The following is a 226720-nucleotide window of genomic DNA, read 5'->3' on the forward strand; positions in this document are numbered from 1 at the left end:
TCGGCGAGAATCTTGCTACGGTAGTAGTCATCCGCATCGGCATCAGCCCGCAGACATGTCTCATCGATGGACGTGCCAGGTGCGCCGTCGAGCACAGCAATGGAAGACGTATGGATGAACCGTCGTATACCGGCGCGGTAGGCCTGGTTTAGCAGGCGCCGCGTACCAGACACATTAATCTTTTCGAGTTCCTTCCAATGGCTGCCGCCCTTGTAGTTGTCGCGAAAGAACGCAGCGGTGTGAAACACCGTATCGCAGCCTTGCAGCGACGCTGCGAATGCGTCGACATCGGCCATGTCCCCAACGACCAGTTCCACACCCGGCAAATTGTTGAACTGCTGTTCACCTTTGGCTCTTGAACGGACCAGGGCTTTGACCGCGTAGCCACGAGCGACCAATTCACGCACCAGGTTGTTGCCCAACAAGCCGGTTGCGCCAGTAACGAATGCGCTGTGCATGGCTCAACCCTCCGCTGGACAGGCTAACGGCATCAGCACCGCACTGTCGAAGAAGGCCTCTTCACGGATGGCCAGCCCGTCTCTGAAGGTGAAGTGTGCGGCGTAGTACGCGGTAATATGGCGTCCATGAGGTGGAATCACCCGGCCTGGCAGCACCAAGGGTGCGGCGAATGTGCCGGTCAGGAAGGCAGTCAGCGCCAAACGATCGTTACCGACGGCGAATGGGCTGAAAATCACGTGGGCATCGGGGAGCGCTTCGAGCAATGCGATCTCTCGTTTGCGCATGGCTTCGCGACCGGTTTGTATCCCCATGCTGTCGAGGTAGGTGAAGTCTTCGCAAACCAGCGCAAGCATCGCCTCCACATCACGGCGATTGAAGGCACTGGCGGCGCGTTCCGCATAGTCGTTGGGGCCAATAGTCATACAGTCCATTCCATTCGTCTTCGAGGGCTTGTAGATATACCGTTGAGGCCTCTCCCGAAAAACAGCGACTACTGCATAATGGATTTGCACATATGCAGACCAGGGAGGATATGACGCATGGCGTTGCAAGCAAATTGGGACGATCTTCGTCTGTTGTTGGCAGTCTCGCGGCGTGGCAGCTTTCTTCAAGCTGGCCAGATGCTGGGTATTGCGGCGTCTACTGTGTCCCGCCGGTTGACCCAACTTGAGAACGCCCTGGGCGAGCTACTCGTCGAGCGGGGCGTTGAAGGATGCTGGTTGACCTCGCGCGGCCAATCCCTCGTGGAAGTTGCCCTAGCGGCGGAGGCGGGCTTGAGGCGTCAAACCGTTACTGACATGTCCGGGCTACACACAGAGCTATTTGGCAGTGTCCTGGTCAGTGCAGGAGAGGGATTTTCGTCTTGCGTGCTGGAGGCTGCGAGTCGCTTCACCTCTCTTCACCCGCGTTGCTCGGTGGAGTTGATGGCAACAGCCGACTTTCACAAGATTGTCCGCGGCGTGGCAGACATTGCTGTACGCACAGCTCATCTAGGCGAACCGTCGCTGATTTATCGACCAATAGGCAGGCTCGCTTACGGTGTCTTCGCCGATGCAGGTTATCTGAAACGGTATCCAGGGGTGACTCCGGCCACTGCGGTTAATATTGCCTTGCTTCCTCCGCTGGACATGTTGCCGCAAATGCGTGCGGCAAAGGCCGCGGGTCTGGAACGCGCGCAGATCAGCGTGAATTCGTTCGCGGTTCAGCTCGAATCGGTGAGGCGAGGAATGGGTGTGGCGGTACTGCCCCGTATTCTGGCGAAGGACCTGATCGAGCTGTTCCCGGATCTCCAACTTCCAGATATGGAAGTCTATCTGGTGACCCGGCCTCAGGCATTGAAACAGGCTCACATTAAATGTTTTTTTGCCATCCTGGAGCAGGTGCTGCTCGAAGCCCTTTCCATAGAAAATGTGGAAGGTTGCCTCTTGGGGGGGCGACCTGAAATGGGTGCATGGGGGCGCTAGACAAAAACAGAAATCGGGATGAGGGTGTGAGTTTTTTATGAGCGCGAACCACGTCGTAGCGAGATGTGACCAGGCACGGACACCACAGTGTTCGTATCGTTGGCCAATGCGGGGTTATGACGCCTTAAGCAACGCTACGTATTCAGCAGCATTGGTTTCGTGCGAACGTGGCGCTACCCCAGTGAGAGTATGTGCGTCGTCGGTTGCGGCAGATGTCCAGTTTGATCGACAGCTCTACTACTCTGACAACCATGCCAGATCGCCTCACTCACCTGCTGGGTTCCTGGCTGCTGGAGGACATAGGAAGTTAGTAACCTAACGTCGGGCTTATTTAAACGTGGTGAATGTAGTGTTGGGGAGCGGCTGACCGCTTCTGGCCGAGGCTGTGTAAAAACGTTTTTCAGCGCGACAGGTACTCAAAACCGGACTGGAAATCGCGCTTCTACGCAAACCCCTGGAGAGCCTCGACAGTTCAAGAGGTCCAGCATACCCCCGCTGTTCTGGTTGAGCGCTAGAACCGACGACAGGAGGATCATTGCCGGCGTCGATAGTCACCATCACCTCAATGAAGTTCTCATAAAAAATCCGCGGCGTAACATCAGCTCCAGACCCAACAACTACACCCCGGAGCACACCATCATGAAACGCCAAATCTTCCTCAGCATCGCTTTCTCGGTTTTTGCAGTTAACGCTTTCGCCGCTACCTCTGTTCACCCGGTTGTCGCTGAAGGCGGCTCGGATCGTCTGATTGAAAGTCGTGTGGCAGAAGGTGGTTCCGACCGTCTGATCGAGAATCGCGTTGCTGAAGGTGGCTCGGATCGTCTGATCGAAAACCGCGTCGCTGAAGGTGGCTCCGACCGTCTGATCGAGAACCGCGTCGCTGAAGGTGGCTCCGACCGTCTGATCGAGAACCGCGTCGCTGAAGGTGGCTCGGACCGTCTGATCGAAAACCGCGTCGCTGAAGGTGGTTCCGACCGTCTGATCGAAAACCGCGCTGCATAAATTAATAGCTTGACCGAAGCACTCAACGAAAAGCCCGGCCTGACAAGCCTAATGCTGTTCACTTAAGCGCGAGCGTCCACATTTGTGGCGAGGGGATTTATCCCCGTTCGGCTGCGAAGCAGTCGTAATCCAGACAACTTAGTCAATCTGAAAAGACACTGGGGCCGCTTCGCAGCCCAACGGGGATAAATCCCCTCGCCACAGGTTCTTGTTCGACTGAAGAATGTCTTAAGTGAACAGCATTGGGCCTGACAAGCCGGGCTTTTTCGTGCACAAAATAAATCGATCCCTGCTTAATGCCTCCGCCGCACCTGTGATACATAACACCTGATTGTGAGTCCCGTTCCCGATGAGGTTTGCCGATGCCCCGCTCCCCACATGTACCGCAACTGCTGATCTGCGCCGTCCTCAGTTTATTCGCCAGCAGCGCACAGGCCAGTGCGCCCTCCCCGGCGCCCGATAGCTTGCAACCGCTGCTGGTGACGTTGAACGAGCGCCTGAGCATTGCTGATCTTGTGGCGCTGACCAAGTGGGACAGTGGCAAACCGATCCAGGACAGTGCCCGGGAAGTGCAAGTCATCGCCAACGCCAGGAAGCTGGCCGTCGAGCGCAAACTGAACCCGGACGAAATAGCCGAATTGATCGCTGCACAGATTGAAGCCAACAAACTGGTGCAGTACGGGCTGGTGGCCCAATGGCGAGCGGCTGGCAAGGCGCCTGACACGCCGCGGCCAGACCTCGCCAATCAAATCCGGCCACAGCTCGATGAGCTGCAAAATCGCCTGTTGCAGCAATACGCCGCCTTCGCGCCCTATCGCAAAGACCCGCAATGTGCGGACTGGCTAGCCAAAGAACGATCCCGCCTGATCAAGGACAGTCTGCATGGTCAGGCACTGATACGCGCCACCGGGGAGCTGTGTGTCGCTGGTCAGTGACTGAGCAGCTTTAAAGCGGTCTCTAAAAAGAAGCCCGGCCTGATCAGCCGGGCTTCTTCTTTTTTGTGAGCTACTTTTAGTGCATCCGCAGGGTCGCAATTCGGCCTTGGCGGCACTCTTGAATGTCTCACGGCCAACCATCGGAGCTGAAATGTCTGAACTGAAACTGCACCCCAAAGCCGCAGAATCCCTGAACCAGTGGCACGACATGATCAGCAAGGGTGACTTGAGTGACTTGCCCGGTTTGCTGGACCCACAGGCGATCTTCCGCTCCCCGATGGCTCACACGCCTTACCAGGGTGCAGCCGTGGTATCGATGATTCTCAACACGGTCATCGAGGTATTTGAGGATTTCGTCTACCACCGGGAACTGTCGACCGCAGACGGGTTGAGCGTCGTCCTGGAGTTCAGCGCCAACGTCAGCGGGAAAGCGTTAAAGGGCATCGACATGATCCGGTTCAACGAACAAGGAAAAATCGTTGAGTTTGAGGTGATGGTCCGTCCCTTGAGTGGCCTGCAAGCCTTGGGCGAGCAAATGGGCCAACGCCTTGGCGCTTACCTGGCGGCCAGCAAAGCCTGAAGACGTTGCATCGCCTTGGACGATGCCTCTGTTCCCCGCTTGGTGTTAAATAGAGCGCGAAAAGCAGCGCAATGAGAACACCGATGAATACCCATTTTGAGATTAGTGATGTCCCTGAGCCCAACATTCAGCGCGGTGGAAACATTCATCGCGTCGCCCATCAGCAGACGGTGGTAACAGCATGATCGAGGTCACCGAAGTTTCCATTGCCGAACTGCGGGCTGCGCTCGAATCGGGTCGAACCACTGCGGTTGAGCTGGTCCAGGCCTATCTCGCCAGGATCGATGCCTATGACGGACCCGACACGCCCACCGCCCTCAATGCGGTAGTGGTTCGAAACCCCGAGGCGCTGAACGAGGCGCAGGCGTCCGATGCCCGTCGGGCCAAGGGCGAGACGCTGGGTCCGCTCGATGGCATTCCCTATACGGCCAAGGACAGTTACCTGGTGAAGGGGCTCACCGCCGCCTCCGGCAGTCCCGCCTTCGCCAACCTGATTGCCTATCGCGATGCGTTCACGATTGAACGGCTTCGCGCTGCCGGCGCGATTTGCCTGGGCAAAACCAACATGCCGCCGATGGCAAACGGCGGCATGCAGCGCGGGGTCTATGGTCGTGCGGAAAGCCCGTACAACGCTGACTATCTCACCGCCCCCTTCGCCTCGGGCTCGTCGAACGGCGCCGGTACGGCAACGGCCGCCAGTTTCGCGGCATTCGGTCTCGCGGAAGAAACCTGGTCAAGTGGACGCGGTCCTGCATCGAACAATGGTCTGTGTGCCTATACACCTTCGCGCGGGGTCATTTCGGTGCGCGGCAACTGGCCGTTGACGCCGACGATGGACGTTGTCGTGCCGTTTGCCAGAACCATGGCCGACCTGCTCGAGGTCCTTGATGTGGTGGTGGCGGATGATCCCGACACTCGTGGCGATCTGTGGCGGATGCAGCCCTGGGTGCCGATTCCAAGTGTCGCCTCGGTGCGCCCCGCTTCCTATGCCGAGTTGGCCGTGAAGTCCGATGCACTGGCAGGAAAGCGCTTCGGCGTGCCGCGCATGTACATCAACGCGGATCCCGAAGCGGGTACCAGCGATGCGCCTGGCATTGGCGGTCCGACGGGGCAGCGAATCATCACCCGCCCATCCGTGATCGGGCTCTGGGAAGAGGCTCGCAAAGCACTCGAAGCCGCTGGCGCCGAAGTCATCGAAGTCGATTTCCCACTGGTCTCCAATTGCGAAGGTGATCGCCCGGGCGCGCCGACCGTATTTACGCGGGGCCTGGTGTCCAAAGAGTTCCTGCATCATGAATTGTGGGATCTGTCGGCGTGGGCGTTCGATGATTTTCTGCGGGCCAATGGCGATCCCAAATTGAACCGCCTCGCCGATGTCGACGGACCGCTGATTTTCCCCCACGACCCGGGCACGCTCCCCAACCGGGAGGACGAACTTGCCGCAGGCATGGACGAGTACGTGAAGATGGCCGAACGCGGCATTACCCCGTGGGACCAGATCACCACGCTGCCTGACGGACTGCGCGGACTTGAACAGACGCGTCGGATCGATCTTGAGATCTGGATGGATCGGTTGAAGCTCGATGCGGTGCTGTTTCCGACGGTGGCCGACGTGGGGCCGGCGAATGCCGATGTCGATCCGAAGTCTGCGGATATCGCGTGGAGCAACGGCGTCTGGGTCGCCAACGGCAACCTCGCCATCCGGCACCTGGGCGTTCCCACGGTCACTGTGCCGATGGGCGTCATGCCGGACATCGGCATGCCCGTCGGGCTGACATTTGCCGGTCGTGCCTATGACGATTCGACGCTGCTGCGCCTGGCTTCGGCGTTCGAGTCGATCGGCACGAAACGATTGATCCCGCCTCGCACCCCTCCTTTGCCGGTTGGCCAACAATAGAAAGGGCGGGATTGGGGCATTACACGCTCCAATCCCGTCCACTGGTTGACCGTCGTCCCCCGGGATTCATTGCCGCTGAAACGTCTGAAGGTACGCCAACAGGTTTTCGATCTTTTCCGGGTCGCTGAGGCCCCAGAAAATCATGCGGGTGCCGGGCACCACTTTTTTTGGCGCTTCAAGGTACGCGGTCAGCGTTTCGCGGGTCCAGACAATGCCGGCTGATTTCATCGCATCAGAGTATTGGTAATCCGTGGTGCTGCCCGAAGGGCGTCCAAAAATGCCATTGAGCTGCGGCCCGAATGAACCGCGCGCTGACTCCCCGACCTGATGGCAGCCACCGCATATCCGCTTGAACAGTGTTGCACCCGCCTCGGCATCGCCGGCCGCGTGTGCGTGTGCGCTGAACCCCCCTGCATTGAGCATCAGGGCGAAGGTGAGTACGGCGGTTTTCTGCATGTCCTGCTCCCAATCATCTGTGGCTTGGCGCCAGCGAATCAACTCGCACCCGCTTGAAACTTCTTCCTGTAAGCCGCCGGCAGCAAACCCACTCGCTGGCGGAACAGTCTACGGAACGAATTGCCATCTTCGTAGCCCACGGCGTAAGTGATGCTGTCGAGTGTCATGCGGGTGGATTCAAGCAGCTGCTTGGCCTTCTCCAGACGCAGGGTTTGCAGGTAAGTAATGGGCGTGTAACCGGTGGCCTCCTTGAAACGCCTTTTGAAGTTCCTGACGCCGAACCCGAATCGCTGGGCGACCTCATCAATCAGCAGCGGCTGTTCGAAGTGTTCCTCCAGCCAGTGTTGAACCCGCAGGATGTCGCCATCCCCATGGTTCTTCGGCAACGACCACATCACGTACACCGATTGCTCGCTGCGCACAGCGTCGACCAACAAGTACTTGCCGCACTTTTGCGCCAGTTCCAGTGAAGCGAACCGGCGCACAAGGTGCAGTAAAAGATCCATGGAAGCACTCGCGCCCCCGCAAGTGATCACGCGATTGTCCTCGCAGAGGATCTGCGTCTCCTCCAGACAGACCTCGGCATACCGACGACGAAACAGGTCGGCAAAGGCCCAGTGCGTGGTGGCACGAACGCCCTCCAGCAGGCCCGTTTCGGCCAGCATGAACGCCGCCGTGCACATCGACGCCACCACGGCACCCTGCGCATGCTGTTGACGCAGCCACGGTCCATACGCTGAAAAGGCCGGCAAGGCGTCCTTCAGGGTGAAGAGGAATCCGGGGATCAGCACCAGATCGGTTCGCGGGATCTCGGCGGTGGACAGGTCCACGCGCAGCGTCTGCCCTCCCCACGCAGCGACATCATCGCCATCAAGCGAGGCGATGACCACTTCGAAAGGCGCGCCGGCCGTGTCGGCGAACAGGTTGGCGGCGCTGAGCACTTCCAGGGCCATCGTGGCGCTGGCGGCGGAACATTGATCCGCCAGTAAAAGCGTGACGTGCATAAATGATCCTAATGCGCTTTTCGCATGAAAAAAGTCATTTGCGCACCTACCTTACCCGATCCTTCCGCCCTAAAGTGCACCGGTCATTCAATCATCGGCGTACTTATGAATCTCTGGTTCCGACTTTTCCTCATGCTGTTTCGTCGTCCGTGGCGCAAGCCGGTTGACGCCTTGGCCACCACCGTCGTCCACATGCGCGTCTGGCCACTTGATCTCGACCTCAACCGGCACGTTACCAATGGTCGGTATTTCACCCTGGCCGATATAGGACGCATGGACTACGTGTTGCGCAGCGGTGCATTCCGGGTGGCGTTGCGCAATAAGGCCGTGCCGATCGTTGGGGACACCTGGGGCAAGTTTCGGCGTGAGCTGAAACTGTTCGAAGCATTCGAGATTCACACCAGGATGCTCGGCTGGGACAACAAGTGGAGCTTTATGGAGCACCGCTTCGTGAGCAAGGGACGCGTGGTCGGCGTCGTGGTGATGCGGGGTCTGTTCCGCTCTGCCAAAGGCACGGTTGCACCCGGCGAGTACGCCCGGGAGCTGGGATTGGCAGAACAGTCGCCGCCAATGCCGACGTGGCTGACAGACTGGTCGCAAAGCTGCAACGACATGAGCCGAGAGCTTCGAGAGGAAGAAGGTCAGCCTGCCCGACGCCCGCAGACCGTCGCGTAATGCTGTTTACTTAAGCGCGGCGTCCACATTTGTGGCGAGGGGATTTATCCCCGTTGGCTGCGAAGCAGTCGTAATCCAGACAACTTAGTCTTTCTGAAAAGACGCTGGGGCCGCTTCGCAGCCCAACGGGGATAAATCCCCTCGCCACAGATCTAGCTCGACTGAAGAATGTCTTAAGTGAACAGTATTACGGACAGTCGCGAAGGCGCGCTCGACCGTTGGCAACGTTACGGCACCCCCCGGTCAGTTTGCTCTGCACCTGGGAGCTGGCGCAGATCGAGCGTTTGCTGACGGAACTCAAAACCGCGGTTTGACCGCCTTCCACTCCGGCTTGTAACGCTGCATCTGTTTCACGTCGTCGCGCTGACGAATGCCGCAAGACAGGTACTGGTCGTGCAGCTTGCCCAGTTGATCGTGATCCAGCTCCAGGCCCAACCCGGGCGCGCGGGTGATCTTCACGCAGCCATCGACGATGGGGATTTTGCCGCCCTTGATCACTTCTTCATCCGGTTCCTGCCACGGGTAATGCGTGTCGCAGGCGTAATCCAGATTGGGCACCGCGGCGGCGACATGCGCCATCGCCATCAGGCTGATGCCCAAGTGCGAGTTGGAATGCATGGATACGCCAAGGCCAAAGGTGTCGCACATTTTCGCCAGCGCCTGGGTGTCGCGCAGACCGCCCCAGTAGTGGTGGTCGGCGAGGACGATCTGCACGCTGTTCAACGCGACACTGCGGCGGAACTCATCGAAGTCGGTGACTACCATGTTGGTTGCCAGCGGCAGGCCGGTGCGCTTGTGCAGTTCGGACATGCCGTCGAGGCCCGGCGTCGGGTCTTCGTAATATTGCAAGTCATCACCCAGCAGTTCAGCCATGCGAATCGAAGTTTCCAGCGACCAGTTGCCGTTCGGATCAATGCGTAACGGGTAACGGGGGAACGCCTTTTTCAGCGCCTTGATGCACGACACTTCGTGCTCCGGTGGCAGCGTACCGGCCTTGAGCTTGATGCTCTTGAAACCGTTGGCCTCGATCATGCGTCGTGCCTGGGCGACGATCTGTTCTTCGTTCAGGGCTTCGCCCCAACTGTCGGGTTTGTAGGGTGAGTCGACGTGCTGGGCGTACTTGAAGAACAGGTAGGCGCTGAACGGAATCTCGTCGCGAATCGCACCGCCCAGCAAGTCCACCAACGGCACGTTCAACGAGTGCGCCTGCAAATCCAGGAACGCCACTTCGAACGCCGAATACGCATTGCTCACTGCTTTGCTGGCATGGGAGCCCGGCGCCAGTTCCGCACCGGCAATGCTCACCGGTTTGTTCGCCGCCACCGTGGCCTGCACGATGCGGCGCAGTTGATTGAGGTTGAACGGATCGAGGCCGATCAGTTGATCTTGCAGTTGCTGCTGGATCAACAGCGCCGGGGCGTCGCCGTAGCTTTCACCCAGGCCAATGTAGCCGTTGTCGCTTTCAATCTCGATGATCGAGCGCAGCGCAAAGGGTTCGTGGATACCACTGGCATTGAGCAGCGGCGGATCACGGAAGGCGATGGGGGTGACGGTGACTCGTTTGATTTTCAAGAGGCTGCTCCCTTTGAACCTGAACTCAAGGCTTGATGACTGATGGATTTTTCAGGCGTTGCGACGTCGCCGCGCGGTGCCGTGCGGGCGAAAAAGATCACCACGGCCGCGACCAGTGACGTGGCCGCCAAACCGTAGAGGCCACCTTCGATGGAGCCGGTTTTTTGCTCCAGGAAACCGAACGCCGTCGGGGCAACGAAACCGCCGAGGTTGCCGATGGAGTTGATCAAGGCGATCACCGCGGCGGCGATGCGAGCGTCCAGATAGCCTTGCGGAATCGGCCAGAACAATGCCGAGGCGGCCTTGAAACCAATGGCGGCAAAACAGATGGCGACGAAGGCAAAGATCGGCCCGCCAGTGGTGGACATGAACATGCCGAACGCGGCGATTACCAGGGTCAAGGCCACCCAGGCTTGCTGGTGTTTCCATTTGCTGGCCATGGCGGCGAAGCCATACATCGCGATGATCGAAATGATCCACGGAATCGAGTTGAACAGGCCCACCTGGAAGTCGCCGAGGTTGCCCATTTTCTTGATCATGCTCGGCAGCCAGAACGTGGCGCCGTAGATGGTCAGGGCGATGGAAAAGTAGATGAAGCAGAACAGCGCGATCTGCTTGTCGGCCAGCAGCTTGAACATCGACGGCTTGACGGTCTGTGTGGCTTCGCGGGCCTGTTGTTCCAGGGCAATGGCGTCAACCAGTGCGTCCTTTTCTTCGGCGCTCAGCCATTTCGCTTCGCGCGGATGGGATTGCAGCCAGAACCAGACAAATCCGCAAAGCACGATCGAGGCGAAGCCTTCAATCAGGAACATCCACTGCCAGCCATGCAGGCTGAAACCGCTGACATTCAACAGCGCGCCGGAGACGGGACCGGAGATCACCGAGGCAATGGCCGAACCGCTGAGGAAAATCGCCATGGCCTTGCCGCGCTCGGTCGACGGCAGCCATTGGGTGAAGTAATAAATGATGCCGGGGAAGAAGCCTGCTTCGGCGGCACCGAGGACAAAACGCAGCACGTAGAAGCTGGTTTCGCCACGCACAAACGCCATGGCCATTGCTGCCGCGCCCCAGGTGAACATGATGCGCGTCAGCCAGGCGCGAGCGCCGTAGCGTTGCAGCAGCATGTTGGAGGGGACTTCGAAGATCGCGTAACCGATAAAGAACAACCCGGCGCCCAGGCCGTAGGCGGCTGCGCCAATGCCGAGGTCGGTTTCCATGTGGCTGCGCACGAAGCCGATGTTGACCCGGTCGATGTAGTTGACGATGAACATCACCACGAACAGCGGCAGCACATGGCGCTTCACCTTGGCCGCAGCGCGGGCGAGTAAATTCGGGTCCGGCGGACTCTGGACGGTATTCAAGGGGCAACTCCCAATCATTGTTTTTTTAGGGACAGGCCGATGATGGACGCAGGTATTGATCCCGTCTAATCTAACTTGGCATTCGATTGATACCTGGATTAGATCAATGTTCGAACTGACCCAACTGCGCTGTTTCACTACGGTGGCGACCGAACTGAATTTCCGCCGTGCCGCCGAACGGTTGAACATGACTCAACCGCCCCTCAGTCGACAGATTCAACTGTTGGAACATCACCTAGGCGTTGAGCTATTCACCCGCACCACCCGCAGCGTCGCCCTGACCGCCGCCGGCCGCGCCTTCTTCATCGAAGCGCAGAATCTGCTGGAGCGCGCCCAGCAAGCCGCCGTCACCGCCCGCCGTTTTGCCGAGGGCGACATCGGCTCGGTCAACATCAGCTTCGTCGGCAGCGCGGTGTATGAATTCCTGCCCAAGGTCATCGCCGAGGCGAGGCTCAAACAGCCGCATGTGAAAATCGACCTGATGGAGATGAACACCTACCAGCAGCATGAAGCGCTGCGTGCGCGGCGTATCGATCTGGGCATCGTTCGCGCGCCGTTGCTGGAGCCGGGATACGCCACCGAATGCCTGGTGCGTGAACCGTTTGTATTGGCGGTGCCGAGCAGTCATCGGCTGGCGAGCGCCGAAACCGTGTCGGTCAAAGACCTCGATGCCCAGCCTTTCCTGATGTACTCCCACGCCGCCTACCCGCCGTTCAACGAACTGCTGACCGGTATGCTCCGCTCTGCCCGCGTCGCCCCGGAATACGTGCAATGGCTCGGTTCATCATTGACCATCCTGGCCTTGGTCAACGCCGGCATGGGCCTGGCCCTGGTGCCTCGCTGCGCCACCAGCGTGGTGTTCAAGAACGTGGTGTTTCGCGATATCGATTTGGGCGAAGGTGTGCAGAGCGAGCTGCATTTGATCTGGCGCGAGAACAATGACAACCCGGCATTTGCGATGTTGCTGGAGGGCATTCGAAGGGCTGTGCGAGAGGGATGGGGCGTTTGAGTTTGTCCGGTCGGATCTGCCCATCAAGTGAAGTGGTCGGGAAGGAACCGGGTGGCGCAAAACGCCAGCGTGACGCAAGGCCACTGACCGCGCGACTTACGCAATTCTTGTTACAGATTTGAGCGTCGCGATTATCCAAACTCCAGCAACGAAAAAGCCCGGCTAAACCGGGCTTTTTCGCGTCAACAGGCAGAGCTCTGCGCTTACTGAACGTTCTTCAGCTTGACCACATCACCAGAGATTTTAGTGGTGTAACCGGTCAGGACCCAGGCCCAGAACCAGTTTTCCTGCACCTGGGTGTTGATCATCGCGTCACCGCCCTTGGCTTTGATCGCCGCGTTCTGAGCGCGAACAAAACGGTTGTTCTGCTGGATCGGGATCACGCCGAACAGCAGCAGGCCAGTGGCGCTCGCTTCGCTGTGGCCCAGGACGGTGTATTGGCTGCTTTCATAATGCTGGGTGTTCATCGGCGTGCCGGTGCAACCCGCCAGAACCAGACCGAACAGGGCAACGGCGACAACTTTACTGAGGTACTTCACTGAAAAACTCCATGAGATGTTGCCCGGGATCCATCTCTCGGGCGGCGCACACTTTAACGGATGTGGTGGCCAATTGGTATCACCTGCCGAGCACGGGCAACTATCGGCCAAAAGCAGCTTCAGACAACGAACCCGGCCGTTGCACAGTGGTCAAACCAACTGACGGCATCGCTGCGGATCAAAGGCCTTGGGCCTGGCTCATTCAAAAGCGAAGCTTTTTAATTCACATCAGGGTGCGCCGGATAACGTTCAGTAGGTTCGGATCCTGTCTGGTGCAGGCGCTGACTGCTGCTCCCATCCCCTGCTCCCTTACCGGAGTACGAAAATGACTCAGTCAATGCGCTTCTTCCTCTCGATCTTCCTCGCGACAGCATCGTTAGCATCAGCGAGCCTCCTCAACTATGCAGGTGCGGCAACCGCCGAGGACCTGAATGCCGACTCCAAGCAAGCGTTGCAAACGCTTTACAAGGCCTCACCCGTTGCCAAAGACATTTCGCAGAAAGCCAAAGCAGTGCTGGTCTTCCCGAAAATCATCAAGGCCGGCCTGGTGTTTGGTGGCAGCTATGGCGAAGGCGTGCTGATGAAGGGCTCGCAAGTAGAGAATTATTACAACTCCGTAACCGGGTCCTGGGGACTGCAGGCAGGCGCCCAGTCGTATGGCTATGCGGTGTTCCTGATGACCGACAAAGCCGTGGACTATCTACGTAAAACCAAGGGTTGGGAAGTCGGCGTAGGGCCCACCGTTGTATTGGTTGATGAGGGGGTGGCGAAGAATCTGTCCAGCACGACAGTGAAGCACGATGCCTACGCGTTCATTTTCGACCAGCAGGGGTTAATGGCCGGGATCAGCATTGAAGGAACCAAGATTTCCCTGATCAAGCGCTGAAAGCCTGCCCTTCAAGGGGGCGAGGTGAATCTTCTAACCAGATTAAAGGTGCAGTACCTTGTGTTTGTAACACCCACGTTTCGCAATCCATTCAGGTTGAGAGGTGGAACTCATGAACAACATCATCTACATCGTCGGGGCAGTTGTGATTGTCTTGGTGATCCTGTCGTTTCTCGGGCTTACATAGAATCGATGACCGTCTCGTATTGGCAAGGCTGTGCCCCGCATCGCGAGGCACAGCCTGCTCGCGCCTGACCTGTTTGGCCTTTGGAAACTCAACCGTTTGCGCCGTGATCCACAGGGCGACTTGGCGGACACAGGTCCAGAGGGCAGGATCGTATTCAGGGCAAAGGCTTATTAAGCCGCCCATCAAGGGCAAAAGGTTCTTGCAGCACCAACTCGTACAACCCACTAGCCATTTGCGGGTTCATCAACAAATTCCAGCTATGCCGCGAGACACTGGATGGGACCAGCACAAAAGGATGCTGACTCAACAGCTCAGCGCCGAACTGTTGCTGGCTGCGACTTGGGGTACCCGGTACCAGCCAATTAGGGTTGGCAATGCTATCGGGCTGCACCACATAAATCCTGGACGGGTCCAGCACCCGGGCTTGCGTAAGACGATGGGGCTTGCAATCCAGCGCATCGAAATCTTTATGCACCGCCACCTCAAGGATGGCCGTAGAGGCGTCCAGCGCTGCATAAACCGTGGCCATACCTTTAGGGTTCCAGCGCCCACCCACCTTTTCAGCCCCCACGCCCAAATGCCAGGTGGGAGCATACTCAGCAGGATCAAGGCGCCAGAAATGAATCTCACTGCTCAAAGGGTCTTTGGCCATCAATAGACCCCATACTCAATGCGCGTCAGAAAGTCAGTCACCAACTCATACCCGACCGAATTTGAAATCAGGTCGATCGGTACCTCACCATCCAGGCCCCGTGCAGGTTTGACCATCCACTGCTCGGCGAGCTCACGCGAACCCAGCACATCCGTTGCCTTTTCCAACACCTCGGCATAGTTAAGCGCTCGCGTGCTTTGCTCCGCGGTCAAAGCCTCATTGGGCGTTTTCAGTCGCCGCGCGAGCGTACGATCAGACGCGCCAACGATTTTCGACAACACGCCGCATTGCTTATACACCGTGCTGTTTTCGATCATATCCAGCACCGACTGCAGCGGGAAACCGTGTTTAACGGCCCTGTAAATATCCATACGATCATCACTAGTTTTTCCAGAAAGCAAGACCGCAACCATCGGTGGCACGCGGCTCGAACCCGGCGTTGTCACCATCGCCGTATGCTCGCCATGACTTAAGACGGTGACTGCAGCCTTAGGGGCGCGTGGCTTGACCTTGCCTTTTTGGCTGGCATCTTTAACAACCTCATCGACTGCAACATCTTTCTTCTTGGCGCTCATGGCAGCCTCCACCTCTCTGTCATCTGGCATTAACTATAGTGCCAAATGGCAGAAAGACCTAATCCAACAACGCTTGCCTAAAACACACCGCTGTAGGAGCAAAGCTTGCTCGCGATGAACGATTACGCCGTATCCCAGGCCTGACACAAAACCCAATCACCGACTAGCAGCGGCAACAAACACCAAGAAACCTGTGACGAGGGCCGCGCAGCGGCCCCCAAAAGGGAACAACTGCCCAACCCAACGTCAGTTACCCACTCACCACAGCAGACCGCACTTACGCAGGCGGTTCAATTTTATCCAGCAATCGGTTTGCCGTGATTTCAGCCACCATGACGCTGTTGGAAATGCCCAACAGGGAATAGCGCGAGCACCCCTCCAGGAGGTCCACCAACTCGTGGACCATCACATCGATCGAGGCCAGGGTTTCGACCAGAAAAACCGCCAGGGTTTCGGTCGAGGCCTCTGGGTCCACGGAAAACAGGGTGCTGCAGGTTCGCGGGGTGGCTTTGATGTCGGCAATCGACGGGAAGTGGTAATCGAGAGCCCGCTCGGCGGCTTCGTTGAGTTTTTTTGAATCGGGTTCGTACGGGGAGACAGGATCAGTGTCCGGCGGATTGGGTGTGACCTTGAACATAGTGAAACTCCTAGAGAAATGGAGCTGCCACCATTCGCTGCGAAACGATAAAAGGTGGCAACTGTACGCGGGTTCGCAGACCAGGACTCTAGGAACCCGGCAGACCCTAAGGCCTCCCACGCACAGCCGCCATGACATGAATGACAGACCTGATGAAGCGTCTGCTCAAGGACGGTAGACGTTGTGCGTCTAGAGATTACCCGGGCTGCGAAACCCGATCACTGATGGGCAGTGACACGAATCAAGTTACCGAGCGACCCCAAGGCGCACAAGCCGGCGGATTCTGGCGCAGCCGTAGGCAACGGCGCAAGGTCTTGTGGCTTTCAGGAAGTAACCTTGAACGCACTTAAACACGCAACCTGTGGCGATGTTTAAAAATCTGACACACGCTTGAAGTCAGGCCCGGCGATAAAAAACCAACCTGGTGAGTAAGGGTCCGCAGCGTCCTGCCGATAACGACAAAGCGTCGCGCTCGATTGCCGGCGTTTTATGGACCGCAAAGCATTAGCAGGGACTTTACATGCGTCACCTCAAACACCTTACTGCCCCTCTGAATCAGCAAAAGATTGCCGACGTCACGTTCCATTTCGATCCGTCTGATCAGAACGAACTGGTGACGGTGCTTCAGCGTTTTTTTGCCGAGCCGGGTCAACATGCCTTGCTGGATATTCCCGAGGAAACCCGCAGCGTGTTCCTGCTCGAAGGTGAGCGCAAATGGGTGTTGAAACACAATCGCCTGACCCACTGGAAAAAGCAGCTGCAGAACTTCCTGGGCCTCAAGCGTGTGTTCGGGTTGCATGACCTGACCAACGAGTTCATCAACCTGTCGGTTGTGTCCGCCAAGTCAGAATCGTCGCCCAGAGTGGCTGCATTCGGCCACGTCGGCCGTTTTCCGTTTCTCAAGGAAGAGTATTTGCTGGTCAGTTTTTTCGACAATCATTGCAGCGTCGATGAACGGATGATCGCCCAACCCGAACAGGCGCAAACGCTGCTGTCGGACATTTTCCAACTGTTTGGGCAGACGCTGGTCGAGGGGTTTGTGCACATGGACCCGCACCCCAAAAACATCCTGATCGGCCCCGATGGCAGGCTGCGCCTGATCGATTTCGAATGCTGCGCGCATACGGTGCTGGATCACGACTTCAGCCTGGGTTTTCTGCTGGGTTACTTCTATCGCTTCTGGTTCAACAAGTTCATATCGGTTGAACACTACAACGCGTGCTGTGAACGCTACCTGAAGCATCAGCACCCAGGGTTGAACCGTGAAGTTTTCCAGGCGGTGTATGAACGTTTTCGCGACCGTGATGTTTCCCGGAGCACCCGTTACCGCATCCTCACCTGCCCCAAGGCCCAAGCTGCATTCCTGCACGAGTTGAGGTAACCGGCAGCGGTTGGCTCAGCCTTTTTTCAAATCGAGGCAGTAGGTGTAGTAACCCGTATCGCGCACATAACCCAGGGATTCATACAACCGTTGCGCGCCGACATTGTCCGTGGCTGTTTCCAGCACCATGCCTTTGGCGCCGGTCAACAATGCAAAGGCTCGCGCCGTGTTCATCAGCAACGTGCCTACGCCCTGCCCTCGGGCGGCGGGTGTTGTGAAGAGGTCGCCGAGCAGCCAGGTGCGGTGCGCGTCGATGGAGGAGAACGTCGGGAACAACTGGACGAAACCCAGCGCCTCGCCGCTGGGAGCCTGGGCGAAGAAAATCGCGGATTCATCCCGGGCAATGCGCTCGGCGATGAAGTCGCGAGACTGCGGCAGGTTCGACGGCTGGCCGTAGAAGCCTCGATAGGCATCGAACAGGCTGGCGATTTTATCGAGGTGGGATGCGTCGGCGCGCAGGGCCTGGATGTCCATGTTGATCGTTTCCTTGCGGATTGATTCGATGAGCGGGAAAAGGGAAATGTAGATCAAAAGATCGCAGCCTGCGGCAGCTGCCGCAGGCTGCGATCTTTTGGGGCTCACCCAATCCTTAAGGCTTTTCAGTTCCGCACAGGGGCCACCGCTGGCATTGATGTCCTGGCCAGCCCGTAATAAAGAATCCCCGGGACCACCAGACCAACGATCCACGAAATATCGACACCGCCGAGCTGCGCGACCATCGGCCCGGAGTAGAAGTGCGTATCGACGAAGGGCAACTGGATCACTACACCGATGACATACACGCTGATCCCGCGCATGTTCCAGCGACCATAACGGCCCGCCGGGTCGGACAACGCCGGGATGTCATAGCGCTCTTTGTTGATGAAGTAGTAATCCACCAGATTGATCGCGCTCCACGGTGTGAAGAAGGTCAGCAAAAACAGGATGAAGTACTTGAAGGTGTTGAGAAACGAGTACTGGCCCAGCAGCGCGAGCGTGGTGGACGCCGCGACAATCAGCAGCACAAACACCATCCGCTGTCGGGCGGAGATCTCCAGACGACTGCGAAAACCACTGATGATGGTGGCCACGCACATGAAGCTGCCATAAGCGTTGAGCGTGGACACCGTGACCTTGCCGAACACCACGCTCAGGTAAAGCAGGGACGCCATCACACCGGTACTGCCCAACCCGACGATGGTCGCGACCTCGTGCCCGCGGAAGTTCGCACCGGCCAACGCCGCGGCGAACACCCCCAGCACCATGGACGCCTGGGCGCCCAGCACCGTGCCAAGCCCGACGGCAGCAAACGTCTTCCAGGACGAGGTTTTGCTCGGCAGGTAGCGTGAGTAGTCAGCCACATAAGGGCCAAAAGCGATCTGCCAGGACGCGGACAACGACACCGCCAGCAGGAAAGTACTCCAAGCGAAGTGACGGTTTTCCAGCAGCAGGCCGATATCGTTGAGGGTCATCAACCGGGTAAACAGATAGACGAAGGCGATGATGCCCAGCACGCTGGCCACCCGGCCGACCAGGTGGATGACCCGGTAACCGAAGATCGTCAGAAACGCGATGCACGAGGCGAAAATCAGGATGCCGACGCTGTCGCTGACATGGATCAACTGGGCAATCGCCTGCCCCGAAAGTACCGCGCCGGTGGCGCTGAAACCGAGGTACATCAGGCACACCAACACAATCGGGATGGCCGCCCCATAGACCCCAAACTGCACGCGACTGGAGATCATCTGCGGCAACCCGAGCTTCGGCCCTTGCGCCGCGTGCAGGGCAACGACTGCGCCGCCGAGCACCTGGCCGATCAGCAAGCCGATGAGCGACCAGAACACATCGCCGCCCAGCACCACGGCCAGGGCGCCGGTGACGATCGCGGTGATTTGCAGGTTGGCGCCGAGCCACAGGGTGAACTGGCTGTAGAGGCTGCCATGACGCTCGGCCTCGGGAATGTAATCGATCGAACGTGTCTCGATCAGGGGACTTCGCTGCTGACTATCGCTGACCTTGGTCATTACGCTGTTCTCTTATGAGGGGCAGACGGGCAAAAGTTTTTTGTGGCGAGGGAGCTTGCTCCCGCTCGACTGCGCAGCAGTCGCAAAATCGCATTGTTGTCAGTATTTTTGGGCCGCTACGCAGCCCAGCGGGAGCAAGCTCCCTCGCCACAATTGATCGCTCGACCCTGGGTTTCTGTTAACTGACTGGCAGGGCTTTTAACGCTTAAAACGCCTTGCTGGCGCTGGCAACCACCGTGGCGGAGCACAAATCACCATAGCCGTACCAGCTCGTGCATTCGCTTTTCGACAGGTTGGTATCAATGTAGCTAAGGCCCCAGGTCACACCCACGAAGTCACGGGTCAACTTGGCTTCCCACTCGGTGTAGGCATTACGGCTGTCGCCGTTGGCGGACCAGAAAGCCGGGTCTTTGACATCGTTGCGACCTACGCGCAGGTCCAGGCCGATGTCGGCCGGCAATGCGATTTTGTAGCTGAGGTAGGTGTAAAGGGTGTCCTGGTCCTCGCCAAACAAGTTCGGCGTATCGTTTGAGTAGTAAGCGCCGAGCTTCACGCCATAAACGTCAAGGACGGCGTAGACCTCACTCAGGTTGAATTGGCCCTCTTTTGGATAGTCGTACTTGATGTACCCCAGGTCGAGGCTGATGGCTTCGGTCGCCTGCCAGTAGTAGCCCGCGTAATACTCGAGTTCCTGCCGGGTCTTGAACTCGCCGCCGAAATCGACGTTCGAGGTCCAGGCGCCCACGTACAGGCCGCTGCTGTGCACCAGCGTGGCGCCGGCCTGAGCCGCCGGGTCACCCAGGGTTTGCGAAATGCCACGGGAGCGGTAATCGCTGAAGACTCCCAGGGTCATGTCCAGATTGAAGTCGTCGTTGAGTGTCAGTGCCTGGGTGGTCAGGGGTGCCAATACAAGCGTGGCGAGGGTCAATACTGAGCGTGCGTTCATACAAGTCTCTTATTGTTATGGAGGTGCGGGTTATTTCAGGCATGGCGATGCCGAGCTCCTCGTCATGCGAGGAGCCAGGCGTCTGTTGCGGGGTGCGGGTGAGCGGAGGGTCAGGACGCGGGCGCGTACACCTCTTTGCCGGCGAAGAAGGTCTTCAGGACCTTGGTGTCGAACAGTTCGTCGTCGCTGACCTTGAAGACATCGCGGTCGAGGATGATCAGGTCGGCCTGTTTGCCGGGGGTCAGCGAACCAATCTGCTGCTCCAGGCGCAGGGCTTTGGCGGCATTGAGCGTGTAGGCGTAGAACATGGTCTGGCGATCGATGCTTTCCTTGGCATTCAACACGCCCAGCGGCCCTTTGCGCGTGCTGGCCTGAGCGATGGCGTTCCATGGATTGGGGCTGGACACCGGCCAGTCACTGCCACCGGCGATGACCGCACCGGCGTTATGCAGGGACCTGGCGGGATACTGATAACCGTAAGCAAACGCGCTGATATAGGGTTTGACGAGCTCGACGGTGTAACTCTCGCCGATGGCCCACAGCAATTGCATGGAGGCGATCACGCCAAGTTGCTTGAAACGCGCAAACTCTTTCGGATTGACCAGTTGCAGGTGGCTGATGCTATGGGCCACCGGTGTCGGGTTGAGTTTGCGCGCATAGGCAAAACCATTGAGTGACTCACGCACTGCACGGTCGCCGACCGCATGCATGTGCACAATCCAGTCGCGCTTCTCCGCTGCCACCACCAACTCACCGAAGTGCGCGGGGTCGATCAGCAGTTGACCGTTTTTATCGCTGTTCTTGAAAGGAACGATGACCGCGGCGGTCTGCCCCGGAAACTCCAAAACGCCATCGGCGAATACCTTGATCCCAGGGAAACTCAGGTTAGGCACACCCTCGAATTTCTTCATCACCTTGGCCAGCACTTCCAGGTCGGCCGGACGACTTTTCGGGTTGGTCAACAGCAGCGCGGCGACGTGGGCATTGAGCTCGCCCTTCTCTGCCAGTTCGCGGTAAAGCGGCAGCACGCCGTAACTCTGCTCGGTTGCCTTGAAATCGAACAACGAATCGCCGCTGCTGGCGTTCGCCGCCGCGTCCATCCAGGCGGTGACGCCGTATTGATTGTTGACCTTCACCGCCTCGCGGGCGGCTTTCAACATGATCTCGTCGCTGGGCGCGGGGATCTGGCTGCGTATCAGGTCCCAGCGCGACTCGGCAAAATAGCCGTTGGGAGTGAAGTCCGCGTCATGACCCACATAGCTGCGATCCTGTTCCGACAAGCCTTTTACCAGCGCCGCGTCGATCTTCAGGCGCTTGAGCATGGCGTTGTTGGCCCAGCCGGTGTGCCCGTCGATCCCGCTGAGGACCACCGGTTGATCCGCCCAGCGTCCCTGATTGAAGCGCTGGCCCAGCTCCCAGCTCTTGTCCCAATACGCCGAACTGACCCCGGCGATGCTGATCACATCACCGGCACGGGCAATGCCCGCCTGATCCTGTTCGATGATCCACTGTTCAAGCTCCGGCAGCGGTTTGACTTCATCCAGCAGGTTGGCGCCCATGCTGTCCAAGGCTGCAACCACCGGGTGACTGTGGGTATCAATCATTCCCGGCATCAGCACCTTGCCCGCCAGATCGATCCGTTGCGTGTGGGTGTCGGCCAGGGCGTTGATTTGGGCATTACTGCCCACTTTGAGGATCTTGCCATCTTGCACGGCCACGGCCTGGACCAGTCCCTGACCGGGCTCGGCGGTGAAGACCTTGCCGTTGAACAACACAAGGTCAGCGGCGGCCATGGCCTGCACCGAAGAAAAAGCCAGGGCTGCGGCCAACAGGTTTGGAATAAATCGCTGCATCGGAACACTCTCTTTTTTTATTGGGCTGGGCGGGCGGCTGATGCCTGGGACAATGCCTTCGGATCAAAGCCAACGAACGGTGCCTTGGCCCACACGACCCGGCCGCCCACGACCGTCAGCAGCACGTTATTGCGGGCCAACGCCTCCTCGGGTACCTGCATGAAGTTCTTGTCCAGAACGATCAGGTCCGCAAACTTGCCCACCTCGACCGAACCGACGACAGCGTCCAGTTTCAGTTGCTCGGCAGCGTTGATGGTAATGGTGCGCAGTACTTCAGTGCGCGACAGCGCCGGGTCGTCATTCAGCCTGCCCGCATACTTGGGGCCGTAGCTGTGCGGGTTCAGCGGATCGCCTGAGCGGGTGACACCGATCTTCAGCGCCAGGAATTCGTCGAGCGGGTCGACCGGCCAATCGCTGCCATACGCCACGCGGCCGCCGGCACGGGCGATGCTGCCCGATGGCTCCATGCGGGCAAATCGCGCTGCCCCTAAATGTTCGTTGGTGCCGTCGACCGTGGACGGTGCCTGCTGGGCCCACTGGAAGGACATGTTGGCGGTCACGTCGAGCGCTTTGAAACGCGCATAGTCGGCAGGGTCCACCGACTCGTTGTGAGTAATGGCCGGGCGGAAGCCATTGCCAGGCAGTTGCTGGCGCACGTATTCGATGCCGTTCAGTGAGTCACGCACCGCGCGGTCTCCGGTGGCGTGAAGGTGCGGATCGAGGCCGGCCTGAACGGCCTTCAGCAACAGCGGGTTGAGCACTTGCGGCGGGAAGTAAAGCTCGCCGGTGTTCTTGCCGGGTGTCCACTTCGGCGCCGTATCGGTGCCGGCATTGCGCAGGTACGGCGTCAACATGGCACCCGTGTCCGCCGGCGCGTTGATGATGCCGTCCATGAACAGTTTGACGTGGCGCATGCTCACGCCCGGCGCCGGTTTCGCTTCGCCCTGGTCGAAGGTGATGGCCAGTGCCTTGGCCTCGGCGATGGTTTTGTCCGGGTCGGCAGCGGCGGCGGCCGGGTCGAGTTTGATTGCCAACAACGCCCGGGCCGTCAGCTCACCCGACTGCTGCAGAGTCGTAAACGCTTTGCCGTTTTCCGGTCCCGACAAGGCATCGAAGAAACTGGTGATGCCTTGCTGGCGCATGGCGTCGAGTGCCGCGCGGGTCTGATTGAGTTTCTCAGCATCGGTGGCGGGCGGCACCACGGCGGCCATGGCCTCGGCGGCTCCGTCTTCGCAGATGCCGTTCGGGTTGCCGGCGCTGTCGCGCATGTACTTGCCATCACCGGGATTGGCCGTGTGCTTGTTGATGCCGGCGACCGCCAGGCCGCGAGAGTTGGTCAGCACCGTATGGAAGTCGGTGGAACGGACTTGAATTGGGCGATTGGTCTTGAGCGCGTCCAGTGTCGACTTGTCGGCGTCACCGTCGAGTCCGGTCATGCCAATGCGGTCCCAGCTGCCCACTTCGAGCCAGACATCGGGGCCTTTGCCCTTGTCGGCATCCAGGCACGCCTGAATGGCTTCCTGGAAAACCTTGCGGGTCATCGTCTGGTATTTCAGGTCGCACAAAGTCATGGCGCGGCCGCCATCCCCCGGATGCATGTGCGCATCAATGAAGCCCGGCATCAACATGCGCCCCGCCAGATCAATCAGCTGTGTCTGCGTGCCGATGTACGAGGCAACCCCGGCATCGCTGCCGACATAAACGATCTTCCCGCCCGTGACGGCGATCGCCTGCTGCACGGAATTCTGGCCGTCGACGGTGTAGACATAGCCGTTGCGCATGACCATGTCAGCGCCTGTCGAAGCGTGTGTCTGACACCCCACCAGCGCCACACTGGAAAATGCCGTTGTCGTGGCAACGGCGATAAATAGCCTGGAAAATTTCAACTGCCTCACCTCTATTTTTATAGTTTTGGAAGTGGCCCGAACGGACGGTCGCAAGCCCCTGATATGCAGGGCATACCCTATAGAGCGCGGCGGTCGGATGGACCTCCACAAATGAGGAGGGGTAAGGCAAATACCGGTCAGCGAAGCAGCAACGCATACTTTGTAACAGCTGCCTTGTGGTGAGGGGATTTATCCCCGTTCGGCTGCGAAGCAGTCGTAAAATCTGAACGCACGGTCTATTTGATGCACTGCGTCGTCTGAATTCACGACTGCTTCGCAGCCGAACGGGGATAAATCCCCTCGCCACAGGGCATTTGCCACAAGGTATGTGTTGTGCGCGGCTTAATGACGACGTGCAGTTTGCGCAAGCGAAGTCGATGAGCGCAGGACAGAACCCAGCTCCACTTTGCTCTTCACGCCGAGCTGCAAGTAGCAGTTGCGCAGATAGGTGCGCACTGTGGCCGGACTCAGTGCAAGGATTTTGGCAATTTCCTTATAGGAGTGGCCGGCAGCGAACAGCATCGCCGCCGTGCGCTCGCGTGGCGCCAACACCACTCCGCGCGCCTGCATTTCGAGTGACAGAATGACGTGCTCGGCGTTGGGGCTAAGTGTCATCGCAGTACGCCCCAGGCGAATCACGCAGGGCGCCTTTTGCAGTTGTGCGATGACATCAACGGGAAGCATTGAACCGCTCCACCCAGGCAATTCGCGCTGAATCGCGGCGCACAGACTTGCGCCCACATACAGCAGACTGCCGTCCATACGAGCGACCCCGAAGTCACTCGCCCCGTTGCCCGTGTCGCAGCGGATCATGTCCTGCACCTGAAAGCGCCACAACTGCAACAGATGGTCGCAGAACGCCGAAAACAATCCGTCCTCGCTGTCATTGAAAGCCTGTGCATGAAGGCCTCGGTAGAGACAAACGAAGAACACTAAGCCGCTTTCAGGGAGCTCGAACGTGATGCACATCAGGTGGTAGAGATCGTGCCGCCGTGCGAAGTCGTTCACCTCCTCGCAGGGATCGGTGAACCCACTGTCACGCACCACTTCCCCGGGTTGACTCAAGGTCTCCTGGGAAAATCGGTCGCTGACCGCCACTTTGTGCCATTCGACGGCAAACGATTCAGGCAGATTGATCCGCCCGTGCATCCAGCTTTGAGGAGTACTGGCGTCTGACGTCGACATCTCGCCCCACCATGCCGAAGCGAAGGGCACCAGTTGGCGGAAGGCCTGCAAGCCGTCGGCGATGAATTGGGAGGCGCCGCGATCTCGAGCAAGCCGCCCCAGGTGCAACACGCAATGATTGAACGCCTTTAGCGTTGCCAGCGACGTGTTGGCGCCGACCTCATCACCCTCCTCCATTGTTTTTATCCTGTTTACTACATGGCGTATTTTTTCGACGATGCCATAGGCGCGGTTATGGCGTCCAGCGAGTGAACGGATCACCCCTCACTGTCGTACGGTTTACTCCGGCTGTCAGCAAGATGACTCAAAAACGCTAATTGCGCTAAACCGACCCAAGGGCCGGCACAACACCATCTAATCTGAATAGAGCACGAGCACAAACAAGCCTCTAGCCTCTTGATACAGGGGAGTTGGGATGACCGGAAAAACAGCACACCGATGCTCGTCATGGATCCTGCCCTCCCTGCTCGCCATCAACCTGGCGCTGACAGCGGGATGTTCAGGCAAAGCTGCGACGGCTCGCTATTCGGTCTCAAGCCTGGGCGACAGCTGCTATGCAAAAGCACTCCCTACTGTCGGCGAGGGCGGCCTTGCCTGGGGCTCCACCTTGAACATGGCTCGCAAAAAATCCGTGGATAATTGCATACGCTATGCCGGCCGATCCGGTGGCACGCCGGATACCTGCAAAGTGGTGTTGGCGGAATGCAAAAATTAATAGAGCCGCAGAACCTGTGGGAGCGAGCCTGCTCGCGATAGCGGTCTTACATTCAAACATACGTTGTCTGCCAGTCCGCCATCGTCGGATCGCCGCCCGGAGACAAGCTCGCTTCCACAAGGACAGGTCGTCTTCCTGACGTCGATCTAATTGGGTTTGCTCAATACATATGGATAGCCGTATATTCGGACAACCACATGTATTGAAGACGCTTCCATGCTGAACCCTGCCGCCGTATTCAAATGCCTGTCCGACGAAACTCGCACGCGGGCCACCTTGCTGATCACCCGTGAGGGAGAGTTATGCGTCTGCGAATTGGTCTGCGCTCTGAACGACAGTCAGCCGAAAATCTCCCGCCACCTCGCGCAGCTCCGGGCATGTGGCCTGCTGCTGGACCGCCGTCAGGGTCAGTGGGTGTATTACCGGCTCAACCCCGAACTGCCCAAGTGGGTTCGCACCATTCTTGAGACAACCCTGGAAGCCAACGCCGACTGGCTTGAGGAAAACAGCGCCCGACTCGAAGCGATGGGCGACCGCCCTCTCAACACTGCCGCCTGCTGCTGATCCACCACTTTATCTACCCTGGCCTTGCGCCTGCCCGCCTGAAAAGAGGAGTCGCCATGCGCGTTCTGTTCATGTGTACCGCCAATAGCTGTCGCAGCATTTTGTCCGAAGCGATGTTCAATCATCTCGCCCCGCAAGGCTTCCAGGCGATCAGCGCCGGCAGCTTCCCCAAAGGACAGGTGCTGCCGCGCAGCCTGACCACGTTGCAAGAGGCCGGGATTGCGATCGACGGGTTAAGCAGCAAAGGCAACGACGCCTTCGAGGCCAACCCGCCGGATATTGTCATCACCGTGTGCGACAAGGCCGCCGGTGAGGCCTGCCCGGTCTACTTCGGGCCGGCGTTGAAAGCCCATTGGGGATTGGAGGATCCATCAGAGGTGAAGGGTGACGAAACGGTCGTCGCCGCTGCATTCCACTCGACGCTTGCGCGCATCGAAACACGCTGCCGGGCCTTCCTCGCCCTGCCCTTCGCCCAACTTGATCGCGATGCACTGAAGCGCGAACTCGACCGCATCAGCACACTGTAACGGGAGCCCCCATGACCCACTCACTGCCTAATCTAGACGCGTCATTGACTCAGCCCATTGCCGGTGACGACGACCAACACAAACCACGAATTCTGTTGCTGTACGGGTCGACCCGCGCACGGTCATTCAGTCGGCTGCTGGTCGAAGAAGCCGCCCGTCTGCTCGAACACTTCGGTGCGCAGACGCGGATCTTCAATCCATCGGGACTACCGCTACCGGATGACGCCCCCAGTGATCACCCGAAAGTTCAGGAATTGCTGGAGCTGATGCAATGGTCTGAAGGACAGGTCTGGTGTTCCCCTGAGCGCCACGGCGCCATGTCTGCCGTATTCAAGGCCCAGATTGACTGGGTGCCGCTGGCCCTGGGCGCCGTTCGCCCGACCCAAGGGAAAACGCTCGCCGTCATGCAGGTCAGCGGCGGTTCCCAATCCTTTAACGTGGTGAATCAGCTTCGCGTGCTGGGACGCTGGATGCGGATGTTCACGATCCCTAATCAATCTTCCGTGCCGAAGGCTTTTCTGGAGTTTGACGAAGGCAACCGCATGAAACCGTCCGCGCTGTATGACCGGGTGGTAGACGTCATGGAAGAACTGGTGAAGTTCACATTGCTGCTGCGTGAACGTCCGGATCTGGTTGACCGCTATTCCGAACGCAAGGAGTCGGCGGAAGAACTGACTCAGCGTGTGAATCAACGCTCGATTTGAGTTCTGCGTCGTCCGAGCCTCTACTACAGCCTGGGCTTTCTGACGCTGGCTGCCCGATATGAGCGGAGTGAAAGGCTGGTAAGAATTTTTCGATCCACCCGCACGTGTCCTATCCTTTTATCCAACCCACAACGCCGGTCACCGACATGCCCACCCCCGAATCCACCCTCCTCGACAGCTGGCACCACAACGCCCAGTCCTGGATCGACGCCATCCGCACCGGCGCCATAGAAAGCCGCCTCAAGGTCACCGACCAGGCCATCCTGCTGGCGGTGCTGGGCCGCCAGCCCGAGCGCGTGCTCGACCTGGGCTGCGGCGAGGGCTGGCTGTTGCGCGCGCTGGCTGAACGGGGCATCAAAGCGGTCGGTGTGGATGGCGATGCGACGCTGGTCGAGGCGGCGCGGGCGGCGGGCTCTTCGCCGGTGCATGTGGCGAGCTATGAAGCGTTGGTGGAGGCCAAGGTGGACATCGGCCGCGACTACGACCTGATCTGCGCCAACTTCGCCCTGCTGCACCAGGACATCATCCCTCTGCTCACCGCCATGAACGCCCTGCTCGCCCCTGGCGGCGCGCTGGTGATCCAGACGCTGCATCCATGGACCGCAGCGGCGGGCGACTATCAGGATGGCTGGCGGGAAGAGACCTTTGCCGGGTTCAAGGGCCAGTGGCAAACCATGCCGTGGTACTTTCGCACCTTGTCCAGTTGGCTCAATGCGCTGGACATGGCCGGTTTTCAGCTGGCCGCCCTGCAGGAGCCGCAGCACCCGCAAAGTCCTGTGCCGCAGTCATTGCTGCTGGTGGCCGAGCAGCGGGGGTGAGTGCAATCGACCAATTCGGGCGCTTCAGTAATTCCCTTCCCGCCCCCACCGCCTGACCTCAGCCTGTATGGCATAAGCCGGCGCTTCCACAGCATTGAAATCCTGTGTATAGCGCTGGGCGAATCCTTCTACCCCCCATTCCTGATACTGCTGCACATGCTTTAGTTCGTGAGCCCAGAGCGCGATGTCCTGCTCGGCGGTTTGAGCGTCCCGGAAGAGGATAATGTCGATCAGCGTCACGGCACCGACATCGGGGTTTTGCAGCATGGCCGTGGCGGCGTTGAATTGGCCGTTGTCGCTCACTTTGTAGCGCGCAGTATCGAGGACGCTGGGGTCGTACCAGCGCAGCAGTTGTTCGCGGATGTGCGGTGGAATGGGTTGGATGCCGGTGCTGGCTGCGTCAGCGCGGGCTTGGGTCAGCCACATCGCCAGGGCCGGTGCCGCGATCTGGTGGATGTCATCAGACACCAGGCCTGGCAGACAGATGCAGCCGTCCAGGCACACTTGTGTCTCGCCGGCCGGGCAGGCGTTGGTCTGGGCTGGCACTTCAAGCGTCAGGCAAAGAACAAACAGCGCCACCAGGCGCGTGATGATGAACGGCATTGGGCGCTCCAGAGACGGACGCAGCTCGAACAGTGGGTCCCGATTGATCGACGATCCGCATGGCTTTAGCGTAGTCCCAAACCAAGCGCCCCCAAAATGCACGATTCAAGACCATCGTGGCACGCCCGTGCTCGTGCGCCTGTCAGAATCCAGGTGACGGACAATCGCTTCGACGTCTTCGAGGTATGGAGAAGCGATACAACGCTTATCACGCTCATCGGTCTTACTCATTTCATCCCCCTTTTGCCGGATTGAATTTCTAGCGCCAATCCAGATAACGAAACAGTTCCTCCTCCTGATCAAAGTGCAGTCGCACGAGGGTATCCAGACGAATCAGCTGATGCTGAATCTCATCAGCAGGTGCCGTTGCGGGGTCGGAACTGAAGTCGCTACTCATGCGCGCCAGTAAATGGATAAGACGAAAAATCTCCCGGTGAGCATGGCTCATAGCCGACATCGGGTCCTCGCCCGGCATGCTTCGCGTCAGCAGCGGGTACAGTGTGTTTTCATCTTCGTGTTCATGCTGCGCCAGTGACGTTTGCAGCTTGTCGACCAGTTCCTGCAAGTCGGTCTGTGCTTGCGCAAGTGGGCGCTGGGCAAAGTCGCTGGCCAGTTGGTGCAGATCGCTCAATACGGTGGAGAGTTGCTGGTGTTCGTCCTGCAGGCGATCGATATGCTCTGCGGCAAGCTTTCGTTTTTTCTGCCCCCACAACGGCCCCAGAGCCCGCAACGCGTTAAGGATAATCACCACGTCGATGCCCTCCTGCACCACGGCGCCAATCAGCGGCGGCAAGTAACCGATGGCCGCCACCGCCATGGCCAGCAACGACATCCCCATGCCGACCAACACACCCTGGCGGGCGATGTAGCGGGTGCGTCGGGCAATGTCCAGCGCCTCGACCAGACGGTCCAGACGATCCACCAACAGCACAACACCAGCGGCTTGTGCAGAAGCAGTGGCACCGCTGGCCCCCATGGCCACGCCGACATTCGCCGCCGCCAGCGCGGGGGCGTCGTTAATGCCATCGCCGACCATCAATGTGCTAGTGCGCAGGCAACCTTGCTGTACAGCACGCACTTTATCCTCAGGGGTCAACCCGGCACGCAGCTCGTCAATCCCGGCAGACAGCGCAATCATCTCGGCGGTTTCCAGGCGATCGCCTGTGAGCATGACGATCTTTTCGATGCCCCTATTGCGCAGTCGACGCAGAGTCTGTGGAGTTTCGCGCCGAACCTTGTCCGAGAAAACCAGCAGGCCCGCGAGTTTGCCATCCACGTCGATGAAGCTTCCACTGCACGCCAGGTAATCCATGTGGCGCAGCATGGCGGCGGCCCAGTCAGTTTCAGGGGTGTCTTTGTGAGCAAAAGACAACGTGCCGAAACGCACCTGCACGCCATCGACCTGCCCACAAAGTCCAGAGCCTGGGTTTTCTTCTACGTCCTGTGGGACGCTGAGAGGCAATTGACGCTGATGCGCCGCTTCAACAATTGCCTGGGAGACAGGATGCGTCGAGGCCTGCGCGAGTGAAGCAGCCAGGCCAAGCAAATATTGCGGATCGGCCAGCCCATTCACCTCAACCGACTGCAGACGGGCGTGGCCGCTGGTCAGCGTGCCGGTCTTGTCGAGGAACACCTGCTTGACTCCGGCCAACGCTTCCAGGGTCACGCCGTCCTTGATCAGGATCCCGCGCCGCGCGGCTCTCGAAATACCCGACATGAAGGAGATCGGTACCGCCAGAATCAAAGGACAAGGTGTGGCCACCACCAGAACCGCCAGCGCTCGCAAAGGATCACCACTCAAATGCCAAGCGAATCCGGCAAGCAACAACGTCAATGGGATGAAGAACAATGCATAGCGGTCGGCCAGGCGCACGAAAGGTGCGCGCGAACGACGTGCCTCCTCGGCCAGCCGCACGATGCCGGCATAGGTACTCTGCGCGGCCGTTCGCGTAGCGATTAGCAGGATGGGCGCACCGACATTGGAAACGCCGCTGGGCAGTTGCTCACCTTCTCGACGGGTGACGGGCAACGACTCACCGCTGAGCGCCGATTCGTCGAGAATGGCCGCAGGACTCAGCAGGCGACCATCGACCGGTATCACCTCTCCCAACCGCACCAGCAATGTTTGATTTAGCTGGACCTGCTCAACGGGGATCTCGCGCAAGCCACCCTCCTCCTGCAGCCAGGCAAAACGTGGCGCCCGGTCGATGAGCGCACGAAGCTCGCGGTCGGCGCGTTGCTTGGTGAAAAACTCCAGGGTGCGTCCGGTCGCCAGCATCAAGGCAATCACCGCCGCCACCAGTGTCTGCTCAAAGACCAGGGCGGCAGTGATCGACAGCAGCGCGATCAGGTCGACACCGGCCTCGCGCCGGGCCAGGCGCCTGACGATTTCAACGAGCAGCACTGCGGACATCACCAGACTTCCTGCGGCCCAGCACCTCGAGGCCCAATCAGGTGCTTGCGCAACATACGCAATGCCGCCGGCCAGCAGCGTCAGTGCGGTGAGCAGCAACAGAACGGGGTCCAGCCACTTACTGAGCATCGAAGTGAGTTCCTTAAAAAAGCGATTTGCAGGCCTCGCCGTAAAAACATCTGTCGCTCATCGAAGTAGAGCTTAGGACTCGAATGTCTTTTGTGTCCGCCGGGGGGCCGCAATTGAGGCGTTGGACACAACGCAGGTCATGGCTGTGCCCGGACAAACCAGGTGTTTGCCTTCTTTCTGATCTAAATCAATCAGGCGTTGGACGGACATGTAGAAATTAGAGTCAGCATTCGCACCATCGCCTTCGATGAGTGCAGAAACTTTCGTTTCGTGGAGGCTCCCATGGCTACGCACCTGCAAGGCACCCAGCCGGTCATCCCGCCGACTGCCCACCCACTTGCAGGCAGTTTATGCCGGCCACCGCGCCCTGCGACTACGCGATATGGCCATCGCCTCGGTCGCCACGCTGTATTGCCTGTGGCTGCTGTATGCCGCCGGGCCTAAATACATGTTGCTCAGCGCTTTGCTCTACGCCCCCGGTTCATTGATTTACCTGGTCACTATGAAGACTCGTCAGGGGCAACCGCTCAGCGGCCCCGAGACGGGACTGTTGATCATCATCTGGGTGGCGGCGGCCTTCGCCGGCTGGATGCTGTGGTCCGGGACACTGGCCTTGTAGGGGCCAGTGTGGCGTGTTTGTTCTGTCGTGGTGGACCGCCAAACGGGTGTTTGCGATCCATCTCTATTACCCAAGAGGAGGAATCAAAATGAGCAACAGCGAAAAAAAAGTGCCGGTTCATAGCGACGACAAAGCCATTCAGCATCCAGTGGTAACAGACCTCTGGCGCCCCTTGGAAAAACTTCGGCAACAGGTCGATCACCTGTTCGAAGACTTCAATCGCGGCTCTGGGCTGTCGCCATTCGGTCGCGGGCTGTTCGATGTCGAGCCGCTCTGGCGTCGGGAACTGATCGCACACAGCCTGCCTGCCGTGGACATCACCGAGAAAGACAAAAGCTTCGAAATCACTGCCGAACTGCCCGGTATGGATCAGAAAAACATTGAGATCAAACTGTCCAACGGCAGCCTGATTATCAAAGGCGAAAAGAAAGAGGACAAGGAAGAAAAAAGGAAGGGTTATCACCTCAGCGAGCGTCACTACGGTTCCTTCGAGCGGGTGTTCAACCTGCCCAAAGGGGTCGATGCCGAGAAGATCGACGCGCGTTTCAGCAAGGGCGTGCTGAGCATCTCGCTGCCGAAAAATCCCGAAGCCATGAAAGCGGATAAGGTCGTGCCGATCAAAGGCGAGTGAACCCCAGACCGCCCTGCCCCTTGCCGGGAAACCGGCGGGGGCTTTTTTTGTCATTGAATCAGCCGATCTTGCGACCTTGTCATTGGTTTCAGTTCAAGCTCATTACAGACACCTCGGAGACCACTATTTTTTGGCCCCGAGTGTCGCCATGTAATGAGCGACAGATTCGGCATCCGCATCAGACAGTGCGTGAGCAATCTGCTTCGTCAGGTCACCTCGGGGACGCTGGTTGGTTTGTTGAAAAACCTTGATCTGGCGAATCATATAATCGGCATGTTGACCCGCCAGGCGGGGAATCTCGCCACTGCCCTGACCGTCAGCACCATGGCACGAACTGCACTGCGCGACGCCCGCACCAGGCGAGCCCTGGCGAAAGATCAATTCACCGCGGGCATCAGGCGTGTCGGCATCCGCCTTCATGGGGCTCTGACTTGAAAAATAGTCGGCCAGCTCGGCAATCTGGGTCTCTGTCAGATGGGTAAAACCCCACATGTACTGAGTCCCGGCTTTATCGTTGCGTGCATGGCTCTTGAAGTCAGCCAGCTGCAACTTCAGGTACTCTTTTTGCTGCCCGGCCAACTTGGGAAACGTTGGCGAGATGGATTCCCCTGTCAGCCCATGGCATTGGGCGCAAACCTGGTCCGCCATGGCGATACCGGACATGGGCGAGGTTGTTTGCGATGTCTCTTCGCTCGTACGGGTACAGCCCATGAGCGCTGCTACGCAGAGGGCAAGAGTAAGATGTGATCGGTTGAAAGAACTCTTCATGCCAAATGCTTCCATGATCTACGCCCCTGTGTTCAGCGGATCAATACGCGTCCTTCACTTACCGTTCAATGTCCTGCCCTGATGACCGCCCTAGGCTGGAGCCTAGCTAGACGCAGACCATTTACAAGGTCAAAGGAAAATGAGCCTTCCAAGCCTGCATTCGGAATAACGCCCATCGCGTCAGGTCATATTCAGCAGCCAACGAATACTGGATCCCGGTACCTACGCTTAAGGCATCGCGCTCTTTATTGACGAATCTCAATTGTTCGTCTGGTTCAAGGTGTAGGAATAATCAAACAGGTGACGAAGCGACACAAAGGTTTGCGCAAACACAATGTGTCGAGCACCTGCGGATTGATTTCGGGCGGTTGAGCGCAAGCGCAATACCGCTGGCGGTAACCCACCCTTATGGGGATGACGGTCATGAACACACCCTCCCAAGACATGCTGGATAAACTGTATGGCTCACCTCGGCACATTGACCAGGCCGCCATCGCACCTCTTCTGCGCCAATACGCTGAGCCTCTGCCGGCGCTGGATTCATCCGCGTTTGGTGAAATGTTCGATCGCTACGCGGATGCGCGCGTGGTGATGATCGGTGAGGCCAGTCATGGCACCAGTGATTTTTATCGAACCCGGGCGGCGATTACCCAAAGGCTGATCGAGCGGCACGGGTTCAATATCGTGGCGGTTGAAGCAGACTGGCCGGACGCCGGCCACGTCGACCAGTACGTCCGGGGGTTGGCGCATTCCGCGTGGAAGCGCCACATTTTCAGCCGGTTCCCGACCTGGATGTGGCGCAACAGCGAGGTAAAGGCATTCACCCACTGGCTGCATCAGTACAATCACCAGCACGCCGCTGACCGTCGCGTTGAGTTTCGCGGCCTGGATGTCTATAGCTTGCGCAACTCCATTCATGAAGTGCTGGCCTATTTGGACCGGGTCGACCCGCCTCTGGCCCATGAAGCCCGGCGGCGCTATGGCTGCTTGACCCCGTGGCAGGATGATCCCGCGCTGTATGGCCACTTCGTCGAACGTGGCGGTGTGATGCCCTGTGAACAAGCGGTGATCGAACAGCTCAACGCCATGCTGGCCGAACAACTGGCGGGGCTCATCCAGAATGACGAGGCGTTCTTCAATGCGGCGCAAAACGCCCGGGTGGTGCAGGCGGCGGAGCAGTATTACCGGGCGATTTATCGAGGGTCGACCGCCTCATGGAACCTGCGTGACCGGCACATGTTCGACACACTACGGGCCCTCCTTGAACACCGGGGCCCGCAAGCCAAAGCCGTGGTCTGGGCGCACAATTCTCATATCGGCAACGCGGCCGCCACGGAAATGGGCTGGAAGGGCCAATTCAACATCGGTCAGCTGTGCCGCAGCGCCTATGGACGCGATGTCGTTCTGATCGGTATGAGCACCGACCGTGGCCAGGTGGCTGCGGCCGATGACTGGGACGGTGACATGCTGATCAAGGACATCCGGCCCTCTCGCCCGGACAGTTGGGAGCATCAGTTCCTCAAGGCAGGTGTGCCGGCGTCATTGACCGACTGGCGAGACCCAACGCGCAAAGAGCTGCGCCGGGTGTTGTCCAAACCGTTGCTGGAACGGGCCATCGGGGTGATTTACCGCCCCGAAACCGAGCGTGGCAGTCACTACTTCGAAGCAATGCTGGCCGAACAGTTCGACGCCATGATCTGGATTGAACAGACCCAACCCGTAACAGCACTGGCGCTGCCGAAAAGCCAGAAACTCGAACCGGAAGACGAAACCTATCCGTTTGGCGTGTGAGGCCGATCAAGCGTTTTCAGTCGGGGCCGTGCAGATGCTTCTCGAACCAGTCGCCAGCGAGTCTGGCGACTTCCTCAAGGGCCCCCGGTTCTTCAAAAAGATGGGTAGCGCCCGCCACGATCTCCAGATGCTGCTCACACCGCAAGGCATGACAGCTTTGGTCATTCAGTTCGAGTACCACCGGGTCCTGGGCGCCAACGATCTGCAGAGTGGGCGCCCTCACCTGCGACAATACCGCACCCGCCAGGTCGGTACGCCCTCCTCGGCTAACCACCGCATGCACCACCTCCGGGCGCACGGCCGCCGCCAACAACGCCGCCGCCGCACCGGTGCTGGCGCCGAACAGACCAATTCGTAGCGAGTGCAATTCCGCGTCGCGACCGACCCAGTCGATGACCTCCACCAGTCGCCTGGCGAGCAAGGCGATATCGAAACGTAGCTCCCGGGTGAGGTTGTCCAGGCGTTGCTCCGGCTCCGTGAGCAGGTCGAACAGCAGCGACGCCAGCCCCCTGCTGGCCAGCGACTCTGCAACATACTGATTGCGCGGGCTTGTACGACCACTGCCGCTGCCATGCACGAAGACCACCAGAGCGCTGGCGTTGGTCGGCAGACGCAAATCGGCTGATAACTCAACGTCCCTCAGGTCCAGCTGTCGATATTGCGACTCAGTCATCGACGTTCCCCTGAGCCGAGGCGCTGGTGGCAGACTCTCGCTGCCAGGCCCGCATTAACAAATCTATGACCTCTTCGTCTGAAGTCTGGGGAAATCTCAAGTACCAATAACCGATCGACATCATCCACTCGGGAATCAGCGGGCAGATCACCTCGTTGACTTCACTGCGCAGTGCCTCCACCGTTTCCAGCGGCGCAACCGGCACGGCGACGACGATGCGAGACGGTGCTTGTATTCGCACGGCGTGGATTGCCGCCATCATCGAGGCCCCGGTTGCCAGGCCATCGTCGATCAGGATCACCACCTGATCCTTCAGTCGCACGGGTGGGCGGGTTCCGCGGTACACCTGCTCACGACGCAACAGCTCCTGTGTTTCGCGCGCGAGCACGGCATCGAACGCGACCGGGGTAATGGGGTGCGCCCGCAAGGCGTCTTCATTAATGATTTGTATACCGCCACTGGCAATGGCGCCCATGGCGAACTCCGGCTGGGACGGAACGCCCAGCTTTCGGACCAGCATCAGGTCCAGGCGCACCTCCAGGGCCTTGGCCACTTCATAGGCGACCGGAACGCCGCCACGGGGCAAGGCGAGGACGATGACATCGGGTCGATGGGCGTATTTGAGCAACGGTTCCACCAGACGTCGACCGGCTTCTGCCCGGTCCTCCAATGTGGTTTGCAATGAGGGGCTTTGACTCATGAAAAACCTCCTCAGGCAATGACGCCTGTCGTTTCGTTACAACATGGCCTTGTCCGTTCTAGACCGCCAGAACACTACAAGGCACCTGGTACAGAATATGTTCGGTCGTGCTGCCCAGCAGCTTCTCCAGGCCGTGGTACTGGACTCTGCCCATCACGATCACATCCACCTGCTGCTCGTTGGCAAAATCGCTCAACGCCGAGACCGGGTGTCCGAGAACGAAATGCCGGCGGTCAGAGGGTACGCCGCACAGACCGGCCAGTTTGATGAACGATTGTTCCTCGGTTGTGCGCAACTCTTTGGTGATGTCTGAAAGCGCGAGCCCCCCCATGTCCGCCAGATACACCCCCGAAAGATCGCAGGCATACAGCAGGTGCAACTCTGCATCACACTGCAACGCCAGGTTGGTGGCTTGTTGAATGATCCGCTCATTCAGTTCGCTGTTTGCAGGCTCGGTGTCCGAAACGTCAACCGCCGCCACGACCTTGCGTGGCAAGGCATGACCGCCGCCCACCAGATAGACCGGTATCGGGCAGTGGCGCAGCAAGTGCCAGTCCAGCGGGGTGAAAAACGCGCGCTTGAGCGCTGATTCTTGCTGGATTTCCTTAATCAACAGGTCGGGCTGCAGTTCCTTGACGTGATCCAGGATGTCTTGCTCCATGTCATCAGCCCAAGCCACCTCGGTGGTCACCTCGATCGCTCTACCACGCAGAAGTTTGGACTGGTCCTCCAGCCAATCGCGATGGTCCTGCAGGTAACGCGCCCGAGCCTTTTCCCGGTCGCCTTCTTCGAGCAGCGACAACAGTTTCAACGCAGGAATCAACGTCGCAATATGCAAACGTGCACCGCTGGCCTTGGCGAGCGCTGCTGCATGGTCGATTGCCGGAGAATGGCGCAGGGCCAGGTGGATGATGAGTAACAACTGTTGATACTGGCTCATGGTCTGACTCCAGGCAGAGGGCTTCAACGCCTGCCGTTGGCCTCGTAGGGCTCAGCCGTTGCGTCCACGCCGGACCAAGCACCAGCGTTGATTCAGGTTGCTCCTCTGGAAAGTGCCTGACGTTGATAAATATCAACTACCGGCGTGAGCCCCCGTAAGAGGAGCAGCCTTTCATTCCACCGTACTTGATCACTATCAATCGGAGCGGGCCTTCCCTTCTTCACACTGCCGAAAAGTCCGCAGATGGCGTGGAGGCGAGAGTGAACAACCTGCACGGCGAAAACCCGTTGCTCAGTCACCTGGCGTTGATCGAGACGTCCTCGTATACGTGAGCGTTACCCCCTTTCACAGCCCTCACTCAGGGAACGGTGGCTGGCCAGGTGATTCCTTTTCCGGAATATCAGTCATGGTCGCCTCGGTCAGCAGCAAGATACTGGCGACTGAAACAGCATTTTCGAGGGCAATACGCACCACCTTGGTCGGATCAATGATGCCGGCTTCATACATGTCGACATAGCAATTGGCGGACGCATCGAAGCCAATGTTCCCAGGTTCCGCAAGCATGCGTGCAACCACGACGCCGGCATCCACTGCCGAATTTTCAGCGATGAGTCTGGCCGGCGCTTCCAGCGCCCGGCGAAGAATCTGCAAGCCGGTCCTGGCATCACCCTCATAGCGGGCCTCTTCGGCGGCGATAATCGGGACGGCCTTGAGCAGCGCAAGACCACCCCCCGGAACAATGCCTTCGGCGATCGCCGCCCGGGTCGCTGAGATAGCATCATCCAGTGCATCCTTGCGTGCCTTCATTTCGGCTTCGGAAGGCGCTCCGACCCGGATCACCGCGACACCACCAGACAGCCTGGCCAGTCGTTCCTGAAGCTTTTCACGGTCGTAGTCGCTGGTGGTGCTGTCTACTTGCGCACGGATCTGCTGCAAACGCGCCTCAATGGCCTCGTGTGTACCGGCGCCCCCGATCAGCGCTGTGCTGTCTTTTTGCACCACGACTCGATGTGCACGTCCCAACTGGTTCAGTTCCACCTGTTCGAGGGTGACGCCCAGTTCGTTGGAAACCACCGTTGCCCCGGTCAGAACGGCCATGTCCTGAAGCATTTCCTTGCGCCGATCCCCAAAGCCTGGCGCCTTGATTGCCACCGCTCGCAGAACACCTCTTATCTGGTTGACGACCAGTGTGGTCAACGCCTCACCTTCGATGTCGTCTGCGATCAACACCAGCGGTTGCCCGCTTTTGGCAACGAGTTCGAGCAAGGGCAGTAAGTCTTTGAGTGCACCGATCTTATGGTCACAGAGCAACAAGTAGGCGTCATCGAGTTCGACCTGCATCTTCTCGGCATCGGTGACGAAATAGGGTGAGACATAACCCCGGTCAAACCGCATGCCTTCCATGACTTCGACCACTGTTTCGGTGGTCTTGGACTCCTCGACACTGACGACACCTTCAACGCCGACCTTTTCCAGGGCGTCTGCCACCAGCTGACCGATGACAGCATCGTTATGCGCCGACAGCGTGGCGACCTGGGCCTTTTCCTTGGGCGTGCTGACCGGGCGCGACTGGGCGGCGAGGGATTCCACGACCAACAACAGCCCACGATCCAGGCCGCGCTTGAGGTCGATCGCACTGGCACCCGCAACGACGTTGCGGATGCCATCGGCCAGGATTGCATGGGCCAGCACCGTTGACGTACTGGTCCCGTCCCCTACCGCATCGCCTGTGCGCTCGGCCGCCTGACGCAGCATTTGCGCGCCCAGGTTTTCCTCGGGGTCGAGCAGGTCAATGCGTTTGGCGATCGTGACACCATCATTGCAAACCGTCGGATTGCCCCACTTATTCTGGATCAATACCGATTTTGATTTCGGCCCCAGCGTCACGCGCACGGCATCCGCCAACTGTGTGGCGCCACTCAGGATTTTCTCGCGAGCTGCAGCACGAAACACGATTTTAGTGTGAGCCATCAGGGTGCTCTCCTGGCCAGTTTTACAACAAGTACGTTTTTCAGCTTCTATGAACTGGCCCGTGCGACGTTGACTTTTATCAACAAACTCACAACGCCACCGCGCCCCAAATCGCCCAAAGAATGCGCGCACCCTCGGGATGACCGACTGTCAGTTCACGTCCCGGAATTGACAAAGATCAATTCGCGCAGCAAGAAACCGAGTCCAAATGACGGTGTGTGTTCAGCAGGCTGAAAGGAGAAGGGATCTGTTTTTCGGTCACGGTTTCACGGTTATAGGTGAGTTTTTTTCCCATTTGATGCGCGAGGAAAAAAGCCATGGACAAGTTTCAGCAAAGTCAAAAAAGCAAGCTGTTCAAAACATCCACTCATGATCCGTATTGCTTGCAGCGGGTTGCGGGTTGAGGGTTGCGGGTTGAGGGTTGAGGGTTGAGGGTTGAGGGTTCAGCCATCTGCCCGCAGTGTGACGCGGTCTATCAAGCCGGGAACCGGGCTTGGAAACACCCTGAAAAACGACTGGACACGTGACGAATAGAACCGGGCGCGGTTGTCTCAATATGGAAAGTTGAGGGGGACCAGGACACCCAGCTCACCTTCTTGTGCTTCCAGAAGGAGTACGACCATGGTCATCAATGAATCAGCCATGCCGCATTCAGCCAACCTTGAATCGAGCAGCCGCAGCAGGGCGTTGTTTTTTGAAGCCGACCGTTTGAACGATCAAGCCTACGCACTGTTGAACGAGCCCGTTTCGACGCAAACCATCCATAAGTTTTCTGACGCGAAAAAACGGGCGGATGAAAAATACCGACAAGCCTGGCAGGAATGGTTGCATACCAGGGACAAGAACAACCGATGACAGCACGTGAATGCTTATGCCACGCCCTCCCCATCATCCAGAGACAGGCGTGACGGATCTGCGATGGCGCTTCGAACGCTGACGACGGTAGAAAATACGCTTCACACATTCAGCTGACACCATGTACACCAGGCTGATCGTCAACACCGGCAAAGTGGCGGCCATCGGCTCATTGGCCGACATTGAAGGCATCGTCAACGGCACCGCTGGCACTCAGGTCACAGCCGAGGAAGGTATCCGTTTTCACTCACCTCAAGACGGCTTCCATCCCCCCTCGCCAGGACCGGTTTACTGGGTCAGCTCAACACTGTCGCGATACTCCGGCACCGAGACCGACCACCCCAGCTCCAGGCTGATACGTCGACGCAGCACATCCGAAGCATTGGGTTCGCCGTGCACCACGTAGGTGTGTTTCGGCGGCTGCTTGAACCCGCGCAACCACTGCATGATTTCATCGGCGTCGGCGTGCGCGGACAGGGTTTCCATCGGCACCACCTCGGCCCTGATTGGCACATCCTTGCCGTGAATGCGCACCGAAGGCGCGCCTGCGACAATTTGCGCGCCACGGGTACCGCCGGCCTGGAAACCAGGTACGAGTAACGTATTGATCGGGTTGGGGGCCAGCGCCTTGAGGTGGTGGATTACCCGCCCCCCCGTGGCCATGCCGCTGGCAGCAATAATCACCGCCGGGGTGCGCTGCTGATCCAGCTTGATCGAATCTGCGGTGGTGCGCACGAACTGCGCGACGTGACACATGCCTTCGCATTCTTCGGGGGACAAACGGTGCTCGCTGCGAAAACGCTGGTACAAACTCGTGACGTCGGTGGCCATCGGGCTGTTGAGATAGATCGGCACATCGGGAATCGCGTGTCGTTGTTTCAGCCGATACAGGTGGTACATCAACAGTTGGGCGCGCCCTACTGCGAACGACGGAACCAAGGTGATGCCATGACGCAGCGTGGTGCGGGTGATGACTTCAGCCAATTGCGCCTCCGGCGACTCGACTGGATGCTTGCGATCACCATAGGTCGATTCCACGAGCAGATAATCAGCCTGCTCGACGATTTCTGGAGCGAACATCAATGGATCATCCGGCCGCCCCAGATCCCCTGAACAGACCAGCGTGATGCCATCGGCGATCACCTCCACCGTCGCTGCACCCAAAATATGCCCGGCACAACGAAGCTGGATGGTCATGCCTGGGACAATTTCGACCTTGTGGTGCAACTCCACGGGCCGTAACAGTTTCAGTGCCCGTTCGGCATCTTGCTCGGTATAAAGCGGCAACGCCGGCTTGTGCCGGGAAAAACCATGCCGGTTGGCGAACTCGGCGGCCTCTTCCTGCAAGCGGCCGCTGTCCAATAGCAGGATCCTCGCCAGTTCACAGGTGGCGGGCGTGGCATACACCGGCCCGCGATAACCGCTGCGCACCAAGACGGGCAGGTAGCCGCTGTGATCCAGATGGGCATGGGTCAGGACGATAGCGTCGAGGTTCTCAACCGGAAGCTGGAACGGGTCCCAGTTATGCAACCGCAGTTGTTTATAGCCCTGGAACAGGCCGCAATCGATCAGTACATGTTGGTCGCGGTGTTCCAGCAGGTATTTGCTGCCGGTGACCGTGCCTGCTGCACCGAGAAATGTCATTCGCATGGCCGCCTCCTTGAACATTCATGGGAGCGCTATTGATCGCTCCCTTTGGCGCAAGAGCCGTTGATTTTTATCAACAGCGGGTGCGACCGGGTCGTCGTTTCAGTCAAGCCAGGGCAATGGCTTGACGATCGTCAAGCTGCACGGGGCCCTGTTCAGTACGCTCTCGGCAGTACTGCCGATCAACCTGTCGATCCCGTGGTGATAGACCGTACCCAGCACCACCATGTCGAATGCATTCTGTTGGGCGAAAAGTCCGATCACCTTGTGGGGAATGCCGGTCAGTAGATGCTGGCATTTTTTTTCAATGCCATAGCGTTCGACAAGTACCTCAAAGGCCTCCTCCTGGGCATCGTTGACCGCGTCTCTCAAACTGTCATCCAGACTCGGTGTCGGCACACTCCTCGTAGCGTCGCCCATCACCGACCAGTTGTTGACATTCAACACGTGCAAGGCGGCGTCACAGGAGGCCGCCAGCGTAGAGGCGAGGTCGAGAATCCGGTCATTGAGCCCTTGGGTCAGTTCCTCCAGATGGGACAGATCGATGGTCGCGAGAATTTTCAACGGTTTGGGATTTTTAGCTTCAGTAACCAGATGCAAGGGGGCCGGACAGTTGCGCAGCAACAGCCAGTCCAGAGGACGATGGAATGCGCGATCGAGTGCCGGTACGTGCCGGGTGTCTTTGATCACCAGATCCGCATGGAAGTCATTGACGTACTCAAGGATATTCGCCGGGGTGGACTTGGCCCAGACAACCTCGGTGGTTACCGGCAACCCGATGCATCGTTGAAACCGGGCTTGTTGCTCCAGCCAGTGTCGATGCACCTGCAAGTAGCCCTCCCGTGCCTGAGCCATCGCATCGTGATCAAACAGCCCGGCCACCGCCAGCGCCTGCACATAGTCGAACGCGACGATGTGCAACAAGGCTCCAGTGGCACAGGCCAGTGCATGCGCCCGGTCAAACGCCGGGGTGCGGGTCATTTCGGTGGGGGCAATCAATAGGATACGTTTAAGTTTCAACATCATAGACCTCGTCCTTGGAACGCGTTACCTGGCGGACTGCAAACCCGACTTCCTGTCAGGAATTCGTACAATCGCTCGTTACTTGCGAGTCGCCTTATTGGTTATCCGACTGGCACGCACCTTCTCTTCATCGGCCGTGCGTAGCGCCTGACTGGCCGTTGCCTGCGCCTGTTCCGCCTTCATGTAGGCCTCATCGGCCCTGAGCCTCGCCGTTGCGGCATTGTTTTCGGCGGCCTCCAATCGGGCGTCGAATTCCTGAGTGCGCTGATGACTGCAACCGGCAGTCGCTGCCAACAGAACGCTCAGCAATACAAAGGGCAAGCGCTTATTCATGACTTTTTCCTCTTGGTCTATCTCAACTGGAAAAGCTTCAGATCGTTGCCCCAAGTATCGGACTCCATCACCTGCACACTCTGATTTTTGTCAACTAATGGCCCGCTGGCGATTAATGAAGAACTCACTGAAGCCTTGTTGATTTAGCTCAATGTCTTGGCGCCGTTCGGGCGTAAAAAAAACCAACCGGGCGCGTGCGACCCATCAATTGCGCATCAAACAGAGGACACCGTCATGAGCGACTTGAGTCTGCGTAAGACCATTTTGGAAGAGCTTGAATTCAAGCCTGAAATCGACGCTGCCCACATTGGCGTTGCCGTGGACAATGGCGTTGTCACCCTCTCCGGTCACGTCAACAGCTATGCACAGAAAGTCAGTGCAGAGCGCGCGGTAAAAGGCATCAAAGGGGTGCGCGCTGTGGCCGAAGAAATCCAGGTCAGGCTGGAGAAAGGGGCCGGCACAGCGGACGACACCATCGCGAGCCGCGCCTTGAACATCATCAAATGGAGTGCCGACGTTCCCGACGGTGAGATTAAAGTTATCGTGCAGAACGGGCGGATCACCCTTGAAGGCGAAGTGGACTGGCAGTACCAGAAAGAAGCCGCCGAGCGCGCTGTGCGCAAGTTGTCCGGCGTGGTCTGTGTGGACAATCGACTCACCCTCGTCCCCCGAGTGGATGTGGTCGATATCCAGCATCGCATTGAAGAAGCCCTCAAGCGCAACGCCGAAGTCGACGCCAAGGAGATTCACGTCAGGGTCGATGGGGATGTGGTGAGGCTGGAAGGCAAAGTTCATTTGTGGCGCGAGCGCCGAATAGCGGAACGGGCGGCCTGGTCGGTGCCCGGGGTGAGGGAGGTGGAGGACCGTTTGCTGCTTGCTTGAGCCGATCACCCGGGAACCTGCGATCTGCCTGTTCGACCCATGCCTCCTTTCTGAGCGAAGGTCATGAAAAAAAATCACCAATGGAACCTGTCTTACTTCGCGATCGCGTTTGTCGTGCTCACCCTCGTTCAATTTCTGTTTATTGATCGTCGTGTCGTGCAGAGCATTCCATACAGTCAGTTTCTGCAATTGCTGAACGAGCAAAAGGTCAGCGATTTACGGGTCGAGAAGGATCAGATCAGCGGCAAACTGCAGGAACCCATTGACGGGCACAACCTGTTCTCCACCGTGCGGGTCGATCCGGCGCTGGCGACGGATCTCGCGCAATCGGGTGTCGGCTTTACCGGGGTCAACGAAAACACCTTTTTGAATGGACTGCTGGGCTGGCTGCTGCCGTTTTTCCTGATCATGGTGATCTGGCATTTTCTGTTTCGCGCCATGGCGGAAAAACAAGGCATAGGCGGGTTGATGAACATCGGCAAGTCTCGGGCCAAGGTGTTCGTCCAGCGCGATACCGGGGTGACCTTCGCCGATGTCGCGGGTATCGATGAAGCCAAGGCCGAATTGGTAGAAATCGTCTCTTTTCTCAAGGACAAGGCCAAATACGCACGCTTGGGGGCGCACATTCCCAAGGGTACGTTGTTGGTCGGTCCGCCGGGAACCGGCAAAACCCTGGTGGCCAAAGCCATCGCGGGTGAAGCCGGTGTGCCGTTTTTCTCGATCTCTGGATCGGAATTTGTCGAAATGTTCGTTGGCGTGGGTGCCGCCCGTGTGCACGACTTGTTCGAGCAAGCGCGGCAGGCGGCGCCCTGCATCATCTTCATCGACGAACTGGATGCGCTGGGCAAAATGCGAGGCGTTGGCACATTTGGCGGCAATGACGAAAAGGAGCAAACCCTCAACCAGTTACTGGCAGAACTGGACGGATTCGATCCCCGTGAGGGCGTTGTATTACTGGCCGCGACCAATCGGCCAGAGATCCTCGACCCGGCGCTGCTGCGAGCCGGCCGGATCGACCGCCAGGTGCTGATTGATCGCCCGGACCGTAAAGGCCGGCAAGCGATCCTCAAGGTCCATCTTCAAAAAATCACTGTGGAGCCGAGGCTGGATGGCGAGCGTATTGCCGACATCACCACGGGCTTCACGGGCGCTGATCTGGCAAACCTGGTCAACGAAGCGGCAATCGTGGCCACTCGTCGTGGCGCCGAAGCGGTCAGCCTGAATGACTTCACGGCGGCAGTGGAACGTATCGTCGCGGGGGTTGAACGCAAGAGCAGCGTGCTACATCCCGACGAGCGCCAGGTGGTGGCGTATCACGAAATGGGGCATGCCCTGGCCGCCAGTAGCCTGCCCGCCATGGACCCCGTCCATAAAGTCTCAATTGTGCCCCGCTCCATTGGCTCTCTGGGCTATACGCTGCAGCGACCGACCGAAGATCACTTCCTCATCAGTTGCCAAATGCTCAAGGACCGGATCGTGGTGCTGATGGCCGGACGCGCCGCCGAATACCTTGCTTATGGCCAGATTTCTACCGGGGCTGCCGATGACCTGGCCCGCGCCACTGATATCGCCCGACAATTGATCACCCGGTTTGGCATGAGTACCGAACTCGGACAGTCGGTGCTGGAGCGGCAAACCGCGACTTATCTGGGCGAACGTATGCAGGGCGTTGGCGAGAAAGACTATTCGGAACAAACGGCCAGGGAAGTTGACCTGGGTATTCGTGCCCTGCTCGATGAAGCCTTTGGGCGGGCAAAGGCCCTGCTCGCCAGTCGCCGGGGAGATCTGGACGCTGGTGCACACCTGTTGGTGGAGAAAGAAACCCTGACGCCCGAAGAGTTTCCACCGCTCATGCCGATCAAACCCGCCCCGCTATCCACCCCACTGACCGTGACGCCACCCTGAGGAGCGTGTCTTGTTGTCACCCCTTAGTGCGGAACACCGCGCATCCGCTACCGCCGGAGGTTCGCCATGCTGGCAGTCACCTTGATCAACACACTGGTGGTCATCATCGCCGTGGTGATCCACTACGAATGCCTGTTACGTCTGAACGATTGGCTGCCGCGGCTCAAGCTTTGGAGCCGTTTCAGGATTGTCGTCGGGGTATTCGGCGCCCTGCTGGCCCACGCGTTAGAAGTCTGGTGCTTCGCGCTGGTCTATTACCTGATGGTGCGCTCCGGCGAATGGGGCGGCCTGACCGGCAACTTCGATGGTTCGCTGCTGGACTGCGTCTATTTTTCCTTCACGACCTACACGACGATCGGTTTCGGCGATATTTCACCCGTCGGCAATCTCAAGTACCTGACCGGCCTGGAAGCGCTGACGGGTCTGGTGCTCATAACCTGGACGGCCTCGTTTCTATTTCTCGAAATGCAGAAATACTGGAAGAGCAAATAGCACGCGCAGGTATCGGACGCTCTCTGCCAGACCCGTCTGTCGGTCTGGCATAAACGGCCTGAGTCTCTTCAGACTCAGACCGCCAGGACGCTGCAAGGCACCTGATACAAAATATGCTCGGTTGTGCTACCCAGAAGCTTGTCCACCCCATGGGACTGGACTTTGCCCATCACAATCACATCCACTTGATGATCGTGGGCGAACTCGCTCAGCGCCGTGACGGGATTTCCTAAAATGAAATGTCGATGATCAGAGGCCACACCATACCGGCCGGCCAACTTGAGGAAAGACTTCTCCAGGTCTCGGCGCAGCGCTTTGGTGAGGTCAGCCAGCGTCAGACCGCCCATGTCCGCCAGAAAGGCAGCGGAAATGTCGCAGGCGTACAGCAAATGCAACTCGGCATTACATTGCATGGCCAAAGCGGTAGCTTGCTGGATAATCCGCTCGTTCAACTCGTTGTCTGGCGCTTCGGTGTCCGACACTTCCACCGCCGCCACAATTTTACGCGGCAACACGAAGCCGCTTCCGCTCACCAGATAAACCGGTACCGGACAGTGGCGCAACAAATGCCAATCCAGAGGCGTGAAAAAGGCGCGCTTGAGCGCTGATTCATGCTGAACTTCCTTGATCAACAGATCGGGTTGCATTTCCAAGACGTGATCAAGAATGTCCTGTCGCAGGTCATCAGCCCAATCCACCTCTGCGGTCACATCCAGCCCCCTGCCACGCAGATTAGTTGTCTGAGCGTTCAGCCAATCGCGATGGTCCTGCAGGTAACGCTCCCGAGCCTTTTCCCGTTCGCCCTGTTCGAGCAGCGACAACATTTTCAACGAAGGAATCCAGGCAGCAATGTGCAAACTCGCGCCGCTGGCCTTGGCCAGAGCGGCAGCATGGTTGATTGCCTGGGAATGGCGCAGGGCCGGGTTGATGATCAGTAACAACCGCTGATACTGGCTCATGATCTGTCTCCAGTCAGGTGGGTATTCGGCGCCGCGCGGCCCTGTCGGACCTCAGCGACCCGCCACTGGCGTCCATTGCCAGTTCAGTACTTCGGGCATGTCCTGCCCGTGCTCAATGAGGTAAAGCTTGTGTTTCTCCATGGTCGACCAATAGCGCGACCGTGCGGTTTGCAGCTGATCGTGCAACCGGGGCACGCGCTCGATGACGTCCAGCGCCAATTGATAGCGATCCAGGTTGTTGATCACCGCCATGTCGAACGGTGTTGTGGTCGCGCCCTCCTCCTTGAAGCCACGGACGTGGAAATTCTCGTGATTGTTGCGTTTGTACAACAGTCGGTGGATCAGCGCAGGGTAGCCATGGAAGGCGAAGATCACCGGTTTGTCGACGGTAAACAATTCATCGAACGCACTGTCCGGCAAACCATGGGGATGCTGGTAAGAGGGCTGCAGCACCATCAAGTCCATGACATTGACCACCCTCACCCGCAGATCCGGCACGTACTCTCGCAACAGGGTCACGGCGGCCAAGGTTTCCAGGGTCGGGACGTCACCGGCGCAGGCCATGACCACGTCCGGGTCTTGATCATCCTGGCACGCCCAGTCCCATCGACCGATGCCCGTCTGGCAATGACCGATGGCGGCATCGATATCCAGCCACTGCCATTCCGGTTGCTTGCCGGCGACGATGACATTGATGTAGTTGCGGCTGCGCAAGCAGTGATCGGCGACCGATAGCAGGCAATTGGCATCGGGCGGCAGGTAGATCCGCACCACGTCCGACTTTTTATTCGCCACCAGATCGATGAACCCCGGGTCCTGGTGGGAGAAACCGTTATGGTCCTGGCGCCAGACATGGGACGTCAGCAAATAATTGAGCGAAGCAACGGGTTTTCGCCACGGCACCTCGGCAGCGGTTTTCAGCCATTTGGCATGCTGATTGACCATCGAATCGACGATATGAATGAACGCCTCGTAACAGGACAGCAAACCATGGCGGCCTGTCAGCAAATAGCCTTCGAGCCAACCCTCGCACACCTGTTCACTGAGGATTTCCATCACTCGGCCATCGGCTGCCAGGTTGAGATCATCGGGCTCCAGCGGTTCCATCCATGCCTTGGCACTGACCTCATAGACTGCATCCAGTCGGTTTGAAGCGGTTTCATCCGGGCCGAACAGACGAAAGTTGCTGGCACCCAGACTGTTTTTCATCACGTCGCGCAAAAACGTACCCAACACCCGTGTGGCCTCGGCGCGCAGGCTGCCAGGCACCTCGAGTTTCACCGCATAGTCGGTGAATCGCGGCAGGCCCAGCGGCTGCAATAACAACCCTCCGTTAGCATGGGGATTGGCGCTCATGCGCCGGTGCCCGGTGGGGGCCAACGCGGCGATCTCTGGCAGCAAGGCGCCATTGGCATCAAACAGTTCGTCGGGACGATAGCTTTTGAGCCATTCCTCCAATTGCCGCAGATGAATCGGCTGCTGGAAATCGGCCAGCGGCACTTGATGCGCGCGCCAGGTGCCTTCGACGCGATGGCCATCGACGAATTTCGGGCCGGTCCAGCCTTTGGGCGTGCGCAATATCAGCATTGGCCAAAGCGGCCGTTCTGGCGCTCCGGACTGCCGAGACTGGCGCGCTTCGCGCTGAATCTCGCGGATTTTCAGCGCCATCGTATCCAGCGTCCGGGCCAGGGCCTGGTGCACCTGCGCCGGATCATCGCCTTCAACAAAATACGGATCGTAACCATAGCCATACATCAGCGCTGACAGTTCATCCTCACTGATTCTGGACAGCACCGTGGGGTTGGCGATTTTGTAGCCGTTGAGGTGCAGGATCGGCAATACCGCCCCGTCACGCGCCGGGTTGAGGAATTTGTTGGAATGCCAACTGGCGGCCAGCGTACCGGTTTCGGCCTCGCCATCACCGATCACGCAGGCGACGATCAGGTCAGGGTTATCAAACGCGGCCCCGTAGGCATGGGCCAGGCAATAGCCCAGTTCGCCGCCTTCATGGATCGAGCCCGGAATCTGCGCCGACACATGGCTGGAGATCCCGTAAGGCCAGGAAAACTGCCGAAACAGGCGAACCAGACCGTTGGTATTGCACTCCACCGATGGACAAAATTCGGTATAGGTGCCTTCCAGGTAGGTCTGCGCGACAACCGCTGGCCCACCATGACCGGGGCCGGCGACGAAGAGCATGTTCAAGTCGTACTGGTTGATCAGTCGATTGAGGTGCGTGTAGATCAGGTTAAGCCCCGGCGTCGTGCCCCAATGACCCAGCAACCGCGGTTTGATGTGCGCCAGGGTTAGCGGTTGCTTCAGCAGCGGGTTGTCCTTGAGGTAAATCTGCCCGACGGCCAGATAATTGGAGGCCCGCCAATAGGCATCCAGCCCTTCCAGTTGCTCATCACTCAGAAAATCGCTCATGAAGTTCTCCCCAACGGTCCGACCTACCGATAGTCATTCGTGGATTCTGGGAGTCTGAAACGCTCAAGACTTGATTTACATCAAGTCTCACCGCCGGCGATCAAGTTGAATGGCGTGGGACGCTATGAACATCGACCCACAGGATGCGGGTTTTCCCCGTTCGTCGATTACCCCGGCAAACGCCCGAATGAGGTGCGCGCCCCAAAGCCCCCCATCTATGCTTAGACCATCCCTAGATGGCGTCCCCTCTCATGCCTGAAACTCGCCCACTTCAAGTTCATTACCTCAAGGCCGCGTGCTCCAACTGCAGCGTGTTGGAGTTGTGCCTGCCGATTGGCTTGAGCGGCGCGGAAGTCGAGCGACTGGATACGCTGATCGTGCAGCGCTTCAAGGTTAAAAAGGGGGCCGCGTTGTACCGCACAGGTGATCCATTGCGCTCGCTGTACGCCGTGCGTATCGGCTCGTTCAAAACCAGTGTGCTCTCGGTGGATGGTCGTGAACAGGTCACGGGTTTTCACATACCCGGCGAGATGCTCGGTCTGGACGCCATCAGCGCCGATGAGCATGCCTGCAATGCGTTTGCCCTTGAGGACAGCGAAGTCTGCCCCATCCACTTTGCGCAACTGGAGAAACTCGCGCAAAGCCTGCCGTCGCTGCAACACAACCTTAACAGGCTCCTGAGCCGTGAAATCGTGCGTGATCACAGCATGTTGATGCTCATGGGCAATATGAACTCGGATGAGCGGCTGGCGGCTTTTCTGCTGAACCTGTCGCAACGTTTCAGTATCCGTGGCTATTCCTCCAGGGACTTCGTGCTGAAAATGCGTCGTGAAGAAATCGGCTCCTACCTGGGGCTGCGACTGGAAACCATCTGCCGTGGTATCGCGCACCTGCGGGATCAGGGACTGGTAGAAATATCGGGCCGAGACGTCAAAATCCAGAACATGGAAGGGCTCAAGCAGCTGGTCGCGGGCTGTCATCGCTCCCCACGCTGACACCCGCACGTCTGGAGAATCCTCATGCGTGCCATGGTTCTGCATATTCCCGGCCAGCCGTTGCAACGGGAAGAGCGCCCCATCCCGACACCCGGCCCATACCAACTGCTAATCAAAGTCCTGGCTTGCGGCGTGTGCCGCACCGATCTGCACCTGGTGGACGGTGAATTACCACAAGCGGTACTGCCGCGGGTGCCGGGACATGAAATTATCGGTGAAGTCACCGCAGTGGGCGCCGAAGTTACACCCGACTGGATCGGCCAGCGGGTGGGCGTTCCCTGGCTTGGCTGGACCTGCGGCCAGTGCCTGTTCTGCCGCTCGGGCCGGGAGAATCTGTGTGATCAAGCGCAGTTCACCGGTTGTCATCTGGACGGTGGTTACGCCGAATACACCGTTGCCGACAGGCGTTTCTGTTTCCCTATTCCCGAGGTGCTCTCGGACATTCAAGCGGCACCGCTGCTGTGTGCCGGGCTGATCGGCTTTCGGGCCCTGCAAATGGCCAAAGACGCACGCCACCTGGGCCTTTATGGTTTCGGGGCAGCGGCACATTTGGCCATTCAGGTGGCGCGGGGCCGGGGGCAGCAGGTGTATGCCTTCACCCGACCGGATGACAACGAAGGCCAGACTTATGCCCGCTCACTGGGCGCCGAATGGGCCGGCCCTTCGGATCAGCCTCCGCCACACCTGCTCGATGCCAGCCTGATTTTCGCCCCCGTAGGCGCGCTGGTGCCGGCGGCGCTGGCCGTCACAGTCAAGGGCGGCTGTGTGATTTGCGCCGGTATTCATATGAGCGATATCCCCGCTTTTCCTTACCGCCTGCTGTGGGGCGAGCGCAGCGTCCGTTCGGTGGCCAACCTGACCCGCGAAGACGGCACGAGGTTTTTTGAAGAGTTGCAGCACACTCCCGTGCACTGCGACATCACCCGTTTTGCTCTGGACGACGCCAATCAGGCACTGGCGTACTTGAGGGCAGGTCGGTTCAATGGCGCGATCGTGCTCACTCCCTGATGCGCGACCTGACCGCCAGAATACTGCCCGGCACCGAATACAGCGCCCGTTCGGTATTGCTGCCGATCAAGCGGTCGATCCCCACCCGGTGCACCGTGCCCATCACCACCACATCGGCCAGGTATTGCTCGACAAACTCGCTGATCACCGGCACCGGCAGGCCCATGACGAAATGCCGACGCTCCGGCGGAACGCCGTAACGATCGGCCAGGGTGATGAAGGCCAGATGCAGGGATTCACGCAGCTCCTCAACGTAGTCCACGCTCCAGCCACCGCCGACCAGCGGCGCATCGCCATTGAAGGCTGGCGACAAGTCATAGGCGTAAAGCAGGTGCAGCGGCGCGTCGCATTGCAAGGCCAGTGCGTTGGCGGTCTGAATGATCGTGTCGTTCAGGCCACTGATCTGGGTTGAGGGGTCGAACGGGTCCACCGCGGCGACGACCCGGTGCGGCAAACCGTAACGGGCCTGATTGACCAGGTGCACGGGGATCGGGCATTCGCGCAGCAAGTGGCAATCGAGCGGAGTGATGAACACCCGCTTGAGCGCTGGCTCCAGGGTGACATCCTTGATCAGCAGGTCGGGCTTGAGGTCTTCGACCGCGTTCAATATATCCAGCAGCGGATGGGTCGTGAACACGACTTTGACCGTCACCTCCAGCCCCAGGCCACTGAGTCGCTCGAGCTCTTCGGCCTCCCAGCGGCGATAGCGGCGCAGATAGCGCTGATACCCTGCGTCGTCGATTTTCTCTTCCCACACATGCACGATCGGCGCGGGTTCGACAAAAGCACGCACCTCCAGCACGGCGCCACTCGCCTTGGCCAGCGCGACGGCACGCAGCATGGCTGGGGACTGATGCAGGGTTTGGTCGGCGATCAGCAACAAACGTTGATATTGACCCATCACACACCTCAGCTCGACACCGGTCATTAAGCGCCGGAGGTTCCAAGATGCGCTCGTTGCCCCCTCCCCCAGGTTGATTTACATCAAACACGCGTAAATGAATGCCACGTTACGTCTCTCTGATCCAGATCAGATTGTGACGCCAGCGGCAGCGTAGAAAGGAACGAACCGCGGAATTTGTCACCGCGCGCCAATCTTACAAACCGGATGGAGGACCACCCCATGCTCACTGTCAAAGACCACAATGATCGGGCCGCTGCCGCCTACGCCGCGGTGACCGGACAATACTGGATTGAAGCGCTCAAGGATGGTCGTCACGTGCTGATCCGACCGCTGGCGGAAAAAGACCGCGAGCGTGAATACGCTTTTATCAAACGGCTGTCACCCGAGTCCCGGCACATGCGTTTTCTTGCGCAAATCAACGAGCCCGGCGCCGCCATGCTCAATCAGTTGATGGACACCGACAACAAACAGCGCATGGCCTATATCGCGCTGGTCCACGAAAACGGCCAGTTGATCGAGATTGGCGTCAGCCGCTATGCGGCCACAGCCGAACATGAATGTGAATGCGCCGTAACGGTCGCCGATGAATGGAAGCACCTGGGGCTTGGCACGTTACTGATGGAGCATCTGATCAAGGCCGCCCGCAAGAACGGTTTTCGTCAGATGTATTCGGTGGACGCCTCCAGCAACGCGCAGATGCGCGACCTGGCCAAGGCCTTGGGTTTCGAGAGGCATAATGATCCTGATGACAGCCGTCAGGTCATTCATCGTCTTTACCTGTAAAAAAATCGCCCCGCGATGTTCCGGCCAACGGTTCATTGCGGGGCGATTCAAGCGCTCAGGATTGCAGCATCTTGCCCGGTTTTATCGCCAGCACACTGCATGGCGCCCGATGCAGGAGTTGTTCGGCGGTGGTCCCCAGTAGCTTGTTCAACCCCTTGTGCTGCACCGTCCCCATTACGATGACATCGGTGCGGTGGTCGGTGGCGAAATCACAAATACTCGACACTGGTGCGCCCTCGATGAAGTGCCGACATTCCGGTGGCACGCCGTGACGCTCTGCCAGGGCCGCAAATGCCTCGGCCTGAGCCACGCCCAACGCTTCATAAACCCCGACGGCCAGCGGCAGCGCACCGAATCCCATGTCCTGCGCATACACGGCCGTCCAGTCAAAGGCATGCAGCAGTTCCAGCCGGGCATCGCACTGTTCAGCCAGCTTGGTCGCAGCGTCGATAATCTGGTCGTTGAACACATGGTCCTGGTCTTCGCTGCGCAACACATCGACGATGGCCAGCACGTTGCGGGGGCGTGGGTTGAGGGCATTGGTCACCAGATGCACCGGTACCGGACAATCGCGCAGCAACTGCCAGTCCAGCGGCGTAAAAAACACCCGTTTCAATGCCGATTCTTCCTGGGCGTCCTTGACGATCAGCGCCAGCGGCATCTCGTTGACGAAGTGCAGGATTTCCTCATAAGGATGTTGTACCCACACCACCTCACTGGTGACCTCGACCCCGTGTTTGTTCATCAGGCCGGCTTGCTCCACGAGCCATTGCCGATGGGTTTGCAAATAGCCGTCCCGGGCCAGGCTGATTTGTTCAGGGGCGAACAGGCCAGCCACCGCCAGGGCCTGCAAATAATCGAACGCCACAATGTGCAACGGCAGTTGCATGGCGAGCGCCAACGCGGCGGCCCGGTCGAACGCGGGCGTGCGGGTCATGGCTGGGGGGGCTATTAACAGTAAACGCTGAGTCTGCGACATGGGGCACCTCGGCACGCGGCCATCTGGATGAAGTGAACAGGCATCCAGATTGAGCGTTCCTGCCTGGGACGACTTGATCTTTATCAGGAACTAACCGCATGTCGGACGGTTTTTTCCGTTCCCCGCCTGTTTGACAAAAATCAATCCTGCCTCCCCGGCCAGCGGCAGGATGAGCCTAAGGTTTCACTGCCCAAACGCACCGTTGCCATTGAGCGCAAGCGTTTCTGGATTACCCACGGGAGATTTGTCATGTCTGAGCAATTACGTTTGATGCTGGTCGTCTCGCCCTTGATGGAAAACAGCCCCGCGTTCGACCGGGCCGCAGCGTTGGCCAAGGCTTCGGGTGCGGCACTGCATATTGTGGCGTTCGACTACCTGGAAGGGTTGGCAACGGCCGGCATGGTCAACGAACAAGCGCTGGAGCAGATGCGACTCGGGTATGTCGAGCGTCATCGCCAATGGCTGGAAGAGCAGGCCCGTCCCTTACGAAAAATCGGAGTGCACGTCACCACTGAAGTGATCTGGGTGGAAAGACCCTTGCAGGAAATCCTCATTCACCTCAAAGAACAGCCGATGACCGCACTGATCAAGGCACTCGAATACGAATCGCTGCTATCACGCCTGATGTTCACGCCCCTCGATATCCATTTACTGCGCGAATGCCCCGTGCCTTTGCATTTTGTCAGTCACGTGCGGCACCCCCTGCCACGCAAGATTGTCGCCGCAGTTGACCCTTTCCATCGCGATAACCAATACGAAGGTTTCAACGACCGGATTCTGCGCGAGGCCGCAAAACTGGCGAGCGCCTGTAACGCGACGCTGGATGTGATCTATGCCCATGACCTGTCTTCCATCAGCACCGACGAATTCGGCTTCGACAACGCCTCTGCATTCTTTTCCTCAGGTACCGCCAAGACGCTGTTCGATGCACAAAGCGATGCCTTCCGCGAGCTGGCCGAGCGCAATGGTATTCCTCCGGAGAACCAGCACATGATCATGGGCAATCCGGCCAAGGTTCTCTCCAGTTACGCGGATGCCTATGACATCGACGTCATCGTCATGGGCCGGGTCGGCCATCGGGGCATTGGTCGATTGGTCGGCAGTACGGTGGAACACCTGCTGTACAAAATGCCGTGCAGCGTATGGGTGATTTCACCGGAAGAACTGGCTGAGTGAAAGAAGCCCACGAATCAGAAAGAGCGAGATGCGGGGCCGCAAATGGATGGGTGCGAGGTATTTTCTGACGCGAAAGCTGGCCGGGTTAAGTTCAACCGAAGGCGTAATGCTGTTCACTTAAGCGCGCTCTTGGATCGTGCGTATCTCTGTGGCGAGCGAGCTTGCTCGCGCTGGGCTGCGTAGCGGCCCCAAAAATCTGACAATCATTGCCGATTTTTGTGAGTGCTACGCACTCAAGCGCGAGCAAGCTCGCTCGCCACAGGTTTCTCCGATTCCAGACTCTCTTAAGTGAACAGCATTGAACCGAAGGCGGGGCTTTTGATCGGGCTGGCGCCACTTCACATCGGTTACATCGCGGTATGGAAAATCTGCTCGATCTCGTCCTGATTGGCAGGACGCGGATTGGTAAAGCCGCAGGCATCCTTCATGGCATTGGTTGCCAGGATCGGGATGTCGTCGGCCTTGGCGCCCAGTTCGGCGAGGCCGCTCGGAATACCGACATCCGAAGACAGTTTACGGATGGCGGTGATGGCCGCGGCGGCGCCTTTTTCCGCATCCAGATGCTGGGTGTCGACCCCCATTGCATTGGCGATGTCTTTAAACCGGGCCGGGCATACGCTGGCGTTGAAGCTGGCGACATGGGGCAGCAGGATCGCATTACAGACGCCGTGAGGCAGGTCATAGAAACCACCCAGTTGGTGCGCCATGGCGTGGACATAACCCAAAGAAGCATTGTTGAAAGCCATGCCGGCAAGAAATTGCGCGTAAGCCATATTTTCCCGGGCGGTCATGTCGTCACCCTGGGCAACGGCAGTGCGCAGGTTGGCCGAGATCAATTCCACGGCCTTGAGTGCACAGGCATCAGTGATCGGCGTTGCCGCCGTCGAAACGTAGGCTTCGATAGCGTGGGTCAGCGCGTCCATGCCGGTGGCGGCGGTCAGGCCTTTGGGCATGCCTGCCATCAGCGAAGGATCGTTGACCGACAACAGTGGGGTGACGTTACGGTCGACGATGGCCATTTTCACGTGCCGGACTTCGTCGGTGATGATGCAGAAACGGGTCATTTCACTCGCCGTGCCAGCGGTGGTATTGATCGCGATCAACGGCATCTGTGGCTTGGCGGATTGATCCACGCCTTCGTAATCACTGATGTGCCCGCCGTTGGTGGCGCACAGGGCAATGCCCTTGGCGCAGTCATGGGGTGAACCGCCGCCCAGGGAAATAATGAAATCACAGTCGCTACGCCCCAGCAGCTCAAGACCTTTCTCGACATTGCTGACCGTCGGATTCGGCTTGGCGCCATCAAACAAGGTGGAGTTGATGTCCTGCTGGGCCAGAAGGATGGCTACCTTGGCGGCCACGCCGGCTTTGGCCAGGCCTGCATCAGTGACGATCAAGGCTTTACGGAAACCATATTTGCGGATGGCGAGCATCGCTTCGTCGAGACTGCCAATGCCCATCATGTTCACGGATGGAATGAAGAAAGTGCTGCTCATGATAAATCCTCTTTTACTCTGGAAACCCGGAAATCAGGTGAGGTCTTCTACTCATATCGCAGGCTGTGAGGCGGGTCTGATTGTCGTCATTGACGAGCTCAGCGGGAGACGTGCTGCATCAAGTGTTCAGGCGAACAGTGTTTTAAGATGCAGAGGTGGATGGGCCATCGCAGCCGGTATCTTTTGATCATGGGATTGAGCCTAAACCTGTGACGCCAGACTGGAATGATCCTTTAGCTTTCATTGGCACCTCCTTTAGTACTGAGAGGTCATGCGCACCGCCAAGTCCGGCGCGAGATCTGTGGAAGCCGGGCTTGCCCCAATGTCAGTCAGTTAAGGATGTTCAGGTGAACTTCACACCTGTGGCGAGGAAGCTTGCTCCCGCTGGGGCGCGCAGCGGCGTTTCTTGGCTTTGCGAGATTGGGTAGATGACTTGGTCGGACGCATGCGGATCAATCGACAGGCTGAAATCGGCCAAAAGCGGTCCGTGGACACTCTATTGGCGAAACAGTAGCTTATGCAGCAAGCGAGAACTGATGTGTATTCTTGGTCCGTTTTCAACCACGCTTGTGCATTTCCCTTCACGTCACATCTTGGACGGAAACGAATGAACCCAACTCTCCATAAGGCAGCTAATGGTCATCTGGCACTTGATTTCAATGAGTTGTCAGACGCTTGTTGGCTATCGATAGCTGAAGATTTGACCAAACTTCGAGGGTTCAAACGGGTGGGTTCATCCGTCATAGGCATCAGTGAACAAATTCACCAAAATTTCCAGTGTGCTGAGTTCAACCTGGCGGCCGGCTGGGACAATTGGTCTGGACATTACTTGCTTTCAGACTCTGTGGCGGGTGATGTATTTCTGCAAAAGCTATTCGACCAGGTCCGCGCCTGACAGGCGGCTCACGTCATCCGTTCCGCAGATTGGGAGTGCGTGTCTGAGCGTTTACGGATGGCTGCAAAGGGACGTTCTCTACCGCTCATGGTGACAAAGCGGTTTGGTCATTGACATATCGGTGCTTCGGGTAATGTTGCGTCGGCGGAGCCAGCGCCAGTACCACTCTATAATCGCTCTAAAATTCCCTATAAAGCCTATTCGTAAAAGGGTAAGTGTCTGAGAAATAAACATTTCAGACGTCTGTAGCGGTCTAATGGGCAGGCCGCGTGCTCAATGCAGCTTCAAAGCTCAAGCGCCTCAGGTTTTTCCCGCCTCGATCCTTTCAAGCAGCATCGGCAATATCTCGGCGGCAGCCCCTATCAGCATGAATTCCCTGTCTTCACCATTGCAACGTCGGTCTTGTTCACATGAATAACTTTATTGAGCTTATGGTTCGGTGCGAAATTGCACTCCACTTGACCACCTGTTCGCATTCGACCTGACCAGTCATTTGCATTCGCTCTACCGTCCGGCGTCATTCTGCCCCCGCCTTCAGCTATGCAGACGCTGAGAGACGGTATCAACCGCGACGGCACACAAAAAGATTTACCTAACAAATGTTAGATAGGTGTTGACGCGGGTCGAATCACCCGCTAAGGTTTGACTACCTAACGATAGTTAGGTAGCCCGACCACCAATCTGCAGGATCGATCATGACTACTAAACTTCAGCTTTTCACTTCGCCTTCGGCCTTTCCGAACCCACAGCGTCTGCGTCTGTTCATGCACGAAAAGGGTATCGCTGACCAATTTGCCGAGACCATCTATGACATGTCCCCTGTAGGCGAACAGCGTGGCTGGCGTCATTTGAATATGAACCCGTGGGGCGAAACTCCCACCCTCCAACTGGCTGACGGTAGCTACATTTCCGAAACGGCTGCCATCGTTCGTTATCTTGACCAAGAGTATCCCGGTCGCAAGATCATGGGAGAGACCGCACTGGAACAGGGTCTGGATAACATGTGGGATAACCGGGTGTGGGTGCACATCCTGTACCGCATCGTTACAGCGTTCCACGTGTTGCACACCGGACTCGGCTTCAAGCTAGAACTGACCAAGAATGAGGCTTGGGGCGAACACTGCCGTAAGGAAGCTTTGGCTCACGCCGCACTGGTCAATCGTCATCTGTCAGACGGCCGCGAATGGCTGCTCGGCGGCGATGCCCCGACCTTCTCGGACATTACCCTGGCAACCGCTATCGCCTTCTCGAAATTCCCGGTCAATGCCACTCCACTGGACGAGCGTTTTGAGTTCTTAGATGCGTACTGGCAGCGCTGGACAAAACGTCCAAGCTTCCAAGCGGCCTACGCCGATCGCAACAGCGGCATTCCTGAGCTGGATTCGCCAGCCCAGTAACCGCTTCTCAATGGAAACTCCGGTGCACCGAGATCGCCCCCCCTGGCTTTCTCGGTGAACGTAGGGATCTCGTCACGTCGCTGGTATCGACTGGCGATGCTGGCTGAACCATGATGGCACGGCTTCTGTCTGAGTATCCAAGTCAGATTGAACTCACTGCTCTCACTGATAATCTACCTGTCAAAAGGTAGGTCTATGCTGTAAATTAGCTTTCCATATTTAAGAGATCGTCCCAAGACGAAAGGCACCAAGATGAGCGTCAACTCCAAGGAAGCCATTTTGTTGGCGGCCAAGAAAATTGCCCAATCGCAGGGCTACAATGGTTTGAATTTCCGCGACCTTGCGCAAGATGTTGGTATCAAAGCGGCGAGTATTTACTACCATTTTCCAAGCAAAGCCGATCTGGGTGTTGCCGTTGCCAAACGATATTGGGAGGACGGTGCGCTCGCGCTCGAGACGATCGAATCAGAAAGCCCGTCTCCGATTGACGCTCTGCGTCGCTTTCCTGAAATATTCCGAAGATCGCTTGAGGCCGACAATCGTCTCTGCCTGGGCAGTTTCATGGGCGCTGAAACCGATACTTTGCCCATTGAGATGACAAAAGAAATTCAGATCTTTGCTGATGTCAACATTGCATGGCTAAGCAAGCTTCTATTGGCTGCGAAGGTGTGCGAATCAAGTGAGAGTGAATCTAGAGCACGTGCAATTTTCGCAGCTATTCTCGGTGCCCAGCTCTTTGCTAGAAGTCGCTCGGATATCTCGCTTTTCGATGCCCTGGTCGATTCATACCGCGCGTCCGGGCCTCTGCCGGCGTAGCAACTGACAGCGACTCGGTTCAGCGAACAGACGGCTTTGCCGCATGCGCGTCCAATGCGAAGCGGCGCTCGGTAGCGTATGTGCATTTCGCTATGCGACGGCGCAGGCGGGAATGGGGCTGCGTAAACAGTGTGATATATGTCGACCTATCCCAGAACGCATTTCTTTTTCCAAAATCTCGTAACCGTGAGTCCAATATCTAGGCCATCTATGCTGGGACTCAGCGTGGGCCTTTAAAGGCAACGCTTGTGTATCACCTGGCCTCGAGCTTTTTAAGCCAAATTGGAAGATGATCCACCTGACACAGCTTGGTTCAGGCATATATGCCGTTTGAGGTCACCTGAACGCCGATGCGTCCGTCATATCCATTCCCCTTGCCTCCCATAATCACTTCTAACGCCTGCTGTTAACGTCTCAGACGTTGAGGACGTGCCACAGACAGTTGCACCCTTGATCAGCCGCCGCTTTTCGAAGCTTTCGCTGCCCCTGCTCACGGGCTTTACCGCTCGACGCGTGCGAAGCACGGACATAGGTGTTCAGCATCATTCAGGGGTATTTCCAGCCCGCAGTAGCTGGGATAAAGCGAGTGAGCCTCGCGACTGATGTTAGGTTGCGCGCCCTTTCCCGGCTGAAGCGAGCGATTCACCTCAATCGAACCAATACAGCCAGAAAGTCCCAGTAAAAAACTTTCACCTAACAAATGTTAGATAGGTGTTGACGCAGGTCGAATCACCCGCTAAGGTTTGACTACCTAACGATAGTTAGGTAGCCCGACCACCAATCTGCAGGATCGATCATGACTACTAAACTTCAGCTTTTCACTTCGCCTTCGGCCTTTCCGAACCCACAGCGTCTGCGTCTGTTCATGCACGAAAAGGGTATCGCTGACCAATTTGCCGAGACCATCTATGACATGTCCCCTGTAGGCGAACAGCGTGGCTGGCGTCATTTGAATATGAACCCGTGGGGCGAAACTCCCACCCTCCAACTGGCTGACGGTAGCTACATTTCCGAAACGGCTGCCATCGTTCGTTATCTTGACCAAGAGTATCCCGGTCGCAAGATCATGGGAGAGACCGCACTGGAACAGGGTCTGGATAACATGTGGGATAACCGGGTGTGGGTGCACATCCTGTACCGCATCGTTACAGCGTTCCACGTGTTGCACACCGGACTCGGCTTCAAGCTAGAACTGACCAAGAATGAGGCTTGGGGCGAACACTGCCGTAAGGAAGCTTTGGCTCACGCCGCACTGGTCAATCGTCATCTGTCAGACGGCCGCGAATGGCTGCTCGGCGGCGATGCCCCGACCTTCTCGGACATTACCCTGGCAACCGCTATCGCCTTCTCGAAATTCCCGGTCAATGCCACTCCACTGGACGAGCGTTTTGAGTTCTTAGATGCGTACTGGCAGCGCTGGACAAAACGTCCAAGCTTCCAAGCGGCCTACGCTGATCACAACAGCGGCATTCCTGAGCTGGATTCGCCGGCCCAGTAACCGCTTCTCAATGGAAACACCGGTACGCCGAGATCGCCACCCCCCTGGCTTTCTCGGTGACCGTAGGGAGCTTTGACATCCCTGATCATGCGCTCCACTGCGTTGTAAATGATGCACTGCATTAACCACCGACGGATGTGTACGACGGTTTTCGCAGCCGTCGCAGGTGCGCAACTCGTTGCAAGAAGCCCGTCTGACCTTTCGCTGTTCGACTCATTAATCGAAAGCTATCGCGCGCTCGAATGGCTCCCAATGTCGGCAGTTAACGACAAGTATCCCGCATCGTCGCGCGACAACCATTCGCCGCACGACTGAGTTGGATCGGCAAGATCAGATTGAGAAGTAAGCACCTCAGCTTCTTGAGCCAAGCCTAGGAAGAGTTTTGCTTCTTGCTAAGGAAAACTTAGTGCTCAGAAAGTTAACCGCATTTTAGTTATTCAGGTCGCTTAGACCGGAGGGGCTAGGAGCTTCTAGCTCTCACCATCGAGTAGCAGAACGTAAACGGAGGCTGTTAAAAATGTTAACGAAGAACCTACTCACGTCTGGGGCCTACCTGGATAACTTCAAAGAGTTGCCTGAAAACATTCTGTGGTCGCTCGACCGCATCGAAAAATCGATGCGCGAAACAATGAAGAAGCGCCCCGACCGGGGTGACTTCTGGGTTTTTGGTTATGGATCGCTGATCTGGAATCCCTTGCTGAACTTCGCAGAACAGCAGGCTGCCAAGCTACTTGGTTGGCATCGCAGCTTTTGTTTACGATTGCTCGCGAACCGCGCAACTCTGGATAAACCTGGTCGAATGCTAGCCTTGAAATCCGGCGGCCGTACTGAAGGAATCGCCTTCCGGCTGACCGAACAGGTAGCGGAAGAGGAACTAATTCTATTGTGGGTTCGCGAGATGGCCACTGGAGTCTATCGGCCGATCTGGACCACGATCTCCCTAAAGGATGGTTCTGAAGCCACGGCTCTGGTCTTTATAGCGGAGCCCACCCACCCGTTTTTTGAGGCAGACGCGACAGTAGCAGCCATCGCCGGCTGCATTGCCAGTGCAGAGGGACCATTGGGCAGCAATGCCGATTATGTCCAAAGGCTCCATCACGCGCTGAGTGAGAACGGAATTGTGGATGAATACGTCGAGGTATTATTTACAGAACTTGGGAGGCAACCATATGAACTGGTAATGTAAGTGACAGTGGCAGATACCTGCCAGCGAAATAATCTTACATCACGACTAAGAGGTTCTTGCTCGTTGGTCCAGGCGATAGCTAGTCGCAAAACTGTGACTCCTTTTCCACCCGCTAAACGATTTGCCTGCTCTTCATACCGGTGACGCACGCCGGCTTGCTCGTCGCAGTTCTAGGAGTTCTATTTGTTCTCGCCATCGGCATCACTATGGTTCAAGTAATCGCTACCCCATTGATCTCGCTTTTGGGCGCCGCAAAAACGGCTCACAGCCGGATAACATTTGCTCATGCCTTCAACCCCCTTGGCACAACTGTAGTTCCATATCTGGGAGCAATAATTATCCAGGGGGCGGTAAACGCCGTTGACGCCATCACTCTATCGCCATCAGCGCTCAAGGCATTCCTTGCTCGGGAGTCACAAGTCAGACGTCCGCCTTGGGTCGATTGCAGCCCCTCGCGACAGGGTGTTATCGACCGAACGTAAGCAGGCAGGAACCTTTAAGGCCCACCCTCCCACAACTCAGCAGCCACCTGCGAGCATTGCTACGTCAAGTAACCGACCTGATGATGCCAGCCACTCGACAGAAGTCGAAAATCAATCCCGAGCAATCTTGTCATTTGCCAAAGCTTAGGGCAGGGTCGATACCACTGAGTCTCTGTCAGAGGAGTCACCCCATGTCAAAGCTATATCCCAGTATCGATCCCGAGGGGCTGGTCGAGTACTCAGTGGTCTACACCGACCGCTCGCTCAACCACATGTCGCAGTCATTTCAAGACGTGATGAAGAACATTTCCAGGACTCTGAAACAGGTCTACAACGCCCAGGCTGTTGCGGTGGTCCCTGGCAGCGGCACATTCGGCATGGAAGCGGTGGCGCGACAGTTTGCCACCGACCAGCAATGCCTGGTGATACGCAACGGCTGGTTCAGTTATCGCTGGAGCCAGATCCTTGAGATGGGCAACATCCCGGCGGCCACCACGGTGATGAAAGCCCGACCGGTCGACACGGGTCGCCAGGCTGCCTACGCCCCACCCCCTCTGGACGAAGTGCTGGCAGCCATTCAGGCGCAGAAGCCGCAGATTGTCTTCGCTCCCCACGTTGAAACCTCATCAGGGATTATCCTGCCCGACGAGTACCTGCGGGCCGTCGGCGACGCCGTGCATGCGGTAGGTGGCCTGTTCGTGCTGGACTGCATCGCCTCAGGCACGCTTTGGGTTGATATGCACAAATGCGCAGTCGACCTGCTGATCAGCGCACCGCAGAAAGGCTGGAGCGCCTCCCCTTGCTGCGCCCTGGTGATGCTCAGCTCTTTGGCCCTCGAGCGTATCGAACAGACGCATAGCAGCAGTTTCGCCTGCGACCTGAAAAAGTGGCTTCAGATCATGCAGGCCTACGAACAGGGCGGACATGCCTACCATGCGACCATGCCCAGCGATTCCCTCGCGCGATTCAACGAAGTGATGAAAGAGACGCAAGCCTACGGTTTCGACAAGGTCCGCGGCGAACAACAGGCTCTGGGCGATCGGGTGCGCGCCATGTTGACCGGCAAAGGCATCAAAAGCGTGGCCGCCGCCGGCTTTCAGGCCCCTGGCGTGGTGGTGAGCTACACCGATGATGCCGACATCAAGAGCGGTAAGAAATTTGCCAACCACGGCCTGCAGATCGCCGCCGGAGTGCCGTTGCAATGCGACGAGCCGGCCGACTTCCAGACTTTCCGCATCGGTCTGTTCGGACTCGAAAAGCTGCAAAATATCGAGCGCACGGTCAGCACCCTCGAACAGGCACTGGACGAGGTGATGGTTAACTAAACCCTCATCATGCCCGCAGCACGTGCGCCCTTCAGCGCTATCAGAAAAGGTTTCCAACGAAGCCTTTCAGGGGGCGGATAATTGGCGGCTGTATGACTTGGATCGACCCAAAGCTGACGATGGCGACAGGCAGAAATCGGCCACGCCCCCTGCCTCCCTCAACGTGGAGCACAAACCCTGAACACCATTGCGACTTAACCGGCCAAAAGGACACTCAGAAACTCAACCGTGCACCAGGTAGGCTCCTGACGGAACCCGATATCGCAGCTTCTTGCATTTGCCGGGTTTGGGCTGATGCCCGGGCGGGCGATCAGGAAACCAGATTCGGCATTTACCCGGAGGCGGCCAATGGCCGCGGGGAATCTCAACCTCATCGTACGCGGGCTCTGGCACGACGGAAGCCACTGGCAATTCTCCTTCGAGCCCTGGCCCGCCAGCCGTCGGCGAATCCGATACCCTCTGCGCCTGTGCGCTAGCGAATTTGCCAGCGTTGGCTTGTTCAACAGCGGCCATTTCTGCCTCGCGGCGCTTTTGGACCTCCTCTTTGAGCCCCTCCTGTACTGCGACCAGGTCCTCTTTGGCGTTGGGTGAAGTACTTGAAGCCTTGGCCTGCTGCGCCGCCTGGATCAATTGGAAGTTGCGGTTGCGTAACTCGACGTTGCGACCAACCCGCATGTTCGAGCGCGCCGCCAACGTTTCAGCCTGCTCGTACTGCCCCTGCTGAAGTCGCAATACACCAAGGTAATGCAGCGTCGCGGGATTGTTCGGCTGGATATGCAGGGCACGTTCCAGCGTGGCAGCGGCTTGGTCCAACTGGCCATTTTCATACTGTCGAGAGGCGGTTTCGATTAGCGTGGTTGATGCGCTGTTACTTTGCGAGGGTGCCTTTCGCTCGGCAGCAACCGAGCAAAGCGACACGACGGCGCAGAACGCCAGGATAAGACCCGGCAGAAAACTCTTGGTTGGCATCAGGGGCAGACTCGGCGGATCGAGGACGGCACTGCCGTAAAGCAGGCCACCAGCGCTGCTCGGCGTCGCCGATACAGGGCCCCTGTTGACCTGGCCATTACCCCGAAGTTCCCGCTGCATCGGGCACATCGGCACCGGACCTTCTCATGCGGATTGTCTGCGCCAGGTGCCGGGTGATGTGCCGAACTGGCGTTTAAATGCGCGGCTGAACGCTGCTTCGGATTCGTAGCCCACTGCAAAGCCGATTTGCGCCACATTCCCGCGACCTTCGCGCAGGTGTTGAGCCGCCACGTGCATACGCCAAAGCGTCAGGTATTGCATCGGTGGCTGTCCGACCAATGCCGTGAATCGCTCCGCGAATACCGAGCGCGACATGCCCACTTCAAGCGCCAGGGCTTCTGCCGTCCAGCCCTCGGTTGGACGGGCATGGAGCAGCGCCAATGCGCGCCCGATATGCGGATCTCGCAAACCCGCCAGCCACCCGCGCCGTTCAGCGGGGAGGTTCGCGACATACTGGCTGACGGCTTCGACGAACAGCAGTTCGGATAGCTTGGCGATGACCGTTGCCGAGCCGACGCGCCCCGCCGCGATCTCACTGACAGCGAAACGGAATGAGCTTTCAATCCAGGCCCCCGAAGCCGTCGTGCGGACATCTAGCTTCAATAAGGATGGCAGCGACGAAAGCAACGGACTGAACGGTGTTTCAGAGCCGAGGAATCCGCACAGTAGCTGTGTGGTCTCGCCGCCCCCGCCGTACTTGATTCGTGAGATGCCGCCGACTTCCGGCGGCTGAATAACTTCGCGCGCCGACATGGGCGCAATGCTCAGATCACTGCCAAAAGTATGAACGTCATTGCGAGGCAGCAGAATGAGTTCGCCTGCCCGCACGTCGAGGGTGGCGCCATCGTCGATTCGCAACTGCATGTGCCCCGCCGCGACAAAATGCGACGCAATGACATGTCGAGGTGCCGCCAGGAACGGTTTGCAATCGTCTGCAGAGATTCTTCCGCTGATGCACCAGGGCGCAGTGAGCTCCGCCTCGAGGAAGACCCCTCCAGACAGCCGAATCACCCGCAAGACATCAGATAGCGCATCCAACAATTGCCAGCCCTCCTTTCCGGAGTCCGGAGCATGTAATCAGGCGCACTGGTCATTCGCCGCCTGAACTGCGAGGCCTAGATTAGCACCAACGTGGACTCAGTGATCGAGACGCTCCCCAGACACTTCACCAATGGTCATTGCCCCCGCGTTAACCGTAATTGGCCCATTCCAACTCGACCACGCAAGCCGGAGATCAATATGAACACCGCAGCTACCCTACCCCGCTCAGATTCAGGCAACGCCGACCGTTATGCTCAAATCGTCAGATCATCGAAGAAAGCGGAATGGCAGATCGATCGTGATTTGCTACAGGACCGTAGCTTCGACTTCTCGCGAAAATTCTTGCCCGACGGACTATCGCGGATCGACCGCCTGACCTTTCTCACCGCGGACGAGGTGCGCCTGCTCAGCCAGATTCAGGGCCGAACCTATGCGTATATCTTTGGCCTGGTCGAGCGTTTTATCAGTGCCAAAATGCTCGATCAAGGCCGGGCCCATGTGTTTGACGATCAGCTCGCACTCGAAGCGCTGGTGCGCTTTTCCAACGACGAGATCAAGCATCAGGAGCTGTTCCGGCGTATTGAAACGATGATTAGTACGCAATTGCCGGCGGGATATCGTCAGGTTGCCGATCCAAACGATGTGGCGCGCGCGGTACTGGCGGCCAGCACCTGGTCAGTGCTGGCACTGACCTGCCATATCGAGCTGTTTGTTCAGACGCACTACGTGCAAAGCATCGCCCCGCGCGAGGAGTTGTGCCCACTCTTCAAGGATGTCTTCAAATTTCACTGGAAGGATGAAAGCCGGCACGTCGTACTCGATGAACTGGAGTGGGAGGCGGAGCACGCGAAACTCTCCCCGGCCGACCGCGACCAGGCAGTGACCGATCTGATTGCGCTGGTGGCCGCCGTCGACGCCATCCTGCAGGCACAATCGGCATCCGATGCCGACTACTTCATTCAAAATGCGTCACGATCGTTCAGTGTCGATGAGACAGCCCAAATCAACGCCTGCGTGCTGAGCGCCTACCGCTGGCAATACATCATCTCGGGCGTGCAGCACCCACACTTTGGCCAGCTGCTTACGCGCATGACAACACCTGCACAGATGTCCAGGATTCAGACCGCACTGGCACCCATCATGAGCAATTGATCGACAGGGGGCGACCGACCGCGCGTCGGTCGCACGACGCTGGGATGACGTACTGAAAATGCTTGATTGAGGATGGCAGCCATGACGATTCCGATGTGGATGCTGCTTGGATTTGCAACCTGGACTTTACTGTTGTTGATGGCAACCGTCGGGGTGTATCGCTGGGTCAGAATCTTGTTCTCGAGTGTTCCGATTGCTTCCTTCCGAAGCGATCAGCTCGAAGGCGAGGATTGGTATCGGCGCGGGACACGAGCACACGCGAACTGTGTGGAAAATCTGCCTGTCTTTGGCGTCATCGTGTTGGTGATTTCAGCCCTGGGTGTCGACGGCCTTGCAGTGAATTACTTGTCCATAATCGTTCTGATCGCTCGCGTGTGCCAGTCTCTGGTTCACGTATCCCACGTGCAAACCGATACGTTCGTGGCGGTTCGATTTACCTTCTTTTGCGTGCAGTTGGTCTGTTTTCTCGCACTCATTGTGATAGCCGCTTGTTACGGCGCCTGAATACTCAAATAGAGGGATGAATTCAGGCCTGGTCCTGCCAATCAACATTTCGTTCGGACGCGCCTCTGGCAAGTCAGAGGTTAGATTCGATCCAGACTATCTTCGGCGCGACCGGTTGAAAACGGCTGTCGATTCACGCCCCGCCGGCAACAAGTCTCACTCTGTGGCAGTCAGACGGTCCAAGTTTTTGACCGCTTGATGAGCGAACATCGATTGGCATCAGAGACTGTCCGGATTCGTTGTCCAACAGCACAGAACGTGTCTCTTGCGGCTTGAACAGGAAGCGTTCGCCCCACTGTCTCATACTGACCACAACCGGAAAGATCTCCCGTCCTTTGTCCGTTAGGACGTACTCCTTGTAGGCGCTTCCATCCGACGCCGGTCGAACGTCGAATACACCGACTTCAACCAACGTTTTTAGTCGCGATGCCAGAATATTTTTGGCCACGCCCAAGCTCTTTTGAAACTCGCTGAATCGGCGAATGTCGTCAAATGCGTCGCGGATAATCATGAGCGACCAGCGATCCCCAATTGCCTCCAGTGTTCTTGCTACCGGGCATTCGCTGCTTTGCGGTGAAGCACCTTTGACCATCGTATTTACCTTTTGAATAAGGGTGCCAAGTCTGTCGATAAATCTGGATCAATGTGGTTGCAAATTGAAACCTGGCCCAGCAATAATTAAAACCAGTTCTTAATTGAAACCAGTTTAACGCCATGGAGGCGTACATGACAGCAGAGGCCGACTCAACCACCGAACGTTTCTCCAGGCGGCTTTCGGGATTGCCGCATACGGATATCGGAGAAAGCAGCAGGATCGACCGGTCTCCGGGGCTTTCTTCCTCGCTCACGTTATTGTTTTCCGTCACCTGCGCACTTGCAGTAGCCAACGTTTATTTTGCCCAACCCTTGCTCGCCTCAATGGCTGAGAGCCTGGGCGTCACCTCAGGATTGATCGGGGTCGTGGTGACGGCCACTCAGGTTGGATACGCGCTGGGGTTGCTGTTCATCGTACCGCTGGGCGATATGGTCAACCGTAAACGGCTGATTTTGACTCAAGTGACGCTGTCTGCAATTGCGCTGGCGGCAGTCGGCGCATCACAGCAATGGCTGGCCCTGCTGGGAGCCATGAGCATGATGGGCTTACTGGCAGTGGTCGTTCAGGTGCTTGTGGCATATGCCGCCGTGTTGGCAACGCCATCACAACGTGGACAGGCAGTGGGAACCGTAACCAGTGGAGTTGTCCTGGGCATTCTTCTGGCGCGGTTTACCTCTGGGCTGATCGCAGATCTAGCGGGCTGGCGCGCCGTTTATTTCGTTTCCTCAGGATTGATGCTGACCATCGCGGCGGTGCTCTGGAAAGTGCTTCCTGCCGCAGTGTCGCCACGCAATCAACACTCCTACCAAGCTCTCATCCGGTCGTTCTTCAAGCTGTTCATGACCGAACCGGTTTTGCGTATCAGGGGCCTGTTGGCCTTACTGATCTTTGCCGCTTTTTCCGTGCTATGGACATCCATGGTGCTGCCGTTGAGCGCTCCGCCGCTGTCGCTTTCACACACTGCCATCGGCATGTTCGGCTTGGCTGGCGTCGCCGGTGCCCTTGCTGCCAGAAGAGCCGGTCGCTGGGCCGATCAAGGTTTGGGACAAAGAGTCACCGGCATTTCGCTGGGGCTCCTGACGCTTTCCTGGTTGCCCATCACTTTTGCCGAGACGTCCCTGATAGCACTGCTCTGCGGAGTGGTCTTGCTCGACTTCGCGGTGCAAGCAGTACACGTCACCAACCAGAGCCTCATTTTTGCTGCTCGACCCGACGCCCAAAGTCGCATGGTCGGCGCATACATGTGCTTCTACTCGGTCGGTAGCGCGCTGGGGGCGGCAGCCGCGACCCAGGTTTATGCGCTCTGGGGCTGGATGGCAGTAAGCCTGCTGGGCGCCTTGATCAGCGCTACAGCTTTGGCGCTGTGGGTTCTCACAAGACATTTCTCAACGACCATTCAAGGAAGATCAGTATGAAAGCCGGACACCTGCTACTCGCAATCTTGATTACTGCCATATGGGGCGTGAATTTCTCGGTTATCAAACTGGGCCTCACCACCGTTGACCCGCTCATTCTTGCTGGCATTCGCTTCACGCTTTGCGCACTTCCAGCGATCTTTTTCTTTCCGAAACCTGATGTGCAGTGGCGCTACATCATTGGTTACGGTCTGGTCTTCGGTATTGGACTTTGGGGCATCGTTAACCTTGGCATCAAGTCTGGTCTTTCAGCAGGCATCGCTTCGTTGGTGCTTCAGTTCAGCGCGTTTTTCACCATCCTGCTGGGCTCATGGATTTTCAAGGAAGCGATTTCCCGCTACCAACTTGCGGGTATAGGTATCGCCTCCTGTGGCTTGTTGAGCATCATCTCGATTGTTGATGGGACAGTAACGACGGCCGGGCTGATCCTGGTGCTGCTGGGAGCGGTCGCCTGGAGTGTGGCCAACGTGATCAACAAAAAAGCCAAGACCACCCAGGTCTTCGCTTTCCTGGTGTGGTCCAGCGCGTTTTCGCCCATCCCTCTTTTCGCGCTTGATTACGCTGTTAACGGCTCGGCGGGTTACAGCGCATTGGTGAATCAACTCGACTACCGCGCCGTCCTGTCGATCCTGTTCCAGGTATACCCCAATACACTGTTCGGCTACTGGGTGTGGAATTCACTTCTGAAACGATATCCAGTGTCTACCGTCGCGCCATTGTCGTTATTGGTGCCGGTATTCGGCCTGCTCGGTTCAGTCATGATTTTTAATGAGACCCTGTCACTTAACAAAATCGTTGCAGTCGTTTTCATCGTGTCGGGTCTTGGCGTCGGCTTATACGGACAGCGCGTCCTCAGTACGTTGTTCAAGCGATCTGGCCGATGCCCATCGTGATGTAACAGCACGGGCTGGAGACCTTCTGAACACTGCTGAAGCCTAGGGTGACTTCCGTGCTCAAGCTTTAGCAAGAAGACACCATAGATTCATTCGATATGGATGACCGGCAATTGCTGCCCTGGCCGCTGGGGCTCGTTTCGGATCGATTGCTGCCCTTCGCCGCAACCGGTAGCGATCAGCCAGAAGGGACATCGAGGTAGCAAACCTCACAGGGGGCCGAACACTGAGGCCATTGGCTATTTAAGCAGCGGCTCCCTAGAACTTTTCCCTATTAATCTGTCTATGTGGATAGGCACATTCGTTCGGTAAGCGCGAACCCGCAGGCTTCCCGCAGCCAGATGGCCACACGTCCAATTGTCAATCAGAGGTTGCCTTCTCTCATGAAATTCCATGACCCACGGATGGTGCTCTTCGCCCTGTTCGCGTTCGCGGCAGTTGGCTCGGCATCAGCAACACAGATGAAGACCTCAACCCCTGTTTTCCCAACTGAAGTCGCAGCCGTTCAGGCTCCTGTCCAGGCCGCGGGCAACCCTTGGCCGACCTTGGCCAGTATGGCCGACAAGCAGCCAGGGCCGTTGCTTGCCCATGACGACCGATACTGGCATGACGGCCGCTGGCACAATCGCAGAGACGATTGGCGCCGAGACGACTGGCGCAGAGATAATTGGCGTAGAGAGCAAGCCCGTCGAGAAGCTGATCGTCGTGATTGGGAGCGCCACCAGGATCGGGCCATGCGGCACCGCTACGAGGACGATCACCGCTACTATCGTCGCTAGAGCGAAGCCACGGGAATCCAGACTCGCTCATCCCGCCGCCCTGCCATACTGTTCAACATGACTCGTGCAACCTTCCGCTTCTACGAGGAGCTCAACGATTTCCTGCCGGCCGAACGGCGGCGGCAGTCCTTCACCTGCGAGTGCGCGCGAGGGGCGACGGTCAAGCACATGATCGAGGCGCTCGGGGTCCCGCACACGGAGGTCGAGCTGGTGCTGCTCAACGGCGAGTCGGTGGGCCTGGAGCGGATGATCTTCGACGGTGACCGGCTGGCGGTGTATCCCAAGTTCGAAGCGCTGGACATCAGCCCGCTGCTCAAGGTTCGTGCGCAACCTTTACGGGTGCTGCGCTTCGTCGCTGATGCGCACCTGGGCGGGCTGGCCAGCCTGCTGCGCATGAGCGGCTTCGACACTCTCTACGACAATGGCTTCGAGGATGGCGAGATCGCCGAGATCGCTGCGCAGCAAGGACGCATCGTACTGACTCGCGACCGCGAACTGCTCAAGCGGCGGATCATCAGCCACGGCTGTTACGTGCATGCCCTGAAACCGTCGCTGCAGCTGCGCGAATTGTACGAACGCCTCGACCTGGCGCGTAGCGCGCGGCCATTCAGCCTGTGCCTTCATTGCAACCTGCCGCTGCACGAGATCAGCCCGGAACTGGCCCGGTTGCAGGTGCCGCCACGCGTGGGCGCCCTCTATTCGCACTTCCTGCGCTGCGACGCCTGCCAACGGATTTACTGGGAGGGTTCGCACTGGCGCGGCATGTGTGCCCTGCTGGCACCTCTTCTGAACCGATAGCCGAGCGCATCGGATCGGCTGCGGGAAAAATGCCTCACAAACCCTGGATCAGCCTCAAGCCAGCAGCTCGGTGATCCACCGGGCCTGCCGGGCGATGTCTTGCACTTTCTCCTCGGGCACGGCCTGCCGCGCACGGGCGAAGTGGGTCAGGGTCTTCTGCTTCTCGCGCAGGATGCGCTGCCACTTGATCAGGAACGCCGGGCTGCGTGCCTGCATCTGCAGCGGGCCGAAGTAAAGCTCCTCGGGGGTGTACATCACCGGCCCGGCGCGCTCGGCGACGATGATTTCGTAGTCGAAGCGATTTTCCCGCAGCAGTTCCTCACAGAGGATGCGGTAGTCATTTTCCATCAGCCATTGGCGCAGTGGCTGCTCGCCGCCATTGGGCTGCAGAATCAGGCGCTCCTGGCCGCTCAGGCGCGCCTTGCCGCTGTCGAGGATGTCGCGGATCGTCTCGCCGCCCATGCCGCAGATGCTGATCGCGGTAATCCCGTCTCCCGGCTCGATCGCCGCCAGGCCACTGGCCAGGCGCACGCTGATCCGCTGGTCCAGGCCGTTTTCGCGCACGGTGCGTTCAGCCGAGTGGAACGGCGTCAAGGCCACCTCGCCGGCCACCGCCGCCGCGATGGCGCCACGGCGCATCAACGCCACCGGCAGGTAGCCGTGATCCGAGCCGATATCGGCCAGGCGCGCATCTGCGGGCACATGCGCCGCCACGCGCTCCAGGCGCTGGGACAATGTCTGTTCGTTCAACTGCAGTTCCTTTTCACCACGAACGTCCGGCACCGTTGGCCAGATCGGGACGCGATTCTGTCGAGCAACGCCGTGCATTTCAAATTTATATGACCAGGGCCATGACTCGCATCAGCCAGCACAAAAAAAACCCCGCAACCGAAAGTGGTGCGGGGCAAAAAATTGGTTGGTTGCGGCCAACCAAAGGAGCTCGATGAAAAGCGTTTACGGGCGGAGTCAGATGCAATCCTGTGCGGCGCGCTCAAAACTCGAAGGCAGGAAGTTCGAGGCCAGCAAATGCCGCTCGTAGATGAACACCTTGCCGCCGCTCCCGGCCTTGTAGGCTTCCAGCACGTTGTCCGCCGAGACTTTGCTCGGCACCACGATCCGGTAGCTGCGCTGGGTCTGCGAGACAGTCGGGTTCAACGCTTTGCCCTGCAATTTCGGTACGACGCAGTCGGCGAATTGCGCAGGGGTCTTGTTGGTCTGCAAGGTCAGGGTCGGATCGTTCGGCGCGGAGGCACAACCGGCGAGCAACAAAGAGGCAAACGCCATGACGGGCGCGAATAAAGGACGCATCGGTCTCATCCCGAGAGTAAAGTTCGATGGAGGCGATTTTCCGCCGATTGCCAACAAAGAAGAACTTGCGTTTCGTAATGGTCACTATTACTTCTAGCGATAGTTGCGCGCCGTGTAGACGGACCCACACTCAATCACGACTGGAAATAATTAATGAGGATCTCTACTTGAGAACTTTTGACCTGATCCGCGACGCCGTTTTGCCCGACTTCCGTGAGCGGGTGGCCGAGTACCTGATCCAGTACGAAACCGTACTGTTGTGCGAAAACGCACCCGACCCGGAGCTTGCGCGGGCCACTGCCAATCAGTTGCGGGGGTATTTGCGCGGGTTGAACACCACGCGGGTGTTGGGCATGGCGGATTGGGAGGAGCTGGATCGGCGAGTGGTTAATACGTGGCTTTAGCGCCCGACCAGCGAAGTTTCCAACAACGCCTCCAAACTCATCGGCTTGGCAAAATAATAACCCTGGGCCTGCCCTGCCCCCATCTCGCGCAGCAAGACCAGTGTCGCTTCATCTTCGACCCCTTCGGCCACCACGCTGAGGTCCAGCGATTCGGCCATCCGCACAATCGCCCGGACGATCGCGCGACTGCGTGGACTGGTGGTCAGTTCGAGGATGAACGACTTGTCGATCTTCAAGCCGCTGAAGCGGTATTGATGCACATAGCTCAGGGATGAAAATCCTGCACCGAAGTCATCGAGTACCACCGACATGCCGTTGTCGGCCAATTGCTGCATGGTCAGTCGGGCAATGGCTGGCTCAGCCACCAGCGCACCTTCGGTCAACTCCAGGCAGATCCGTGATGGCGCGACCCGGTGCCGGGCCAACAGCGCAAGCACATCGCTGGCGAAGTCCGGACGCGCCATGCTGTAACTGGAGCAATTGACGTGCACCGCAGGCCAATTGGCGTGCTGGGGCTGTGCAAGGATCACAGCAATGCTGTTGAGCATGTACAGGTCCAGTCGACCGATCAGACGCAAACCTTCGACATCCGGCAAAAACTCGCCCGGCGCGATCACCCGGCCGCCCGGTTGATGCCAGCGGATCAGCGCTTCAAGGGCCAAAAGTTCGCCGCTTTCGACGCTGACAATCGGCTGGAAATACGGCAGCAGTTCGTCGGTACGTTTGAGCGCGTTGCGTAAGGCCCCTTCCCGCTCAACCTGGTCCGAGACCTCACGGCGCACTTCCTGATTGAACACCGCGTAGCTGTCACGCCCGGCACTCTTGACCCGGTACATCGCCGCATCGGCGTCGCGCAGCAAGTCGGCTGGTTCGTGATGGAACTGACTGTCGGCGCTGACAATACCGATACTGCAGGACGAAAACACTTCATGACCATTGATGGAAAACGGCAGGTCGAACGCCACCAGGATCCGTTCGGCGATTTCGATCACCACGTCCAGCGGCGCCTCGGGGACGAGCACTGAAAACTCATCGCCGCCCAGGCGCGCCAGCATGTCGGTGTCGCGCAGACACCCGCGTAAACGGTGGGCGGCCTGCATCAGCAGCAGGTCGCCAAAATGATGACCGAGGCTGTCGTTCACCATCTTGAAACGGTCGAGGTCGATGAACATCACCGCCAGGTGCCCGCCTTCGCTGCCGAACCGCGACCAGGCCAGATTGAGGCGCTGTTGCAGGTAGGTACGATTCGGTAGCCCGGTCAGCGCATCGTGGGAGTTTTCGTGTTGCAACTTGGCATTGGCGTGATCGAGCTCGCGAGTGCGGTTCTGCACCCTGGCTTCCAGCATGAGGTTGGCAGCATGGATCGCTTCGGCGGCGGTGCGTCGCGACAACGCGGTGTCGATGTGCCGCGACACGAATGTCAGCAGTTCCTGGTCCCGCAGGGTATAGCGCACCTGCGAGGTATAACTTTGCACCGCCAGCACGCCACGCACCACATCGCCATCGAACAATGGAATGCCAAGCCAGGAGTAGGCTTTGACAGACTCATGGGCCATTGCGATTTCACCGTGCGCAGACAATCGGTCAGCTTCGCCTGCATCAATCAGACAAGGTCGGCGCTGACGGATAACGTACTCGGTCAAGCCCCGGCGCCCACGCCGCGCCTCCGGGCAGGTTGTCTGCCGCTCATCGACGTAATACGGAAAGGTCACTTCACTGGTCGCGTCGTCGAACAGTGCAATGTAGAAGTTCCGCGCGAACAGCAGATCACCGACGATGCCATGCAACGTTTGAAACAACTCAGCCATGTCGCCAGGCTGGCTCGACAGTTCAGCGATCTGGAACAGCGCGCTCTGCAGATGTTCGGCGCGCTGTCGTTCTGCCACTTCCTGCCTCAATGCATCGTTGACGGCTGAAAGCTCCAGGGTGCGACGCATCACCGTCTCTTCCAGATCCTCGCGGTGCAGAATCCGGTCCAGCGCCATGGCCACGTGGCGGGCCACCACCAGAAACAACGCGCGGTCTTCAGCGCTGTAAGTACGAGAAACGTCGTAGACCTGCATCGCAAGCATGCCAAACACGTCATCCGAGGCATTTTTCAACGGTGCGCCCATCCAGAACTCGGGACGATCACCCACGCAGTAGAAACGATTCTCGGCCTGAGCCGCGAGAATGCCGGCGGCGTCGATCAGCAACGGCTGGCCACTGGTCAATACCTGGCCGGTCAACGACAAGTGCGAAGGGTCAAGGTATTCGTAGTGCTGGGACTCCACGGCATCAACGTCGATGATGTCGACGTAATACGGGTAGTCAATCTTGCCACTGTGCGGGTCATACAGCGCGAGATAAAAGTTCTCGGCGTCGATCAGGCTAGCCAGCAGCTGGTGAACCCCTACCAGAAACACTGACCGGTCGCGGGTCGAACTGGCCAGGTAGGTAATTTCATACAACACACGCTGAGTAATCTGCGCACGGGCCAGGGTATTGGTCTGTACCTCAATGCCCAGGCGCTGGGCAAACTCGGCGAGCGCCGGCTCCGCGGCATTGTTGGCTGGCGCGAGTAGCCAACCCAGCACCGTTTCGCCTCTGCCGGTCGGCCAGCGGTGCAGGTGCCGGGTCAGGCAAAAGGCTTCAAATTCTTCATTCGCAACGATTGACGGCCACTGCACCCTCGGGTCGCCCTGCCCGACCAAATGCATTTGTTCGCCGGCGCGGTAAACCACCCACGCGGTGGTATGGGCCCAATTACGCGCTGAATCCAGTAAATGTTCGAGGGTGTTCTCGTTACCAGCGCAGGCCATTGCGACCGTATCCCACTTCCCGTCTGGTTGAGATGCGACAACGTCGCAATCGTTCGATTGCCGCGGGGAGTGTGTCAATGGACAAAAACTCATCAGCGCTCCCAGAGCCAGAACTGGCGATACTCACCTACTGAACGCAAACAATGTGCCAGTGATCCTCCCGTTTAAAGCGTATAGAGGTTTTTTTCAATAGTTTTATTCGCTAAGTGCCAACAAGGGACGGACAACGAGTGACTCGCTACTTGTTGTCCAGGTCGCTGATCGCCGTGCAGTTTCAGATGCGGATTTCGCTGGTCGGCATCACGTCGATCCGCGCCACGGGCCCCGTCAAGTGCGCCAGGTCTGCGTTGTGCTCGGTGATGATGTCTTCGGCAGCGAGGTTGCCGTTGTCGACAGTGGAATGCGCGTCGGCGGCGAGCACGACGTCATAGCCCAGCTTCAGGGCCTGGCGGACAGTGGCGTTGACGCAATAGTCGGTTTGCAGCCCGCAGATGATCAGGCGGTCGGCGCCCAAATCCTGCAATTGGGCTTGCAAGTGGGTCCGGTAGAACGAGTCTCGATTGGTTTTTCGCACGCGAAGGTCTTGCGGCGACGTCTTCAGGCTTTCGGCCAGTTGCCAGCCTTCGGAACCGTATTGCAGCTGGTCGCCCTGTTCTTCGTGCTGGATGAGGATGACCGGGATGCCTGCTTCGCGAGCCTTGGCACTGAGGCCGTTGATGTTCTCGATAACGCGCTTGATCTCAAAACATTCGTATTCGCCAGTGCACAAGGCACGCTGGACATCGATGATCAGCAGTGCGGTAGCCATGAGCTTCCTTCCTTGATAGGTCGGTGAATCGGCAACGGGTATCGAATCCGTTCCCCTTTTAACGTCTAGGGATCGGGGGCCACCCTCAAGAATTGGGGTGGCCTCGGATCTGCCTCAATAACCGAGCGACAACCCGGTGTTTCGACGTGGATCGTTCGCACCATAGAAGCGGTTTTTGCCCACCGGTTTGCCTTCCAGCGAAGGCGCGCCGACCAGAATTGCCGCCACATGGTTGGCATCCTGTGGCCCGGCAAACTTGTGCCCCCAACTTTCGAGCATCTTCACCGTATCAGGGCTGGTAGTGAAGGTCTCCAGGTTGGTCTCTTCCGGCAACCACTGCTGGTGGAAACGCGGTGCATCGACCGCTTCCTGGATGTTCATCCCGTAGTCGATCACGTTGAGCATAGTCAGTAAGGTCGCGGTGATGATACGACTGCCGCCGGGGGTCCCGACGACCATCACCACTTTGCCGTCCTTGGTGACGATGGTCGGGCTCATGGACGACAGCGGTGCCTTGCCGGGAGCGATGGCGTTGGCCTCCCCTTGCACCAGACCGTACATGTTCGGCACGCCGATTTTCGAGGTGAAGTCATCCATTTCGTCGTTGAGGATGACCCCGGTTTTGCTGGCCATGACGCCGGCGCCGAACCAGTCGTTCAAGGTGTAGGTCACCGAGACCGCGTTGCCCCATTTGTCGACGATGGAGTAATGGGTGGTGTTGCTGCCTTCGTGTGGCGCTACGCCGGGTTTGAGCTCGCGGGACACACCGGCCTTTTGCGGATCGATGGCGGTGCGGATTTTGGTCGCGTAGTTTTTATCCAGCAGATGGGCGATCGGGTTCTTCACGAAATCCGGATCGCCCAGGTAGCTGTTGCGGTCCACATAGGCGTGACGCATCGCTTCGATCTGGTAGTGCATGCCCTGGGCCGAGTGATAGCCCAGGTCTTTCATCGGATAGCCTTCGAGAATGTTCATGATCTCGCAAATCACCACGCCGCCAGAACTCGGCGGCGGTGCCGAGACCACATGGTAGCCGCGGTAATCACATTCAATCGGGGCCAGTTCGCGGGTCTTGTATTTGTCGAGGTCGGCCTGAGTGATGATGCCTTTGTTGGCCTGACTGGAGGTAACGATGGCATCGGCCACCCAGCCTTTATAGAAGCCGTCGGCGCCGTTCTCGGAGATTTCCCGCAGGGTCTTGCCGAGGTCTTTTTGCACCAGTTTCTGACCGACTTGCATCGGCTCGCCGTTGCTCAGGAAGATCGCACCGGAATCCTTGATGTCCTTCTTGAACACGTCAGTGGCGTATTCCAGCAATTCGACATCGCCCTGCTCCAGCACAAAACCGTCTTCGGCGAGCTTGATGGCCGGGGCGATCACTTCCTTGCGCGGTTTGGTGCCGTATTTCTGCAGCGCCAGTTCCATGCCCGACACGGTGCCCGGCACGCCAACGGCCAGATGGCCACGGGTGCTCAGGTCAGGGACGACGTTGCCCTCCTTGTCGAGGTACATGTTTGCAGTAGCGGCCAGCGGGGCTTTTTCGCGGAAGTCGAGGAAGGTCTTGCGCCCGTCCGCCAACTGAATGGTCATGAAACCGCCGCCACCCAGGTTGCCCGCCGCGGGATAAACCACCGCCAGCGCATAACCGACCGCTACCGCGGCGTCGACGGCGTTACCGCCGTTCTTGAGCACATCGACGCCCACGTGACTGGCCAGATGCTGGGCGGTAACAACCATGCCGTTTTCGGCCGCGACCGGCGCCACGGAGGCCGCGTAAGCACTGAGGCAGCTGAGCGCCAATGAGGTCGCAATCAGCGATTTGGCAAAAGGTTCGAACTTCATGAGTCGGTCTCTTTTTGTTTTTAGGCTCTGTACAAAAACAGAGGGAAGGCTTCAAGAGCAAAGGCAAGTATGGCTGGGATTGCGTATTGCGCCTCCCCGTCGAGGCAGTATGCTTGGCCTCTGCTCAGCACCTTTACGGAGTCCACCGGCATGAGTTACACCTTCATCACTCTCGCATCTCCGGTGGGTGAGTTGAAGCTGGTCGCGAACGGCTCACGACTGGCAGCCATCCTCTGGGAAAACGACAAGCCCGGCCGGGTGCGGCTTGGGCCGATGAGTGAGGCGCCGGATAATCCGATCCTGATGCGCACCGCTCAGCAGCTGCGGGAATACTTTGCGGGCAGGCGCAATCGTTTCGACCTGGATCTGGATTTTGCCGGGACGGAATTTCAGAAGAAGGTCTGGGCAGCGCTGCTGACCATTCCGTTTGGCGAGACCCGCAGCTATAGCGAAATAGCCCGGCAGATCGGCAACCCAAGTGCGGTTCGGGCAGTGGGCGCCGCGAATGGCAAGAACCCGATTTCTATTGTTGCGCCGTGTCATCGGGTGATTGGCGCTTCGGGGAAACTCACCGGATTCGCCGGTGGACTTGAGGCGAAGGAGCTGCTGCTGACGCTGGAAGGATGCGAATGGTCAGGGGCCGGCAGGACAGGCGATTTGTTCTGACGTGACAAGCCCCCGCGCCACAGGGGACACAGCTTAAGCGGTGAAGATGTTTTTCATCGCCGCATACTGCAGCAACATGATGGTCTTCGCATCGCAGATTTCCCCGCGATAAAACGCCTCAAGCGCGTCGTCGAATTTCCATTCCAGCACTTCCAGCTCCTCGGTCTCCTCCTCCAGTCCGCCGCCCTCGCTGACCTTGGAAGCGGCATCGTACTCAGCGATGAAGAAGTGCAGCTTTTCGGTCACCGAACCGGGGCTCATGTAGGCCTCAAACACCTTGTGCACATGGTGCACGCGATAACCGGTTTCTTCCTCGGCTTCTTCGCGGATGCGTTCTTCAGGCGCCGCACCTTCGAGCAGCCCTGCCGCCACTTCGATCAGCAACCCATCGTGGCCATTAACAAACACCGGCAATCGGAATTGCCGGGTCAACACCACGGTTTTCTTTTCACGGTTGAACAGCAAGATCGCCGCGCCATTGCCACGGTCGTAGACCTCGCGGGTCTGGCGTTGCCATTCGCCGTTGTTGCGCAGGTAATCGAAGGTGATTTTCTTGAGCAGGTACCAGTCGTGGGACAACACCTGAGACTCGATGAGGTTGACCCGCTCGGCTGTGTTCGACATGGCAATGCATCCCTTTTTTCGTCAGAAGGCGCACATCTTAGGCGAAAACGAAAGCCTGGCGCTAAGACAGCTGAGCCTTGTATTCCTTCTCATACTGACCCGCCAGCGTCTCTTTCTGTTTGTCGTCGAGTAGCTTGCCGGCCATCTGGAAGAACTTCTGCTCTTCCTCTTCCAAGTGGTGATTGACCTTCTCGGCGAGCTTCTTCGCGGCGACCAGCCACGCCGGACTGGACATCTCGGTCTCGTCCAGTTCTTCCATCATTTCGTCCATCTCGTGATGTTCTGAAATGGCATGACGGCTGAGGTCGACGCCGTTATCGAACTCCATCAGCGGGATGTAGAAATGCCGCTCTTCAGCGGTTGCGTGGGCCTGAAGTTCGGACTTGAGCTGCTTGTAAGCCTCGACCCGCTCGGGAGTGTCGCCGCTGGTCTGAATCAGTGCATCGGCGTAGGTGCGTTGGCGGTCATGGCTTTCGCGCAAGGCTTCAAAAATATTCACGGATTGTCCTCATAGGCCGCGTTCAGGAATGACGCTGTTTAGGCTAGACATCTGCGCGATAACGACGGTTCCACTTGTTCTCAGGATGGAACCAGGCTCGCGATCGAGATAGGCTGCCATTTCACCGCCATGCCATAAGGATATAGCCATGCCCCTGCGAATCGAGTTGTCGCAAAACCCCACGAATGTAGACCGCGAAGCGATCCTCACGCCGTTGCGCGCCTATAACGCCTCGCAGGCGGGAGAGGCGAACTCGCAGCCGATTGCCTTGCTGGTGCGCGATGACAACGACGAAATCCTCGGCGGGCTCTATGGCAGGTTCTTTTACCGATGGTTATTCATCGAATTGCTGTCGGTGCCTGAACAAGCCCGGGGACAGGGCATGGGCACGCAGCTGATGCTGATGGCCGAAGACCTGGCACGGGAAAAGGAATGCATCGGAATATGGCTCGACACCTTCGACTTCCAGGCGCCAGAGTTCTACAAGAAGCTCGGCTACAGCGAGCTAGGCCAGATCGCCGACTACCCGCCAGGCCACAAGCGCTTCTTTTTCCAGAAGCGCCTGATGAACAACACCTGACCCGGCGGGAGCAAACCCCATTTTCATAATCAACACAGAACAACTGTGGGAGCGGGCTTGCTCGCGAAGGCGGTGTGTCAGTCAACAGAGATGTTGAATGTACCGGCCTCTTCGCGAGCAAGCCCGCTCCCACAGGGGTATGCGTCAATCCAAAGAATCAGAGGCAGGTCGCCAACGCCGCCAGTCGGCGCTTGGCCACAAAGTCGTCATGCTGCGCGTAATAATTCAGCACGGTAGCGGAAGCGTCAGTCTTCACGTCCACAAAGGACTCCGCCGAGCGCGTGTAAACGGTAGTGCCGCCCTTCTCGCCAGGCTGCAAATACGCGCCAGCATCGACACCGAACACCGCCTCATCCTGCCAGGAAAACTGCACACACTGGGCGACGACTTTTTCCGGTTTGTCCGACGTCAGGGTTTTGTACGGGGTTCCAGTGCGGGCGTCGTTCATCGCCGAGCCCGCGCATCCCGCCAGCAACGTTACGGCCAGCGCCACCATCAGAATTCGCATTGCGTTCGCTCATCAAGAAAAAGCGGACTGTATCACCGCGGCACGGCGTATCGTTCTGCTTTACTTCATTTATACCGCGACACCGAGTGACGATTCGCGCACCCTGTCGCGCCATTAACACCGCATCGCCCGTTTTTCCGGGCTCATTTTCTGGAAAGTCATGACACCCAACGCCGAATACTACAAACCGACCGCTGAATATGCCGACAAACTGATCAGCCAGATCGGTCAGACACCGTCCTGGATTGCCAAGCGAATTGGCGTTACCGACAAGCGGATTCGTTACATCCTCGACGGCGAAAGAACCGTCAAAGGTGAAACCACGCCAATTCAAATGACGTACCCCGAGCAGTTTGCCCTCGAGTGCCTGGCAGCAGCGGCCAAGGCCAGCAAGAAGCAGTCTTCGTAATCCAGCCTCAAGGAGCGACCATGGCGGCAACCGAACAACAACACGAGCAAGCGCTGAAGAAGTTTCTCGATGAGCGCCCTGAACTGCGCGTCGAACTCGACAACCTCAACCCGCTGTTGGCTCAGGCCAAGGGCGAGACCGTTGCGCAGTACCGCGACGAACGCTTGCATGAAGCCTTCGAAGCCGAGGCCGAGCGCCTGGGATTGTTCGCCTGGGAGCTGACGCTGCAACTGACCGCAGCGACGTCCGAGGACTATCAGGCACAGCGCCTGGAAGTGCACAAGGAAGTGGCCGAGATGGCCGGTATGGACTGGCTGGAGTATTGCGAGTTATATGGATTGAGTAAGTGACCCTTTCGGTCGCTGCCTGAGGACGACCTTCGCTGATGTTGCCATCCCTCTCAACTGACCGCGCCAGCCCGGGCCATCTGCATACCCGCAAATGGCGCGGACGCATCGGCATGTCGCTAGTGGCCAGCCTCTCGGTGCTCGCCGGCATGACCGACGCCATCGGCTTCATGGCCAGCGGCGACTTCGTTTCGTTCATGAGCGGCAACACCACCCGCCTCGCCGTCGCTATCAGCGACGGCGACCTGGGCCTGACCTTGCGCCTGATGATCCTCGTCGGCACCTTCATCGTCGGCAACGCCTTGGGGATTGTCGTCAGCCGCCTCGGCGGCCGTCGGGCGCTGCCCTTGCTGCTGTGCATCGCCACGCTGCTCTGCGGCGCTGCTGCCTGGCCCTACGACGAACAATTGCCAGCGCTGCTGGCGACGATCATCGCCATGGGCATGCTCAATGCCGCCGTGGAAGAAGTGAACGGACTGCCGGTCGGCCTGACCTACGTCACCGGCGCCCTGTCGCGCTTCGGCCGTGGTCTGGGGCGCTGGATGCTCGGCGAACGGCGCAACGGTTGGCGCGTGCAATTGATTCCCTGGACCGGGATGTTTGCCGGCGCGGTACTCGGCGCCTTGCTGGAACATCACTTGGGGCTCAGGGCCCTGTTTGTCAGCGGCCTGCTGGCCGGCGTGGTCGGGTTGATGTCGCTGAAAATCCCTCAGCGCTGGCAGTTGGGTTACATGCCGCGCTGAATTGGTGGTGTCTGTCAGGCCGCCTTCGCGAACAAGCCCGCTCCCACATTTGACCGAGTTCTAACTGAAGAGCACGGTCAAATGTGGGAGCGGGCTTGCTCGCGAAGGGGGCGACTCGGTCCCAAGGGAAAACCCATTTAGCCGCCCCGGCGATAAAGCTTTATCATGGCCGCAGTTTTGCTGATCGAGTCCGTCATGAAGTTCGCCATCGCGCTGTTTTCCGCTGCCCATGCGCCCTCCTCGCGCCGCGCCCTGCTGTTTGCTCAGGCTGCGTTGGCCGGTGGGCATGAGATTGTCCGGCTGTTTTTCTACCAGGACGGCGTCTACAACGCCTCCGGCAGCGTGGTCACGCCGCAGGATGAACAGGACTTGCCCAAGCAATGGCGCAACTTCGTCACCGAGCATCAACTGGACGGTGTCGTGTGTATCGCAGCCGCCCTGCGTCGTGGCGTGTTGAACGAAGAAGAAGCCGGGCGCTATCAGCGTCAAGCGGTGGCGGTGGGCGCGCCGTGGGAATTGTCTGGCCTGGGCCAGCTGCATGACGCGGTGCAGGACGCCGACCGATTGATCTGTTTCGGAGGCGCGTGAAATGGCTAAATCCTTGCTGATTATCAGCCGTCAGGCGCCCTGGTCCGGGCCGAGTGCGCGGGAAGCGCTGGACATCGTGTTGGCCGGCGGTGCCTTTGATCTGCCGATCGGCCTGCTGTTTCTCGATGACGGGGTGTTCCAGCTCGCCGCGAAACAGGACGCCAAGGCCCTCCAGCAGAAAGACCTGAGCGCCAACCTGCAAGCCTTGCCGATGTTCGGTGTCGACGAGCTGTTTGTCTGTGGCGACAGCGTTGCGGAACGGGGTCTGAACCCGGCCGGCTTGTCGCTGGAAGAAGCGCAGGTGCTGGCCGCCCACGAAATCACCGCACTTATTGACCGTTACGACCAGGTGATCACCCTCTGATGTCGACTTTGCATGTGTTGTCTCATTCCCCGTTCGGCGACGATCGCCTGACCAGTTGCCTGCGCTTGATGGGCACTGACGATGCGCTGCTGCTGACTGGCGACGCGGTTTATGCGTTGCAACCCGGCACCGCGCCGTTCAATGCGCTGAACGCCCGCCATCTGAAACTGTTCGTACTGGCCGAAGACGCCCAGGCTCGCGCGCTGGAGATTCCTGACACGGCCAAGGCCATCGATTACCCGGCCTTCGTCGAGCTGTCGATTCACTACGACAAGGTCAACAGTTGGCTATGAAATCCCTGACGGTCGGCGCACGCGCCATCGAGTTGGACAAGGACGGCTTCCTGGTCGAACTGAGCGACTGGTCCTGCGAAGTGGCCAGCGCCCTGGCCGCCGCCGAAGACATCGAGTTGAGCCCCGAACACTGGGAAATCCTCGAACTGCTGCGCAGCTTCTACGCCGAATTCCAGCTGTCGCCGGCCACCCGTCCGCTGATCAAGTACACAGCAATGAAGCTGGGCCCGGACAAGGGCAACAGCCTGCACCTGAACCGACTGTTCAAAGGCACCCCTGCCAAACTCGCCGCGAAACTGGCGGGCCTGCCCAAACCGACGAATTGCTTATGACCGACTACCCAGCGCTGACCCTCGAAACACCCGCCGAACATCCGTTCGCCCAGTTCGTGCGCATTCTCGGCAAGGGCAAACGCGGCGCCCGCGACTTGACCCGTGAAGAAGCCCGCGAAGCCATGGGCATGGTACTCGACCATAAGGTCGAGGACACCCAGCTCGGCGCGTTCCTGATGCTGTTGAGGCACAAGGAAGAAAGCGCTGAGGAAATGGCGGGGTTTACCGAAGCGTTGCGTGAACGGTTGAATCCGCCGGCACTGGCCGTCGATCTGGACTGGCCGACGTATGCCGGCAAGAAACGCCATCTGCCTTGGTACCTGTTGGCCGCCAAGTGTCTGGCGCAGAACGGTGTGCGGATTTTCATGCATGGCGGCGGCGCACACACGGCCGGTCGGCTGTACAGCGAGCAACTGCTGGATGAGTTGAAGATTCCGTTGTGCCGTGACTGGCAGCAGGTCGGCCACGCACTGGATAACGGCGGTCTGGCCTTCATGCCGCTGGTGGATTGGGCACCGCAGCTGCAACGAATGATCGACCTGCGCAACACCTTGGGCCTGCGCTCGCCGATCCATTCCCTGACGCGGATTCTCAACCCGTTGAGTGCCCGCTGTGGCCTGCAAAGCATTTTCCACCCCGGTTACCAGGCGGTGCATCGCGATGCCAGCGGTTTACTCGGCGATACCGCGATTGTGGTGAAAGGCGACGGCGGCGAAATCGAGATCAACCCGGACGCCGACAGTCACTTGTACGGCACCACTGGCGGTGAAAGCTGGGACGAGGAATGGCCGCAGTTGTCGGCACAACGCCACGTCAAACCGGCCACCCTCGATCCTGAGCATTTGAAAGCCGTGTGGCGTGGCGACCTGGTCGACAGCTATCCGCAAATGGCGCTGATCTCGACCATGGCCCTGGCCTTGCGCGGCCTGGGTCAAACCCGCGACCACGCCTTCGAAACCGCCCAGCAGTATTGGGAAGCGCGGGACAAATCGATTTAACCGATCATAAGCGCCCAACCTTTGCGCTTTTTTATCGAACCTATGCGAATAGACTCCTCTCCAACGCTTATTGGTTGAGGAGTCTTGAACATGGGTTTGTTAGTTGAAGGTCGCTGGCATGACCAGTGGTACGAAAGCGGAAATGACGGTACGTTCCAGCGTGAACAAGCGCAGCGTCGCAACTGGCTGACCGCCGACGGCAAACCGGGCCCGAGCGGTGTCGGTGGCTTTGCGGCCGAGGCCGGTCGTTATCACCTCTACGTGTCCCTCGCCTGTCCATGGGCTCACCGCACGCTGATCCTGCGCAAACTCAAAGGCCTCGAAAGCCTCATCGACGTCTCGGTGGTCAGTTGGTTGATGCTGGAAAACGGCTGGACCTTCGACCAGAACCTCGGATCGACCGGGGACAAGCTCGATCATTTCAATTTCATGCACCAGCGCTACACCGCCGATACCGCCGACTACACTGGCCGCGTCACCGTCCCGGTGCTTTGGGACAAACAGCAAAATCGCATCGTTAACAATGAATCGGCGGAGATCATCCGCATGTTCAATGGCGCCTTCGATGATTTGACGGGTAATGACCTGGATTTCTACCCGGCGCCGTTGCGGGGCGAGATCGACGCGTTGAACGAACGAATTTATCCGGCGGTGAACAATGGCGTGTATCGCGCAGGGTTTGCTACGGCGCAGAAGGCTTATGAAGAGGCGTTCGATGATGTGTTTAACGAACTGGATCGCCTGGAACAGCTGTTGGGCGCCAATCGTTACCTGACCGGCGAATACCTGACTGAAGCTGATATTCGGCTGTTCACCACGTTGATTCGCTTTGACGCGGTGTATTACGGGCACTTCAAATGCAACCTGCGGCGGATTGCCGATTATCCGAATCTGTCGAACTGGCTACGGGAGATTTATCAGTGGCCGGGGATTGCCGAGACGGTGGATTTCGAGCACATCAAGAATCACTACTACGGCAGCCACAAGACCATCAATCCGACGGGGATCGTGCCTAAAGGGCCGGCGCAGGCATTCACAGCGCCGCATGATCGCGAGCGGTTGAGTGGGAAAGGGATTTGGCTTAAGAGCCAGACCTGATCTGAAATACTGGGGCGGTTTTGAGGGCCCCTTCGCGAGCAAACCCGCTCCCACATTTGACCGAGTTCTAACTGAAGAGCACGGTCAAATGTGGGAGCGGGCTTGCTCGCGAAGGGGGCCGACGCGGTCTCTAGACTTGCGCCTGAGCGCCCTCGAACCACGCCAGTTTCTCGCGTAATTGCACCACTTCCCCAACGATCACCAGCGTCGGCGCATGCACTTCATGCTCCGCCACCAAACTTGGCAAATCGGCCAAGGTGCCGGTAAACACCCGCTGATTGACCGTGGTGCCCTGCTGGATCAACGCCGCTGGCGTATCCGCCGCGCGACCATGCTTGATCAACTGCTCGCAGATGATCGGCAAACCCACCAACCCCATGTAAAACACCAGGGTTTGCGCCGGCGCGACCAGGTCGGCCCAGGGCAAATCGGTGGAACCGTCCTTCAGGTGCCCGGTGACAAAACGCACAGACTGCGCGTAATCACGGTGAGTCAGCGGAATCCCGGCATACGCCGCGCAACCGCTGGCCGCGGTGATACCCGGCACCACCTGGAACGGGATGCCATGGGCCGCCAGTTCTTCGATCTCTTCACCGCCGCGACCGAAGATGAACGGATCACCGCCCTTCAATCGCACGACCCGCTTGCCTTGCTTGGCCAAATCCACCAATTGCTGGTTGATCTGATCCTGAGGCACAGCGTGATCGGCGCGACGCTTGCCGACGTAAACCCGCTCGGCATCGCGACGGCACAAATCCAGAATCGCCGGTGCCACCAGGCGGTCATACAGCACCACATCGGCTTGCTGCATCAGACGCAAGGCACGGAAGGTCAGCAGGTCGGGATCACCCGGGCCGGCGCCCACCAAATAGACTTCGCCCGTTGCATTCGGTGCTTCACCGGCAATTTTCGCCAGCATCAAGCGCTCGGCTTCGGCGCCCTGCCCGGCCAGTTGTCGGTCGGCAATCGGGCCCTGGAACACATCTTCCCAGAACGCCCGACGCTGCTGCACATCCGGGAACAGGTGTTTGACCTGGGTGCGAAAACGCGCGGCCAGGCCGGCCAGTTGACCGTAGGTGGAAGGAATCCAGGTTTCCAGTTTGGCGCGGATCAACCGCGCCAGCACCGGCGCGTCGCCGCCGCTGGAGACCGCTACGATCAAAGGAGAACGGTCGACGATCGCCGGGAAGATCACGCTGCACAAGGCTGGCGCGTCCACCACATTGACCGGCACGCAACGCCGATGGGCATCGGCGGAGACTTGCGCGTTCAGCGGTTCGTCGTCGGTGGCGGCGATGATCAGCCCGCAACCGTCCAGGTCCGATTCAACGTAGCCTCGCACCAGACACTCGCCACCGCTGCCGGCAACCAGTTCGCGCAGTTGCGGTTCGATTTCAGGTGCGACCACCCGCAGCAGCGCACCGGCTTCGGCCAGCAGGCGGGATTTGCGCAAGGCAATCTCCCCCCCGCCGACGACCAAGACACGACTGCCGCGAAGGTTATGGAACAGCGGCAGATAGTCCATTTAGCCGATGACCTCAAGGCCACCCATGTACGGTTTCAGCACGTCCGGCACACGGATCGAACCGTCGGCCTGCTGGTAGTTTTCCAGCACCGCCACCAGCGTACGACCGACCGCCAGGCCGGAACCGTTCAGGGTGTGAACCAGTTCAGGCTTGCCGGTTTCCGGGTTGCGGAAACGCGCTTGCATACGGCGGGCCTGGAAGTCGCCGCAGTTGGAGCACGACGAAATCTCGCGGTATTTGTCCTGGCTCGGGATCCACACTTCCAGGTCGTAAGTCTTGACCGCGCTGAAGCCCATGTCGCCGGTGCATAGCGCAATAGTGCGATAAGGCAGTTCGAGCAATTGCAGGACTTTTTCGGCGTTGGCCGTCAGGCCTTCCAGCGCTTCCATCGAGGTCGACGGCTCAACGATCTGGACCATTTCAACTTTGTCGAACTGGTGCTGACGGATCATCCCGCGCGTATCGCGACCCGACGCACCGGCTTCACTGCGAAAGCATGGCGTGTGGGCGACGAACTTGATCGGCAGCAGTTTCGAATCGACGATTTCACCAGCGACGATGTTGGTCAGCGACACTTCGGCGGTCGGAATCAGGTACAGATCGGCTTCGCCTTCGCGAGCAATCTTGAACAGGTCTTCTTCGAACTTCGGCAGCTGACCCGTGCCTTGCAACGCCGGCGCTTGAACCAGATAAGGCGTGTAGGCCTCTTCGTAACCGTGTTCGCTGGTGTGCAGGTTGATCATGAACTGCGCCAGGGCGCGGTGCATGCGAGCAATCGGGCCGCGCAACAGAGCGAAACGGGCGCCGGACAGCTTGGCGGCGGTTTCGAAGTCCAGCCAGCCAAATTTCTCGCCCAGGGCGACATGGTCCTGAACCGGGAAATCGAACGCGGTCGGGGTTCCCCAGCGGCGCACTTCGACGTTACCGTCTTCGTCATCACCGATCGGCACGGATTCATGCGGCAGGTTCGGGATGCCGAGCAGGATCGAATCCAGATCGGTCTGGATCGCGTCCAGCTCGACTTTACCGGCGCTCAATTCGTTCGCCATGCGCTCGACGTCGGCCATCAGCGGCGCGATGTCTTCGCCGCGCTGCTTGGCCTGGCCGATGGATTTGGAGCGCGCATTACGGTCAGCCTGCAGTGCTTCGGTGCGGGTCTGGACGGTCTTGCGCTGTTCTTCCAGCGCTTCGATGCGCGCAACATCCAGCGTGTAGCCACGGGATGCCAGGCGGTCCGCTACGTCCTGAAGGTTGCTACGTAACAGTTTGGAATCGAGCATGTCGGTCTCTCGTTATCAAAGTTTGGTCAAGGACAGGCCAGCCCAGGTAGCGAGCAGTCCGCCGAATACGCTGATGGCAGCATAGACAAAAGCCAGCGGTATTTGCCCGGTTTCCAGCAGACGCACCGTATCCAGTGAAAAAGATGAAAAAGTCGTCAGCCCCCCGAGGAAGCCGACCATCAACCCGGCGCGCACCTCAAACGGCACCTCCGGGCGTATTAAAAACAGACCGTATAGAACGCCGATCAGCAAACAGCCGACGATATTAACGGCCAGCGTCGCGGTATAGAAGTGCCGCGGCCAATTAGCGTTGACCCAGTTACCCGTGGCAAAGCGCAAAAGCGTTCCGGCGATACCACCCACAGAAACGGCAACGATCAATGGAATCACTATTTTCTCCGCTGCCGGGGGCTGAGACGGTCAAGTTGCGCGAGGTGATTGAGCTTCTCGCCGATTTTCAGCTCCAGGCCACGCGGCACCGGCTGATAGAACGGTTGTGGCTCGAGTTCTTCCGGGAAATAGTCTTCGCCAGCGGCGTAAGCGTCCGGCTCATCGTGGGCGTAACGGTATTCGTCGCCATAACCCAGTTGCTTCATCAGCTTGGTCGGCGCGTTGCGCAGGTGCAGCGGCACTTCCAGCGAACCGTGTTCGGTGGCGCTGCGCATGGCAGCTTTGAAACCCATGTACACCGCGTTGCTTTTCGGCGCGCAAGCCAGATAGGTGATGGCCTGGGCGACCGCCAACTCGCCTTCGGGACTGCCGAGGCGCTCCTGCACTTCCCACGCCGCCAGGCACAGGCTCAGGGCGCGGGGATCGGCGTTGCCGATGTCTTCGCTGGCCATGCGCACCACGCGCCGGGCCAGGTACAGCGGATCGCAACCGCCGTCGATCATTCGGGCGAACCAGTACAGTGCACCGTCGGGATTGGAGCCGCGCACGGATTTATGCAGCGCGGAAATCTGGTCGTAAAACGCTTCGCCGCCCTTGTCGAAACGTCGACGGGTATCACCGAGCAGGCTTTGCAGCAGGTCGACGCCGATCTCGCTGTTGTCTTCAGCCAGGTCCGAGGCGTTTTCCAGCAGGTTGAGCAGACGCCGGCCATCGCCATCGGCGGCCGACAGCAGCATCTGGAAGCCTTCATCGCTGAGGGTCAGTTGCCGCTTGCCCAGGCCACGCTCTTCAGTCAGCGCGCGATGCACCAGTTTGCGCAGGGCCGCTTCGTCGAGGCTTTTGAGCACGTAGACGCGGGCTCGGGAGAGCAGCGCGTTGTTGAGTTCGAAGGAGGGATTTTCAGTGGTTGCGCCAATGAAAATCAGCGTGCCGTCTTCAACGTACGGCAGGAACGCGTCCTGCTGAGACTTGTTGAAGCGATGCACTTCATCGACGAACAGGATGGTCCGCCGGCCGTACTGCCCGGCCTGCTGCTTGGCGATTTCCACCGCCTGACGGATTTCCTTCACGCCGGCCAGTACCGCCGAAACCGTTTCGAAGTGCGCATCCGAGACTTCCGCCAGCAGCCGCGCCAGGGTGGTCTTGCCCACACCCGGTGGGCCCCAGAAAATCATCGAGTGCAAGGCACCCTGCTCCAGCGCTTCGCGCAAAGGCTTGCCGCGAGCGAGCAGGTGTTCCTGACCGACGTACTCGTCCAGATTGGCCGCACGCAAACGGGCGGCCAAGGGCTGAGCTATCGGGGCACTGCGAAACAGGTCCATCACTACTTATGAAACCTCACTGGGTCCTGATGCCGATCAATTGAGTATTGAACACATCGGTACCTGTGGGAGCGGGCTTGCTCGCGAATGCGGTGTGTCAGACAACATTGATGGCGACTGACACGCCCTCTTCGCGAGCAAGCCCGCTCCCACAGGTACGGCGGGTTATTCCTGGATCACATCGGCACCCTTGGGGATGTCGAACTTGAACTTGGACGCCGGAATCGGCTCGTTGGCTTTCACGCCGGTGAACAGGATGTTGGTGCGCTGACCGACGCTGTCGATCATCTGCATGTCATTGACCAGGCCATTGCGGAACGAGAGGCGCAGGCTGTCGAACAGGGTGTCCTTGGTTTTCGGCTTCAAGGTGAAGTCGATCACGCCACCGGCTTCCTTGGCGCTGATGTCGAAGCTCTGGCTGATCTTGGACACGTCACCGGACAGCAGCAACGCCGGGGTCTGGGTCAGGCGCTGATCGAGGTTCTTGATGGTGGCCTGCTCAAGGTCCGGATCCCACAACGTTACCTTCTTGCCGTCGGAGACCATCGTTTGTTCAGCCGGCGCATTGGTGTGCCAGTAAAACAAGCCAGGACGCTGCAAGGACATTTCACCCGCGGTTTCCTGCAATTGGGTGCCGCTGCCGTCGAGGGTCAACTGGGAGAAACGCGCGGTCAGGGTCTGGGATTTTTCCAGCAATTGGGTCAGACGCGCCACGTCCTTGTCATCGGCGTGGGCCGAGAGCGTGGTCAAAGCCAAAACCGGCAGCAACAGCATGCGGATAAGACGCATGGGAGTCCTCATAACATTCGTGGGGGTGCGATGGCGCGTCATTACGCCACCGCGTTTCAATCAATTCAGTCGCGTACCGGGCCCGGAGCCAGGACTTCACGCGAACCGTTGGTGTTCATGGACGTCACGACCCCGGCCATCTCCATGGCTTCGATCATGCGCGCGGCGCGGTTGTAGCCGATTTTCAGCTTGCGTTGAACCGCAGAGATGGACGCTCGACGGCTTTCCAGTACGAACTGCACCGCTTCGTCGTAGAGCGCGTCGGATTCACTGTCATCGTCGCCACTGCTGCCGCCTTCAAAGCCACTTCCCGGCTCTTCGACACCGGCGAGAATCTCGTCGTTGTATTCCGGTGCGCCGCGCAGTTTCCAGGCCTCAACCACCCGGTGAACCTCGTCATCGGAGACAAAAGCACCGTGAACACGGATCGGCAGGCTGGTGCCCGGCGGCATGTAGAGCATGTCACCGTGGCCCAACAGTTGTTCGGCGCCGCCCTGGTCGATGATGGTGCGCGAATCGATCTTGCTCGACACCTGGAACGCCATACGGGTCGGAATGTTGGCCTTGATCAGACCGGTGATCACGTCAACCGACGGACGCTGGGTCGCGAGGATCAAGTGGATACCGGCGGCACGGGCCTTCTGGGCGATACGGGCGATCAGTTCTTCAACCTTCTTGCCGACGATCATCATCATGTCGGCGAATTCGTCCACCACCACGACAATGGTCGGCAGCTTGGTCAGCAGCGGTGCTTCGTCGTGAATGCTTTCGCGCTTGTACAACGGATCGGTCAATGGCGTACCGGCGTCCTGGGCTTCCTTGACCTTGGCGTTGAAGCCCGACAGGTTACGCACGCCCATCTTCGCCATCAGCTTGTAGCGACGTTCCATCTCGGCCACGCTCCAGCGCAGGGCGTTGGCGGCGTCCTTCATGTCGGTCACGACCGGGCACAACAGGTGCGGAATGCCTTCGTAGATCGACAGCTCAAGCATTTTCGGGTCGATCATGATCAGCTTGGCGTCTTCCGGGCCGGACTTGAACAGGATCGACAGGATCATCGCGTTCACGCCCACCGATTTACCGGAACCGGTCGTACCGGCTACCAGCAAGTGAGGCATTTTCGCCAGGTCGGTGATGACCGGCTTGCCGCCGATGTCGTGGCCCAGAGCCAAAGTAACCGGCGACTTGAAGTTGTCGTACTCGGGGGTCGACAGCACTTCGGAGAAGCGCACGATCTGGCGGTCTTCGTTAGGAATCTCGATACCGACGGTGGTCTTGCCCGGAATCACTTCCACCACGCGCACGCTGGTCACGGCCAGGGAACGTGCCAGGTCTTTCGCCAGGTTGGAGATGCGGCTGACCTTGACGCCGGCCGCTGGCTGGATTTCGTAACGGGTAATCACCGGGCCTGGGTGAATCGAATCCACCGACACTTCGACGCCGAATTCCTTGAGCTTGATTTCCAGCAAATGGCCGACCGCCGCCAGGGATTCAGGCGAGTAATTGAGTTGTTTCTTTTCTGCCGGGTCGAGAATCGAGATCGGCGGCAAGGTGCCTTCGACGGCGCTGTCGACGAACAACGGCGCCTGTTTCTCTTTTTCCACCCGTTTGCTGGGCGCCGCTGGTTTGGGCGGCGCAGGGGCAATCACTGGCGGCACCTGCTTCTCGCGGTCCGACATGTGTTTGCTCAGGGCCTGCTCACGTTCGATCAGGCGTTCCTTGACCTTGGCTTGCTCACGCTTGTCCGTGACGGTCGGCGCGACCACGTTGTGCACGCGATCATCGACTTCACGCAACTGCGCAACCAGTTGTTTACGCTCGACACGCGCCGCCCACCAGCGATTGGCCGCGCCCTGGAACAATTCGAACAGGTCGAGGGTTATTTTGCCGGTGAGGTCCATCACTTTGAACCACGAGAGGTCGGTGAACACCGTCAGGCCAAACAGGAACAACGCGATGAACACCAGCGTACTGCCCTGGATGTTCAGGGCATTCCTGGCCAGATCACCGAGGCTTTCGCCCAAAGCGCCGCCAGCGCCGGCCGGCAGACCGGTCGCGGCGTGGAAATGGATATGGGCCAGGGCCGCGCCCGACAGCACCAGAAACACCAGGCCGATCAGGCGCCAGGAAAACAGCCAGCCGCTCCACTCCCACTGCTCGTGGCGTTGACGGAAGATTTGATAGGCCTTGATCGCCAGCAACAACGGGAAGATATAGGCGAAGTAACCCAACACCATGAACAGGATATCGGCGCTGTAGGAGCCGACCGGCCCACCGAAGTTCTGCACATCGTCGATCTTGCTGTTATGGCTCCAGCCCGGATCGTCCTTGCCGTAGGTCAACAAGGCCATCATCAGGAACAGGCACAAGCCCCCGATGGCGATCAATGCACCTTCCTTGAGCCGGTAGTGCAATTGCTGGCGCCAGAGCGGAACGACTGTTTTTGGTGCTGCGGTGGATTTCTTCAAAACGCTTCTTTTCCTGCGCCTATGGCGCGTCCATCTGTTGAATGACTATAAAAAACTGCCCAATCCAGGCAGGCAAAAAAGTTAACAGGCGCAACTGGGACTACTTTTAACACTACACCCCGGTTTTTATAAACACGGCGCGCAACGCTTATTTTATTACAAACGCTGTTACAGGCAGGCATTGTACGGGTTTGTTCGTTCGATGCCATGCTTGAAACCCAAGGTGTAGCATAGCCAACAGCACATGACGCGCGTTTCAATTTGAGCATGCATTCTCTTTTGTGACAAAGGCTTATGAGGTGTTTTTATGAGCGAAGCGAAGCATTCCCGCCTGATCATTCTGGGTTCCGGCCCCGCCGGTTACAGCGCTGCCGTTTATGCCGCCCGCGCCAACCTCAACCCCGTTGTGATTACCGGCATACAGGCAGGTGGCCAGCTCACCACCACCGTCGAAGTCGACAACTGGCCCGGTGATGTCGAAGGCCTCACCGGCCCGGTGCTGATGGAACGCATGCAAAAACACGCCGAACGCTTTCACACAGAGATCGTTTACGACCACATTCACACTGCCAAGTTGCAACAGCGCCCGTTCGAACTCATCGGCGACAGCGGCACTTACACCTGCGATGCGCTGATTATCGCCACCGGCGCCTCGGCGCAATACCTGGGGCTGCCATCGGAAGAGACATTTGCCGGCAAAGGCGTGTCGGCCTGCGCGACGTGCGACGGTTTCTTCTACCGCAATCAGGTGGTCGCCGTCGTTGGCGGCGGCAACACGGCAGTTGAAGAAGCGCTGTACCTGTCAAACATCGCCAAGGAAGTTCACCTGATTCACCGCCGCGACAAGTTGCGCTCGGAGAAGATTCTTCAGGACAAACTCTTCGAAAAAGCCGCCAAAGGCAATATCCGCCTGCACTGGAACCAGAATCTGGATGAAGTGCTGGGTGATGCCAGCGGTGTGACCGGCGCCCGCCTGCGGGACAGCCACACTGACGAAACCAGTGAACTGCCGCTGACCGGCGTGTTCATCGCTATTGGCCACAAGCCCAACACCGACCTGTTCGAAGGCCAGCTGAAAATGCGTAACGGCTACCTGCTGGTCAAGGGCGGCAGCGAAGGTGATGCTACCAGCACCGAAATCCCGGGCGTATTTGCCGCCGGGGACGTGGCCGATCACGTTTATCGCCAGGCCGTCACGTCTGCCGGGGCCGGTTGCATGGCCGCGCTGGACGCCGAGAAGTATCTCGACGACATTCCAGTCATTTGACGGCACACTTCACGGTGGGCCCACCCGCCCACCATCGCCCTCCCCTTCTGCAAGCCCGGATGCCATGCTGACTTGGTTACAACGCAACACCCTGACCTTCCCGCCCCTGGAAAAAGCCATGCGCGATCCCAACGGGCTGTTGGCCGCGGGCGGGGATCTGTCCGCCGATCGTCTGATTCAGGCCTATCGCCACGGCTGTTTTCCGTGGTTCTCGGAAGGCCAGCCGATTCTCTGGTGGTCGCCGGATCCGCGCACCGTGCTGTTTCCCGACGAACTGCATGTCTCGCGCAGCCTGAACAAATTGCTGCGCCAGCAACGCTATCAAGTGACCTTTGATCAGGATTTTGCCGCGGTCATCCGCGCTTGCGCCGCGCCTCGGGATTACGCCGACGGCACCTGGATCACAGAAGCCATGCAGAACGCCTACCTGGAGCTGCACAGGCGTGGCTACGCCCATTCGGTGGAAGTCTGGGACCAGGGTGAACTGGTCGGAGGGCTCTACGGCCTGGCGATGGGTCAGCTGTTTTTCGGCGAGTCCATGTTCAGCCGCGCCGACAACGCCTCGAAATATGGCTTTGCCACGCTGGTCCGACATCTGAAAGACTCAGGCTTTGTGCTGATCGACTGCCAGATGCCGACCGACCATCTGCACAGCCTCGGCGCCCGAGCGATTCCCCGCCGCGAGTTTGCCGACTACCTTGCGCAGCATCTGGACCAACCCAGCCGCGCAACCTGGGTTTGCTGAGCGACTTTTGCGCGCGTGGCTTACACTTAATTCAAAGCTTATCCCGAGGGTTGATCATGACCGAGTTGGCGCGTTTGAAGTTTTATGCCACTCAGCCCCACTCTTGCAGTTATCTGCCCGAGGAGCAGGCCACGACCTTGTTCCTCGACCCTAGTCAGCCCATGGATGTGCATGTCTATGCAGACCTGTCTGAAATGGGTTTCCGTCGTAGCGGCGATCATCTTTACCGGCCTCATTGCCAGAATTGCAATGCGTGCGTACCGGCGCGTATCCCTGTGGCGCAATTTTCGCCCAACCGCCAGCAGAAACGCATCTTCAAACGCAACGTCGACCTGCAGGTGCGCCCTGCCAGGCCGCAATTCAGCGAAGAGTATTTCGACCTTTATCAGCGGTATATCGAACAGCGTCACGCCGATGGCGATATGTACCCGCCGAGTCGCGATCAGTTTGCGACGTTCCTGGTACGTGACCTGCCGTTTTCCCGATTCTACGAATTCCGCCTCGAAGGGCGACTGGTGGCAGTGGCCGTCACCGACTTGCTGCCGAACGGTCTGTCGGCCGTTTACACCTTCTACGAGCCCGCTGAAGAACGCCGCAGCCTGGGGCGCTATGCGATCCTCTGGCAAATCGCCGAGGCTCAGCGTCTGGGACTGGAGGCCGTCTATCTGGGCTATTGGATCAAAAACTGCAAAAAGATGAGTTACAAGACTCAATATCGCCCTATCGAACTGCTGATTAATCAGCGCTGGGTCATCCTGAACTAGAGCAAGCCGTAAACCCCTTGGCTTAAACCCCATTTTTCGGGCACAATGCACGCCGCTTTTGCCTGGCGCAGTTGCACCGGGCCATTCATTGGACACCGAGGGCTTTACTGCATGTCGAAAGAAGACAGCTTCGAAATGGAAGGCACTGTCGTCGACACCCTGCCCAACACCATGTTTCGTGTGGAGTTGGAAAATGGGCACGTCGTAACCGCGCATATCTCCGGCAAGATGCGCAAGAATTACATTCGTATTCTTACCGGCGACAAAGTGCGCGTCGAGCTGACGCCCTATGACTTGAGCAAAGGGCGCATCACTTACCGCGCTCGCTAATCAAGTCAATACAAAACGCCCGGTTTATGCCGGGCGTTTTTGTTTGCGGATTTTGATGCCCCCCAATCCCCCTGTGTGGGGGGGGGCTTGCTCTGGGCGGCATTCCGACGAATGCGGTGGGTCAGTCGACATTGATGCAAGCTGACCCACCGCATTCGCGAGCAAGCCCGCTCCCACAGGGGGTTGAGGCACATCCAGCAGACAGCAAAAAGGCGCCTTTCGGCGCCTTTTGCTTTCTTGCGATAACTGTCAGGCCATTTCAGCCGTGGTCTCGAAGTCGAAGGTCAGCTCGCCGTCCTTGAGATCGATGTGAACCACACCACCATGGTCGGCCAGTTCGCCAAAGAGGATCTCTTCCGCCAGCGGACGCTTGATCTTGTCCTGAATCAAACGCGCCATTGGTCGAGCACCCATCGCCGAGTCGTAGCCGCCTGCTGCCAGCCAGCTGCGCGCCGCGTCCGTCACTTCCAGCTGCACGCGCTTGTCTTCCAGCTGCGCCTGAAGCTCGGTAAGGAACTTGTCCACCACGCTTTTGATGACCTCATGGCTGAGGCGACCAAACTGGATAATGGTGTCCAGACGGTTGCGGAACTCTGGCGTGAAGCTCTTCTTGATCACTTCCATTGCATCGGACGAGTGGTCCTGATGGGTGAAACCGATCGAAGCACGAGCTGCCGTTTCGGCACCGGCGTTGGTCGTCATGATGACGATCACGTTACGGAAGTCCGCCTTGCGCCCGTTGTTATCGGTCAGCGTACCGTGGTCCATGACCTGCAGCAGCAGGTTGAAGACTTCCGGATGCGCCTTCTCGATCTCATCGAGCAACAGCACGCAGTGAGGCTGCTTGGTGATGGCTTCGGTCAGCAGGCCGCCCTGATCGAACCCGACATAGCCTGGAGGCGCACCGATCAGACGCGAAACGGTGTGGCGCTCCATGTACTCGGACATGTCGAAACGAACCAGTTCGATACCCAACGCCTTGGCCAGCTGACGCGCCGCTTCGGTTTTACCGACACCGGTAGGCCCTGCGAACAGGAACGAACCGACTGGCTTGTCAGGCGACTTGAGGCCGGCACGGGACAGCTTGATCGCGGTCGACAGCGAGTCGATTGCGGCATCCTGACCAAATACTGTCAGCTTCAGGTCACGCTCAAGGTTACGCAGCAGCTCTTTGTCGGAGCTGGTGACGTGTTTTGGCGGAATTCGCGCGATTTTCGCAACGATGTCCTCGACCTGAGGCACTTCGATACGTTTCACGCGCTTCTCGATCGGTTGCAGACGCTGATAGGCGCCCGCCTCGTCGATGACGTCGATCGCCTTGTCCGGCATGTGCCGGTCATTGATGTAACGCGAGGCCAGTTCAGCAGCGGCGCGCAGGGCTTCATCGCTGTATTCGATGTTGTGGTGCGCTTCGAAACGACCTTTCAGGCCGCGCAGGATACCAATGGTGTCTTCCACCGAAGGTTCCGACACATCGACCTTCTGGAAGCGCCGGGCCAGAGCACGGTCCTTCTCGAAAATCCCGCGGAATTCCTGGAAAGTGGTCGAGCCGATGCAGCGAATATCGCCCGACGACAGCAGCGGCTTGAGCAGGTTCGAGGCATCCATGACCCCACCGGACGCGGCACCCGCACCAATGATGGTATGGATTTCGTCGATGAACAGGATCGCCTGCGGACGTTTTTTCAGCTCATTGAGCAACGCCTTGAAGCGTTTCTCGAAATCGCCGCGGTATTTGGTCCCGGCCAGCAAGGCCCCCAGATCGAGGGAATACACCACGCTGTTGGCCAGCAGGTCTGGTACCTGGTTGTCGACAATGCGCTTGGCCAGGCCTTCGGCAATCGCGGTTTTACCCACGCCCGCCTCGCCCACCAGCAACGGATTGTTTTTGCGACGACGCGCCAGGATCTGCGCGACGCGCTCAACCTCCAGCTCACGGCCTACCAATGGATCGATTCGACCCTGGCGCGCGAGTTCGTTGAGGTTGCTGGCATAAGCATCCAGAGGATTGCCTGAAGAAGAAGACTCACCGCCCTCGTCGTCCTGCATATCTTGCTCACCTTCAGAGTGATCGCCATGCCCCGGCACTTTGGAAATGCCGTGTGCGATGTAGTTGACGACATCGATGCGCGCAACGCTCTGCTGTTTCAGCAGGAACACTGCCTGACTCTCTTGCTCACTGAAGATCGCGACCAGTACGTTGGCGCCAGTCACTTCGCGTTTGCCCGAGCTCTGTACGTGAAAGACAGCACGTTGCAGAACACGCTGGAAGCCCAGGGTTGGCTGGGTCTCACGATCCTCGTCATGAACGGGGATCAATGGCGTGGTGGAGTCGATGAACTCCTGCAGGTCGTGCTTGAGTTTGTCGAGGTTTGCGCCGCAGGCACGCAAAACGGTGGCGGCAGCCTCATTGTCCAATAGGGCCAGCAGGAGGTGCTCGACGGTCATGAATTCATGACGCTTCGAACGGGCCTCCTTGAAGGCAAGATTGAGGGTGACTTCGAGCTCGCGGTTTAACATAGCTTCACCTCATACCCAAGTGGTCGGCGATTAACCGTCCTTCTCGATTTCACAGAGTAGCGGATGCTGGCTTTCCCTGGCGTACTGGTTGACCTGCATGGCCTTAGTCTCGGCGATGTCACGGGTAAACACTCCACATACTGCCCGTCCTTCTGTGTGGACGGCCAGCATGACCTTGGTCGCCAGCTCGCGATTCAGGTTAAAAAACACCTCGAGCACTTCGACGACGAAATCCATCGGTGTGTAGTCATCATTGAACAAAACCACCTTGTACATCGGCGGCGCCTGTAAAGCAGGCTTTGCCTCCTGAACAGCAATGCCTGCGGAATCGTCGTCGTGTGAATCAGGGTGATCCTGATTGAATGTTAGTCGAATCTGGCTGATTGCATGCATGGAAAGAAAGGTTCGTCAGTTGTGCAAATACAGTGGTGGGGGCGGCTATGGACGATTTCAACTCCGACTGCCCGGTCACCTTGACTATCGGGAAAACGGTGTTACAAACAATAGAGCCCACAGTGGGTAAAAAAGGTCCGCGGAGTCAATCTTATTTCCAGGAAATGACTGCGGATGAACTGGATGATACTCCAGTGATGGAGTCTGTTGCAGAGGGATATGGGTATGTCAGTCGGCAAGGTGAAATGGTTCAACAATGCCAAGGGGTTCGGTTTCATTAACACCGATGCCAGAGAAGGTCGTGACGAGGACGGTCATCTTATTGATTTCTTTGCGCACTACTCGGCCATTGAGATGAATGGGTACAAGACTCTCAAGGCTGGGCAAGCTGTAAATTTCGAGATTGTTCAGGGCCCCAAAGGGTTGCATGCCGTGAAGATTATGTCCGTCACGACCGAGAACGAGCAGGCCGCCCCTGCCATCCAGCAAGAAACTGTATCGAGTTAATACAACCCGTCATCCAGTCATAAAAAAAACCGCCAGAAGGCGGTTTTTTTTATACCTATTCGCTTACATATGCGAAATCAGCGCATCACCAAACGCGGACGAAGACAGCAGTTTCGCGCCTTCCATCAAACGGTGGAAGTCATAGGTCACGGTCTTGGCGGAAATCGCGCCGTTGGTGCCCTTGATGATCAGATCAGCCGCTTCGGTCCAGCCCATGTGACGCAGCATCATCTCTGCGGACAGGATCAGGGAACCCGGGTTGACCTGGTCCTTGCCAGCGTACTTCGGCGCAGTACCGTGGGTCGCTTCGAACATCGCAATGGTGTCAGACAGGTTGGCACCCGGTGCGATACCGATACCGCCCACTTCCGCCGCCAGGGCATCGGAGAGGTAGTCGCCGTTCAGGTTCAGGGTCGCGATCACATCGTATTCGGCCGGGCGCAGCAGGATCTGCTGGAGCATGGCGTCGGCGATAGCATCTTTGACGATAACGTTCTTTCCGGTTTTCGGGTTTTTGAACTGCATCCACGGACCGCCGTCGAGCAGGGTCGCGCCGAACTCTTCAGCCGCCACTTCGTAGGCCCATTCCTTGAAGGCACCTTCGGTGAACTTCATGATGTTGCCTTTGTGCACGATGGTCAGCGAGTCGCGGTCGTTATCGACCACATACTGCAGCGCTTTTCGCGCCAGACGCTTGGTGCCTTGCAGCGAAACCGGCTTGATGCCGATACCGCAGTTTTCGTCGAAACGGATCTTGGTGACGCCCATTTCATCTTTAAGGAACTTGATGACTTTGGTCGCTTCCGGCGAACCGGCTTTCCACTCGATACCCGCGTAGATGTCTTCCGAGTTCTCACGGAAGATCGTCATGTCGACGTCGCCTGGCTTCTTGACCGGGCTAGGCACGCCTTCGAACCAGCGCACAGGGCGCAGGCAGACATAAAGGTCGAGTTGCTGACGCAGGGCCACGTTCAGGGAACGGATGCCGCCACCGACCGGGGTGGTCAGAGGGCCCTTGATGGAAACCACGTAATCTTTAACTGCGTCCAGGGTTTCCTGGGGTAGCCAGGTGTCCTGATCGTAAACCTGAGTCGCTTTCTCCCCGGCATAGACTTCCATCCAGGAAATTTTGCGCTCGCCGCCGTAAGCCTTCTTAACAGCAGCATCGACAACCTTGATCATGACCGGGCTGATATCAACGCCAATACCGTCACCTTCGATGAAGGGGATGATCGGGTTGTTAGGAACATTGAGAGAATGGTCCGCGTTGACGGTGATTTTGTCGCCGACTGCTGGAACCTGAATCTTCTTGTATCCCATGCTGAACTCCATTGTTTGGATTGAACATCTGGCTTCGTTCGAGCGTACCCCAGTTAAATCGGCACGCAAACCCTCTGTTCCAACCATCTGCCGCAAAGCTGCACACTTCGCGGCGTACAAGCCTGAAAGCAAAGGGAAAAGCGCCAAACTCAAGCACGGTGCAAGACTCTACGCCCCACTCGCCCCTGCGACCTTTAGACCAATGGACGATAATCGTTACCTATGAACCATCGGCAGATTGCCAGCTACCTATGTATAATGCCGCCCGCTGACCACAGAGTCACGACGGCCGACCGCTCTATGACGAGACCCTCGGCCCGAAAAAAGCCGGACTGTTACCGCAGTCCACCCGCTTGACGCTCGACTGATGCACCCAACATCACCGCGAAGAAATCTCGACATTCGGCTCATGGATGACTTTGAACGAACGCGCTTACCCGGCGCCCCTCGAGTTTTTCTGCGCACGCTTTAGCAAAGAAGAGAGAGTTAATCCGAATATGCCCACCCGCTCGAAGATCATCTATACCTTCACCGACGAAGCTCCCGCCCTCGCCACCTATTCACTGTTGCCTATCGTAGAGGCCTTCACCGCCTCCGCTGATATCGCCGTGGAAACCCGCGATATCTCTCTTGCAGGGCGCATCCTGGCCAGCTTCCCCGAGCAACTGGGTGACAAAGCCGTAGCCGACCACCTCGCCGAACTGGGCGACCTGGCCGTTACGCCTGAAGCCAACATCATCAAGTTGCCGAACATCAGCGCCTCGGTTCCGCAACTGCAAGCCGCGATCAAGGAACTGCAAGCCCAGGGCTTCGCACTGCCTGACTACCCGGAAACCGTGACCAGCGACGCCGACAAGCTCGCCAAGTCGCGTTACGACAAGATCAAGGGCAGCGCCGTAAACCCGGTTCTGCGCGAAGGCAACTCCGATCGTCGTGCACCGCTGTCGGTCAAGAACTACGCTCGCAAGCACCCGCACAAAATGGGCGCCTGGGCTGCGGACTCCAAGTCCCACGTCGCGCACATGAGCACCGGCGATTTCTACGGCAGCGAGAAAGCTGCCCTGATCGACGCCGCTGACGCCGTCAAAATCGAACTGATCGCTCAAGACGGCACCACCACCGTCCTGAAAGAAAAAACCACCGTGCAAGCCGGTGAGATCCTCGATTGCGCGGTACTTAGCAAAAACGCGCTGCGCAGCTTCATCGCCGCCGAGATCGAAGACGCCAAAGCCAAAGGCGTGCTGCTGTCGGTTCACCTCAAAGCCACCATGATGAAGGTCTCCGACCCGATCATGTTTGGCCAGATCGTTGCCGAGTTCTATAAAGACGCACTGGCCAAGCACGCTGACGTGCTGGCGCAGATCGGCTTCAACCTGAACAACGGCATCGGCGACCTGTACGCTCGCATCAAAGCCCTGCCGGCCGAGCAACAAGCGCAGATCGAAGCGGACATTCAGGCGGTCTACGCCGCTCGTCCGTCGTTGGCCATGGTCAACTCCGACAAAGGCATCACCAACCTGCACGTGCCGAGCGACGTGATCGTCGACGCCTCGATGCCGGCGATGATCCGTGACTCCGGCAAAATGTGGGGCACTGACGGTCAACTGCACGACACCAAGGCTGTGATTCCGGATCGCTGCTACGCCACCATCTACCAGGCGGTGATCGAAGACTGCAAGCTGCACGGCGCTTTCGATCCGACCACCATGGGCAGCGTGCCAAACGTTGGCCTGATGGCGAAAAAAGCCGAAGAGTACGGCTCGCACGACAAGACTTTCCAGATCAAGGCCAACGGCGTAGTTCGGGTTTCCGATGGCGCTGGCCGCACCCTGCTGGAGCAGTCGGTTGAAGCCGGCGACATCTTCCGCATGTGCCAGACCAAAGACGCGCCGATCCAGGACTGGGTCAAACTGGCCGTCAACCGTGCTCGCGCAAGCGCCACTCCAGCGATTTTCTGGCTGGACCCAATGCGCGCCCACGACGGCGTAGTGATCGAGAAAGTTCAGGCTTACCTGAAGGATCACGACACTTCCGGCCTGGACATTCGCATCATGTCGCCAGTCGACGCGATGGCCTTCACCCTGGGCCGCACCCGCGAAGGCAAGGACACCATCTCGGTGACCGGCAACGTACTGCGCGACTACCTGACTGACCTGTTCCCGATCATGGAACTGGGCACCAGCGCCAAGATGCTGTCGATCGTTCCGCTGATGAACGGCGGTGGTCTGTTCGAAACCGGCGCCGGCGGTTCGGCACCGAAGCACGTTCAGCAGCTTTTGGAAGAAAACTTCCTGCGCTGGGATTCCCTGGGTGAGTTCCTGGCCCTGGCCGCCTCCCTTGAGCACCTGGGTGTTACCTACAACAACCCTAAAGCGCTGGTGCTGGCCAAGACCCTGGATCAGGCCACCGGCCAGTTCCTGGACAACAACAAGTCGCCATCGCGCAAAGTCGGCAACATCGACAACCGCGGCAGCCACTTCTACCTGGCGCTGTACTGGGCTCAAGCCCTGGCTGCCCAGACCGAAGACACTGCACTGCAAGCGCAGTTCGGCGAACTGGCCAAGACCCTGAGTGGGAACGAAGCAACCATCGTTGCCGAGCTCAACGCCGTTCAGGGCAAGCCAGTGGACATCGGCGGTTACTACCACGCCAATGCCGAGCTGATCAGCAAGGCCATGCGCCCGAGCAACACCTTCAACGCCGCGATCGCTGCGCTGGTTTAAGGTTGTAAGGATGCAAAGAAGCCCCGGCCCTGCGCCGGGGTTTCTGTTTCTGCCCCACATTCCAATGTGAACACCGAACAAATGTGGGAGCGGGCTTGCTCGCGAATGCGGTTTATCATTCAACAATGATGTCGATTGACCCACCGCTTTCGCGAGCAAGCCCGCTCCCACATTTGACCGTATTTCAATATTCAAAATTCGAGGAAGCTTTATGGATTGGCTACCCCACATCACCGTCGCCACCATCGTCGAAGACAACGGCCGTTTCCTGATGGTCGAAGAATCCAAGGGCGGACGAACGGTGCTCAACCAGCCCGCCGGCCATCTGGACCCGGACGAAACCCTGATCGAAGCCGCCGTGCGTGAAACCCTCGAAGAAACCGGCTGGGACGTCGAGCCGACTGGCGTGGTGGGCATTTACCTCTACACCGCTCCGAGCAACGGCGTGACCTATCAGCGGGTCTGCTTCACCGCAAAACCGCTCAAACATCACCCCGACTATCAGCTGGATGACGGCATCGTCGGCGCAATGTGGCTGACGCGTGACGAACTCATGGCACAGCGCGCAAACTGGCGCAGTGAGCTGATCATCCGCTGTATTGATGATTATCTGGACGGCAAACTCTTCGGCCTCGAACTGATCCGCCCTTCTCTTTAGCCTTGCGGGCTTCGGCCTGTTAGAATCGCGTCCTTTTTAAAGACACTCATTGAATCCCTATGCGTGATCCAGCCCCTTCTGACACACAAAAGAAGCGCGTCATTGTCGGCATGTCCGGCGGCGTGGACTCTTCCGTTTCCGCTCTCCTGCTGATCGAGCAGGGTTATGAGGTGGAAGGCCTGTTCATGAAGAACTGGGAAGAAGACGATGGAACGGAATACTGTACCGCCATGGATGACCTGGCGGACGCTCAGGCCGTGTGCGACAAGATTGGCATCAAGCTGCACACCGCCAACTTCGCCGCCGAGTACTGGGACAACGTGTTCGAGCACTTCCTGGCCGAATACAAGGCCGGTCGCACGCCGAACCCGGACATCCTGTGCAACCGCGAGATCAAGTTCAAGGCATTCCTGGACTACGCCATGATGCTCGGTGCCGACCTGATCGCCACCGGTCACTACGTGCGACGCCGCGACATCGATGGCCGTACCGAGCTGCTCAAGGGTCTGGACCCGAACAAGGATCAGAGCTACTTCCTGCACGCCGTCGGCGGTGAACAGATCGCCAAGACCCTGTTCCCGGTCGGCGAGCTGGAAAAACCCGAAGTGCGCGCGATTGCCGAGAAACACGAACTCGCCACCGCGAAGAAAAAGGACTCCACCGGAATCTGCTTTATCGGTGAGCGCCGCTTCAGCGACTTCCTCAAGCAATACCTGCCGGCCCAACCAGGCGAGATCAAGACCACCGAAGGTGAAGTTATCGGCCGTCATCACGGCTTGATGTATCACACCATCGGCCAGCGTCAGGGCCTGGGCATTGGTGGCTTGAAAGACGCCAGTGACGAGCCGTGGTACGTGCTGATCAAGGACCTGGAACACAACGAGCTGATCGTTGGCCAGGGCAATGACCATCCGTATCTGTTCTCCCGCGCCCTGCTCGCTTCAGACATCTATTGGGTCAACCCGATCGACTTGAGCGAACCGCGCCGGCTGACAGCTAAAGTCCGCTATCGCCAAAGCGACCAGCCCTGCACGCTGGAAAAAACCGCCAACGGCTACCGCGCGACCTTCGATGACCCGCAACGCGCGGTCACCCCAGGCCAGTCCGTGGTGTTCTACGACGGTGAAATCTGCCTCGGCGGCGGCGTGATCGAAGTCGCGGAGCCGTGGACCAGCAAAGGCACTCCTCAAGGCGAGCAGCAATGAGCCCGACTCAGGAGCAACTGACGGCACTGGGCGGCGTGTTCCTCGCCGCCGTGCTGGTCGACAAGATCGCCAAGACCGGCCAGACCGCCGAAGCCGGCCTGACGTGCATGCTCGGTAGCCTGCTGATTCGCGACCCCAAGGACACCCTGGAAGTGTACGGCGGCGACGACATCAATCTGCGTGAAGGTTACCGCGCATTGATCGGCGCCCTGGAACGCGACCCAAGCACCCTTCAGCGCGAGCCGCTGCGTTATGCGCTGGCAATGCTCGGCCTGGAGCGTCAACTGGCCAAGCGCAACGACATGCTCGACGTGATCGGCAAGCGTTTGCCGCAGATTCAATCCCAGGTCGAGCACTTCGGCCCGGCGCACGAAAACGTCATTGCAGCGTGCGGCGCCCTGTATCAGGACACCCTGAGCACCTTGCGCCAACGCATTCAGGTCCACGGCGACATGCGCAACCTGCAGCAACCGAGCAACGCTTCGAAAATCCGCGCCCTGTTGCTGGCCGGGATTCGATCGGCGCGCCTGTGGCGGCAGTTGGGCGGTCATCGCTGGCAGCTGGTGATCAGCCGTCGCAAGTTGCTCAAAGAGCTTTACCCGCTGATGCGCAGCAGCTGAACCGCGCCCGCAAGACCCTTGGTAATTTGTAACGCGTAAGACGCTGGTCAGTTGGCAACGGACCGGCGGATTTTTTCATGTATGATACGCGCCCCATTTCGTTGCCCGACTGTCCGAGAACACCCCATGCAGCTTTCTTCGCTCACTGCGGTTTCCCCTGTTGACGGCCGCTACGCCGGCAAAACCCAGGCCCTGCGCCCAATTTTCAGCGAATACGGCCTGATCCGTGCTCGCGTTCTGGTTGAAGTGCGCTGGCTCCAGCGCCTGGCCGCTCACCCGGGCATCAGCGAAGTGCCGGCGTTCTCCGCCGAAGCCAACGCTGTGCTGAACACCCTGGCGGAAAACTTCGCTCTGGAGCACGCCGAGCGTGTCAAAGAGATCGAGCGCACCACCAACCACGACGTAAAAGCCATTGAGTACCTGCTCAAAGAGCAAGCGGCCAAGCTGCCGGAACTGGCCAAGGTCAGCGAATTCATCCACTTTGCCTGCACCAGCGAGGACATCAACAACCTGTCCCACGCCCTGATGCTGCGCGAAGGCCGTGATGACGTGATGCTGCCGCTGATGCGCCAGACCGCCGAAGCCATCCGCGAACTGGCCATCCGTTTCGCCGACGTGCCAATGCTGTCGCGCACCCACGGTCAACCGGCTTCGCCGACCACCCTGGGCAAAGAGCTGGCGAACGTGGTTTACCGTCTGGAGCGTCAAATCGCTCAGGTCGCGGCGGTTCCGCTGCTGGGCAAGATCAACGGCGCTGTCGGCAACTACAACGCTCACCTGTCGGCCTACCCTGAGATCGATTGGGAAGAGAACGCCCGCGCCTTCATCGAAGACGAGCTGGGCCTGGGCTTCAACCCGTACACCACGCAGATCGAACCGCACGACTACATTGCCGAGCTGTTCGACGCAATCGCGCGCTTCAACACCATCCTGATCGACTTCGACCGCGACATCTGGGGCTACATTTCCCTGGGTTACTTCAAACAGCGCACCATCGCTGGCGAAATCGGTTCGTCGACCATGCCGCACAAGGTCAACCCGATCGACTTCGAAAACTCCGAAGGCAACCTGGGCATCGCCAACGCACTGTTCCAGCACCTGGCGAGCAAGCTGCCGATCTCCCGCTGGCAGCGCGACCTGACCGACTCCACCGTATTGCGCAACCTCGGTGTCGGCTTCGCCCACAGCGTGATCGCGTACGAAGCCAGCCTCAAAGGCATCAGCAAACTCGAGCTCAACGCTCAGAAGATTGCTGCCGATCTGGACGCGTGCTGGGAAGTATTGGCCGAGCCAATCCAGACCGTGATGCGTCGCTACAACATCGAAAACCCGTACGAAAAACTGAAAGAGTTGACCCGTGGCAAGGGCATCAGCCCTGAAGCACTGCAAACTTTCATCGACGGTCTGGACATGCCAGCCGCCGCCAAGGCCGAGCTGAAATTGCTCACCCCGGCGAACTACATCGGTAACGCTGTAGAGCAAGCCAAACGCATCTGATCGACCGCTTTACCCTTTTGAGACGCCCGGCAGCGCCGGGCGTTTTTATTCCCGTCTGAAAAGTGCTTTTTTTCAATAGGTTACACATGAATCCTGATATTCCTCTTCAACTTCTGGGTGGCATCACGGCGCGCGAATTCCTGCGTGACTACTGGCAGAAAAAACCGCTGCTGATCCGCCAGGCGATCCCTGATTTCGAAAGCCCGATCGACCCGGACGAACTGGCCGGCCTGGCGCTGGAAGAAGAAGTTGAATCGCGCCTGGTAATCGAACACGGTGAGCGTCCTTGGGAAATGCGTCGCGGCCCGTTCGCCGAAGACGAATTCAGCAAGTTGCCGGAAACCGAGTGGACCCTGCTGGTTCAAGCGGTCGACCAATTCGTGCCAGAAGTCAGCGAGTTGCTGGAAAACTTTCGCTTCCTGCCGAGCTGGCGCGTCGACGACGTGATGATCAGCTTCGCCGCCCCGGGTGGCAGCGTCGGTCCGCATTTCGATAACTACGATGTGTTCCTGCTGCAAGGTCACGGCAAGCGCAACTGGAAGATCGGCCAGATGTGCGACTCCGAGTGCAAGCTGCTGCCACACGCGGACCTGCGCATCCTCGCCGACTTCGAAGCCACCGATGAGTGGGTTCTGGAGCCGGGCGACATGCTCTACCTGCCGCCGCGTCTGGCCCATTGCGGCGTCGCGGTGGATGACTGCATGACCTACTCGGTCGGCTTCCGCGCCCCGAGCGCCTCTGAAGTGCTGACTCACTTCACCGACTTCCTCAGCCAGTTCCTGACCGATGAAGAGCGCTACACCGATGCCGACGCCCTGCCGGCGGTCGATCCACACCAGATTCAGCACGACGCCCTTGATCGCCTGAAAGCTTTGCTGGCCGAGCACATGAGCGACGAGCGCCTGCTGCTGACCTGGTTCGGCCAGTACATGACCGAGCCGCGCTACCCGGAACTGATCGTCGGCCCGGAAGAAGTCGAAGAAGAAGACTTTCTCGCCAGCCTGGAACAAGGCGCTGTGCTGATCCGCAACCCGAGCGCGCGCATGGCCTGGTCCGAAGTCGATGACGACCTGCTGCTGTTCGCCAGCGGTCAGAGCCGTTACCTGCCGGGCAAACTGCGCGAGCTGCTGAAGTTGATCTGCGCTGCCGACGCCCTGCACACCGATAACCTCGGCGACTGGCTTAGCGACGAAGACGGCCGCGGTCTGCTGTGCGAGCTGGTCAAGCAAGGCAGCTTGGGGTTTGCTGATGAATAAAATCCACGTTCGTGTCGCAGACTGGCAGAAGGACATCGCCGAGATCCGGCGCATTCGTGAGACGGTGTTCATCGCCGAGCAATCCGTTCCGCCTGAGCTGGAATGGGACGCTGATGACGCAACGGCGGTGCATTTCCTGGCCTTCGAAGGCGACTTTCCGATTGGCACCGCTCGTTTACTGCCCGACGGCCACGTCGGCCGGGTGTCGGTGCTGAAAGACTGGCGCGGCTTGAAAGTCGGCGATGCGCTGATGCAAGCGGTAATCGGTGAAGCCGAGAAGCGCGGGCTGAAGCAGCAGATGCTGAGCGCGCAGGTACAAGCCACGGCGTTCTATGAGCGCCTGGGCTTCAGCCTGGTCAGTGAGGAATTCCTGGAAGCAGGCATTCCGCATGTGGACATGGTGCGTCACTCCGTTTGAGACCCTGTGGTGAGGGGATTTATCCCCGTTCGGCTGCGAAGCAGCCGTCAAACCATTGCATGCGGAAAACCTGATACACCGTGGTTATTTTGGGGCCGCTTCGCGACCCAACGGGGATAAATCCCCTCGCCACAGAGAACACCACAAAACGCCCCGTCATTCTCGGATGCCGGGGCGTTTTGCTGTCTACGATTCAACTTGCCCCACGCCGGGCCGACAAACTGGCAATATCAACACTTCAAGATGTCGGAGATAACGGATATGTCCCTACGCACCCTGCTCACCACGCTGCTGCTGACCTGCAGTTTTTCGGTCATGGCCGCCACCGAGATCGTGCCTTTGAACTACCACACCAGTGCCGACATGCTGCCGATGGCCCAGGATTTCATCGGCAAGGAAGGCCAAGTCAGCGCCTATGGCAACCAACTGATCGTCAATGCCGATCAACGCAAGATCGACGAACTTAAAGCCCTTATTGCACAACTCGATACCCAACCCAAGCGCCTGCTGATCACTGTCGACACCAACGAAAACAACTTCCAGGGCGATCAGGGTTACTCGGTAAATGGCGCCAAACCGAGCCAGACTCGCATCATCAATCGCAGTACCGACAGCCGTGACGGCGGGATTCAGCAGATCCAGGCCAGCGAAGGGGCGCCGGCACTGATCCAGGTCGGCCAGAGCGTTCCGCTCACCAGCACACAGACCGATTCCTACGGCGATCTGCGAAGCCAGACCGAATACCGCAACGTCACCCAGGGTTTCTACGTCACCGCCAGCGTTACCGGCGACATCGTTCACCTCGCAATCAGCACCAATCGTGACCGGATGAGCCAGGAACGTCCCGATGTAGTGAATGTGCAAAGTACCGACACAACTGTCACGGGACGACTGGGTGAATGGATCACCCTGGCCGGCGTGAACCGCCAGACTCAGGCCGACAAACAGGGCCAGACCCGCAGCTACTCGACTCAGGGCCGAGATGACATGACCCTGCGGGTGAAAGTCGATACTTTGGACTAAACCACCGAAAACTGACTGATTAGTCGTATTAGACCAAAGATGTAGTGCCATAAAAAAAGCACTACAAAACGTTTGACGATACAAAAAAGCAAAGGCATGATGGCCTCGCTCCCGCTAATCAGGGGCCCTGGCAAGGGCCTTCGAAGCGCCGTTCGCACCTATCCCGCGAGCCGCTTCGTGTCTGTACCGCCCACAAGGTGTGTTTGACGAGGTTGCCGACTGGAACGAAGTTGTCCCGAGGGACGGAAGCGTAATTAGGTAACCCGGCTCCACACTGAAGTTCGTACCAAGGCCCACGACGCCCGAATGCGCTCGACAGTTCGCCCTTACCTGCTCACTTCCCCTCGAGCCCATCGTTCATCCCGTCGCCACCCCCGCCGAATCCGACTTGACCACCTAAGCTTCTGGTCAGCGAGCAGCCTTTTACGCCCCTCTAATTGCGTACTTGGCAGGAGCAGGAATTTTCCACCCAGACCTATGCGACGAGGTTTATCTCCATGGCACTGACACGCGAACAGCAAATTGCAGCCCTCGAAAAAGATTGGGCTGAAAACCCACGCTGGAAAGGCGTGACACGCGCTTACTCCGCTGCTGACGTCGTCCGCCTGCGTGGCTCGGTTCAACCTGAGCACACCTTTGCAAAATTGGGCGCCGAGAAGCTTTGGAACCTGGTAACCCAGGGCGCCAAACCGTCCTTCCGTCCTGAGAAAGATTTCGTCAACTGCATGGGCGCCCTGACCGGCGGCCAGGCTGTACAACAAGTTAAAGCCGGTATCCAGGCGATCTACCTGTCGGGCTGGCAAGTCGCTGCGGACAACAACTCCGCCGAATCGATGTACCCGGATCAGTCGCTGTACCCGGTGGATTCGGTTCCAACCGTGGTCAAGCGCATCAACAACTCGTTCCGTCGTGCTGACCAGATCCAGTGGAAAGCCGGTAAAGGCCCGGGCGACGAAGGCTACATCGACTACTTCGCTCCAATCGTGGCGGACGCTGAAGCCGGTTTCGGCGGCGTACTGAACGCTTACGAGCTGATGAAAAGCATGATCGAAGCAGGCGCTGCCGGCGTTCACTTCGAAGACCAACTGGCTTCCGTGAAAAAATGCGGCCACATGGGCGGCAAGGTACTGGTTCCTACCCAGGAAGCTGTACAGAAGCTGACCGCTGCCCGTCTGGCGGCTGACGTTGCCGGTACTCCGACCATCATTCTGGCCCGTACCGACGCTAACGCGGCTGACCTGCTGACTTCCGATTGCGACCCGTACGACCAGCCGTTCGTGACTGGCGAACGTACTCAGGAAGGCTTCTACAAAGTGCGCGCCGGTCTCGACCAGGCCATCGCTCGCGGCCTGGCTTACGCTCCGTACGCCGACCTGATCTGGTGCGAAACCGCCAAGCCGGATCTGGACGAGGCTCGTCGCTTCGCTGAAGCGATCAAAAAGGAATACCCGGACCAACTGCTGTCGTACAACTGCTCGCCTTCCTTCAACTGGAAGAAAAACCTGGACGACGCGACCATCGCCAAGTTCCAGCGCGAATTGTCTGCCATGGGTTACAAGCACCAGTTCATCACCCTGGCCGGCATTCACAACATGTGGCACAGCATGTTCAACCTGGCGCACGACTACGCCCGTAACGACATGACTGCCTACGTGAAGCTGCAAGAGCAAGAGTTCGCTGACGCTGCCAAGGGTTACACCTTCGTGGCTCACCAGCAGGAAGTGGGCACCGGCTACTTCGACGACATGACCACTGTGATTCAAGGTGGCACGTCTTCGGTAACCGCGCTGACCGGTTCGACTGAAGAAGAACAGTTCCACTGATCCGATTCGCCTGAGCAAACGGCCGTTGCGGACCGAATAGAAAGCTAACTGCAACGCCGCACATCTGACGCCCCGACTGGTTCGGGGCGTTTTTTTGCGCGTGATTTAACCAACAACGCAAAACCTTGTGGGAGCGGGCTTGCTCGCGAAAGCGGTCCAACATTCAGCATCTACGGTGACCCAGGGTGGTACCTCCTCGGTAACCGCGCTTTGTTTCCGGTGCGCCAGCTCGAAAGTTCAGACGATGAAGTTCACCAGGCGGTTGGGCACCACAATCATCCTGCCCGCCCCTTTCAAGTGGTTGCGCAGCCCTGCGTCGGATGACGCCCTGCACCGAATGGCGTCATGCTCGGCATCAGCCTCGATCATAATGTGCCCGCGCAATTTGCCATTTATCTGCACCATCATTTTTACTTCGTCCTGTTTCAAGGCTTCGCTGTCCGGCATGGGCCACGAACTGTCGTAAATATCGCCTTCGAACCCACCCCCCGTCCAAAGGACCTGAGTGATGTGCGGCGTCACAGGGTGCAGAACCTGCAACAGGATCGCCATGCCTTCGCGGGCCACTTGTGGGCCGGCAGCCCTGCCACCCTCAAGCACCTTGAGCATCTTCATCGCACCCGAAACGACAGTGTTGTATTGCAGTCGTTCGTAATCGTTGTTGATCTGCTGCAGCAAACGATGCATCTCAAAGCGCACGCGTTTCGATTCAGCAATGTCTCCAACCCGATCATCTGCACAGCGCCGAGCCTGATCGTCGTGGAAGAAGCTCCAGAGCCGGCGCAGAAAGCGATAGGTACCTTCAACGCCGCTATCGCTCCAGATCGTGCTCTGATCAGGAGGACCTGCAAAGATTGTGAAAAGTCGGGCGGTGTCAGCGCCGAACTTGTTAATGATGTCTTTCGGCTCGACGACGTTATTCTTCGACTTGGACATTTTTTCCACGCCACCGATGATGACGGGTAAACCGTCCTCAAGCGCCGTAGCCCTCAGAGGACGGCTTTTTTCGTCATACTCGACCACCACCTGCGCGGGGTAAAACCACTGCAGGCTACCGTCATCGGCTTTTCGGTAATAGCTTTCACGCAATAGCATGCCTTGGGTAAACAGGTTCTTGAACGGCTCGCTGAAATCCACCAGCCCTTCGTCACGCATTGCTCGTGTCCAGAACCTCGCATAGAGCAAATGCAACACCGCATGCTCGATACCACCGATGTATTGATCGATTGGCAACCAGTAACGACTGCCGGGCCCCACCATCGAGGTATCGCTATCAGGATCGCAATAACGCATGAAATACCAGCTCGAATCGACGAAGGTATCCATGGTGTCTGTTTCCCTCTGCGCTGCCGCTCCGCAGCGTGGGCAATCCACATCGCGAAACGACTTATGCGCCAGCAACGGGTTGCCGCTGCCATCCGGCACGCAATCAGTAGGCAATACGACCGGCAAGTCCGAATAAGGCACCGGCACGTCACCACATTGCTCACACTGGATGACAGGAATCGGCGTCCCCCAGTAACGCTGCCGTGAGATCCCCCAGTCGCGCAGGCGCCAAGTCGTAGTCTTCTCACCCATTCGGCGATCAATCAGCGCAGCGGTTATCGCCTGGGCCGCCTCTGTAACAGTGAGGCCATCGTAGACACCAGAGTTGATGAGATGCCCCTCTCGACAAGTGTAATTGTCGGACCAGAACGTCGGGTCGAATACGTGATCGCTCCGGGCAATGACTTGGCGGACGGCCAAGCCATATTGATTGGCAAATTCGAAGTCGCGCTCATCGTGCGCAGGCACCCCCATCAGGGCTCCGTCACCATACTCGCCAAGCACATAATTGGTTATCCACAGCTCAACAGGCTCACCGGTTAACGGATGCTCCACATGCAAGCCACAGGGGACGCCAAACTTGCTCTGGCTGCTGGATGGGCCGGAATTCGCCGTTTGTCGACAGGTGTGCACCTGCGGCTCCAGCCCAGGGTTGAGCTCCAGGGCATGTTTGGCCAGTGCATGTTCAGGGGATACGGCACAGAAGGTTACCCCCATGAGCGTATCGATACGGGTGGTAAATACCCAGAGCTTGCCTTCGTCGATCACTTGTCCGGCAGCGTCCTGGATTCGGTGGGCAAAAGCCAAACGTACCCCTGCGACCTTCCCTATCCAGTTACGCTGCATGGTGCGGACCCTGTCCGGCCAACCATCCAGAGCGTCGATTGCCGAGAGCAATTCCTCGGCATACTGGGTTATACGCAGGTAGTAACCTGGAATCTGCCGCCTCTCGACGAGAGCCCCCGAACGCCAACCTCGACCGTCGATTACCTGTTCATTGGCCAGCACCGTTTGATCGACAGGGTCCCAATTGACTATCTGGGTCTTCTTGTAGGCCACACCCTTTTCCAGCAATTTGAGGAAAAACCACTGACTCCACTTGTAGTATTCAGGGTCGCAAGTGGCAATCTCCCGGGACCAGTCGAAGGCAAACCCCAAAGGCAGCATTTGCGACTTCATGTCCGCGATATTCAATAGTGTCCACTGCGCTGGCGAAACACCCGACTTCATAGCTGCGTTCTCCGCGGGCAAGCCAAAGGCATCCCACCCCATAGGCATCAGGACATTGAATCCTTTCATGCGCATATGGCGAGCCAGCATGTCGTTGATCGTATAGTTGCGTACATGCCCCATGTGCAACTTTCCCGATGGATAGGGAAGCATCGAGCAGGCATAGAATTTAGGCCGGCAAGCATCTTCAACCGCCCTGAATACATCATTTTCAAGCCATTGGGCCTGAACCGTACTTTCAACAGAGGCCGCGTCATACTGTGCTCGCATAGAAGCTCCTTAACTGTGCTGGAGCTGAGCGACAAGACTCGATCAACCCACAATTCCTTTGTTAGTTCCTGTCCCGCGATGTGACGCGGGGCAATGCAATTGTCCTGTGGCCGACCCAAAAACAGATGCCTCCAAATACGATGCCCAGCCCCCCATAGAGGCTCCAGCTCAACTGGAAACCAACACCAGCGATCAGCAAGGCTCCCAGCCCCACGGACACCATCCTCGCCCCCGCCAGCACGACCGGAACAAGAGAAAAGAGCGTAGGTTGCGTTTGCAATGGCGTTTTTTGCGAGATAAGCGCGGTGACGTAGGTAACGCTGAGAATCTCACCCAGCGTCCAGAAGAAAACAAACAACAGAATCAGTACCGTATGTTCGAATAAGGCATAGGCGCCAAAACCGACACTGTAGAAAATAGCGGCAAAAGCCAAATTGGTGAGCGGCTCGAAACGCGACGTCAACGCAATCAGTGACTGCGTCAACAGGATCACCAGCAGCGCATTGACGATTCCTACCGCACCGAACAGGCTGGCAGCCTTCCCCGCCGTTACCACATCAAGCCACAAAGGCAGATGGTACTCACGCTGCGCATCCAGCACCGCCAACGCAAAGAACATGACACCCGCGACAATTACGATATGCGGTATACCAGCCATTATGCCAATTGAAGTTTCCCTTGTTGCAGGCGTGCTGCCGTGGCTTTCCGGCAGTGACAGACAGGCACTTGAAAACAGGCACAACACACTGGTGACCAGCGCAAAAAGCATTAGATAGACGCTATCGAGAGCCAGTAAATATCCGCCAATGACAAACAACAGAGCCCCTCCCAGATTGCTGGCCAGATGCAAATAGCCAAAAGAGGCGACGCGGTTACTATCGTTAGCCGTCAAGGACGTCAAGATACTGAACACAGGTGTGACCAGCCCCGCGCAGAACATGAACAGCAAAACCATGGCAATGGATGCGACCGGCGCGCTGAACAAAATCCCGCACAGCAAGCATACAAATGAACAAAAAGAAGAGCAGACCAGCAGAGTCCTGAACGTATAGCGTCCGACCAACACTCCTCCCAACAAGTTACCCACCAGGAAAAACGCCGACATCAGTGTAATCACCAACGCCACCCCGGAACTATCGAGCCGGTAATGACGCTGGAAAAACAAAGCGGCAAAGGGACCCAAGGCATTCGCCATGACGAACAGCAATCGGAGCAGCACGATATTGCGCATCCCGGTGCCCAAGCCGGTCATTATCAGCAATGGCTTCACTACTGAACTGCTTCCGTCACATCACTCCTGCTGCCCTCATTGAGGTGTAATACCCACGCTTGAATACCCCCTCGGAAACGCCGATCGCCATATCCGGACTGTCCAATGGAATAACCCGAATCGGCAAACCCGATCCCGCGTGTTCCGTCACAAACATGCTGTCGAACAGACGAATATTGGAACTGAGCTTTTCCTGCAAAACGGCCAGTTCACTGGTCTTGTGAATATCCAGGGAAGCCATGGCCGCGCCTACAGTGGCGGGGTTTACATATTGCGAGTAGGACATCGGTCCGCCAAAACGGCGAAAAACCTCCTGATAATTGGCCTTTTCCGACATAAATATACCGCCACCATTGGCGCCAAAAGCCTTGGCCAATAAATAAACCAACAGGGTTCGTGGATTAAGCTCAGGCATGAAAGTACGAATATAGCCCTCACCCCGCTCGCCATAGGCACTTAATGAATGAGAGTCATCAAAGTAGAGAAACATCCCATACTTATCCTGCAACGCCAACAACCGCTCAATAGGCGCACTCCCTCCCATGCTGTAAGCACCGTCAGCAACATACGCGACCAAAGGATGGCGCTTGCACATATCTTCAATAAAGTCGACATCATTATGATTGCAAGTGACAACCTGCGTTTCATCACCACAGATGGCCTTGACCTGATTCAGTGCAAAGTGCGCATGCTTATCAAAAATCAAAACGGGACGTTGGCCATCTGTAAACATACCGGCCGCCAGTAGGGGCAGAGACGCGACGATGCCCGCACTGCAGGAAGTCGCTGTGAATGCTAGACACTTAAAATGTGCCGATAAGGCGTCTTCAAGTTCATCGAGTTCTTTCAACCTTATTCTGATACGTGAGGTAGGCAAATTCACGGTACCGCAACTCAACACATAATCTGCGGCACGTCGCGCCAGACGTTGATCGACCTCGAGACCCAAATATGAACAAGAGCACATATTCATGAACAAATGACCATTCTGGTCCTGCATACGCCCCTGCGGAGCGTGCTTGATACTCAAATCGGTCAGCCCCGAATTTTGCGCAAGCGCCCAGGATGGATTACCAATCTCTACGGACCTGGCCGTATTTATATACTTGTTTTTTTGCTCAGTCATACACGACCTCTCTCTATAGACATAAGAGTTAGACCCATACTGATTTCAATGCCACCTATCCAGCCACCGAATTTACCTAACGGCAGCCTACTATCAATCTCATAAAATCAATGTTCACCAACGCTTAGGAAAGTTCGCACATTGGTAGATGAATGATCCGTAGGAACTTTCTGAAAAATTACTTCACGCCAGCAAAAAGTGACGCACCTTCTATATTCAAGTATTACGTCACATTCATACTTTGCGCACGCGACCAGCAAACTCTCGCCACGGAGTATTAACTCATCATGAATGGAAGACTCAAAGGAAAACGAGCGCTTATAACAGGCGCATCGGCAGGTATTGGAAGAGCTATAGCCGAAACTTTCATTGTCCAGGGCGCCGATGTTTTCATTACCGCCCGCACTGATGTAGCTGGGGCTCGTGCAGTCATTGCATTAGCTGAACACTTTGGCCAGCGGGCCGGTTTCACCCTTATGGATGCTGCAAGCACTAGCACTGATGCACTTTTCGAAGAAGCGCAAGCAGCCATTGGCCCCGTGGATATACTCGTCAATAACCCGGCACTCATAACCCGTACTCCATTTCTGGAGCTGAGCGAAGACGAATACGAACAAACCCTTGCGGTCAACCTCCGCTTTCCATTCTTCATGACTCAACGCTTTGCAAGAGACTGCATCGCTCGCAAACAGGGCGGCAGCATCATTAACATCTCATCGGTCAGTGCCTTCAAGGCGGTCAGCCGAATGTCAGCTTATCAGGCGAGCAAAGCGGCGCTGTCCATGCTTACACGAAGCTGCGCGGTAGAACTGGCACCCTATGGCATCAGAGTCAACACGATTTCACCTGGGCTGACCGCGACCAGTGGTAACGCCAATCAGTGGCGGGATTCCCCAGAGGTATGGCAGAACAGAAAAAAGGAGATTCCCATGCAGCGCGCTGGCATGCCTGCAGATATGGCAGGCGCTGCCATCCTGCTCGCATCTGATGAGTCATCCTGGATGACCGGTGCCGATCTGGTAATCGACGGGGGTCACAGCTGCATTTAGAGAACCCGGAAAGTCGCGGCAGTCTTACGCATTGCGTGCCTATTGGCGTTTTCCATGAACGCTACCTACCCCGACTCCCACAGGGAATGCGACAAGCCGCAAAACTGGGCGAAAAACCTTGATCCAGAGCATTTTCTCGACCAGGAAAAGAAGGTAAAACGACCCCGCCCACTACTTGCAGTAACGTGCATATAAGGCAACTTTCCGACGCTCACCGGGTTAAACAGTTTAAAAACCGCCACAAACAACATTGATTATCATTTAGCGAGCGCTATGTTCGTTACATTTCCTACAAAACAATATTGATGAAATGCCGGCTAATGCCCGAACGGCATGGGCTACAGGGCTTTGGAGGTGCGCTATGTCCTTATTCCTGTAAATAATTTCGCTATAGGAATTTTACTTGCACGGTGTTGTGCCATAAAATCAGCGGGATTGATTGCTGCGACATATCGTCACTGCTTTGTTTCTTTTCAAGCTCAGAGACCTTTGCTCTCTGTTAAGGATTACCAGCATGCCCGAAGCGACAGGACTCATGGCCCACAACTGGGGCTTTGCCATTTTCCTTCTGGGCGTCGTCGGCCTTTGTGCCTTCATGCTCGGCGTCTCCAGCCTCCTCGGGTCAAAAGCCTGGGGCCGCAGCAAAAACGAACCGTTCGAATCCGGCATGCTGCCTACAGGTGGCGCCCGTTTGCGGCTCTCAGCAAAATTCTATCTGGTTGCGATGCTCTTCGTGATCTTCGATATCGAAGCCCTTTTTCTCTTTGCCTGGTCTGTGTCCGTCCGCGAAAGCGGCTGGACCGGATTCGTCGAAGCTCTCGTTTTCATAGCAATTCTGTTGGCAGGTCTTGTCTACCTATTTCGAGTGGGCGCCCTTGACTGGGCTCCGGCAGCTCGTCTTAAGCGGCAAGCGAAGCTGAAACAATGAGGCTTTGGCAATGCAATACAATCTCACCAGGATCGACCCCGATGCTCCTAACGAGCAGTATCCGATTGGCGAACGGGAAACCGTTTCCGATCCGTTAGAAGATCAAGTCCACAAAAACATCTTCATGGGCAAGCTCGAAGACGTGCTTAACGGCACGATCAACTGGGGGCGCAAGAACTCCCTGTGGCCGTACAACTTCGGTCTTTCGTGCTGCTACGTGGAAATGACCACCGCCTTCACGGCGCCCCACGACATCGCGCGCTTTGGCGCCGAGGTTATCCGGGCATCGCCGCGTCAGGCGGATTTCATGGTTATCGCCGGTACCTGCTTCATCAAGATGGCGCCGATCATTCAGCGTCTCTACGAGCAAATGCTCGAGCCTAAATGGGTTATCTCCATGGGTTCGTGCGCCAACTCCGGTGGCATGTACGACATCTACTCCGTCGTTCAAGGGGTGGACAAGTTCCTACCCGTGGACGTCTACGTGCCTGGCTGCCCGCCCCGCCCTGAAGCTTTTCTGCAAGGCTTGATGCTGTTGCAGGAGTCGATTGGACAGGAGCGTCGTCCGCTTTCCTGGGTCGTCGGCGATCAAGGCGTGTACCGCGCCGAGATGCCTTCGCAAAAGGAACAGCGCCGCGAACAGCGAATCGCAGTCACCAACCTGCGCAGCCCCGACGAAGTCTGATCCAGACCTGCTTCTTTTATAGAACGAGAACCTGGCTTCATTCTTTACGTTGACCGAAAGCGATAAATAACCATGACTACAGGCAGTGCTCTGTACATCCCGCCTTATAAGGCAGACGACCAGGATGTGGTCGTCGAACTGAACAACCGTTTTGGCCCTGAGGCGTTCACCGCCCAGCCTACCCGCACCGGCATGCCGGTGCTTTGGGTTGCCCGTGCCAAACTCGTCGAAGTCCTGACCTTCCTGCGCAACCTGCCCAAGCCGTACGTCATGCTCTATGACCTGCACGGCGTGGACGAGCGTCTGCGCACCAAGCGTCAAGGGCTGCCAAGCGGCGCCGACTTCACAGTGTTCTATCACTTGATGTCGATCGAACGTAATAGTGACGTAATGATCAAGGTCGCCTTGTCCGAGAGCGACCTCAGCGTGCCGACCGTGACCGGCATCTGGCCGAACGCCAACTGGTACGAGCGTGAAGTGTGGGACATGTACGGCATCAACTTTGCCGGTCACCCGCACCTGACCCGCATCATGATGCCGCCGACCTGGGAAGGTCACCCGCTGCGCAAGGACTTTCCGGCCCGTGCCACCGAGTTCGACCCGTTCAGCCTGACCCTGGCCAAGCAACAGCTTGAGGAAGAAGCCGCGCGCTTCAAGCCTGAAGACTGGGGCATGAAGCGTTCCGGTGCGAACGAGGACTACATGTTCCTCAACCTCGGTCCTAACCACCCTTCCGCGCACGGTGCGTTCCGCATCATTCTGCAGCTGGACGGTGAAGAGATCGTCGACTGCGTTCCGGACGTCGGTTACCACCACCGTGGTGCCGAGAAGATGGCCGAGCGTCAGTCCTGGCACAGTTTCATTCCGTACACCGACCGTATCGACTACCTCGGCGGCGTGATGAACAACCTGCCGTACGTGCTCTCGGTCGAGAAGCTGGCCGGCATCAAGGTGCCCGAGAAGGTCGACGTCATCCGCATCATGATGGCCGAGTTCTTCCGGATCACCAGCCACCTGCTGTTCCTGGGGACTTACATCCAGGACGTCGGCGCCATGACCCCGGTGTTCTTCACGTTCACCGACCGTCAGAAGGCGTACACGGTGATCGAAGCCATTACCGGCTTCCGTCTGCACCCGGCCTGGTACCGCATCGGTGGCGTCGCTCACGACCTGCCGCGCGGCTGGGAAAAACTGGTGAAAGACTTCATCGACTGGATGCCAAAGCGTCTGGACGAGTACCAGAAAGCCGCACTGGACAACAGCATCCTGCGTGGCCGGACCATCGGCGTCGCCGCCTACAACACCAAAGAAGCCCTGGAATGGGGCGTCACCGGTTCCGGCCTGCGTTCGACCGGTTGCGATTTCGACCTGCGTAAAGCGCGTCCGTACTCCGGTTACGAGAACTTCGAATTCGAAGTGCCGCTGGCGGCCAATGGCGATGCCTACGACCGTTGCATCGTGCGTGTCGAAGAAATGCGCCAGAGCCTGAAGATCATCGAGCAGTGCATGCGCAACATGCCGGAAGGCCCGTACAAGGCGGATCACCCGCTGACCACGCCGCCACCGAAAGAGCGCACCCTGCAGCACATCGAGACCCTGATCACGCACTTCCTGCAAGTTTCGTGGGGCCCGGTCATGCCGGCCAACGAATCCTTCCAGATGATCGAAGCGACCAAGGGCATCAACAGTTATTACCTGACGAGCGATGGCGGCACCATGAGCTACCGCACCCGGATTCGCACCCCAAGCTTCCCGCACCTGCAGCAGATCCCTTCGGTGATCAAAGGCAGCATGGTCGCGGACTTGATTGCGTACCTGGGTAGTATCGATTTCGTTATGGCCGACGTGGACCGCTAAGCATGAACAGCACGCTTATCCAGACTGACCGTTTCGCCTTGAGCGAAACCGAGCGCTCGGCCATCGAGCACGAGCTGCATCACTACGAAGACCCGCGCGCGGCGTCGATCGAAGCCCTGAAGATCGTCCAGAAGGAACGTGGCTGGGTGCCTGACGGCGCGCTTTACGCCATCGGCGAGATCCTCGGCATCCCGGCCAGCGACGTTGAAGGGGTGGCGACGTTCTATAGCCAGATCTTCCGTCAGCCGGTCGGCCGTCACATCATTCGCGTTTGCGACAGCATGGTCTGCTACATCGGTGGTCACGAATCCGTGGTCAGCGAAATCCAGAGCAAGCTGGGCATCGGCCTGGGTCAGACCACCGCCGACGGTCGTTTCACCCTGCTGCCGGTCTGCTGCCTCGGCAACTGCGACAAGGCGCCGGCGTTGATGATCGACGACGACACTTTCGGTGATGTGCAGCCTGCCGGCGTTGCCAAATTGCTCGAGGGCTACGTATGACCCTGACTTCCTTCGGTCCTGCCAACCGCATCAAGCGGTCGGCCGAGACTCACCCGCTCACCTGGCGTCTGCGTGACGACGGTGAAGCTGTCTGGCTCGACGAGTACCAGGCCAAGAACGGTTACGCGGCTGCGCGCAAAGCCTTCGCCGACATGGCTCAGGACGACATCGTCCAGACCGTGAAGGACTCCGGCCTTAAAGGTCGCGGCGGTGCAGGCTTCCCCACTGGCGTTAAGTGGGGCCTGATGCCCAAAGACGAATCCATCAACATCCGCTACCTGCTGTGCAACGCGGACGAGATGGAACCGAACACCTGGAAAGACCGCATGCTGATGGAGCAACTGCCCCATCTGCTGATCGAAGGCATGCTGATCAGTGCTCGCGCGCTGAAAACCTACCGTGGCTACATCTTCCTGCGTGGCGAATACACCACCGCCGCCAAGCACCTGAACCGTGCCGTGGAAGAAGCCAAGGCAGCGGGCCTGCTGGGTAAAAACATTCTGGGCAGCGGCTTCGATTTCGAGCTGTTCGTCCACACCGGCGCCGGGCGTTACATCTGCGGTGAAGAAACCGCACTGATCAACTCCCTCGAAGGCCGCCGCGCCAACCCGCGCTCCAAGCCGCCCTTCCCTGCCGCCGTTGGCGTGTGGGGCAAGCCGACTTGCGTGAACAACGTTGAAACCCTGTGCAACGTGCCGGCGATCATTGCCGACGGCGTGGACTGGTACAAATCGTTGGCGCGCGAAGGCAGTGAAGACATGGGCACCAAGCTCATGGGCTTCTCCGGCAAGGTCAAGAACCCGGGCCTGTGGGAACTGCCATTCGGCGTTACCGGTCGCGAGTTGTTCGAAGACTACGCCGGCGGCATGCGCGACGGTTACAAGCTCAAGTGCTGGCAGCCTGGCGGCGCCGGTACCGGTTTCCTGTTGCCGGAACACCTGGACGCACAAATGTACGCCGGCGGCATCGCCAAAGTGGGCACCCGTATGGGTACCGGCCTGGCCATGGCGGTGGACGACAGCGTCAACATGGTTTCTCTGCTGCGCAACATGGAAGAGTTCTTCTCCCGCGAATCCTGCGGCTTCTGCACCCCGTGCCGTGACGGTTTGCCGTGGAGCGTCAAGCTTCTGCGCGCGATCGAGAACGGTGAAGGGCAAGCCGGCGATATCGAGACCCTGCTGGGTCTGGTCGGTTTCCTCGGCCCAGGCAAGACCTTCTGTGCTCACGCACCGGGCGCCGTGGAGCCATTGGGCAGCGCAATCAAATACTTCCGCCATGAGTTCGAAGCCGGCATCGCGCCTACCAGCGCCGTCGTCCCGCCTCTGGCAAGGCCGATCGTAGTCGGCGCGTAAACGCTTAAAGAAGCGAAGGGTCCGTGCCCTTCGCTTTGTCGTGTGATGACGCCTTGAACGGCTGTGTTGATTCACGCGAATAACAAGATTCCATTAGCCACGCCCGCTGACACCGGGCCAACGAAGAACTTTGAACCATGGCCACTATCCACGTAGACGGCAAAGAGCTCGAAGTCGATGGGGCAGACAACCTGTTACAGGCATGTCTGTCGCTAGGCCTCGATATCCCTTATTTCTGCTGGCACCCAGCCCTTGGCAGCGTTGGCGCTTGCCGCCAGTGCGCGGTCAAGCAGTACACCGACGAAAACGACAAGCGTGGTCGGATCGTCATGTCGTGCATGACGCCAGCTACCGACGGCAGCTGGATCTCCATCGACGACGAAGAAGCGAAAGTGTTTCGCGCCAGCGTCGTTGAATGGCTGATGACCAACCACCCTCACGACTGCCCGGTCTGTGAAGAAGGCGGTCACTGCCACCTGCAAGACATGACGGTGATGACCGGCCACAACGAGCGCCGTTATCGCTTCACCAAGCGTACCCACCAGAATCAGGATCTCGGCCCGTTCATCGGTCACGAAATGAACCGCTGCATCGCTTGCTACCGCTGCGTGCGCTTCTACAAAGACTACGCCGGCGGCACCGACCTCGGTGTATTCGGCGCCCACGACAACGTGTACTTCGGTCGCGTTGAAGACGGCACCCTGGAAAGCGAGTTCTCCGGCAACCTCACCGAGGTCTGCCCGACCGGTGTGTTCACCGACAAGACTCACTCCGAGCGCTACAACCGCAAGTGGGACATGCAGTTCTCGCCGAGCATCTGCCATGGCTGCTCCAGCGGTTGCAACATCTCCCCGGGCGAGCGTTACGGTGAACTGCGTCGTATCGAAAACCGTTTCAACGGTTCGGTAAACCAGTACTTCCTGTGCGACCGTGGCCGTTTCGGCTATGGCTACGTCAACCGCAAGGATCGCCCGCGTCAGGCACTGCTGGCCAACGGCGCCAAGCTGACCCTCGACGAAGCGCTGGATAAAGCCGCCGACCTGCTGCGCGGTCGCAACATCGTCGGCATCGGTTCGCCGCGTGCCAGCCTCGAAAGCAACTACGCGTTGCGCGAACTGGTCGGCGCCGAGCACTTCTATTCCGGTATCGAAGCCGCTGAGCTGGAACGCATTCGTCTGGTCATGCAGGTGCTCAAAGACAGCCCGCTGCCAATCCCGAACATGCGCGACATCGAAGACCACGACGCGATCTTCGTCCTCGGCGAAGACCTGACCCAGACTGCTGCGCGCATGGCCCTGTCCCTGCGTCAATCGGTCAAAGGCAAAGCCGAAGACATGGCCGACGCCATGCGCGTTCAGCCGTGGCTCGACGCTGCGGTGAAGAACATCGGTCAGAACGCGCTGAACCCGCTGTTCATCGCCAGCCTGGCTGAAACCAAGCTCGACGACATCGCCGAAGAATGCGTACACGCTGCACCAGACGACCTGGCCCGCATCGGTTTCGCCGTGGCTCACGCCCTCGACGCCGGCGCGCCTGCCGTTGAAGGCCTGGACGCTGAAGCTCTTGAGCTGGCCAAGCGCATTGCCGACGCTCTGCTCGCCGCCAAGCGTCCACTGATCATTGCCGGCACCTCGTTGGGTTCCAAGGCGCTGATCGAAGCGGCGGCAAACATCGCCAAAGCCCTGAAGCTGCGCGAGAAGAACGGTTCCATCAGCCTGATCGTGCCAGAGGCCAACAGCCTCGGCCTGGCCATGCTCGGTGGCGACTCGCTCGATGCCGCGCTGCAAGCCGTGATCGACGGCAAGGCTGACGCGATCGTCGTGCTGGAAAACGATCTGTACACCCGTACCGACAAAGCCAAGGTCGATGCGGCCTTGAATGCCGCGAAAGTGCTGATCGTGGCGGACCATCAGAAGACCGCCACCAGCGATCGTGCGCACCTGGTTCTGCCAGCCGCCAGCTTCGCTGAAGGCGACGGTACGCTGGTCAGCCAGGAAGGTCGCGCCCAGCGCTTCTTCCAGGTCTTCGACCCGACTTACCTGGATGCGAGCATCATGGTTCACGAAGGCTGGCGCTGGCTGCATGCCCTGCGCGCGACCCTGTTGAACCAGCCGATCGACTGGACCCAACTGGACCACGTCACCGCTGCCTGTGCCGCAAGCACTCCGCAACTGGCCGGTATCGTCAGCGCCGCACCGTCCGCCGCGTTCCGCATCAAAGGCCTGAAACTGGCTCGCGAACCGCTGCGTTACTCCGGTCGTACCGCCATGCGCGCCGACATAAGCGTGCACGAACCGCGCACTTCCCAGGACAACGACACCGCGTTCTCGTTCTCCATGGAAGGTTACTCGGGCTCGGTCGAACCGCGTCAGCAAGTGCCATTCGCCTGGTCTCCGGGCTGGAACTCGCCGCAAGCCTGGAACAAGTTCCAGGACGAAGTCGGTGGTCACATCCGCGCTGGCGACCCAGGCACCCGCCTGATCGAAAGCACCGGTGACTCGCTGAACTGGTTCGCCAGTGTTCCTCGCGCGTTCAACCCGGCGCCGGGCACCTGGCAGGTTGTGCCGTTCTTCCACCTGTTCGGCAGCGAAGAGAACTCTTCGAAAGCCGCACCGGTTCAGGAACGCATCCCGGCCGCTTACGTGTCGCTGGCCAAATCCGAAGCCGACCGTCTGGGTGTCAATGACGGCGCCCTGCTGAGCTTGAGCGTGGCTGGCCAGACCCTGCGTCTGCCGCTGCGCATCAACGAAGAGCTGGGTGCCGGTCTGGTCGCATTGCCGGCCGGTTTCGCCGGCATTCCGCCAGCGATCTTTGGCAAATCCGTTGACGGTCTGCAGGAGGCAGCTCAATGACCTGGTTCACGCCTGAAGTGATTGACGTGATCATCGCGGTCCTCAAGGCCATCGTGATTCTGCTCGCCGTCGTGGTGTGCGGCGCGCTGTTGAGCTGGGTCGAGCGTCGTTTGCTCGCCCTCTGGCAGGACCGTTACGGTCCGAACCGCGTCGGCCCGTTCGGCGCGTTCCAGATCGCGGCCGACATGATCAAGATGTTCTTCAAGGAAGACTGGACCCCACCGTTCGCCGACAAAGTGATCTTCACCTTGGCGCCGGTCGTGGCCATGAGCGCCTTGCTGATTGCCTTCGCGATCATCCCGATCACCCCGACCTGGGGTGTGGCGGACATCAACATCGGCATCCTGTTCTTCTTTGCCATGGCCGGTCTGTCGGTCTACGCGGTGCTGTTCGCCGGCTGGTCGAGTAACAACAAGTTCGCCCTGTTGGGCAGCTTGCGGGCCTCGGCACAAACCGTGTCGTACGAAGTGTTCATGGGCCTGTCGCTGATGGGCATCGTGATCCAGGTCGGCTCGTTCAACATGCGCGACATCGTTGAATACCAGGCGCAGAACCTGTGGTTTGTCATCCCGCAGATCTTCGGTTTCCTGACCTTCTTCATTGCCGGCGTCGCCGTGACTCACCGTCACCCGTTCGACCAGCCGGAAGCAGAGCAGGAACTGGCCGACGGTTACCACATTGAATACGCCGGCATGAAATGGGGCATGTTCTTCGTCGGTGAGTACATCGGCATCGTGTTGATTTCGGCGCTGCTGGTGACGTTGTTCTTCGGTGGCTGGCACGGTCCGTTCGGCATTCTGCCGCAGATCCCGTTCATCTGGTTCGCACTGAAAACCGCGTTTTTCATCATGTTCTTCATCCTGCTGCGCGCCTCGATTCCGCGCCCACGGTATGACCAAGTGATGGATTTCAGCTGGAAGTTCTGCCTGCCGCTGACCCTCGTCAACATGCTGGTGACCGCTGCGATCGTGTTGCTCAACACGCCCGCCGTCGCGGCTCAGTGAGGATAGAGAATCATGAAGTACATATTTGACATCGTGCATGGCTTCTTCACCCAGCTTCGCAGCCTGGTGATGATCTTCGGCCACGCCTTCCGCAAGCGCGACACGCTGCAATACCCGGAAGAGGCGGTGTACCTGCCGCCGCGCTTCCGTGGCCGTATCGTGCTGACCCGCGACCCTGATGGCGAAGAGCGTTGCGTAGCCTGCAACCTGTGCGCCGTGGCGTGCCCGGTCGGTTGCATCTCGCTGCAGAAAGCTGAAACCGAAGACGGTCGCTGGTACCCGGACTTCTTCCGCATCAACTTCTCGCGCTGCATTTTCTGCGGCCTCTGCGAGGAAGCCTGCCCGACCACCGCAATCCAGCTGACACCGGATTTCGAGATGGCCGAGTTCAAACGTCAGGACCTGGTGTACGAGAAAGAAGATCTTTTGATCTCCGGCCCCGGCAAAAACCCTGATTACAACTTCTATCGTGTTGCAGGTATGGCGATTGCCGGGAAGCCGAAAGGCTCCGCGCAGAATGAAGCCCAGCCGATCAACGTGAAGAGCTTGCTGCCTTAAGGAAGAAAGATGGAATTCGCTTTCTATTTCGCATCGGGTATCGCGGTTGTGTCCACGCTTCGCGTGATCACTAACACCAACCCTGTGCACGCCCTGCTCTACCTGATCATTTCGCTGATCGCCGTGGCGATGACGTTTTTCGCCCTCGGCGCGCCGTTCGCCGGTGTGCTGGAAGTGATCGCCTACGCTGGCGCCATCATGGTGCTGTTCGTGTTCGTGGTGATGATGCTGAACCTGGGCCCGGCCTCGGTTCAGCAAGAGCGCGTCTGGCTCAAGCCCGGTATCTGGCTCGGCCCGGTCGCGCTCGGCACCCTGCTGCTGGTTGAACTGTTGTACGTGCTGTTCAGCCACGACAGCGGCCAGGCCATCGGCCACACCACCGTAGACGCCAAGGCCGTGGGCATCAGCCTGTTCGGTCCTTATCTGCTGGTGGTCGAACTCGCCTCGATGCTGCTGCTCGCCGCAGCCGTCACGGCGTTCCACTTGGGCCGCAACGAAGCCAAGGAGCAATGACGATGCCTGCTATCCCTATGGAGCATGGTCTGGCGGTCGCCGGCATCCTGTTCTGCCTCGGTCTGGTCGGCCTGATGGTCCGGCGCAACATTCTTTTCGTGCTGATGAGCCTGGAGGTCATGATGAATGCCTCTGCACTGGCCTTCATCGTTGCCGGTAGCCGCTGGGCGCAGCCGGATGGACAGATCATGTTCATCCTGGTGATCAGCCTGGCAGCCGCCGAGGCCAGTATTGGCCTGGCGATTCTGTTGCAGCTGTATCGCCGCTTCCACACTCTCGATATCGACGCTGCCAGCGAGATGCGCGGATGAATCTTCTCTATCTGACTTTCGTATTCCCTCTCATAGGTTTCCTGCTGCTGGCGTTCTCACGCGGGCGCCTCTCGGAAAACCTGTCGGCGCTGATCGGCGTCGGTTCCATCGGCTTGTCGGCCATCGTCACGGCTTATGTGATCTGGCAATTCAACGTCGCGCCACCTGAAGGTGGTCATTACACCATGGTGTTGTGGCAGTGGATGGCGGTGGAAGGCTTTACGCCTAACTTCGCGCTGTACCTGGATGGTCTGTCCCTGACCATGCTCGGTGTGGTGGTCGGCGTCGGCTTCCTGATCCACTTGTTCGCGTCCTGGTACATGCGCGGTGAAGCCGGTTACTCGCGCTTCTTCGCCTACACCAACCTGTTTATCGCCAGCATGCTGTTTCTGGTACTGGGCGATAACCTGTTGTTCCTGTACTTCGGTTGGGAAGGCGTGGGCCTGTGCTCGTACCTGTTGATCGGTTTCTACTACAGCAACCGCAACAACGGTAACGCGGCACTCAAAGCCTTCATCGTCACCCGGATCGGCGACGTGTTCATGGCCATCGGCCTGTTCATCCTGTTCGCGCAACTGGGCACGCTGAACATCCAGGAACTGCTGGTGCTGGCGCCACAGAAATTCCAGGCCGGCGACTTCTGGATGGTCATGGCGACCCTCATGCTGCTGGGCGGCGCTGTCGGTAAATCGGCGCAACTGCCGCTGCAAACCTGGCTGGCGGACGCGATGGCCGGTCCTACTCCGGTTTCGGCACTGATCCACGCCGCAACCATGGTGACCGCCGGTGTCTACCTGATCGCCCGTACTCACGGCCTGTTTGTCCTGGCGCCTGATATCCTGCACCTGGTTGGCGTTGTCGGCGGTGTGACCCTGGTACTCGCCGGTTTTGCCGCACTAGTTCAGACCGACATCAAACGTATCCTCGCCTACTCGACCATGAGCCAGATCGGCTACATGTTCCTGGCGCTGGGCGTGGGTGCCTGGGATGGTGCGATCTTCCACCTGATGACCCACGCCTTCTTCAAGGCGCTGCTGTTCCTTGCGTCCGGCTCGGTGATCGTTGCCTGCCACCACGAGCAGAACATCTTCAAGATGGGCGGCCTGTGGAAGAAATTGCCACTGGCCTACGCCAGCTTCATCGTCGGCGGTGCGGCTCTGTCGGCCCTGCCACTGGTGACCGCGGGCTTCTACTCCAAGGACGAAATCCTCTGGGAAGCGTTCGCCAGCGGCAACCACGGTCTGCTGTACGCCGGTCTGGTCGGTGCGTTCATGACTTCGCTGTACACCTTCCGCCTGATCTTCATCGCGTTCCACGGTGAAGTGAAGACCGAAGCGCACGCCGGTCACGGCATCGCTCACTGGCTGCCACTGTCGGTGCTGATCGTATTGTCTACCGCCATTGGCGCGATGATCGTTCCACCGCTGCACGGCGTGCTGCCGGAAAGCGTCGGCCATGCCGGCGGCGAAGCCAAGCACAGTCTGGAAATCGCCTCGGGCGCCATCGCCCTGTCCGGTATCCTGCTGGCCGCGTTGCTGTTCCTCGGCAAGCGTCGTTTCGTCACTGCAATCGCCAACAGCGGCATCGGCCGCTTCCTTTCGGCCTGGTGGTTCGCTGCCTGGGGCTTCGACTGGATCTACGACAAACTGTTCGTCAAGCCATACCTTGCGATCAGCCACGCACTGCGCAGAGACCCGCTCGACCAGACCATCGGTCTGATCCCGCGTATGGCCAAAGGCGGTCACACCGCCCTGAGCCGTACCGAAACCGGTCAACTGCGTTGGTACGCGGCATCGATGGCAGCCGGCTCCGTGCTGGTCATCGGCGCCATCGTGCTGGTAGCGGTCTGAATATGAACCTTGCGAACTTGCGAAAGGAATTGAGCCCGTCATGATTCTGCCTTGGCTAATCCTGATCCCCTTCATCGGCGGCCTGCTGTGCTGGATGGGTGAGCGCTTCGGCGCCACCCTCCCCCGCTGGATTGCGCTGTTGACCATGACCCTGGAACTCGCGCTCGGCCTCTGGCTGTGGGCCCACGGTAATTATTCATTTGCTCCGGCGCCTGGCGCCGATCCGACCTGGGCGCTTGAGTTCAAGCACATCTGGATCGAGCGCTTCGGCATCAGCGTGCACCTGGCCCTCGACGGCCTGTCGCTGTTGATGATCCTGCTGACCGGTCTGCTGGGTATCCTCTCGGTACTCTGCTCGTGGAAAGAGATCCAGCGTCACGTTGGCTTCTTCCACTTGAACCTGATGTGGATCCTGGGCGGTGTCGTCGGCGTGTTCCTCGCCCTCGACCTGTTCATGTTCTTCTTCTTCTGGGAAATGATGCTGGTGCCGATGTACTTCCTCATCGCGCTCTGGGGTCACAGTTCTTCGGACGGCAAGAAAACCCGGATCTACGCGGCGACCAAGTTCTTCATCTTCACTCAGGCGTCCGGCCTGATCATGTTGGTGGCGATCCTGGGTCTGGTCCTGGTCAACTTCAACGACACCGGCGTGATTACCTTCAACTACGCCGACCTGTTGAAAACCAAGATGTCGCTGACCACCGAGTACATCCTGATGCTCGGCTTCTTCATCGCCTTCGCGGTGAAGCTGCCAGTGGTGCCGTTCCACTCCTGGTTGCCTGACGCTCACGCCCAGGCGCCGACAGCGGGTTCGGTCGACCTGGCCGGTATCTTGCTGAAAACCGCTGCTTACGGTCTGCTGCGTTTCGCCCTGCCGCTGTTCCCGAATGCCTCGGCCGAGTTCGCGCCGATCGCCATGACCCTGGGTCTGGTCGGGATCTTCTACGGTGCGTTCCTGGCCTTCGCCCAAACCGACATCAAGCGTCTGATCGCCTACTCTTCCGTTTCCCACATGGGCTTCGTGTTGATCGGCATCTACTCCGGCAGCCAACTGGCGCTGCAGGGCGCGGTGATGCAGATGCTGGCTCACGGTCTGTCGGCCGCGGCACTCTTTATCCTCAGTGGTCAACTGTACGAGCGCACTCACACCCGTGACATGCGTGAGATGGGCGGCCTGTGGTCGAAGATCGCTTACCTGCCGGCCGTCAGCCTGTTCTTCGCTGCCGCGTCCCTGGGCTTGCCGGCGACCGGTAACTTTGTGGGTGAGTTCCTGATCCTGATCGGCACGTTCCCGAGCGCTCCACTGATCACTATCCTCGCGACGTCCGGTCTGGTGTTCGGTTCGGTCTACTCGCTGATCATGATCCACCGTGCCTACTTCGGCCCGTCCAAATCGGACGCGGTGCTGCATGGCATGGATGGTCGCGAACTGATCATGGTGGTCGGTCTGGCTGCGTTGCTGATTTTCATCGGCGTGTACCCGCAACCGTTCCTCGATACCTCTGCTGCGACGATGCATGGCGTACAGCAATGGCTCGGCACCGCCTTCACTCAACTCGCTTCGGCCCGGTAAGAGCGCTATGGAATTCACGACTCAACACTTTATTGCGCTTGCGCCGTTGTTGATCACCAGCGCCACGATCATCGTGGTGATGCTGGCAATCGCCTGGCGCCGCAACCACTCGCAGACCTTCCTGATTTCCGTGGCGGGTCTGAACCTGGCGTTGCTGTCGATCCTGCCAGCCCTGAAAGTCGCGCCTCTGGCCGTGACGCCATTGCTGCAAATCGACACCTTCGCTTGCTTGTACATGGCGCTGATCCTGGTCGCCACCCTCGCTTGTGTGACCCTCGCCCACGCCTACCTCGGCGACGGCGGTTCGGGTTACCCGGGCAACCGTGAAGAACTTTACCTGCTGATCCTGATGGCCGCCGCCGGTGGCCTGGTACTGGTCAGCGCGCAGCACCTGGCCGGGTTGTTCATCGGTCTGGAACTGCTCTCGGTACCGGTCTACGGTTTGGTGGCTTACGCCTTCTTCAACAAGCGTTCGCTGGAAGCCGGTATCAAGTACATGGTGCTGTCGGCCGCCGGTTCCGCGTTCCTGTTGTTCGGTATGGCCCTGCTCTACGCCGACTCCGGCAGCCTGAGCTTCGTCGGCATCGGCCAGGCCCTCGCGGCCACCGGCCTGCCAAGCTCGCTGGCGCAACTGGGTCTGGGCATGATGCTGATCGGTCTGGCGTTCAAGCTGTCGCTGGTACCGTTCCACCTCTGGACCCCGGACGTTTACGAAGGTGCTCCGGCACCGGTAGCTGCGTTCCTGGCCACCGCTTCGAAAGTGGCTGTGTTTGCGGTGATGGTGCGGCTGTTCCAGATCTCGCCGGCCGCAAGCAGCGGTGTCCTGAGCGACGTGCTGACCATCATCGCCATCGCGTCGATCCTGTTCGGTAACCTGCTGGCACTGACCCAGAGCAACCTCAAGCGTCTGCTGGGTTACTCGTCCATCGCTCACTTCGGTTACCTGCTGATCGCCCTGGTGGCGAGCAAGGGTCTGGCCGTGGAAGCCATCGGCGTGTACCTGGTCACCTACGTGATCACCAGCCTCGGCGCGTTCGGCGTGATCACCCTGATGTCCTCGCCGTACAACGGACGTGACGCGGATGCCCTGTACGAATACCGCGGCCTGTTCTGGCGCCGTCCGTACCTGACCGCCGTCCTGACCGTGATGATGCTGTCCCTGGCCGGCATCCCGCTTACCGCGGGCTTCATCGGCAAGTTCTACATCATCGCTACCGGCGTCGAGTCGCACCAATGGTGGCTGGTCGGTTCCCTGGTACTGGGCAGCGCCATCGGCGTTTTCTACTACCTGCGCGTCATGGTCACCCTGTACCTGATCGAGCCGAACCTGCGTCGCCACGATGCGCAACTGCACTGGGAACAACGTGCAGGCGGCGTGATGCTGCTGGCGATCGCCGCACTGGCGTTCTTCCTTGGTCTGTATCCACAGCCGTTGCTGGTGCTGGTTCAGCAGGCAGGGTTGGCGGGTTGATCGCTTGAGCGACACTCGGTAGAAAACAGAAACGGCACCTTCGGGTGCCGTTTTTGCGTTCAGGCCTTCACAGTTTCTTCACCATATGTGGGAGCGAGCCTGCTCGCGATGGCGTCGGCATGTTCAACATCGTCATTGCCTGACATTGCGCTATCGCGAGCAGGCTCACTCCTACAGGTTGTGTGCCGTTCGCTAATTCTGTGGCCACCCCGGATCTGCACCCGCATGGCTTGGCGTTCCACCCACATGACGAAATTGTAATTCCCCCATCACCTTGGCGTTATCCGCAGCTTGCAACGATGCCGCCCGGCGACCATGCCGGCGGGCCTTCTCCGCCGAACAATAAAACCCACGCCGAAGCACGTTCCCGTTCTGCCGATGGCAATCCTGGCTCATAAAAAAGCCCGGCATCGAGACTCGATGTCGGGCTTGTTCAAGTGCGATGCGCTTACAAGTCTTTGGCGTTGTCGTCTTTCTTTTCATTGACGACGACGGGGTCGCGAGCTTGTTCCTTGGCGACGAACAGCTCTACGGAGCGGTCATTGACGGTCATCATTTTTTCGAAGGTCCGATCACCGCCGCCTTCGGCCAAGACCAGAGAGGACATCGCCAACGCTGCTGCAAAGGCACTGATTTGTACGAATTTCATGTTTGATTCCTCGTTTAAGTAGCTGACGGGATCAAGGTAACAATCCGAACCTTTCGTAACGGTGGCGCGCAAATTACATATCCGTTATGTAGACGCAGCGCTGAGTCAGAGATAAAACCTGTGGGAGTGAGCCTGCTCGCGATTGCAATGGATCAGGCACCAAAGAAAACGGCACCTTACGGTGCCGTTCGCATTTCAAAGTCCAGCGGTTTACTTACGCGCCGCCTCCCACGATTTCAGCAGTTCGTTGTAGCTCACGGTTTCACCTTTAGGCTTCTCGTTCGCCAGTTTCGGCTTCGGTGCTCCCGGCTGATCGAACCAGTACTGCGCATCGCGCTCGGGGTTCATTTTCGGTGCGCAAGTGGCTTGCGCTTTCGAGCGTTCCAGACGGGTCATGATCGCGTCTTGATCCTTGGCCAGACCATCGAGCGCCTGTTGCGGGGTTTTATCGCCACTGGCGGCTTCGGCGATGTGGCTCCACCACAGTTGTGCCAGACGCGGATAGTCCGGCACGTTGGTCCCGGTCGGGGTCCATTGCACGCGGGCCGGGCTGCGATAGAACTCGACCAGACCACCGAGTTTCGGTGCCAGGTCGGTCATGGCTTGCGAGTTGATGTCCGACTCGCGGATCGGCGTCAGGCCGACGATGGTTTTCTTCAGGGATACGGTTTTCGAAGTCACGAACTGCGCATACAGCCAGGCCGCGAGTTTTTGCTTCTCAGGTGTGGACTTCATGAAAGTCCAGGAACCCACGTCTTGATACCCCAGTTTCATGCCCTGTTCCCAGTATGGCCCGCGCGGCGATGGCGCCATGCGCCATTTCGGCGTGCCATCGGCATTCACCACTGGCAGACCGGGCTTGGTCATGTCGGCGGTGAACGCGGTGTACCAGAAGATCTGCTGGGCGATGTTGCCCTGGGACGGTACCGGACCGGATTCGGAGAAGGTCATGCCTGCCGCTTCCGGTGGCGCGTACTTCTTCAGCCAGTCGACGTATTTGGTGGTGGCAAACACCGCGGCCGGGCCGTTGGTATCGCCGCCGCGGGTCACGCTGGAACCCACCGGGTGGCAGTCCTCGACGCGGATGCCCCACTCGTCCACTGGCAAACCGTTAGGCAAGCCCTTGTCGCCACCACCGGCCATGGAGAACCAGGCATCCGTGAAGCGCCAGCCCAGGGACGGGTCTTTCTTGCCGTAGTCCATGTGCCCGTAGATGCGCTTGCCGTCGATTTCCTTGACGTCTTCGCTGAAGAATTTGGCGATGTCCTCATAGGCCGACCAGTTCACCGGCACACCCAACTCGTAACCGTACTTTTCCTTGAACTTGGCTTTCAGCTCCGGCCGCTCGAACCAGTCGGCGCGGAACCAGTAGAGGTTGGCGAACTGCTGATCAGGCAATTGGTAGATCTTGCCGTCGGGCGCTGTCGTGAAGGAAATGCCGATGAAGTCCTTGATATCCAGGGTTGGCGAGGTATACGCCTTGCCTTCATTGGCCATCAGGTCAGTGATTGCTTCGGTCTTGCCATAACGGAAGTGTGTACCGATCAAATCCGAGTCGTTGACCCAGCCGTCATAGATGCTTTTGTCCGACTGCATCACGGTCTGCAGCTTCTCCACCACATCGCCTTCTTGCAGCAAGTCGTGGGTCACTTTGATCCCGGTGATTTCGGCAAAAGCCTTGGCCAACACTTTGGACTCATATTCGTGAGTGGTCAGGGTTTCCGAGACGACCTTGATGTCCATCCCGCGAAACGGCTCCGCCGCCTTGATAAACCACTTCAGTTCGGCGAGCTGTTGCTCTGCCGTCAGGGTGGACGGTTTGAACTCACTGCCAATCCACTTTTTCGCAGCGTCTTCATAGGCATCGGCCCAGGCTGCAGCGCTCAGCCCGCTGAGTGCCAGCATGGCTGCCAATGAAACGCTATGTCGCAGCTTATTGTTTTTGTCGAACATAGAGACCTCCTTTTAGGGTTTCGGAGCAACTTTGCCGAGCGATTCGACTAGCCCCAACGCATCACAGCCAACAGCCACACCAGGGACAACGCGAACGCAACCCAGATGCTCCAGTCGGTGACGCCGATTACCAGCAAATGCAGGTAGGCGCTGCCGAGAAGACCGATAAACAACCGATCGCCACGGGTGGTGGCAATCGGCAACAAACCACGGCGAAGAATGCTCGGCGAACGCAGTTCCCAGGTCGTCATGCCCACCAGGATCAGGGCAATGACGCTGAAGAACGCCGCCGTAGGGCCGGTCCAACTCATCCATTCCATCATCAGCTCCTCAGACCCGGCCCAGGGCAAAGCCCTTGGCCACGTGGTTGCGAACAAACCAGATCACCAGCATGCCTGGCAGGATAGTCAACACCCCCGCCGCCGCCAGCACGCCCCAGTCGATGCCGGATGCCGAGACCGTGCGCGTCATCACCGCCGCAATCGGTTTGGCGTTGACCGACGTCAGCGTTCGCGCCAGCAGCAGCTCGACCCAGGAAAACATGAAGCAGAAAAACGCCGTCACGCCGATCCCGGAACCAATCAGCGGAACGAAAATCTTCACGAAGAACTTGGGAAAACTGTAGCCGTCGATGTAGGCGGTTTCGTCGATCTCCTTCGGCACGCCAGACATGAAGCCCTCAAGAATCCACACCGCCAACGGCACGTTAAACAGGCAGTGAGCCAGTGCCACCGCGATGTGGGTGTCGAACAAACCAATCGAGGAATACAACTGGAAGAACGGCAGTAAAAACACCGCCGGTGGCGCCATGCGATTGGTCAGGAGCCAGAAGAACAAGTGCTTGTCACCGAGGAACCGATAGCGCGAGAACGCATACGCGGCCGGCAATGCCACGCTCAGCGAAATCACCGTGTTCAGGCTCACGTAGTACAGCGAGTTGAGGTAACCGGTGTACCAGCTCGGGTCGGTGAAGATCACCTTGTAGTTGGCGAAGGTGAAATCCTGGGGAAACAACGTCAGACCGCCGAGGATTTCGTTGTTGCTCTTGAAGGACATGTTCAGCAGCCAGTAGATCGGCACCAGCAGGAACAGGATGTAGATCAGCAGCGGAATCAGCTTTCTCTTGCTCATGGCGGGCCTCAGCGGTTGGCGTCAGAGTGAGTCATGGCGGTGTAGAACAGCCACGACACCAACAGGATGATCAGGAAGTACACCAGCGAGAAAGCCGCCGCCGGGCCGAGGTCGAATTGCCCTACGGCCATTTGGGTCAAGGTCTGACTCAAGAAGGTCGTGGCATTGCCCGGACCGCCACCGGTCAGCACAAACGGCTCGGTGTAGATCATGAAACTGTCCATGAACCGCAGCATCACCGCGATCAACAACACGCTCTTGAGCTTGGGCAACTGGATGTGTCGGAACACCGCCCAGGCCGAGGCCCGATCAATCCGTGCCGCCTGGTAATACACGTCCGGAATCGCCCGCAGCCCCGAGAAACACAACAGCGCCACCAACGACGTCCAGTGCCAGACGTCCATCACCAGCACCGTGACCCAGGCGTCCATGGTGTTGGCCGCATAGTTGTAACTGATGCCCATGGCATTGAGGCTCGATCCGAGCAGACCAATGTCCGCCCGACCGAAGATCTGCCAGATCGTCCCCACCACGTTCCACGGAATCAGCAACGGAATCGCCAGGATGATCAGCACCAGCGATGACCAGCGGCCCTTGATCGGCATGGTCAGGGCGATGGCGATGCCCAGCGGGATTTCGATCAGCAGCACACAGCCGGAGTAAATGAACTGACGCAGCAATGAGTCATGCAGGCGCGGATCGAGCAGCACTTGCTTGTACCAGTCGGCGCCGACGAAGTAGCGGCTGGACTGGTCGAAGATGTCCTGCACCGAGTAGTTGACAACCGTCATCATCGGGACCACCGCACTGAACGCCACCAGCAAAAACACCGGCAACACCAGCCACCAGGCCTTGTTGTTCTGCACCTTGTTCATGGCTACGTCTCCAAGAGATATTCGTCGGCATACACCATCAACCATTGAGCCGGGAAGCTGATGTAGGCGGTTCCCTCAGGCACTGGTTTGTCTTCGGCCAGGCGCACTTTCAAAGGCGCGCCGTCGAGGTTCAGGGTCATGATCTTGTAGGTGCCAAGGTCTTCGACGTGTACGACCTGTGCCTGCATCGCCTCATCAAACGGCTCATCCCACACGTGCACGAACTCTGGACGGATGCCGACCTTCAGGGTTTTCCACTCGGACTCGGCAACGCGTTTCTGTTGAGCATCGGAAAGCGGCAAATGAGTCGAGGCAAAACCGACACCGCCTGGCTGCGGCTGAACCTCGATCAGGTTCATCCCCGGACTGCCGATGAAATAGCCGACAAAGGTGTGGCTCGGTCGCTCGAACAGTTCTCTCGGCGTACCGAATTGCACAATCTGCCCGCCATACATCACCGCGATCTTGTCGGCGAAGGTCGAGGCTTCGAGCTGATCGTGGGTGACGTAGACCATGGTGATGTTGAATTGCTCGTGGATCTGCTTGAGCTTGCGTCGCAATTTCCACTTCAGGTGCGGGTCGATCACGGTCAGCGGTTCATCGAACAGGATCGCCGACACGTCATCGCGCACCAACCCACGGCCCATGGAGACTTTCTGTTTTTCATCGGCGGTGAGATTGCGTGCCTTCTTGTACAGCAATGCCTGAAGGTCGAGGACTTCGGCAATTTCCTGCACCTTGCTATGAATTTTCGCCTCGCCCATGCCCTGATTGCGTAGCGGGAAGGCCAGGTTATCGAACACCGTCATGGTGTCGTAGACCACCGGAAACTGGAAAACCTGGGCGATGTTGCGCTTCTCCGGGGTCAGCTCGTTGACCACTTTGCTGTCGAACAGCACCTGGCCCTGGGACGGGCTGAGCAATCCGGAAATGATGTTGAGCAAGGTCGACTTGCCGCAGCCCGAAGGCCCGAGCAAGGCATAGGCACCGCCCTGCTCCCAGACGTGGTCCATCTCGCGAATCGCGTAATCCTCGGGGCCAGTCGGCGTGCGGGTGTAACTGTGGGCGAGATGCTGCAAACGAATTTCGGCCATCAGGCAACCCTCGCGATACGGCGACCGGGCGCCTGGACCAGCCGCCCCTGTGTATCGAAGACAAACAGTTTATGGGTCGGGATATAGATACGAATCGGTGCATCGACGTCGTATTCGTGAACGCCGGGCAAGTGCAGCACCAGCAGGAAATGTTCGTTGCGCACGTGCAGGAAGGTTTCCGACCCGCTGATCTCAGCCACCTCGACGGTCACCGCCAGTTCCAGGTCATCGTCGTTGCTCGGCACCAACGAAATATGGCTGGGCCGAACGCCAAAGCGGAACTCACCCTCACCCACCGGCCGCAGATCGACGTTGAGCGGGAAGTGCACGAAATTGGCGAAGCTGACTTCGTTGCCGGCGATACGCCCCGGCATCAGGTTGATCGGCGGCTCGGAGAACAGCTCTGCCGCCAGCACGGTTTGCGGCTGGTGATAAACCTCGGAAGACTTGCCGCTCTGAATCACCCGGCCTTCGTGAAGAATCGTGGTGGTACCGCCCAGCGCCAGGGCTTCGTTGGGTTCGGTGGTGGCGTAGATAGCGATGGTGTGGTGGGCCGCGAACAGCTCGCGCATTTCCTGCCGCAGTTCTTCGCGCAGTTTGTAGTCGAGGTTCACCAGCGGTTCGTCGAACAGAATCAGCTCGGCGTCCTTGACCAGCGCCCGGGCCATCGCCGTGCGCTGTTGCTGACCCCCGGAGAGTTCAAGCGGATGGCGCTGGAGAAATTTCTCGATGCGCAACATCTTCGCGGTTTCCAGCACTTTGCTCTGGATCAGCTCATTGGAAACGCCGCCCTGGCGCAAGGGCGAGGCGATGTTCTCGAACACCGTCATGGTCGGGTAGTTGATGAATTGCTGATAGACCATCGACACATTGCGCAAACGCACCGGGCGCTGGGTGACGTCGACGCCGTTCATCAGGATGCGGCCGCTGTCGGGCTTGTCCAGACCGGCCATCAGGCGCATGAGACTGGTTTTGCCGGACAGCGTGCGCCCGAGCAAAACGTTGAAGGATCCGGCTTCGAAATTAAGGCACGCATCATCGATCCAGGTCTGGCCCTCGACGGTGCGGCTGACGTGCTCCAGGGTTAATGACATGGCTCGGCCTTTTTATTATTGGAGTCAAGCGACCGGAGCTACAGAGCGACATTCGTGCCAGAAATTGCAAGCCGTTGATCCGGCTTGAGAATCCTGCAAATGGAAGAAAAACCGCGTTCGTTGCTGAACAGAAATGAACAACCGCGACTGAACAATTGAACAATCCGGTGGTTGACAATGAACAATAGTGAACAACACTCTGTGGGAGCGGGCTTGCTCGCGAATGCGGACTGTCAGACACATTATTGGTGTTTGACCCACCGCATTCGCGAGCAAGCCCGCTCCCACATGGAATCTCATAACAACAATAAAAAGCATTATTCAGAGGCTGAATGCCATGGCCGCACCCGCCCTGCCGCTCTCCCACGACGCCATCATCCACGACTCCTGGTCCCGATGCCGCGCGTTCGGCCTCAATCATCAGAGCGCCCCGGCGTTCGATCAGTTGCCGGCCGAGGGCATTGCGCAACTGCTGGAGAGCCAGCACTCACTGGTGCAAACCACTCACCAGGAAGTCCTGCCGTATTACGAGAACATCCTCAGCAACTCCAACTGCCTGATCATGCTCGCCGACAATCAGGGCCAGGTACTGACGTCCTGGGGCACCCAGCGTTTCATCGAGCCGAGCCTGACCCGCGGTTTCAGCGTCGGCGCCAGTTGGATGGAGCGCTGCAGCGGCACCAATGCGATCGGCACCGCGCTGGCCTGCGAGCAGGCGGTGCACATCGAGCACGATGAACATTTCCTCAAGGCCAACCGTTTCATGACCGGTTCCGCCGCACCGATTTTCGATGCCGAACGCAAGGTCATCGCGGTGCTGGATGTGTCCAGCGACAGCTACCTGCCGCCGTCCCACACCCTCGGCATGGTCAAGATGATGAGTCAGACCGTGGAAAACCGGCTGATCCTCAACCTGTTCCATGGCCAACATTTCCAGCTGACCTTCAACACCGGGCTGAATAACCTCGACAGCCAATGGGCCGGGCTGCTGATCTTTGATGAAACCGGCCAGGTGCTGTCGGCCAACCGCAGGGCTGACAATCTGCTGGGCATCAGTCTGTCGCGGGTCAGTGTCGAAAGCCTGTTCAAGGTCTCGCTGCTGGAGTTGTTGAACCAGCCGGACGGCCTGCCCTTCGCCTTGCAAACCTCGGGGCGCAACCGCTTTCAGTGCCTGTTGAAGAGGCCGAAAAAGGCAGTGATTCAGGCGCGAGTGTTTACTGAGCCCACGGTGGCGATACCGCAAGCGATCAGCCTCAATACCCTGCATTTCGGTGACAGCCGCGTGGAAAAAGCCGTGCGCCAGGCCGAGCGGTTGCTGGAAAAAGACATTCCGTTGTTGATTCACGGCGAAACCGGGGTCGGCAAGGAAGTCTTCGTCAAAGCCCTGCATCAGGCCAGTTCGCGCAACAAACAACCGTTCATTGCCGTCAACTGTGCAGCCATCCCCGCCGAACTGGTGGAGTCTGAGCTGTTTGGCTACGAGAAAGGCGCGTTTACCGGCGCCAACCAGAAAGGCAGCATCGGGCTGATCCGCAAGGCCGACAAAGGCACCCTGTTCCTCGATGAAATCGGCGATATGCCGTTGCCGACTCAGGCTCGACTGCTGCGAGTGTTGCAGGAGCGTTGCGTGCAACCGGTGGGCAGCAGCGAGCTGTTCCAGGTGGATATACGGATTATTTCGGCGACCAACCGCTCGCTGCGCGAACAGGTGCAGTTGGGGCGGTTTCGTGAGGATTTGTATTACCGGATTGGTGGTTTGACCCTGGAACTGCCGCCATTAAGAGAACGCAGTGATAAAGAGGCCTTGTTCAAACGTCTGTGGGAACAGCACCGCGAACCATCGCAGTGGGCCGGGCTGAGCCGAGAGGTGATGGAGTTGTTCAGCCGTCATCCGTGGCCGGGGAATTTAAGACAGGTCAGCAGCGTGATCCAGGTAGCGCTGGCCATGGCCGAGGAACAACCGGTGCGGCCGGAGCATTTGCCGGATGATTTTTTTGTCGATCTGGAGATGGAACCGGTGGATTTGCCGGAGCCGTTGGCGGTGGATTTGAATGATGCAGAGGAATTGAATCGGCAGCTGCAGGCGGCTGGGGGGAATATTTCGCACTTGGCACGGCGGTTGGGGGTTAGCCGGAATACCCTTTACAAGCGGTTGCGCCAGACGGAATGACAAGTGAGCTGCACTGGCGGTGTTTCAGCTTAAGACCTTCGCGAGCAAGCCCGCTCCCACAGGGGATTTGTGTCGCACGCAAAATTGAAATCCACCTCTGACCACTGTGGGAGCGGGCTTGCTCGCGAAGGCGCCAGCCGAAACACCGCCATACTTGCGCCCTGCGCATAAACAAAAACCCGCACAAGGCGGGTTTTGTTTGTAGCAAACGCAGCAATCAGTCAGCCAGACGCCAGGTCGTGCCGCCCTTGCCGTCTTCCAGCACCACGCCCATCGCGGTGAGCTGGTCGCGGATACGGTCGGATTCGGCCCAGTCTTTACCAGCACGTGCTGCCAGACGCGCAGCAATCAGCGCATCAACTTCAGCCGCATCCACCCGCCCTTCAGCGCCGGCCTGCAAGAAGTCATCCGCCTCAAGCTGCAACACGCCCAGCACACTCGCCAACTCCTTCAAACGAGCCGCCAGACCGGCCGCCGCATTGAGATCGCTCTCACGCAGACGGTTGATCTCGCGGACCATCTCAAACAGTACGGCACAGGCTTCCGGCGTGCCGAAGTCGTCGTTCATCACCTGGGTGAAACGCTCGACAAAGGCTTCGCCACCGGCCGGTGCCACGCTCGGCAACCCTTTCAACGCATGGTAGAAACGCTCGAGTGCGCCCTTGGCGTCCTTGAGGTTGTCTTCCGAGTAGTTGATCGCGCTGCGGTAGTGGCTCGACACCAGCAGGTAACGCACGACTTCCGGGTGGTACTTTTCCAGCACGTCGCGAATGGTGAAGAAGTTGTTCAAGGACTTGGACATCTTCTCGCCATTGATGCGAATCATGCCGCAATGCATCCACGCGTTGGCGTAGGTCTTGCCGGTGGCCGCTTCGCTCTGGGCGATTTCGTTTTCGTGGTGCGGGAACTCGAGGTCGCTGCCGCCGCCATGAATATCGAAGGTCTCACCGAGGCAGCAGGTGGACATCACCGAGCACTCGATGTGCCAGCCCGGACGACCGTCGCCCCAAGGCGATGGCCAGCTCGGTTCGCCCGGCTTGGCGCCCTTCCACAGTACGAAGTCCAGCGGGTCTTGCTTGGACTCGTCGACTTCGATCCGTGCACCGATGCGCAGGTCTTCGATCTTCTTGCGCGACAGTTTGCCGTAGCCCATGAACTTGGCGACGCGGTAATACACGTCGCCATTGCCCGGGGCGTAGGCGTAACCCTTGTCGATCAGGGTCTGGATCATCGCGTGCATGCCGGGGATATGCCCGGTGGCGCGTGGTTCCATGTCCGGTTTCTGGATGTTCAGGCGCGCTTCGTCTTCGTGCATCGCCGCGATCATGCGCTCGGTCAAGGCTTCGAACGACTCGCCGTTCTCGTTGGCCCGATTGATGATCTTGTCGTCAATGTCGGTGATATTGCGCACATAAGTCAGGTCGTAGCCGCTGAACCGCAACCAGCGGGTCACCAGGTCGAACGCGACCATGCTGCGGCCGTGGCCCAGATGGCAATAGTCGTACACGGTCATCCCGCAGACGTACATGCGCACCTTGTTGCCATCCAAGGGTTTGAAGACTTCTTTGCTCTTGGTGAGCGTGTTGTAGATCGAAAGCACGTTAGAGGTTCCTTGAATCACTGGCCCCACGAATCACGCAAGGTCACGGTACGGTTGAATACCGGAGCACCTGGTTTCGAGTCCTTGATATCCGCGACGAAATAACCTTCGCGCTCGAACTGGAAACGGTCTTCCGGCTGTGCATTGCCCAGCGAAGGCTCAGCACGACAACCGGTGAGGACTTGCAGCGAGTCAGGGTTGATGTTGTCCAGGAAACTGGCGCTGTCTTCGGCCTTCTCAGGGTTGGCCGAACGGAACAGGCGATCGTACAGACGCACTTCGCATTCGACGCTGGCCGCAGCCGGCACCCAGTGCACCACGCCTTTGACCTTGCGGCCCTCAGGGTTTTTGCCCAATGTTTCCGGGTCGTAAGAGCAACGCAGTTCGACGATGTTGCCATTGGCGTCCTTGATCGCTTCGTCGGCACGGATCACGTAGCTGCCGCGCAGACGCACTTCGCCAGCCGGTTCCAGGCGCTTGTAGCCTTTTGGCGGCTCTTCCATGAAGTCTTCACGGTCGATGTAGATCTCACGGGCGAACGGCAGAACGCGAACACCCATGTCTTCTTTCGGGTGGCACGCCAGTTCGAGGTTCTCGACCTGGCCTTCCGGGTAGTTGGTGATCACGACTTTCAGCGGACGCAGCACGCACATGGCACGCGGGGCGCTGTGGTCGAGGTCGTCACGGATGCTGAATTCGAGCATGCCGAAGTCGACCACGCCGTCGGAACGGTTGGTGCCGATCATTTCGCAGAAGTTGCGGATCGATTTCGGCGTGTAACCACGGCGGCGGAAGCCGGACAGCGTGGACATGCGCGGATCGTCCCAGCCATGAACGTGCTTTTCATCGACCAGTTGCTTGAGCTTGCGCTTGCTGGTGATGGTGTAGTTCAGGTTCAGACGGCTGAATTCGTACTGACGCGGTTGCGCCGGCACGGGCAGGTTCTCGAGGAACCACTCGTACAGCGGACGATGGCTTTCGAACTCCAGGGTGCAGATCGAGTGAGTGATGCCTTCGATGGCGTCCGACTGACCGTGGGTGAAGTCGTAGTTCGGGTAGATGCACCACTTGTCGCCAGTCTGGTGGTGATGCGCGTGACGGATGCGATACATGATCGGGTCGCGCAGGTTCATGTTCGGCGAGGCCATGTCGATCTTGGCCCGCAGCACGCGTGCGCCGTCCTTGAATTCGCCAGCCTTCATGCGGGCGAACCAGTCCAGGTTCTCTTCCACGGAGCGATCACGGAACGGGCTGTTCTTGCCCGGTTCGGTCAGCGTGCCGCGATATTCCTTGGCCTGTTCAGGGCTCAGGTCATCGACGTAGGCCTTGCCGGCCTTGATCAGTTCAACGGCCCAATCGTGCAACTGGTCGAAATACTGCGAGGCGTAGCGCACTTCACCGGACCATTCGAAGCCCAGCCACTTGACGTCGCTTTCGATCGCGTCGATGTATTCCTGGTCTTCCTTGGCCGGGTTGGTGTCGTCGAAACGCAGGTGCGTGACGCCGCCAAATTCCTGGGCCAGGCCGAAGTTCACGCAAATCGACTTGGCGTGACCGATGTGCAGGTAGCCGTTGGGCTCAGGCGGGAAACGGGTGACGATCTGCGTGTGCTTACCCGAGTCCAGGTCCGCCTGGATGATCGGGCGCAGGAAATTGACCGGCACGGCAGGGCCGGTCTTGGAATTCGAGGTAGGGTCGACAGTGGGCTTGCTCATAGGATCCTTGAACGTACAAGTGCGCGGCCAGTTGGCCAAATCAAAGCGGCGGTTAAAACAAAGGGGCTTATCATAGCCGATGCCGTCAAGTCGCTGACAGCGCAGGGCAAAAAACGGCTGCATTTAATCGGATGCAAATGAAAAACAGCCTCGAAATTCGCGCCCGGCACGCTAAACTGCGCATCTTGGCCAAAATTGGCCGGACCGGTTGAGGGCTTCAACGCCCCGAAACCCACGAATTATTTGAATGAGTACCGATCATGACCCAAGTCAAACTGACCACCAACCATGGCGACATCGTCCTGGAACTGAACGCTGAGAAAGCCCCGATCACCGTGGCCAACTTCATCGAGTACGTCAAAGCCGGTCACTACGAAAACACCGTTTTCCACCGCGTCATCGGTAACTTCATGATCCAGGGCGGCGGTTTCGAGCCAGGCATGAAAGAAAAGAAAGACAAGCGTCCAAGCATCCAGAACGAAGCCGACAACGGCCTGCCGAACGAGAAGTACAGCGTTGCCATGGCCCGCACCATGGAGCCGCATTCGGCTTCCGCCCAGTTCTTCATCAACGTCGCTGACAACAGCTTCCTGAACCACAGCGCCAAGACCACTCAGGGCTGGGGTTACGCCGTGTTCGCCAAGGTCGTTGAAGGCACCGACGTGGTCGACAAGATCAAAGGTGTTTCCACCACCATGAAGTCCGGCCACCAGGACGTACCCGCAGAAGACGTGATCATCGAGAAAGCCGAGATCATTGAGTGATACTGCTGATTTCAGACTTGCATCTGGAAGAGGAGCGCCCGGACATCAGCCGGGCGTTTCTGGATTTGCTCGCCGGACGCGCCCGCTCGGCGAGTGCGTTGTACATCCTGGGCGACTTTTTCGAGGCGTGGATTGGCGACGATGCCATGACGCCGTTCCAGCGTTCCATCTGCCAGGCCCTGCGCGAACTCAGCGACAGCGGCACGGCCATTTTTCTGATGCACGGCAATCGCGACTTCATGCTCGGCCAGGCCTTCTGTAAACAGGCCGGCTGCACATTGCTGAAAGACCCGAGTGTCGTGCAGTTTTACGGCGAGCCGGTGCTATTGATGCACGGCGACAGCCTCTGCACCCGCGACGAGGCCTATATGAAGCTGCGTCGCTATCTGCGTAATCCGGTCACCCTGTTCATCCTGCGGCACTTGCCGTTGCGGACTCGCCATAAACTGGCGCGCAAGCTGCGCAGTGAAAGCCGTGCGCAGACGCGGATGAAGGCCAATGACATTGTTGATGTCACGCCGGAAGAAGTGCCACGGATCATGCAGGAATATGGCGTGAAGACCTTGATCCATGGGCATACCCATCGCCCGGCCATTCACAAATTGCAGATTGGCGAGCAGGCGGCCAAGCGGATTGTGTTGGGGGATTGGGACCGTCAGGGGTGGGCGTTGCAGGTGGATGAGCAAGGGTTTGCACTGGCGCCGTTCGACTTCGCCCCGCCGCCGCAACTCGCAGCACCCACAAACTAACGGCCGAACACAAAACCAATGTGGGAGCGGGCTTGCTCGCGAATACGGTTTTTCATTCAACATTGATGTCGACTGATCTACCGTCTTCGCGAGCAAGCCCGCTCCCACATTATTGACCGCGTTTCGCTTAGTGACCGGCTGCTGCAGGCCCCGCCTTCGCCGCAAACGGCGGTTTCGCCAGCCACACCAGCACAATCAAGCCCATGAACGCCCACCCCAGCAACGTGAAGTAATCCACGGTGGAGAGCATGTACGCCTGACTGGTCAGCACATGATCCAGCTGCGCATACGCCGGGTTGCTCGCCCCGCCCAGGCTGTTCAACGCCTCGCGGGTAGCCGGCTCATAGGTGCTGATGCTTTCACTCATATAGGCGTGGTGCTGATCGGCCCGGCGAATCCAGATCCAGGTCGTCAGCGACGCCGCAAAGCTACCGCCCAGCGTCCGCAGGAACGTCGCCAGGCCTGCGCCGTCGGCGATCTGGCTCGGAGGCAGGTCCGACATCAGAATGCTCAAGGTCGGCATGAAGAACAGCGCGACGCCAATCCCCATGAACAGCTGCACCAGGGCGATGTGCTGGAAGTCCACTTCGTTGGTAAACCCGGCACGCATGAAACAGCTCAGGCCAATCGCCAGGAACGCCAGCCCGGCCAGCAGCCGCAGGTCGAACTTGTGCGCGTACTTGCCGACAAACGGCGACATCAGCACCGGCAGAATCCCGATCGGCGCCACCGCCAACCCCGCCCAGGTCGCCGTGTAACCCATCTGGGTTTGCAGCCATTGCGGCAGGATCAGGTTGATCCCGAAGAACCCGGCGTAACCCAACACCAGCACAATCGTGCCGATGCGGAAGTTGCGGTAAGCGAACAGCCGCAGGTTGACCACCGGGTGTTTGTCGGTCATTTCCCAGATCACGAACACCGCCAGCGCTATCACTGAAATGGCCGCGCCGATGAGGATGAAGTTCGACTCGAACCAATCCAGATCGTTACCCTTGTCGAGAATCACCTGCAAGGCGCCGACGCCAATAATCAGCGTGATCAAACCAATGTAATCCATCGGCTGGTAACTGGTTTCCACCGGCCGTGCCTTAAGTTGCGAGCGCACCACCATCACCGCGAAAACACCGATCGGCACGTTGATAAAAAAGATCCACGGCCAGCTATAGCTGTCGGTAATCCAGCCGCCGAGGATGGGGCCGGCAATCGGCGCCACCACCGTGACCATCGCCAGCAACGCCAGGGCCATGCCGCGCCTGGCCGGCGGATAGACGGCAATCAGCAGCGTTTGAGTCATCGGGTACAGCGGACCTGCCACCAGACCTTGAAGCACCCGAAAGCCAATCAGCTCCGGCATCGAGGTCGAGATACCGCACAGAAACGAAGCCAGCACGAACAGAATCGTCGCCCAGAGAAACAGCTTCACCTCGCCGAAGCGCCGGCTGAGCCAACCGGTCAGCGGCAGCGCGATGGCGTTGCTCACGGCGAACGAGGTAATCACCCAAGTGCCCTGCTCCGAACTCACGCCGAGGTTGCCGGAAATCGTCGGCAGCGCCACGTTGGCGATGGTGGTGTCGAGCACTTGCATGAAGGTCGCCAGCGACAGGCCAATGGTGCTGAGCAGCAGGCTGGGCGGCGTGAAAGACGCGTTATTGCTCATCGCAAATCCTTTGAAACCTGATTGACGCTGCGCCTGTTACAGACGCAGCTGCCCTTGTGGGAGCGAGCCTTTGTGGTGAGAGAGCTTTTGTGGCGAGGGGATTTATCCCCGTTGGGTCGCGAAGCGGCCCTGAACCTGTGACTGCGGTATCTCAGAAAAACCGCATTCACCGGTTTGCGACTGCTTCGCAGCCGAACGGGGATAAATCCCCTCGCCACAAAAGCTCTCTCACCAAAGAGGCTCCCTCACCACAAAGGCTCACTCTCACAGGGTCGGTGTGATGACTGATCAGCGTTGAACGGTTTTGCTGACCGCAGCGCTGTTGTCGTGGATCAACTGAGTGATCATCGCGTCGGCCTCGGCCAACTGACGGTCATACACATTGGTGCTGAACGAGGCCTTTTGCGGCGGCTGTTGCGCCAGCACCGGGCCGCTCTGGTCACGCAGGTTCACATCGACCTGAGTCGACAGGCCGACCCGCAACGGGTGCTTGGCCAGTTCTTCGGCGTTGATGTGAATCCGCACCGGCACCCGCTGGACAATCTTGATCCAGTTACCGGTGGCGTTCTGCGCCGGTAGCAAGGCAAACGCGCTACCGGTGCCGGCGCCGAGGCTGTCGATGGTGCCGCTGAACTTCACGTCACTGCCGTACAGGTCGGCTTCGATGTCCACAGGCTGCCCGATGCGCATGTCACGCAGCTGGGTTTCCTTGAAATTGGCGTCGATCCACAGCTGATCCAGCGGAATCACCGCCATCAAGGCGGTGCCCGGCTGGACGCGTTGGCCCAGTTGTACCGAGCGCTTGGCCACGTAACCGGTGACCGGCGCGATCAAGGTGCTGCGGGAGTTGTTCAAGTAAGCCTGACGCAATTGTGCGGCAGCGGACATCACGTCCGGGTGCGACGACACCACCGTGTCATCGACCAGCGCACTGGTGGTTTTCAGTTGCTGTTTGGCGTTGGCCAGGGCGTTTTGCGCCGAGGTCAAGTCATCGCGAGCGTGGGACAGTTCTTCCTGGGAAATCGCCCCGCCAGCGGCGAGGTTTTTCCGGCGATTGAAGTTGTCCTGAGCCTTTTGTACTTCGGCCTGCTGCGCATTGACCTGGGCTTTCATGCCGTCGACGTTGCTGTACAAGCCGCGAACCTGACGCACGGTGCGGGCCAGATTGGCCTGGGCACTTTGCAGACCGACTTCGGCGTCGTTCGGGTCGAAGTTGATCAGCACCTGGCCTTCATGAACCAGGTCGCCATCATCGGCACCGATGCTGACCACGGTGCCGGTGACCAACGGAGTGATTTCCACCACGTTGCCGTTCACATAGGCGTCGTCGGTGCTTTCGTTCCAGCGCCCGTAGAATTCGTGATAACCCCAGACGCCGATACCGGCGAGGATCACCACGATTGCGAGCACTACCAGCATGACTTTGCGTTTGCGCGAATTGCGGGTGTCTTGTGCGTTGTCAGGGGTTGGTGTCGTTTCGGCAGTGGCCATGACAAATACCTCGAATTAGTTGTGCTGCGTGGCTGGGGCTGCGTTGGCTGCGGTCAGGGTCTCGCCCTGGAAGCCGCCGCCCAGCGCCTGCATCAATTGGATCGACAGGTCGATCTGCTCGGCATTCAGGTTGGCCAGCTGACGCTGGGCCTGGAGCAGTTGCTGCTCGATGCTGAGCACGTCCAGGTAATTCCCGATGCCGGAACCGTAGCGCTGGACCACGGTGTTGTATGAATCCTGGGCAATGTCGGTGGCGCGCTGCTGTGTCCCGATTTGCCGGCCGATATCGCGCAACTGGTTGATGGTGTCGCTGACATCACCCAGGGCTTTCACCAGGCTTTTGTTGTACTGCGCCACCGCGAGGTCGTAATCGGCGTCGCGGGAATCGAGGTCGGCGCGCAGGCGGCCGCCGTCGAAAATCGGCACCGAGATCGTTGGTGCAATGTTGAAGAAGCGACTGGCTGAACCGAACATCGCATCGCCCAGCAACGACTCGGCACCGGCCGCGGCGCTCAGGTTGAGGTTGGGGTAGAAGCGGGTTTTGCCGGCGTCGATGTTCTTGCTCGCCGCCTCGACCCGCCAACGCGCGGCCACCAGGTCTGGACGTCGACCGAGCAACTCGGCCGGCAGCACCGAGGGCAACGCGACGGCGCTGGCCTGGAGGATTTTCGGCCGGGCGATTTCATTGCCGCGATCCGGGCCTTTGCCGAGCAAGACGGCCAAGGCGATTTTCGCGCTTTGCAGGCGTTTTTCGGCGTCGATCAGGCTGGCTTCAGACGTGGCTTCCAGGCTTTCGGTTTGCTGGAACTGGTACTGGCTGTCGATCCCCGAGCTCAGGCGACGCTGGCTCAGGTCGAGCATTTGTTTGGTGCGTTTGAGGTCTTCACTGGCCAGGTCGTAGACGATGTGCGCCTGACCCAGATCGCTGTAGGCGCGAGCGACGTCGGCGGACAACGTCAGCTGAGCGGCCTGTTGATCGACTTCGGCAGCACGGGCCTGACCCAGTGCGGCTTCCCAGGCATCACGCTGACCGCCCCAGAGGTCGAAGTTGTAATTGAAACTGGCGCTGAGGTTGCGCACGGTGGAGTACGTGCCGCCCTGCCCGCTCGGGTCCTGATCCCGGGCCAGACGCGAACGGCTGACACCAGCGCTGGCATCAAGAGTCGGCATGCGCGCGGCATCCGCTGCATAAGCGGCGGCGCTGGCCTGGTGGGCGCGGGCGTCGGCAATTTGCATGTCGGGGCTGTCGTGCAGGGCTTCGCGGATCAAGCCGTCGAGCTGTGGGTCGCCGAGGCTTTTCCACCAGTCGCTTTTCGGCCAGGCCGCCGGCGACAGGGTCACACCGCTGAGGGATTGTCCGGCCTTGAGGGTTTTCGCATCGAGGCTTTTGCCCTCGGTGTTCAAGCCACTGTAGCTGGCGCAACCCGCGAGGGTCATGGCTGCCAGCACTAGGCTCAGGCCGGTACGCAGGGTTTTACTGCTCATTTGTCACCTACCCGCAGCAGGGTGATCGAGTCACCGGCTGCCACCAGAATTTTCTTGAGGATCTGTTCCAGGGTTTTCAATTCCTCTGGGGTGATCGCGCCAGCCAGTTCATTCATGGCATCGGCACCGATCTCCGGCAGGCGGTCAGTCAACTGCTGGCCTTGTTCGGTCAGCACCAGCTGAACCTGACGGCGATCCGCTTCGCAGCGTTGGCGGGCGAGGAAGCCTTTCTGTTCCAGACGATCGAGCATGCGGGTCATCGATCCGCTGTCCAGCGACAGGTGACGGCACAGCTCGGCCGGGGTATCGACGCCGAACTGGGCCATGATGATCAGCACTTTGAACTGCGCGGCGGTGATGCCGTGGGGTTCCATGTGAGTGTCGATGATCCGGTCCTTGAGCAGCGCAGCGCGCCCGAGCAGGAGGCCGAGATGACACGTGTGGAATTCGTCTGGGGTGAAATGCTTCATCTGACCACCGATTAGCTGCCTAGGCAGAGAATGTATGTCGAGATATTACTGCCTAGGCAGCGAATGTCAACGTAATAGTTAGGTTGCTTGCTATTTAGTTGATAAATGGCGCAGGAAAGTTGCTTCGGATCGATGATCGCAGCGCGCCCTTCGCGAGCAAGCCCGCTCCCACATTTGATCTGCGGCGTAACACAAATCCAATGTGGGAGCGGGCTTGCTCGCGAAGGCAGCGACTCGGTTTTAGAGAGGGCGAGGTTTAGAAATCCCGCTTGTAGAAGATGTCCAGCGAACTGGCCACACCGCCCGCCGCTTCGAGGTAGACCTTTTTGCTCAGCTTGTAACGCAAGGCGATGGTGTTGGCCGGCTCGAACACGCCAACCCCATAACGCAGGCTGAGCTTCTCGGAGATATTGCCGCTGGCGACCACGCTGGTGGCGTTGCCGCTACCCTCGGTATCGAGCTGGAAATCCTGAATCCCCAGGTTTTTCGCCAAGCCGCTGGTCACTCCCGAACTGCCCATCAACCCCAACCCGAGCGCAGCTTGGGCGAGCATGTTGTTGTCTTCACCGTTACTGGCCAACGGACGCCCCAGCACCAGATAGGACAAGGCCTGCTCCTGGCTCATCGCCGGCTCGGAGAAGATCTGTGTGGTCGGCTGCTCCGCGCTGCCGCTCAAGCGAATGCCGGCGATCACATCGTCGGTCTGGCGAATCGCTTCGATGTCCAGATACGGCTGATCGATCGGGCCGGCAAACAGCAAACGCGCCCGGCGCACGGTCAACCGCTGACCGTAGGCACGATAACGCCCATCGTTGAGCCAGAGCTCGCCGCGGGTGTCCATGTTGTCGCCGATGTGCACATGACCTTGCAGGTTGGCGGTCAGGCCAAACCCGGCGAAGCTGAGTTTGTCCTGCCCGACCACCACATCGATGTCCATCGCCATGGCCATCGGGGGTTTGCCCTCTTCGGTCTGCTGGCCAACGATCACCGTGTCATCGGACACCTTGACCGTCGATGGCGGCAACTCGCGCACGGTGATCTCGCCTTTTGGCACCAGCACCTTGCCGACGATCGCCAGTTTGTCGTCCTTCATCGAAATCTTCAGGTCCGGCGCCACTTCCAGCTTGGCGTAGGGCTCGACGGTGACGGGCAATTGCGTGCCTTTGAGCGCCAGATCCACCACCAATGCCTGACCCCAGGCGATGTTGCCGCTCAAGGTGCCCTGCCCGGTCTTGCCGCTTTTCCAGCCGCCGTTCAATTGCACGGTTTCGCCAGCAATCACGGCTTGAAGTTGCAGCGCTTCGAGGTCCATCGGCAGTTCAGGCCCGGAAATCTCGCCGTCGCTGAGCAGTAGATTGCCGTTGACCTGCGGCGCCAGCAGCGTACCGGCGAGCGTGCCGCTGCCATTCAAGCGTCCGGTCAGTTTCTCGACCATCGGCACGAATGGCCGCGCCACCGACAGATCCAGACCACTCAGGCGGAACGAGCCGGTCAGTGGTTTGTCCTTCGGCAACGGATTGATCTGCGCCTGGAGCATCAGCTCACCGAGCTTGCCGCCGACAAAATTGAGGTCAGTGTCGATGCGCTTGGGCGTGAGTTTGCTGTTGAGTTTCAGGGTCTGGTACGGGAAGTCCAGCCACTGGTCCTTTTCCTTGATGCGCAACGTGCCGCCGCTGGCATCGACGCTGATCTGGCCGTTAGGGCCGCTGGCCGGCAGGTCCAGTTGCAGGTCGGCGTTGAGCCGGCCCTTCCAGGCGAAATCCTTGGGCAGCCACTGCGCCAGGCTGTCGATCGGGAACTGTTTGAGGTGATAACGCAGCTTCGGCTCAGGCATCAGGCGCTGATCCTCGCCGCACAGGCTGGCCGGGCCGGACGTCCAGCAATGGGCGCCAAAATTGATCTTGCCGTCCGCCAGCCGTTCAAGCTTCGCCGGACCTTGCAGTTTCCAGTCTTGACCGCCGGCCTGGATATCGCCGCTGGCCAGGCGCCCACGCCAATTGCCTTGGTCCAGATTGCCGTCGAGGCCGAGGGCGAGTTTCAGCTTCGGCCCTTGCAGGTCGAGGGTGAGTTTCTGGTTTTTGATATCGCCCTGGCCGCTGGCGGTCAGCGTGCCCAGCGACGTTTCACCGGCCTGAATGCCGCTGCCCTTGAGGTCGATTTTCGCCCGTTGCGCACTGTCGAGGGTGGCGTCCAGATTCAGGCTTTGCAGGCGATTGTCTTCGAAGGCCAGTTGCGTGCCTTGCAGTCCGAGCTTGCCTTGCGGAGCCTTGAGTGTCCCGGCGACATCGACGCGACCATTGAGCTGGCCGCGCAGTTGCGGCCACAACTGAGCCAGGCGCGGCAGCTTGATATCGATCTGACCGGCGAGCTTCTGTTGCAGGCTGCCCTTGCCGTTGATGCTGTTGTCGCCGAGGCGAATTTGCAACGCGCTGAGGTTCCATTGCTCGCCACCGCCATCGGCTTTGGCCTGGATTACTGCCGGTTGGCCGCGGAGTTTGCCTTTCAAGTCGAGATCAGCGGTCAGGCTGAGTTTTTCATTCTTCATCTCGCCCTTGCTGCGCAACGGTCCGGCCAAGGTTCCCGGCAACTCCGCGACCCAGTACGCCGGGTTGATCGCCGACAAGTCCAGCGCCGTGTCCCAGGCAATGCCGTCGGCGAATTGCAGGTTCAGGTGCCCTTCGGCCTTGCCCTGCCCGGCTTCGAGTTGAATTTGTTGCAGGTAGATCTTCGTCAGGTCGCCGCTGAACGGGCTGGTCAGGCTGAACGCCCCGGCCGGGCCGTCGAGTGCGGCTTTGAAGCTGCCCAGGTATTTACCGTCGGTGTAGGAGACTTCACCGTTGAAACTGCGCAACGCCACTTCGGGCTCGTCGATCAGTGGATAGAGGCTGTGCCACGGGAAATCCAGCCAGTCGATCTTGGCATCAAAGCTCAGGCCTTTGCTCCAGTCGAGGTTGCCGGTGAGTTTCAGGTTTTGCTTGTCGTTGGCCGTGAGGTCCAACCCGGCGATCTGAGCGCCGTTCGCGTCGACCTTGCCTTGCAGCAGCAACGCGACCGGGCCTTTTTCCCCAGGCAACGTGGCTTTGCCGAGCAACTGGTAACCGTTTTTCAGGTCACCGTCGCCGGTGAGTTCCAGTTGGTTGAGTTGCAGGGTGTCCGGCAGATCGGCACCTGGCTTGAAGCCGTCAGCGGTGATCCGCACTTTGGCCGGCAGGTTTTCCACCAGCGGTTGCAGTTCGCCGGTCAATTGTCCGTTCAGGTAACCGCTGCTGTCGGCTTTCAGGTTCAGGGTTTTCAGCAGATCGCCGTCGACCTTCAGGGCCAGCGCCCAAGGCCCGGTGCCGGGAGCTGGCAGGGTCAGTTTGCCTTCGGCCTTGAGCGGCCAGTTACCGCTGGGTTGCAGCAGGCCTGAAAGATTCAGGCTCAGGTCATCCCTTTGCAAATGAACGGAATCGATCTGCAAACCGTTGGCTGTCCAGTGCGCCGCCAGTTGCAGGCCCTTGAGTTCTTCGCTGCCGTTAAACAGCAGGCTGCCGACCTGGACATCGCCCAGCTCGATGGCCAAGGGCAACTTCAGATCCGGGAGACTGATCGGCCCGCTGCTTTCTTCTTCTGTGCCTGGCGGGAATTGCAGGCTGACCTGATCGGCTTTCAATTGCTCGATGCACAGGGTCATGCGCGTCAGGCACAGCGGCGACCAGGCGAAAATCACCTTGTCCAGCTCAACCCGGCTGCTGTCCTGCTGCCACAGCACATGGTCGGCACTCCACTGTCCGCCCAAACGGCCCTGGAAGTTCCCGACGGTCAAACCCGGCACAAAGCCGAGCGCCCAACGACTGCCCGCCGCCGTGCCAAGCACCGTGGCCACGGTCAGGACGACCAGCATCAGCAGCGCCAGAATCGCCAACAGCGTTATCTTCAAACCACGATTCACAGCTCAGGCCCCATGGAAAAGTGCAGTCGAATGCCGCCCTCGTCGTCCATCGCATGGGCCAGGTCGAGGCGTATCGGCCCCACCGGCGAGACCCAGCGCACGCCGATACCGACGCCGGTCTTGAGGTTCGGCAGTTCGAGGGTATTGAAGGAGTTGCCCTGATCGATGAAGGTCGCGACCCGCCATTTTTCGGCGATGGAATATTGATACTCGACGCTGCCGGCGATCATGTAGCGGCCACCGATGCGATCGCCCTCGGAGTTTTCCGGGGACAGGCTCTGATAGTCGTAACCGCGCACGCTCTGATCGCCACCGGCGAAGAAGCGCAGCGACGGCGGCACCGATTTGTAGCCGTTGGTGGCGCTGCCGCCGACCTGTACCCGACCGAGGAAGCGGTGTTTGTCGAAGACCGTGGTCAAGCCTTTCACCAACGCGGTGCCGTAAATCAGGTTGGTGTCGGAGCCCAAACCTTCCTTGGCCACTTTGGTCTCGAATCCCAGGCGATAACCGTTGTGCGGGTCGATGCGGTTATCACTTTTAAGGTAGGAATAGCTGACGCCAGGCATCAGCAACGTGCTGAGCCCCGAGTCGTCGCCGAGCCTGTATTCCTCGCGCTGCCACTTGAGCGATACCACTCGCTGCCAACCGCTGGGCAGCTTGCTGTGCCACTCGGGGCCGAGGGTCAGCAGTTTGCTGAGGGAGTCCTTGTCGGCAATTTCTTCATTCTGATAGCCACCGGCGAACCGCAGCTTGTCGGTCAACGGTGGGTCCAGGGGAATGTCGTAGAACACACCGACGTTCTGCCGAGGCGCCGAAACTTCGGTCTCCCAGCCATAGCTGTGCCCCTGAGGGTTGACCCAGTGCCGGGTCCAGTTGGCCTTGATCCGTGGGCCGACGTCGGTGGAAAAACCCAGCCCGAGGCCCATGGTCCGTGGTTTGCGGGTTTCGAGTTTGACGTCCACCGGGATCACGTCGTTCTTGGACGACGTTGGCGCTGCATCTACCCGCACGCTTTCGAAATAGCCGCTCGATTGCATGGCCTGATTGAGTTCGGCGATCAGTTCAGAGTCATAAGGCGCGCCGGCCTTGAATGGCACCATGCGCAGCAGCAGGTCTTCGTCGAACGGCGTGTCACCTTCGAAACTGACCTTACCCAGTGAATAACGCGGGCCGCTGTTGTAGATCAGTTCGATGTCGGCAACGCCGGCTCGCGGGTCGACCAACAATTTCTGGCTGCTGAAATAACCACTGAAATAACCGTAGCGCGAGGCCTGATTCTGAATCAGGCGCTTGGCGTCTTCGTAATGGCCATGGTTGAGCACTGCGCCGGTTTTCAGCGCATTGCTTTTGGGTACACGGAATGATTTGAGGGAGGCGGCCGGGCCGTCGATGCGAATAGTGACGTTGCGCAAATGCACCGGCTCGCCGGGATCGATGTTCAGCACCAGGCGCGGCGTCTTGCCGCCCTTCACATCCGAGTCGATCTGCGGCTGGTAATAACCCAAGGCCTGGGCGGCCTTGCGCGCCTGTTCTTCGGCGCCACGACTGAAGCGCAGCAAGGCTTCTTCGTCTCGATCGCCGAGGTTGCCAATATAGCCCTCTATATTGGCTTTCAGTTCATCGTTGGACGGTTTGATCCGCACATCCAATTCACTTTGCGCCAGCGCCGCGCAGCTGGTAATCAGCATCAGCACGCCGCTGGTAATTCTTCCTGGAAACTTCATAGGCGCGGATGCTATCACGAGCTTGGGAGCGTGATAGAGCCTGGCGTGCGGTGAAAGTTCTACCTTTATGCCGTTGCTGTTTGTAACACCTGCGGATTGGCGTGGAAAAACACGTGTTCGCGAATCGGTCCTACGGCGACCTCACCAATTTCCTCATAGCCCTGGCGCTTATAGAACTCCAGGTAACGAGGATTCCCGGTATCGAGGATGACGCCCTCGGAGTGCTCATCCACCGCGCACCAGTTGTGCACCGCTTGCAGCAACTGTTCGCCAAAGTGTTTGCCCTGGAATTGCGGATGAACCCCCAGCAATGGCAGCAGGTGCACCGAATCGGACGGGACGCAAGCCATCACGGCATCGTGATACTCGAGATAGCGTCGGGTGCAGCGGAACCCGGTGCTGAGCACCATGCGCAGACGCCAGGCCCAACTTTCGGTGATGCCCAGGCGACGTTGCGGCGGCGCGATCAGCGCGATGCCGATCAACCGGTCGTTGACCAGCAGGCCGATGGCCGGCAAGTCCTGAAGAAAGTGTTGCTTGACCAGTTCGCGCACGGTGGCCCGGACCCGTTGCTCATAACCGGGACGCTCCGCTTCGAACAGGTAGCCGAACGTCGGCTCATGCCGGTAAGCCTGGTACAACAGCGAACGCGCTTCGCGGGAATAGCCGCTGTCGAGCATGTGAATATCGGCGATGACGGTCGAGGTTTCGGGCATAACGGTAGATCTCCCCTGGCACAGGTCAAATGACTGCGCTCTTATTGGTACGAGCCTGTGGGTGGTAATACAGTTCCCCCACAGGTATAGACCAAGGCTGGATCTTCATCGACTGGACTGGCCTCTTCGCGAGCAAGCCCGCTCCCACAGGTTTTGTGGCGTACACAAAATTTTTGTTCGCTGGAGAACCCTGTGGGAGCGGGCTTGCTCGCGAAGAGGCCCTCACTGCCAATATAGATCTGACAGAACACAGTGAATCCCCTCACCCCACACTGGCCCCATTCCTACATGTCAGCTAGCATCGCCCTTTTGCCAGGACTGCCGACCATGAAGATCGTCTCCTTCAACATCAACGGGCTGCGCGCTCGCCCTCATCAGCTGGCGGCGCTGATCGAAAAGCATCAGCCCGATGTGATTGGACTGCAGGAAACCAAGGTTCACGACGACCAGTTCCCGCTGGCCGAGGTTCAGGCGCTGGGCTATCACGTGTATTTCCACGGTCAAAAAGGTCATTACGGCGTGGCCCTGCTCTCGCGCCAGGAACCTATCGCGCTGCACAAAGGTTTCGTCACCGATGAAGAAGACGCTCAGCGCCGTTTCATCTGGGGCACGTTCGCCGATGCCAATGGCGTGCCGGTGACCATCATGAACGGCTATTTCCCACAGGGCGAAAGCCGCGATCACCCGACCAAGTTCCCGGCCAAGGAACGCTTTTACAGCGATCTGCAACAATTGCTGGAAAGCCGGTTCAGCAACGATCAGCCGCTGGTGGTGATGGGCGACGTGAACATTTCCCCGGAAGACTGCGACATCGGTATCGGCCCGGACAACATGAAACGCTGGCTGAAAACCGGCAAATGCAGCTTCCTGCCGGAAGAACGCGAGTGGATGGCCCGCTTGAAGAACTGGGGCCTGGTGGACAGCTTCCGCCACTTGAACCCCGAGGTGGCCGACCGTTTCAGCTGGTTCGACTACCGTAGCCGCGGTTTTGAGGATGAGCCCAAGCGTGGGCTGCGGATTGACTTGATCATGGCGTCCCACGGGTTGTTGCCACGGGTGAAGGATGCGGGCGTGGATTACGAATTGCGCGGGATGGAAAAGCCGTCGGATCACGCGCCGATCTGGCTTGAATTGAGCTGATCTCTGCCTTTCGACATAGCTCACCTGTGGGAGCGGGCTTGCTCGCGAAGGCGTCGTGTCAGTCAACATCAATGTTGAATGACAAACCGCCTTCGCGAGCAAGCCCGCTCCCACATTGAGCAACTGTCATCTTTCAGAAACCTTACTGACTTATTCTCCCGGCACTTCCTTTGGCTTGTAAGGTGCTGGCATGACGCTGCGCGTGTTGTTCCTGCTGATGCTGTGTGCCTGGCTGCCGCTGGCGGCGTCGGCTGGCGCGTTGCCGACGCCCGAGGCTGACCCGGTGCTGCGCATCCAGGGTTCCAACACCATCGGCGCGGCATTGGGCCCGGCGCTGGTTGAGGGTTTGATGCGCGAACAGGGCCTGCTGAAGATTCACAGCGAGGCCCCGGACACAGCCAACGAGCTGCGCGTCATCGGCGAAACCGTTCAAGGCCGCCGGGTCGCGGTGGACATTGCGGCCCACGGTTCCAGCACCGGTTTCACCGCCCTGAAAACCGCCACCGCCGACCTCGCCGCCTCCTCGCGCCCGATCAAGGACAGCGAACGGGCAGACCTTGCACGCTTGGGCGACTTTAAAAGCGTCGGCGCCGAGCAGGTCATCGCCATCGATGGCCTGGCGATCATTCTTCATCCGCAAAATCCATTGCATGAACTGAACACCGAACAATTGGCGCGAATCTTCAGCGGCGAGGCAAAAACCTGGGAAGAACTCGGCGGCAGCGGTGGGACGATTCATCTCTATGCGCGGGATGACCAATCGGGCACCTACGACACGTTCAAGGAATTGGTCCTCAGCCGTCGTGGGAAAACCCTGAGCAGCGCTGCGAAACGGTTCGAATCCAGCGAGCAATTGTCGGACGCGGTCAGCCTGGACCCGCAAGGTATCGGCTTCATCGGCCTGCCTTACGTGCGTCAGGCCAAAGCCGTGGCGATTGCCGATGGCCAATCCCAAGCCATGCTGCCGCTCAACAGCCTGATTGCCACGGAAGACTATCCGCTGTCCCGTCGGCTGTTCTTTTACCTGCCGCCCAATGGGAAAAACCCTTGGGCCGACGCATTGGTGGCGTTCGCCCAAAGCAGCAAGGGCCAGGCGATTGTCGCGGCCAATGGTTTTATCGCCCAGACCGTCCAGGCCATGACGGTCACGCCGAATGCATTGATGCCGGAGGGTTATCAGGCGCTCAGCCGTCACGCCCAGCGCCTGACCGTGAATTTCCGTTTCGAAGAAGGCAGTGCGACGCTGGACAACAAGGCCCGGCAGGACCTGTGGCGGGTGCTCGACTATATAAAGCAGCGTGACAAGACCAATCGGCAGGTGACACTGGTGGGGTTTGGCGACGCAAAAAGTGATCCGGCGCGGGCCGATCTGCTGTCGAAACTGCGCGCCATGGCGGTGCGGCGGGAACTGGTGAAAAGCGGCGTGGTGTTTCGCGAGATTCGTGGTTTTGGCGCCGAGATGCCGGTGGCGGCCAATAGCGCGGATGAGGGGCGAATCAAGAATCGGCGGGTTGAGGTGTGGGTGTATTGATGCCTCGGCTGACTCAGAAACACCCTTTGCGGTAAGTGGGCTCCTGTGGCGAGGGGGCTTGCCCCCGTTGGGTGGCGAAGCCGCCCCAAACCGGTTACCCGCGTTTTTCAGGAAGACTGCATTTATCGGTTTTACGACTGCTTCGCAGCCGAACGGGGGCAAGCCCCCTCGCCACAGGTTTTTCGTTGCCTCAAGAATTCCTTGAGCCGTTAGCCCAGCAATTTCTCAAGCTGCGCCGTGGTATCCACCGCGCCCATGGTCTTGGCGGCATCCAGCGCAGAAACGCCATTGGCATCCTTGGCTTTCGGGTCGGCACCTTTGCTGATCAGGTAGTCGACGATTTCCACGCGATTGAACATCGCCGCCATCATCAGCGCAGTGCGACCGTCGAAGGACGAACCTTCCACTTGCGCGCCGCCTTCAACCAGTGCCTTGACCACCGCCAGATCACCCTTGAATGCCGCGCCGGCAATCGGGCTCTGGCCATTGTCGTTGCGGATTTCCGGGTCGGCCTTGTGCTCGAGCAGGACTTTTACCGTCTCCACATGGCCGTGGTAAGCGGCCAGCATCAGCAAGGTGTCACCCTTGTGGTTACGCAGGTTCGGCGGCAGGCCCTTGGTCAACAGCGCGGCCATCATGGCCGCATCGCCCTCACGCGCCTTGTTGAATACCTGTTCGGCAAATTCAGCGGCTTCTTCGGGGGACATCTGGCGGCTTTGGTCTGACATTGGGCACTCCACGTTCTGTTATTCGCAAAGCCGACAGTTTCCCGAGCAGCCCCGAGGCTGTCACTTCTTTTTTCTCATGGACGGCCATAGCCACATTCAATAGCGCTGCATTCAATAACGCTGCATTCAATAACGAAAAGCGCCGCCGTGAATATCCGCCAGCAACTGCGCAGTGACCTGCACGTAAGTCTGGGTCCCTGGCAGCCAGGCATAAATCGGATCGTCGCCGGTCTTGCCGGGGTCGAAGGCTTCATCCTTAAGCCGGGTCTTCTGATATTTGAAGGTGCCCGTGGTCTCCATTTTCACCTTCACCCGCAGGAACAACGGCACCGCATAGGCGGGCATTTGCTCACGGGCAAACGCCAGCAGTTCACTGAAATCCAGGGTCGCCAGGGACTCGGCTGGCGTAATCGCCGCCATCCCGGCACGCCCGTTGGTGTTGCGGATTTCCACGCCGTAGGCCACGGCTTCGGAAATATTCGGGTGTTGCAAAAGGATGTTCTCGACCTCGGTGGTCGAGACGTTTTCGCCCTTCCAGCGGTAGGTATCGCCCAAACGGTCAACAAACTGCGCGTGACCGAAACCGATGTTGCGCAGCAGGTCACCGGTATTGAAGTAACGGTCGCCCCTCTCGAACACGTCGTGCAGCACAACCTTTTCGGTCTTCTGCGGATCGGTGTAGCCATCCAGCGGTGCCTTGTCGTCGATCTTCGCCAGCAACAGCCCCTGCTCGCCTTTGGCGACTTTGCGCATGAAGCCCTTGGCATCGCGTATCGGCGCGCCGCTGTCGTGGTCGTACGCCGCCAACTGCCATGACATCAGGGAAAACCCGACGGTGTTGTCAAAGTTGAGGATGTTGGTGAAGCCAATGTTGCCGTCGCTGGCGGCGTACAGCTCACAGATATGATTCACCCCGAATCGCGTCTTGAACTCGCCCCACGCGCCGGGGCGCAGGCCATTGCCGATCATCTTCGTCACCCGGTGCTGGCTGTCGTCGAGGCTGGGCGGTTGATCCACCAGGTAGCGGCACAATTCGCCGACGTATCCGAGGGTGGTCGCGCGGTACTTGCGCACATCGTTCCAGAATTGGCTGGCGCTGAACTTGCGGCGAATGGCAAAGCCCGAGGCGCCACTGATCGCCGAGCCCCAGCACACGCACAACCCGGTGGCGTGATAGAGCGGCAAGGTGCAATAGACGACGTCCTCCGGGCGCATATCCAGGGCGATCAGCCCGAAGCTCGCGGAGCTGCGCATCCAGCGGCCGTGCTTGAACACCCCGGCCTTGGGCAAGCCGGTGGTGCCCGAGGTGTAGATATAGAAACAAGGGTCATCGAAAAAAACCTGCTGACTGCTCGCGGGGTTGGCGCTGGAGCTGTCGGCACTGGCGGTCATCAGGTTGATGAACCCGTCGGGCGCAATGCCTGGATGGCTGAAGGTGTCTCGATCAGCCACGAACCAGGTGCGCGCCGCGTCGATCGACACCCGTTCGCGAACCGCCGAAAACGCCGGCACCAGCTCTTCTCCGACAATGATCGCCGCGGGTGCCACCAGGTTAAGACTATGAGCCAGGGTATCGCGGGTCTGCGAAGTATTGAGCAAGGCACTGATCGCGCCAACCTTGGCCACCGCCAGGATCGTCACCAGCAGTTCCGGGCGATTCTCGATAAAGACCGCCACGACATCGCCCTTGCGGATGCCTTGGGCAATCAAATGATGGGCAATGCGATTGGCCCACTGGTTGACCTGAAAATACGTCAGCGCGACCTCGCCCTGCAGCAATGCCGGGCCATCGGGATTGCGCAATGTCGCTTGCTCAAAGCTCCAGCCCAGGCCACACGGTTGGGTCGGGTCCTTGACGTTGGCGGCGTTCATGCCTTTCACCACGCGAGGAATGGCTTTGGCAATGGAAGGCAGCTTGCGGAGCATCATGCCCCAGGTAATCGTGTCGTTCGGCGTGCGGCTCATGGTTGCTCCCGGTCGATCTTTTTATTGTTCGGGCGGCGTTGATTGAGGCCGAAAATACGTCAGCGGTTCCTGAGCTGTACACGCGGTTTTTGAAATGATTTGTATCCACGTCTGCGACATTCGAAAGCGTGAGCTTGCGCGGGGCAATTGGTTCCATCGAATCGATGTCGACCACGCAAAATGCAGGATGCACGATGGCCATTCATGCAGATTGCACGAAAGCGCAAAAACACTGAAAAGATAACTAATTGATATATAAGGGTTTTTAAAAAATCAGGTGCTGGCACAATCACTGCAACTACCTCTGCATGCTTGCCATTCAAGAGCTAACGGAGCTGATAGACATGAACCTGATCCAAGAAAAATTTTCGTCCCTGTTCTCCAACTTCGAAGTGACCACCCAGCCACGTCCTGATGGTGGCATTCTGCTGACATTGAGCAGCACCGACGGCAAAGTCTTCAAACGCTCGATTTCCTACCAGCAATTGCATGCGGGTGATCAGCTGTCCTGGGTGATCAGTGCCATTCGCCGTGACATCGCCGAACAGGCCAGCGAACTGCCGCAGATTTCCATGCTGCAAAGCCAGCAGCGGTTTGCCCTGCCGACGTATCACTCGGTTTAAACCGTTCCAGGGCTGTAAACAAACAGGCCGTGAGCGCTTTCGCTTCACGGCCTGTTTTGTTTCCATGTGGGAGCGGGCTTGCTCGCGAATGCGGTGTATCAGATAGCATCAATGTTGAATGGCACGCCGCCTTCGCGAGCAAGCCCGCTCCCACAGGTTATATGCGTCGTGGCTTAGAACGCGGAAGGGTTGATCCGCGCAAAACTGTCCACCGTCACATGCCCCGCCAGCTCCCCGCCCTCTCGGGCCAGTCCGCACGTCGCCATTCCCGCCGTGCGCGCTGCGTCCAGTTCCTCGACGATGTCAGACAGAAACAGGATCTGCGAAGCGTCCAGGCCAATGGCCTGGGTAATGCGTTCGTAGGACTTCACTTCACGCTTGGGCCCCGAGGTGGTGTCGAAATAGCCACTGAACAGGTGTGACAGATCCCCCGCTTCCGAGCAGCCAAAGATCAGCTTTTGGGCCTGGATCGAACCGGACGAATAAACAAACAGTTTGAAGCCGTCCTGATGCCAGCGTTTAAGCGCTTCAACGGCATCCGGGTAAACGTGGCCTTTCAACTCTCCGGCCTGATAACCCTGCTCCCAGACCATGCCTTGCAACGCTTTCAGCGGCGTGGCTTTGCGGTCTTCGGCGATCCAGCCCAGAAGAATGTCGATCACCCGCTCGACGGCGGCGTTCGGCTCGTTGGTCTCCCGGCGAACGGCATCCAGTTGCTCGGCAACATCCGCACGCGCGGCATGCTGGCGAACAAAATCCGGCAAGTGTCTGGCGGCGTAGGGAAACAGCACGTCGAACACAAAACTCACCGCGCTGGTAGTGCCTTCGATGTCGGTGAGAATCGCTTTGATCGGCATCGCCTCAGTCCTCAAGACCCGGGAACCGGCTGGCGATGTCTTCGCCGGTGAAATTGGCCACCCAGCCTTCAGGGTTGTTGAACAGACGGATCGCGACGAAATGCGGATGCTCGCCCATATCGAACCAATGCGCGGTGCCGGCTGGTACCGAGATCAGGTCGTTTTTCTCACAAAGCACCGCGTAGACGTAATCGCCGATGTGCAGGGAGAACAAGCCACGGCCGGCGACAAAAAATCGTACTTCGTCTTCGCCATGGCGATGTTCGTCGAGAAACCTGGCGCGCAATTCGGCTTTTTGCGGGTGGTCGCTGTTCAGGCTGATCACATCGACAGTGATGTAACCGCGTTCGGTCATCAGCTTGTCGATTTGCTCCTGATACGCGGCGATCACTTCTTCCTGACTGGCGCCGGGCTGGATTTTCGCCGTGGCTTGCCAGCGGTCGAAACGCACGCCCTGCTCAGCCAGGGTCGAGGCGATGTCTTCGAAATGCGTCAGCACCTTGTTAGGTAAATCAGGGCTTGAGACGTGGTAAACGGACAGGCTGCTCATCAGGGCAACTCCTTAACGGTTCATGCTTTACAGTTCAAGAGCGAGCGCATCTTCAACTCGCACTCGAACAAAAATTCAAAGGCCTCGATCTGCCGCAGTGCATCGCTCATGCGCGCGCCCCAGGTGTAGAGACCGTGGCCGCGGATCAGGTAGCCGACGCAATCGGGATGGGCGTCCAGCCAAGGCTGCACCTTGGCGGCGAGGCGCGCAATGTCTTGATCGTTATCGAAAATCGGCACACGCACCCGGGATTCGTGGGTCGACACACCACTGAAAGCCTTTTGCAGTTCGTAGTCTTCGAACTCGATGAAGTCTTGCGGCGTCAGGCGCGACAGCACCGTGGCGTTCACCGAATGGGTGTGCAGCACCGCGCCGATCTCCGGGCGCCAGCGGTAGAGCTGGGTGTGCAGCAGGGTTTCGGCGGACGGTTTTTTGCCCGGTTCCAGGCTGTTGCCGGACAGATCGGTCGCCAGCACATCGTCGGGGCCGAGTTGGCCTTTGTGCTTGCCGGACACCGTCAGCAGCGCTTCAGTCGGCGACAGGCGCGTCGAGTAGTTGCTGCTGGTGGCCGGCGACCAGCCGCGGCCATACAGAAAACGCCCGGCATCGATGATTTCCTGGGCGAGGAGCTCACGGGTGAGGCTCATGGCCTGTCCTCTTGCATTCGTGTGGCAATGATAACGGCTGCCGCGAAGGCCGCGAGGCTGGCAATACTAAAGGTCAATGTTGGGCCGAGGGCATTCCAGCTGTAGCCGGAATACAACGCGCCCAGTGCGCCGCCGGTGCCGGCCAGTGCGGCGTATAACGCCTGGCCCTGCCCTTGTTGGCGCGCGCCGAAGCTACGTTGCACGAACTGGATGGCAGCCGCGTGAAAGCTGCCGAAGGTCGCCGCGTGCAGCACTTGGGCAAACAACAGCACCCAAAGAAATTCAGCGAACGAACCGAGCAACAACCAACGCAACGCCGCCAGCAGAAAACTCGCCAGCAACACCCGTCGCACGGAGAAACGCGCGAGAATCTTGCTCATGGCCAGAAACATCAAGACTTCGGCGACCACACCGACCGCCCAGAGCATACCGATCAGCCCACGGCTGTACCCGAGTCGCTCCAGGTGCAAGGTCAGAAAGGTGTAATAAGGACCGTGGCTCATCTGCATCAGCGCCACGCAACCGTAAAACGCCAACACCCCGGGACTGCGCAACTGCTTGAGAAAACCGTCCCCCGCCAACCGTTCGCTCTGAATCGGTTGAGCGTTGGGCACCCAAAGGCTGCTGACCACGATCCCGGCCAGGATCAGCATCAGCGCCACCGGGTAGATGTCGAGGCTGAGCCATTCGAACAATCGGCCAAGGGCGACCACGGTAATGATGAAACCGATGGAACCCCACAGGCGGATCTGACTGTAGCGGTTAGTCTGGCCCTGCAAGTGCGCCAAGGTGATGACTTCGAATTGCGGCAACACCGCGTGCCAGAAAAACGCGTGCAAGGCCATGACCATCGCCAGCCAGGCGTAGGTCTTGCTGACGAAGATCAGCGAGAACGTCAGCAGCGTGCAGACCGCACCGAAGCGCACGATGGCCAGGCGTCGGCCGGTGTAATCACCGAGCCAGCCCCAGATGTTCGGCGCCACGCAGCGCATCAGCATCGGGATCGCCACCAGCTCGCCGATGCGCGCGCTGGAAAAGCCCAGGTGATCGAAGTACAGCGCCAGAAACGGCGCTGTCGAACCGAGCAAGGCGAAATAGAACAGATAGAAACTGGAGAGCCGCCAGTACGGGAGCGCCGCCACTGTCCTTAGACCGCAGCGGCTGTGAGATCAGCCATTAAAGCTGACCCAGCACCGGCGTACTCACGCGCACGTCCAGGTTCTGCCCACGGTGACGCAACAGGTGATCCATCAGCACGATGGCCATCATCGCTTCGGCGATCGGTGTGGCGCGGATGCCGACGCACGGGTCGTGGCGCCCCTTGGTGACGACTTCCACCGGGTTGCCATGGATGTCGATGGAACGGCCCGGCGTGGTGATGCTCGAGGTTGGCTTGAGCGCCAGGTGCGCGACGATCGGCTGACCCGACGAAATGCCTCCTAAAATGCCGCCCGCGTTGTTGCTGAGGAAACCTTGCGGGGTCATTTCATCGCGGTGCTCGGTGCCGCGTTGGGCAACGCTGGCGAAACCGGCGCCGATTTCCACGCCTTTGACCGCATTGATGCTCATCAGCGCGTGAGCGAGTTCGGCATCGAGACGGTCGAAGATCGGCTCGCCAAGGCCCGGCATTACGCCTTCAGCGACTACTGTGATCTTCGCGCCAACCGAATCCTGGTCGCGACGCAACTGGTCCATATAGGCCTCCAGTTCCGGGACCTTGTCCGGATCAGGGCTGAAGAAGGCGTTCTCTTCCACCGAATCCCAGGTCTTGAACGGGATTTCGATCGGGCCGAGCTGGCTCATGTAGCCACGAATGACGATGCCCTGAGTGGCCAGGTATTTTTTCGCAATCGCACCGGCCGCCACGCGCATGGCCGTTTCACGGGCCGAGCTGCGACCACCGCCACGGTAATCGCGCTCGCCATATTTGTGGTGATAGGTGTAGTCGGCGTGGGCCGGGCGGAACAGGTCCTTGATCGCCGAGTAATCCTTGGACTTCTGGTCGGTGTTGCGGATCAACAGGCCGATGGAGCAACCGGTGGTGCGCCCTTCGAACACGCCGGAGAGAATTTCGACTTCGTCGGCTTCCTGGCGCTGGGTGGTGTGGCGGCTGGTGCCGGGTTTGCGGCGATCCAGGTCACGCTGCAGATCTTCCAGAGAGATCTCCAGGCCCGGCGGGCAGCCGTCGACAATGGCGACCAACGCCGGACCATGGCTTTCGCCCGCGGTGGTGACAGTGAACAGCTTGCCGTAGGTATTGCCGGACATGCAGGACGCTCCGTGAATTCGAACCAAATACGTAATGCGCGCCAGTATACGCAGGCTACCCGACTAGTTCATCCTCGAACCTTATGGGTGCCTGCGAGTCCAACCGGCATCTTGTTCATGATGGCGTGATGATGCTGCGAGTTATAGCCTTGAGCCTTACCCTCTTTACCGGCTTTGTACAGGCCACAGTCCTGCAACGCCCGATCACCTTGGACACCGGCACCGGCGAGCTTTTCGGCTCGTTATTGCTGCCCAAGTCCGATACACCGGTACCGGTTGTCCTGATCATTTCCGGCTCCGGTCCTACAGATCGTGACGGAAACAACCCCGACGGCGGACGCAACGACAGCCTCAAGCGTCTCGCTTGGGTGTTGGCCAAACACAACATCGCCAGCGTGCGTTATGACAAACGCGGCGTGGCGGCGAGCCTTGCGGCGACCCCGGATGAACGCAATCTGTCGGTTGAAGCCTATGTGGCCGACGCCGAGGCCTGGGGCCGCAAGCTCAAAACCGACCCGCGTTTTGGCCAGTTGATCCTGCTGGGCCACAGCGAAGGCGCCCTGATCGCCAGCCTCGCTGCGCCGAGCCTGGATGCCGCCGCGGTCATTTCCATGTCCGGCAGCGCCCGGCCGATCGATCAGGTGCTGCGCCAGCAATTGAGCAATCGCCTGCCGCCACCGTTGATGCTGCGCAGCAATGAACTGCTCGACAGCCTCAAGGCCGGCCACACCGACGACAACGTACCGCCGCAATTGCAGGTGATTTTCCGCCCGAGCGTGCAGCCGTATCTGATTTCATTGTTCCGCCAGGACCCGGCGGCGGCGTTCGCCAAGTTGAAGATGCCGGCGCTGATAATCCAGGGCAGCAACGACATCCAGGTCGGTGTCGGCGACGCCAGGCTATTGAAGGCCGCCAAACCGGACGCCGAGCTGGCGCTGATCGAAGGCATGAACCACGTGATGCGCATCGTGCCCAACGATGTAAAACGGCAATTGGCCTCTTATAAGGATCCGCAATTGCCGCTGGCGGCCGAACTCGGCACGCGAATCCTCGGGTTTATTGACGGACTTCGCGCCAGTTAGCGGCGTTAGGGGCGTAAAAACTGGTTTAGAACGCCCCTAACCCTCCAGTCCTGAAAAAAACGGCCGATAAGCCTTTGTCGCCAGCGCTATGACTGGCGGCAAGCAGAGCTTGGACAGGATCTCGCCGTTATGACTGATACCCAGACTTCACCCGACACCACTGCTGAAAAAGACGCACCACCAGTGGTCGAGCTGCCGTGGGCGGACGTCCACGCCGAGCACCACAAGATGCTCCGTCTGGCCCCATTGAAAACCGACCGCAACACCGGTGGACGGCCGCTGCGCTTTGTTGAATTCGGTTACGCCGAGCGCAACAACAAGGAACACAGCCTGATGCGCATGAGCATTGCGCTGCCCGGCCAGCGTGTGCGCAAGGAACAGAATCATCTGGACGTGTGGGTCGATCACGCCACCAAGCGCGTGCATTTCGGGCCTGACAGCGGTTTGCAGATCGAACCGATGAACCGTGGGATCGGTCGTTTCATGGCCGCTCAGGGCATTACCTGGGCGAAAAAGAGATGGCCCGGCTACACCGTCGACGGCACCGACCTGAACAACAAGGATGCGCTGAACGAAGACACTCGCCTGCGTCGCGATCACTTTTTGCGGATGCACGGTTTCGACGTGATCTACGCCGACGCCCAGCATTTGAAGGGCAGCGTCAAAGAAGTGCAGGTCGGCGACCTGTTGAGTGACTGGAGTACGGAAAAACTGCAGGTCGTGGAAATTCTTGAGGCGGCGCAGATGCTTCAGCAAGCCGAGCAAAATCTCGCCGAGCAGGAAGTCAAACTCAAGAAACACGAAGAAAAAGTCAGCAAGTACAAGCGCGAAGACACCGGACTGCGCTTTACCATTACCTGCCTGGTGGCGTTTGCGGTGTTTCAGGCGGGGTTGTTGATCTGGATTGCCACGCACCGGTAATCGGTGTCGAACCCAATTGTGGCGAGGGAGCTTGCTCCCGCTCGAGCGCGAAGCGGTCGCAAAACAGGCAACCGCGGGATATCTGGAATTATGCGGTATCAGGTTTTAGGGCTGCTTCGCAGCCCAGCGGGAGCAAGCTCCCTCGCCACAATGATCGCAGTTAAACGCGGGAAGCGAACAGCGCCTGATGGTTGCGGCACTGTTCCGCCGTCAGCATGAACACGCCATGCCCACCGCGCTCGAAATCAAGCCAGGCGAAGTCGACTTCCGGGTACAGCGCCGAGACGTGAACCTGGCTGTTGCCCACCTCGACAATCAGCAAGCCCTTCTCGGTCAGGTGATCCGCCGCTTCGGCGAGCATGCGCCGCACCAGGTTCAAACCATCATCACCGCAGGCCAGGCCCAGCTCCGGTTCGTGCTGGTATTCGTCCGGCATGTCGGCGAAATCTTCCGCATCGACGTAAGGCGGGTTCGACACGATCAGGTCAAAACGCTGACCCGGCAAACCATCAAATCCGTCGCCCTGCACCGTGTACACCCGCTCATCGACGCCATGGCGCTCGATGTTCTGGTTGGCCACTTCCAGCGCTTCAAACGACAGATCGGCCAACACCACTTCGGCGTTCTGGAACTCGTAGGCACAGGCGATACCGATGCAGCCGGAACCGGTGCACAGGTCAAGAATCCGCACAGGTTCGGCGCCCAGCCACGGCTCGAAACGTTTTTCAATCAGCTCGCCAATCGGCGAACGCGGGATCAATACGCGCTCATCGACAATGAACGACATGCCGCAAAACCACGCTTCGCCCAACAGGTAGGCGGTAGGAATACGTTCTTCGATACGGCGCTTGAGCAGGCGTTGCAGCTTGACCAGCTCGTCTTCTTCAAGATTGCAGTCGAGGTAGCTGTCGGCGATTGCCCACGGCAAGTGCAAGGCACCCAACACCAACTGGCGCGCTTCGTCCCAGGCATTGTCGGTCCCATGGCCGAAAAACAGATCCTCCCCATGGAAGCGGCTGACGGCCCAACGGATATGGTCACGCAGGGTACGAAGTCGGGAAGTGATCACGGGGCAAACTCCAAAAAAAACGACTGGCGATTCTAACAGCCAAAACGCGTCTCGACGACGCGGGAAAACTACCGGGGCGAATGTAGGACTAATCTGTTTTTTCGACCGCCTATTGAACAAAACGGCCCTATTGACAAGGCTGCGAGCCAGCAAAGACGGCGCCTACGATGGTAGCGATTCACAGAAGCGCTCAGCCAGAGGACAATGTCGCAAAAGCCCCACCCGAAGGAGCCCCAGAATGTCCGTTCCAAAAACGATGTTTCAACTCAGCGGCCGCGGTTATGCAGCTGCCGTTCTGAGCCATGCGACCCTTGTCATCATCGATGCCCAGAAAGAATACCTCAGCGGCCCGTTGGCCTTGAGCGGCATGGATGCTGCCGTCGCGAACATCAAGCAACTGGTGGCCGCTGCCCGTGCAGCCGGCCGGCCGATCGTCCATGTCCGCCACCTCGGTACTGTCGGTGGGCTGTTCGATCCACAAGGTGAGCGCGGTGAATTCATCCCGGGCCTGGAACCACAGGGCGACGAAACCATCATCGGTAAATTGCTGCCGAGTGCGTTCCACGGCACCGAACTGCTGGAACGCCTGCAGAATCTCGGTTCACTGGACCTGATCGTGTGCGGTTTCATGAGCCACTCCAGCGTCAGCACCACGGTGCGCGCCGCGAAGAACCTGGGCTTTCGTTGTACGCTGGTAGAAGACGCCTGCGCGACTCGCGACCTGCCTTACAAGGGCGGCGTATTGAGCGCAGACCACGTTCAGCAGACCGAAATGGCGATCATGGCGGACAACTTCGCCACCCTCGCATTGACTCATGAACTGATCTGATCGACGCTCGATGAGCGGTCCATGCCGCCGCTCATCCGCAAAAGTCTATCATTTGCTGTAATTGTCTTAGCCTCAGGAACATCCCGGTCAACTCCCGGTCGAAGGGCCGATACCCATTGAGGAAGGTCGGAATGAAGTTATCCGATGGTTTTGACGCTCGCCGCTTGCGGCCCAAAGGCCAACGCAACTGGCGTTTTCGAATCGGCGCGGCATTGGCTGCCTTGCTGTCGATGAGCGGTGTGTTGCTGGCGATGGCAGGCATAGCCAGCCTGCTCGGCCACGCACCCGCCCTGGGCGAGTTGAATACCAACCGGGTCGGTTCGGCAGTGATTCTGGCGATTGGCCTGTTCGTGCTGTACCTCGGCGTGTGGCTGTGGCGTCGCTGCCGTCGCCGCTCGCGGCAGTCGCAAGAGCTGAACATCTCCCCGCATTTGATGAAAAAGCACGACTGAGCCGAGTGCTGTGCGTTTTCTCGCGCCCCATTCCCCTCGAGTTGGGTAAACTGGCCGCCCTTCGCGGAGGCTGACATGCAAGACGACGATTTTTCCCTGTTCAAAAGCGCGATCCAAGGCGTCAAGCCGATCAAACACGATCGCGCCGAAACCGGCAAACCCAAAGCTGACCGCGCGCAAATCGCCAAGCTGCGTCAGGCCGCCACGGTGCGCACCGATGCCACCACCGTTGACGGGCTGTCCGATCAGTTCGTCATCGATGTTGGCCCGGAAGACGAGCTGATGTGGGCGCGTGACGGTGTTCAGGAAAGCCAGATGCGCAAGCTCAAGATCGGACAGATCCCGTTCGAAGGCAGCCTCGACCTCCATGGCATGAGCGTGGAAAAGGCCCGGGAAACCCTCTGGGCGTTTCTGGCCGAAGCAACCAAATTCGAAATCCGCTGCGTGCGCGTCACCCACGGCAAGGCTGTGCGTCTGGACGGCAAGCGGCCGATGATCAAAAGCCACGTCAACACCTGGCTGCGCCAACACTCACAAGTGCTCGGCTTCACCTCGTGCCAGGCGAAACACGGCGGCGCCGGAGCGGTTTATGTGATGCTCAAACGGACCATGATGGAAGGTCGCGACGAATAAAGCTGTCGCGTGGCACATTATCGGGATAACGATTTGCAATGATATAGGCGCTCCCGTAATACTCCGCAGATGGAATTCAAAGAACGACTCAAAGCAGCCCGCCAACACGCCAAGCTCAATCAGACCGAGCTTGCCGAACGCGCAGGCCTGACCCAAACCTCAATCTCCGACCTCGAGCGCGGGAAGTCGAAGGCAACCGCCTTTACTGCCCAGATCGCTTCAGTGTGTGGCGTTTCACCGATGTGGCTGGCTGAAGGTGTCGGTGACATGCTCAAAGGGGTGTCCGATGCTGCTCCGTTGAATCGCCCCCCTCCAAGCGTTTCAATGTCAGACATCCAGCCTTGGGACGACAGCACGCCCCTGGATGACGACGAGGTTTATGTCCCCTTCCTGCGTGAAGTTGAGCTGGCGGCTGGTTCAGGCCGTTTCGTGATTTCGGAAAGTGACAGCGCCAGGCTGCGCTTCTTCAAGAAAGACCTGCGACACAACAACGTGCAGTTCAGCAACGCCAAGTGCGTGGTGGTGAGCGGAAACAGCATGCTCCCGGTACTGCGCGACGGCGCTACCGTTGGCATGAACGTCGGAAAGAACTCGCTGGGCGACATCGTCGACGGCGACATGTACGCGATCAACCACAACGGCCAGCTCCGCGTGAAACAGGTCTACCGACTGCCCAGTGGGATCCGCCTACGCAGTTTCAACCGTGACGAGCATCCGGACGAGGACTACACCTTCGCCGAGATCCAGGAGCAGCAGATTGCGATCCTGGGCCATGTCTTTTGGTGGGCGATGTATTCACGGTGAACTGAGTTGCGGTGATTCGGGAGCGTCCAGTGCCCTGACGTGCAATACGGCAAGTCGACACCCACCCAAGAGAAGCCCGCCAAGCGCGGGCTTTTTTGCACCTGGAATATAGGCACGGAATAAAATATGGGAATACCTATTGACACAAAATATGGGAGCGCCCATATTCGTATTCAAGCCAACGGGAAATCGCTCGGAAGCCGCCAAGCATCACCTCTGTCCATTCACCGAGTGGGCAGTGGGATGCAGGCCTGCATCAAACGCAAGGCTCACCAGAGCAAAAAGCGACATCAATGGACTGAGGTAAAAACCATGACTGTAGACATCAGCAACTTCACCATCGCTACCCCGCTTCCAATCTCCGACACCAACCCGATTGCGCTTGAGCTGATCGGCTGGCGCGCACTGATCGAATGCCCCGAAGTCATCTCAATGCTTGACGATGGTTCGCTGCAGATGACGGCGCCGACACTTGGAGCCTCGAGCAAGAGTACGCTACGAACCCGTTGCGAGTGGAAGGAGCCAGGTTACTGGCTGTTCTCCAGTGCAGCGGACCACTGGAACCGCCAGGAAATGCGACTGACCAAAGTCAACTCGCTGCAGAAAGTCGTGATCGGTCAGATTCATGTGCAGGGCTCAGAACGACCTCCGGTAAAGGTGTTCTGGAACAAAGGAAAAATCACCATGGGGTTCCGAACCAGTTACCTCCAGGATGATCCAGTCAACTCGACGATTTTGGATAACGTGCCGCTCGGTGCACTTTTCAAAATCAACATTCACGCCAACTCGAGCGGCGCCGTCTCTGTATCGGCTAGTTGTAACGGCGTCCAATCCACTTCCGCAATCATGCGTCTGGACAACACCTGGGACACGAAAACACTCGCCTTCCACGGCGGCGTGTACAACCAGATCGATTACTCCGACACCACCGACCCGCTAGACGGTTCTGTCTGCATCATCAGCGATCTGTCGATCACTCACGCCTGATACGACCTGCTCGGCCTGATGAGCAAAACAGGCTTCAGGAAAGCATCACTGCTGCACCTTGGCGACAGGGTGTAGCGGGATGCGGATAAAACCCGGCAGGCCAGCGTGATCGACAAACACTTCCCGGCCGCAATGACCGATTTGGGGCTTCGCGCCCGCCGGCAATACAACTGCCGGCACACATACGCTACCATGTGCCCCATGTCGGGGATGAACCCTGCGTTTATTGCCACTCAGCTCGGTCATAGTGTTCAGATATTGCTATCGACCTACGCCCGATGGATCAACGCCAGTACTGACTGGGGCGAGCTCGGGAAGCTTGAAAAGAGCTTGATTGGCACACAATTGGTACAGACAGAAACAGTACCCCTCTGAAACCCGTATGGAATCAGCCTCTGTGACACTGGAACAGAACTACACCGCGATTCTCGGCCAACTGGGCGAGGACGCCACCCGCGAGGGCCTGCTCGACACGCCAAAACGTGCCGCCAAAGCCATGCAGTACCTCTGCCGCGGTTATGAACAGACACTGGAAGAGGTCACCAACGGTGCCTTGTTCAGCTCCGACAACAGCGAAATGGTGCTGGTGAAGGACATCGAGCTCTACTCGTTGTGCGAACACCACCTGCTGCCGTTTATCGGCAAGGCTCACGTCGCCTACATCCCGAGCGGTAAGGTATTGGGCCTGTCGAAAGTCGCGCGGATCGTCGATATGTACGCCCGCCGCCTGCAGATCCAGGAAAACCTCAGCCGCCAGATCGCCGATGCGGTCCAGCAAGTCACCGGCGCCCTGGGCGTTGCAGTGGTGATCGAGGCCAAGCACATGTGCATGATGATGCGCGGTGTGGAGAAACAGAATTCGACGATGATCACTTCGGTGATGCTCGGTGAGTTCCGTGAAAACGCGGCCACCCGCAGCGAGTTTCTCAGCCTGATCAAGTAATTCGCAGCACGAAGAAAACCGGCATTCATCGCCGGTTTTTTTTCGCCTGCGAAAATCAGGTAAGCTGCGCGCCTTCTGTTTGCCCCTGTGAGGCTTATACCGTGTTCGTTAAAGCGCTTCGTGTCGGCCTTGGCCAACTGATCATCTTCATCGATTTCATTACCCGTCCGGGCAAAAAACAGCGCCCTGCCGAGGTTCAGGCTCAGGTCAATACAGCGGCCAAGGACCTGACCCTCTATCAGTTCCACGCCTGCCCGTTCTGCGTGAAAACCCGCCGCACCCTGCGCCGCTTGAACGTGCCGGTGGCGTTGCGCGACGCGAAGAACAACGAACAGGATCGCCAGGCCCTGCTGGAACACGGTGGCAAGATCAAGGTTCCGTGCCTGCGCATCGAAGAGAATGGCCAGACGACCTGGATGTATGAGTCCAAGGTGATCATCGATTATCTGGACAAGCGGTTTGCCGCGGCCTGAAGCCGTACAAATTTCAGATAAAAATAAACCGGCCCATTGGCCGGTTTATTTGTTTTTGCACCCTCTCACACCAGCAGCCTCAAGCCGCTTCCGCCGCCTGAGCCTGACGCACTACCGCGGCCAAACGCTTGAGCCCTTCGTCCAGCCGTGCCGGGTCGATGTGGCTGAAATTCAGGCGCAAATGCCCAGGATTGCTGTCCGGTTCGGGGAAGAACGGCTCGCCCGGCATGAACGCCACATCCGCTGCCAGTGCAGCCTTGAGCAACGTTCGCGTGTCCAGAGGCTGCTTGAGTGTCAGCCAGAAAAACAGCCCGCCCTGCGGCACATTCCAGTCCGCCAAATCCGCAAAATGCGTTTCCAGGGCTGACTGGAAAGCGTCCCGACGAACCCGGTAGAAGTCCCGCAGCTCGCTCAAGTGATGCTGGAATTTCTCTGTGCCGATCCACTGCAGCGCTTGCCACTGGCCCACGCGATTGGTGTGCAGGTCGGCTGATTGCTTGAGTTTCAGCAAGTGCGGGAAGAGATCCGGACTGGCGATCAGATAGCCGACTCGCAGTCCGGGCAACAGGGTTTTCGACACGGTGCCGGTGTAGATCCAGCTGGCCTTTTTCAAGCGGCTGACAATTGGCGTGGCGCTGCCACCGTCGAAGGTCAGCTCGCGGTAAGGCTCGTCTTCGATCAAGGTCACGCCAAACTCATCCAGCAAGGCTGCTATGGCATCGCGCTTGGCTTCGCTGTAGCGCACGGCCGAAGGATTCTGAAAAGTCGGGATCAGGTAGATGAACGCCGGACGGTGTTTTTCCAGACGAATACGCAGTTGAGCCAGGCTCGGGCCATCAGCCTCCAGCGGGACCGTGATGCAGTCGGCACCGAACAGCTGAAAAATCTGCAAGGCCGCCAGATAAGTCGGCGCTTCGAGCAAAATCTCGGTGCCGTTGTCGATGTACAGCTTGGCCGCCAGATCGAGGGTTTGCTGGGAGCCGCTGACCACCAACACCTGACTCGCCTCGCAGGGTACGCCCAGCGCCCGCGCCTCTGCTGCCAGCGCTTCACGCAGCGCCGGCTCACCTTCGCTCATGCCGTATTGGCCCATGGACAGCGGCATGTCGGCCCACTCGACTTTCGGCAGCATGGCTTCGGCGGGCAAGCCGCCAGCGAACGACATCACTTCCGGGCGCTGGGCGGCGGCAAGGATTTCACGGATCAAAGAACTTTTAAGGCGCGAGACACGTTCGGAAAATGCCATGGGGTCACCGGTAGCGAGGCTTGAGGAAAATGAGTCAAACTGGTTGACCGAAATTACGACAGACCGAACGGATACGTCAATATGCTTGACCTTAAAAACCCCGCTACTCAGCAACAGGCGATGGAAGCGTTTTTCTTCGGTTATCAGGCGTTCACCGCGAAAGCCGACGAAATGCTCGAGCGTCGTGGCTTGAGCCGGGTGCATCAACGCATAGTGTTTTTCATCGCGCGCTACCCAAACTTGAGCGTCAAGGAGTTACTGGCGTTGCTCGGGGTGACGAAGCAGGCGCTGAACATTCCGCTGCGTCAGTTGGTGGAGATGCATTTGGTGAACAGTGTCGCGTCCGAAACCGACAAGCGTAAGCGGTTGCTGGAACTCACCGACGATGGCACGCGGTTTGAGCAGTCGTTGCGGCGCGAGCAAGTGAAATTGCTCGAGCGGGTGTTTGCCGAAGCTGGGGAGACGGCGGTGAATGGGTGGTTGGCGGTGAATCTCGCGCTGGGGAAAAGTCAGGTGGCTGCTGATTAAGTTTTTCCGTGGTGGATTTGTAGTGGCCGATCTGGCCTCTTCGCGAGCAAGTCGGATCGCCGCACCGCCGCTCCCACTCGACCGTATTCTTCTGAAGGAACCCGATCACCTGTGGGAGCGGCGGTGCGGCGATCCGACTTGCTCGCGAAGGGGCCCGAACAGGCGATATATCTCTATTGCCAAACTTTTCGTCTACAAAATCAAAAACATTATTTGCTTTATTTGTATACAAAAGCATAATCCACTTCGTGCGAGTTCCTGACCAAGCGGTCAACAAATTCGCAAGTACCTCAAAGGGTCGCTGCCACCCTCATGGGTCCGGCCCTGGAAATAACAATAAAACTCTTGAGGAGTACTCCCTGTGGAAAGCCGCAAATCCGAAGCCTCGACGCTGGAACTCTCGCCGCCGTTACGCAATGGCTGGCTGGAGCGCATCTTCAAACTCAGCTTGCATGGCACCACGGTGAAGACCGAGTTGATTGCCGGTCTGACAACCTTTATCACCATGGCCTACATCATCTTCGTCAACCCCAACATCATGGCCGACGCCGGGATCGATCACGGTGCCGCGTTCGTCGCCACCTGCATCGCCGCCGCGCTGGGTTGCCTGTTGATGGGCCTTTATGCCAACTGGCCGGTCGGGCTCGCACCGGGTATGGGCCTCAACGCCTTCTTCACTTACACCGTGGTCGGCACCATGGGCTACAACTGGGAAACCGCCCTTGGCGCGGTGTTTGTTTCCGGTGTGTTGTTCATGTTCCTGACCTTTTCGCGGATCCGCGAATGGCTGCTCAATAGCATCCCGGTGAGTTTGCGCTTTGCCATGGGCGCCGGTGTGGGCTTGTTTCTGGGGCTGATTGGCTTGAAAACCGCGGGCATCGTGGTCGACAGCCCGGCCACCCTGATCAAGCTCGGCTCCCTGCGCGAACCTGGTCCGCTGCTGGCCGCCATCTGCTTCCTGATGATCGCCGTACTCAGCTACCACAAAGTGTTCGGCGCGATTCTCATCAGCATCATCACCGTCACCCTGGCGGGTTGGGGCCTGGGCCTGGTGCACTACGAGGGCCTCATGTCCGCTCCGCCGAGCCTGGCGCCGACCTGGATGGCCATGAACATCGCCGGCGTATTCAACGTCAGTATGATCAGCGTGGTGCTGGCCTTCCTCTTTGTGCACATGTTCGACACCGCCGGCACCCTGATGGGCGTCGCCCAGCGCGCCGGCCTGGTGAACGCTGACGGCAAGATCGAAAACCTCTCACGCGCCCTGAAAGCCGACAGTGCTTCCAGCGTATTCGGCGCGATGGTCGGTGTTCCGCCGGTCACCAGCTACGTGGAAAGTGCCGCGGGTGTAGCCGCTGGTGGTCGGACTGGTCTTACCGCCGTGACCGTAGGTGTGCTATTTATTGCCGCAATGTTTTTCGCACCGCTGGCTGGCATGATCCCCGCTTATGCAACCGCCGGTGCGCTGATTTATGTGGCGATGCTGATGATGGGCGGCATGAAGCACATCGAATGGGACGAAGCGACCGACAGCATTCCGGCGATCGTTACCGCGATCATGATGCCCCTGACCTTCTCGGTCGCCGATGGCATTGCGCTGGGCTTTATCACTTACGTGGTACTGAAAGCCTGTACCGGTAAGCAAAAGGAAATTTCCATCAGTCTGTGGGTGCTCTGCGCGATCTTCATCGCCAAGTTCATTTTCTTGTAAGCCATTTACGATTCAAAAGCAGGCTTCAAAACAGCCTCACCCCGTCGGGTGAGGCTTTTGTGCAAATGGAGGAAAGTGATGAGTCTGGAAACCTGGCTGCTGTTCAGCGGCGCTGCGCTGGTGGTCATCCTGATCCCGGGGCCACTGTCTTTGCTGATGATCAGCAACAGTCTGAATTACGGTTTGCGTCGCTCTTACCCGGCGTTTCTGGGGGGCGTGATTGCCTCGATCTGCTTGCTCAGTGCGTCGGCGCTGGGTTTGGGCGCCTTGCTGCTGGCGTCGGAACAGTTGTTCAGCGCCCTGAAGATCGTCGGGGCGCTGTACCTGTTCTACCTGGCCTGGCAGAGCTGGCAGCAATCGCGCCTGCCCTCCCACGGCGCTGAAGTGCCCCAGGCTGCGCCAGCGCCACGCTTTCGCGCACTGTTCGGGCGCGCGTTCATGCTGGGCGCCAGTAACCCGAAAGACATTCTGTTCTTTGCCGCTTTCCTCCCGCAGTTCCTCAGTGCCGAGCAGCCGTTCCTGCCGCAGTTGCTGATGATGATTGCGACCTGGACCGTGCTGGATTTGCTGTGCAAGTTGGCTTATGGGTTGGGGGCTCATGGTGCGGCGCGGTATTTACGCAGTGGCAAGGGGCAGAGCTGGTTTAACCGGGTGAGTGTGGGGTTGTTTAGTGGTGCGGGTGTAGCATCCTTGTTGAGCCGTTAAAAGCAAAAGCTTCGCGAGCAAGCCCGCTCCCACATTGGAATGCGCACTCCTGTGGGAGCGGGCTTGCTCGCGAAGGCGTCATCCGCAACACCACATTCATCAGAGCAAAAAAAAGCCCGCAGTGTGAGCGGGCGAAAGACCAAAGAAGCTATATGCGCAGTCGCTTCTCGGAGGAGGCAGCTGCTTGGGGAATCAACTGCCTCGATACGTCGAATAGCTGTACGGCGAAATCAGCAATGGCACGTGGTAGTGATCCTGTTCCGCAGAGATGCCAAAACGCAGCACCACCACATCCAGGAACGCCGGTTCTGGCAGCTGAACGCCACGGGCGCGGTAGTAATCGCCCGCATGAAACTGAACCTGATAGACCCCGGAACGGTAGTCATCGCCTTGCAGCAGCGGTGCATCGACCCGGCCGTCGCTGTTAGTGACGGCTGTAGCCACCAGTTCCAGCTGAGAACCTTCTACGCGATACAACTCGACCTTGATCGAGCTGCCCGGGCAACCATGTGCAGCGTCTAAAACGTGAGTAGTCAAACGTCCCATTGATTCTGCGCGCCTGCCTGCGTGGAGCAGTCAGACCTCGCGCCTCCCGAAGTCAGTTGAAAAGGAGACCGCACCGATTCGGAGCACGAAACGCTGCGGCGAGCGACTGATTAAGACACTTTTCAAAAAAATTGTACACAATAAAAACAACATATTTACTGCGATACCCGTCATTCAGGGATTCCCGCCGAATCTGCCCCCAAACCATAGGATCAAAGGACCTTCCATCCATTAGCTGACCAATCAGGCAGGTTTCTTGCAATAACATGTGAAGATGACAGTCAGTGAAAAATGCAAAAAAACAGGCTTACAAAGTGGATATAAAGTTGTATACAATCAGCCCATCGCTGTGACGCCAGCCTTGGATCTCATCGCCAGGCCGCTCACACAAACCGTTACCACGAATAAGAAGGAAGACTGCAGTGAGCGCTGACTACCCACGCGACCTGATCGGTTACGGCAGTAACCCTCCTCACCCACACTGGCCGGGCAATGCCCGCATCGCCTTGTCCTTCGTGCTCAATTACGAAGAAGGCGGCGAGCGCAATATCCTGCACGGCGATAAAGAATCCGAAGCCTTCCTTTCGGAAATGGTCTCGGCACAGCCGCTGCAAGGCGCGCGCAACATGAGCATGGAATCCCTTTACGAGTATGGCAGCCGAGCCGGCGTCTGGCGGGTTCTGAAACTGTTCAAGGAATTCGACATTCCGCTGACCATCTTCGCCGTGGCCATGGCCGCCCAGCGTCACCCGGACGTGATCCGCGCGATGGTCGATGCCGGCCACGAGATCTGCAGCCACGGCTATCGCTGGATCGACTACCAGTACATGGACGAAGCGCAAGAACGCGAGCACATGCTCGAAGCGATCCGCGTCCTCACCGAAATCACCGGCGAGCGCCCACTGGGCTGGTACACCGGCCGCACCGGTCCGAACACCCGTCGACTGGTGATGGAAGAAGGCGGTTTCCTCTACGACTGCGACACCTACGACGACGACCTGCCCTACTGGGAACCAAACAACCCGACCGGCAAGCCGCACCTGGTGATTCCGTACACGCTGGACACCAACGACATGCGCTTCACCCAGGTCCAGGGTTTCAACAAGGGCGACGATTTCTTTGAATACCTCAAAGACGCATTCGATGTGCTGTACGCCGAAGGTGCCGAAGCGCCGAAGATGCTGTCGATCGGTTTGCACTGCCGCCTGATTGGTCGTCCGGCGCGTCTGGCCTCGCTCAAACGCTTTATCGAATACGCTAAAAGTCATGAACAGGTGTGGTTCAGCCGTCGCGTCGACATCGCTCGCCACTGGCACGAAACCCACCCGTATCAAGGGGCCACGAAATGAGCCACTTCCAAACCCTGAAGCCGTCGACCCTGAGCCGCGATGCGTTTGTCGCCGCTTTCGCCGACATCTACGAACATTCGCCATGGGTGGCCGAAAAGGCCTTCGACCTGGGCCAGGACGCTTCGATCGACCAGATCGAAACCCTGCACCAGCGCATGAGCGACATCCTGTTGAGCGCCGATCACGCCAGTCAGCTTGAGCTGGTCGTCGCTCACCCGGACCTGGCCGGCAAAGCCGCCGTCCAGGGCCAGTTGACCGAAGCCAGCACGAATGAACAGGCTGGCGCCGGTATTCACCAATGCACGGCCGAAGAGTTTCAACGCTTCACCGAGCTGAACGACGCCTACAAGGCCAAGTTCAAGTTTCCCTTCATCATGGCGGTAAAAGGCAGCAACCGGCATCAGATCCTCGCGGCGTTCGAAACGCGCATTCACAACTCGGCCGACACCGAATTCAAATGCGCGCTGGCGGAGATTAACAAGATCGCCCTGTTCCGATTACTGACCCTATAGCGAGCTGCCCTTGTAAAAAGTACCCGGGTGTTGAAAACGCGAAGACACCCAGGGCAGCAAGCATCCCAAGCCAACTAATTAAAGGCAGACAAGAAGAATGAAAGCTTACGCCGTACCTTTCGAGAAGTTCGTCAACCTGGCCGACGCCCGCCTGGGCACCAAAATCATCTCGGTCACCGATGACTGGTTCGCTGATGCCAACCGCCTGTTCCAGCCGACCCCGGCTGTGTGGAAGGAGGGCGTGTTCGATGACAACGGCAAGTGGATGGACGGCTGGGAGTCGCGCCGCAAGCGCTTCGAAGGCTACGACAGCGCCGTGATCCGCCTGGGCGTTCCGGGTTCGATCAAGGGCGTGGACATCGACACTTCATTCTTCACCGGCAACTTCCCGCCGTCGGCCTCCCTGGAAGCGTGCTTCCTGGCCTCGGGCGAGCCGGACGACAACACCCAGTGGACTGAAGTGCTGTCCGCCGTCGAGCTGCAAGGCAACAGCCACCACTACCACGAAATCAGCAATGACAAGGCGTTCAGCCACCTGCGTTTCAACATCTACCCGGATGGTGGCGTGGCCCGTCTGCGTGTTTACGGTATTCCGTTCCGCGACTGGTCCGCTGTGGGCGACAACGAGCAAGTTGACCTGGCCGCAGCCCTGAACGGTGGCCGCGCCCTCGCCTGCTCCGACGAACACTTCGGCCGCATGAGCAACATCCTCAACCCGGGCCGTGGCATCAACATGGGCGACGGCTGGGAAACCGCACGTCGTCGTACGCCAGGCAATGACTGGGTCATCGTCGCGCTGGGTCATGCCGGCGAGATCGAAAAAGTCATCGTCGACACCCTGCACTTCAAGGGCAACTACCCGGACACGTGCTCGATCCAGGGCGCCTTCGTGAAGGGCGGCACCGACAGCCAGATCGAAACCCAATCGCTGTTCTGGCGCGAATTGCTGCCGGCGCAGAAACTGGAAATGCACGCCGAACACACCTTCGCCGAGCAGATCAAGGCGCTGGGCCCGATCACCCACATCCGCCTGAACGTGTTCCCGGATGGTGGTGTTAGCCGCCTGCGGGTATTGGGCAAGGTCGCTAAATAAGCGCTGAACTCAATCGCCAGCAGGCTGGCTCCCACAGGGAAATGCATTCCAAATGTGGGAGCTAGCCTGCTAGCGATAGCAACAGAACAAACAACACAGAATTCAAGGTAAGAAGACCAGCATGCGCACATTGACGATTGAACCGCTGACCAAAGAAGCCTTCGCCCCTTTCGGTGACGTGATCGAAACCGACGGCAGCGATCACTTCATGATCAACAACGGTTCGACCATGCGCTTTCACAAACTGGCGACGATGGAAACCGCCACGCCAGAGGACAAGGCGATCATCAGCATCTTCCGCGCCGACGCGCAGGATATGCCGCTGACCGTCAGCATGCTGGAGCGTCACCCGCTGGGCAGCCAGGCTTTCATTCCGCTGCTCGGCAACCCCTTTCTGATCGTGGTCGCGCCACTTGGCGATGAACCTGTATCAGGCTTGGTCCGCGCCTTCGTCACCAACGGCAGGCAGGGCATTAATTACCATCGCGGCGTCTGGCACCACCCGGTGCTGACGATCGAAAAGCGGGATGACTTCCTGGTGGTTGATCGCAGTGGCACAGGCAATAACTGCGATGAGCATTTTTTCAAAGAGGATGAGCGTTTGATCCTTGCCCCCCACCAATAAGAGAAGGTCTGATCACTCGACAACAGAGTGACAGGCGAGAGGTAAAGACTGTGGAAGCACATCTGTTGGAATGGCTGAACCTGAGCGTGCGCTGGGTTCACATGATTACTGGCGTGGCCTGGATCGGTGCGTCGTTCTATTTCGTCTGGCTGGAAAACAACCTCAATCGGGTCAACCCGAAAAGTGGTCTGGCGGGCGATTTGTGGGCGATCCACGGCGGCGGTATCTACCACCTGGAAAAATACAAACTGGCCCCACCGACCATGCCGGACAACCTGCACTGGTTCAAATGGGAAGCCTATTTCACCTGGCTGTCGGGGATCGCGCTGCTGTGCGTGGTGTTCTACTCCAACCCGACGCTGTACCTGCTGGCACCGGGCAGCAGCCTGACCGGCCCTGAAGGGGTCGCACTGGGCATTGCCTCGTTGTTCGTCGGCTGGTTCGTCTACTCCTTCCTCTGCGACTCGGCCCTGGGCAAACGCCCTGCCCTGCTCGGCGTCATCCTGTTCGTGCTGATCATTGGCGCCGCTTACGGCTTCAGCAAAGTGTTCAGCGGTCGTGGTGCGTACCTGCACGTCGGCGCGATCATCGGCACCATCATGGTCGGCAACGTGTTCCGCATCATCATGCCGGCGCAGCGCGCCCTGGTTGCCGCGATTGCCGAAAACCGCACGCCGGATCCGGCGCTGCCGGCCAAAGGCTTGCTGCGTTCGCGTCACAACAACTACTTCACCTTGCCGGTGCTGTTCATCATGATCAGCAACCACTTCCCGAGCACCTACGGCAGCCAATACAACTGGCTGATCCTGGCCGGGATCGCGGTGTTGGCGGTGTTGGTGCGTCACTACTTCAACACCCGTCATGACAGCCACAAATTTGCCTGGACCCTGCCCGTCGCGGCAGTGGGCATGATCTGCCTGGCTTACGTGACTGGCCCGGCGCAAATGCCTAGCGCCCCTGAAGTGGCCAAGGCGCCTGGCACCATCGAGTACCAGCCGCTGCCGGAAACTGCCCTCGGTGGTGGTGCCAAACCTGAAGCGGCGAAACCTGCTGCACCTGCCGCTGCACCGGCTCAGGCGTCCAACGCCGGCCCCGGTTTCGACAAGGTGCACAGTGTGATTCAGGAGCGTTGCGCAGTTTGCCATTCGGCCAAACCGACCAGCCCGCTGTTCAGTGCCGCACCGGCTGGCGTGATGTTCGATACCCCCGAGCAGATCCGCCAGAACGCGGCGCGCATCCAGGCACAAGCCGTCACCAGCCAGATCATGCCACTGGGTAACATCACCCAGATGACCCAGCAGGAGCGGGACCTGATCGGCGCGTGGATTGTTCAGGGAGCTCCCACCAATTAAATAGCAAAAGCTTCGCGGGCACCCCCACCTACAGGTACGACACATACCCTGTGGGAGCGGGCTTGCTCGCGAAAGCGTCGGGTCAGTCAACAGTAATGTTGAATCCAATGGCCTCTTCGCGAGCAAGCCCGCTCCCACAAGGTGGCGTGCTGCAAAAATCACAAGAATAAAAAAGATCCGAGGTGTTGCATGTCCGAGCTATCCAAAGCCCGCATCCCCGACGCACCCGCCATTCAGCGTTTGCCCCTTTTGCAGCTGATCCTGGTCGGCCTGCAACACGTTCTGCTGATGTACGGCGGAGCCATCGCGGTGCCGCTGATCATCGGACAGGCCGCTGGCCTGAGTCGTGAAGAAATCGCCTTCCTGATCAACGCGGACCTGCTGGTAGCCGGGATCGCTACCATCGTGCAGTCGCTGGGCATCGGCCCCATGGGCATCCGTATGCCCGTGATGATGGGCGCCAGTTTCGCCGCGGTCGGCAGCATGGTCGCCATGGCCGGCATGCCGGGCATCGGCCTGCAAGGGATCTTCGGCGCGACCATTGCCGCCGGATTCTTCGGCATGATCATCGCGCCATTCATGTCCAAAGTCGTACGCTTCTTCCCGCCTCTGGTGACCGGCACGGTCATCACCTCGATCGGTCTGTCGCTGTTCCCCGTGGCCGTGAACTGGGCCGGCGGTGGTGCAGGCGCCGCTCAATTCGGCTCGCCGATTTACCTGGCCATCGCCGCGCTGGTGCTGGCCACCATTCTGCTGGTCCACCGCTTCATGCGCGGTTTCTGGGTCAACATTTCCGTGCTGATCGGCATGTGCCTGGGTTACGTGCTCTGCGGCCTGATCGGCATGGTCGACCTGAGCGGCATGGCCCAGGCACCGTGGCTGCAATTCGTGACCCCGCTGCATTTCGGCATGCCGAAGTTCGAACTCGCACCGATCCTGTCCATGTGCCTGGTGGTGGTGATCATCTTCGTCGAGTCCACCGGGATGTTCCTGGCACTGGGCAAAATCACCGGTCAGGACGTCTGCCCACGGATGCTGCGTCGCGGTTTGTTGTGTGATGCCGGCGCCTCGTTCTTCGCCGGTTTCTTCAACACGTTCACCCACTCCTCTTTCGCGCAGAACATCGGCCTGGTGCAGATGACCGGCGTGCGTTGCCGCTCGGTGACCATCGTCGCCGGCGGTTTGCTGGTGGTGTTGAGTTTGTTGCCGAAAGCGGCGTTTCTGGTGGCCTCGATTCCACCCGCCGTACTGGGCGGCGCGGCGATTGCGATGTTCGGCATGGTCGCCGCCACCGGGATCAAGATTCTTCAGGAAGCCGACATCGGTGACCGTCGCAACCAGTTGCTGGTGGCGGTGAGCATCGGCATGGGGCTGATCCCGGTGGTCCGTCCGGAATTCTTCGCCCACCTGCCGATGTGGATGAGCCCGATCACCCACAGCGGCATCGCCATGGCCACGCTCAGTGCGCTGTCGCTGAACCTGCTGTTCAACATCCTCGGCGGCGCCGAACGCGCGGCCATCAACGACTGCCACGCGCACTAACAAGTAACAACACAAACCCTGTGGGAGCGGGCTTGCTCGCGAAGGCGTCGGATCAGCCGACATTCATGTTTCTGACACACCGCTTTCGCGAGCAAGCCCGCTCCCACAGGGGGAATACCTGCACCTCCAACAATAAAAACAAGAGGGAGCAACAGATGATTCGGACACAGACAAACATGCTGTTAGGCGGTGGTCTATTGGCCGCCAGTCAGGCCATGGCCGGCGATTTATTGCTGTGGCAGACCAACAGCCTGAGCTATCTGTATGGCAAGGATTTCGCGGTCAACCCGTCGATCCAGCAGACGATAACCTTTGAGCACGCCGACCGCTGGAAGTACGGCGACAACTTCCTGTTCGTCGACAGCACTTACTACAACGGCGAGAAAGACCGGAACAAAGGCGTTCACGCCTATTACGGCGAGTTCAGTCCGCGCCTGTCGTTCGGCAAAATCCTCGACCGCCGTTTTGAATTCGGCCCGATCAAGGACGTGTTGCTGGCCATGACCTACGAGAATGGCGAAGACGACACCGAGGCCTATCTGATTGGCCCCGGTTTCGACCTCGCAGTACCGGGCTTCAACTTTTTCACCTTGAACTTCTACTATCGCCAGACCGAAGGCTCGCGTCCCGGCGACGATGTCTGGCAGATCACGCCGGCCTGGTCCTACACCCTGCCATTGGGCAACTCGAACCTGTTGATCGACGGCTACATCGACTGGGTCGTGGATAACGACCAGAACTCACAGGGCTCCTACCACGCCAACCTGCACTTCAACCCGCAAATCAAGTACGACTTGGGCAAGGCCATGGGCTGGCGGGAGAAACAGGTGTACGTCGGCGTCGAATACAGCTACTGGAAAGACAAATACGGCATCGAAAACAGCGCCAACTTCGACACCAATGAAAACACCACCAGCCTGCTGGTGAAGGTGCACTTTTAAGATGGCCCGCAACCGTGCTCCAAACCTGTCGTCGGTGCGCTGTTGCGGGGCACTTGAGACCTGGCCAAGGAGTCAGTATTCTCCGCGGCCGCCCGAATCTGGTCTAAAAAAAAGCCCGGATTTAATTCCTGACCAGAAAGCCAACTTATCCCGGCACTGGACGGTACCAAGGCACTCCAAAACCACTCTCAATCGACTGCTCTTGAGCCGCCGAGCGGGAGATTTTTGGCTTTTCAAAAGCCTTGGCTCAGCTCTTGCTAACAGCACTGAAGCTGACCGAATGGATGATTTTTTACAGCTACAGAAAAAGGCGCCACACCAGAGCGCCGACCTTAAAAAAATAACGTGGAACACCTACTTTTTGGGAGCAACCGAATGAAACGTACGTGCACTAGCCTGATGCTGGCGGGATCATTGCTGGCCGGGGGCCAGGCCATGGCCGGCGACTTGCTGCAATGGCAGAACAACAGCCTGACCTACCTGTATGGCAAGGACTTCCAGGTCAACCCGCGCATTCAGCAGACGGTGACCTTCGAACACGCCGATGGCTGGAAATACGGCGACAACTTCATGTTCGTCGACAAGATTTTCTACAACGGCAAGGAAGATTCCTTCGCCGGTGAGAACACCTACTACGGTGAAATCAGCCCGCGCCTGTCGTTCGGCAAGATCTTCGATCAGAAACTCGAGTTCGGCCCGATCAAAGACGTGTTGCTGGCCATGACATACGAGTTCGGTGAAGACGACACCGAGTCCTACCTGATCGGCCCTGGTTTCGACCTGGCCATCCCCGGCTTCGACTACTTCCAGCTGAACTTCTACAACCGTCATACCGAAGGCGACCGCCCGGGGGACAATATCTGGCAGGTCACACCGGTCTGGTCCTACACCATCCCGGTGGGCGATTCGAACATCCTGGTCGATGGTTTCATGGACTGGGTGGTCGATAACGACGTCAACAAAAAAGGCGAATACCACGCCAACCTGCACTTCAATCCACAGGTCAAATACGACTTGGGCAAGGCGCTGAACCTGGGCGAGAAGCAGTTGTACGTGGGTGTCGAGTATGACTACTGGAAAAACAAGTACGGCATCGAAGACAGCCAGGGTTTCAAAACTGATCAGAGCGTGACCAGCTTCCTGGTCAAGGTGCACTTCTGATCCGGCGGCGTCTGTAAGGACGCCATCGCGAGCAGGCTCGCTCCCACATTGGAATGCATTTCAACTGTGGGAGCGAGCCTGCTCGCGAATGGCCGCAACACAAAAAATCTCAAGCCGAAACCACAGGCTCCGCCAACCCGAGAAACCGGCACAACTCCTCGCGCTTGGCCAACGCATCCCTGCGCCCCAAATCAATCAATTCGCTGCAATACCCCGACTCGAACAGCAGATAACTCAGCACCCCCGCCCCGCTCGTCTTGGTCGCCCCCGGCCCGCGCAGAAACAGACGCAGCGCCGCCGGCAACTCCTGTCGATGCCGCGCCGCAATCTCATCGATCGGCTGACTCGGCGAAATCACCAGCACCTCTACCGGCGCCACACCCAACGCGCGCGTCGGCGTGCCATCGGGCAGCAGATGACTGAACTGATTGAGCCGCTGCAGCAACTCGATGTCACTTTCCAGGCTGTCAATGAACGTGCTGTTGAGCATGTGCCCACCGATCTGCGCCAGGCTCGGCTGCTGGCCGGTGTAAGCGCGTTGCAGCGGTTGTTCCGGGTCGACACCGCGGGGGTTGCCGCTAACGCCCACTACCAGCACTCGGCTGGCGCCCAGGTGCAGCGCCGGGCTGATCGGTGCCGACTGACGTACCGCGCCGTCGCCGAAATACTCTTCACCGATTTTCACTGGCGCAAATAACAGCGGAATGGCCGAACTGGCCAGCAAGTGATCGACGGTCAATTGAGTGGGGACGCCGATTCGCCGATGGCGCAACCAGGCATTGATGGTGCCGCCGCCCTGATAAAAGGTCACCGCCTGACCGGACTCATAGCCGAACGCGGTCACCGCAACCGCCTGCAACTGCTTCTGTGCAATGGCCTCGGCAATCCCGCTCATCTGCAGTTTGTCGTCGAGCAATCCGCGCAGCGGCGAACTGTTGAGCAAAGCCACCGGCACCTGAGCGCCAATCCCGAGCAAACTGTGGGTGACAAAACGGCTGGCCTGATGGATCACACCCGGCCAGTCGCTGCGCAGCACCAAATGACTGCGAAAGCCCTGCCAGAAGGCTGTCAGACGTTGAATTGCACCACGGAAATCCATCGCCCCACTGGCGAGGCTGACCGCGTTGATTGCGCCGGCCGAGGTGCCGACGATCACCGGAAACGGATTGCTCGCGCCGACCGGTAACAGCTCGGCAATCGCCGCCAGCACACCCACCTGATAGGCCGCCCGAGCCCCGCCGCCGGAAAGAATCAACCCTGTAACCGGTTCAGCAGGACTCATCGCAACACTCCATGGTGCTTATAAGGACGGTGGTTCAACCGCGTTTTGCGTACAGCTTCGGCTCGCCCGGTGGACGACTCTTGAAACGGCGATGAGCCCAAAGGTATTGCTCTGGACATTCGCGCAAGACGCCTTCGACCCATTGGTTGATCCGCAGGCAATCGGCCTCTTCGGTTTCGCCGGGAAAACCCTCGAGCGGTGCATGAATCACCAGTCGATAACCGCTGCCGTCCGCCAGACGCTCCTGAGTGAACGGCACCACCAGCGCCTTGCCCAACCGTGCAAACTTGCTGGTGGCGGTGACGGTGGCAGCCTGAATCCCGAACAGCGGCACGAAGATACTTTGCTTGGCACCATAGTCCTGATCCGGTGCGTACCAGATTGCCCGGCCTGCGCGCAGCAATTTGAGCATGCCGCGCACATCGTCGCGCTCCACCGCCAGCGAATCGACGTTGTGCCGCTCGCGCCCCATGCGCTGGACGTAATCGAACAGCGGATTCTTGTGTTCGCGGTACATGCCATCGATGGTGTGCTGCTGGCCGAGCAACGCCGCGCCGATTTCCAGCGTGGTGAAATGAACGGCCATCAGGATCACGCCTTTGCCGTCGCGCTGGGCTTTTTTCAGATGCTCCAACCCTTCGACATGGGCCAGCTTTGCCAGACGCTCGCGCGACCACCACCAGCTCATGGCCATTTCGAAAAACGCGATGCCCGTTGAGCCGAAGTTTTCCTTGAGCAGGCGCTTGCGCTCGGCAGCGGTTTTTTCAGGGAAACACAGTTCCAGATTGCGCTTGGCAATGCGCCGTCTGTCGCCCGCTACTCGATACATCAATGCACCCAGGGCGCGACCGATCGACAGCAATGCCGGATACGGCAGCTGGACAATCAGCCACAACAGCCCCAAGCCACACCACAGCGGCCAGAAACGTGGAGATAGAAATGCTGTTCGAAAACGCGGGCGATCCATTAAAGGTTCCGGAAAGACAATGGCCGCGCATTCTACATCGTTCGACCCGGCTTGCGGCTCGCGGGCGTTCTCGTTATAAGTCTCGGCACTTTTAGTGACAAGTCGTTGTATGCCGACCATGAGCCAAACCGAACCGCTAGACCAAGATCCCGTGTTCCAGCTGAAGGGCAGCATGCTCGCCATTACGGTGCTGGAACTGGCTCGTAACGACCTCGAGAACCTCGATCGTCAACTGGCCGCCAAGGTCGCCCAGGCGCCTAACTTCTTCAGTAACGCGCCACTGGTGCTGGCCCTGGACAAACTCCCGGCCGGCGAAGGCGCAGTCGATCTGCCGGGCCTGATGCGCGTCTGCCGCCAGCATGGCCTGCGCACCCTGGCGATCCGTGCCAGCCGCATCGAAGACATTGCCGCGGCCATCGCGGTCGACCTGCCGGTGCTGCCCCCGTCCGGCGCCCGTGAGCGTCCGCTGGACCCGCTCGAAGGCCAAGTCCAGAAAAAACCGGAAAAACCGCCGGAGCCGACGATCAAGCCAACGAAAATCATCACCTCGCCCGTACGCGGTGGGCAGCAGATTTATGCCCAGGGCTGCGATCTGGTGGTGATCTCCTCGGTCAGTCCGGGGGCGGAACTTCTCGCCGATGGCAACATCCATGTATACGGCCCGATGCGTGGTCGAGTGTTGGCCGGCGTCAAAGGCGACACGAAAGCCAGGATTTTCTGTCAGCAAATGAGCGCTGAACTGGTTTCCATCGCAGGCCACTACAAGGTTTCGGAGGATCTGCGTCGCGACCCTTTGTGGGGCGCGGGCGTACAGGTCAGCCTGTCGGGCGATGTGTTGAACATCATTCGGCTTTAACGGATACTGCCGCATTTTCCAAACATCTCTAAAACGTAGCGAAAACGGCTCAAACGAAGTAGGAAAAAGGCCATAAGCAGTGTTTACCCGAGGTAAGCGCCGTTCTGGACCGAATTCCAGCCAAGGCTGTCCGACTGCAGTAGTTTTTCTAGAGATGTTTTTCAGGGGCTAAATGTCCTTTTTCCTTAGGGGTGAAACACCTTGGCCAAGATTCTCGTGGTTACATCCGGCAAGGGTGGTGTGGGTAAGACCACCACCAGTGCTGCTATCGGTACCGGCCTCGCACTGCGCGGCCACAAAACAGTTATCGTCGACTTCGACGTCGGTTTGCGTAATCTCGACCTGATCATGGGTTGCGAGCGCCGCGTGGTGTATGACTTCGTCAACGTGGTAAACGGCGAAGCCAACCTGCAACAAGCCCTGATCAAAGACAAACGCCTGGAAAACCTCTACGTACTGGCCGCCAGTCAGACCCGCGACAAAGACGCGCTGACCGTCGAAGGCGTGGAAAAAGTGTTGATGGCGCTGAAAGAAGACTTCGAATACGTGGTCTGCGACTCTCCAGCCGGCATCGAAAAAGGCGCCCACCTGGCCATGTACTTCGCAGACGAAGCGATTATCGTGACCAACCCGGAAGTGTCCTCGGTTCGTGACTCGGACCGCATGCTCGGCCTGCTGGCCAGCAAATCGCGCCGCGCTGAAAAGGGCGAAGAGGCGATCAAGGAACACCTGCTGCTGACCCGCTACAACCCGCAACGGGTCAGTGACGGCGAGATGCTCGGTGTCGAAGACGTCAAAGAGATTCTGGCGGTCGCCCTGCTGGGTGTCATTCCGGAATCCCAAGCGGTACTCAAAGCTTCCAACTCGGGCGTGCCAGTCATTCTCGACGACCAGAGCGATGCCGGTCAGGCATACAGCGATGCGGTCGATCGTCTGCTGGGCAAAGCCGTGGAGCATCGTTTTCTCGATGTAACGAAGAAGGGATTCTTCGAGCGCCTGTTTGGAGGTAGATAATGAATCTTTTTGACTTCTTTCGTGCCAGCAAAAAGGTCAACACCGCGTCGGTAGCGAAAGAGCGTCTGCAGATCATCGTGGCGCACGAACGCGGCCAGCGCAGTACACCGGACTACCTGCCAGCCTTGCAGAAGGAATTGGTCGAGGTCATCCGCAAGTACGTCAATATCGGGTCCGATGACGTGCACGTCGCTCTGGAAAACCAGGGCAGCTGCTCGATTCTGGAACTCAATATCACCCTGCCAGATCGCTAGTCGATCAGACAGGAGCCACGGCGGTTCAGGCTTGCGCTCCTGTAGGAGCCGAGCTTGCTCGCGATAGCATCACCTCGGTTTATCAGATAGACCGAGTTGCCTGCATCGCGAACAAGCTCGGCTCCTACAGAGTGTGGAGGCCTGAGCCGCCGTTGGCGTTTGTTACGAGGCTGTTTTAATGCCGCTGTCCAACATCCGCATCATCCATCAGGACGCCGCCGTACTGGTGGTGAACAAACCGACCCTGCTGCTCTCCGTCCCCGGCCGGGCTGATGACAACAAGGATTGCCTGATTACCCGCCTGCAAGAAAACGGTTACCCGGAAGCACGAATCGTCCATCGTCTGGACTGGGAAACCTCTGGCATTATTCTGTTGGCCCGTGATCCGGACACCCATCGCGAGCTGTCTCGGCAATTTCACGACCGCGAAACCGAAAAGGCCTACACCGCCCTGTGCTGGGGACAACCGGAACTGGACAGTGGCAGCATCGATCTGCCCTTACGCTACGATCCGCCGACCAAGCCACGCCATGTGGTGGACCATGAATTCGGCAAACATGCCCTGACCTTCTGGCGGGTATTGGAGCGTTGCGGCGACTGGTGTCGTGTCGAATTGACGCCAATCACCGGCCGCTCCCATCAGTTGCGCGTGCACATGCTTTCCATCGGCCACCCACTGCTGGGTGACGGACTGTATGCCCACGAGCAAGCGCTGGCGGCCTGGCCACGACTCTGTTTGCACGCGAGCATGCTGAGCTTCACTCACCCGCAAAGCGGCGAACGCTTGCGCTTCGAGTGCCCAGCTCCTTTTTAAGCAACCGCCGAACCAAAAACCGCCCTTCCATTGAAGGGCGTTTTTATTTCTTGTTACAAATCGCCGTGAAAATGACGTGAAATTATTGTCATGAATTTGTAATGAAACGTAAAATGCCAGCACTTTGATATCAGGCAGGAAGCCCTCGTGCTCAGCAATAAGACATTCCAAGACGACTACCCGTTCACCTTCTGCCTGTTCAACACCACGCTACACCTTAGCGAGCAACCTTCAGCCGAAGCACAACAGGCGCTTGAACAGCTCATACACAAACGACGCACCCACAAACTCGCCCGTGCAAGTGCGCCGCTTGCCTCCGGCGATACGCCACTGTTTGCCAAGGTCCAGCCGCTGGATACCCTGAAGGCAAAAGTGCGCGTGACCTTTGGCAAACCACAGCGCAATGGTCGATTCGACTGGCCGCTGGAAGAATTGATCAATACGCTCGAAGCGCAGCGCCGTGGCGTACAAATGCCGCCTCTGCAAGGGTTCGGTTACACCAAGGACCGACTGGGGCTGACCCAGGAATACTTCATTATCACCCGCCTGCTCGACGACCATATCGACGGCGTGCAATGGCTTAAACGCAACCCGGACAGCGTCGAAACATTCGTTCTCGACGCCTTCGAATTGCTGAGTTCCTTGTCGCGCAAAAACATCACGCACATGGATTTCTGGGCTGGCAACATCATGATCCCGCAAACACCACAGACTCCGCTCAAAGCCATCGACTTTGAAAACTGCTTTGCCGGCCAGACAAACCATCAAAGCGAAACCCTGGGTTTTCAACTGGGCTTCTTCTATCACCGGGATATCTACAAGCTCATCACCGAAGCCGCCTATGACCGACTGGTGGACGAGTACATTCGACAGATCCCGGGGATATCGAAGGAAAAATTCAACGAGGTATACCTCGCGAGCAAACATGAATATGTGGGCCGCAAGCAACGCCGCGAAGTGTTCCTCAATGGCAACCTGATCACCGGTTGACTCGCCCTCTTCGCCAATCGGCAGCTGGCGCACGTTGAACGGCATTGTCGCTGCAATGCCGTGAGCCAATACGTTAAACTCGCGCCATTGCTGTCTGGAGCTACTTATGCGCGAAGAGTTGAACCAAGGCCTGATTGATTTCCTCAAGGCCTCCCCTACCCCATTCCATGCCACCGCCAGCCTTGTTCAGCGCCTGGAAGCGGCGGGCTATCAACGCCTTGACGAGCGCGAGCCATGGGCCACTGAAGCCAACGGTCGTTACTACGTCACCCGTAACGACTCGTCGATCGTCGCGTTCAAGATGGGCCGTCATTCGCCCCTGCACGGCGGCATTCGCTTGGTTGGCGCGCACACCGACAGCCCGTGCCTGCGGGTCAAACCCCAGCCGGAGCTGCAACGTCAGGGTTTCTGGCAACTGGGCGTCGAAGTCTATGGCGGCGCACTGCTGGCGCCATGGTTCGACCGCGACCTGTCCCTGGCCGGCCGCGTGACCTTCCGCCGTGACGGCAAGGTCGAGAGCCAGTTGGTCGACTTCAAGGCGCCGATCGCCATCATCCCGAACCTGGCCATTCACCTGAACCGTGAAGCCAACATGGGCTGGGCGATCAACGCCCAGACCGAACTGCCGCCGATCCTCGCGCAATTTGCCGGTGATGAGCGCGTGGACTTCCGCGCCGTGCTCACCGATCAACTCGCCCGCGAACATGGCTTGAACGCCGACGTGGTGCTGGACTATGAGCTGAGCTTCTACGACACCCAAAGCGCTGCGGTCATCGGCCTGCATGGCGATTTCATTGCCGGGGCGCGCCTGGACAACCTGCTGTCGTGCTACGCCGGCCTGCAAGCCTTGCTGACCACCGAAACCGAAGAAACCTGCGTGCTGGTCTGCAACGATCACGAAGAAGTCGGTTCCTGCTCGGCCTGCGGCGCCGATGGTCCGATGCTGGAGCAGACGCTGCGTCGCCTGCTGCCTGAAGGCGATGAGTTCGTGCGCACCATTCAGAAATCCCTGTTGGTCTCGGCTGACAATGCCCACGGCGTGCACCCCAACTACGCCGACAAGCACGATGCCAATCACGGCCCGAAACTCAACGCCGGCCCGGTGATCAAGGTCAACAGCAACCAGCGCTACGCCACCAACAGCGAAACCGCCGGGTTCTTCCGTCACCTGTGCATGGCCGAAGAAGTGCCGGTACAGAGCTTCGTGGTGCGCAGCGACATGGGTTGCGGCTCGACCATCGGCCCGATCACCGCCAGCCACCTGGGCGTGCGCACCGTCGACATCGGCCTGCCAACCTTCGCCATGCACTCGATCCGTGAACTGTGCGGCAGCCATGACCTGGCACATCTGGTCAAAGTGCTGAGCGCGTTTTACGCCTGCCGCGAACTGCCGTAGCTCGTGCAGGAGCATGGCTTGCCAGCGATGGCGATCTTAAGGAAGCCATCGCTGGCAAGCCATGCTCCTACAGGTGTTCACCACCGATCGCTCAAAAGCCACCTAGACTTTAACTACCCCCTTTCGACAAGGCAGTCGCTCATGATCTCGTTGTCTTCGTTTCACGCCATGCTGGTTCCGATTCTTGCCGGGATGATCATGCTGGCAATCGGTTTCAATTTTCGTGACAAGAACGCTGGCGTTTTCGCGATGTGGATCGGCATGCTGATGATCCTCGCCACCGTGGTTTTCAAGATCCTCGCCAAACTCAACGAATAAATCCTCGCCCCTGGCTCGCATTGATTTTGACGGGCTCGTACACTCGGTCGATCCGCTCATCCCGAGGTTGACCGCCTAGTGTTCGCTCGTCTTTTTGCCCTGCCGTGTTTATTCCTTGTCTGCCTCATGACGCTGCTGCCGACGGCACCCGCCCAGGCGGTCGGCTTGCCCAGCCTGCTCAACAGCTCGGCAAAACAGCCGGAGGCGCAAGAGCCCTTGGGGCAATCCCTGGACGAAGTGATCAAGTCACTGGAGAACGATCAGCAACGCACCAAACTGCTGGCGGATTTGAAGAAGCTGCGCGACGCCACCAAAAAGGCCCAGCCAGTCACCGAAGTAGGCGTCCTGGGACTGATCGGCGGCACCCTGGCCAGTTTCGAAAAACAGTTTTCAGGCGCAGACAGCCCTCTCACTCGCTGGTCCGAAGAGCTCAAACTGGCTCAGGATGAACTGACAGCACTGGCGCTGCCGGCCAATGAATGGCTGCCGATCATCTTTGCCTTTGCCATGATCCTGATGATCTGGAGCTTGCTGGCCGCGGCGCTGATCTGGGTCAGCCACCGAGTACGCATGCGCTTTGGCCTGACCGAAGAACTGCCGCAGCACCCCAAGGCCCTGGACATGTTGCGTTTCGCCCTGCGCAAACTCGGGCCGTGGCTGATTGCGTTGGTCATGACGGTCTACATGAGCTACGCCCTGCCTTCATCATTGGGCAAAAGTCTGGCCATGGTGCTGGCTTATGCGCTGGTGGTTGGCACCTGTTTTTCGGCAATCTGCGTGATCGCCTTTTCGGTGCTCGACGGCCCACACCGCCACCGCGCCCTATACATCCTGCGGCATCAAGCCTTTCGGCCGCTGTGGCTGATTGGCAGTTTTGCCGCCTTCGGTGAAGCACTGAGCGATCCGCGACTGGTCGAAAGCCTTGGCAGTCATCTGGCGCACACCGCCGCGACGGTCGCCAACGTACTGGCGGCATTGTTCACGGGGCTGTTCATCCTGCGGTTCCGTCGTCCCATCGCCCACTTGATCCGCAACCAACCGCTGTCCCGACGCCTGACCCGCCGCGCCCTCAGCGACACGATCGAAATTCTCGGGACCTTCTGGTACATGCCGGCGCTGGTGCTGGTGGGGATTTCGCTGTTCGCCACGTTCGTCTCGGCCGGCGATACCAGCACCGCGCTGCGTCAGTCGCTGATCTGCACCGTGCTGCTGGTGTTGTGCATGGTCATCAACGGCTTGGTGCGCCGACATTCACTCAAACCACAGCGCAGCGTGAAGCGTCATGCACTGTATTCGGATCGTCTGAAAAGCTTCTTCTACACACTCGCCCACCTGGTGGTATGGCTGGCGTTCATCGAACTCGGCCTGCGGGTCTGGGGCATGTCGCTGATCCGCTTCACTGAAGGCGAAGGCCACGAAGTCAGCGTCAAACTGTTCAGCCTCGGCGGCACGCTGATTTTTGCCTGGCTGATCTGGATTCTCAGCGACACCGCCGTGCACCACGCCCTCACCCGTTCGCGCAAAGGTCTGGCGAATGCTCGCGCGCAGACGATGATGCCGCTGATTCGCAACGTCTTGTTCGTGGCGATTTTCATCATTGCGCTGATCGTCGCCCTGGCGAACATGGGCATGAACGTCACGCCATTGCTGGCCGGTGCCGGTGTGATCGGTCTGGCCATCGGTTTCGGTGCACAGTCACTGGTGGCGGACCTGATCACCGGGTTGTTCATCATCATCGAAGACTCGCTGGCCATCGACGACTACGTGGACGTCGGCGGCCACCTGGGCACCGTCGAAGGGCTGACCATTCGCACCGTGCGCCTGCGGGACATTGACGGCATCGTCCACACCATTCCATTCAGCGAAATCAAAAGCATCAAGAACTACTCCCGGGAATTCGGCTACGCGATTTTCCGGGTGGCGATACCTTCCAACATGGACATCGATAACGCGATCAAACTGATGCGCGACGTCGGCCAGAAGATGCGCACCGACCCACTGCAACGGCGCAACATCTGGTCGCCACTGGAGATTCAGGGTGTCGAGAGTTTCGAGTCAGGCAACGCGATTCTCCGCGCCCGGTTCAAGACCGCGCCGATCAAGCAATGGGAAGTGTCCCGAGCGTTCAACCTGTCACTCAAGCGACACCTGGACGAAGCCGGACTCGACCTGGCGACGCCACGCATGAGCGTGCAGGTGATTACCACAGGCGGAGGAACAGTGACGGAGTAACCCTCGCCACAACTACAAACGGCAGGCAAAAAAAATCCCCGAACCAGTCGGGGATTTTTTATGTTCGATCAATCAGCCCGAGAGCGGATCAATCTTCGCGATAGCGACGCAGCTTCAACTGCTTACCAGCAACGCGAGTGTCCTTCAGCTTGGTCAGCAGACGCTCCAGACCATCTTCCGGCAGCTCAACGAGGCTGAAGCTGTCACGCACCTGGATGCGACCGATTGCTTCGCGAGCCAGACCACCCTCATTGAGGATAGCGCCCAGCAGGTTCTTGGCCGCGATACCATCACGCGCACCCAGCGCGGTACGGCAACGAGCACGACCTTCGGCCAATGGAACCGGAGCACGACGCTCACGATCACCACGGTCCGGACGATCACCGGTACGCTCTGGACGATCGCCACGCGGTGCGTTGTTCGGCACCAGTGGACGTTCTTTCTCGATGGCTGCCAGGGTCAACGCCTGAGCGTTGGTTGCCTTGCGCAGCAGAGCAGCGGCCAGTGCACGCGGGGTGCAACCGATGTCGGCAGTCAGGCGATCCAGCAGATCACCGTGGGTCGATTCGGCATCAGCGACCAACGGCGACAGGCTGTTGGTCAGTTTCTTGATGCGGGCATCGAGAACAGCCTGAGCGTCCGGCAGGCGAACTTCGGCAACTTTCTGACCGGTTACACGCTCGATCACTTGCAGCATGCGGCGCTCGCGCGGAGTCACCAGCAGCAGTGCACGACCTTCGCGACCGGCACGGCCGGTACGGCCGATACGGTGAACGTAGGACTCTGGATCGTACGGCATGTCAACGTTGAACACGTGAGTGATGCGCGGAACGTCCAGACCACGAGCAGCAACGTCGGTCGCCACAACGATGTCCAGACGGCCATCCTTGAGGGATTCGATCACGCGCTCACGTTGGTTCTGAGCAATGTCACCGTTCAGCGCAGCGGCTTTGTAGCCTTTGGCTTCCAGGGCACTGGCCAGGTCCAGGGTCGCTTGCTTGGTGCGCACGAACATGATCAGGGCATCGAAGTCTTCAACTTCCAGCAGGCTCAATACAGCCGAGGTCTTCTGGTCAGCGTGAACCAACAGGTGAGCCTGTTCGATCGCGGTAACGGTCTGAGTCTTGGTCTGGATCTTCACGTGTTGCGGATCGCGCAGATGGCGCTCGGCAATGGCACGGATCGACTGCGGCAAGGTAGCCGAGAACAATACGGTCTGACGGGTTGGAGGCAAGGCCTTGAAGATAACTTCGAGGTCGTCCATGAAACCCAGTTTGAGCATTTCGTCCGCTTCGTCGAGAACCAGGTGGTTCACGGTCGACAGAACTTTTTCGTCGCGACGCAGGTGGTCGCACAGACGGCCCGGAGTGGCGACAACGATCTGTGCGCCATTACGGATTGCTTTCAGTTGTGGACCCATAGGGGCGCCGCCGTAAACGGCCACAACGGTAACGCCCGGCATTTGCTTGGCGTAGGTTTCGAAAGCGGTTGCTACTTGCAGCGCCAACTCACGGGTTGGCGCCAGGATCAGGGCTTGCGGCTCGCGCTTAGCAGGATCGATGCGATGCAGGATCGGCAGGGCGAACGCGGCGGTTTTACCCGTACCGGTTTGCGCCTGACCAATCATGTCGTGACCGGCCATGATGATCGGGATCGATTGCTGCTGAATAGCCGAAGGCTCTTCGTAGCCAGTCGCAATGACGGCTGCAAGAATATTCGGATTAAGATTAAAAGCGGCGAAGCCGCCGGTTTCCTGGGTCATGGGTCTGCCTCTAAGTGCATCCGCAAAGACCCATGCTCCAAAGCTGCGCATGCCGTGTAAGACTCAAGAGTCGCCCTGGCTGCTTTGTCGGCGGGGATTTGCGAAAACGAATGAATGAAAAAGATTCGTCAAGGGAGAGTCCGCTGTGCGGACGTGCAGCCGAAGCTGACTTCGGGGAATTGCGCTACCTAAACGCGGCCCGGTTAAAGGCCGGCGCGCACTATACCGGAATTCGCTCAAAAAGGGAGCTTTATTTGTCGGAAAACTGCCGTTTACAGCGTTCTGTCACACGCTTTGCAGACAATCGGGCAACAGTCTATTTTTCAAAGGCCCAGCCCTGCTGACGATCGCGCTAAAACGGTTCACCCTTGTGACGCAGACCTGCCGTCTGACACCTCCTTCCCGCCCGAGGAAATGCACCATGAATCAGCCCTGCTCCAGTCGTGTGAGCCGTGAACGGCACGGTCATGTCCTGATGATCGGCCTGGATCGAGTGGCCAAACGCAACGCCTTCGATCTCGACCTGCTCAATGAACTGAGCCTGGCCTATGGCGAGTTCGAGGCCGACAGCGAAGCACGGGTGGCGGTGGTGTTCGGCCATGGTGAGCATTTCACCGCTGGGCTCGACCTGGTCAGTGCCAGCGCGGCCCTGGCTGACGGCTGGCAGGTACCGCCCGGCGGCTGCGATCCGTGGGGGGTGTTCGCCGGCCCCAGAGTGAGCAAACCGGTGATTGTCGCCGCGCAAGGCTACTGCCTGACCATCGGAATCGAATTGATGCTGGCCGCCGATATCAACCTGTGCGCCAGCAATACCCGCTTCGCCCAGAAAGAAGTGCAACGCGGGCTCTTCCCGTTCGGCGGTGCCACCTTGCGCCTGCATCAGGTCGCTGGCTGGGGCAATGCCATGCGCTGGCTGCTGACCGGCGATGAGTTCGATGCCCATGAGGCGTTGCACCTGGGGTTGGTGCAGGAAGTCATGGCCAGCGAGGACCTGCTGCCACGGGCGATGGCGTTGGCTGAACGGATTGCCCGGCAGGCGCCGCTTGGGGTTCAGGCGACGTTGATGTCAGCAAGGCAGGCGCGTTATGAAGGGGAAACAGCGGCGGCTCAGGCATTGCCACCGATGGTGAAGAAGTTGCTGACCAGCGAGGATGCCAAGGAAGGCGTGCGGTCGATGATCGAGAAGCGACCCGGAGTCTTCAAGGGCTGCTGACTGCCCACCTGTGGTGAGGGGATTTATCCCCTCACCACAGTACCTCGCGAGCCTTCACGTCGCCGGGCGGATTGCCTTGATCAACGACTGCAACGAATACCCCAACCGCGGCGCCAGCCCTTCGGCGCGGGCGATCAAGCCGTCCATGTCCAGTTCCTGATCCAGCTCCGAAGGCACGAGCAGAATCACATTGCCCTCCTTCACCGGCAGTTCCCAGTAATGCCGGTGATAGAGCCCGCGAAACAATGCGGCGCCCAACGGTTTGCCATCATCGGTGGCCCACTGATTGATCACCAGCCAACCACCCGGGTTCAGGCGTTTCTGACAGTTTTCCAGGAAATTCCACGCCAGATGCCCGACACCCGGCCCGACATCGGTATAGAGGTCGACAAAAATCAGATCCGCCGGCTCAGCGGTATCGAGCAGCTCCAGCGCATCGCCCACCCGGATATACAGCCGCGGATCGTCATCCAGCCCAAGGTATTCAATGGCCAGGCGCGGCACGTCAGGGCGCAGCTCGATGGCTTCGACGTCTTCCAGCGGCAAGAACTTGAGGCAGGCCTGGGTCAGTGTGCCGGCACCGAGGCCGAGGAACAGCGCGGTTTCCGGCTGCTCGTGGCACAACGCGCCAATCAGCATCGCCCGGGTGTAATCGTATTCGAGCCAGCTCGGGTCAGCCGTGAACACGCAGCTCTGTTCGATGGCATCACCGAACTCGAGAAAACGGTAATCGGCCACTTCCAGCACGCGAATCACGCCGAACTCATCCTGTACCTCGGCGAGCAGATGCTCGACGCGCTCCTCAGTCATTTCGTCTCCTGATCGTCGCCGTGCCCGGCAACGTACTAAAACCGCGGAGTGGCGCGGCAAAAGCGCGATTGTCCGCGAAGCGACGGGAACAGGTCACGCACTAATTGCTGATAACATGACCGTCCGAGCGTAAAACACTAGAGACCGTGATGAGCCAACCCTGGAGCCCTGACAGCTGGCGCGCCCTGCCGATCCAGCAACAACCCCAATACCCCGACGCGGCGCATTTGCTGCACGTCGAGCAAACGCTGGCCAGTTATCCGCCGCTGGTGTTTGCCGGTGAAGCCCGGGAGTTGCGCCGTCAGTTTGCCGAAGTGACTCAGGGCCGCGCGTTTCTGCTGCAGGGCGGCGATTGTGCCGAAAGCTTCGCCGAGTTCTCCGCCGCGAAAATCCGCGACACCTTTAAAGTCCTGCTGCAAATGGCGATCGTCATGACCTTCGCCGCCGGTTGCCCGGTGGTCAAGGTCGGACGCATGGCCGGGCAGTTCGCCAAGCCGCGTTCGGCCAACGATGAAACCATCGACGGCGTCACCCTGCCGGCCTACCGTGGCGACATCGTCAACGGCATCGGCTTCGACGAAAAAAGCCGAGTGCCGGACCCGGAGCGCTTGCTCCAGTCCTACCACCAGTCCACCGCGACCCTGAACCTGTTGCGCGCCTTCGCCCAAGGCGGTTTTGCCGACCTGCATCAGGTGCACAAGTGGAACCTGGACTTCATCGCCAACTCGGCACTGGCCGAGAAGTACAGCCATCTGGCCGATCGCATCGATGAAACCCTGGCGTTCATGCGCGCCTGCGGCATGGACAGCTCGCCGCAACTGCGCGAAACCAGTTTCTTCACCGCCCACGAAGCGCTGTTGCTGAACTATGAAGAAGCCTTCGTGCGTCGCGACAGCCTGACCAACGATTACTACGATTGCTCGGCGCACATGCTGTGGATCGGCGACCGCACCCGTCAGCTCGACGGCGCTCACGTTGAGTTCCTGCGGGGCGTGAACAATCCAATCGGGGTCAAAGTCGGCCCGAGCATGAACCCCGAAGACCTGATTCGCCTGATCGATGTGCTCAACCCGGACAACGATCCGGGCCGTCTGAACCTGATTGCGCGGATGGGTGCGAACAAGGTCGGCGACCACCTGCCGCAACTGATCCGTGCCGTGCAGCGCGAAGGCAAGCAGGTGCTGTGGAGTTGCGACCCGATGCACGGCAACACCATCAAGGCCAGCAGCGGCTACAAGACCCGCGACTTTGCGCAGATTCTTGGTGAGGTGAAACAGTTCTTCCAGGTTCACGAAGCGGAAGGCACGTATGCCGGCGGCATCCACATTGAGATGACCGGACAGAATGTCACTGAGTGCATTGGTGGCGCGCGGCCGATTACCGAAGACGGCTTGTCGGATCGGTATCACACCCATTGCGACCCGCGGATGAATGCGGATCAGTCGCTGGAGTTGGCGTTTTTGATTGCTGAAACCCTGAAGCAAGTCCGCCGCTAAATCGCAGCGCCTCCTTCGCGAGCAAGCCCGCTCCCACACTGGATTTGTGAACAACACAGAATCAATGTGGGAGCGGGCTTGCTCGCGAAGGGGCCAGCTCAGTCACTATCAATCTGTGTCAATGCCACCCGCAACCGCGCCGCACTCGCCCGCGGGCAATTCAACTGAACCCGCTCAAGCCCCAGCCAATCCGCCATTCGCCGCAGATTGACCGCCAACGCCAGCATCCCCTCGTCATCCAGCCCCGGCTCTTCCTCGTGCACAGCGTGCACCGCCAGCCTGCCCTGCGCCCGCTCGGCGCGTAGATCCACCCGCGCGGCAATCCGTTCATTGTGCAAAAACGGCAATACGTAATAGCCGTAGACCCGCTTGTCCTGCGGCGTATAGATCTCCAACCGATAGCGAAAATCGAACAGACGCTCGGTGCGACTGCGCTCCCAGATCAGTGAGTCGAAGGGTGAAAGCAAGGCGCTGGCCTCGACCTTGCGCGGCACTTTCGGCTCAGGCAGACAATAGGCCGGTTGCCGCCAGCCCTGGACTTCACACGCCAGCAATTCACCCGCCTCCACCAGTTCCGTCAAACGCGGGCGGGCATCACCGGGACTCAGGCGAAAGTAATCGCGCAGGTCTTTTTCTGTTCCGACGCCCAACGCTGTCGCGGCATGCAGCAACAGGCCGCGCTGGGCCTCGGCCTCACTCAGCAGCGGCTGCGCAAGAATCGCCGAAGGAATCACCCGCTCCGGCAGATCATAAAGCCGCTCGAACCCGCGCCGCCCGGCCACGGTCACTTCACCGGCGGCGAACAACCATTCCAGCGCATGCTTTTCCGCGCTCCAGTCCCACCAGGGCCCTGCCCGTTCCTGACGGGTCGACAGGCTGCCGGCACCCAGGGCGCCCAGTTCCTGAACCGAGGCCAGCACCCGGCGAATCGTGTCCTGCTGCTCACGACCGAAACGTGCCAGTTGCTGGTAGATATCCTCGCCACGGGTCGCGCGCAGCATGCGCCAGCGCATCAACGGGTACATCGACAAGGGCAGCAACGAGGCTTCATGCCCCCAATATTCAAAGAGCGTGCGCCGCCGGCCCGAACTCCAGGCAGCCTGGTCGAGCAAGTCGGATGAGTAATTGCCGAGGCGGGAAAACAAGGGAAGGTAGTGCGAACGCACCAATGCATTGACCGAATCGATCTGCAGAATACCCAGCCGCTCGATCAGACGATTGAGCTGAACCGGTTTGATCGCCGCTGGCGGCTGACGCCCGTTGAACCCTTGGGCGGCCAGCGCCAGACGCCGAGCCTGTTTGATGGAAAAGGACAGTGTTGCGCGCATGAGCATCTCCTTGTCTGCTCGCAACCTACCTCACCAGAAGACGGTTTGTGTAGTTGTGTATGACTCATTTGTGCATCGGGTCATTCCAAAACGGTTTGACCGACTCGAACTCCACATCCGCACGACTCATGCCGATGTCCTTCAGTGCTTCATCGCTCAGACTCGCCAACAACTCGCGCTCCCGGTGAAGTTCGTACCAGCGACTGAATTTGTGCAGCAGATCGGATACCAGGTGGATCGAGTGCTTTTCTACTGCGGGATATTCATGTTGACCTTTCATCTTGTTGCCCTCCGTTTGGATGGCTCAAGTGTCGCGCCGGGGCTAAGATCAATCCAACGAATGTTTCTTATGTAATACATCTCGGAGATTGATGAATGTCCGCCTTCCCAAGTATCGACACCGAAGTGTTGCGCACCTTTGTCGCCATCGCCGACCAGGGCGGCTTTACCCGCGCCGGCGAATTGGTCAATCGCACTCAGTCCGCCGTTAGCATGCAGATGAAGCGGCTGGAAGAGGATGTGTTGCAGCGTCAATTGTTCCAGCGCGATGGGCGGCAGGTGCGGCTGACGGCGGAGGGCCAGGTGTTGCTCGGCTATGCCCGGCGCATCCTCAAGCTGCACAGCGAGGTGTTCAACACCTTGCGCGAGCCGCACATGGTCGGCATGGTGCGCATCGGAACGCCGGACGATTACGTGATGCGTTTTTTACCGGGGATTCTGCGGCGATTTGCCCAGACGTATCCGCTGATCCAGATCGAGGTGCACTGCGAATCATCAAAACAATTGCTGCTGCGCCAGGACCTGGACTTGACCATCGTCACCCGCGAGCCGGGCAATGAAATCGGCCAGTTACTGCGCAAAGAGCATTTTGTCTGGGCCGAGGCGCAATGTTTCAGCGCCCACGAGCAAACGCCGTTGCCATTGGCGATGTTCAACAGTGATTGTTTCTGCCGCTTATGGGCCTGTAATGCGCTGGACGCCATGGGGCGCGATTACCGCGTGGCGTACAACAGCGACAGCCTGTCGGCGATCATGGCGGTGGTCAGCGCCGGACTGGCTGTCACCGCCCAACTCGAAAGCCTGATCACCCCCGACATGCGCATTCTCGGTGAAGCCGAAGACCTGCCGATCCTGCCCGAGGCCAGCATCATGCTGGTGCGCAACCTGCACAACCCGTCGCCGATCACTGAGTGCCTGGCCGAGCACATTGTCGAAGGCTTCAAACTTTAAGGGCGAGCATCACCGCGCAGAACACCAGAAAGCCACAGAACAACCCGCGCAGCAGTCGCTCCGGCAGTGCGTGGGCGATCCTCACGCCCCAACTGATGCTCATCAGACCGCCAACCGCCAAGGGCAAGCCGATCATCCAGTCCACCTGATGGTGCACCGCGTAAGTCACAAGCGTGACGCCAGTACTCGGCAATGCCAGCGCCAGCGACAACCCCTGCGCAACCACCTGACTGGTGCCGAACAGACTGGTCAGCACTGGCGTTGCGACCACTGCCCCGCCCACGCCAAACAACCCGCCCATGGTGCCGGAGGCGGCGCCGAGCACGCCCAGCCATGGCCATGAGTAATTCATCTGCGCAGACACTGGTGCGTTGGCGCAGAACATTCGCACCAGGTTGTAGGCCGACAGCGCAATCAGGAACGCGACAAATCCGACACGCATGGTTTGTGCATCGATGCCCACTGCCCAGATCGAACCGATCCAGGCAAAACAAAACCCCATCGAAGCCAATGGCAGCGCGTGGCGCAATTCAATGCGATTACGCTGGTGGTAACGCCACAGCGCCAGCATCACGTTAGGCACCACCATGACCAGCGCCGTACCTTGGGCAATCTGCTGATCGAGGCCGAACAACACGCCCAGCAACGGAATCGCGATCAAACCACCGCCAATGCCGAATAACCCACCGAGGGTTCCCAGGGCAGCGCCAAACACCAGGTACATCAAAAACTCAATCACAGGCGATTTTCCCTTCACGTCAGGCTATTCATCCTACGCAGTCGGCGCTGGCGGGGAAACGCACAGCAACGCACAATGGCTGTGCCAACTTCGCACAAGCTCAGACGACACCATGAACCCCAATCAATTGACCGAACAACTGGGTCTGTTCCTCGACGTGCTGGAAACCGGCAGTTTTTCCGCCGCGTCCCGCCGCCACCCGCTGACCCCTTCGGCAGTGGCCCGGCGCATCGACAGCCTGGAAAACGCCGTCGGCAGCCAGTTGTTCATTCGCAGCACCCACGCCGTGCGCGCTACCCCGGCGGGTTTGGCGTTTGCCGAGCGCGCGCGGCGGATCGTGGCTGAACTGCGGCTGGCTCGGGCTGAGGCGGTATCCTTGAGCAGCGCACCGGAAGGCTTGATTCGGATCGACGCACCGGCAGCCTTCGGACGGCGACATCTGGCGCCGGTGATTGCCGACTTTCTGATGCTCTACCCCGGCCTCGATGTGCAGTTGCACCTGATCGACAGTTTCGTCGACATGCAGGGTTTGAATCTGGGCAAGGTCGATCTGGTGCTGCGCGCCGGGCAAATGGCCGATACCCGGCTGGTGGCCACGCCGCTGGCGAGCATGGTGCGCATCGCCTGTGCCAGCCCCGGGTATTTGCAACGGCGTGGTGTGCCGACCGATCCGGCGCAGCTGATTGAGCATGATGGCCTCGACTGGGATGGCCTGGCTCCGCCGTTCGCCTGGCGTTTCGAGCGGGACGGGCAGTTGCACTTGCACCGCCCTGCGCGCATCCGCATGAGTGCCAACAATGCCGAGGCTTTGGTTTGCGGCGCATTGGCCGGGCTGGGTATCGCGCACTTGCCAACCTGGTTGACCAGCGAATACCTGTTACGCGGTGAACTGCTTCCGCTGTTCTGCGAACACGGCCTGCCACCACCGGAAACGACCGGTATTTATGCCTTGCGTCTTGAACAACAACCCAATCCCCGCAGCCGCTTATTGCTGGAATACCTGAAGACCCGCTTCAGCCCGATCCCGCCGTGGGATCTGGCGCTGCAAAGTACCCTCGACCGGCACTAGGCTAGAATTGTCTGGTGCATTAAAGATTCGCCCGCTAGATTTATGACGATCACTGATCAAGGCTTCGAAATGACCACCGAGCGCAACACCCCGGATAACTGCGACGACCTGCTGCTGGATAATCAGGCCTGCTTCGCCCTGCATTCCACCTCGCTGCTGATGACCAAGGTCTACAAGCCGCTGTTGCAGGCATTGGGCCTGACCTATCCGCAATACCTGGCGATGATGGTGTTGTGGGAACAGGACGGTTTGACTGTAGGCGAAATCAGCACGCGCCTGCTGACCGATCCTGGCTCACTGACGCCCTTGCTCAAACGCCTGGAAGTCGAAGGTTTACTCAGCCGCACCCGCAGTCGTGAAGACGAACGAGTGGTGATTGTCGAACTCACCGAACAGGGTCGCGCCTTGCGGGAGCAGGCCCGCGGTATTCCCCGGTGCATCCTCGGCGCCAGCGGGATGACCCTGGAGAGACTGCAAAAACTGCAAGCAGAGCTGCAAGCGCTGCGCAGTAATCTGCAGAACAGCCTCTAATCTCCAAACCACCAAAAATCCCCCTGTGGGAGCGGGCTTGCTCGCGAATGCGGTGTGTCAGACAACATTGATCTTGACTAACACACCGCATTCGCGAGCAAGCCCGCTCCCACAGGGGGATTTGTGGTGTGCCTTCTGCCTCATTTCCCCGAAAAAAAATCCTCGCTGAAAACCCTGCCGCGACCGCTCTAACTCAACACATCCAATCAGCACCCACTCCTCAACCAAAAACCTTTTCAAAAATTTATCTTGCGCACTAAATATTTGCGCGATACATTCGCCTTGCACTTACTTAGCGCGCAAACATTTAGCGCAAAACATCCAACTCCGAATGAGGCTCACACCATGCAAACTCTCTACACCGCTATCGCAACCTCCACCGGCGGCCGCGACGGTCGTGCGGTTTCCAGCGACAACATCCTCGACGTCAAACTCGCCACACCCAAAGAACTCGGTGGTGCTGGCGGTGCAGCGACCAACCCTGAGCAACTGTTCGCGGCCGGTTACTCTGCCTGCTTCATCGGCGCGCTGAAATTCGTGGCCAGCCAGACCAAGCGCAAAATCCCGGACGACGCTTCGATCACCGCCCATGTCGGCATCGGCCAGATCCCTGGCGGTTTCGGCCTGGACATCGACCTGCACATCAGCTTGCCGGGTCTTGAACAAGCCGACGCACAAAGCCTGGTCGACGCCGCACACCAGGTCTGCCCGTACTCCAACGCCACCCGTGGCAACGTCGATGTGCGCCTGCACGTTACCGTCTAACCGCTGATTCCCAGGCCCGAACCAGGAAATGAACATGCGCACTTTCAGTAAAGCCTTGACCGGTACCCTTCTCGCCTTGTCTATCCACAGCGCGTTCGCGGGCGACGGGGTGGAACACAACACCCAAGCGTTCCTCGATGTTCTGAATGCCGGCACCGGCAAACCGATGGAACAACTCTCCCCTAAAGAAGCCCGCGCCGTGTTGGTCGGCGCGCAGGCCGGGGTGAAACTGACGCTGCCAAAAGCCGATGTCAGCGAGAAGACCATTCAAGTCGACGGCCAACCGCTCAGCCTGACCATCGTCCGGCCGGCCGGGGTCAAAGGTGAGTTGCCCGTGTTCATGTTCTTCCACGGCGGCGGCTGGGTGCTGGGGGATTTCCCGACCCACGAGCGCCTGGTTCGGGATTTGGTAGTGGGTTCGGGGGCGGCAGCTGTCTTCGTCAACTACACGCCTTCGCCGGAAGCGCATTACCCGGTGGCGATCAACCAGGCTTACGCCGCAACCCAATGGGTGGCCGAGCACGGTAAAGAGATCAACGTCGACGGCAAGCGTCTGGCCGTGGCCGGCAACAGCGTCGGCGGCAACATGGCGGCAGTGGTTGCGCTGATGGCCAAAGATAAAGGCACGCCGACGATCAGGTTCCAGGTGCTGCTGTGGCCGGTGACTGACGCCAGCTTCGAGACAGCGTCTTACAACCAGTTTGCCGAGGGGCACTTCCTCACCAAAAACATGATGAAGTGGTTCTGGGACAACTACACCACCGACGCCAAACAGCGTAACGAGATCTACGCCTCGCCGCTGCGAGCGACCACCGCGCAACTCAAGGGTCTGCCACCTGCACTGGTGCAAACGGCCGGCGCCGACGTGTTGCGCGATGAAGGCGAAGCCTACGCCCGCAAACTCGACGAAGCCGGGGTGCCGGTCACCGCCGTGCGCTACAACGGCATGATCCACGACTACGGTTTGCTTAACGTGGTTAGCCACGTGCCAGCGGTGCGTTCGGCGATGCTTCAAGCGTCCGAAGAACTGAAGCAACACCTGAAATAACATCGCCCCCTGTAGGAGCACGGCTTGCCGGCGATGGCGTACTTGAGGCCGCTATCGCCGGCAAGCCGTGCTCCTACAGGGATTGGGTTGTGTATTGGCCCCTGCATTTCCTTCAGGCACAAAAAAGCCCGACTCAATGGTCGGGCTTTTCATTCCTGAAGCAGTGCTTATTTAGCACGGCCTTTGTAGGAACCGCCTTCGCGGGTATCGATCTCGATCATGTCGCCGATTTCGATGAAGTCAGCAACCGACAGCTCGGTACCGTTCTTCAGTTTGGCAGGCTTCATCACCTTGCCGGAAGTGTCGCCGCGAGCAGAACCTTCGGTGTAGTCAACCTGACGCACGATAGTGGTCGGCAGTTCTACGGAAACCAGACGCTCTTCGAAGAAGATCGCTTCGCAAACATCGGTCATGCCTTCTTCAACGAAAGGCAGAACGGCTTCGATGTCTTCAGCGTTCAGCTCGTACATGGTGTAGTCGGTGGTGTCCATGAACGTGTAGGAGTCGCCGCTGATGAAGGACAGGGTCGCTTCTTTACGGTCGAGGATTACGTCGTCCAGTTTGTCGTCGGCGCTGTAAACGATCTCGGTCTTGTAACCGGTCAGCAGGTTTTTCAGCTTGGTCTTCATGATCGCGCTGTTACGACCCGACTTGGTGAATTCAGCTTTCTGAACCAGCCAAGGATCGTTTTCGAGACGGATAACCATCCCGGGTTTCAGTTCTTTACCAGTTTTCATTGCGAGTATCCGAATTTGGATGGGGTTTACAAAAATCTAGGCCGCGTATCATATCCAATTTAGGTAAAACTGTACCAGCGCTGCGGCAAGATCCGCCTGCAAAGCCTGTTCCAGACACCACGCTTCGGCGTGTTTTTGCAGTTCTGGCCAGTGTTTTCGGGTCAATTGCCAGTGCCCGGTCATATTGTCACCCGCATTCCACGCCCGCCAAAGACCGCTGATCGCCTCGCGGGCAGGCTCGGACAAGCCTTTGGTGTACAGCGCGAGGAAGGCGTCGAGCTTGTCCAGATGGATGTCTTCGTCCTGCTGATAGATGTGCCAGAGCAGCGGCCGGCCCGCCCATTGAGCGCGGACAAAGGAGTCTTCACCGCGCACGGCATTGAAATCGCAGCACCAGAGCAGGTGATCGTATTGATCCTGTCGGACGAACGGCAGCACTTGCACGGTCAATTCGCCGCGCACATGCACCGCGCCGGCCACCAGACCGTCCACACCGAGCCAACGTTCGACATCCCCAAGAATCCTGCCTTCCGGCACCAGCAGATGCGTGGGCGTCGAGTCGGCAGCCATTGCCTCGAGCCAGCTGGCCAGCCCGTTATTTTCGTAGGCAAACAGCGAGATCAACTGCGCACCTTGCGCACGATCAATCCCTAAGCCTTGCAGGAATTCTCGCTGAGCCTCGGGATTTTGCTGAAACTGCTTACGACGCTCAAGCAATCCGCTTTCACGCAGCAAGCCCCCGGTGCCCTTTTGAAACCCCGGGAAGAAGAAGAATTTTTGTACGTTCTTGTATTTCACCGACGGCAAGCCGTGACAGCCGACGACCCAGTCCTCGGCACTCAGATAGTCGAGATTCATCCACAGCGGCGGCTTTTCCCGCTCGGCCATGGCGTCCATGTAAGCACTCGGCAATTGGCAGGCGAACGCGGCAATCACCACATCAGCAGCTTCAGTGGGCTGCCAGTCGGACGTCCACTGCCGCACCTCAACGCCCTGCTGCCATTGCTGTGAGGCGTTGATATCAATTTGCGGACACAAGCGCTCGAAGGCCCGCAGATCATCGACCCACAAACGCACCGCCACCGAATGTTCGGCCACCAGTTGTCGGGCCAGACGCCAGGTCACGCCGATGTCACCAAAGTTGTCGACCACCGCGCAGAAAATATCCCAGCGCCAGCAGTTTTTTACTTGAGGCATTTCAGGCATTCCAGGCTCCCGTTGGCAAAGGCGCCGATTGTCCTCATAAATTACCCCGTGCAGAAGAGCCGACGGCGATTAATCTTCATGCGACAATCGCCACTTGCCCGCGACCACCCGCCAGGAGGCAGCCATGCCCTACCGTCCCAACCCGCGCCGCCCGTTGCCGATCCAGCTCAGCGCCTTGCAATTGACCGGCAGCATTGCGCTGGGTGTCTGGCTGGGGTTTATCGCTATCGCGCTGACGTGCTGGCTCGCCTCTCGACTGTTGTTCAGCGAACAGCTGGCGCCCGTGGCCGAGGCAGTGCAGCAACTGGCCAAACCACCGGTGGTGGTGCAACCGGTGCCGGCCATTGCGCCGCAGAGCCCGTTGTTTGAACAGTATGAAGAGAACCTGCGCAAGAACGAACAGCAGCAAAGGCTTGATCAGGCGCGCAGCAGCAACCGCAATCTATCGAACCCCAAATGCCAGTTCTGGTTGCAACAGGACCAGACTGCACCGAGCGAAAAAAGCCGCGCCAACGTCCAGCAATTCTGCGATTGATCAAGAAGCTCTCTATGCACAAGCCGACCGTCCACCAACTGATTCTCGACAAGCTGCGGATCGACCTCGACATCGCCGAGCGTGCCGCACAAACCGCTTACGAAACCGCGACCCACGAAGAAAACATCGCCGAGAACAAGTACGACACGCTGGGTCTGGAGGCGTCTTATCTGGCAGCCGGGCAGGCCAAACGGGTGGAAGAAATCCGGCAGTCACTGACGCTTTGCCAAAACCTGACGCTGCGACCTTACGACGATCAGCGTGGTATCGAAGTCGGCGCCCTGCTCGGCCTGGAAGATGAAAAGGGTCGTGAGCAATGGTTGTTTCTGGCCCCCGACGCGGCGGGTTTGAAGGTCGATCTGGTGGGGCAATGGATTACCGTCATCACCCCCCGCTCACCGCTGGGTAAAAGCCTGCTGGGCAAGTTCGAAGGGGACGAGGTGGAGATTCTGGTGGCGGGTGCTCGGCAACAGTTTTCTGTTACCGAGGTGGTCTGACGCGGGAGATTAATGCACCGGCAGTTCGACGCCGTCGAACAGCTCTTCCAGTTCCTGCTTGTTGTGGCACTGGATGGCCTTGGCCATGACTTCGCGGGTCAGGTGCGGGGCGAACTTCTCGATGAAGTCGCACATGAAGCCACGCAGGAACGTGCCGCGACGGAAACCGATTTTAGTAATGCTGGACTCGAACAAGTCGCTGGCATCAAGCATGACCAGGTCGCTATCGAGTTTGGCATCGACCGCCATTTTCGCCACGATCCCCACGCCCAGGCCCAGACGAACGTACGTCTTGATCACGTCGGCGTCGGCGGCGGTGAACACCACTTTCGGCGTCAGGCCGCGATGGCTGAACGCTTCGTCGAGCTTCGAACGGCCGGTGAAACCGAACACGTACGTCACGATTGGGTATTCAGCCAGGGCTTCCAGGGTCAGCTTCGACAGTTTGGTCAGTGGGTGGCCCTGAGGCACGACCACGCAGCGGTTCCAGCGATAGCACGGCATCATCACCAGATCACCGAACAGCTCCAGCGCTTCGGTGGCGATGGCGAAATCCACGGTGCCGTCAGCGGCCATTTCAGCGATCTGCATCGGCGAACCCTGGTGCATGTGCAGGGCAACGTCCGGGTATTGCTTGATGAAATTGCTAATCACCGGTGGCAACGCATAACGCGCCTGGGTGTGCGTGGTGGCGATCGACAGGGTGCCTTTCTTCTCGTTGGAGAATTCCTGGGCAATCTGCTTGATGCTTTCAACCTTGCGCAGGATCTCGCCGGCGGTGGTGATAATGCGCTCGCCGGCCGGAGTGACGCGGGTCAGATGCTTGCCGCTGCGGGCGAAAACCTCAACCCCCAATTCGTCTTCCAGCAGACGGATCTGCTTACTGATGCCCGGTTGCGACGTGTAAAGGCTTTGGGCTGTAGCGGAAACGTTGAGGTCGTGGTGCGCCACTTCCCAGATGTAGCGCAGTTGTTGAAGCTTCATATGAATCCCTCAAAGCAGGTAGACGCCACGGGCATCAGCGACGGTATATAACTATATTAATGGTTTGAAGAATAAATCTAGAACTTTTTTGTCAAACTGCCACTATTCGTGTTCTGGTGTCCTGCCTCATGAATGCGAGGCAGGAACACTAACGATCCCCTTGGCGACGACGTTCCACCAGCGGCACCAGATAGACCGGCACCCGAGACAGTTGCAGCACCCGCGCTGCGGTCCGGCCCAAAGGCGTTTCGGCGCCAGCACCATGGCTATGACTACCTACGATCAACAAATCCACGGAGAGTTTCTGCGCCTGATCGAGAATCACCTGTGATGGATCGCCCTGAAGCACCCGTACTGCTTTGATCCGCTCCAGGTCCTGCTCCCCTTCATCCCCCAATTCTTCACGAAAGCTGTCGAGCACCCGCTGCTCGATATTGGCAATCACCGTATTCAGGCCCTGACTGTGAAACTCGTTCAACGACTGCTCATCGAGGTAACTCTGAAGCACCGACTCGGCGAACAGCCCCATCGGTTCAACGGCGTGCACCACGTAGAGATCGGCATTGAATGTGCGCGCCAGCGCCAAGGCATGCTGCATCACCAAAGGTGCATACAGGCCGAGGTCAGTGGCATACAGCATCGAATGAATCATATGACCTCCTCGAGTGCCGACATGGCGGAGATTGATTCAGCTTAGCAGTGCCTTGGCGAGTACGACGTTTCGCGTAACGCATTGAACCGTGGGCTTAAACCTTTTGCTCGTTGCTTATGCCATGGGGCACGTGACCGGTGGCGACCACCTCGCGGGCCAACTCGCAATGACCGGCCTGATCGTCGAAAAACACGTCGGCGGCAAAGGCTTCAAGAAACGCCGACTTGGTCAGGCCGCCGAGAAACAACGACTCGTCCAGTCGAATGTCCCATTCGCGCAAGGTACGGATCACTCGTTCATGGGCCGGCGCCGATCGCGCGGTTACCAGCGCGGTGCGGATCGGACAGGCGTCTTCCGGGAACTCGCGCTGCAACAGATTGAGGGCGGCGAGGAAGCCTTTGAAAGGCCCACCGCGCAGGGGTTCGCGGGCAGCTTCACGCTCGCTGGCCTGAAACGCTTCCAGACCACCGGACTGATAGACGCGCTCCGATTCGTCGGAAAACAGCACCGCGTCACCATCAAAAGCAATGCGCAATTCATCACTGGCCGCACGGCTGGCACCACCCGACAGAATGGTCGCGGCGGCGAACCCGGCATCCAGTGCACTGCGCACGTCTTCGGCATGCGTCGAAAGAAACAGGTCGCAGCCGAACGCCTTCAGGTACGGGTAAGGACTGCGCCCGCCGACAAACGCCGCGCGGGAAATCGCCAGGCCATAGTGGTGGATCGAATTGAAAACACGCAGGCCGGTGTCGGCACTGTTGCGCGACACCAGGATCACCTCGACCCGGGCGCGACCAAGTCTGGTGTTCAGGTTGAGGAGTTTTTGTACCAATGGAAATGCATCGCCGGGCTCGAGGATTTCGTCTTCGTGTTCGATCTGATATTGCCGATAGGCTTCGACGCCGCTCGACAGATAGACCTTGTGGCTTTCGCTCAGGTCGAACAGCGCACGCGAAGAAATCGCCAGCACCAGTTTGTCGTCGATAGTCTTTGCCATGCCCTTCCCCCTCAGGTTGATCGACTCAGGTATTACGTCGATCGATAAAACTCAAACTGCGATACAAGGCTTCGATTCGCGGCAACTCGCACCCTGCGGCCTTGGCTGCCGCCAGTGGCCGGGCGTAAATCGCCTCCAGCTCAAGCGGTCGTTTGTGCAGAAAATCGTGGTACATGCTCGGCCAATAGTCCGGCATTTTCTCGGTCACCATGAACAGATGATCGGCATAACCGGCCGGTACGTCGTGACCGCAGGCGATTGCTCCCTGAACCACTTCAGCCATCAGCGCCTTGATCAGTTCCCGACTGTCGGCATCGGCCATCAACGGCGTGGTGCTGGCCCCGAGCAGAACCGACAGACCGTTGTAAGGGATATTCCAGACCAGTTTTTGCCAGCGCGCCTGATGCAGGTTCGCCATGGCCTGGGAGTCGATGCCGACGGCGCGGAACAACCCCGCGCCCTCCTCGACAATCACCATGCGCGCCTGCTGATCGGCTGCAGGGCCACTGTGATAGCCAACATTCACCGCGCCGAGCGCCTGATGGGTGATGACGCCAGGTCCATCGCGATGAACGCAGATATAGCAGAGCCCACCGAGTACGTGCAGCGAGTCGGGGAGCAACGCTCGCAGACTGTCTTCAACGTCCAGGCCGTTTTGCATCAGCAGCACTTTCGCATCGGGGGCGGCGGCTTGAATGATCGTCGGTGCCAACTGCGCGTTACTGGTGGTTTTCGCGCCCACCAGCAACCAGTCACAGGGCGGCATGTCTTCGGCATTCGAATAGGCCTGAACCGGATTCAATGTCAGCGCACCGTGCACCGCACTGTCGAGCTGCAACCCGCGCTCGGCCACCGCTGAAAACTCGCTGCGCAACAGAAAATGCACATCGAAACCGGCACGCGCCAGCATCAACCCGTAGAAACCGCCGATCGCGCCGGTTCCGATAATACCGATTGTCGGTTTGGTCACTTCCCCCATCATGGCAACTCCTCTGCAATTCGACTCAGCGCCTGAGCCACGGCTGCATTGAGCTCGGTGCGGGTCAGGCGCGATTTTAGTGCCCCGAAAAATTCACCGTCGCGCACCACAAACAGCGCCGGCAAATAAAAAACCTGATAACGCTCGACCACCCCGCCATTGTTCCCGGCATCGATCCAGCACAGCCGATCGACATCCAGATCGAGTCGTGGCAATTGCTCACGGGCAAAACGGCAACTGGCGCAGCCGAGGCTGGTGAAAATGACCAGCGACACACCGCTCATCGCCAGCAGCCGTTGGTCGGCGTCGAAATCAGTCAGTTCCAATTCGACCACTATACTGGGTGGAACAATGTCAGATGGCCGACACATGGAGTCCGTGTTCATGGGACGTTTTATTCCTCACCCTGACGATGTGCCCGTCGAATTAACGTTGCTCAAACCCGAGTGTATTTCACGGCAACAGCTGCACACTATCAGCCTCGGGGGCATGGCTTGCAATTATCACCGGGCGTGGCGCCACGGTACGGCGCTGGAAGTGCGAATGCCGACCTTGAACCCCGACATGCGCTTCCTGGGCTATGTAGCCTGGTGCCTGCGACGCAAACGCGGTTATCTGGTAGGCATTGCCTTTGTTGACGAACAGATGATGTTCAGTGCCCGGATGGGCGAGCAGGTGTGCCAGATCGAACATTACTGCCGCCAGCATGACGCGCATGACGATCTGCAGGAAACTCAGGCCCTGGCCCTCGAATGGGTTCAGGAACATGCCGACGAGTTCTCTCACGAGACGGTTCGCAGGGCATTTACGCGGGTTGTGCTGGATTAGCAGGAGCATCCTCAATGGCTTTCCCCGCGCAAACTAATTGAGAATGCCCCTTAAACCGGTGTCTGCCCATTGTCGAGCCACGGTGTAACGCGCTAAGGTTCTGCTCCCCGACGCGCTTAATTTGCTGTGCTCCGCCGCGCGGGTTCGCTGGCGGCCGGCACCCGTGACCTGACGAGTAAACGATGGCTGATTTACCGATCAACGACCTAAACGTCGCTTCCAACGAGACGCTGATCACTCCCGATCAGCTCAAGCGTGATATTCCTCTGAGCGACGCTGCCCTGCGCACCGTCACCAAGGGCCGCGAAGTCATTCGCAACATTCTTGATGGCACTGACCACCGCCTGTTTGTTGTCATCGGGCCTTGCTCGATCCACGACATCAAGGCTGCCCACGAATACGCCGAGCGCCTGAAGGCGCTTGCGGCCGAAGTGTCCGATACCCTGTATCTGGTCATGCGCGTGTATTTCGAGAAGCCACGCACCACCGTCGGCTGGAAAGGTTTGATCAACGATCCGTATCTGGACGACTCCTTCAAGATTCAGGACGGTCTGCACATCGGTCGTCAATTGTTGCTGGACCTGGCCGAGATGGGCCTGCCGACCGCAACTGAAGCCCTCGACCCGATCTCCCCGCAATACTTGCAGGACCTGATCAGCTGGTCGGCCATCGGTGCGCGCACCACCGAATCCCAGACTCACCGTGAAATGGCCTCCGGCCTGTCCTCGGCAGTCGGCTTCAAGAACGGCACCGACGGCGGCTTGACGGTCGCTATCAACGCCCTGCAATCGGTTTCCAGCCCTCACCGCTTCCTGGGTATCAACCAGGAAGGTGGCGTGTCGATCGTCACCACCAAGGGCAATGCCTACGGTCACGTGGTACTGCGCGGTGGCAACGGCAAGCCGAACTACGATTCGGTCAGCGTCGCGCTCTGCGAGCAAGCGCTGAACAAAGCCAAGATCAAGCCGAACATCATGGTCGATTGCAGCCACGCCAACTCCAACAAGGACCCGGCCCTGCAACCGCTGGTGATGGAGAACGTCGCCAACCAGATCCTCGAAGGCAACCAGTCGATCATCGGCCTGATGGTCGAAAGTCACCTGAACTGGGGCTGCCAGGCGATCCCGAAAGACCTCGCCGACCTGCAATACGGCGTGTCGATCACCGATGCCTGCATCGACTGGAGCGCCACCGAAAACACCTTGCGCAGCATGCATGCCAAGCTCAAGGACGTGCTGCCGAAACGCGATCGCAGCTGATCACTTTTCGCCGCACAAAAAAAACGCCGGGTTAACCCGGCGTTTTTTTATGCGTTCGATTCTTTGAAAGGTTACTGGCTCAGCTTGGCTGCATGCCGCTGGTGGCGCTCCATGTAGCGTTCCACGTAGGAACACGATGGAATGACGGTGTAACCCATTTCTTCAGCGTACTCCAACGCCTTCTCGGTCAAGGCTGCCGCAATACCGCGCCCACGCAGCGCGTTGGGCACAAAGGTGCGATAGATATCCAGGGTCTGTTTCCCCAGATCCATATAGGTCAGGTAGGCACGATGACCGTCCACATTGGTCTCGAACTGATGACCAGCCTGGTCATGGTGGATGGACAACGCCTCGCTCATCACTACTCCTCGCGGGTCTGGAATTCTGACCCCTACCTTACCGATGTTTTTCCGGCGAAGGAACATCTACGCCACCCCGTGCCTGAATGGACACCGAGAAGAACTGCACCCATCTCGCGCAACCGAGCACGTATCAAATAGTAGGCACCATTGGCAGAAATGCTCAAGGTACGCTCGTCATCACGCTGGGGCGAGGGGTACTGCTCCGGGTTACGCAGAGACGGCTCGACCAAGATCTCTGAAGGTCGACAGCCTGAACATTGCCGGATATTGAGACTTAAGACGAGCGCCCTTTGTTAAAGTCACCTGAACATGGAGAAAGATATGAGAGGCGCCACGCAAAATCCGAACAAAAGTGTGGACGAATCCATCTAGACAGACTTTAGCCTAGACTCGGAAAAGAGCTGTGAGCGCGCGGAACTTTTCTCGGCGGCTCGCTCAGCTCGGGCCTCCCAGCTGGATATTTTTTAAGCAATGCAGTTAAAAGTTGCTCGAAAAAGAATCAACGCCTACAATTTTTTTGGCTTCTTGCTTTACGTCAGTTTACTTACGACAAGTAATGGGTAGTATGTACGCCGGCTATTTCCTCACTCTGAGGAGACAGCTAACTTAATAGAAAGTCCTTGAAGGGGAACACGATGAACAACGTTCTGAAATTCTCTGCTCTGGCTCTGGCCGCAGTTCTGGCTACCGGTTGCAGCAGCGTATCGAAAGAAACCGAAGCACGTCTGACCGCTACTGAAGACGCAGCAGCTCGCTCCCAGGCTCGTGCAGACGAAGCTTACCGTAAAGCTGATGAAGCTCTGGCTGCTGCTCAAAAAGCACAACAGACTGCTGACGAAGCTAACGAGCGTGCTCTGCGCATGCTGGACAAAGCTAGCCGCAAGTAATAATCCTTCGGGGTTGTTATCAAGCCGACCCATTTTTTGGGTCGGCTTTTTTATTGCCTGCTATTTCGTACCGGCGATAAAAAACCCGCCGATGCAGTCAGCATCGGCGGGTTCCTTTCAAGCATTACTGCAACGGGTCGATCGGCGCACTCGTCACCATCGGCGCCGAGGCGTTCGGCACTCCGATTTCCACCGGCAGACCATCTTCGGCGGCAACCACGTCGCGGACCACATCCCAGTTCATGCGCAAGTTGTTGGTGATGTCCTCACGCTTGAGCATCGCGTTGATCACCGCGGTGTGTTTGTCGACTACAGACGGGTTGCCCTTGTCGTCCAGCGGCGTGTGCGCTTCCAGATACACCTTGCCGCCACTGATACCGAACTTGTACGGATCGCTGATAATGCGCACCGACGTGCCTACCGGCACCATGCTCGCCATT

The 226720-nt window shown here is 58.7% G+C and carries 222 protein-coding genes and 2 pseudogenes (2 of these 224 cut by a window edge); 126 read left to right on the plus strand and 98 right to left on the minus strand.

Annotated features, from left to right (window positions below; translation table 11 throughout):
• Together DFS28_RS05300 and DFS28_RS05305 are read right to left on the minus strand one after the other, a co-directional pair.
• A protein-coding gene (locus tag DFS28_RS05300) for an SDR family oxidoreductase (RefSeq protein WP_111448875.1) crosses the window boundary here: on the minus strand, window positions 1-458 show its 5' portion. The gene continues 631 nt to the left of window position 1, outside the view; 458 of the gene's 1089 nt are visible here — the first part of the coding sequence; the start codon lies at window positions 456-458; its stop codon lies beyond the left edge, outside the window.
• Window positions 459-461: 3 nt separating this feature from the next.
• Window positions 462-881 carry an ester cyclase gene (locus tag DFS28_RS05305; RefSeq protein ID WP_111448876.1) on the minus strand — a complete coding sequence of 140 codons (420 nt, stop codon included), beginning with the start codon at window positions 879-881 and terminating at the stop codon, window positions 462-464.
• Between the two features lie 117 nt (window positions 882-998).
• On the opposite strand from DFS28_RS05305, the gene DFS28_RS05310 reads away from it, so the two are divergent.
• The 5 genes from DFS28_RS05310 (at window position 999) to DFS28_RS05330 (ending at window position 6336) form a co-directional block, all read left to right on the plus strand.
• A complete protein-coding gene (locus DFS28_RS05310; RefSeq protein ID WP_111448877.1) occupies window positions 999-1922 on the plus strand; it encodes a LysR family transcriptional regulator in 924 nt (307 codons plus the stop codon).
• A 639-nt stretch (window positions 1923-2561) separates the two neighbouring features.
• Window positions 2562-2924: a hypothetical protein gene (locus DFS28_RS05315; RefSeq protein ID WP_111448878.1), complete on the plus strand. Its 363-nt coding sequence runs from the start codon at window positions 2562-2564 to the stop codon at window positions 2922-2924.
• A 362-nt stretch (window positions 2925-3286) separates the two neighbouring features.
• Entirely contained in the window at window positions 3287-3859 is a 573-nt protein-coding gene (locus DFS28_RS05320) for a chorismate mutase (protein WP_111448879.1), read from the plus strand.
• Between the two features lie 151 nt (window positions 3860-4010).
• On the plus strand, window positions 4011-4439 hold the full coding sequence (locus DFS28_RS05325) for a nuclear transport factor 2 family protein (protein WP_111448880.1): 429 nt from the start codon (window positions 4011-4013) through the stop codon (window positions 4437-4439).
• 181 nt (window positions 4440-4620) lie between these two features.
• Entirely contained in the window at window positions 4621-6336 is a 1716-nt protein-coding gene (locus tag DFS28_RS05330; protein WP_111448881.1) for an amidase, read from the plus strand.
• A gap of 66 nt (window positions 6337-6402) precedes the next feature.
• Here the strand turns inward: DFS28_RS05330 and DFS28_RS05335 are convergent, their stop codons facing one another.
• Window positions 6403-6792 (minus strand): cytochrome c family protein, encoded by a 390-nt coding sequence (locus tag DFS28_RS05335; protein ID WP_111448882.1) that lies wholly within the window; start codon window positions 6790-6792, stop codon window positions 6403-6405.
• Between the two features lie 38 nt (window positions 6793-6830).
• Window positions 6831-7796: a GlxA family transcriptional regulator gene (locus DFS28_RS05340; protein ID WP_111448883.1), complete on the minus strand. Its 966-nt coding sequence runs from the start codon at window positions 7794-7796 to the stop codon at window positions 6831-6833.
• A 105-nt stretch (window positions 7797-7901) separates the two neighbouring features.
• Here DFS28_RS05340 and DFS28_RS05345 point away from each other — a divergent pair, with 105 nt between their 5' ends.
• Window positions 7902-8471: an acyl-CoA thioesterase gene (locus tag DFS28_RS05345; protein ID WP_111448884.1), complete on the plus strand. Its 570-nt coding sequence runs from the start codon at window positions 7902-7904 to the stop codon at window positions 8469-8471.
• Between the two features lie 297 nt (window positions 8472-8768).
• Here the strand turns inward: DFS28_RS05345 and DFS28_RS05350 are convergent, their stop codons facing one another.
• Window positions 8769-10043 carry a glucarate dehydratase family protein gene (locus tag DFS28_RS05350; RefSeq protein WP_111448885.1) on the minus strand — a complete coding sequence of 425 codons (1275 nt, stop codon included), beginning with the start codon at window positions 10041-10043 and terminating at the stop codon, window positions 8769-8771.
• Window positions 10040-11404, minus strand: coding sequence for an MFS transporter (locus DFS28_RS05355; protein WP_111448886.1), 1365 nt, complete (start codon window positions 11402-11404; stop codon window positions 10040-10042). The genes DFS28_RS05350 and DFS28_RS05355 overlap by 4 nt, the downstream gene beginning before the upstream one ends.
• A 106-nt stretch (window positions 11405-11510) precedes the next feature.
• On the opposite strand from DFS28_RS05355, the gene DFS28_RS05360 reads away from it, so the two are divergent.
• On the plus strand, window positions 11511-12413 hold the full coding sequence (locus DFS28_RS05360) for a LysR substrate-binding domain-containing protein (RefSeq protein ID WP_111448887.1): 903 nt from the start codon (window positions 11511-11513) through the stop codon (window positions 12411-12413).
• Between the two features lie 203 nt (window positions 12414-12616).
• On the opposite strand, the gene DFS28_RS05365 is transcribed toward DFS28_RS05360, so the two are convergent.
• The gene (locus DFS28_RS05365) at window positions 12617-12952 is read right to left on the minus strand and encodes a hypothetical protein (protein WP_074878077.1); all 336 of its coding nucleotides are present in this window, start codon (window positions 12950-12952) and stop codon (window positions 12617-12619) included.
• Window positions 12953-13277: 325 nt separating this feature from the next.
• Between DFS28_RS05365 and DFS28_RS05370 the strand changes: the two genes are divergently transcribed.
• Window positions 13278-13838 (plus strand): YSC84-related protein, encoded by a 561-nt coding sequence (locus DFS28_RS05370; protein WP_111448888.1) that lies wholly within the window; start codon window positions 13278-13280, stop codon window positions 13836-13838.
• A gap of 341 nt (window positions 13839-14179) precedes the next feature.
• Here the strand turns inward: DFS28_RS05370 and DFS28_RS05375 are convergent, their stop codons facing one another.
• The 3 genes from DFS28_RS05375 to DFS28_RS05385 form a co-directional block, all read right to left on the minus strand.
• On the minus strand, window positions 14180-14677 hold the full coding sequence (locus DFS28_RS05375; RefSeq protein WP_111448889.1) for an RES family NAD+ phosphorylase: 498 nt from the start codon (window positions 14675-14677) through the stop codon (window positions 14180-14182).
• Window positions 14677-15252, minus strand: coding sequence for an antitoxin Xre/MbcA/ParS toxin-binding domain-containing protein (locus tag DFS28_RS05380; protein WP_111449123.1), 576 nt, complete (start codon window positions 15250-15252; stop codon window positions 14677-14679). Before DFS28_RS05380 ends, DFS28_RS05375 begins: the two co-directional genes overlap by 1 nt.
• 277 nt (window positions 15253-15529) lie before the next feature.
• Window positions 15530-15889 carry a DUF6124 family protein gene (locus DFS28_RS05385; protein ID WP_111448890.1) on the minus strand — a complete coding sequence of 120 codons (360 nt, stop codon included), beginning with the start codon at window positions 15887-15889 and terminating at the stop codon, window positions 15530-15532.
• Between the two features lie 520 nt (window positions 15890-16409).
• On the opposite strand from DFS28_RS05385, the gene DFS28_RS05390 reads away from it, so the two are divergent.
• Window positions 16410-17270, plus strand: a complete 861-nt coding sequence (locus tag DFS28_RS05390; RefSeq protein ID WP_111448891.1) for a phosphotransferase — start codon at window positions 16410-16412, stop codon at window positions 17268-17270.
• Between the two features lie 15 nt (window positions 17271-17285).
• Here the strand turns inward: DFS28_RS05390 and DFS28_RS05395 are convergent, their stop codons facing one another.
• The 6 genes from DFS28_RS05395 to DFS28_RS05420 form a co-directional block, all read right to left on the minus strand.
• Window positions 17286-17744, minus strand: coding sequence for an N-acetyltransferase (locus tag DFS28_RS05395; protein ID WP_111449124.1), 459 nt, complete (start codon window positions 17742-17744; stop codon window positions 17286-17288).
• A 125-nt stretch (window positions 17745-17869) separates the two neighbouring features.
• Window positions 17870-19273 carry a cytosine permease gene (locus DFS28_RS05400; RefSeq protein WP_111448892.1) on the minus strand — a complete coding sequence of 468 codons (1404 nt, stop codon included), beginning with the start codon at window positions 19271-19273 and terminating at the stop codon, window positions 17870-17872.
• A 205-nt stretch (window positions 19274-19478) separates the two neighbouring features.
• Complete coding sequence (locus DFS28_RS05405) at window positions 19479-20219, minus strand: TorF family putative porin (protein WP_111448893.1); 741 nt, start codon at window positions 20217-20219, stop codon at window positions 19479-19481.
• A gap of 110 nt (window positions 20220-20329) precedes the next feature.
• A complete protein-coding gene (locus DFS28_RS05410; protein ID WP_111448894.1) occupies window positions 20330-22072 on the minus strand; it encodes an amidohydrolase in 1743 nt (580 codons plus the stop codon).
• Window positions 22073-22089: 17 nt separating this feature from the next.
• A complete protein-coding gene (locus DFS28_RS05415) occupies window positions 22090-23958 on the minus strand; it encodes an amidohydrolase (protein ID WP_111448895.1) in 1869 nt (622 codons plus the stop codon).
• Window positions 23959-24300: 342 nt separating this feature from the next.
• Complete coding sequence (locus DFS28_RS05420) at window positions 24301-25320, minus strand: helix-turn-helix transcriptional regulator (protein ID WP_111448896.1); 1020 nt, start codon at window positions 25318-25320, stop codon at window positions 24301-24303.
• Between the two features lie 238 nt (window positions 25321-25558).
• On the opposite strand from DFS28_RS05420, the gene DFS28_RS05425 reads away from it, so the two are divergent.
• From DFS28_RS05425 to DFS28_RS05445, 5 genes are all read left to right on the plus strand, one after another.
• Complete coding sequence (locus DFS28_RS05425; RefSeq protein ID WP_111448897.1) at window positions 25559-25858, plus strand: hypothetical protein; 300 nt, start codon at window positions 25559-25561, stop codon at window positions 25856-25858.
• A 216-nt stretch (window positions 25859-26074) separates the two neighbouring features.
• A complete protein-coding gene (locus DFS28_RS05430) occupies window positions 26075-26422 on the plus strand; it encodes a metalloregulator ArsR/SmtB family transcription factor (protein ID WP_111448898.1) in 348 nt (115 codons plus the stop codon).
• Window positions 26423-26478: 56 nt separating this feature from the next.
• Entirely contained in the window at window positions 26479-26949 is a 471-nt protein-coding gene (locus DFS28_RS05435; RefSeq protein ID WP_008154752.1) for an arsenate reductase ArsC, read from the plus strand.
• A gap of 11 nt (window positions 26950-26960) precedes the next feature.
• Window positions 26961-27653 carry an arsenical resistance protein ArsH gene (gene arsH / locus DFS28_RS05440; protein ID WP_111448899.1) on the plus strand — a complete coding sequence of 231 codons (693 nt, stop codon included), beginning with the start codon at window positions 26961-26963 and terminating at the stop codon, window positions 27651-27653.
• Between the two features lie 146 nt (window positions 27654-27799).
• The gene (locus DFS28_RS05445) at window positions 27800-28471 is read left to right on the plus strand and encodes a bifunctional 2-polyprenyl-6-hydroxyphenol methylase/3-demethylubiquinol 3-O-methyltransferase UbiG (protein ID WP_111448900.1); all 672 of its coding nucleotides are present in this window, start codon (window positions 27800-27802) and stop codon (window positions 28469-28471) included.
• 24 nt (window positions 28472-28495) lie between these two features.
• Here DFS28_RS05445 and DFS28_RS05450 read toward each other — a convergent pair whose 3' ends face one another.
• Together DFS28_RS05450 and DFS28_RS05455 are read right to left on the minus strand one after the other, a co-directional pair.
• Window positions 28496-29074 carry a DUF4157 domain-containing protein gene (locus DFS28_RS05450; protein ID WP_111448901.1) on the minus strand — a complete coding sequence of 193 codons (579 nt, stop codon included), beginning with the start codon at window positions 29072-29074 and terminating at the stop codon, window positions 28496-28498.
• A gap of 259 nt (window positions 29075-29333) precedes the next feature.
• The gene (locus DFS28_RS05455; protein WP_111448902.1) at window positions 29334-31616 is read right to left on the minus strand and encodes a heavy metal translocating P-type ATPase; all 2283 of its coding nucleotides are present in this window, start codon (window positions 31614-31616) and stop codon (window positions 29334-29336) included.
• Window positions 31617-31998: 382 nt separating this feature from the next.
• On the opposite strand from DFS28_RS05455, the gene DFS28_RS05460 reads away from it, so the two are divergent.
• On the plus strand, window positions 31999-32235 hold the full coding sequence (locus tag DFS28_RS05460) for a hypothetical protein (RefSeq protein WP_256596786.1): 237 nt from the start codon (window positions 31999-32001) through the stop codon (window positions 32233-32235).
• An 88-nt stretch (window positions 32236-32323) separates the two neighbouring features.
• Window positions 32324-32866 (plus strand): Hsp20/alpha crystallin family protein, encoded by a 543-nt coding sequence (locus DFS28_RS05465; RefSeq protein WP_111448903.1) that lies wholly within the window; start codon window positions 32324-32326, stop codon window positions 32864-32866.
• A gap of 123 nt (window positions 32867-32989) precedes the next feature.
• Here the strand turns inward: DFS28_RS05465 and DFS28_RS05470 are convergent, their stop codons facing one another.
• The gene (locus DFS28_RS05470; RefSeq protein WP_111448904.1) at window positions 32990-33649 is read right to left on the minus strand and encodes a c-type cytochrome; all 660 of its coding nucleotides are present in this window, start codon (window positions 33647-33649) and stop codon (window positions 32990-32992) included.
• Between the two features lie 408 nt (window positions 33650-34057).
• Between DFS28_RS05470 and DFS28_RS05475 the strand changes: the two genes are divergently transcribed.
• Window positions 34058-35425, plus strand: coding sequence for an erythromycin esterase family protein (locus DFS28_RS05475; RefSeq protein ID WP_111448905.1), 1368 nt, complete (start codon window positions 34058-34060; stop codon window positions 35423-35425).
• Between the two features lie 16 nt (window positions 35426-35441).
• Here DFS28_RS05475 and DFS28_RS05480 read toward each other — a convergent pair whose 3' ends face one another.
• From DFS28_RS05480 to groL, 4 genes are all read right to left on the minus strand, one after another.
• Window positions 35442-36098 carry a dienelactone hydrolase family protein gene (locus DFS28_RS05480; RefSeq protein ID WP_111448906.1) on the minus strand — a complete coding sequence of 219 codons (657 nt, stop codon included), beginning with the start codon at window positions 36096-36098 and terminating at the stop codon, window positions 35442-35444.
• On the minus strand, window positions 36091-36798 hold the full coding sequence (locus DFS28_RS05485; RefSeq protein WP_111448907.1) for a phosphoribosyltransferase: 708 nt from the start codon (window positions 36796-36798) through the stop codon (window positions 36091-36093). The genes DFS28_RS05480 and DFS28_RS05485 overlap by 8 nt, the downstream gene beginning before the upstream one ends.
• A gap of 58 nt (window positions 36799-36856) precedes the next feature.
• Complete coding sequence (locus DFS28_RS05490) at window positions 36857-37738, minus strand: universal stress protein (RefSeq protein WP_111448908.1); 882 nt, start codon at window positions 37736-37738, stop codon at window positions 36857-36859.
• A 354-nt stretch (window positions 37739-38092) separates the two neighbouring features.
• Window positions 38093-39709, minus strand: a complete 1617-nt coding sequence (gene groL, locus DFS28_RS05495; protein WP_111448909.1) for a chaperonin GroEL — start codon at window positions 39707-39709, stop codon at window positions 38093-38095.
• 621 nt (window positions 39710-40330) lie between these two features.
• On the opposite strand from groL, the gene DFS28_RS05505 reads away from it, so the two are divergent.
• Both DFS28_RS05505 and DFS28_RS30735 read left to right on the plus strand, forming a co-directional pair.
• Window positions 40331-40564, plus strand: a complete 234-nt coding sequence (locus DFS28_RS05505) for a hypothetical protein (protein ID WP_111448910.1) — start codon at window positions 40331-40333, stop codon at window positions 40562-40564.
• A 142-nt stretch (window positions 40565-40706) separates the two neighbouring features.
• A pseudogene (locus tag DFS28_RS30735) lies at window positions 40707-40808 on the plus strand (carbamate kinase); the annotation flags it as partial.
• Window positions 40809-40852: 44 nt separating this feature from the next.
• Here DFS28_RS30735 and DFS28_RS05515 read toward each other — a convergent pair.
• From DFS28_RS05515 to DFS28_RS05525, 3 genes are all read right to left on the minus strand, one after another.
• Window positions 40853-42214, minus strand: a complete 1362-nt coding sequence (locus tag DFS28_RS05515; RefSeq protein WP_256596787.1) for an MBL fold metallo-hydrolase RNA specificity domain-containing protein — start codon at window positions 42212-42214, stop codon at window positions 40853-40855.
• Window positions 42215-42313: 99 nt separating this feature from the next.
• Complete coding sequence (locus DFS28_RS05520) at window positions 42314-43234, minus strand: universal stress protein (protein WP_111449125.1); 921 nt, start codon at window positions 43232-43234, stop codon at window positions 42314-42316.
• A gap of 78 nt (window positions 43235-43312) precedes the next feature.
• The gene (locus tag DFS28_RS05525; protein ID WP_111449126.1) at window positions 43313-43567 is read right to left on the minus strand and encodes an Lpp/OprI family alanine-zipper lipoprotein; all 255 of its coding nucleotides are present in this window, start codon (window positions 43565-43567) and stop codon (window positions 43313-43315) included.
• Between the two features lie 234 nt (window positions 43568-43801).
• Here DFS28_RS05525 and DFS28_RS05530 point away from each other — a divergent pair, with 234 nt between their 5' ends.
• From DFS28_RS05530 to DFS28_RS05540, 3 genes are all read left to right on the plus strand, one after another.
• Entirely contained in the window at window positions 43802-44449 is a 648-nt protein-coding gene (locus tag DFS28_RS05530) for a BON domain-containing protein (RefSeq protein ID WP_111448912.1), read from the plus strand.
• 63 nt (window positions 44450-44512) lie between these two features.
• On the plus strand, window positions 44513-46354 hold the full coding sequence (gene ftsH, locus DFS28_RS05535) for an ATP-dependent zinc metalloprotease FtsH (protein ID WP_111448913.1): 1842 nt from the start codon (window positions 44513-44515) through the stop codon (window positions 46352-46354).
• A 66-nt stretch (window positions 46355-46420) separates the two neighbouring features.
• The gene (locus DFS28_RS05540; protein WP_111448914.1) at window positions 46421-46846 is read left to right on the plus strand and encodes a potassium channel family protein; all 426 of its coding nucleotides are present in this window, start codon (window positions 46421-46423) and stop codon (window positions 46844-46846) included.
• A gap of 74 nt (window positions 46847-46920) precedes the next feature.
• Here DFS28_RS05540 and DFS28_RS05545 read toward each other — a convergent pair whose 3' ends face one another.
• Together DFS28_RS05545 and DFS28_RS05550 are read right to left on the minus strand one after the other, a co-directional pair.
• On the minus strand, window positions 46921-47805 hold the full coding sequence (locus DFS28_RS05545) for a universal stress protein (RefSeq protein WP_111448915.1): 885 nt from the start codon (window positions 47803-47805) through the stop codon (window positions 46921-46923).
• A 51-nt stretch (window positions 47806-47856) separates the two neighbouring features.
• Complete coding sequence (locus DFS28_RS05550) at window positions 47857-50232, minus strand: phosphoketolase (protein WP_111448916.1); 2376 nt, start codon at window positions 50230-50232, stop codon at window positions 47857-47859.
• 251 nt (window positions 50233-50483) lie between these two features.
• Here DFS28_RS05550 and fnr point away from each other — a divergent pair, with 251 nt between their 5' ends.
• Both fnr and DFS28_RS05560 read left to right on the plus strand, forming a co-directional pair.
• A complete protein-coding gene (gene fnr / locus DFS28_RS05555) occupies window positions 50484-51227 on the plus strand; it encodes a fumarate/nitrate reduction transcriptional regulator Fnr (RefSeq protein WP_111448917.1) in 744 nt (247 codons plus the stop codon).
• Between the two features lie 24 nt (window positions 51228-51251).
• The gene (locus DFS28_RS05560; RefSeq protein ID WP_111448918.1) at window positions 51252-52235 is read left to right on the plus strand and encodes a zinc-dependent alcohol dehydrogenase family protein; all 984 of its coding nucleotides are present in this window, start codon (window positions 51252-51254) and stop codon (window positions 52233-52235) included.
• Here the strand turns inward: DFS28_RS05560 and DFS28_RS05565 are convergent.
• Window positions 52225-53136, minus strand: coding sequence for a universal stress protein (locus tag DFS28_RS05565; RefSeq protein WP_111448919.1), 912 nt, complete (start codon window positions 53134-53136; stop codon window positions 52225-52227). The two genes, DFS28_RS05560 and DFS28_RS05565, sit on opposite strands and share 11 nt — an antisense overlap.
• Before the next feature lie 222 nt (window positions 53137-53358).
• Here DFS28_RS05565 and DFS28_RS05570 point away from each other — a divergent pair, with 222 nt between their 5' ends.
• Window positions 53359-53922 carry a GNAT family N-acetyltransferase gene (locus tag DFS28_RS05570; RefSeq protein ID WP_111448920.1) on the plus strand — a complete coding sequence of 188 codons (564 nt, stop codon included), beginning with the start codon at window positions 53359-53361 and terminating at the stop codon, window positions 53920-53922.
• 55 nt (window positions 53923-53977) lie between these two features.
• On the opposite strand, the gene DFS28_RS05575 is transcribed toward DFS28_RS05570, so the two are convergent.
• Entirely contained in the window at window positions 53978-54901 is a 924-nt protein-coding gene (locus DFS28_RS05575; RefSeq protein WP_111448921.1) for a universal stress protein, read from the minus strand.
• Between the two features lie 249 nt (window positions 54902-55150).
• Between DFS28_RS05575 and DFS28_RS05580 the strand changes: the two genes are divergently transcribed.
• Window positions 55151-56077 (plus strand): universal stress protein, encoded by a 927-nt coding sequence (locus DFS28_RS05580; RefSeq protein ID WP_111448922.1) that lies wholly within the window; start codon window positions 55151-55153, stop codon window positions 56075-56077.
• A 347-nt stretch (window positions 56078-56424) separates the two neighbouring features.
• On the opposite strand, the gene yiaY is transcribed toward DFS28_RS05580, so the two are convergent.
• A complete protein-coding gene (gene yiaY, locus DFS28_RS05585; RefSeq protein ID WP_111448923.1) occupies window positions 56425-57573 on the minus strand; it encodes an L-threonine dehydrogenase in 1149 nt (382 codons plus the stop codon).
• Window positions 57574-57916: 343 nt separating this feature from the next.
• Entirely contained in the window at window positions 57917-58051 is a 135-nt protein-coding gene (locus tag DFS28_RS30740) for a hypothetical protein (protein ID WP_256596792.1), read from the minus strand.
• A 129-nt stretch (window positions 58052-58180) separates the two neighbouring features.
• Here DFS28_RS30740 and DFS28_RS05590 point away from each other — a divergent pair, with 129 nt between their 5' ends.
• The 6 genes from DFS28_RS05590 (at window position 58181) to DFS28_RS05625 (ending at window position 65172) form a co-directional block, all read left to right on the plus strand.
• Window positions 58181-58468: a hypothetical protein gene (locus DFS28_RS05590; protein WP_111448924.1), complete on the plus strand. Its 288-nt coding sequence runs from the start codon at window positions 58181-58183 to the stop codon at window positions 58466-58468.
• A 695-nt stretch (window positions 58469-59163) separates the two neighbouring features.
• Window positions 59164-59865 carry a glutathione S-transferase family protein gene (locus tag DFS28_RS05595; RefSeq protein WP_111448925.1) on the plus strand — a complete coding sequence of 234 codons (702 nt, stop codon included), beginning with the start codon at window positions 59164-59166 and terminating at the stop codon, window positions 59863-59865.
• Window positions 59866-60117: 252 nt separating this feature from the next.
• A complete protein-coding gene (locus DFS28_RS05600; RefSeq protein ID WP_111448926.1) occupies window positions 60118-60681 on the plus strand; it encodes a TetR/AcrR family transcriptional regulator in 564 nt (187 codons plus the stop codon).
• Between the two features lie 796 nt (window positions 60682-61477).
• A complete protein-coding gene (locus DFS28_RS05605; RefSeq protein ID WP_076030804.1) occupies window positions 61478-62179 on the plus strand; it encodes a glutathione S-transferase family protein in 702 nt (233 codons plus the stop codon).
• Window positions 62180-62696: 517 nt separating this feature from the next.
• Entirely contained in the window at window positions 62697-63365 is a 669-nt protein-coding gene (locus DFS28_RS05615; RefSeq protein WP_111448927.1) for a gamma-glutamylcyclotransferase, read from the plus strand.
• A 673-nt stretch (window positions 63366-64038) separates the two neighbouring features.
• Window positions 64039-65172: an aminotransferase class V-fold PLP-dependent enzyme gene (locus DFS28_RS05625; protein ID WP_111448928.1), complete on the plus strand. Its 1134-nt coding sequence runs from the start codon at window positions 64039-64041 to the stop codon at window positions 65170-65172.
• Between the two features lie 222 nt (window positions 65173-65394).
• Here the strand turns inward: DFS28_RS05625 and DFS28_RS05630 are convergent, their stop codons facing one another.
• Together DFS28_RS05630 and DFS28_RS05635 are read right to left on the minus strand one after the other, a co-directional pair.
• Window positions 65395-66141, minus strand: coding sequence for a lipopolysaccharide assembly protein LapB (locus DFS28_RS05630; RefSeq protein ID WP_111449127.1), 747 nt, complete (start codon window positions 66139-66141; stop codon window positions 65395-65397).
• 144 nt (window positions 66142-66285) lie between these two features.
• The gene (locus tag DFS28_RS05635) at window positions 66286-67242 is read right to left on the minus strand and encodes an AraC family transcriptional regulator (RefSeq protein ID WP_111448929.1); all 957 of its coding nucleotides are present in this window, start codon (window positions 67240-67242) and stop codon (window positions 66286-66288) included.
• Between the two features lie 198 nt (window positions 67243-67440).
• Here DFS28_RS05635 and DFS28_RS05640 point away from each other — a divergent pair, with 198 nt between their 5' ends.
• Window positions 67441-68394 (plus strand): diiron oxygenase, encoded by a 954-nt coding sequence (locus DFS28_RS05640; protein ID WP_111448930.1) that lies wholly within the window; start codon window positions 67441-67443, stop codon window positions 68392-68394.
• Between the two features lie 81 nt (window positions 68395-68475).
• On the plus strand, window positions 68476-68898 hold the full coding sequence (locus DFS28_RS05645; RefSeq protein WP_111448931.1) for an MAPEG family protein: 423 nt from the start codon (window positions 68476-68478) through the stop codon (window positions 68896-68898).
• 133 nt (window positions 68899-69031) lie between these two features.
• On the opposite strand, the gene DFS28_RS05650 is transcribed toward DFS28_RS05645, so the two are convergent.
• Entirely contained in the window at window positions 69032-69490 is a 459-nt protein-coding gene (locus DFS28_RS05650) for a helix-turn-helix domain-containing protein (RefSeq protein WP_111448932.1), read from the minus strand.
• Window positions 69491-69624: 134 nt separating this feature from the next.
• Here DFS28_RS05650 and DFS28_RS05655 point away from each other — a divergent pair, with 134 nt between their 5' ends.
• From DFS28_RS05655 to DFS28_RS05670, 4 genes are all read left to right on the plus strand, one after another.
• A complete protein-coding gene (locus DFS28_RS05655) occupies window positions 69625-70908 on the plus strand; it encodes an MFS transporter (RefSeq protein WP_111448933.1) in 1284 nt (427 codons plus the stop codon).
• Complete coding sequence (locus tag DFS28_RS05660) at window positions 70905-71801, plus strand: EamA family transporter (protein WP_111448934.1); 897 nt, start codon at window positions 70905-70907, stop codon at window positions 71799-71801. The genes DFS28_RS05655 and DFS28_RS05660 overlap by 4 nt, the downstream gene beginning before the upstream one ends.
• Before the next feature lie 383 nt (window positions 71802-72184).
• On the plus strand, window positions 72185-72580 hold the full coding sequence (locus DFS28_RS30745; protein ID WP_111448935.1) for a hypothetical protein: 396 nt from the start codon (window positions 72185-72187) through the stop codon (window positions 72578-72580).
• Window positions 72581-72637: 57 nt separating this feature from the next.
• Complete coding sequence (locus tag DFS28_RS05670; RefSeq protein ID WP_111448936.1) at window positions 72638-73378, plus strand: Mut7-C RNAse domain-containing protein; 741 nt, start codon at window positions 72638-72640, stop codon at window positions 73376-73378.
• Between the two features lie 54 nt (window positions 73379-73432).
• Here DFS28_RS05670 and DFS28_RS05675 read toward each other — a convergent pair whose 3' ends face one another.
• Complete coding sequence (locus tag DFS28_RS05675; protein WP_305888090.1) at window positions 73433-74128, minus strand: tRNA (adenine(22)-N(1))-methyltransferase TrmK; 696 nt, start codon at window positions 74126-74128, stop codon at window positions 73433-73435.
• Window positions 74129-74344: 216 nt separating this feature from the next.
• The gene (locus DFS28_RS05680) at window positions 74345-74686 is read right to left on the minus strand and encodes a hypothetical protein (protein ID WP_111448938.1); all 342 of its coding nucleotides are present in this window, start codon (window positions 74684-74686) and stop codon (window positions 74345-74347) included.
• A gap of 167 nt (window positions 74687-74853) precedes the next feature.
• Between DFS28_RS05680 and DFS28_RS05685 the strand changes: the two genes are divergently transcribed.
• A complete protein-coding gene (locus tag DFS28_RS05685; RefSeq protein ID WP_008154805.1) occupies window positions 74854-75090 on the plus strand; it encodes a hypothetical protein in 237 nt (78 codons plus the stop codon).
• Here DFS28_RS05685 and DFS28_RS05690 read toward each other — a convergent pair.
• The 3 genes from DFS28_RS05690 to ggt all read right to left on the minus strand — a co-directional run bounded on the left by DFS28_RS05690 (window position 75087) and on the right by ggt (window position 80541).
• A complete protein-coding gene (locus DFS28_RS05690; RefSeq protein ID WP_111448939.1) occupies window positions 75087-77984 on the minus strand; it encodes an EAL domain-containing protein in 2898 nt (965 codons plus the stop codon). The genes DFS28_RS05685 and DFS28_RS05690 overlap by 4 nt on opposite strands.
• Before the next feature lie 181 nt (window positions 77985-78165).
• Window positions 78166-78699, minus strand: a complete 534-nt coding sequence (locus tag DFS28_RS05695) for a cysteine hydrolase family protein (protein ID WP_111448940.1) — start codon at window positions 78697-78699, stop codon at window positions 78166-78168.
• 114 nt (window positions 78700-78813) lie between these two features.
• On the minus strand, window positions 78814-80541 hold the full coding sequence (ggt, locus tag DFS28_RS05700) for a gamma-glutamyltransferase (RefSeq protein ID WP_111448941.1): 1728 nt from the start codon (window positions 80539-80541) through the stop codon (window positions 78814-78816).
• A 150-nt stretch (window positions 80542-80691) separates the two neighbouring features.
• Here ggt and DFS28_RS05705 point away from each other — a divergent pair, with 150 nt between their 5' ends.
• Complete coding sequence (locus tag DFS28_RS05705; RefSeq protein ID WP_111448942.1) at window positions 80692-81207, plus strand: methylated-DNA--[protein]-cysteine S-methyltransferase; 516 nt, start codon at window positions 80692-80694, stop codon at window positions 81205-81207.
• Between the two features lie 33 nt (window positions 81208-81240).
• Here the strand turns inward: DFS28_RS05705 and DFS28_RS05710 are convergent, their stop codons facing one another.
• Together DFS28_RS05710 and DFS28_RS05715 are read right to left on the minus strand one after the other, a co-directional pair.
• Entirely contained in the window at window positions 81241-81831 is a 591-nt protein-coding gene (locus tag DFS28_RS05710) for an NUDIX domain-containing protein (RefSeq protein ID WP_111448943.1), read from the minus strand.
• Between the two features lie 61 nt (window positions 81832-81892).
• Window positions 81893-82330, minus strand: coding sequence for a hemerythrin domain-containing protein (locus tag DFS28_RS05715; RefSeq protein WP_111448944.1), 438 nt, complete (start codon window positions 82328-82330; stop codon window positions 81893-81895).
• A 148-nt stretch (window positions 82331-82478) separates the two neighbouring features.
• Here DFS28_RS05715 and DFS28_RS05720 point away from each other — a divergent pair, with 148 nt between their 5' ends.
• Complete coding sequence (locus tag DFS28_RS05720; protein WP_111448945.1) at window positions 82479-82910, plus strand: GNAT family N-acetyltransferase; 432 nt, start codon at window positions 82479-82481, stop codon at window positions 82908-82910.
• Between the two features lie 157 nt (window positions 82911-83067).
• Here DFS28_RS05720 and DFS28_RS05730 read toward each other — a convergent pair whose 3' ends face one another.
• Window positions 83068-83418, minus strand: a complete 351-nt coding sequence (locus tag DFS28_RS05730) for a hypothetical protein (RefSeq protein WP_008154821.1) — start codon at window positions 83416-83418, stop codon at window positions 83068-83070.
• A 160-nt stretch (window positions 83419-83578) separates the two neighbouring features.
• Here DFS28_RS05730 and DFS28_RS05740 point away from each other — a divergent pair, with 160 nt between their 5' ends.
• The 9 genes from DFS28_RS05740 to DFS28_RS05780 all read left to right on the plus strand — a co-directional run bounded on the left by DFS28_RS05740 (window position 83579) and on the right by DFS28_RS05780 (window position 88590).
• A complete protein-coding gene (locus DFS28_RS05740; protein WP_008154823.1) occupies window positions 83579-83827 on the plus strand; it encodes a hypothetical protein in 249 nt (82 codons plus the stop codon).
• Window positions 83828-83847: 20 nt separating this feature from the next.
• Window positions 83848-84177, plus strand: coding sequence for a DUF6388 family protein (locus DFS28_RS05745; RefSeq protein ID WP_111448946.1), 330 nt, complete (start codon window positions 83848-83850; stop codon window positions 84175-84177).
• Between the two features lie 35 nt (window positions 84178-84212).
• On the plus strand, window positions 84213-84917 hold the full coding sequence (locus DFS28_RS05750; RefSeq protein WP_111448947.1) for a YoaK family protein: 705 nt from the start codon (window positions 84213-84215) through the stop codon (window positions 84915-84917).
• Between the two features lie 195 nt (window positions 84918-85112).
• Window positions 85113-85505 (plus strand): sulfurtransferase complex subunit TusD, encoded by a 393-nt coding sequence (gene tusD / locus DFS28_RS05755; protein ID WP_076031479.1) that lies wholly within the window; start codon window positions 85113-85115, stop codon window positions 85503-85505.
• A gap of 1 nt (window position 85506) precedes the next feature.
• Window positions 85507-85869, plus strand: a complete 363-nt coding sequence (gene tusC, locus DFS28_RS05760; RefSeq protein ID WP_111448948.1) for a sulfurtransferase complex subunit TusC — start codon at window positions 85507-85509, stop codon at window positions 85867-85869.
• The gene (gene tusB, locus DFS28_RS05765) at window positions 85869-86162 is read left to right on the plus strand and encodes a sulfurtransferase complex subunit TusB (RefSeq protein WP_111448949.1); all 294 of its coding nucleotides are present in this window, start codon (window positions 85869-85871) and stop codon (window positions 86160-86162) included. Before tusC ends, tusB begins: the two co-directional genes overlap by 1 nt.
• Window positions 86159-86494 (plus strand): TusE/DsrC/DsvC family sulfur relay protein, encoded by a 336-nt coding sequence (locus DFS28_RS05770; protein ID WP_111448950.1) that lies wholly within the window; start codon window positions 86159-86161, stop codon window positions 86492-86494. Before tusB ends, DFS28_RS05770 begins: the two co-directional genes overlap by 4 nt.
• Window positions 86491-87492 carry a glycosyl transferase family protein gene (locus DFS28_RS05775; protein WP_111448951.1) on the plus strand — a complete coding sequence of 334 codons (1002 nt, stop codon included), beginning with the start codon at window positions 86491-86493 and terminating at the stop codon, window positions 87490-87492. Before DFS28_RS05770 ends, DFS28_RS05775 begins: the two co-directional genes overlap by 4 nt.
• A 90-nt stretch (window positions 87493-87582) precedes the next feature.
• Window positions 87583-88590: a glutathione S-transferase family protein gene (locus DFS28_RS05780; protein WP_111448952.1), complete on the plus strand. Its 1008-nt coding sequence runs from the start codon at window positions 87583-87585 to the stop codon at window positions 88588-88590.
• Window positions 88591-88720: 130 nt separating this feature from the next.
• On the opposite strand, the gene cysG is transcribed toward DFS28_RS05780, so the two are convergent.
• The 7 genes from cysG to DFS28_RS30390 form a co-directional block, all read right to left on the minus strand.
• A complete protein-coding gene (gene cysG / locus DFS28_RS05785) occupies window positions 88721-90115 on the minus strand; it encodes a siroheme synthase CysG (RefSeq protein ID WP_008154841.1) in 1395 nt (464 codons plus the stop codon).
• Window positions 90116-91396 carry a serine--tRNA ligase gene (gene serS / locus DFS28_RS05790; RefSeq protein ID WP_008154844.1) on the minus strand — a complete coding sequence of 427 codons (1281 nt, stop codon included), beginning with the start codon at window positions 91394-91396 and terminating at the stop codon, window positions 90116-90118.
• 15 nt (window positions 91397-91411) lie between these two features.
• Window positions 91412-91786, minus strand: coding sequence for a fluoride efflux transporter CrcB (gene crcB, locus DFS28_RS05795; protein WP_111448953.1), 375 nt, complete (start codon window positions 91784-91786; stop codon window positions 91412-91414).
• Entirely contained in the window at window positions 91786-93108 is a 1323-nt protein-coding gene (locus tag DFS28_RS05800) for a replication-associated recombination protein A (RefSeq protein WP_111448954.1), read from the minus strand. The genes crcB and DFS28_RS05800 overlap by 1 nt, the downstream gene beginning before the upstream one ends.
• Before the next feature lie 165 nt (window positions 93109-93273).
• Window positions 93274-93897 carry an outer membrane lipoprotein chaperone LolA gene (gene lolA, locus DFS28_RS05805; RefSeq protein WP_008154853.1) on the minus strand — a complete coding sequence of 208 codons (624 nt, stop codon included), beginning with the start codon at window positions 93895-93897 and terminating at the stop codon, window positions 93274-93276.
• Window positions 93898-93962: 65 nt separating this feature from the next.
• Window positions 93963-96365 (minus strand): DNA translocase FtsK, encoded by a 2403-nt coding sequence (locus DFS28_RS05810; protein ID WP_111448955.1) that lies wholly within the window; start codon window positions 96363-96365, stop codon window positions 93963-93965.
• On the minus strand, window positions 96362-96634 hold the full coding sequence (locus DFS28_RS30390; protein WP_132834031.1) for a hypothetical protein: 273 nt from the start codon (window positions 96632-96634) through the stop codon (window positions 96362-96364). The genes DFS28_RS05810 and DFS28_RS30390 overlap by 4 nt, the downstream gene beginning before the upstream one ends.
• 38 nt (window positions 96635-96672) lie before the next feature.
• Between DFS28_RS30390 and trxB the strand changes: the two genes are divergently transcribed.
• The 4 genes from trxB to infA all read left to right on the plus strand — a co-directional run bounded on the left by trxB (window position 96673) and on the right by infA (window position 99471).
• Window positions 96673-97632 (plus strand): thioredoxin-disulfide reductase, encoded by a 960-nt coding sequence (gene trxB, locus DFS28_RS05815; protein ID WP_111448956.1) that lies wholly within the window; start codon window positions 96673-96675, stop codon window positions 97630-97632.
• A 64-nt stretch (window positions 97633-97696) separates the two neighbouring features.
• Window positions 97697-98377, plus strand: a complete 681-nt coding sequence (gene aat / locus DFS28_RS05820) for a leucyl/phenylalanyl-tRNA--protein transferase (protein ID WP_076027908.1) — start codon at window positions 97697-97699, stop codon at window positions 98375-98377.
• Between the two features lie 56 nt (window positions 98378-98433).
• Window positions 98434-99141, plus strand: coding sequence for an arginyltransferase (locus DFS28_RS05825; protein ID WP_111448957.1), 708 nt, complete (start codon window positions 98434-98436; stop codon window positions 99139-99141).
• Between the two features lie 111 nt (window positions 99142-99252).
• Window positions 99253-99471 carry a translation initiation factor IF-1 gene (infA, locus tag DFS28_RS05830; RefSeq protein WP_002553999.1) on the plus strand — a complete coding sequence of 73 codons (219 nt, stop codon included), beginning with the start codon at window positions 99253-99255 and terminating at the stop codon, window positions 99469-99471.
• Window positions 99472-99720: 249 nt separating this feature from the next.
• On the opposite strand, the gene clpA is transcribed toward infA, so the two are convergent.
• Window positions 99721-101991 (minus strand): ATP-dependent Clp protease ATP-binding subunit ClpA, encoded by a 2271-nt coding sequence (clpA, locus tag DFS28_RS05835; protein WP_008146900.1) that lies wholly within the window; start codon window positions 101989-101991, stop codon window positions 99721-99723.
• 30 nt (window positions 101992-102021) lie between these two features.
• The gene (clpS, locus tag DFS28_RS05840) at window positions 102022-102384 is read right to left on the minus strand and encodes an ATP-dependent Clp protease adapter ClpS (RefSeq protein ID WP_027925124.1); all 363 of its coding nucleotides are present in this window, start codon (window positions 102382-102384) and stop codon (window positions 102022-102024) included.
• A gap of 225 nt (window positions 102385-102609) precedes the next feature.
• On the opposite strand from clpS, the gene DFS28_RS05845 reads away from it, so the two are divergent.
• Window positions 102610-102891, plus strand: coding sequence for a cold shock domain-containing protein (locus DFS28_RS05845; RefSeq protein ID WP_111449128.1), 282 nt, complete (start codon window positions 102610-102612; stop codon window positions 102889-102891).
• A 63-nt stretch (window positions 102892-102954) separates the two neighbouring features.
• On the opposite strand, the gene icd is transcribed toward DFS28_RS05845, so the two are convergent.
• Window positions 102955-104211: an NADP-dependent isocitrate dehydrogenase gene (gene icd / locus DFS28_RS05850; protein WP_010458895.1), complete on the minus strand. Its 1257-nt coding sequence runs from the start codon at window positions 104209-104211 to the stop codon at window positions 102955-102957.
• A 497-nt stretch (window positions 104212-104708) separates the two neighbouring features.
• On the opposite strand from icd, the gene DFS28_RS05860 reads away from it, so the two are divergent.
• From DFS28_RS05860 to aceA, 9 genes are all read left to right on the plus strand, one after another.
• The gene (locus DFS28_RS05860; RefSeq protein WP_111448959.1) at window positions 104709-106934 is read left to right on the plus strand and encodes an NADP-dependent isocitrate dehydrogenase; all 2226 of its coding nucleotides are present in this window, start codon (window positions 104709-104711) and stop codon (window positions 106932-106934) included.
• Between the two features lie 211 nt (window positions 106935-107145).
• On the plus strand, window positions 107146-107592 hold the full coding sequence (locus tag DFS28_RS05865) for an NUDIX hydrolase (protein WP_111448960.1): 447 nt from the start codon (window positions 107146-107148) through the stop codon (window positions 107590-107592).
• Window positions 107593-107651: 59 nt separating this feature from the next.
• On the plus strand, window positions 107652-108797 hold the full coding sequence (gene mnmA, locus DFS28_RS05870; protein ID WP_111448961.1) for a tRNA 2-thiouridine(34) synthase MnmA: 1146 nt from the start codon (window positions 107652-107654) through the stop codon (window positions 108795-108797).
• A complete protein-coding gene (gene hflD, locus DFS28_RS05875; RefSeq protein WP_033057057.1) occupies window positions 108794-109417 on the plus strand; it encodes a high frequency lysogenization protein HflD in 624 nt (207 codons plus the stop codon). Before mnmA ends, hflD begins: the two co-directional genes overlap by 4 nt.
• 126 nt (window positions 109418-109543) lie before the next feature.
• Window positions 109544-110914, plus strand: coding sequence for an adenylosuccinate lyase (purB, locus tag DFS28_RS05880; RefSeq protein ID WP_074878189.1), 1371 nt, complete (start codon window positions 109544-109546; stop codon window positions 110912-110914).
• Between the two features lie 86 nt (window positions 110915-111000).
• A complete protein-coding gene (locus DFS28_RS05885; RefSeq protein WP_111448962.1) occupies window positions 111001-112170 on the plus strand; it encodes a cupin domain-containing protein in 1170 nt (389 codons plus the stop codon).
• Window positions 112163-112588: a GNAT family N-acetyltransferase gene (locus tag DFS28_RS05890; protein WP_111448963.1), complete on the plus strand. Its 426-nt coding sequence runs from the start codon at window positions 112163-112165 to the stop codon at window positions 112586-112588. Before DFS28_RS05885 ends, DFS28_RS05890 begins: the two co-directional genes overlap by 8 nt.
• Window positions 112589-112849: 261 nt before the next feature.
• Window positions 112850-113611, plus strand: a complete 762-nt coding sequence (locus DFS28_RS05895; RefSeq protein WP_111448964.1) for a secretin N-terminal domain-containing protein — start codon at window positions 112850-112852, stop codon at window positions 113609-113611.
• A gap of 497 nt (window positions 113612-114108) precedes the next feature.
• Window positions 114109-115434, plus strand: a complete 1326-nt coding sequence (gene aceA, locus DFS28_RS05900; RefSeq protein ID WP_053121621.1) for an isocitrate lyase — start codon at window positions 114109-114111, stop codon at window positions 115432-115434.
• Window positions 115435-115671: 237 nt separating this feature from the next.
• On the opposite strand, the gene leuS is transcribed toward aceA, so the two are convergent.
• The 3 genes from leuS to DFS28_RS05915 form a co-directional block, all read right to left on the minus strand.
• Window positions 115672-118260 carry a leucine--tRNA ligase gene (leuS, locus tag DFS28_RS05905; protein ID WP_111448965.1) on the minus strand — a complete coding sequence of 863 codons (2589 nt, stop codon included), beginning with the start codon at window positions 118258-118260 and terminating at the stop codon, window positions 115672-115674.
• Window positions 118261-118321: 61 nt separating this feature from the next.
• A complete protein-coding gene (locus tag DFS28_RS05910; RefSeq protein WP_256596794.1) occupies window positions 118322-119530 on the minus strand; it encodes an MFS transporter in 1209 nt (402 codons plus the stop codon).
• A 16-nt stretch (window positions 119531-119546) separates the two neighbouring features.
• Window positions 119547-120656 carry an aminotransferase class I/II-fold pyridoxal phosphate-dependent enzyme gene (locus DFS28_RS05915; protein ID WP_256596795.1) on the minus strand — a complete coding sequence of 370 codons (1110 nt, stop codon included), beginning with the start codon at window positions 120654-120656 and terminating at the stop codon, window positions 119547-119549.
• Between the two features lie 287 nt (window positions 120657-120943).
• Here DFS28_RS05915 and DFS28_RS05920 point away from each other — a divergent pair, with 287 nt between their 5' ends.
• From DFS28_RS05920 to nuoN, 14 genes are all read left to right on the plus strand, one after another.
• Window positions 120944-121705: an SDR family NAD(P)-dependent oxidoreductase gene (locus DFS28_RS05920; RefSeq protein WP_111448966.1), complete on the plus strand. Its 762-nt coding sequence runs from the start codon at window positions 120944-120946 to the stop codon at window positions 121703-121705.
• A gap of 514 nt (window positions 121706-122219) precedes the next feature.
• Window positions 122220-122633: an NADH-quinone oxidoreductase subunit A gene (locus tag DFS28_RS05925; protein WP_008146033.1), complete on the plus strand. Its 414-nt coding sequence runs from the start codon at window positions 122220-122222 to the stop codon at window positions 122631-122633.
• Window positions 122634-122643: 10 nt separating this feature from the next.
• Entirely contained in the window at window positions 122644-123318 is a 675-nt protein-coding gene (locus DFS28_RS05930; protein WP_008146035.1) for an NADH-quinone oxidoreductase subunit B family protein, read from the plus strand.
• A 72-nt stretch (window positions 123319-123390) separates the two neighbouring features.
• Entirely contained in the window at window positions 123391-125175 is a 1785-nt protein-coding gene (gene nuoC, locus DFS28_RS05935; RefSeq protein WP_074878214.1) for an NADH-quinone oxidoreductase subunit C/D, read from the plus strand.
• Between the two features lie 2 nt (window positions 125176-125177).
• Window positions 125178-125675, plus strand: a complete 498-nt coding sequence (gene nuoE, locus DFS28_RS05940; RefSeq protein ID WP_007970445.1) for an NADH-quinone oxidoreductase subunit NuoE — start codon at window positions 125178-125180, stop codon at window positions 125673-125675.
• Window positions 125672-127027, plus strand: coding sequence for an NADH-quinone oxidoreductase subunit NuoF (gene nuoF / locus DFS28_RS05945; RefSeq protein WP_008146041.1), 1356 nt, complete (start codon window positions 125672-125674; stop codon window positions 127025-127027). Before nuoE ends, nuoF begins: the two co-directional genes overlap by 4 nt.
• A 137-nt stretch (window positions 127028-127164) precedes the next feature.
• The gene (gene nuoG, locus DFS28_RS05950) at window positions 127165-129879 is read left to right on the plus strand and encodes an NADH-quinone oxidoreductase subunit NuoG (RefSeq protein ID WP_111448967.1); all 2715 of its coding nucleotides are present in this window, start codon (window positions 127165-127167) and stop codon (window positions 129877-129879) included.
• Window positions 129876-130883, plus strand: a complete 1008-nt coding sequence (nuoH, locus tag DFS28_RS05955) for an NADH-quinone oxidoreductase subunit NuoH (RefSeq protein ID WP_008146046.1) — start codon at window positions 129876-129878, stop codon at window positions 130881-130883. Before nuoG ends, nuoH begins: the two co-directional genes overlap by 4 nt.
• A 12-nt stretch (window positions 130884-130895) precedes the next feature.
• Window positions 130896-131441 carry an NADH-quinone oxidoreductase subunit NuoI gene (gene nuoI / locus DFS28_RS05960; protein ID WP_007905075.1) on the plus strand — a complete coding sequence of 182 codons (546 nt, stop codon included), beginning with the start codon at window positions 130896-130898 and terminating at the stop codon, window positions 131439-131441.
• Between the two features lie 9 nt (window positions 131442-131450).
• Window positions 131451-131954, plus strand: coding sequence for an NADH-quinone oxidoreductase subunit J (gene nuoJ, locus DFS28_RS05965; protein ID WP_008146049.1), 504 nt, complete (start codon window positions 131451-131453; stop codon window positions 131952-131954).
• Window positions 131955-131956: 2 nt separating this feature from the next.
• Window positions 131957-132265, plus strand: a complete 309-nt coding sequence (nuoK, locus tag DFS28_RS05970; RefSeq protein ID WP_007946416.1) for an NADH-quinone oxidoreductase subunit NuoK — start codon at window positions 131957-131959, stop codon at window positions 132263-132265.
• The gene (gene nuoL / locus DFS28_RS05975; RefSeq protein ID WP_111448968.1) at window positions 132262-134115 is read left to right on the plus strand and encodes an NADH-quinone oxidoreductase subunit L; all 1854 of its coding nucleotides are present in this window, start codon (window positions 132262-132264) and stop codon (window positions 134113-134115) included. The genes nuoK and nuoL overlap by 4 nt, the downstream gene beginning before the upstream one ends.
• 40 nt (window positions 134116-134155) lie before the next feature.
• Window positions 134156-135688, plus strand: coding sequence for an NADH-quinone oxidoreductase subunit M (gene nuoM, locus DFS28_RS05980; RefSeq protein ID WP_111448969.1), 1533 nt, complete (start codon window positions 134156-134158; stop codon window positions 135686-135688).
• A gap of 7 nt (window positions 135689-135695) precedes the next feature.
• On the plus strand, window positions 135696-137159 hold the full coding sequence (gene nuoN / locus DFS28_RS05985) for an NADH-quinone oxidoreductase subunit NuoN (protein ID WP_033057078.1): 1464 nt from the start codon (window positions 135696-135698) through the stop codon (window positions 137157-137159).
• 448 nt (window positions 137160-137607) lie between these two features.
• Here the strand turns inward: nuoN and DFS28_RS05995 are convergent, their stop codons facing one another.
• The 7 genes from DFS28_RS05995 to DFS28_RS06025 form a co-directional block, all read right to left on the minus strand.
• Window positions 137608-137808, minus strand: coding sequence for a co-regulatory protein PtrA N-terminal domain-containing protein (locus tag DFS28_RS05995; protein ID WP_111448970.1), 201 nt, complete (start codon window positions 137806-137808; stop codon window positions 137608-137610).
• Between the two features lie 210 nt (window positions 137809-138018).
• A complete protein-coding gene (locus tag DFS28_RS06000) occupies window positions 138019-139761 on the minus strand; it encodes an ABC transporter substrate-binding protein (protein WP_111448971.1) in 1743 nt (580 codons plus the stop codon).
• Between the two features lie 47 nt (window positions 139762-139808).
• On the minus strand, window positions 139809-140081 hold the full coding sequence (locus DFS28_RS06005) for a DUF2160 domain-containing protein (RefSeq protein ID WP_008146061.1): 273 nt from the start codon (window positions 140079-140081) through the stop codon (window positions 139809-139811).
• 10 nt (window positions 140082-140091) lie between these two features.
• A complete protein-coding gene (locus DFS28_RS06010; RefSeq protein ID WP_111448972.1) occupies window positions 140092-140892 on the minus strand; it encodes a carbohydrate ABC transporter permease in 801 nt (266 codons plus the stop codon).
• 8 nt (window positions 140893-140900) lie between these two features.
• On the minus strand, window positions 140901-141767 hold the full coding sequence (locus tag DFS28_RS06015; protein ID WP_111448973.1) for a carbohydrate ABC transporter permease: 867 nt from the start codon (window positions 141765-141767) through the stop codon (window positions 140901-140903).
• A 2-nt stretch (window positions 141768-141769) separates the two neighbouring features.
• Window positions 141770-142861 carry an ABC transporter ATP-binding protein gene (locus DFS28_RS06020; protein WP_111448974.1) on the minus strand — a complete coding sequence of 364 codons (1092 nt, stop codon included), beginning with the start codon at window positions 142859-142861 and terminating at the stop codon, window positions 141770-141772.
• Complete coding sequence (locus DFS28_RS06025) at window positions 142861-143955, minus strand: ABC transporter ATP-binding protein (RefSeq protein ID WP_111448975.1); 1095 nt, start codon at window positions 143953-143955, stop codon at window positions 142861-142863. Before DFS28_RS06025 ends, DFS28_RS06020 begins: the two co-directional genes overlap by 1 nt.
• Window positions 143956-144292: 337 nt before the next feature.
• On the opposite strand from DFS28_RS06025, the gene DFS28_RS06030 reads away from it, so the two are divergent.
• On the plus strand, window positions 144293-146125 hold the full coding sequence (locus DFS28_RS06030) for a sigma-54-dependent Fis family transcriptional regulator (RefSeq protein ID WP_111448976.1): 1833 nt from the start codon (window positions 144293-144295) through the stop codon (window positions 146123-146125).
• A 217-nt stretch (window positions 146126-146342) separates the two neighbouring features.
• On the opposite strand, the gene cysS is transcribed toward DFS28_RS06030, so the two are convergent.
• The gene (cysS, locus tag DFS28_RS06035; RefSeq protein WP_111448977.1) at window positions 146343-147725 is read right to left on the minus strand and encodes a cysteine--tRNA ligase; all 1383 of its coding nucleotides are present in this window, start codon (window positions 147723-147725) and stop codon (window positions 146343-146345) included.
• Window positions 147726-147742: 17 nt separating this feature from the next.
• Window positions 147743-149440 carry a glutamine--tRNA ligase/YqeY domain fusion protein gene (locus DFS28_RS06040; protein WP_111449130.1) on the minus strand — a complete coding sequence of 566 codons (1698 nt, stop codon included), beginning with the start codon at window positions 149438-149440 and terminating at the stop codon, window positions 147743-147745.
• 260 nt (window positions 149441-149700) lie between these two features.
• Between DFS28_RS06040 and DFS28_RS06045 the strand changes: the two genes are divergently transcribed.
• Entirely contained in the window at window positions 149701-150204 is a 504-nt protein-coding gene (locus tag DFS28_RS06045; protein WP_111448978.1) for a peptidylprolyl isomerase, read from the plus strand.
• Window positions 150201-150953 carry a UDP-2,3-diacylglucosamine diphosphatase gene (lpxH, locus tag DFS28_RS06050; protein ID WP_111448979.1) on the plus strand — a complete coding sequence of 251 codons (753 nt, stop codon included), beginning with the start codon at window positions 150201-150203 and terminating at the stop codon, window positions 150951-150953. Before DFS28_RS06045 ends, lpxH begins: the two co-directional genes overlap by 4 nt.
• Window positions 150954-151080: 127 nt before the next feature.
• On the opposite strand, the gene DFS28_RS06060 is transcribed toward lpxH, so the two are convergent.
• The 7 genes from DFS28_RS06060 to DFS28_RS06090 all read right to left on the minus strand — a co-directional run bounded on the left by DFS28_RS06060 (window position 151081) and on the right by DFS28_RS06090 (window position 162427).
• Entirely contained in the window at window positions 151081-152610 is a 1530-nt protein-coding gene (locus DFS28_RS06060; protein ID WP_111448980.1) for a DHA2 family efflux MFS transporter permease subunit, read from the minus strand.
• A 288-nt stretch (window positions 152611-152898) separates the two neighbouring features.
• Window positions 152899-154101 carry an efflux RND transporter periplasmic adaptor subunit gene (locus tag DFS28_RS06065; protein WP_111448981.1) on the minus strand — a complete coding sequence of 401 codons (1203 nt, stop codon included), beginning with the start codon at window positions 154099-154101 and terminating at the stop codon, window positions 152899-152901.
• Between the two features lie 15 nt (window positions 154102-154116).
• Window positions 154117-155586: an efflux transporter outer membrane subunit gene (locus tag DFS28_RS06070; RefSeq protein WP_111448982.1), complete on the minus strand. Its 1470-nt coding sequence runs from the start codon at window positions 155584-155586 to the stop codon at window positions 154117-154119.
• Window positions 155583-156056 carry a MarR family winged helix-turn-helix transcriptional regulator gene (locus tag DFS28_RS06075; protein ID WP_111448983.1) on the minus strand — a complete coding sequence of 158 codons (474 nt, stop codon included), beginning with the start codon at window positions 156054-156056 and terminating at the stop codon, window positions 155583-155585. Before DFS28_RS06075 ends, DFS28_RS06070 begins: the two co-directional genes overlap by 4 nt.
• Before the next feature lie 256 nt (window positions 156057-156312).
• Window positions 156313-159987 (minus strand): translocation/assembly module TamB domain-containing protein, encoded by a 3675-nt coding sequence (locus tag DFS28_RS06080; RefSeq protein WP_111448984.1) that lies wholly within the window; start codon window positions 159985-159987, stop codon window positions 156313-156315.
• Window positions 159984-161711 carry an autotransporter assembly complex family protein gene (locus DFS28_RS06085; RefSeq protein ID WP_111448985.1) on the minus strand — a complete coding sequence of 576 codons (1728 nt, stop codon included), beginning with the start codon at window positions 161709-161711 and terminating at the stop codon, window positions 159984-159986. The genes DFS28_RS06080 and DFS28_RS06085 overlap by 4 nt, the downstream gene beginning before the upstream one ends.
• Window positions 161712-161776: 65 nt before the next feature.
• Entirely contained in the window at window positions 161777-162427 is a 651-nt protein-coding gene (locus DFS28_RS06090) for an N-acetyltransferase (RefSeq protein ID WP_046047485.1), read from the minus strand.
• Window positions 162428-162754: 327 nt separating this feature from the next.
• Here DFS28_RS06090 and xthA point away from each other — a divergent pair, with 327 nt between their 5' ends.
• Together xthA and DFS28_RS06105 are read left to right on the plus strand one after the other, a co-directional pair.
• Entirely contained in the window at window positions 162755-163567 is an 813-nt protein-coding gene (gene xthA, locus DFS28_RS06095; protein WP_111448986.1) for an exodeoxyribonuclease III, read from the plus strand.
• Between the two features lie 190 nt (window positions 163568-163757).
• Complete coding sequence (locus DFS28_RS06105) at window positions 163758-165098, plus strand: substrate-binding domain-containing protein (RefSeq protein WP_111448987.1); 1341 nt, start codon at window positions 163758-163760, stop codon at window positions 165096-165098.
• Between the two features lie 209 nt (window positions 165099-165307).
• Here DFS28_RS06105 and DFS28_RS06110 read toward each other — a convergent pair whose 3' ends face one another.
• Together DFS28_RS06110 and DFS28_RS06115 are read right to left on the minus strand one after the other, a co-directional pair.
• Entirely contained in the window at window positions 165308-165826 is a 519-nt protein-coding gene (locus DFS28_RS06110; protein ID WP_111448988.1) for an ankyrin repeat domain-containing protein, read from the minus strand.
• Between the two features lie 126 nt (window positions 165827-165952).
• A complete protein-coding gene (locus DFS28_RS06115) occupies window positions 165953-167791 on the minus strand; it encodes a long-chain-acyl-CoA synthetase (protein WP_111448989.1) in 1839 nt (612 codons plus the stop codon).
• Between the two features lie 344 nt (window positions 167792-168135).
• Between DFS28_RS06115 and DFS28_RS06120 the strand changes: the two genes are divergently transcribed.
• Entirely contained in the window at window positions 168136-168414 is a 279-nt protein-coding gene (locus DFS28_RS06120) for a DUF3509 domain-containing protein (RefSeq protein WP_008146103.1), read from the plus strand.
• 173 nt (window positions 168415-168587) lie between these two features.
• Here DFS28_RS06120 and mtnC read toward each other — a convergent pair whose 3' ends face one another.
• The 5 genes from mtnC to aroC are packed head-to-tail and all read right to left on the minus strand — an operon-like array spanning window position 168588 to window position 172736.
• Window positions 168588-169271 carry an acireductone synthase gene (gene mtnC / locus DFS28_RS06130; protein ID WP_111448991.1) on the minus strand — a complete coding sequence of 228 codons (684 nt, stop codon included), beginning with the start codon at window positions 169269-169271 and terminating at the stop codon, window positions 168588-168590.
• A gap of 4 nt (window positions 169272-169275) precedes the next feature.
• Window positions 169276-169821, minus strand: coding sequence for an acireductone dioxygenase (locus DFS28_RS06135; RefSeq protein WP_111448992.1), 546 nt, complete (start codon window positions 169819-169821; stop codon window positions 169276-169278).
• Between the two features lie 20 nt (window positions 169822-169841).
• Complete coding sequence (locus DFS28_RS06140) at window positions 169842-170468, minus strand: methylthioribulose 1-phosphate dehydratase (RefSeq protein WP_111448993.1); 627 nt, start codon at window positions 170466-170468, stop codon at window positions 169842-169844.
• Entirely contained in the window at window positions 170465-171610 is a 1146-nt protein-coding gene (locus tag DFS28_RS06145) for an MFS transporter (RefSeq protein WP_111448994.1), read from the minus strand. The genes DFS28_RS06140 and DFS28_RS06145 overlap by 4 nt, the downstream gene beginning before the upstream one ends.
• A gap of 34 nt (window positions 171611-171644) precedes the next feature.
• Complete coding sequence (gene aroC, locus DFS28_RS06150) at window positions 171645-172736, minus strand: chorismate synthase (protein ID WP_008146116.1); 1092 nt, start codon at window positions 172734-172736, stop codon at window positions 171645-171647.
• 83 nt (window positions 172737-172819) lie between these two features.
• Between aroC and DFS28_RS06155 the strand changes: the two genes are divergently transcribed.
• Together DFS28_RS06155 and DFS28_RS06160 are read left to right on the plus strand one after the other, a co-directional pair.
• A complete protein-coding gene (locus DFS28_RS06155; protein ID WP_008146117.1) occupies window positions 172820-173818 on the plus strand; it encodes an alpha/beta hydrolase in 999 nt (332 codons plus the stop codon).
• A gap of 129 nt (window positions 173819-173947) precedes the next feature.
• A complete protein-coding gene (locus DFS28_RS06160; RefSeq protein ID WP_111448995.1) occupies window positions 173948-174739 on the plus strand; it encodes a hypothetical protein in 792 nt (263 codons plus the stop codon).
• 160 nt (window positions 174740-174899) lie between these two features.
• On the opposite strand, the gene prmB is transcribed toward DFS28_RS06160, so the two are convergent.
• Window positions 174900-175808 carry a 50S ribosomal protein L3 N(5)-glutamine methyltransferase gene (prmB, locus tag DFS28_RS06170; protein ID WP_111448996.1) on the minus strand — a complete coding sequence of 303 codons (909 nt, stop codon included), beginning with the start codon at window positions 175806-175808 and terminating at the stop codon, window positions 174900-174902.
• Between the two features lie 238 nt (window positions 175809-176046).
• Here prmB and DFS28_RS06175 point away from each other — a divergent pair, with 238 nt between their 5' ends.
• The 8 genes and pseudogenes from DFS28_RS06175 (at window position 176047) to DFS28_RS06210 (ending at window position 180929) form a co-directional block, all read left to right on the plus strand.
• Complete coding sequence (locus DFS28_RS06175; protein ID WP_008146122.1) at window positions 176047-176637, plus strand: cysteine hydrolase family protein; 591 nt, start codon at window positions 176047-176049, stop codon at window positions 176635-176637.
• A 131-nt stretch (window positions 176638-176768) separates the two neighbouring features.
• Complete coding sequence (locus DFS28_RS06180; protein ID WP_111448997.1) at window positions 176769-177089, plus strand: hypothetical protein; 321 nt, start codon at window positions 176769-176771, stop codon at window positions 177087-177089.
• Window positions 177090-177164: 75 nt separating this feature from the next.
• Window positions 177165-177722: a Smr/MutS family protein gene (locus DFS28_RS06185; protein ID WP_008146127.1), complete on the plus strand. Its 558-nt coding sequence runs from the start codon at window positions 177165-177167 to the stop codon at window positions 177720-177722.
• Between the two features lie 69 nt (window positions 177723-177791).
• A complete protein-coding gene (locus DFS28_RS06190) occupies window positions 177792-178526 on the plus strand; it encodes a helix-turn-helix transcriptional regulator (RefSeq protein ID WP_111448998.1) in 735 nt (244 codons plus the stop codon).
• A 312-nt stretch (window positions 178527-178838) separates the two neighbouring features.
• Entirely contained in the window at window positions 178839-179513 is a 675-nt protein-coding gene (locus DFS28_RS06195) for a polysaccharide lyase family 7 protein (RefSeq protein ID WP_111449131.1), read from the plus strand.
• Window positions 179514-179606: 93 nt separating this feature from the next.
• Window positions 179607-179888 (plus strand): annotated as a pseudogene (locus DFS28_RS30755) (site-specific integrase); the annotation flags it as partial.
• 22 nt (window positions 179889-179910) lie between these two features.
• Complete coding sequence (folE, locus tag DFS28_RS06205; RefSeq protein WP_033053183.1) at window positions 179911-180456, plus strand: GTP cyclohydrolase I FolE; 546 nt, start codon at window positions 179911-179913, stop codon at window positions 180454-180456.
• 101 nt (window positions 180457-180557) lie between these two features.
• On the plus strand, window positions 180558-180929 hold the full coding sequence (locus tag DFS28_RS06210) for a glutathione S-transferase N-terminal domain-containing protein (protein WP_111448999.1): 372 nt from the start codon (window positions 180558-180560) through the stop codon (window positions 180927-180929).
• Between the two features lie 79 nt (window positions 180930-181008).
• Here DFS28_RS06210 and DFS28_RS06215 read toward each other — a convergent pair whose 3' ends face one another.
• Window positions 181009-182175 carry a PLP-dependent aminotransferase family protein gene (locus tag DFS28_RS06215; RefSeq protein WP_111449000.1) on the minus strand — a complete coding sequence of 389 codons (1167 nt, stop codon included), beginning with the start codon at window positions 182173-182175 and terminating at the stop codon, window positions 181009-181011.
• An 81-nt stretch (window positions 182176-182256) separates the two neighbouring features.
• Between DFS28_RS06215 and DFS28_RS06220 the strand changes: the two genes are divergently transcribed.
• The 3 genes from DFS28_RS06220 to DFS28_RS06230 all read left to right on the plus strand — a co-directional run bounded on the left by DFS28_RS06220 (window position 182257) and on the right by DFS28_RS06230 (window position 185119).
• Complete coding sequence (locus DFS28_RS06220) at window positions 182257-182703, plus strand: MarR family winged helix-turn-helix transcriptional regulator (RefSeq protein ID WP_111449001.1); 447 nt, start codon at window positions 182257-182259, stop codon at window positions 182701-182703.
• 361 nt (window positions 182704-183064) lie between these two features.
• Window positions 183065-184414, plus strand: coding sequence for an NCS2 family permease (locus tag DFS28_RS06225; RefSeq protein WP_111449002.1), 1350 nt, complete (start codon window positions 183065-183067; stop codon window positions 184412-184414).
• A 78-nt stretch (window positions 184415-184492) separates the two neighbouring features.
• The gene (locus tag DFS28_RS06230) at window positions 184493-185119 is read left to right on the plus strand and encodes a LysE family translocator (RefSeq protein ID WP_111449003.1); all 627 of its coding nucleotides are present in this window, start codon (window positions 184493-184495) and stop codon (window positions 185117-185119) included.
• Window positions 185120-185311: 192 nt separating this feature from the next.
• Here DFS28_RS06230 and uraH read toward each other — a convergent pair whose 3' ends face one another.
• Complete coding sequence (gene uraH, locus DFS28_RS06235; RefSeq protein WP_111449004.1) at window positions 185312-185665, minus strand: hydroxyisourate hydrolase; 354 nt, start codon at window positions 185663-185665, stop codon at window positions 185312-185314.
• Between the two features lie 422 nt (window positions 185666-186087).
• Here uraH and puuE point away from each other — a divergent pair, with 422 nt between their 5' ends.
• The 9 genes from puuE to DFS28_RS06280 all read left to right on the plus strand — a co-directional run bounded on the left by puuE (window position 186088) and on the right by DFS28_RS06280 (window position 194240).
• Window positions 186088-187014 (plus strand): allantoinase PuuE, encoded by a 927-nt coding sequence (gene puuE / locus DFS28_RS06240; protein WP_111449005.1) that lies wholly within the window; start codon window positions 186088-186090, stop codon window positions 187012-187014.
• On the plus strand, window positions 187011-187526 hold the full coding sequence (gene uraD / locus DFS28_RS06245) for a 2-oxo-4-hydroxy-4-carboxy-5-ureidoimidazoline decarboxylase (protein WP_111449006.1): 516 nt from the start codon (window positions 187011-187013) through the stop codon (window positions 187524-187526). The genes puuE and uraD overlap by 4 nt, the downstream gene beginning before the upstream one ends.
• Before the next feature lie 97 nt (window positions 187527-187623).
• Complete coding sequence (gene alc, locus DFS28_RS06250) at window positions 187624-188619, plus strand: allantoicase (protein ID WP_076027963.1); 996 nt, start codon at window positions 187624-187626, stop codon at window positions 188617-188619.
• A 121-nt stretch (window positions 188620-188740) separates the two neighbouring features.
• On the plus strand, window positions 188741-189244 hold the full coding sequence (locus tag DFS28_RS06255) for an ureidoglycolate lyase (RefSeq protein WP_111449007.1): 504 nt from the start codon (window positions 188741-188743) through the stop codon (window positions 189242-189244).
• Window positions 189245-189294: 50 nt separating this feature from the next.
• Window positions 189295-190596 (plus strand): urate hydroxylase PuuD, encoded by a 1302-nt coding sequence (locus DFS28_RS06260; protein ID WP_111449008.1) that lies wholly within the window; start codon window positions 189295-189297, stop codon window positions 190594-190596.
• Between the two features lie 189 nt (window positions 190597-190785).
• A complete protein-coding gene (locus DFS28_RS06270; protein ID WP_111449009.1) occupies window positions 190786-192138 on the plus strand; it encodes a nucleobase:cation symporter-2 family protein in 1353 nt (450 codons plus the stop codon).
• Window positions 192139-192293: 155 nt separating this feature from the next.
• Window positions 192294-193079, plus strand: a complete 786-nt coding sequence (locus DFS28_RS06275) for an outer membrane protein OmpK (RefSeq protein ID WP_111449010.1) — start codon at window positions 192294-192296, stop codon at window positions 193077-193079.
• A 1-nt stretch (window position 193080) separates the two neighbouring features.
• Window positions 193081-193458: a hypothetical protein gene (locus tag DFS28_RS30395; protein WP_132834318.1), complete on the plus strand. Its 378-nt coding sequence runs from the start codon at window positions 193081-193083 to the stop codon at window positions 193456-193458.
• Complete coding sequence (locus DFS28_RS06280; RefSeq protein ID WP_111449011.1) at window positions 193455-194240, plus strand: outer membrane protein OmpK; 786 nt, start codon at window positions 193455-193457, stop codon at window positions 194238-194240. Before DFS28_RS30395 ends, DFS28_RS06280 begins: the two co-directional genes overlap by 4 nt.
• Before the next feature lie 109 nt (window positions 194241-194349).
• Here the strand turns inward: DFS28_RS06280 and DFS28_RS06285 are convergent, their stop codons facing one another.
• Both DFS28_RS06285 and DFS28_RS06290 read right to left on the minus strand, forming a co-directional pair.
• Window positions 194350-195522: a patatin-like phospholipase family protein gene (locus DFS28_RS06285; protein ID WP_111449012.1), complete on the minus strand. Its 1173-nt coding sequence runs from the start codon at window positions 195520-195522 to the stop codon at window positions 194350-194352.
• Window positions 195523-195556: 34 nt separating this feature from the next.
• A complete protein-coding gene (locus DFS28_RS06290) occupies window positions 195557-196489 on the minus strand; it encodes a lipid A biosynthesis lauroyl acyltransferase (protein ID WP_111449013.1) in 933 nt (310 codons plus the stop codon).
• A gap of 118 nt (window positions 196490-196607) precedes the next feature.
• Between DFS28_RS06290 and minC the strand changes: the two genes are divergently transcribed.
• The 8 genes from minC to DFS28_RS06325 all read left to right on the plus strand — a co-directional run bounded on the left by minC (window position 196608) and on the right by DFS28_RS06325 (window position 204363).
• Window positions 196608-197345: a septum site-determining protein MinC gene (minC, locus tag DFS28_RS06295; protein ID WP_033053358.1), complete on the plus strand. Its 738-nt coding sequence runs from the start codon at window positions 196608-196610 to the stop codon at window positions 197343-197345.
• 201 nt (window positions 197346-197546) lie between these two features.
• Complete coding sequence (minD, locus tag DFS28_RS06300; RefSeq protein ID WP_111449014.1) at window positions 197547-198359, plus strand: septum site-determining protein MinD; 813 nt, start codon at window positions 197547-197549, stop codon at window positions 198357-198359.
• Window positions 198359-198613 carry a cell division topological specificity factor MinE gene (minE, locus tag DFS28_RS06305; RefSeq protein ID WP_095143988.1) on the plus strand — a complete coding sequence of 85 codons (255 nt, stop codon included), beginning with the start codon at window positions 198359-198361 and terminating at the stop codon, window positions 198611-198613. The genes minD and minE overlap by 1 nt, the downstream gene beginning before the upstream one ends.
• A gap of 178 nt (window positions 198614-198791) precedes the next feature.
• Complete coding sequence (locus DFS28_RS06310) at window positions 198792-199427, plus strand: RluA family pseudouridine synthase (protein ID WP_008146175.1); 636 nt, start codon at window positions 198792-198794, stop codon at window positions 199425-199427.
• Window positions 199428-199574: 147 nt separating this feature from the next.
• Complete coding sequence (locus DFS28_RS06315) at window positions 199575-200417, plus strand: hypothetical protein (RefSeq protein ID WP_111449015.1); 843 nt, start codon at window positions 199575-199577, stop codon at window positions 200415-200417.
• 106 nt (window positions 200418-200523) lie between these two features.
• Complete coding sequence (locus tag DFS28_RS06320; RefSeq protein WP_111449016.1) at window positions 200524-201813, plus strand: M18 family aminopeptidase; 1290 nt, start codon at window positions 200524-200526, stop codon at window positions 201811-201813.
• Between the two features lie 141 nt (window positions 201814-201954).
• Window positions 201955-202131, plus strand: coding sequence for a hypothetical protein (locus DFS28_RS30590; RefSeq protein WP_165934014.1), 177 nt, complete (start codon window positions 201955-201957; stop codon window positions 202129-202131).
• 78 nt (window positions 202132-202209) lie between these two features.
• The gene (locus DFS28_RS06325; protein WP_111449017.1) at window positions 202210-204363 is read left to right on the plus strand and encodes a mechanosensitive ion channel family protein; all 2154 of its coding nucleotides are present in this window, start codon (window positions 202210-202212) and stop codon (window positions 204361-204363) included.
• Between the two features lie 88 nt (window positions 204364-204451).
• Here DFS28_RS06325 and DFS28_RS06330 read toward each other — a convergent pair whose 3' ends face one another.
• A complete protein-coding gene (locus tag DFS28_RS06330) occupies window positions 204452-206125 on the minus strand; it encodes a DEAD/DEAH box helicase (RefSeq protein WP_008146183.1) in 1674 nt (557 codons plus the stop codon).
• Window positions 206126-206546: 421 nt separating this feature from the next.
• On the opposite strand from DFS28_RS06330, the gene DFS28_RS06340 reads away from it, so the two are divergent.
• The gene (locus DFS28_RS06340) at window positions 206547-207338 is read left to right on the plus strand and encodes a crotonase/enoyl-CoA hydratase family protein (RefSeq protein ID WP_111449018.1); all 792 of its coding nucleotides are present in this window, start codon (window positions 206547-206549) and stop codon (window positions 207336-207338) included.
• Window positions 207339-207392: 54 nt separating this feature from the next.
• On the opposite strand, the gene DFS28_RS06345 is transcribed toward DFS28_RS06340, so the two are convergent.
• The gene (locus tag DFS28_RS06345; protein ID WP_076027973.1) at window positions 207393-208148 is read right to left on the minus strand and encodes a spermidine synthase; all 756 of its coding nucleotides are present in this window, start codon (window positions 208146-208148) and stop codon (window positions 207393-207395) included.
• Window positions 208149-208297: 149 nt separating this feature from the next.
• Between DFS28_RS06345 and DFS28_RS06350 the strand changes: the two genes are divergently transcribed.
• Entirely contained in the window at window positions 208298-209644 is a 1347-nt protein-coding gene (locus DFS28_RS06350) for a class II 3-deoxy-7-phosphoheptulonate synthase (protein WP_111449019.1), read from the plus strand.
• 98 nt (window positions 209645-209742) lie between these two features.
• Here the strand turns inward: DFS28_RS06350 and DFS28_RS06355 are convergent, their stop codons facing one another.
• Together DFS28_RS06355 and DFS28_RS06360 are read right to left on the minus strand one after the other, a co-directional pair.
• Window positions 209743-210972 (minus strand): winged helix-turn-helix domain-containing protein, encoded by a 1230-nt coding sequence (locus tag DFS28_RS06355; protein WP_111449020.1) that lies wholly within the window; start codon window positions 210970-210972, stop codon window positions 209743-209745.
• Between the two features lie 64 nt (window positions 210973-211036).
• Window positions 211037-211252: a DUF1127 domain-containing protein gene (locus DFS28_RS06360; RefSeq protein WP_033057173.1), complete on the minus strand. Its 216-nt coding sequence runs from the start codon at window positions 211250-211252 to the stop codon at window positions 211037-211039.
• A 95-nt stretch (window positions 211253-211347) separates the two neighbouring features.
• Between DFS28_RS06360 and DFS28_RS06365 the strand changes: the two genes are divergently transcribed.
• Window positions 211348-212202 (plus strand): LysR substrate-binding domain-containing protein, encoded by an 855-nt coding sequence (locus DFS28_RS06365; RefSeq protein WP_111449021.1) that lies wholly within the window; start codon window positions 211348-211350, stop codon window positions 212200-212202.
• Here DFS28_RS06365 and DFS28_RS06370 read toward each other — a convergent pair.
• Complete coding sequence (locus DFS28_RS06370; protein WP_111449022.1) at window positions 212192-212941, minus strand: sulfite exporter TauE/SafE family protein; 750 nt, start codon at window positions 212939-212941, stop codon at window positions 212192-212194. The two genes, DFS28_RS06365 and DFS28_RS06370, sit on opposite strands and share 11 nt — an antisense overlap.
• A 112-nt stretch (window positions 212942-213053) precedes the next feature.
• On the opposite strand from DFS28_RS06370, the gene DFS28_RS06375 reads away from it, so the two are divergent.
• The 4 genes from DFS28_RS06375 to DFS28_RS06395 all read left to right on the plus strand — a co-directional run bounded on the left by DFS28_RS06375 (window position 213054) and on the right by DFS28_RS06395 (window position 216354).
• Complete coding sequence (locus DFS28_RS06375; RefSeq protein ID WP_111449023.1) at window positions 213054-214010, plus strand: LysR family transcriptional regulator; 957 nt, start codon at window positions 213054-213056, stop codon at window positions 214008-214010.
• Between the two features lie 69 nt (window positions 214011-214079).
• Window positions 214080-214541 carry a MarR family winged helix-turn-helix transcriptional regulator gene (locus DFS28_RS06380; RefSeq protein ID WP_008146202.1) on the plus strand — a complete coding sequence of 154 codons (462 nt, stop codon included), beginning with the start codon at window positions 214080-214082 and terminating at the stop codon, window positions 214539-214541.
• Between the two features lie 345 nt (window positions 214542-214886).
• Entirely contained in the window at window positions 214887-215306 is a 420-nt protein-coding gene (locus DFS28_RS06390) for an organic hydroperoxide resistance protein (protein ID WP_111449024.1), read from the plus strand.
• A gap of 34 nt (window positions 215307-215340) precedes the next feature.
• Window positions 215341-216354, plus strand: a complete 1014-nt coding sequence (locus DFS28_RS06395; RefSeq protein WP_111449025.1) for an alpha/beta hydrolase — start codon at window positions 215341-215343, stop codon at window positions 216352-216354.
• Window positions 216355-216521: 167 nt separating this feature from the next.
• Here DFS28_RS06395 and DFS28_RS06400 read toward each other — a convergent pair whose 3' ends face one another.
• Window positions 216522-217091 carry an elongation factor P gene (locus DFS28_RS06400; RefSeq protein ID WP_007899917.1) on the minus strand — a complete coding sequence of 190 codons (570 nt, stop codon included), beginning with the start codon at window positions 217089-217091 and terminating at the stop codon, window positions 216522-216524.
• A gap of 48 nt (window positions 217092-217139) precedes the next feature.
• Window positions 217140-218297 (minus strand): elongation factor P maturation arginine rhamnosyltransferase EarP, encoded by a 1158-nt coding sequence (earP, locus tag DFS28_RS06405; protein ID WP_111449026.1) that lies wholly within the window; start codon window positions 218295-218297, stop codon window positions 217140-217142.
• 124 nt (window positions 218298-218421) lie between these two features.
• Between earP and DFS28_RS06410 the strand changes: the two genes are divergently transcribed.
• Both DFS28_RS06410 and DFS28_RS06415 read left to right on the plus strand, forming a co-directional pair.
• On the plus strand, window positions 218422-218832 hold the full coding sequence (locus DFS28_RS06410; protein WP_111449027.1) for a hypothetical protein: 411 nt from the start codon (window positions 218422-218424) through the stop codon (window positions 218830-218832).
• A 14-nt stretch (window positions 218833-218846) separates the two neighbouring features.
• Window positions 218847-219329, plus strand: coding sequence for a GreA/GreB family elongation factor (locus tag DFS28_RS06415; RefSeq protein ID WP_056740335.1), 483 nt, complete (start codon window positions 218847-218849; stop codon window positions 219327-219329).
• A gap of 9 nt (window positions 219330-219338) precedes the next feature.
• On the opposite strand, the gene cysB is transcribed toward DFS28_RS06415, so the two are convergent.
• The 5 genes from cysB to DFS28_RS06440 form a co-directional block, all read right to left on the minus strand.
• Entirely contained in the window at window positions 219339-220313 is a 975-nt protein-coding gene (cysB, locus tag DFS28_RS06420) for an HTH-type transcriptional regulator CysB (protein ID WP_008148549.1), read from the minus strand.
• A 148-nt stretch (window positions 220314-220461) separates the two neighbouring features.
• Window positions 220462-220965 carry a universal stress protein gene (locus DFS28_RS06425; protein WP_008148547.1) on the minus strand — a complete coding sequence of 168 codons (504 nt, stop codon included), beginning with the start codon at window positions 220963-220965 and terminating at the stop codon, window positions 220462-220464.
• A 94-nt stretch (window positions 220966-221059) separates the two neighbouring features.
• Window positions 221060-221965, minus strand: a complete 906-nt coding sequence (locus DFS28_RS06430) for a 5'-nucleotidase (RefSeq protein ID WP_111449028.1) — start codon at window positions 221963-221965, stop codon at window positions 221060-221062.
• 25 nt (window positions 221966-221990) lie between these two features.
• The gene (locus tag DFS28_RS06435; protein WP_111449029.1) at window positions 221991-222947 is read right to left on the minus strand and encodes a putative 2-dehydropantoate 2-reductase; all 957 of its coding nucleotides are present in this window, start codon (window positions 222945-222947) and stop codon (window positions 221991-221993) included.
• Window positions 222944-223330: a co-chaperone YbbN gene (locus DFS28_RS06440; protein WP_111449030.1), complete on the minus strand. Its 387-nt coding sequence runs from the start codon at window positions 223328-223330 to the stop codon at window positions 222944-222946. Before DFS28_RS06440 ends, DFS28_RS06435 begins: the two co-directional genes overlap by 4 nt.
• Here DFS28_RS06440 and DFS28_RS06445 point away from each other — a divergent pair.
• Together DFS28_RS06445 and DFS28_RS06450 are read left to right on the plus strand one after the other, a co-directional pair.
• Entirely contained in the window at window positions 223329-223772 is a 444-nt protein-coding gene (locus tag DFS28_RS06445; RefSeq protein ID WP_111449031.1) for a PilZ domain-containing protein, read from the plus strand. The genes DFS28_RS06440 and DFS28_RS06445 overlap by 2 nt on opposite strands.
• A gap of 182 nt (window positions 223773-223954) precedes the next feature.
• Window positions 223955-225031 (plus strand): 3-deoxy-7-phosphoheptulonate synthase, encoded by a 1077-nt coding sequence (locus DFS28_RS06450; RefSeq protein ID WP_056740324.1) that lies wholly within the window; start codon window positions 223955-223957, stop codon window positions 225029-225031.
• 71 nt (window positions 225032-225102) lie between these two features.
• Here DFS28_RS06450 and DFS28_RS06455 read toward each other — a convergent pair whose 3' ends face one another.
• The gene (locus DFS28_RS06455; protein ID WP_008057026.1) at window positions 225103-225390 is read right to left on the minus strand and encodes a GNAT family N-acetyltransferase; all 288 of its coding nucleotides are present in this window, start codon (window positions 225388-225390) and stop codon (window positions 225103-225105) included.
• Window positions 225391-226028: 638 nt separating this feature from the next.
• Here DFS28_RS06455 and oprI point away from each other — a divergent pair.
• The gene (oprI, locus tag DFS28_RS06460) at window positions 226029-226280 is read left to right on the plus strand and encodes an outer membrane lipoprotei OprI (RefSeq protein ID WP_002553018.1); all 252 of its coding nucleotides are present in this window, start codon (window positions 226029-226031) and stop codon (window positions 226278-226280) included.
• Between the two features lie 124 nt (window positions 226281-226404).
• Here oprI and DFS28_RS06465 read toward each other — a convergent pair whose 3' ends face one another.
• A protein-coding gene (locus tag DFS28_RS06465) for a L,D-transpeptidase family protein (protein WP_111449032.1) crosses the window boundary here: on the minus strand, window positions 226405-226720 show its final stretch. It continues 656 nt past the right edge of the window; only the last 316 of its 972 coding nucleotides appear in the window; its start codon lies beyond the right edge, outside the window — the gene reads right to left on this strand; the stop codon is at window positions 226405-226407.

Source organism: Pseudomonas sp. 478 (assembly GCF_003254125.1).
Classification (GTDB): Bacteria; Pseudomonadota; Gammaproteobacteria; order Pseudomonadales; family Pseudomonadaceae; genus Aquipseudomonas.

Bases quoted from the DNA above. Each gene is read 5' to 3' on its own strand.
- DFS28_RS05530 (WP_111448912.1), top strand. From the start codon at position 43,802: ATGAGCGACTTGAGTCTGCGTAAGACCATTTTGGAAGAGCTTGAATTC.
- DFS28_RS06185 (WP_008146127.1), top strand. From the start codon at position 177,165: ATGCAAGACGACGATTTTTCCCTGTTCAAAAGCGCGATCCAAGGCGTC.
- DFS28_RS06320 (WP_111449016.1), top strand. From the start codon at position 200,524: ATGCGCGAAGAGTTGAACCAAGGCCTGATTGATTTCCTCAAGGCCTCC.
- DFS28_RS05480 (WP_111448906.1), bottom strand. From the start codon at position 36,098: ATGACTGAGTCGCAATATCGACAGCTGGACCTGAGGGACGTTGAGTTA.
- DFS28_RS06160 (WP_111448995.1), top strand. From the start codon at position 173,948: ATGACTGATACCCAGACTTCACCCGACACCACTGCTGAAAAAGACGCA.
- DFS28_RS05515 (WP_256596787.1), bottom strand. From the start codon at position 42,214: ATGCGAATGACATTTCTCGGTGCAGCAGGCACGGTCACCGGCAGCAAA.
- DFS28_RS05890 (WP_111448963.1), top strand. From the start codon at position 112,163: ATGAATAAAATCCACGTTCGTGTCGCAGACTGGCAGAAGGACATCGCC.
- DFS28_RS06030 (WP_111448976.1), top strand. From the start codon at position 144,293: ATGGCCGCACCCGCCCTGCCGCTCTCCCACGACGCCATCATCCACGAC.
- DFS28_RS05995 (WP_111448970.1), bottom strand. From the start codon at position 137,808: ATGAAATTCGTACAAATCAGTGCCTTTGCAGCAGCGTTGGCGATGTCC.
- xthA (WP_111448986.1), top strand. From the start codon at position 162,755: ATGAAGATCGTCTCCTTCAACATCAACGGGCTGCGCGCTCGCCCTCAT.
- DFS28_RS05800 (WP_111448954.1), bottom strand. From the start codon at position 93,108: ATGGACCTGTTTCGCAGTGCCCCGATAGCTCAGCCCTTGGCCGCCCGT.
- DFS28_RS06395 (WP_111449025.1), top strand. From the start codon at position 215,341: ATGCGCACTTTCAGTAAAGCCTTGACCGGTACCCTTCTCGCCTTGTCT.
- DFS28_RS06230 (WP_111449003.1), top strand. From the start codon at position 184,493: ATGAGTCTGGAAACCTGGCTGCTGTTCAGCGGCGCTGCGCTGGTGGTC.
- DFS28_RS05625 (WP_111448928.1), top strand. From the start codon at position 64,039: ATGTCAAAGCTATATCCCAGTATCGATCCCGAGGGGCTGGTCGAGTAC.
- DFS28_RS30590 (WP_165934014.1), top strand. From the start codon at position 201,955: ATGATCTCGTTGTCTTCGTTTCACGCCATGCTGGTTCCGATTCTTGCC.
- DFS28_RS06445 (WP_111449031.1), top strand. From the start codon at position 223,329: ATGGGACGTTTTATTCCTCACCCTGACGATGTGCCCGTCGAATTAACG.
- DFS28_RS05605 (WP_076030804.1), top strand. From the start codon at position 61,478: ATGACTACTAAACTTCAGCTTTTCACTTCGCCTTCGGCCTTTCCGAAC.
- DFS28_RS05410 (WP_111448894.1), bottom strand. From the start codon at position 22,072: ATGCAGCGATTTATTCCAAACCTGTTGGCCGCAGCCCTGGCTTTTTCT.
- DFS28_RS05710 (WP_111448943.1), bottom strand. From the start codon at position 81,831: ATGTCGAACACAGCCGAGCGGGTCAACCTCATCGAGTCTCAGGTGTTG.
- DFS28_RS05885 (WP_111448962.1), top strand. From the start codon at position 111,001: ATGAATCCTGATATTCCTCTTCAACTTCTGGGTGGCATCACGGCGCGC.
- minC (WP_033053358.1), top strand. From the start codon at position 196,608: ATGAGCCAAACCGAACCGCTAGACCAAGATCCCGTGTTCCAGCTGAAG.
- DFS28_RS06275 (WP_111449010.1), top strand. From the start codon at position 192,294: ATGATTCGGACACAGACAAACATGCTGTTAGGCGGTGGTCTATTGGCC.
- DFS28_RS05845 (WP_111449128.1), top strand. From the start codon at position 102,610: ATGTCAGTCGGCAAGGTGAAATGGTTCAACAATGCCAAGGGGTTCGGT.
- DFS28_RS06390 (WP_111449024.1), top strand. From the start codon at position 214,887: ATGCAAACTCTCTACACCGCTATCGCAACCTCCACCGGCGGCCGCGAC.
- DFS28_RS05470 (WP_111448904.1), bottom strand. From the start codon at position 33,649: ATGGAAGCATTTGGCATGAAGAGTTCTTTCAACCGATCACATCTTACT.
- DFS28_RS05320 (WP_111448879.1), top strand. From the start codon at position 3,287: ATGCCCCGCTCCCCACATGTACCGCAACTGCTGATCTGCGCCGTCCTC.
- DFS28_RS06345 (WP_076027973.1), bottom strand. From the start codon at position 208,148: ATGACTGAGGAGCGCGTCGAGCATCTGCTCGCCGAGGTACAGGATGAG.
- DFS28_RS05630 (WP_111449127.1), bottom strand. From the start codon at position 66,141: ATGCCAACCAAGAGTTTTCTGCCGGGTCTTATCCTGGCGTTCTGCGCC.
- nuoH (WP_008146046.1), top strand. From the start codon at position 129,876: ATGACCTGGTTCACGCCTGAAGTGATTGACGTGATCATCGCGGTCCTC.
- DFS28_RS05340 (WP_111448883.1), bottom strand. From the start codon at position 7,796: ATGCACGTCACGCTTTTACTGGCGGATCAATGTTCCGCCGCCAGCGCC.
- DFS28_RS05740 (WP_008154823.1), top strand. From the start codon at position 83,579: ATGACACCCAACGCCGAATACTACAAACCGACCGCTGAATATGCCGAC.
- lolA (WP_008154853.1), bottom strand. From the start codon at position 93,897: ATGCGTCTTATCCGCATGCTGTTGCTGCCGGTTTTGGCTTTGACCACG.
- DFS28_RS05545 (WP_111448915.1), bottom strand. From the start codon at position 47,805: ATGAGCCAGTATCAGCGGTTGTTACTGATCATCAACCCGGCCCTGCGC.
- DFS28_RS05615 (WP_111448927.1), top strand. From the start codon at position 62,697: ATGTTAACGAAGAACCTACTCACGTCTGGGGCCTACCTGGATAACTTC.
- fnr (WP_111448917.1), top strand. From the start codon at position 50,484: ATGCCTGAAACTCGCCCACTTCAAGTTCATTACCTCAAGGCCGCGTGC.
- alc (WP_076027963.1), top strand. From the start codon at position 187,624: ATGAAAGCTTACGCCGTACCTTTCGAGAAGTTCGTCAACCTGGCCGAC.
- DFS28_RS05580 (WP_111448922.1), top strand. From the start codon at position 55,151: ATGTCTGAGCAATTACGTTTGATGCTGGTCGTCTCGCCCTTGATGGAA.
- DFS28_RS05575 (WP_111448921.1), bottom strand. From the start codon at position 54,901: ATGTCGCAGACTCAGCGTTTACTGTTAATAGCCCCCCCAGCCATGACC.
- DFS28_RS05450 (WP_111448901.1), bottom strand. From the start codon at position 29,074: ATGCCGTTCATCATCACGCGCCTGGTGGCGCTGTTTGTTCTTTGCCTG.
- clpA (WP_008146900.1), bottom strand. From the start codon at position 101,991: ATGTTAAACCGCGAGCTCGAAGTCACCCTCAATCTTGCCTTCAAGGAG.
- DFS28_RS06435 (WP_111449029.1), bottom strand. From the start codon at position 222,947: ATGATGGGGGAAGTGACCAAACCGACAATCGGTATTATCGGAACCGGC.
- DFS28_RS05670 (WP_111448936.1), top strand. From the start codon at position 72,638: ATGACTCGTGCAACCTTCCGCTTCTACGAGGAGCTCAACGATTTCCTG.
- DFS28_RS05660 (WP_111448934.1), top strand. From the start codon at position 70,905: ATGAAAGCCGGACACCTGCTACTCGCAATCTTGATTACTGCCATATGG.
- DFS28_RS05375 (WP_111448889.1), bottom strand. From the start codon at position 14,677: ATGGCCAAAGACCCTTTGAGCAGTGAGATTCATTTCTGGCGCCTTGAT.
- DFS28_RS05775 (WP_111448951.1), top strand. From the start codon at position 86,491: ATGACCGACTACCCAGCGCTGACCCTCGAAACACCCGCCGAACATCCG.
- DFS28_RS05720 (WP_111448945.1), top strand. From the start codon at position 82,479: ATGCCCCTGCGAATCGAGTTGTCGCAAAACCCCACGAATGTAGACCGC.
- DFS28_RS05595 (WP_111448925.1), top strand. From the start codon at position 59,164: ATGACTACTAAACTTCAGCTTTTCACTTCGCCTTCGGCCTTTCCGAAC.
- DFS28_RS05460 (WP_256596786.1), top strand. From the start codon at position 31,999: ATGGCCATCGCCTCGGTCGCCACGCTGTATTGCCTGTGGCTGCTGTAT.
- DFS28_RS05600 (WP_111448926.1), top strand. From the start codon at position 60,118: ATGAGCGTCAACTCCAAGGAAGCCATTTTGTTGGCGGCCAAGAAAATT.
- DFS28_RS06005 (WP_008146061.1), bottom strand. From the start codon at position 140,081: ATGGAATGGATGAGTTGGACCGGCCCTACGGCGGCGTTCTTCAGCGTC.
- DFS28_RS05920 (WP_111448966.1), top strand. From the start codon at position 120,944: ATGAATGGAAGACTCAAAGGAAAACGAGCGCTTATAACAGGCGCATCG.
- DFS28_RS06255 (WP_111449007.1), top strand. From the start codon at position 188,741: ATGCGCACATTGACGATTGAACCGCTGACCAAAGAAGCCTTCGCCCCT.
- DFS28_RS06425 (WP_008148547.1), bottom strand. From the start codon at position 220,965: ATGATTCATTCGATGCTGTATGCCACTGACCTCGGCCTGTATGCACCT.
- nuoG (WP_111448967.1), top strand. From the start codon at position 127,165: ATGGCCACTATCCACGTAGACGGCAAAGAGCTCGAAGTCGATGGGGCA.
- DFS28_RS06085 (WP_111448985.1), bottom strand. From the start codon at position 161,711: ATGAAGTTTCCAGGAAGAATTACCAGCGGCGTGCTGATGCTGATTACC.
- DFS28_RS05895 (WP_111448964.1), top strand. From the start codon at position 112,850: ATGTCCCTACGCACCCTGCTCACCACGCTGCTGCTGACCTGCAGTTTT.
- DFS28_RS30395 (WP_132834318.1), top strand. From the start codon at position 193,081: ATGGCCCGCAACCGTGCTCCAAACCTGTCGTCGGTGCGCTGTTGCGGG.
- DFS28_RS06000 (WP_111448971.1), bottom strand. From the start codon at position 139,761: ATGTTCGACAAAAACAATAAGCTGCGACATAGCGTTTCATTGGCAGCC.
- DFS28_RS06045 (WP_111448978.1), top strand. From the start codon at position 149,701: ATGACCCAAGTCAAACTGACCACCAACCATGGCGACATCGTCCTGGAA.
- uraD (WP_111449006.1), top strand. From the start codon at position 187,011: ATGAGCCACTTCCAAACCCTGAAGCCGTCGACCCTGAGCCGCGATGCG.
- DFS28_RS06060 (WP_111448980.1), bottom strand. From the start codon at position 152,610: ATGAGCAATAACGCGTCTTTCACGCCGCCCAGCCTGCTGCTCAGCACC.
- DFS28_RS05750 (WP_111448947.1), top strand. From the start codon at position 84,213: ATGTTGCCATCCCTCTCAACTGACCGCGCCAGCCCGGGCCATCTGCAT.
- DFS28_RS05680 (WP_111448938.1), bottom strand. From the start codon at position 74,686: ATGCGTCCTTTATTCGCGCCCGTCATGGCGTTTGCCTCTTTGTTGCTC.
- DFS28_RS06455 (WP_008057026.1), bottom strand. From the start codon at position 225,390: ATGAGCGAGGCGTTGTCCATCCACCATGACCAGGCTGGTCATCAGTTC.
- DFS28_RS06410 (WP_111449027.1), top strand. From the start codon at position 218,422: ATGCCCTACCGTCCCAACCCGCGCCGCCCGTTGCCGATCCAGCTCAGC.
- DFS28_RS05325 (WP_111448880.1), top strand. From the start codon at position 4,011: ATGTCTGAACTGAAACTGCACCCCAAAGCCGCAGAATCCCTGAACCAG.
- DFS28_RS30745 (WP_111448935.1), top strand. From the start codon at position 72,185: ATGAAATTCCATGACCCACGGATGGTGCTCTTCGCCCTGTTCGCGTTC.
- DFS28_RS05360 (WP_111448887.1), top strand. From the start codon at position 11,511: ATGTTCGAACTGACCCAACTGCGCTGTTTCACTACGGTGGCGACCGAA.
- tusD (WP_076031479.1), top strand. From the start codon at position 85,113: ATGAAGTTCGCCATCGCGCTGTTTTCCGCTGCCCATGCGCCCTCCTCG.
- DFS28_RS05390 (WP_111448891.1), top strand. From the start codon at position 16,410: ATGCGTCACCTCAAACACCTTACTGCCCCTCTGAATCAGCAAAAGATT.
- DFS28_RS06400 (WP_007899917.1), bottom strand. From the start codon at position 217,091: ATGAAAACTGGTAAAGAACTGAAACCCGGGATGGTTATCCGTCTCGAA.
- DFS28_RS05345 (WP_111448884.1), top strand. From the start codon at position 7,902: ATGAATCTCTGGTTCCGACTTTTCCTCATGCTGTTTCGTCGTCCGTGG.
- hflD (WP_033057057.1), top strand. From the start codon at position 108,794: ATGAGCCCGACTCAGGAGCAACTGACGGCACTGGGCGGCGTGTTCCTC.
- DFS28_RS06430 (WP_111449028.1), bottom strand. From the start codon at position 221,965: ATGGCAAAGACTATCGACGACAAACTGGTGCTGGCGATTTCTTCGCGT.
- DFS28_RS05770 (WP_111448950.1), top strand. From the start codon at position 86,159: ATGAAATCCCTGACGGTCGGCGCACGCGCCATCGAGTTGGACAAGGAC.
- DFS28_RS06190 (WP_111448998.1), top strand. From the start codon at position 177,792: ATGGAATTCAAAGAACGACTCAAAGCAGCCCGCCAACACGCCAAGCTC.
- DFS28_RS05650 (WP_111448932.1), bottom strand. From the start codon at position 69,490: ATGGTCAAAGGTGCTTCACCGCAAAGCAGCGAATGCCCGGTAGCAAGA.
- DFS28_RS06075 (WP_111448983.1), bottom strand. From the start codon at position 156,056: ATGAAGCATTTCACCCCAGACGAATTCCACACGTGTCATCTCGGCCTC.
- DFS28_RS05400 (WP_111448892.1), bottom strand. From the start codon at position 19,273: ATGACCAAGGTCAGCGATAGTCAGCAGCGAAGTCCCCTGATCGAGACA.
- DFS28_RS05745 (WP_111448946.1), top strand. From the start codon at position 83,848: ATGGCGGCAACCGAACAACAACACGAGCAAGCGCTGAAGAAGTTTCTC.
- nuoL (WP_111448968.1), top strand. From the start codon at position 132,262: ATGAATCTTCTCTATCTGACTTTCGTATTCCCTCTCATAGGTTTCCTG.
- DFS28_RS05860 (WP_111448959.1), top strand. From the start codon at position 104,709: ATGCCCACCCGCTCGAAGATCATCTATACCTTCACCGACGAAGCTCCC.
- DFS28_RS05445 (WP_111448900.1), top strand. From the start codon at position 27,800: ATGCCCACCCCCGAATCCACCCTCCTCGACAGCTGGCACCACAACGCC.
- DFS28_RS05705 (WP_111448942.1), top strand. From the start codon at position 80,692: ATGAGTTACACCTTCATCACTCTCGCATCTCCGGTGGGTGAGTTGAAG.
- groL (WP_111448909.1), bottom strand. From the start codon at position 39,709: ATGGCTCACACTAAAATCGTGTTTCGTGCTGCAGCTCGCGAGAAAATC.
- DFS28_RS06215 (WP_111449000.1), bottom strand. From the start codon at position 182,175: ATGGCATTTTCCGAACGTGTCTCGCGCCTTAAAAGTTCTTTGATCCGT.
- DFS28_RS05370 (WP_111448888.1), top strand. From the start codon at position 13,278: ATGACTCAGTCAATGCGCTTCTTCCTCTCGATCTTCCTCGCGACAGCA.
- cysG (WP_008154841.1), bottom strand. From the start codon at position 90,115: ATGGACTATCTGCCGCTGTTCCATAACCTTCGCGGCAGTCGTGTCTTG.
- DFS28_RS06310 (WP_008146175.1), top strand. From the start codon at position 198,792: ATGCCGCTGTCCAACATCCGCATCATCCATCAGGACGCCGCCGTACTG.
- leuS (WP_111448965.1), bottom strand. From the start codon at position 118,260: ATGCGAGCACAGTATGACGCGGCCTCTGTTGAAAGTACGGTTCAGGCC.
- arsH (WP_111448899.1), top strand. From the start codon at position 26,961: ATGACCCACTCACTGCCTAATCTAGACGCGTCATTGACTCAGCCCATT.
- nuoC (WP_074878214.1), top strand. From the start codon at position 123,391: ATGACTACAGGCAGTGCTCTGTACATCCCGCCTTATAAGGCAGACGAC.
- DFS28_RS06285 (WP_111449012.1), bottom strand. From the start codon at position 195,522: ATGAGTCCTGCTGAACCGGTTACAGGGTTGATTCTTTCCGGCGGCGGG.
- DFS28_RS06280 (WP_111449011.1), top strand. From the start codon at position 193,455: ATGAAACGTACGTGCACTAGCCTGATGCTGGCGGGATCATTGCTGGCC.
- DFS28_RS06015 (WP_111448973.1), bottom strand. From the start codon at position 141,767: ATGAACAAGGTGCAGAACAACAAGGCCTGGTGGCTGGTGTTGCCGGTG.
- DFS28_RS05925 (WP_008146033.1), top strand. From the start codon at position 122,220: ATGCCCGAAGCGACAGGACTCATGGCCCACAACTGGGGCTTTGCCATT.
- DFS28_RS06155 (WP_008146117.1), top strand. From the start codon at position 172,820: ATGGGTGCCTGCGAGTCCAACCGGCATCTTGTTCATGATGGCGTGATG.
- DFS28_RS06450 (WP_056740324.1), top strand. From the start codon at position 223,955: ATGGCTGATTTACCGATCAACGACCTAAACGTCGCTTCCAACGAGACG.
- mnmA (WP_111448961.1), top strand. From the start codon at position 107,652: ATGCGTGATCCAGCCCCTTCTGACACACAAAAGAAGCGCGTCATTGTC.
- DFS28_RS06070 (WP_111448982.1), bottom strand. From the start codon at position 155,586: ATGAGCAGTAAAACCCTGCGTACCGGCCTGAGCCTAGTGCTGGCAGCC.
- DFS28_RS05485 (WP_111448907.1), bottom strand. From the start codon at position 36,798: ATGAGTCAAAGCCCCTCATTGCAAACCACATTGGAGGACCGGGCAGAA.
- DFS28_RS05645 (WP_111448931.1), top strand. From the start codon at position 68,476: ATGACGATTCCGATGTGGATGCTGCTTGGATTTGCAACCTGGACTTTA.
- DFS28_RS05465 (WP_111448903.1), top strand. From the start codon at position 32,324: ATGAGCAACAGCGAAAAAAAAGTGCCGGTTCATAGCGACGACAAAGCC.
- oprI (WP_002553018.1), top strand. From the start codon at position 226,029: ATGAACAACGTTCTGAAATTCTCTGCTCTGGCTCTGGCCGCAGTTCTG.
- purB (WP_074878189.1), top strand. From the start codon at position 109,544: ATGCAGCTTTCTTCGCTCACTGCGGTTTCCCCTGTTGACGGCCGCTAC.
- DFS28_RS05825 (WP_111448957.1), top strand. From the start codon at position 98,434: ATGACCGAGTTGGCGCGTTTGAAGTTTTATGCCACTCAGCCCCACTCT.
- DFS28_RS05420 (WP_111448896.1), bottom strand. From the start codon at position 25,320: ATGGAGGAGGGTGATGAGGTCGGCGCCAACACGTCGCTGGCAACGCTA.
- trxB (WP_111448956.1), top strand. From the start codon at position 96,673: ATGAGCGAAGCGAAGCATTCCCGCCTGATCATTCTGGGTTCCGGCCCC.
- DFS28_RS06180 (WP_111448997.1), top strand. From the start codon at position 176,769: ATGAAGTTATCCGATGGTTTTGACGCTCGCCGCTTGCGGCCCAAAGGC.
- DFS28_RS06175 (WP_008146122.1), top strand. From the start codon at position 176,047: ATGTCCGTTCCAAAAACGATGTTTCAACTCAGCGGCCGCGGTTATGCA.
- aroC (WP_008146116.1), bottom strand. From the start codon at position 172,736: ATGTCCGGCAATACCTACGGCAAGCTGTTCACTGTCACCACCGCGGGC.
- DFS28_RS06135 (WP_111448992.1), bottom strand. From the start codon at position 169,821: ATGAGCAGCCTGTCCGTTTACCACGTCTCAAGCCCTGATTTACCTAAC.
- earP (WP_111449026.1), bottom strand. From the start codon at position 218,297: ATGCCTGAAATGCCTCAAGTAAAAAACTGCTGGCGCTGGGATATTTTC.
- DFS28_RS05570 (WP_111448920.1), top strand. From the start codon at position 53,359: ATGCTCACTGTCAAAGACCACAATGATCGGGCCGCTGCCGCCTACGCC.
- DFS28_RS05540 (WP_111448914.1), top strand. From the start codon at position 46,421: ATGCTGGCAGTCACCTTGATCAACACACTGGTGGTCATCATCGCCGTG.
- DFS28_RS30390 (WP_132834031.1), bottom strand. From the start codon at position 96,634: ATGCTCAAATTGAAACGCGCGTCATGTGCTGTTGGCTATGCTACACCT.
- DFS28_RS06025 (WP_111448975.1), bottom strand. From the start codon at position 143,955: ATGTCATTAACCCTGGAGCACGTCAGCCGCACCGTCGAGGGCCAGACC.
- DFS28_RS06220 (WP_111449001.1), top strand. From the start codon at position 182,257: ATGCTTGACCTTAAAAACCCCGCTACTCAGCAACAGGCGATGGAAGCG.
- DFS28_RS05915 (WP_256596795.1), bottom strand. From the start codon at position 120,656: ATGACTGAGCAAAAAAACAAGTATATAAATACGGCCAGGTCCGTAGAG.
- DFS28_RS05865 (WP_111448960.1), top strand. From the start codon at position 107,146: ATGGATTGGCTACCCCACATCACCGTCGCCACCATCGTCGAAGACAAC.
- DFS28_RS06355 (WP_111449020.1), bottom strand. From the start codon at position 210,972: ATGCGCGCAACACTGTCCTTTTCCATCAAACAGGCTCGGCGTCTGGCG.
- DFS28_RS06040 (WP_111449130.1), bottom strand. From the start codon at position 149,440: ATGAGCAAGCCCACTGTCGACCCTACCTCGAATTCCAAGACCGGCCCT.
- DFS28_RS06290 (WP_111449013.1), bottom strand. From the start codon at position 196,489: ATGGATCGCCCGCGTTTTCGAACAGCATTTCTATCTCCACGTTTCTGG.
- nuoI (WP_007905075.1), top strand. From the start codon at position 130,896: ATGAAGTACATATTTGACATCGTGCATGGCTTCTTCACCCAGCTTCGC.
- DFS28_RS05590 (WP_111448924.1), top strand. From the start codon at position 58,181: ATGAACCCAACTCTCCATAAGGCAGCTAATGGTCATCTGGCACTTGAT.
- DFS28_RS05430 (WP_111448898.1), top strand. From the start codon at position 26,075: ATGCTGAACCCTGCCGCCGTATTCAAATGCCTGTCCGACGAAACTCGC.
- DFS28_RS05315 (WP_111448878.1), top strand. From the start codon at position 2,562: ATGAAACGCCAAATCTTCCTCAGCATCGCTTTCTCGGTTTTTGCAGTT.
- DFS28_RS05305 (WP_111448876.1), bottom strand. From the start codon at position 881: ATGACTATTGGCCCCAACGACTATGCGGAACGCGCCGCCAGTGCCTTC.
- DFS28_RS05930 (WP_008146035.1), top strand. From the start codon at position 122,644: ATGCAATACAATCTCACCAGGATCGACCCCGATGCTCCTAACGAGCAG.
- icd (WP_010458895.1), bottom strand. From the start codon at position 104,211: ATGGGATACAAGAAGATTCAGGTTCCAGCAGTCGGCGACAAAATCACC.
- DFS28_RS06350 (WP_111449019.1), top strand. From the start codon at position 208,298: ATGAGCCAACCCTGGAGCCCTGACAGCTGGCGCGCCCTGCCGATCCAG.
- tusB (WP_111448949.1), top strand. From the start codon at position 85,869: ATGTCGACTTTGCATGTGTTGTCTCATTCCCCGTTCGGCGACGATCGC.
- nuoF (WP_008146041.1), top strand. From the start codon at position 125,672: ATGACCCTGACTTCCTTCGGTCCTGCCAACCGCATCAAGCGGTCGGCC.
- DFS28_RS06115 (WP_111448989.1), bottom strand. From the start codon at position 167,791: ATGAGCCGCACGCCGAACGACACGATTACCTGGGGCATGATGCTCCGC.
- nuoN (WP_033057078.1), top strand. From the start codon at position 135,696: ATGGAATTCACGACTCAACACTTTATTGCGCTTGCGCCGTTGTTGATC.
- infA (WP_002553999.1), top strand. From the start codon at position 99,253: ATGTCGAAAGAAGACAGCTTCGAAATGGAAGGCACTGTCGTCGACACC.
- DFS28_RS06360 (WP_033057173.1), bottom strand. From the start codon at position 211,252: ATGAAAGGTCAACATGAATATCCCGCAGTAGAAAAGCACTCGATCCAC.
- DFS28_RS05335 (WP_111448882.1), bottom strand. From the start codon at position 6,792: ATGCAGAAAACCGCCGTACTCACCTTCGCCCTGATGCTCAATGCAGGG.
- DFS28_RS06380 (WP_008146202.1), top strand. From the start codon at position 214,080: ATGACCACCGAGCGCAACACCCCGGATAACTGCGACGACCTGCTGCTG.
- DFS28_RS06330 (WP_008146183.1), bottom strand. From the start codon at position 206,125: ATGACCCAGGAAACCGGCGGCTTCGCCGCTTTTAATCTTAATCCGAAT.
- DFS28_RS05655 (WP_111448933.1), top strand. From the start codon at position 69,625: ATGACAGCAGAGGCCGACTCAACCACCGAACGTTTCTCCAGGCGGCTT.
- DFS28_RS05505 (WP_111448910.1), top strand. From the start codon at position 40,331: ATGGTCATCAATGAATCAGCCATGCCGCATTCAGCCAACCTTGAATCG.
- DFS28_RS05560 (WP_111448918.1), top strand. From the start codon at position 51,252: ATGCGTGCCATGGTTCTGCATATTCCCGGCCAGCCGTTGCAACGGGAA.
- aat (WP_076027908.1), top strand. From the start codon at position 97,697: ATGCTGACTTGGTTACAACGCAACACCCTGACCTTCCCGCCCCTGGAA.
- DFS28_RS06440 (WP_111449030.1), bottom strand. From the start codon at position 223,330: ATGAACACGGACTCCATGTGTCGGCCATCTGACATTGTTCCACCCAGT.
- DFS28_RS06270 (WP_111449009.1), top strand. From the start codon at position 190,786: ATGTCCGAGCTATCCAAAGCCCGCATCCCCGACGCACCCGCCATTCAG.
- DFS28_RS06090 (WP_046047485.1), bottom strand. From the start codon at position 162,427: ATGCCCGAAACCTCGACCGTCATCGCCGATATTCACATGCTCGACAGC.
- nuoK (WP_007946416.1), top strand. From the start codon at position 131,957: ATGCCTGCTATCCCTATGGAGCATGGTCTGGCGGTCGCCGGCATCCTG.
- DFS28_RS05425 (WP_111448897.1), top strand. From the start codon at position 25,559: ATGACCGGAAAAACAGCACACCGATGCTCGTCATGGATCCTGCCCTCC.
- DFS28_RS06140 (WP_111448993.1), bottom strand. From the start codon at position 170,468: ATGAGCCTCACCCGTGAGCTCCTCGCCCAGGAAATCATCGATGCCGGG.
- DFS28_RS05490 (WP_111448908.1), bottom strand. From the start codon at position 37,738: ATGAGCCAGTATCAACAGTTGTTACTCATCATCCACCTGGCCCTGCGC.
- DFS28_RS05330 (WP_111448881.1), top strand. From the start codon at position 4,621: ATGATCGAGGTCACCGAAGTTTCCATTGCCGAACTGCGGGCTGCGCTC.
- DFS28_RS05550 (WP_111448916.1), bottom strand. From the start codon at position 50,232: ATGAGCGATTTTCTGAGTGATGAGCAACTGGAAGGGCTGGATGCCTAT.
- uraH (WP_111449004.1), bottom strand. From the start codon at position 185,665: ATGGGACGTTTGACTACTCACGTTTTAGACGCTGCACATGGTTGCCCG.
- DFS28_RS05395 (WP_111449124.1), bottom strand. From the start codon at position 17,744: ATGGACATCCAGGCCCTGCGCGCCGACGCATCCCACCTCGATAAAATC.
- DFS28_RS05380 (WP_111449123.1), bottom strand. From the start codon at position 15,252: ATGAGCGCCAAGAAGAAAGATGTTGCAGTCGATGAGGTTGTTAAAGAT.
- DFS28_RS06020 (WP_111448974.1), bottom strand. From the start codon at position 142,861: ATGGCCGAAATTCGTTTGCAGCATCTCGCCCACAGTTACACCCGCACG.
- DFS28_RS05435 (WP_008154752.1), top strand. From the start codon at position 26,479: ATGCGCGTTCTGTTCATGTGTACCGCCAATAGCTGTCGCAGCATTTTG.
- ftsH (WP_111448913.1), top strand. From the start codon at position 44,513: ATGAAAAAAAATCACCAATGGAACCTGTCTTACTTCGCGATCGCGTTT.
- DFS28_RS06120 (WP_008146103.1), top strand. From the start codon at position 168,136: ATGAACCTGATCCAAGAAAAATTTTCGTCCCTGTTCTCCAACTTCGAA.
- mtnC (WP_111448991.1), bottom strand. From the start codon at position 169,271: ATGCCGATCAAAGCGATTCTCACCGACATCGAAGGCACTACCAGCGCG.
- DFS28_RS05475 (WP_111448905.1), top strand. From the start codon at position 34,058: ATGAACACACCCTCCCAAGACATGCTGGATAAACTGTATGGCTCACCT.
- ggt (WP_111448941.1), bottom strand. From the start codon at position 80,541: ATGAAGTTCGAACCTTTTGCCAAATCGCTGATTGCGACCTCATTGGCG.
- nuoM (WP_111448969.1), top strand. From the start codon at position 134,156: ATGATTCTGCCTTGGCTAATCCTGATCCCCTTCATCGGCGGCCTGCTG.
- serS (WP_008154844.1), bottom strand. From the start codon at position 91,396: ATGCTCGATTCCAAACTGTTACGTAGCAACCTTCAGGACGTAGCGGAC.
- DFS28_RS05520 (WP_111449125.1), bottom strand. From the start codon at position 43,234: ATGTTGAAACTTAAACGTATCCTATTGATTGCCCCCACCGAAATGACC.
- DFS28_RS05730 (WP_008154821.1), bottom strand. From the start codon at position 83,418: ATGCGAATTCTGATGGTGGCGCTGGCCGTAACGTTGCTGGCGGGATGC.
- aceA (WP_053121621.1), top strand. From the start codon at position 114,109: ATGGCACTGACACGCGAACAGCAAATTGCAGCCCTCGAAAAAGATTGG.
- DFS28_RS06065 (WP_111448981.1), bottom strand. From the start codon at position 154,101: ATGGCCACTGCCGAAACGACACCAACCCCTGACAACGCACAAGACACC.
- DFS28_RS05525 (WP_111449126.1), bottom strand. From the start codon at position 43,567: ATGAATAAGCGCTTGCCCTTTGTATTGCTGAGCGTTCTGTTGGCAGCG.
- DFS28_RS06195 (WP_111449131.1), top strand. From the start codon at position 178,839: ATGACTGTAGACATCAGCAACTTCACCATCGCTACCCCGCTTCCAATC.
- DFS28_RS06375 (WP_111449023.1), top strand. From the start codon at position 213,054: ATGAACCCCAATCAATTGACCGAACAACTGGGTCTGTTCCTCGACGTG.
- DFS28_RS05695 (WP_111448940.1), bottom strand. From the start codon at position 78,699: ATGGCTACCGCACTGCTGATCATCGATGTCCAGCGTGCCTTGTGCACT.
- DFS28_RS06110 (WP_111448988.1), bottom strand. From the start codon at position 165,826: ATGTCAGACCAAAGCCGCCAGATGTCCCCCGAAGAAGCCGCTGAATTT.
- DFS28_RS05405 (WP_111448893.1), bottom strand. From the start codon at position 20,219: ATGAACGCACGCTCAGTATTGACCCTCGCCACGCTTGTATTGGCACCC.
- clpS (WP_027925124.1), bottom strand. From the start codon at position 102,384: ATGCATGCAATCAGCCAGATTCGACTAACATTCAATCAGGATCACCCT.
- DFS28_RS05780 (WP_111448952.1), top strand. From the start codon at position 87,583: ATGGGTTTGTTAGTTGAAGGTCGCTGGCATGACCAGTGGTACGAAAGC.
- DFS28_RS05385 (WP_111448890.1), bottom strand. From the start codon at position 15,889: ATGTTCAAGGTCACACCCAATCCGCCGGACACTGATCCTGTCTCCCCG.
- DFS28_RS05690 (WP_111448939.1), bottom strand. From the start codon at position 77,984: ATGAGTTTTTGTCCATTGACACACTCCCCGCGGCAATCGAACGATTGC.
- DFS28_RS06105 (WP_111448987.1), top strand. From the start codon at position 163,758: ATGACGCTGCGCGTGTTGTTCCTGCTGATGCTGTGTGCCTGGCTGCCG.
- yiaY (WP_111448923.1), bottom strand. From the start codon at position 57,573: ATGAGCAGCACTTTCTTCATTCCATCCGTGAACATGATGGGCATTGGC.
- DFS28_RS05565 (WP_111448919.1), bottom strand. From the start codon at position 53,136: ATGGGTCAATATCAACGTTTGTTGCTGATCGCCGACCAAACCCTGCAT.
- DFS28_RS06415 (WP_056740335.1), top strand. From the start codon at position 218,847: ATGCACAAGCCGACCGTCCACCAACTGATTCTCGACAAGCTGCGGATC.
- tusC (WP_111448948.1), top strand. From the start codon at position 85,507: ATGGCTAAATCCTTGCTGATTATCAGCCGTCAGGCGCCCTGGTCCGGG.
- nuoJ (WP_008146049.1), top strand. From the start codon at position 131,451: ATGGAATTCGCTTTCTATTTCGCATCGGGTATCGCGGTTGTGTCCACG.
- DFS28_RS05310 (WP_111448877.1), top strand. From the start codon at position 999: ATGGCGTTGCAAGCAAATTGGGACGATCTTCGTCTGTTGTTGGCAGTC.
- DFS28_RS06010 (WP_111448972.1), bottom strand. From the start codon at position 140,892: ATGAGCAAGAGAAAGCTGATTCCGCTGCTGATCTACATCCTGTTCCTG.
- minE (WP_095143988.1), top strand. From the start codon at position 198,359: ATGAATCTTTTTGACTTCTTTCGTGCCAGCAAAAAGGTCAACACCGCG.
- nuoE (WP_007970445.1), top strand. From the start codon at position 125,178: ATGAACAGCACGCTTATCCAGACTGACCGTTTCGCCTTGAGCGAAACC.
- cysB (WP_008148549.1), bottom strand. From the start codon at position 220,313: ATGAAGCTTCAACAACTGCGCTACATCTGGGAAGTGGCGCACCACGAC.
- DFS28_RS05640 (WP_111448930.1), top strand. From the start codon at position 67,441: ATGAACACCGCAGCTACCCTACCCCGCTCAGATTCAGGCAACGCCGAC.
- DFS28_RS06365 (WP_111449021.1), top strand. From the start codon at position 211,348: ATGTCCGCCTTCCCAAGTATCGACACCGAAGTGTTGCGCACCTTTGTC.
- DFS28_RS06340 (WP_111449018.1), top strand. From the start codon at position 206,547: ATGAATCAGCCCTGCTCCAGTCGTGTGAGCCGTGAACGGCACGGTCAT.
- DFS28_RS05455 (WP_111448902.1), bottom strand. From the start codon at position 31,616: ATGCTCAGTAAGTGGCTGGACCCCGTTCTGTTGCTGCTCACCGCACTG.